Raw genomic sequence first — 179,808 nt, 5'->3', positions numbered from 1 at the left:
AAGCATCAGTCCGTACTCACAAGCACCCACACGAATTGCTTGATTCGATTTGTTAAAGAGCGTTTGGTTAAGAGCTTTTCGTCTCAACCGAGGCGCGCATTCTACGCTTTCCTCATTTGCTGTCAAGCGTTTATTTTGAAGTTTTTTGCGAGAAACTCGTTTAGCTTCAAACACTTGACTCGCTGCGATCTCTCGTAGCGGGAGGCGAATCATACAGCACTTGAAAGCGCTGTCAACCATCATCTCAACCGCCGGCGATCATTAGATCGTAGCCCTTACAGCATCTTCCGAATCGCCTAACTCATTGAATCTCAAGGAGTTTGTCGTTCCGTTGTCGCTGGAAGTGGGGCGCATTATAAGGGGATTCGAAAGGCCGTCAACCTTTAATTTCAAGAAACCTTAACATTGCTGAAAACAAAGCGGGGAGGCCTACCGGCCTCCCCGCTTCTATATAGCTACATCACCTAGGCAATCACTCAGCCTTCAGGCTAACCCGGCCAAACGACTTCTTGCCCGCCTGACACACATGGGTAGCACCAAGGACAAACATGAAGTCCTTGTCGACCACTGCACCATCCACTTTCACCGCGCCGCTATTCAGCAAGTCTCGCGCCTGTGCAGAGTTCTTGACCAGACCAGCCCGGTTCAGCACCGCAGCAATTGGCAGGTCTTCCGCCGCAGCCACTTCGATCTCCGGCAAGTCTTCCGGCAGCTCGCCTTCCTTCATACGGTTACCGGCAGCACGGTGAGCATTGGCCGCCGCCTCCTCACCATGGAAGCGCGCCACAATTTCTTCCGCCAGCTTGATCTTGATGTCACGTGGGTTGGCGCCATTGGCAACATCGGCCCGGAACTGCTCGATTTCTTCCATCGAGCGGAAGCTCAGCAGCTCGAAGTAACGCCACATCAGGGTATCCGGGATCGACACCAGCTTGCTGTACATCACCCCTGGCGCTTCCTGGATGCCGACATAATTCCCCAGCGACTTCGACATCTTCTTCACGCCGTCGAGCCCTTCGAGCAGTGGCATGGTCACGATGTTCTGCGCTTCCTGACCATAAGACCGCTGCAGTTCACGCCCCATCAGCAGGTTGAACTTCTGGTCGGTACCGCCCAGCTCGACGTCCGCTTTCAGCGCTACCGAATCGTAGCCCTGCACCAGCGGATAGAGGAACTCGTGAATGGCGATCGGCTGATTGGTGGTGTAGCGCTTGTCGAAGTCATCACGCTCCAGCATGCGCGCGACGGTGTACTGCGAAGCCAGGCGAATGAAGTCGGCAGGGGTCAGCTTGTCCATCCACGTGGAATTGAACGCGACTTCAGTCTTGGCCGGGTCGAGAATCTTGAATACCTGCTGCTTGTAAGTCTCGGCATTGTCCAGCACCTGCTCGCGGGTCAGCGGTGGGCGCGTGGCGCTCTTGCCGCTCGGGTCGCCGATCATGCCGGTGAAGTCACCGATCAGGAAGATGACCTGGTGCCCCAGATCCTGGAACTGGCGCAGCTTGTTGATCAGCACCGTGTGACCCAGGTGCAGGTCCGGGGCGGTCGGGTCGAAGCCGGCCTTGATGCGCAGAGGTTGGCCGCGCTTGAGCTTCTCCACCAGTTCCGACTCGACCAGTACTTCTTCCGCACCGCGCTTGATAAGCGCCAGCTGCTCTTCAACCGACTTCATAGACAAACCCGCAAGGCTCAGATTCAGGGGGAGCCAACCATACAAGATCGGCCGTCAAATACAAGTTTCGCAAAGGAATGTGACCCGAGCACGGGCTTGCGGCGTCTACGCGCCCTTGCGTGAAAATGGATTTGGTTATATTTTATACAGTTATTTCATCTTCATCATGTCATTCATCTTTTCCATTTCACTTTTTTCAAAGTCACTTTACCCATGACCAACGAACCGCCTAAAGCGCCCCCGCTTTATCCGAAGAGCCATCTGTTGGCCGCCAGCGGCATCGCCGCCCTGCTCAGCCTGGCTTTGCTGGTATTTCCCTCCAGCGAAGTGGAAGCCAAGAAAACCACCCTCAACCTCGAGCTCGAAAGCCCTGCCGAGCAGCTGAAAGACGAATCCCGCGCCGCACCACTGGTGCAAGCCGAAGGTGAGCAAGGCTCGCCTTTCGCCCAGATAGAAGAGGCTACCCCCGAAACCCAGAAGGCCGATCAGCAGACCCCGGCCGCCGAACCGGTTGCCGAGACCGCCAAGGAGCCTGGCCACCGTGAAGTCACCGTAGCCCGCGGCGATACGCTGTCCACCCTGTTCGCCAAGGTCGGCCTGCCAGCCAATGCGGTGCATGACTTGCTGGCCAGCAACAAGCAGGCCAAGCAATTCAGCCAGCTCAAGCATGGCCAGGTCTTGCAATTCGAGCTCGACAAGGATGGCCAGTTGGCCAGCCTGCACAGCAAAGTCAGCAACCTCGAAACCATTCGCCTGACCAAAACCGCCAACGGCTACGCATTCAACCGTGAAATCAGCAAGCCGGTGATACGCACCGCCTATGCCCACGGCGTGATCAAGAGCTCGCTGTCAGCTTCGGCCCAGCGCGCCGGCCTGTCCCACAGCATGACCATGGACATGGCCCGCGTGCTGGGTTACGACATCGACTTCGCCCAGGATATTCGCCCAGGGGACGAGTTCGACGTGGTCTACGAACAGAAGGTGATGGACGGCAAGGTCGTCGGCACCGGTAACATCCTGTCTGCGCGCTTCACCAACCGCGGCAAAACCTACACTGCCGTGCGCTACACCAACAAGCAGGGCAACACTACCTACTACACCGCCGACGGCAACAGCCTGCGCAAGGCATTCATCCGTACCCCGGTGGACTTCGCCCGCATCAGCTCGCGCTTCTCCGCCGGTCGCAAGCACCCCATCCTGAACAAGATCCGCGCCCATAAAGGCGTCGACTACGCGGCCCCACGCGGTACCCCGATCAAGGCAGCCGGTGACGGTCGCATCGAACTGGCCGGGCGCCGTGGTGGCTACGGCAATACCGTGATCATCCAACATGGCAACCGCTACAAGACGCTGTATGGCCACATGCAGGGCTTTGCCAAAGGCATCAAGACCGGCAGTACGGTCAAACAGGGCCAGATCATTGGCTACATCGGCACTACCGGCCTGTCCACCGGACCACACCTGCACTACGAGTTCCAGGTCAACGGCGTGCACGTCGACCCGCTGAGCCAGAAGGTGCCAATGGCTGACCCGATCGCCAAGAACGAACGTCAGCGCTTCCTGCAGCAGAGCCAGCCGCTGATCGCCCGCATGGATCAGGAAAAGGCCACCCTGCTCGCAGCGAACAAGCGCTAAGCCATGGCGCTCTACCTGGGGGTGATGTCCGGTACCAGCCTCGATGGCCTGGATATCGCCCTGATCGAACAAGGCGAGCAGCTTGAACTGCTCGCCACCCACTACCTGCCCATGCCCCCAGACCTGCGCCAGGACCTGCTGGCCCTGTGCAGCAGCGGCCCTGACGAGATTGCCCGAGCAGCACTGGCGGAAAACCGCTGGGCCAGCCTGGCCGGCGAAGGTATCCGCCAACTGCTGGCTCGCCAGGGGCTGAAGCCTGACGCCGTTCGCGCCATCGGCAGCCACGGCCAGACCATTCGCCATGAACCGGCCCGCGGCTTTACTGTACAGATCGGTAACCCCGCACTGCTCGCCGAGCTGACCGGCATCAGCGTGGTCGCCGACTTCCGCCGTCGCGATGTGGCTGCCGGCGGCCAGGGCGCGCCACTGGTACCGGCCTTCCACGAAACCCTGTTCAGCCAGCTTGGCCGACGCCTGGCAATCCTCAACGTAGGCGGTTTCAGCAATCTAAGCCTGATCGAGCAGGACAAGCCGGTTCATGGGTTCGATTGCGGCCCGGGGAACGTGCTGCTGGATGCCTGGATCGAGCGCGAGTACGGCCACGCCTACGATGCAAATGGTGCCTGGGCTGCCTCGGGTGTGGCGCAGCCCAGCTTGCTCAGCGCACTGATGGCTGACCCGTTCTTTGCCGGCAGCGGCCCCAAGAGTACCGGCCGCGAGGTGTTCAACCTGCCTTGGCTGGATCGCCACCTGGCCAACCTGCCGGCATACCGGGCCCAGGACGTGCAGGCGACACTGCTGGAGCTGACCGCACGCAGCATCATCGATTCGCTTGGCAAAGCCCAGCAAGGCACCGAGGCGCTGTTGGTCTGTGGTGGGGGGGCCCGCAACGGCGCGCTGATGGCCCGTCTTGGCCAGCTGCTACCGGCGGCCCGTGTTGCAAGCACTGGCGCCTATGGCGTAGACCCGGACTGGGTCGAAGCCATGGCCTTCGCCTGGCTGGCTCACTGCTGCCTGGAGGGTATCGCCGCCAACCGCCCCAGCGTCACTGCCGCCAAGGGCCTGCGCATACTGGGCGCGATCTACCCGGCATAGCCGCTACGCCAGAAAGCAAAACGCCGCGCAATTGCGCGGCGTTTTCGTATGCCCAGCCCTTAGATCGAGAACGACGACCCGCAACCGCAGGTGGTCGCGGCATTCGGGTTCTTGATCACGAAGCGCGAGCCTTCCAGGCCTTCCTGATAGTCCACCTCAGCACCCGCCAGGTACTGGAAGCTCATCGGGTCGACCACCAGGGACACGCCCTCACGCTCGACGATGGTGTCATCTTCGGCCACGTCTTCATCGAAGGTGAAGCCGTACTGGAAGCCCGAGCAACCGCCACCGGTAACGAACACTCGCAGCTTCAGACGCTCATTGCCTTCCTCATTGACCAGGTTCTTCACCTTCTGGGCTGCCCCGTGGGTAAATTCCAGACCGGTAGGGGTGAAGGTTTCGACGCTCATGTTGATTCTCCCGGCGCGGTAGCCGCCATAAAACTCGATGACGCGCATTATCCGCTTTCCCGAGAAAATCGGTCAAGAATTGTGCGGCTTTAGTCGCGACCTGCAAAAAGGCCCGCACGACGCGGGCCTTTTCCAGTGCTGGCGGCCTTACGGCAGCAAGCCGGCATGGGACAGGCCCATGCGCTCATCCAGCCCGAACAGGATGTTGAGGTTCTGTACCGCTTGGCCGGAAGCGCCCTTGACCAGGTTGTCGATTACCGACAGCACCACTACCAGGTCACCACCCTGCGGACGATGAACGGCAATGCGGCAGACGTTGGCACCACGCACGCTTCGGGTTTCCGGATGGCTGCCTGCTGGCATCACGTCGACGAACGGTTCATCGGCGTAGCGTTTCTCGAACAGCGCCTGCAGGTCGACCGAGGTATCGACCACGTTCGCGTACAGGGTGGCATGGATGCCACGGATCATCGGCGTCAGGTGCGGCACGAAGGTCAGGCCGATATCCTTGCCAGCGGCCAGGCGCAGGCCCTGGCTGATCTCTGGCAGGTGACGATGCCCCTTGACTGCATAGGCCTTCATGCTCTCGCCGGCTTCGCAGAACAGCGAACCCACCGCGGCGCCACGGCCAGCGCCGCTGACACCCGACTTGCAGTCGGCGATCAGGCGCGACGGGTCGGCCAGGCCCGCTTCCAGCAGCGGCAGGAAGCCCAGCTGGGTGGCAGTCGGGTAGCAACCCGGCACAGCGATCAGACGCGCCTGGCGGATCTTCTCGCGGTTCACTTCTGGCAGGCCGTATACCGCGTCCTTGAGCAGCTCAGGCGCGCCATGCGGCTGCCCATACCACTTGCCCCACTCGGCGGCATCCTGCAGGCGGAAGTCGGCAGACAGGTCGATCACCTTGGTGCCGGCCGCCAGCAGCTCACCGGCCAGGGCGTGGGCAACACCATGCGGGGTGGCGAAGAACACCACATCGCAGGCCCCCAGCGCCTTGCTGTCCGGTACGCTGAACGCCAGCCCGTCATAGTGGCCACGCAGGTTCGGGTACATGTCCGCCACCGCCACGCCCGCCTCGGAGCGCGAAGTGATGACCGCCACTTCGGCCTGTGGATGCTGTGCCAGCAGACGCAACAGTTCGACGCCGGTGTAACCCGTGCCGCCGACGATACCGACCTTGATCATAACGCTTGCCCCTTATCAACGAGCCGTCTGGAAAGCGCACGATAATAGGGGGGCAAGGCGCCTGTAACAACTCTCCGGGTGACCCTTCGGGCGCTTGACCACTACTATCTGACGACCGTGATTACCTGAAGGAACTCCCTCCATGCTTTACCTATGGATCAAAGCGCTGCATATCGTCAGCGTGGTCTGCTGGTTCGCCGGCCTGTTTTACCTGCCGCGACTGTTTGTCTACCACGCCCAGAGCCAGGACAGCGTCAGCCAGGAACGCTTCGTGACCATGGAGCGCAAGCTGTACCGCGGCATCATGAACCCAGCGATGATCGCCACTTACGTGTTCGGCGCCTGGATGCTCTACCTCACCCCCGGCTGGCTGAGCCAGGGGTGGCTGCATGCCAAGCTGACCCTGGTGATTCTGCTGACCGGCTACCATCACGTGTGCGGCGCCCAGCGCAAACGCTTCGCCAATGGCACCAATACTCGCAGCCACGTTTACTACCGCTGGTTCAACGAAGTGCCTGTGCTGTTCCTGCTGGGCATCGTAATTCTGGTGGTGGTCAAGCCGTTCTGACATAGCCACCCCACCAAGGAGCCTTGCCATGTCGCTACCTGCCTCGCTCGAAGAACGCCTGCGCCTGCCAGTGGTTGCCGCACCGATGTTCCTGATTTCCAACCCCAAGCTGGTTCTGGCCTGCTGCGCTAGCGGCGTCGTTGGGAGCTTCCCGGCCTTGAACCAGCGTGACAGCGCTGGCTTCAAGGCGTGGCTGGAAGAAATCGAGACTGGCCTGGAGCAACTGCAGGCCCCGGCGCCCTATGCGGTGAACCTGATCGTCCACCCGACCAACCCGCGCCTGCAAGCCGACTTGGCCTTGTGCGTAGAGCACCGGGTGCCGATCGTCATTACCAGCCTGGGCGCAGTGAAGGAAGTGGTCGATGCCGTACACGGCTACGGCGGCCTGGTGTTCCATGATGTCACCACCCGCCGCCATGCGGAAAAGGCCGCCGAAGCCGGTGTCGATGGCCTGATTGCCGTTGCTGCCGGCGCGGGCGGGCATGCCGGCACCTGGAGCCCTTTCGCGCTGGCCGCAGAAATTCGCCAGTTCTTCGACAAGACCCTGCTGCTGGCAGGGTGTATAAACCATGGCCACGAAATCCTCGCCGCGCAACTGCTGGGGGCTGACCTGGCGTACATGGGCACGCGCTTTATTGCCACGACAGAAAGCCAGGCCCAGAACGCCTACAAACAGATGCTGCTGGATACCCACGCCGCCGACATCGTCCACACACCGGCAGTATCCGGCGTCCCCGCCAGCTTCCTGCGCCCTAGCCTGGAGCAAGCCGGCTACGACATGAACGCGCTCAAGGGCGGGCACGAACAAGGCAAGCTCAAGCCAATCGACGACGAAGCCAAGGCATGGAAGACCGTCTGGTCGGCGGGCCAGGGGGTCGGCAGTATCGATGACCTGCCTGGCACCAGCACATTGATAGCGCGCCTGCGCGACGAGTACCGGCAGGCCATTGAGCGTTGCCAGGCTCTGCGCCCAGGGGCCTTGTAGCAAAAGGCAACACCTTGCTCGGGCAAGCTGTACACTAAGCGCCCTCTTCCGCCCCCAGGAGCTTTGCATGACCCGTTACGCCATGATTACTGGTGCTTCCAGCGGCCTGGGCCTGGCCCTGGCGGAAGCACTGGCACGGCGCGGGCGCAACCTGATCCTGGTGGCACGCCAGCGCGAAACGCTGGAACCGGTGGCCATGGAGTTGACTCAGCGTTTCGGTGTCGAGGTACTGTTCCGCGCGTGCGACCTGAGCCAGCCACTGCGCCTGTCGGGCTTCGTACTGGAACTGGAAGAGGGCGAGCGACGTATCGACCTGCTGGTCAATTGTGCAGGCCAGCGCACCTACGGGCCGTTCCTTGCCCATGAGTGGGCCGATGAACAAGACCTGCTGGAGGTAAATGTGCTGGCCCTGAGCCGCCTGTGCCACGCCATCGGCAACCTGATGGCCATACAAGGCGGCGGGCAGATCCTCAACGTCGCTGGGCTGGCCGGCATGGCGCCTGGTCCGTGGATGGCCACCTACGCTGCCAGCAAGGCCTATGTGCTGAGTTTTTCCCAGGCCCTGCGCGAAGAACTCAAGCGCACCGGCATCAAGGTCTCGGTATTGTGCCCCGGCCCGGTGCGATCGGCGCGTCGGCGGATTGCCCGCCTGGATGGCAAGCCACGCTGCCTCAGCCCCGAGGAAGTGGCGCTGTACACCGTACGTGCCCTGGACAAGAACCGCACGCTGATCATGCCTGGCCGGCGCAACCGCTGGTTGGCTTTCGCCCCGCGCCTGCTGCCGCGCTGGCTGGTGCGCAAGCTGGCTGGAGTCATTCACCGCCGCTATTGCCCGGCCGGCATGGAATAGCCACTGGGCGATCGGCGCGCGGCTGAGTACACTCGGCCCGACCCTCACCATGGAGCAAGTGCTGTGGACGAACTATTCCTCAAAATCATCAACCGGGAAATCCCGGCGGATATCATCTACGAAGACGACCAGGTCCTGGCCTTCAAGGACATTGCACCCGCAGCGCCGGTACATTTCCTGGTCATCCCGAAAAAGCACATCCGTACGCTGAATGACCTGACCGAAGAGGACAAGGCCCTGGCTGGCCACATTCTGTTCACCGCCCAACGCCTGGCTGTCGAGCAAGGTTGCGAGGAAGGCTTCCGTGTGGTCATGAACTGCAACCCCAAAGGCGGGCAGACCGTCTATCACATCCATATGCACGTGCTCGGCCAGCGCCAGATGAACTGGCCACCGGGCTGATCCACGGCAAGCGACCCCGCCGCTATTGCGGTAAACTGTCGGGCACATTCTTGCGGAGGTGCCCGATGGCTACCGAACGTCACTACTCGCCGCTCGACCGCTTGTTGCTGCAGGCCGATACCGCCATGCGCACCTTGCTGCCCTTCAGCGGCCAACCCGCCCGGCCATCGCCGGCCATCATCCAGCCAGATACCGACCTGGACGAACAGCAGTCCCGCCATATTGCCGGGCTGATGCGCATCAACCACACCGGTGAGGTGTGCGCCCAGGCGCTGTACCAGGGCCAGGCCCTGACCGCCAAGCTGCCCGAAGTGCGCAAGGCCATGGAGCATGCCGCTGAGGAAGAAATCGACCACCTGGCCTGGTGCGAGCAGCGGATTCGCCAGCTGAACAGCCACCCTAGCGTGCTCAACCCGCTGTTCTACGGCATGTCGTTCGGCATCGGCGCGCTCGCCGGGCTGGTCAGCGACAAGATCAGCCTGGGATTCGTGGCCGCTACCGAGCATCAGGTATGCAAGCATCTGGACGAGCATCTTGAGCAGATCCCGCACGAAGACGAAAAGTCCCGGGCCATTCTCGAGCAGATGCGCATCGACGAAGAACAGCACGCCGAGTCTGCCCTGGAAGCCGGTGGCTACCGCTTCCCTGCCCCTGTGCGCTTCGGCATGAGCTTGCTGGCCAAGGTCATGACCAAGAGCACCTATCGCATCTGAAGGTTTACCCATGACGGACCGATTCGACGCCAAGGACCTGGCGCGCGCCGTGCAAGCCGGCATACTCCAGCCGGGCCAGGACCACGCCCTGCTGACCTTCCTGCGCCAGCAGCCTGCAGCACGCGGCAGCTTCCAGCTGGCCCATGTTGCCTTCTACTTTGGCGCCATGCTGATCATGGCAGCCATGGGCTGGTTGCTCACCGAAGCCTGGATGAGTATCGGCGACGGCGCATTGCTGGTCATTGCCAGCCTGTACATCCTGCTGACCACCTGGTTCGCCCTGAACCTGCAGCGTCGTGCCCAGCCTGTGGCCGCCGGCGTACTGGCAGCGGTCGCGGTCAGTATCGTGCCACTGGCGGTCTTCGCCATCGAGCGCCTGGCGGGCTGGTGGCCAATGGATGATGCACAAGCCAACTACCACCAGTACTACACCTACGTGCAAGGCGGTTGGCTGGCAATGGAAGCGGCCACGGTAGTTGCGGGGGTGCTGATGCTGCGGTTGATTCCCTACCCGTTCATCGTCATGCCGATTGCCGTGGCCTTGTGGTTCATGTCGATGGACCTGAGCGAATGGTTCTTCGGCTCGCCGTTCAGCTGGGAGCAGCGCCGTGAGGTGTCGCTGTGGTTCGGGCTTGGGATGCTGGCGGTGTTCCTGGTGGTGGACGGCCGCACGCGTGAGGACTACGCCCGCTGGGGTTACCTGGCCGGGTTGGCGGCATTCTGGGGTGGTCTCACGTTGCTGGACAGTGGCAGCGAACTGGGCAAGGCCCTGTATTGCCTGATCAACATTGCGCTGATGGGCATCGCGGTGCTGCTGCGCCGGCCGGTGTTCATGGTGTTCGGGGCTTTAGGGGTGGCCGCCTACCTGGGGTACCTCTCGTACGAGGTGTTTGCCGAATCGCTGCTATTCCCGGTGGTGGTGACCTTGATCGGGCTGGGGGTCATCTGGCTGGGGCTGGGTTACCAGAAGCGGCGGGAGCGGTTGAGCCAGGCGCTCAGAAGCAGTCTTCCGCAATGGTTACGGATGGCCCTTCCAGCCCTGCGCAACTAAAAGGTCGCCGTGCTCCATGTGGGGCGAATTCAGCCGCGAACAACGACGCAGCAGATGCCATCCACCGCGTTGCCTGCTTCGCGGGTAAACCCGCTCCCACAAGGGCTGCCACGCAGCCCAGGTGTACGATCAACCCAGTTCTACAATCTCGTACCCATGGGTAATCTCGACCCCGGCACGCTCCAGCATGATGGACGCCGAGCAGTACTTCTCCGCCGACAGCTCCACCGCCCGCTTGACCTGCGCCTCTTTCAGCCCACGCCCTTTCACCACAAAGTTCATGTGGATCTTGGTAAAGACCTTCGGGTCTTCACTGGCGCGCTCGGCTTCCAGGAATGCCTCGCAGCTTTCCACCGCCTGGCGCGACTTCTTCAGGATGCTGACCACGTCAAAGCTGCTGCAGCCACCCAGGCCCAACAGCAGCATTTCCATCGGGCGCACACCCAGGTTGCGGCCACCGGCCTCGGGCGGGCCATCCATCACGACGACATGGCCGCTCCCCGATTCGCCGAGGAACATCGCCTCACCGGCCCACTGGATACGTGCCTTCATCTACCTGGACTCCTGATTTTCGGAAAAGGGTGTCAGCTTAGACCTTGTGCGGCTGTGGGAAAAGTACGTGACGTGTCGGTTTACTACCGAAACATACCGTAGTGTCTGATAAGCTGGCGCCAAATGACTGGCGCTTTACGCCAGCCAGCCTCTACAAAAAGCCTATGCCTCGTATCGAACAGGATTTCGTGATGGTCGCCTCTGCCCTACCCGCCAAGATCAAGAACATCGACAAACTGCTGGTGCATTGCCAGCGCCGCCGCTACACCGCCAAAAGCAACATCATCTGCGCCGGCGACCGGGCCGAGACACTGTCGTTCATCATCAAGGGTTCGGTAACCATCATCATCGAGGACGACGACGGCCACGAAATGATCATCGCTTACCTCAACAACGGCGACTTCTTTGGCGAGCTTGGCCTGTTCGAGCCGGTTGACGGTGAACAGCAGCGAAGCGCCTGGGTACGTGCCAAGACCGAATGCGAAGTGGCCGAGATCAGCTACGACAAGTTTCGCGAACTGACGCGCCAAGACCCGGACATCCTCTATGCGCTGGGCAGCCAGATGGCCCAGCGCCTGCGCAACACCACGCGCAAGGTTGGCGACCTGGCATTTTTTGATGTGACCGGTCGGGTTGCCCGTTGCCTGCTGGAGCTGTGCAAGCAGCCCGACGCCATGACCCACCCAGACGGCATGCAGATCAAGATCACCCGCCAGGAAATCGGCCGGATCGTCGGCTGCTCGCGGGAAATGGTCGGCCGCGTCCTCAAGGACCTCGAAGAGCGCAGCCTGGTGCAGGTCAAGGGTAAGACCATGGTGGTCTACGGTACCCGCTAGTCCTTCGGCAGCTCGGCTAGCACCTTGGCATAGGCCTGTGACAGGCGTTCGAACCACGGCGCAGCAGGGGCCACCTCGTGCAAGGCAATGTGCGCATCGGCCCTGCAGCGTTGCTCCAGCTCGCAGCACTCGTTGAAGCGATTCACCGCTGCCACCATCGATTCACGCTCGTTGTCCAGCAGCAACGCCCCGTGCACCAGCACCACCGGGCGTTTGCCGCCCAGGCCTTGGCGCCATCGCTGGGCCGTACCAACCAGCTTGCGGCCGTTCAGGTTGACGTTATAGCGGCCATCGCAGAACGCCCCGTCGATTTCCCCTACCGAGGCTACCCCGCCCCACTCGCGCAACACGTCGCACAGCGGCAGGCACAGGCGCTCGTAGGCGTTTTCGATACGGCCGTGGTCGCCTTCGCTGCGTGGGGCGACGTAGACCAGTGCAACGTTCACGGTCGAATGCGACTGCGGCACCGGCTCACCGCCGGTTTCGCGTAGCAGCACGGGCCAGCCGGCGATGGCCAGCTCAGCGCAGGCAGCCTCGAAATTGTCCAGGCGGCTCATGCGCCGGGGCATGACCAGCGCATGGTCGGTGGGGCGCCAGAACAGCACACCATTGTCGCGCTCGCCGCGGCATACGGCTGCCAGCAGTTCCTGCTCGGCGTGCAGGCCTTGTTCAACGGTCAAGGCCAGGGGTTGATCGGTCATTGATCCACCTTTGATGTTGTTATTGATGGCCTTTTCGCCGGCACGCCCGCTCCCACTGGTGCATCTCAGGTCCATAAGGCGGTGACCATCCTGTGGGAGCGGTCGAGCCAGCGAACGGGCTAGTGCAGGCATACAAAAAAGCCGGCAAGAAAGCCGGCTTCGTTTGATCAGTCCAGTTGCTGAACAGTCTTCTTCACCTGATCCGGGAAGAACAGCCGTTGCAACTCAAGCCCTGGCTGTTCGGCGCGCATGAACGCCTCACCCACCAGGAACGAGTAAACCTCGTTGATAGCCATCAGTTCCACATCGGCCCGGTTCAGAATACCGCTCTCGGTAATCGCCAGGCGATCACGCGGAATGCGCGGCAGCAGGTCGAGGGTGGTTTCAAGGCTGACCTCGAACGTGTGCAGGTTGCGGTTGTTCACCCCTACCAGCGGTGTATCCAGCGTTTTCAGCGCGCGCTCAAGCTCATCACCATCGTGCACTTCTACCAAAACATCGAGGCCGACGTCCTTGGCAGTGGCGGCCAGCTCGGCCATCTTCACGTCATCCAGCGCCGACACGATCAGCAGTACACAGTCTGCACCCAGGGCCCGGGCTTCGACGATCTGGTACGGGTCAACCATGAAGTCCTTGCGGATCACCGGCAGCGAAACCTCTGCGCGAGCCTGCTGCAAGTACTCATCGGCACCCTGGAAGTAATCGACATCGGTCAGCACCGACAGGCAGGTAGCGCCGCCCTTCTCGTAGCTGACAGCGATTTCCGCCGGTACGAAGTTTTCGCGGATCACACCCTTGCTTGGCGAAGCCTTCTTGATTTCGGCAATCACCGCTGGCTGCTTGCGTTTAGCCTGCTCGATCAAGGCATTGGCGAAGCCACGGGGAGCATCGGCGGCCTTGGCCAGGCCCTCCAGCTCAGCCAGACTGATGCGCGCGCTGCGCTCGGCCACTTCCTGGAACTTGCGGGCAATGATCCTTTCCAGCACCGTCGGCACACTCATGCTTCGTTCTCCACCTTGAATACTGCAGTAAAGGCGCCCAGTTCCTGCAGCTTCTCCCAGGCCAGGCCTGTGTGCAGGACGTCATGGGCCAGTTCTACACCGGCTTTCAGGCTCATGGCATGGTCAGCGGCATACAATGCTGCGCCAGCGTTGAGCACGATCATCTCGGCGGCTTTCTGGCCGTTTTCAGTCTTGCGCCGGCCCAGTGCATCGCGGATCAGTTCCAGCGACGCCTGCGGGCTCTCGACGGCCAGGCCATGCAGGCTCTGGCTTTTCATGCCGAGGTCTTCCGGCTCGACCCAGTATTCAGTGATTTCGTCGTTCTTGAGCTCGGCAACAAAGGTGGGGGCAGCCAGGCTGAACTCGTCCAGGCCGTCCTTGGAGTGCACCACCAGCACGTGCTTGCTGCCCAGCCGTTGCAGCACTTCGGCCAGGGGGCGGCACAGGGCCTGGGCGAATACGCCGACCACCTGGTGCTTCACTCCGGCCGGATTCGTAAGCGGGCCGAGCATGTTGAACAGGGTACGCAGGCCCAGATCGCGACGCGGGCCGGCGGCATGTTTCATGGCCGAATGGTGGCTTTGCGCGAACATGAAGCCTATCCCCAAACTGTCGATGCAGCGGGCCACTTGCGTTGGCGTCAGGTTCAGGTAGATGCCGGCAGCTTCCAGCAGGTCAGCACTGCCGCTTTTCCCCGACACCGCGCGATTGCCATGCTTGGCCACGGGGCAGCCCGCCGCTGCCAGGACGAAGGACGAAGCGGTGGAAACGTTGAAAATGTTGGCGCCATCACCGCCGGTACCGACGATATCGACTACACCATCGAGGCTCTGCAGTTCGACCTTGTCGGCCAGCTCGCGCATGACCGAGACGGCACCGACGATTTCGTCGATGCTCTCGCTTTTCATGCGCATGCCCATCAGGAAGGCACCGATCTGCGCTTCGCTGCACTGGCCGGTCATGATCTGGCGCATGACATCGCGCATTTCTTCGGTGGAAAGGTCCAGCTGGCCGACGATACGGCTCAACGCGCTCTTGATATCCATGTTCGATCCTTAGCGGCGGCCGCCGGTCTGCTTGAGGAAATTGGCGAACAGCTCGTGGCCCTGTTCAGTCAGGATCGACTCGGGGTGGAACTGCACCCCCTCGATATTCAGCGTCTTGTGGCGCAGCCCCATGATCTCATCGACCGAACCGTCAGCATGGGCGGTCCATGCGGTCACTTCCAGGCACTCGGGCAAGGTTTCGCGCTTGACCACCAGCGAGTGGTAGCGGGTCACGGTCAGCGGGTGGTTGAGGCCGGTGAACACGCCCAGGTCGCGATGGTGTACCGGGCTGGTCTTGCCGTGCATCACCTGGCGGGCACGCACCACATCACCGCCAAAGGCCTGGCCGATGGACTGGTGCCCCAGGCACACGCCCAGGATCGGCAGCTTGCCGGCAAAGTGCAGGATGGCCTCGATGGACACGCCCGCCTCGCTCGGCGTGCACGGTCCTGGGGATACGACGATGCGCTCGGGGTTAAGGGCTTCGATCTGGGCGATGGTCATTTCGTCATTGCGAATGACCTTGACCTCGGCACCCAGCTCGCCAAGGTACTGAACGACGTTGTAAGTAAAAGAGTCGTAATTGTCGATCATCAGTAACATCGGGTTAAACCTCTTGAATCTACTGACTTCAAAATTTGAACCTTCCTGCTCCTGCCACAGGCGCAGCTTGGCCTTTACAAGGCGGTAGACTGGAAGGCAAACGGGGGCGAGCCGGACGGGCCGGCAGGGGATAAAGTCAGGCGCGCCAACGCCAACGGGCGTGGGCCTTGATTACGCGCATCAAGAGTTTGCTGACGATCAACACAGGATAGGTCTCGCTCATACGTCCCGGCACAGTAGCCTACCGGGGCGACGGGCGCAATATGCCTGTAAACACGGGGAAACGAATGGACTTGGGAGGGATGCCCTGTGATTTGCTAAGGTCGATCGGGTTGTCCTGATAAAAATAAAGAAAAGGATGTTCCCCGATGCGAAAAGCCCCGTTATTGCGCTTTACCCTCGCCACACTCACCCTGGCCTGCAGCCAGGCGTTCGCTGCCCCCTCGCCCTACTCCACGCTGGTCGTGTTCGGCGACAGCCTCGCTGATGCCGGGCAATTCCCCGACCTGACGGGCGGCACTTCGGGAGCCCGCTTCACCAACCGCGATGCCGACGGCAACTTTGCACCCGTGTCACCAATGATCCTCGGCGGGCGGCTGGGCATAGACCCGGACGCGTTGAATCCATCCACCTCGGTCGGCATTCGGCCCGACGGCAATAACTGGGCGGTCGGCGGCTACACGACCCAGCAGATTCTCGATTCAATCACCGAAACCTCACAGACCGTCATCCCACCAGGAAACTCCAATGCCGGGTTGGTGCTGCGCGAGCGCCCCGGCTACCTGGCCAACGGCCTGCGCGCCGATCCCAACGCGTTGTACTACCTCACCGGCGGCGGCAACGACTTCCTGCAAGGCCTGGTAAACAGCCCAGCTGACGCGATAGCCGCTGGTGCCCGCCTGGCGGCCAGCGCGCAGGCTCTGCAGCAAGGTGGCGCGCGCTACATCGTGGTCTGGCTGTTGCCCGACCTTGGCCAAACGCCTAATTTCAGCGGTACCCCGCAACAAAACCCGCTGTCATTGCTGTCCGGTGCTTTCAACCAGTCGCTGCTCAGCCAGCTGCGGCAGGTCGATGCCGAGATCATCCCGCTGAACATCCCCGTGCTGTTGAGTGAGGCATTGGCCAGCCCCAGCCAGTTCGGCCTGGCCAGCGACCAGAACCTGGTCGGCACCTGCTACAGCGGCGAAAGTTGTGTGGAAAACCCGGTTTACGGCATCAACGGCACCACGCCAGACCCCACCAAGCTGCTGTTCAACGACTCGGTACACCCCACCATCGCAGGCCAGCAACTGATTGCCGACTACGCCTACTCGATCCTGTCGGCTCCGTGGGAATTGACCCTGCTGCCGGAAATTGCCCACGCCAGCCTGCGCGCCCATCAGGATGAACTGCGCAACCAGTGGCAGGCACCTTGGCAGGCGGTTGGCCAGTGGCAGGCCTTTGTCGCCACAGGCGCGCAGGATCTGGACTTCGACGGGCAACGCAGTGCAGCCAGCGGCGATGGCCGCGGCTACAACCTGACCGTGGGCGGCAGTTACCGCCTGAACGACGCCTGGCGCGTAGGCTTGGCCGGCGGTGTGTACCACCAGAAGCTGGAAGCCGGCGAACAAGACTCGGACTACAAAATGGACAGCTATCTGGCCAGCGCCTTTGCCCAGTACCGCCAGGACCGCTGGTGGGCCGATGCGGCGCTGACTGCCGGGCACTTGGACTACAGCGACCTCAATCGCACCTTCGCCCTTGGCGTGAACGATCGTAGCGAAAAGGGCGACACCGATGGCGAAGCCTGGGCGATGTCCGGACGTCTGGGCTACAACCTGGCGGCCGACAGCAGCAGTTGGCAGCTAGCGCCTTTCATCAGTGCCGACTATGCACGGGTCAAGGTGGATGGCTACGACGAGAAGAGTGGGCGCTCGACGGCGCTGGGCTTCGATGACCAAGAGCGTACATCACGCCGTTTAGGCGTGGGATTGCTGGGCAGTGTGCAGGTGCTGCCGAGTACCCGGCTGTTTGCCGAGGTGGCACAGGAGCATGAGTTCGAGGATGACCAGCAGGATGTGACGATGCACCTGACCAGCCTGCCGTCGAACGACTTCACCCTGACCGGGTATACCCCTCACAGCGACCTGACCCGGGCGAGCCTGGGGGTAAGCCATGAAGTGGTGGCGGGGGTGCATTTGCGCGGTAATTACAATTGGCGCAAGAGTGATGAGTTGACGCAGCAGGGGATCAGCTTGGGAGTCAGCGTGGACTTTTAAACTGCCGGGGCCGGTTTACGGTCCATTCGCGGGCAAACCCGCACCCATAGTGTTGGTTTGGCAAGGACTCTGTGGGAGCGGGCTTGCCCCGCGAACACCGGCAACGCCGGTGCCATGCACCGCGCGGCCCCCTTCGCGGGACGAGCCCGCTCCCACAATCACAAGTGTTCTCTGCGTGACAGCGCAGCCCCGATCAATTTATCGGGTGGACGTCTGCTCTGCCAACGCCACCGCCCGGAACATCGCCCGGCGCTTGTTGATGGTTTCTTCCCACTCCAGTGCCGGTACCGAGTCGGCAACGATGCCACCCCCGGCCTGCACATGCAGCTCGCCGTCCTTGATCACTGCCGTACGAATGGCAATCGCGGTATCCATGTTACCGTTCCAGGCAAAGTAGCCGACGGCACCACCATAAACCCCACGCTTGACCGGCTCCAGTTCGTCGATGATCTCCATCGCACGAATCTTCGGCGCCCCCGAAAGCGTACCGGCTGGCAGGATCGCCCGCAGTGCATCCATCGCCGTCAGCCCTTCACGTAGCTGGCCGGTGACGTTGGACACAATGTGCATGACGTTGGAGTAACGCTCGATCACCATTTTCTCGGTCAGGCGCACGCTACCGGTCGAGGACACCCGGCCCACGTCGTTGCGTCCCAGGTCGATCAGCATCAGGTGCTCGGCAATCTCCTTGTCGTCCGACAGCAGGTCGTCTTCCAGCGCGCGGTCGGCCTCCTCGGTCGCTCCACGCGGGCGGGTACCAGCGATAGGGCGCACCGTGACCAGGTTGTCTTCGACACGCACCAGCACCTCGGGCGAGCTGCCGACCACATGGAAGTCACCAAAGTTGAAGAAGTACATGTACGGCGTGGGGTTGAAGCAGCGCAACGCGCGGTAGAGGTCGATAGGCGCAGCCTTGAAGTCGATCGACATGCGCTGCGACGGCACTACCTGCATGCAGTCACCGGCCAGGATGTACTCCTTGATTCGGCCGACGGCGTTCTCGTAGTCCTCACGGGTGTAGCTGGAGCGGAATTCCGGCTCGGCAGCCTGCGGGCCGCTCAAGTCCAGGCCTCGGCGCGGAGTGATTGGCTGGCGCAAGGTTTCCAGCAAGCCTTGCAGACGGGCTTGGCCTTGCTCGAAAGCCTGCTCTTCAGCCGGGTCGACCAGCACGATGGCGTGCATCTTGCCGGCCAGGTTGTCGAACACCACTACGGCGTCGGACACCATCAGCAGAATGTCCGGCACGCCCAACGGATCCGGGTTGGGGCTCGCACCCAGGCGTTTTTCCACGTAGCGCACACAGTCGTAGCCGAAGTAGCCAACCAGGCCACCGTTGAAACGTGGCAGGCCAGGGATATCGGCAACCTTGTAGCGGTCCTTGAAGCGCTCGACGAACGCCAGCGGGTCTTCGACATCATGGCTTTCCACCTCGACGCCGTCCTGCAGGACGCTGACGTGGTAGCCATGCACGCGCATCACGGTGCGCGAGGGCAGGCCGATCATCGAGTAGCGGCCCCACTTCTCGCCGCCTTGCACCGATTCAAGCAGGTATGAGTTGGGCTGGTCAGCCAGTTTCAGGTAAATCGACAGCGGCGTGTCGAAGTCGGCCAAGGTTTCACAGGCCAGGGGAATGCGGTTGTAGCCGGCAGCAGCCAGGCGCAGGAATTCTTCGCGGTTCATGAGTAGCCTCGTGGCAAGCAGCAATAGGTCAGGCAAACGGACGGGCCGGCACGCGCCGGCAGGCTCAAGTCAGGCGCGCCAACGCCAACGGGCCAGGGCCTTGATGACTTTCATCCAGAATTTGCCAGTAACCGCCACGGTGGACTCTCTGTCTTGTGAGGCTTGAAGGTCCGCCAACGTTATCCCAGTGGCCGGGTCTGCGCAACCGGGCAGCAATGCGCGGAGGTCGTCGATCACCAGGCTGGGAGTTTCGTCGTGGATCGGCCGCCCATGGTTGTAGCCGTAGGTCAGGCCCACGCACTGCACGCCTGCCGCCTTGGCCGCCAGTACATCACTACGCGAGTCGCCGACGAACAGCGATTGCTGCGGGGTAACGCCGGCCATTTGCATGACGAACAGCAGCGCAGCCGGGTCGGGCTTTTTCTGAGGCAGCGTGTCACCGCCGATGATCCAGCGAAAGTAGCGACCGATCTTCATCTGGTCCAGCAAGGGGGCGACGAAGCGCTCTGGCTTGTTGGTGATCAGCGCCATTTCCACGCCCTGCTTCTGCAACCAACGCAGGGTGTCTTTCACACCGGGGTAGAGCACGGTGAGCTCATGGCTTTCGGCATAGGCGTCCATGAACAGCGCCAGGCCCTGTTCGGCCAGGGCATCATCCACGGTTTCATGCTCGATGCCACCGGCAAGGGCACGGCGCACCAGCACCTGGGCGCCGTTGCCAACCCAGTGGCGCACCGCCTCAAGGCCTGCAGGCGGGCGCCCCAGTTCGAGCAGCATGCGGTCCACGGCGGCGGCCAGGTCTGGCACGGAGTCGATCAGGGTACCGTCCAGATCGAACATCACCAGCCTGGGCAGCGTCCCCGGGAACAGCTGCTCGAAGCCGCTCATGGGCGGGCCTGGGCCAGTTCGGCGCGCATCTTGGCAATGACTTCCTGGTAGTCCGGGGCATTGAAGATCGCGGAACCGGCCACGAAGGTGTCGGCGCCAGCAGCAGCGATCTCGCGGATGTTGTTGACGTTGACACCACCGTCGATTTCCAGACGGATATCACGGCCGCTGGCATCGATCAACGCACGCGCCTCACGCAGCTTGTCGAGGGTGCCGGGGATAAACTTCTGCCCGCCGAAGCCTGGGTTGACGCTCATCAGCAGCACCATGTCGACCTTGTCCATCACGTACTTCAGGGCGTCCAGGCTGGTGGCCGGGTTGAACACCAGGCCAGCCTTGCAGCCACCGTCCTTGATCAGCTGCAGCGAACGGTCGATGTGCTGCGATGCTTCCGGGTGGAAGGTGATGTAGGTGGCGCCGGCTTCGATGAAGTCGCCGATGATGCGATCGACCGGGCTGACCATCAGGTGCACGTCGATGGGTGCGGTGACGCCGTACTTACGCAGGGCGGTGCACACCATCGGGCCGATGGTCAGGTTGGGAACGTAGTGGTTGTCCATGACATCGAAGTGGACGATGTCGGCACCCGCAGCCAATACCTTGTCGACGTCCTCGCCCAGGCGGGCGAAATCGGCAGAGAGAATGGAGGGGGCAATAGCGTAGGGCTGCATGGCGCACCTGTTGGCAGAATCACGGTGGCGCGCATTGTAACTCAGGGAAGTGGATGAGGTCTGATTAGCGTCAACCTGCACCGGCGTCTTCGCGGCTAAAGCCGCCCCCAAAAGGGTATGCAAGCCCTGTGGGAGCGGCTTTAGCCGCGAAGACCCCGGCCATCGTCAGGCAGGTTGTTGAGTCCTGAGCTTCTCGCTACGCCCGCGGAGCCATTCCAGGGTCAGCAGCAACACTACCGAGAAAGCAATCAGCAAGGTCGCCGCCGCCGCAATGGTCGGGCTCAGGTTTTCGCGAATACCGCTGAACATCTGCCGCGGCAGGGTGGCCTGCTCCGGCCCGGCGAGGAACAGCGTCACCACTACTTCGTCGAACGAGGTGGCAAACGCGAACAGCGCTCCCGAGATTACCCCGGGGGCGATCAGCGGCAGGGTGACCCGGCGGAAGGTCAGCAGTGGCGAAGCCCCCAGGCTGGCTGCCGCACGCACCAGGTTGTAGTTGAAGCCCTGCAAGGTCGCCGACACGGTGATGATGACGAACGGCACACCCAGCACCGCATGCACCAGGATCAGCGAGGTGAAGCTGTTGCCCATGCCAAGCGGCGCGAAGAACAGGTAGCTGGCCACACCGATGATCACCACCGGTACCACCATCGGCGAAATCACCAGCGCCATGACCAGCGATTTACCGGGGAAATCCCCGCGGGTCAGACCGATGGCCGCCAGGGTGCCGAACACCATGGCCAGCACCGTGGCCGCCGGGGCGACGATGATGCTGTTCTTCAACGCCCGCATCCACTCGGCCGAGCCAAAGAAGTCCTGATACCACTGCAGCGAGAAGCCCTGCAGCGGATACACCAGGAAGCTGCCACTGTTGAACGACAGCGGCACGATCACCAGCACCGGCAAGATCAGGAAGAGCAGGATCAGGCCGCATAGAATGCGCAGGCTGTAGTACCAGACCCGCTCCACGGGCGACATGTAAGGGCTCAGCATGACAAGGCTCCTCAGCTCAGGCGCAGGCGGCTGGCGCCGACCAGCCAGCTATAGATCAGGTACAACAGCACAGTCGCCAGCAGCAACAGCCCACCCAGTGCGGTAGCCATGCCCCAGTTGATGCTGGTGTTGGTATAGAAGGCCACGAAGTAGCTGACCATCTGGTCGTTCGGGCTGCCCAGCAGCGCCGGGGTGATGTAGTAGCCGATGGCCAGGATGAACACCAACAGGCAACCGGCGCCTACACCGGCGTAGGTTTGCGGAAAGTAAACCCGCCAGAAGCTGGCGAACGGGTGGCAGCCCAGGGAGATCGCCGCGCGCATGTAGCTAGGCGAAATGCCCTTCATCACGCTGTACAGCGGCAGGATCATGAACGGCAGCAGGATATGCACCATCGAGATGTACACACCGGTGCGGTTGAACACCAGTTCCAGCGGCTGGTCGATGATGCCTATTGCCATCAGCGCGCTGTTGATCAGGCCGCCGGACTGCAGCAACACGATCCACGCTGCCACCCGCACCAGGATCGAAGTCCAGAACGGCAGCAGCACCAAAATCATCAGCAGGTTGCTCTGCCGGGTCGGCAGGTTGGCCAGCAGGTATGCCAGCGGGTATGCCAGCACCAGGCAGATGGCGGTAATCACCACACCCATCCACAGGGTGCGGGCAAAGATGTCCAGGTAAATGGCCTGGTCCGGGGTAGCCTTGGCCAGTTCGCCAAGGTCGTCGATACGATGGTCGAGCGAAGCCAGCAAGTAGAACGAGGTCACGGTGCTGGTGTTGCGGCGAATCGCCTGCCAGTAGGCCGGGTCGCCCCAGCGCTCGTCGAGGGTTTGCAGCGCATCTTTATAGGAGGCAGGCTCACTTTTGAACGGCAAGGCCCGCGCTGTCTTGGTCAACAAGCTGCGGTAGCCGGCCAGTTCCATGTTCAGGCGCTTGGAGAGGTCGCCCAGGGTCTGGTTCTTGCGCGACTCGGCCAGGTCTTGGCTCAGCGCCTTGTACACGTCCTCGCCGGGCAGGCTCTTGCCATCCCACTGGCTGATGACCTCAACCGTACGCGGCAGGCCGCCGACCACCTCCGGGTTGCCGACGCTCTTGTACAGCAGCGCCGCGATCGGCACCAGGAACACCAGCAAAAGGAACAGCGCCAGCGGCGCGATCAACGCCTGCGCCTTCCAGCGGTTGACCCGCTCGGCGTGCTTGAGGCGCTGCTTGAGACTTGGACCTGCGCCTTCGTTGAGGGGCACTGCAATGGCCATGGCGAACTCCGCGATACGAAACTGAATTGGGGCCGCAAAGCGGCCCCCTTACGCTGGTCGTTTACTTCTTCGCAGCCCAGGCGTTGAAGCGTTGCTCCAGCTGCTCGCTGTTGTCAGCCCAGAAGGCCACGTCGATTTGTACCTGGTTGGCGATGTTTTCAGGCGTGGTCGGCATGTCCTTCTTCACCTCTTCCGACAGCAGGCTCACCGCCTTGGCGTTGGCCGGGCCGTAGGCGATGTTCTCGGAGTAAATCTTCTGCTGCTCGGGCTTGACGCTGTAGGCGATGAATTTCTTCGCCTCTTCGACGTTCTTGGCGCCTTTAGGAATTGCCCATGCATCGAAGTCGTAGATGCCGCCGTTCCACACCACCTTGAGGTTGCTCTCTTTTTGCACAGCGGCAATACGGCCGTTGTAGGCAGAGCTCATGACCACGTCGCCTGAAGCCAGGAATTGCGGTGGCTGTGCGCCAGCTTCCCACCACTGAATGCTGGGCTTGAGTTCATCGAGTTTTTTGAAGGCGCGGTCCTGGCCTTCCTTGGTCGCCAGCACTTTGTAGACGTCCTTGGGCGCAACACCGTCAGCCATCAGTGCGAATTCCAACGTGTACTTGGCGCCTTTGCGCAGGCCACGCTTGCCTGGGAACTGCTTGGTATCCCAGAAATCGGCCCAACTGGTAGGTGCGGTCTTGAGCTTGTCGGCGTTGTAGGCCATGACCGTGGACCAGACGAAGAAGCCCACACCGCAAGGCTGGATGGCACCGGGCACGTAGTCGTCCTCGCTGCCGAACAGGGCTGGGTCGAGCTCTTCGAACATGCCCTCATCGCAACCGCGCGCCAGCTCTGGCGACTCAACCTCTACCAGGTTCCACGACACGCTCTTGGTGTCGACCATCGCCTTGACCTTGGCCATTTCGCCGTTGTACTCACCGGCGACGATCTTGCCATTACCCGCCTTCTCCCATGGCTCGTAGAACGCTTTGACCTGGGCAGCCTTGTTAGCGCCGCCGAACGAGATCACGGTGAGGTCTGCGGCCATGGCCTGGCCAGCGGCGAACAGCCCCAGGGCCAGGGCGGTCAGTTTCAACTGCTTGCGCATTATTATTCTCTCCACAGTACAGGGTTGGTGAAGCAATCCATCAATGGGCTTCGGCAATCGGATCGAGCGCGCGGGCGTGCTCCACCTCCCAGCCCAGCGGTACCACATCGCCCACGGCCAGGGCCGGGTCGAGCTCGGCAATTGGCTGTTTCACGAAGAAGTCGCCCTTGCCGCAAACTTCCAGGCGCACCCGCACGTGGTCGCCCAGGTAAATGAATTCGGCCACCCGGCCAGAAAAGCGGTTGACGCAGCTTTCGCTGTGGCCATTCAGGCGCACCCGCTCCGGGCGGATAGACAGGGTCACCGGCTCGCCGGCCTGGCCGACATTCACCGCCAGCGCCTCGACCCGCTCACCACGTGGCAACTGCACCTGGCAGCGCTTGCCATCGCTGGCCAGCAGGGTGCCGTTGATACGGTTGTTCTCGCCGATGAAGTTGGCAACGAAGGTGTTGCAGGGTTCTTCATACAGCGTGCGCGGGTCGGCGATCTGCTGGATTTCGCCCTGGTGGAACACCGCCACACGGTCGGACATGGTCAGTGCTTCACCCTGGTCGTGGGTCACGTACACCACGGTCACGCCCAGGCGCTGGTGGATGTGCTTGATCTCCATCTGCATATGTTCACGCAGTTGTTTGTCCAGGGCGCCCAACGGTTCATCCATCAGCACCAGCTGCGGCTCGAACACCAGTGCGCGGGCCAGCGCCACGCGCTGCTGCTGGCCGCCGGACAGCTGGCCCGGGTAGCGTTTGGCAAAGGCATCGAGCTGGACCATGTTCAGCACGCGCTTGACCCGCTCGCTGATGTCGGTCTTGCTCAGGTTGCGCACGCTCAGGGGGAAGGCCAGGTTCTCGGCAACGGTCATGTGCGGGAACAGCGCGTAGTTCTGGAACACCATGCCGATGTCGCGTTTGTGCGGCGGCACGTTGTTGATCGAGCGCCCGGCCAGCTGGATTTCGCCGGCGGTGGGGGTTTCGAAGCCGGCCAGCATCATCAGGCTGGTGGTCTTGCCCGAACCGGACGGGCCAAGCAGGGTGAGGAATTCGCCCTTGCGGATATCCAGGTTGAGGTCTTTGACGATCAGCGACTCGCCGTCGTAGCTCTTCTGCACACCACGGAAGCTGACCAGCGTTTCGCTGGTTGCAGCGTTCGACTTCGCCTCGCTCATGCCTGCACCTTCTTGTTGGATGACTGCGTAGGCAAAAGAGTAGAAGAGGCGCAAGCGCCCGGAAATCGGGGGTGCTGAGAGAATGCCATCATCCTAATGGAAAATTCGTTGTAGGGATTGCCCTACAACAATGGCGGGATTGGAATGCTCCCCCGCGCCCTGCTCCCACAGGGACTCGCTACAGGCCGCAAGACATGTCGCAATCAGACCAGCTTGTGCTCCATGGCATACTTCACCAGCTCCGCCAGCGAGTTCACCTTGAGCTTCTGCATCAACCGCGCCTTGTGGGTGCTGATGGTTTTGCTCGACAGCGCCAGCTGCTGGGCGATGTCGTTGACGTTGGCGCCCTGAGCCAGGCGCTCGAACACCGAAAACTCCCGCTCTGACAGTAGCGTATGCAAGGGCCGGGACTCGGTCAGGCCGACTTCGAACACCATGCGGTCGGCCAGTGCCGGGTCAATATAGCGCCCGCCACCGGCTACCCGGCGAATCGCGGTCAGCAACAGCGCCGGGTCACTGTCTTTGGTGGCATAACCCGCCGCGCCAGCTTTCAGCGCCCGGGCCGCCATCTGCGCTTCATCGTGCATCGACAGCATCAGGATCGCCGGCGCATCGTGCAGCGCGCGGATCCGCGGAATGGCCTCCAGGCCGTTCACCCCCGGCATCGAGATATCCAGCAGTACCACCTCGCAGGGCGTGTGCCGGAGGGTTTCGAGCAACTGCTCGCCATTGCCGGCCTCCCCCACCACCTGCATGTCCTTGGCCAGGCCAATCAACTGCTTGATGCCTTCGCGGACAATGGTGTGGTCTTCAGCCACCAGCACTCGAATCACGCTTGTTCTCCTACTCCAACGGAATGGCCACGCTCAGGCTGGTGCCTTCGCCCGGTTGACTGTCCAGAACCATGCTGCCGCCCAGCATCAGCACCCGCTCGCGTACCCCTACCAGGCCAAACGAGGTGGGCCTGGTCTGCTCACGGCAAAAACCCTGGCCGTCATCGCTGACGGTCATGCGCAACTGCCCGTTCTCACGCACCAGCTCAATCTCCACAGTATGGGCCTGGGCGTGACGCATCACGTTGGTCAGCGCTTCCTGGAGGATGCGGAACAACCCGGTGGCCTTGGCATCGCTCAATGCTGGCAGATTATCCGGTACTTGCACCAGACAAGGGATCTGCGTGCGCGCCTCAAACCGCCGTGCCTGCCACTCGATGGCCGAGGCAATGCCGGCATCGAGGATCGGCGGGCGCAAGGCGGTGGCCACGTCGCGTACCAGCTGGAACAACTGGGCGATCAGACGCTTCATGCTGGCCAGGCGCTCGTTCAGGCCCGGGTCCAACTCGGCGAAAGCCAGCTCGCACATCGACACCTCCAGCTTGAGCACGGTGAGCATCTGCCCCAGCTCATCATGCACTTCCCGGGCGATGCGGGCCTTCTCCTCCTCGCGCACGCTCTCCAGGTGGGCCGACAGCTCGCGTAGCTGCTCCTGGGATTTGGCCAACGCCAACTCGGCCCGCTTGCCCTGGGTGATATCCCACACCACACCGTCCCATACCACCTGGCCGTTACCCAGGTGCCGGGCACTGGCCTTGATGTCGGCCCAGCGCTGTTCACCTTCGCGGGTAAGGATGCGCCCCTGCCAGGACCAGTCCTGATCGCTGGCGAGCGCCAAGTCCTGCACCCGATGGTAATCGGCGCGGTCTTCGGGGTGCACGAGGTTGCGCAGGCCCATCTGCGGGTGCTGAATCTCGCTGGGTGCATAGCCCACCAAAGCCTCGCTGCCCTCGCTGATGTAGGGGAATTCCAGGTCGCCCTCGGCCGGGTCACGCTCCAGCCGAAACACCAGCCCTGGTACGTTGCCGGCGATGCCTTTGAGCCGCGCCTCGCTTTCGCGCAGGGCCGCCAGGGCACGGTGGCGCTCGGTAACATCGGCAAGGTAGACCACCAGGTACTCGGAATCACGAAAGCGCAGAAAACTCAGGGACAGCTCCACCGGCAGCAAGCTGTGGTCAGCCCGACGGCACTGCGTTTCGAACTGGCCGACACCACCCGCCCCAGCGCGCGCACCCTTCCACAGCTCCAGCCAGCGGTCCATGTTCAGGCTTGGCTCGAAGGCGCTCAGCGGCTGCTCCAGCAACTCGCCCTCGGCATAACCCAGCATGCGCTCGGCGGCGTGGTTGGCGTAGCGCACATGGCTGTCCCAGTTGACCCAGAGGATGCCCACCGTGCTTTGGTCGATGGCGAACTGGCTCAAGCGCAATGCCTCTTCGCGCACCTGGCGCTCCACCAGGCTCTCACGCGTGGTCAGCAGGCTGCGCTCCAGCTGACGTTGCTGCCTGCGTTGCCACACCAGGGTGGCCAAAGCACACAACAACAGCATGCCGAGCAGCAAGGCCAGGTTCTGCCAGAAACCAGGCGATTCACTCAGGCGCGGGTACTTCGGCTGCAGCCAACGCTGGTGCAGTTGCTCCAGTTCCTTGGCCGGCAGCGCCTGCAGGCCACGTTCAAGCACATCGGCCAACAGAGGCCAATCGCGTCGCGAACCAATTCGCAGCAGCTGCGGCAGGCCGATATCACCAACCACTGCCAGCTCGCCGAACTCGCTCTCACGTGACAAGCGGCTGAGCTGCGCTTCATCCAGCACCGCGAAACTGGCTTGGCCGCCCACTACCAGTTGCAATGCCTCCCGCTCGTTGGGTACGCCCTGCAGGTTGAGGTTGCCGTAGTTACTGCGCAGGTAATCCGCCAGCTGGCTTGGCATGCGCACCGCCACGCGCTGCTCGGGCTCAAGCCGTTCCAGCTCCAAGGCCATGGCCCCGGTGCGCGGCCCTACCACCAATTGCGGTACGCGCATGTAGGGGTCGCTGAACAACCACAAGCGCAGGCTGGCCGGGGTCTGGGTAAGCCCCGGGGCAAAGTCGATTTCGCCGCTCTGCAGGGCATGCTCCAGGCTGGCCTGGTCGCTGAAGTTGCGCCAGGTAAGGTCCAGCTGTAGCACCTGCGCCAGGCTGCTGACCAGCTCCACATTGGCCCCGTAGAGTTGCTGCAGCCGCCGGTCAAATTGTGCATAGGGTGCCTGCAGCACCAGGCCGACCCGCAAACTGCGGTGCGTGTCCAGCCACTGCTGTTGGCCAGGCTCCAGCACAACGGCGGGCAGCGCCTCAGGCCTGGCAAATGCAATCAAGGGCAGCCACAAGCAGCCGATAACCAACAGGCGATGCACTCGCTTCATCTACACGCTCGTCTTGGCAAAGGCGGCCCTGCAGCATGGCCGTCACGGGCAAATACTATTAGGCTGCCGGTATCATTCTGGCCTTGGGTTGACTCATGTCCACACTTTATCGCACGACGCTGGCAATGTGCTGCCTGGCCTCGATCCTTCCACTCGGTGCCCTGGCCGCCGACGCCGAAAAACCACCTGCCGCCGCTGCCGCCCCCGCTGCCGAAGCGCCGCGCCCGCCGCTTCTGGAGCGTAGCCAAGAAGATGCCCAGGCCCTCGAGCGGCTGGTGCCCAAGGCCGAGCAGCAAACCCTGCAAGCGGGTGCCGACAGCTTCCTGGCCCTGTGGAAACCGGCCAACGACAGTGACCCGCAAGGGGCTGTGATCATCGTCCCCGGCGCCGGTGAAACGGCTGACTGGCCAAATGCCGTTGGCCCCCTACGGCAAAAATTCCCCGACATTGGCTGGCACAGCCTGAGCATAAGCCTGCCCGACCTGCTCGCCGACAGCCCGCAGGCACGGGTGGAGGCCAAGCCAGCCGCCGAGCCCGAAAAACCCCAAGGTGAAAGCGCACCGGCCAAGGACGTACCCGCCGACGCCAACGCCAACGTCGCCCAGGCCACTGCGGCCGATGCCGACACTGCGCAAAGCACCGATGCCGAGTTGGCCAGCGAACAGACCGACCCGGCCGATGCCGAACGCATTTTTGCCCGCCTGGATGCCGCCGTGGCGTTTGCCCAGCAGCACAATGCGCGCAGCATCGTGCTGATCGGCCATGGCAGCGGTGCATATTGGGCAGCCCGCTACCTGAGCGAGAAGCAACCGCCGCAGGTGCAGAAGCTGGTAATGGTGGCTGCGCAGACGCCGGCGCGGGTGGAGCATGACCTGGAAAGCCTGGCGCCGACTTTGACGGTGCCTACAGCCGATATCTACTACGTCACCCGCAGTAGCGATCGCAGCGCAGCCGAGTTGCGGCTGCAAGCCAGCAAGCGGCAGAAAGACAGCCAGTACCGCCAGTTGTCGCTGATGGCCATGCCTGGGAACAAGGCGGCCGAGCAAGAGCAATTGTTCCGCCGGGTGCGGGGGTGGATGAGCCCGCAGGGCTGAGCCGAGATCGCCGGGGCCGCTCTGCGGCTCCGGCTATTTCAAAGCCCCCGCCGCTTGCGGATCATGGCATAGGCCTGGTGCAACTCGCGGGTGCGCTCGGTTGCCTCACGTACCTGCGCCTCGCTGGCACCGGTACCTGCCAGCTTGTCCGGGTGATGCCGACTGACCAGCCGGCGATACGCCTGCTTGATCTTGTCGACATCGGTATCCGCCTCGACCGCCAGCAAGCGCAGCGCCGCCGCATAGGTCATGGCCACCCCTTCCGTTCCGGCAGCCTTGCGTGGTTCGTAGTCCAGCGACATGGCCTGCACTTGGCGCCGGCTGAGGCCCAGTTGCTGGCCCCAGTCCAGCAACAGTTCGCGCTCCTTGTTACCCATCTTGCCGTCGGCCCAGACCATGCGCCAGCAAGCCCGCAAGGTCCCTTCTGCCGCATGTGGCTGCTCGCGAATACGGCGCAGATGGCCGCCCAGGCGGTCTTTGCCCGCCTTGCCGCGGTTGAACGCATTGATGGCGCGCAAGCGGGCAGGCTCGGCCAAGTCCAGGCGCACCATTTCCTGGCGTGCCTGCCGAATATGCTGCTCGGCTACCCGGCCATCGCTCTTGGCCAGGCGCCCGAGCATCACGAACAGCAATTCGTCGTCAGCCAATGCCGGGCGCCCACTCAGCCGTTCGCGCATGTCCTCCCATCCTTGCAGGCGCAAATGGCGGTCAAAAGCCTGGCCGAGCACCACGCCGAGCAGGGCGCCGGGGATACTCGCCACGGCGAAGCCGGCGCCGGCGCCAATCAGTGTGCCTGCCCACCACATGTCAGGCGCGCTCGCCGATCAGGCGCTCGGCTTCGGCCAGGCGCTCGAGCGTACCAACGTCAACCCAGTGGCCGCGGTAGTGCTCACCCGTGACCTGCCCGGCCGCCATGGCCTGGCGCAGCAACGGGGCCAGCTTGAAGGCCCCGGCCTGGCAACCCTCGAACAGCGCCGGGTGCAGCACCGAGATGCCACTGAAAGTCAGCGTGCCCGGTGCGTCGTCGCCATCAACCACCTGCTCGCCCGCCAGGCGGAAGTCGCCACGGCCATGATGGCCTGGGTTATCGACCAGCACCAGGTGAGCCAGGCCCTGCCGGGGAACCAGCAGACGTGCGAAGTCGTAGTCGGTCCAGACATCGCCGTTCACCAACAGGAAGGGCGCATCACCCAGCAAAGGCAGCGCCTTGAAGATGCCGCCGCCGGTTTCCAGCGGCTCACCCTCAGGCGAGTAGCGGATGCCCAGGCCGAAACGGCTGCCATCTCCCAGGTGATCTTCGATTTGCTGGCCGAGCCAGGCATGGTTGATCACCACCTCGGTAACGCCCGCAGTCGCCAGTGCGCGCAGGTGGTATTCGATCAGCGGCTGGCCGGCGACCGGGACCAGCGGTTTCGGGGTATGCAGGGTCAGCGGGCGCATGCGCTCGCCTTTACCCGCTGCCAGGATCATTGCCTTCATGCACGCGCTCCGGCCTGCAACTCTGCAATCAGTTCACCCAGCTCCGCCAATTCGGGCCGGCGACCGATCACTTCTTCTATATAGGCGAAGAAACGCGGCACGTCGCCCAGGTAACGCGGCTTGCCGTCGCGGTGGCAGATGCGCGCGAAAATGCCGATCACCTTGAGGTGCCGCTGTACACCCATCAGGTCGCTGGCGCGCTGGAAGGCCTCGAAATCAGGCTGCACCGGGATGCCGGCAGCCAATGCTTTCTGCCAGTAATCACGCAGCCAGCCTTCGACCCGCGCCTGGGGCCAGCTGAGGAAGGCATCCTTGAACAGGCAGGTGATGTCGTAGGTGACCGGGCCGTACACAGCATCCTGGAAGTCCAGCACGCCAGGGTTCGGGCTGCTCTGCATCAGGTTGCGCGGCATGTAGTCGCGGTGCACCAGCACCTTGGGCTGCGCCAGGGCGCTGTCGATCAACTGCTGGCTGACGCGCTGCCAGGTGGCCTTCTGGCTATCGCTGAGGGCCAGGCCAAGCTCACGCCCCACGTACCATTCGGGGAACAGTTCAACTTCGCGGCGCAGCAGGGCGTCGTCGTAGCAGGGCAACTGCGCGTCCATCGGCAGACGTTGGAATTTCAGCAGCGCGTCGATGGCGTCGGCAAACAGGCTGTCGGCGTTGTCGGCATCGATGATGTCTAGGTATGTCTGGTGGCCCAGGTCGCCCAGCAGCAGGAACCCGCGCTCCAGGTCCTGAGCGTGAATCAGCGGCACATGCACGCCGGCGCTGGCCAGCAGGTGATCGATGGCGACGAACGGTCGGCAGTTCTCCTGGGGCGGCGGTGCATCCATCACCACGAAACTGTGGCCAGCGCCCTGCCAGCGGAAGTAACGACGGAAGCTGGCGTCGCTGCTGGCTGCGGTCAGGCTGCCTGCGGGCACTTCGCCCCAGGCGTTGTTCCGGAAAAGATCATTGAGCTGCTCAGCGAGCCAGACCGTCAGTTGTTGCAGGCGTACATCGTGTTCAGGCATTACAAGGGTCTCCGACGGCCCTAGCCGTCAAGCGGGTCATGCTTTATTATCCAGCATCTTTTTCAGACCATCGAGAGGCGTGCGGCCCCACACGCGGGCAGATGGCACGCAGGAAGCCCGGACTAATAAGATGGCATTGAAATCCCCCGCGTTTCGTAGAAAGTTTCCGTTGCTGGTAACCGGCGGTCTGCTGGCCCTGCAACCTTTGGCCACGTCATACGTGGTAGCAGCCGAACAGTTCGACTGCCAAGTGTCCGCCGCCGGTGGTTGGGACTGCAAGCCCAAGGCTCCAGTCAACAACCTGCCGCCGCGCCCGGTGCACGAGGGTGCTGCTGTCAGCTCCGGCACTGAAGCCGCGAGCGAAGGCGAAACCGCGGACCGGCCAATGCTGGTTACCGAGGCCAAAGGCCGTGCCCTGAAGTCGCGCAGCGAAGACTACAGCCACCTGGACTGGGTTCCGCGTGAAAAGCTCACCGCCGCACAGTTGGCCGAAACCGGCCCGTACTGCGGTGGCGCGTATATCGAGCCAACCCGCCCGGGCATGGCCGACACCACGCCAAAGGACGAGTCGCCGACCTACATCAACGCCAAGGTATCCAAGTACCAGCAGGAGCAGCAGATCGCGACGCTTGCCGGTGACGTGGTGATGCGCCAGGGCAGCATGCAGGCCGAGGCCGACGAGGCCAACCTCTACCAGACCGAGAACCGGGGCGAGCTCAAGGGCAACGTCAAGATCCGTGACAACGGCTCGCTGGTGGTCGGTGACGAGGCACAAATTCAGCTCGACACCGGCGAAGCTCAGGTCGACAACGCCGAATACGTGATGCACAAGTCGCACATCCGCGGCAGCGCCCTGTACGCCAAGCGTGGCGAAAACGCCATCATCCGCCTCAAGGACGGTACGTACACCACTTGCGAACCAGGCAGCAACGCCTGGCAGCTGAAGGGCAACAACATCACGCTGAACCCGGCCACCGGTTTCGGTACTGCGACCAACGTCACGCTGCGGGTCAAGGATTTCCCGGTGTTCTACACACCGTACATCTACTTCCCGATCGACGACCGTCGCCAGTCCGGCTTCCTGCCGCCATCGTTCAGCACCAGCAGCGACACCGGCTTCATGCTGGTCACGCCGTACTACTTCAACCTGGCGCCGAACTATGACGCCACGTTGTACCCTCGCTACATGGCCAAGCGCGGCCTGCTGATGGAAGGCGAGTTCCGCTACCTGACGCCTTCGAGCGAAGGCCAGTTCGGCGGCGCCTACCTGAACGACAAGAACGACGACCGCAAAGACCAGACTGATTACAAAGATCAGCGCTGGATGGTCAACTGGCAGCATAAGGGCGGGCTGAACGAGCGCCTGATGACCGAGGTGGACTACACCGACATCAGCGACCCGTTCTACTTCCAGGACCTGGAATCCGACCAGATCGGTGTTGAGAGCAAGGACCTGCTGAATCAGCAGGGTGCGCTTACATACCGTGGCGAGGGATACACCGCGCGCCTGAACGTGCATGCGTACGAGATGGCCACCATCTCGAAGATCACACCTTATGATCGCCTGCCGCAGATTACCCTGAACGGTAAGCTGCCGTTCGAGCCTGGCGGCTTGAACTTCGGATATGAAACCGAAGCCGTTCGTTTTGAGCGCGACCTGAAGAATGACCTGGTGTTCAACGAGGATGGCCAACCGGATACAACTGCCGGGGTTGTAGTCGATCCTGTAACCGGAGACGTGCTGGGCGGGCGCCGTCTGGACCAGAATATCTTCGGTAACGCCCGCTCCAACGGTACGCGTCTGAACGTCGCGCCTTCCATGAGTCTGCCTATGGAAGCGAGCTACGGCTACATCACGCCGAAGCTGAAGTATATGTACACCCACTATGACCTTGATCTGGATAGTAAGGGTAAGCAAGACCTTATCGATCATCCCGAACGGATCGATCTTTACGGTGACTTCAAGAGCAACCAGAACCGGGATATTCCGATTCTTAGTGTCGACAGTGGCCTGTATTTCGACCGTAACACCTCGTTGTTCGGTACCAACTACCGCCAAACCCTTGAGCCGCGGCTGTTCTACCTCTACGTACCATACAAAGATCAGACCGATATCCCGCTGTTCAGCACGGGCGAAACGGTGTTCAGCTACGACTCGCTGTTCCGCGATAACCGCTTCAGCGGCATCGACCGTATCGGCGACGAGAACAAACTTTCGCTGGGCGTGACAACCCGCTGGATCGAAGAGAATGGCTTCGAGCGACAGAACCTCAGCATCGGCCAGGCCTATTACTTCAAGGATCGCAAAGTCCAGCTGCCGGGTATCGACTACCGCACCCGCACCGACTCGCAGTCCAATGTGTCGCCGTACGCGCTGATGTACAACTACTACTTCAACCGCGACTGGCGCTTCAATTCGAACTACAACTGGGACCCGGACACCCGCAGCCCACGCTCGGGCGCCGCGATGTTCCACTACCAGCCTGAAGACAACCCGAACAAGGTGGTCAACCTCGGTTATCGCTACCGTAACGACACCATCGCCTACGACTCCACGACGGGTACCTGGAAAGTGGGCGGCGGCGACTATGGCACCCCGGGCAGTGCTAACTATGTGAAGGACTACTACAAGATCCAGCAGCATGACTTCTCGGTCATCTGGCCGATCGTTCCGCAGTGGAGCGTCATCGCTCGCTGGCAGCATGACTACAACCGTAACCGCACCCTGGAAGCCATGGGCGGTTTCGAGTACGACAACTGCTGCTGGAAGCTGCGCCTGATCAACCGTTACTGGATCGATTACGACGACTTCAGCCAAGCGCTGCCACAGAACGAAAAAGGCGACCACGGTGTCTTCCTTCAGATCGTCCTGAAAGGCCTCGGTGGCGTAGTTGGCAACAAGGTCGAATCTTTCCTCGACCAAGGCATTCAAGGTTACCGTGAACGTGAAGACCAAGCTTATTGATCGACTGCGCCCGGCGTTGCTGGGCGTTGCAATGCTGAGTGGCGCGGTGCATGCCGCGGTACAACCCCTTGATCGCGTGGTGGCCATCGTCGACAACGACGTGGTCATGCAAAGCCAGCTGGACCAGCGCGTCCATGAGGTGCAGCAAACCATCGCCAAACGCGGCGGCGGCGTGCCGCCGACCAGCGCTCTGGAACAGCAGGTACTGGAACGCCTGATCGTCGAGAACCTGCAGTTGCAGATCGGCGAACGCTCCGGCATCCGCATCACTGACGAAGAGCTGAACCAGGCCATCGGCACCATTGCCCAGCGCAACGGCATGTCGCTGGACCAGTTCCGCGCCGCCCTGGCCCACGACGGGCTGTCGTTCGATGACGCCCGCGAGCAGGTCAAACGCGAGATGATCATCAGCCGCGTGCGCCAGCGCCGCGTCGCCGAACGCATCCAGGTTTCGGAGCAGGAAGTGAAAAACTTCCTCAACTCGGACATGGGCAAGATGCAGATGTCGGAAGAGTATCGCCTGGCCAACATCCTGATCCCGACCCCGGAGGCCGCCAACTCGGAGGCCATCCAGGCCGCTGCACGCCAGGTCGGCGATGTGTACCAGCAGCTCAAGCAAGGCGCGGACTTCGGCCAGATGGCCATTGCCCGTTCCGCCAGCGAAAACGCCCTGGAAGGCGGCGAAATGGGCTGGCGTAAAGCCGGCCAGCTGCCACCGGACTTCGCCAAGATGCTCAGCAGCATGCCGGTGGGTGAAATCACCCAGCCGATCCGCATCCCTAACGGCTTCATCATCCTCAAGCTCGAGGAGAAGCGTGGCGGCAGCGAGAACGTACTGCGTGACGAAGTGCACGTGCGCCACATCCTGATCAAGCCAAGCGAGATCCGCAGCGATGCGGCCACCGAGCAACTGGCCGAGCGCCTGTACGACCGCATCAAGAACGGCGAAGACTTCGGCGAACTGGCGAAGAGCTTCTCGGAAGACCCAGGTTCGGCACTCAACGGCGGCGACCTCAACTGGGTAGACCCGAACAGCCTGGTACCGGAGTTCCGCGAGCAGATGGCCAACGCCCAACAAGGCGTCGTGACCAAACCGTTCAAGACCCAGTACGGCTGGCATGTTCTGGAAGTGCTGGGCCGCCGCGCCACCGACAGCACCGAGCAGGCGCGCGAACAGCAGGCCCTGAGCGTACTGCGCAACCGCAAGTACGACGAAGAGCTGCAAACCTGGCTGCGCCAGATCCGCGACGAAGCCTACGTTGAAATCAAGCTGCCTGGCGCCGACCAGGCCGCCCAGTGAAGCCCCTGCGCTTTGCCGTCACCCCCGGCGAGCCGGCCGGCATAGGTCCCGACCTTTGCTTGCTGCTCGCCGCAGACGCCCAGCCCCACCCCCTGATTGCCATCACCAGCCGTGACCTGCTCGCCGAGCGGGCCACGCAGCTGGGGCTGGCCGTCGACCTGCTGCCGGTCGCGCCGGGCCATTGGCCCGAGCAGCCGGCGCCAGCAGGTAGCCTGTACGTCTGGGATACCCCCCTTGCAGCCCCGGTGACGGCAGGCCAGCTGGACAAGGCCAATGCCGCGTTCGTACTGGAAACCCTCACCCGCGCAGGCAAGGGCTGCCTGGACGGGCACTTCGCCGGGATGATCACCGCTCCGGTACACAAGGGCGTGATCAACGAAAGCGGTATCGCCTTTTCCGGGCATACCGAATTCCTGGCCGAACTGACCCACACCGCGCAAGTGGTGATGATGCTGGCTACCCGTGGCCTGCGCGTGGCCCTGGTGACCACGCACCTGCCACTGCGCGACATTGCCGACGCCATCACTGCCGAGCGCATCGAGCGCGTTACCCGTATCCTGCATGCCGACATGCGCGACAAGTTCGGCATTGCCAGCCCGCGTATCCTGGTGTGCGGCCTCAACCCGCACGCGGGTGAAGGCGGCCACCTGGGCCGCGAAGAAATCGACATCATCGAGCCGACACTGGCCCGCCTGCGCAGCGAAGGCATGGACCTGCACGGGCCGTTGCCGGCCGATACCCTGTTTACCCCCAAATATCTGGAGCACTGCGACGCGGTGCTGGCGATGTACCACGACCAGGGCCTGCCCGTACTCAAGTACAAGGGCTTTGGCGCTGCGGTGAACGTGACCCTGGGCCTGCCGATCATCCGCACCTCGGTTGACCACGGCACCGCCCTGGACCTGGCCGGCAGCGGCAAGGTCGACACCGGCAGCCTGCGCGTCGCGCTGGAAACCGCCTACCAGATGGCCGAGAACCGACCATGAACGAGCAATACCAACACCGGGCGCGCAAGCGCTTCGGCCAGAACTTCCTGCACGACGCCGGCATCATCGACCGCATCCTGCGTGCCATCAACGCCAAGGCTGGCGAGCACCTGCTGGAAATCGGCCCGGGCCAGGGTGCCCTGACCGAGGGCCTGCTGGGCAGCGGCGCACAGCTGGATGTGGTGGAACTGGACAAAGACCTGGTGCCGATCCTGCAGCACAAGTTCGCCGATCGGGGCAACTTCCGCCTGCACCAGGGCGACGCCCTGAAGTTCGACTTCAACCAGCTGGGCGTGCCACCGCGCAGCCTCAAGGTAGTGGGCAACCTGCCCTACAACATTTCTACCCCGCTCATCTTCCACCTGCTCAGCCATGCCGGCTTGATCCGCGACATGCACTTCATGCTGCAGAAGGAAGTGGTCGAACGCATGGCTGCCGGCCCGGGTGGTGGTGACTGGGGGCGCCTGTCGATCATGGTGCAGTACCATTGCCGCGTGGAGCACCTGTTCAACGTTGGCCCGGGTGCCTTCAACCCGCCGCCGAAAGTGGACTCCGCGATCGTGCGCCTGGTACCCCATGAGGTGCTGCCGTTCCCGGCCAAGGACCACCTGCTACTGGAGCGCGTCGTTCGCGAGGCCTTCAACCAGCGTCGCAAGACATTGCGCAATACCCTCAAAGGCCTGCTCGACAGCGCGGCCATCGAGGCAGCCGGCGTGGACGGCAGCCTGCGCCCTGAACAGCTGGACCTCGCCGCTTTCGTGCGCCTGGCCGACCAGCTGGCTGATCAGCAACAATCCTGATCCAGCCTGTACCGACCTGTTAGCGGGCGTGCCCGCTAACAGGCCAGAACATACAACCCAACCCCCAAGTCCCCTCACCGCTGGCCCTCCCCCCTGCCAATGGCCTAGACTGCATTATTGCGTCAGTTCGCCAAGGCCCTTGCATGTCCGACCCCCGCTATCAAATCGACGTCAGCGTCGTGACCCGCTACCTCAAAGAACAATCCGACCCCGAAAACAGTCGTTTCGCGTTCGCCTACACCATCACCGTGCAGAACAACGGCTCGCTCAAGGCGAAGCTGCTGTCGCGCCACTGGCTGATCACCAACGGTGACGGCGAGGTCGAGGAAGTACGCGGTGCCGGCGTAGTCGGCCAGCAGCCCAACATCGACCCCGGCCAGAGCCACACCTACAGCAGCGGCGCAGTCATCAGCACCCGCGTGGGCACCATGCAGGGCAGCTACCAGATGTTCGCCGAAGACGGCAAACGCTTCGACGCCCAGATCGCCCCGTTCCGCCTGGCGGTACCAGGGGCCCTGCACTGATGGCCACCTATGCCGTCGGTGACCTGCAGGGCTGCCTGCAGCCGCTGAAGTGCCTGCTGGAACGCGTCAGCTTCAACCCAGCCGTCGACCGCCTATGGCTGGTCGGCGACCTGGTCAACCGCGGCCCCGAGTCACTGGAAACCCTGCGCTTCCTGTACTCGATCCGCCAGTCGCTGGTCTGCGTGCTGGGCAACCATGACCTGCACCTGCTGGCCGCCTGGCACAACGTCGAGCGCTTGAAGAAAAGCGATACCCTGCGCGAGATCATCGAAGCGCCAGATGCCGACCAGCTGTTCGACTGGCTACGCCAGCAAAAGCTGCTGCATTACGATGAAGCCAGGGGCATTGCCATGTCGCATGCCGGCATCCCGCCGCAGTGGACGCTGGGGCAGGCCCTGAAGCTGGCTGAGGAGGTGGAGCAGGTGCTGCGCGACGATGGTCGCCTGAAGCTCTATCTGGACGGCATGTATGGCAACGAGCCGAACAAGTGGAGCAAGAACCTCACCGGCATCGAGCGCCTGAGGGTCATCACCAACTATTTCACGCGAATGCGCTTCTGTACCGCCGAGGGCAAACTCGACCTCAAGAGCAAAGAAGGCATTGGCACTGCCCCTAAAGGCTACAAGCCCTGGTTTGCCCACAAGGACCGCCGCTCACGCCACGTGAAGATCATCTTCGGCCACTGGGCGGCCTTGGAAGGGCGTGTCCAGCAGCCTGACGTCATTGCCCTGGACACGGGCTGCGTATGGGGCGGCGCCATGACCCTGTACAACGTCGACAGTGGTGAATACCACCGCTGCGACTGCGCCGACGACGGCACCGTCCGCCCACCGGCACAACCCACTACACTGAACGATCAACCCTGAAGAGAGCCGTACCCATGAGCGAATTCAAGCGCATCCCTCCCGAACAGGCACTGGCCCTGCGCGCGCAAGGTGCGGTAGTCGTCGACATTCGCGACCCGCAGGCCTTCGCTGCCGGCCACATCACTGGCGCCCGCCACCTGGATAACCATTCGGTGGCCGACTTCATCCGCAACGCCGACCTCGATGCCCCGACCCTGGTGGTGTGCTACCACGGCAACTCCAGCCAGAGCGCCGCTGCCTACCTGGCAGGCCAAGGCTTCTCTGAGGTGTACAGCGTCGACGGCGGCTTTGAACTGTGGCGCGCCACCTACCCGGCCGAGACCGCCCAGGACAGCGCCGAATAATTTTTTCATTTTTACTGCAGCCCGCGCCCCGTGCGGGCTTGCGCCTTATCAGACGAACGGTCGTTCGTAACTTCTATGCTCCTCGCCCCTTGACCTTGCGGATAACCAACTACGCTTAAGCTCAGGCCATCCAAAAAAGGGGAGAGCCGGTACACCGGCGTGCGGGTCATCGGTAGCGTTACAGGGTGTTCTGGGGGGTATACAGCAACCGGCGAACCCGGTTGCATGCCAGCATCAGCTGACTGATCCGGCGTCGTCTCCACGTATCGAGCGAGGTGACGTCATGAGTATTTTTAGCCACTTCCAACAACGTTTCGAGTCTACGCGCCAGGAAGAACTCTCGCTGCAGGAGTACCTCGAGCTGTGCAAAGAGGATCGCAGTGCCTACGCATCGGCGGCCGAACGGCTGTTGCTGGCCATCGGTGAGCCAGAGCTGATCGACACCTCTACCAACTCCAGGCTGTCGCGCATCTTCTCCAACAAGGTGATTCGCCGCTATCCGGCCTTTGCCGACTTCCATGGCATGGAAGAGTGCATCGACCAGATCGTGTCGTACTTCCGCCACGCCGCCCAAGGTCTGGAAGAGAAGAAACAGATCCTCTACCTGCTGGGCCCGGTAGGCGGCGGCAAGTCGTCGCTGGCCGAAAAACTCAAGCAGCTGATGGAAAAGGTGCCGTTTTATGCGATCAAGGGCTCGCCGGTGTTCGAGTCGCCCTTGGGCTTGTTCAATGCCACCGAAGACGGGGCCATTCTCGAGGAAGAGTACGGCATCTCGCGGCGCTACCTGAATACCATCATGTCGCCCTGGGCCACCAAGCGCCTGCGGGAGTTTGGCGGCGATATCAGCAAATTCAGGGTGGTGAAGCTGTACCCTTCCATCCTCAACCAGATCGCCATCGCCAAAACCGAGCCGGGTGACGAAAACAACCAGGACATCTCGGCGCTGGTCGGCAAGGTGGATATCCGCAAACTCGAGGAATTCCCACAGAACGACGCCGATGCCTACAGCTACTCGGGCGCACTGTGCCGGGCCAACCAGGGCCTGATGGAGTTCGTCGAAATGTTCAAGGCGCCGATCAAGGTCCTGCACCCCCTGCTCACCGCTACCCAGGAAGGTAACTACAACAGCACCGAGGGCCTGGGGGCCATTCCCTATACCGGTATCCTGCTGGCGCACTCCAACGAATCGGAGTGGCACACCTTCCGCAACAACAAGAACAACGAGGCGTTCATCGACCGGATCTACATCGTCAAGGTACCGTACTGCCTGCGCGTCAGCGACGAGATCAAGATCTACGACAAACTGCTGATCAACAGCTCGCTGGCCAAGGCCCACTGCGCGCCGGATACCTTGAAGATGCTGGCTCAGTTCACCGTGCTCTCACGCCTGAAAGAGCCGGAAAACTCCAACATTTACTCGAAAATGCGCGTGTATGACGGGGAGAACCTCAAGGACACCGATCCGAAGGCCAAATCGATCCAGGAGTACCGCGACTCCGCAGGCGTGGACGAGGGCATGAATGGTCTGTCGACCCGCTTCGCCTTCAAGATCCTGTCAAAAGTCTTCAACTTCGACCCGCATGAAGTGGCTGCCAACCCGGTACACCTGCTGTATGTGCTGGAACAGCAGATCGAACAGGAACAGTTCCCGGCCGAGGTCCGCGAGCGCTACCTGCGCTATCTGAAGGAATACCTGGCTCCGCGCTACATCGAGTTCATCGGCAAGGAAATCCAGACTGCCTACCTGGAGTCCTACAGCGAATACGGCCAGAACATCTTCGACCGCTACGTGCTCTACGCCGACTTCTGGATCCAGGACCAGGAATACCGCGACCCGGAAACCGGCGAAATCCTCAACCGCATCGCTCTCAACGAGGAGCTGGAGAAGATCGAGAAACCGGCCGGCATCAGCAACCCGAAAGACTTCCGCAACGAGATCGTCAACTTCGTACTGCGCGCACGCGCCAACAACAACGGCAAGAACCCAAGCTGGCTGAGCTATGAAAAGCTGCGGGTGGTGATCGAGAAGAAAATGTTCTCCAACACCGAAGACCTGCTGCCGGTCATCAGTTTCAACGCCAAGGCCAGCAAAGAGGACCAGAAGAAACACAACGACTTCGTCACCCGGATGGTGGAGCGTGGTTACACCGACAAACAGGTGCGCCTGCTGTCGGAATGGTACCTGCGGGTCAGGAAATCGCAATAAAGCGACAAGCCATACACCGTGCGCCCAGGGCTGCTAGACCAGTCCTGGGCGGCGGCAGCTGCTTTGCTGGCTTTACATGCAGCAGCTCGTAGCTTGAAGCGTGCAGCTGTTCCCAGCTACCGGAGGGACCATGAGCTACGTTATCGACCGACGCCTGAACGGCAAGAACAAGAGCACGGTCAACCGCCAGCGCTTTCTGCGGCGGTACCGCGAACACATCAAGAAGGCCGTCGAAGAGGCGGTCAGCCGCCGTTCCATCATGGACATGGAACACGGCGAGCAGATCAGCATTCCCGGCCGCGATATCGACGAACCGGTGCTGCACCACGGTCGCGGGGGCAAGCAGACCATCGTGCACCCAGGCAACAAAGAGTTCACCGCCGGTGAGCACATCCCGCGGCCGCAAGGCGGTGCTGGTGGCGGTGGCGGCCGTGGCAAGGCCGGCAATTCCGGCGAGGGCATGGATGAATTCGTCTTCCAGATCACCCAGGAAGAGTTTCTTGAATTCATGTTCGAAGACCTCGAACTGCCCAATCTGGTCAAGCGTCACCTGACCGGTGCCGACACCTTCAAGACCGTACGCGCCGGTATCGCCAACGAAGGCAACCCGTCGCGCATCAACATCGTGCGTACCCTGCGCTCGGCTCACGCGCGGCGCATTGCCCTGACCGGCAGCAGCCGCGCCCTGCTGCGCGAGGCGCAGAAGGAACTCGCCCGGCTGAAGGTCGAAGAACCGGATAACTTCACCGACATCCAGGAAGTCGAACAGGAAATTGAACGCCTGAAGGCGCGCATCAACCGCCTGCCCTTCCTGGACACCTTCGACCTCAAGTACAACCTGCTGGTCAAGCAGCCCAACCCCAGTTCGAAGGCAGTGATGTTCTGCCTGATGGACGTGTCCGGCTCGATGACCCAGGCCACCAAGGACATCGCCAAGCGCTTCTTCATCCTGCTGTACCTGTTCCTCAAGCGAAATTACGATCGCATCGAGGTGGTGTTCATTCGCCACCACACCAGTGCCCGTGAAGTCGACGAGGAGGAGTTCTTCTACTCGCGGGAGACCGGCGGCACCATCGTCTCCAGCGCGCTCAAGCTGATGCAGGAGATCATGGCGGAGCGCTACCCGGCCAGCGACTGGAATATCTACGCCGCACAGGCCTCCGACGGCGATAACTGGAACGACGACTCGCCGATCTGCCGCGAGATCCTGTCCAAGCAGATCATGCCGCATGTGCAGTACTACACTTACGTTGAGATCACCCCCCGTGAGCACCAGGCGCTGTGGTATGAGTACGAGCGCATCGGCGAAGCATTCCCCGATACGTTTGCCCAACAGCAGCTGGTATCGGCCGGCGACATCTACCCGGTCTTCCGTGAACTCTTCCAGCGCAGGTTAGCCACATGACCGCCAGAGCACAGAGACGCCAACCCATTTCCACCGGGTCCGAGTGGACGTTCGAACTGATCCAGACCTACGACCGGGAAATCAGCCGCCTGGCCGAACGTTACGCCCTGGACACCTATCCCAACCAGATCGAGGTGATCACGGCCGAGCAGATGATGGATGCCTACGCCTCGGTCGGCATGCCGCTGGGCTACCACCACTGGTCCTATGGCAAGCAGTTTCTCAGCACGGAAAAGTCTTATAGCCGTGGCCAGATGGGCCTGGCCTACGAGATCGTGATCAACTCCGACCCGTGCATCGCCTACCTGATGGAAGAAAACACCATGTGCATGCAGGCACTGGTGATCGCCCACGCCTGTTACGGGCATAACAGCTTCTTCAAAGGCAACTACCTGTTCCGAACCTGGACCGATGCCAGCTCGATCATCGATTACCTGGTGTTCGCCAAGCAGTACATCGCCCAGTGCGAAGAGCGTCACGGCATCGATGCAGTGGAAGACTTGATCGACTCCTGCCACGCGCTGATGAACTACGGTGTCGACCGCTACAAGCGGCCTTATCCGATTTCCGCCGAAGAGGAGCGGCGCCGGCAACAGGAGCGCGAAGAGCACCTTCAGCGGCAGATCAACGACCTGTGGCGAACCATTCCGAAAAGCGCGGAAAAAGGTAACGACCGCGATGAGGGGCGCTTCCCCGCCGAACCGCAGGAAAACATCCTGTACTTCATCGAAAAGAATGCCCCGCTGCTCGAACCTTGGCAGCGCGAGGTGGTGCGCATCGTGCGCAAGATCGCCCAGTACTTCTACCCGCAACGCCAGACCCAGGTGATGAACGAAGGCTGGGCAACGTTCTGGCACTACACCCTGATGAACGACCTGTACGACGAGGGGCTGATCACTGAAGGCTTCATGATGGAGTTCTTGCAGTCGCACACCAGCGTGGTGTTCCAGCCTGGCTTCGACAGTCCCTACTACAGCGGCATCAATCCTTATGCGCTGGGCTTTGCGATGTACACCGACATCCGCCGTATGTGCGAAAACCCCACCGAGGAAGATCGCAACTGGTTCCCCGAGATTGCCGGCAGTGATTGGCTTTCTACCATCAAATTCGCCATGAGCAGCTTCAAGGACGAAAGCTTCATCCTGCAGTACTTGTCGCCCAAGGTGATGCGCGACCTCAAGCTGTTCAGCATCCTCGATGATGACCAGCGTGACGATTTGCTGGTGCCCGCCATTCATGACGAGGCCGGCTACCGGGTGATTCGCGAACAACTGGCAGCGCAGTACAACCTTGGCAACCGTGAACCGAACGTGCAGATCTGGAGCGTCGACCGCCGCGGCGACCGCTCGCTGACCCTGCGCCACCAGCAGCACAATCGCAAACCGCTGGGCGACTCGACCGAGGAGGTGCTCAAGCACCTGCACCGCCTGTGGGGCTTCGATATTCACCTGGAGACCGTGCAAGGCGAGCAGGTAATGAAGACCCACCACATGCCACCACGCGGCGAACACGGCGAAAGTGCCGATTACGGCCGCATGGACCTTGCCGTTATCCACCACCTGTAGCGCAACACCATGACTGCCGACGGGTTATCCTGTCGGCAGTTATGGAGAGTTGCACATGCACATCTACAAAGTTGGCGGCGCCGTGCGCGACCGCCTGCTCGGCCGCCCGGTCAGCGATATCGACTGGCTGGTGGTCGGCGCCAGTGTCGAAGAAATGCTCGCCAAGGGCTATCGCCCGGTCGGTGCCGATTTCCCCGTGTTCCTGCACCCGAAAACCGGTGAGGAGTACGCCCTTGCCCGTACCGAACGCAAGAGCGGGCGTGGTTATGGTGGGTTCACCTTTCACGCCAGCCCCGACGTGACCCTCGAAGAAGACCTGATCCGCCGCGACCTCACCATCAATGCCATGGCCGAGGATGAAGCCGGCACGGTGTATGACCCGCACAACGGAAAGCAAGATCTGGATCAACGCCTGTTACGCCATGTTTCCCCGGCGTTCGCTGAAGATCCGCTACGCGTTCTGCGCGTTGCCCGCTTTGCTGCCCGATACGCCCCGCTGGGTTTCCAGGTTGCCGACCAGACGCTGGAGCTGATGCGCCAAATCAGCGCCTCGGGCGAGTTGCAGGCACTGACCGCCGAGCGCAGCTGGAAGGAAATCGAGCGGGCGCTGATGGAAGCGCAGCCACAGGTGTTCTTCCAGGTGCTGCGCGATTGCGACGCCCTGCCGGCCCTGCTGCCTGAGCTTGCTGACGATGCCCAGGCCTTGGCGGCCCTGGAGCAGGCTGCGGCACATGAACAGCCCCTGCACGTGCGCTGGGCCTGCCTGCTACGGGGGCTGGCACCTGCATCGATCAAAGCCGTCAACCAGCGCCTGAAGGCACCGCGGGAATGTCAGGAACTGGCCCTGTTGACAGGGGAATGCCTGGCGCAAGCCAATCAGGCGCGGGAACTGCCTGCCACGGCACTGCTGGAGCTTTTGCAGAAGTTCGATGTTTACCGACGGCCACAGCGGTTCGAGGATTTTGTGGTCGTTTGCGAGATGGCAGCGCTGGGCGATGGCGAGCAGGGTTATCCACAGGGCGATTACCTGCGGGGCGCAGCCGTGGCGGCGCGCGCGGTGGATGTGAAGCCGTTGGTGCAGGCCGGGCTGACGGGCCAGGCACTGGGGGAAGCGCTCAAAGCTGAGCGGCTGAAAGCGCTTGAGGCTTACAAATTCAGTTGACCAGCGCGGTATCTGTGGGGGCGGCCTTGAGGCGCGCCCACAGATACCGTGCCGCGCCAGACCGTCAGGCAGGCGTCAGCTGCAACCCGCGCCACTCGAAGGCGACCGGGGCCAGTACCTGGTCAATCTGCGCCTCTTGCCACAACTGGGCCATGGTTTTGCCCGCACCCGGATGCATCAGCTGAGGGGCCAACAACGACAGCGGCCACAGCACGAAAGCGTTCTTCAGGATCTCGGCCCGGGGCAACACCAGCCCATCGAACGTGCCATGCAGGTCGTCATACATCAGCACGTCGATATCCAGCGGCAAGCCTTTGCGGTCCGGCGCATAACGGCCATTATCGGCCTCGATGAACTTCAGCCGACGGTCCAGCTCCATCAACGGCAACGCGGTTTTTCCGGTGACCACGAAATTGATGAATGGGCCGCTCTTGATCCCTACCGCCTGGCTTTCGAACGCCGGCGAACAGCGCATGTCGGTAAGGATGCCGGCCAGCGCGTCGAGCCCGGCACACAAATGCGCCTCACGGTCGATATTGCTACCCAGGCCCAAGTAAACCGTGCTCAGAGACATCCGCGCTCGATCTCCACGCCTACACCACCACGGGCTGCCGGTACCGCGCCTGGCTTGGTCAGTTTCAAGCGCACCCAAGGGATGTGGAACTCGTCCATCAAGGTGGCCACCAGGCGCTCGGCAAAGGTTTCTACCAACTCGAAACGGGCCTGCTCGGCAAACGCCTGGATGCGCGCCGAAACGCTGGCGTAGTCAAGCGCCAAGTTCAGGTCATCACCAGCGGCCGCCGGGCGGTTGTCCCAGGCAAAGCTCAGGTCCAGGCGCAAGCACTGGCGAATATCCCGCTCCCAGTCATAGGCACCAATGACGGTATCGACTTCCAGGCCTTCGATGAACACTCTGTCCAAGCACTTCTCTCCACAGCACGACAAGGGCGACTGGCGCCGTTAGAATCAGGGCGTCCTCGCCCGGAATAGTTAGCATGTTTTGGTTACTGGCGTTGCTCGCCTACCTGCTCGGCTCGCTGTCCTTCGCCATTGTCCTCAGCCGCCTTTCGGGCAGCCCGGACCCGCGTTCCAGCGGCTCAGGCAATGCCGGCGCCACCAACATGCTACGCCTGGCAGGCCGTAAAATGGCGATCCTGACCCTGCTTGGCGACCTGTGCAAGGGCCTGGTGCCAGTATTGCTTGCCCGCCTTGCCGGGCTGGACCTGCAGGCACAGGCCTGGGTGGGCGTGTGCGCGGTGCTGGGCCACCTGTTCCCGCTGTATTTCTGCTTCCGCGGCGGCAAGGGCGTGGCAACCGCCGCCGGCATGCTCATGGGCCTGTACTTCCCGGCTGCCCTGCTGGCCATCGGCGCCTGGCTGCTGACCTTCTACCTTACCCGCACCAGCTCGCTGGCGGCGCTTATCGCCACGCCGTTGACCCTGCCATTGCTGGCCTGGCGCGAGCCAGAGGCGCTGCTGCCGATCAGCGTGCTGACGGTGATGATTGTCTGGCGCCACCGCAACAACCTGCGCGACCTGTTTGCCGGGCGCGAGCGCCACTTCTGATCGTTACAGCGGCGGCAACTGCTCCATCGGCCAACGCGCCTGCACGCTGATCGCCAGGTCCTGCTGCTGCCCGGCCAGCAGTCGCTGGCAACCGGCGTAGGCGATCATCGCGCCATTGTCTGTGCAGAACTGCGGACGCGCGTAATAGACGTTGCCTTTCATGCCGGCAAGCATATCTTCCAGCGAAGCACGCAGTGCCTTGTTGGCGCTTACGCCACCCGCAATGACCAGGCGCTTGAGGCCGGTCTGCTTGAGGGCACGCTTGCACTTGATGGTCAAAGTCTCCACCACCGCCTGCTGGAATGCCAGGGACACGTCGCAACGGGTTTGCTCACCGTCGTCGCCAGCATCCTTGCATTGCTGCCAGGTGTTCAGCGCGAACGTCTTGAGGCCGCTGAAGCTGAACTCCAGGCCCGGACGATCGGTCATCGGCCGCGGGAACACGAAGCGGCCAGGCACGCCCTGCTCTGCCAGGCGCGCGATTTCCGGGCCGCCTGGGTAGTTGAGTCCGATCAGCTTGGCAGTCTTGTCGAATGCCTCGCCAGCGGCGTCATCCAGGCTCTCGCCCAACAGCTCGTACTGGCCGATACCATCGACCCGGACCAGCTGGGTGTGACCGCCAGAAACCAACAAAGCGACGAACGGAAACGCCGGTGGGTTTTCTTCGAGCATGGGCGCCAGCAGGTGGCCTTCCATGTGGTGCACGCCAATGGCCGGAATGTCCCAGGCAAAAGCCAGCGCCTGGGCGCAGGAGGCGCCGACCAGCAAGGCCCCGACCAGGCCGGGGCCCGCGGTGTAGGCGATGGCGTCGATTTCGGTGGCGACACAGCCCGCCTCGTCCAGCACCTGGCGGATGAGTGGCAGCATGCGCTTGACGTGGTCACGCGAGGCAAGCTCGGGCACTACCCCGCCAAAGACGCGGTGCAGGTCGATCTGGCTGAACAGTGCGTCGGCCAACAAACCGCGCTCACTGTCGTATAATGCGACGCCAGTTTCGTCGCAGGATGTTTCCAATCCCAGTACTAGCATGGGTTCGTCCCTTGTGGGGGCTGAGTTCGAAGCCGCGCATGATAGTCCCCGTGTCGGATGCCGACCAGCGGTTTTCGATCAGAGGCTTTGCATTCCGGCTTGCTAAGGGTTAACATCCGCAACCCTTGAAAACCGACGTTCTCCAGCACACCTTTGTTTTGCCAGGAGCACGTCTACCCCGGTAATGAATTAAGGTAGCCCTGGATGCCAGCCGTCAAAGTTAAAGAGAACGAACCCTTCGACGTAGCTCTGCGTCGTTTCAAGCGCTCCTGCGAAAAAGCCGGTGTACTGGCTGAAGTTCGTAGCCGCGAGTTTTACGAGAAGCCGACCGCAGAGCGTAAGCGCAAAGCAGCAGCTGCTGTTAAGCGTCACGCCAAGAAAGTTCAGCGCGAACAGCGCCGCGCCGTTCGTCTGTACTAATACAGACGTTCATCGCAAAGCTTCTGCCCTGCCCGGCTAACCGCCGGGCGATGGCAGTGGTCGTTTTACACTTGGGCAGCTAGCCCAAGGCCCTGCACAAGCTTCATGCGAACTGCATAAAGGGCAACCTGCCTGAAACGTCAGAGCTGGTCCTCCTTGCTGTATGACCAGACGTGCACGTCCGACTGACGAGCCCCCAGGGCTGGCGACGAGCACACATTCCCTCGCACTTCCCCAAGCGGCACCCGCCCCATTCGGCGCGCGAGCGATTAGACTTGCCAGTTGCCAGATGACGAGACTGCCATGGCCGGGCTGATTCCCCAGAGTTTCATTGACGACCTGATCAACCGCCTCGACATCGTCGACGTGGTAAGTTCGCGCGTCCAACTGAAAAAGACCGGCAAGAACTACTCCGCCTGCTGCCCGTTCCACAAGGAAAAGACCCCTTCCTTCACGGTCAGCCCCGACAAGCAGTTCTACTACTGCTTCGGCTGCGGCGCCGGTGGCAACGCCCTGGGCTTCGTGATGGACCACGACAACCTGGACTTCCCCCAGGCGGTCGAGGAACTGGCCCGCGCAGCAGGCATGGAAGTACCCCGCGAACAAGGCCGCCGAGACAACAAGCCCCGCCAGCCTACCGATTCGCCGCTGTACCCACTGCTGGATGCCGCCTCGGAATTCTACCGCCAGGCCCTGCGCAGCCACCCGACTCGCAAGGCGGCGGTGGATTACCTCAAGGGCCGCGGCCTGTCCGGGGAAATCGCCCGCGACTTCGGCCTGGGCTTTGCCCCGCCCGGCTGGGACAACCTGCTCAAGCACCTGGGTGCCGATACCCTGCAACAGAAGGTGATGATCGACGCCGGCCTGCTGATCGAGAACGCCGAAAGCGGCAAGCGCTACGACCGCTTCCGCGACCGAGTGATGTTCCCGATCCGCGACAGCCGCGGGCGCATCATCGCCTTCGGTGGCCGGGTGCTCGGCGACGACAAGCCCAAGTACCTGAACTCCCCGGAAACCCCGGTGTTCCACAAGGGCCAGGAACTGTACGGGCTTTACGAAGCGCGCAAGCACAACCGCAACCTCGATGAAATCATCGTGGTCGAGGGCTACATGGACGTCATCGCGCTTGCCCAGCAAGGCCTGCGTAATGCCGTGGCCACCCTCGGCACCGCCACCAGCGAAGAGCACCTCAAGCGGCTGTTCCGCGTGGTGCCCAGCGTGCTGTTCTGCTTCGACGGTGACCAGGCCGGGCGCAAGGCCGCTTGGCGAGCGCTGGAGTCGACCTTGTCGAACCTGCAGGACGGCCGCCGTGCGCGCTTCCTGTTCCTGCCCGAAGGCGAAGACCCGGACAGCCTGGTGCGCGCCGAAGGCACCGATGCCTTCATGGCCCGCATCAACCAACACGCCCAGCCGCTGGCTGACTACTTCTTCGAGCAACTGGGCGTCGAAGCCGACCCGCGCTCGCTGGAAGGCAAGGCGCACATGGCAACCCTGGCCGCACCGTTGATCGAAAAGATCCCCGGCGCCAACCTGCGCCAGTTGATGCGCAACCGCCTGAAGGAAATTACCGGCCTCGACCCACAGCAGGTAGAGCAACTGGCGCAGCAGGCGCCAGCTGCCAACAGCGTGCCGGACTACGACCCTGGTTATGACTATGACGCCATGGCCAGCTACACCCCCGACTACGGCGACATGCCACAGTACGACCATGCCCCTGTACACCAGGAGCAGGAGTGGAAGCCGAACAAGGGTGGCAGCAAGAAGCCGTGGAGCGACAAACCGTGGGACAAGAATCGCAAGGGCGGCAAGCCCTGGCAGCACCGCGACGAAGCGCCTCCGCGGGTGCCCGCGCCGGTTGAGCCACCTACGCTGGCGGCCCTGCGCACCTTGCTGCACCACCCACTACTGGCCGGCAAGGTTGAAGACGCCAGCCACTTCGCCGACGAAGAACACCTGTACAGCCAGCTGCTGGTAGCACTGATCGAAGCCGCACAGAAAAATCCTGGGCTAAGCTCAATGCAGTTGATCGCACGCTGGCATGGCACCGAACAGGGCCGCCTGCTGCGGGCCCTGGCAGAAAAGGAATGGCTGATCGTGGCCGACAACCTTGAACAACAGTTTTTCGACACTATAACTAGCTTGTCCGCCCGCCAACGCGAGCGCAGCCTGGAACAACTGCTCAGGAAATCACGTCAAAGCGAATTGACCAGCGAGGAAAAAACCCAGCTCCTCGCCCTGCTGAGCCGGAATGTTCCCGCACAAACGCCGACCTCATCTGGCGCGTGAGGCCCATGCTCGGGTATAATCCTCGGCTTGTTTTTTGCCCGCCAAGACCTTCAGTGGATAGGGTGTTATGTCCGGAAAAGCGCAACAGCAGTCTCGTATCAAAGAGTTGATCACCCGCGGTCGTGAGCAGGGCTACCTGACTTACGCGGAGGTCAACGACCACCTGCCTGAGGATATTTCAGATCCAGAACAGGTGGAAGACATCATCCGCATGATCAACGACATGGGGATCAACGTATTCGAGAGTGCTCCGGATGCGGATGCCCTTCTGTTGGCGGAAGCCGACACCGACGAAGCCGCGGCCGAAGAAGCCGCTGCTGCGTTGGCGGCAGTTGAAACCGATATCGGCCGCACGACCGACCCGGTGCGCATGTACATGCGCGAAATGGGTACTGTCGAGCTGCTGACACGCGAAGGCGAGATCGAAATCGCCAAGCGTATCGAGGAAGGCATCCGTGAAGTCATGGGCGCTATCGCCCACTTCCCGGGTACTGTCGACTACATTCTCGGCGAATATGACCGCGTCACCGCCGAAGGCGGCCGTCTGTCCGATGTCCTCAGTGGTTACATCGACCCTGATGACAATATCGCCGCCCCGACCGACGAAGTGCCGGTCCCCGGTGCCAAGGCCCCTGCGGCCAAGGAAGAATCGGACGACGAAGACGAAGAAAGCGAAGGCAGTGACGACGAGGAAGAGGCCGAAAGCGGTCCCGACCCAGTTGTCGCAGCCCAGCGCTTCGGCGCGGTCAACGACCAGCTTCAGGTCACCAACAAGGTCCTGAAGAAAAACGGTCGCGGCCACAAGGAAAGCATCGAGGCCCTGCAGGCCCTGGCTGACCTGTTCATGCCGATCAAGCTGGTACCGAAGCAGTTCGAAGTACTGGTTGAACGTGTACGTGACGCCTTGAACCGTCTGCGCCAGCAAGAACGCGCCATCATGCAGCTTTGCGTCCGTGATGCCCGCATGCCACGCGCCGACTTCCTGCGCATGTTCCCGAGCAACGAAACCGACCAGACCTGGAGCGGTGACCTGGCCAAGCGCAACACCAAATGGGCTGCAGCCCTGGGTGAAAAGGACGCTGCCATCGTCGCTTGCCAGCAGAAACTGATCGACCTTGAGACCGAAACCGGCCTGACCGTTGCCGAGATCAAGGAAATCAACCGTCGCATGTCGATCGGTGAAGCCAAGGCCCGCCGCGCCAAGAAAGAAATGGTCGAGGCGAACCTGCGTCTGGTGATCTCCATCGCCAAGAAGTACACCAACCGTGGCCTGCAGTTCCTCGACCTGATCCAGGAAGGCAACATCGGCTTGATGAAAGCGGTGGACAAGTTCGAATACCGTCGCGGCTACAAGTTCTCGACCTATGCCACCTGGTGGATTCGTCAGGCGATCACCCGTTCGATCGCCGACCAGGCACGCACCATCCGTATTCCGGTGCACATGATCGAGACGATCAACAAGCTCAACCGTATTTCCCGGCAGATGCTGCAGGAAATGGGTCGCGAACCGACCCCGGAAGAGCTGGGCGAGCGCATGGAAATGCCTGAGGACAAGATCCGCAAGGTACTGAAGATCGCCAAAGAGCCGATCTCCATGGAAACCCCGATCGGTGACGACGAAGATTCGCACCTGGGCGACTTCATCGAGGACTCGACCATGCAGTCCCCGATTGACGTGGCCACGGTCGAAAGCCTGAAAGAAGCTACCCGTGACGTGCTCTCAGGGCTGACCGCACGCGAAGCCAAAGTGCTGCGCATGCGTTTCGGTATCGACATGAACACGGACCACACCCTTGAAGAGGTGGGCAAGCAGTTTGACGTAACGCGTGAGCGTATCCGTCAGATCGAAGCGAAGGCGTTGCGCAAACTGCGCCACCCGACTCGCAGCGAGCACTTGCGCAGCTTCCTCGACGAGTGATGACAAAACCCCGGCCCAGGCCGGGGTTTTTCTTTTCCGCCTGTCGCGCAGAATCCGGTTTTTATGGTGATCGTTGCAGGAGCGGTGCATGCCATGAAGGCAATGTGCCCTACCCAAGGCCGCAAGGCCCTGTTGTATCGGACAAAAGACCCCTCCTTCCACCGTACACCTGCCGCAATGCCCGTCTACACTCGACTTCAGACCATCTGAATGCGAGGCCGCCATGCCCTTCAAGCCGGCCATCCTGTTGCTGCTCCTGGTTTTGTGGAACACAACGGCCGGCGCGCTGACCCTGACAGACGAGGAGAAAGCCTGGCTGGCTGCCCACCCGCAGCTCAGCCTGGGCGTAGACGCCTCTTGGCCACCGTTCGAGTTTCGCGACCAGGAGGGCCGTTACCAGGGACTGGCCGCCGATTACATCGCCACGATCCAGCAACGCCTGGGCGTAGCGTTCAAGCCGGTCGAGCCCAGCAGCTGGACCGAGGTACTGGCGCAGGCGCGGGAAAACCGCATCGACCTGCTGCCAGGCATCATGTCCACCCCCGAACGCCAGGTTTACCTGGCCTTCACCCGCCCCTATCTCGATTTCCCCATCGTGATCCTCGCGCACAAAGGCGGCGCGCAACCGCGAAACCTGGATGACCTGTATGGCCTAAAAGTCGCGGTGGTCGAAAACTACGCGCCGCACGAGCTGCTACGTACCCACCACCCCGATCTCAACCTGGTCGCCCTACCCAACGTCAGCTCGACGTTGCAGGCCTTGGCCACTGACCAGGTGGACGCTGTCGTCGGTGACCTCGCGTCAAGCATCTGGAGCCTGCGCCAGTTGAAGCTTGATGGCCTCTATGTCAGCGGCGAAACGCCATACCGCTATCAGCTGGCCATGGCCGTGCCCCGCAACAACCAGGTGCTGGTCGGCATTCTGGATAAAGTGATGGCCGACATGAGCAGCAGCGAAATCAGCCAGATCCAGCAGCGTTGGGTGGGCAATGTGGTCGACCAGCGGATGTTCTGGTCGGACTTGCTGGTTTACGGCTTGCCGACAGTGCTGTTGTTGATGGGCGTACTGGCCGTGGTCATCCGCATCAATCGCCGGCTCAGCTCGGAAATTTCCCGACGCATTGCCTTGGAACAGGAGCTGCGCAGCAGCGAGTACCACTATCGCGGCCTGGTCGAGAGCCTGTCAGCCATCGCCTGGGAAGCAGATGCCAACGACTTCACCTACAGCTATGTATCACCGCATGCCGAAGGCCTGCTGGGCTACCCTCTGGCTGACTGGCTGAAACCTGGCTTCTGGCGCAACATCCTGCACCCGGAGGACGCCCTCTGGGCTCAGGCGTACTGCGACAGTGAAACCGCAGCCGGTCGAGACCACAGCCTGGACTACCGGGTAATACGTGCCGATGGCCAGCCACTGTGGGTGCGCAATATTGTCAGCATGATCGAGCACGGCCATCAGCCGGTAATGCGCGGTTTGATGATCGACATCAGCGAAACCAAGCGTACCGAGGACGCCCTGCGCCTGTCAGAACAGAAGTTCGCTTCGGTGTTCCAGCAGTGCCCCGATATCCTGCTGATAGCGCGCCACAGTGATGGCTGCCTGCTGGAGGTAAACGAGGCTTTTGAAGAACAGATCGGCCTGACGCCGGGCCAGGTGATTGGCCGCACAGCCACCGACCTTAACCTGTGGGGTGTTGAAGGCAGCGGGCCGCTGGTGCTCGAACGCTTGCACCAGGGCGGTATCCGCAATCTGGAGATGAGCTTCCGCCGTAGCAACGGCCAACTGTTCACCGGCCTGACCTCCGCCGAAACCTTCGAACTCGACGGCACGCCGGCGCTGGTGGTGGCGGTACGCGACATCAGCCAGCTCAAGGAAACTCAGCAGCAACTGCAAACCTCGGAAGAAAAATTCGCCAAGGCGTTCCATGCCTCGCCCGACGGCCTGCTGCTGTCACGCCAGAGCGACGGTTTGCTGCTGGAAGTAAACGAAGGCTTCTGCCGCCTCACCGGCTACGACCTCAACCCGACCATTGACCAGACCTCACTGGACCTGGGCATCTGGGTCGACCTCAACGAGCGCAAGCGCCTGGTGGACCAGCTCAACCGCGACGGCTTCGTGCGCGATTTCACCTGTCATATCCGCCGCAGCGACGGGCAGATCCGCCTTTGCGAGCTGTCTGCGCGGCCGCTGCCGATTACCGGCGTGGACTGCATGCTGACCATCGCCCGTGACATCACCGAACGCCACCTGATGCAGGAAAAACTGCAGCTGGCCGCCACCGTATTCGAGAACACCGCCGAAGGCGTGCTGATTACCGACATCGACCAGCGCATCAGTGCCGTCAACCGCGCCTTCAGCGAAATCACCGGCTACAGCGAGATCGAAGCCCTCGGCCAGACCCCACGCCTGCTCGCCTCCGGCCAGCACGACAGTGCCTTCTATGTCGCCATGTGGCACCAGCTGACCGCTGAAGGCCACTGGCAGGGCGAAATCTACAACAAGCGCAAGAACGGTGAACTGTACCCCAGTTGGCTAACCATCAGCGCCGTGCGCAACAGCGAACGCGAGGTCACCCACTTTGTGGCGGTTTTCGCCGACATCTCCAGCATCAAGCACGCCCAGGCCAAACTCGACTACCAGGCCCACCACGATCCACTGACCGGCTTGCCCAACCGCGCCCTGTTCGAAAATCGCCTGCAGGCTGTGCTCACCTGCGCGCAGGTATCCAACCGCCAGGGCGCGGTGCTGTTCCTCGACCTCGACCGCTTCAAGCACATCAACGACAGCCTCGGCCACCCGGTCGGCGACTTGCTGCTCAAGGGTATCGCCCAGCGCCTTAAGGAGCAGGTACGCGACGTAGACACCGTGGCCCGCCTGGGCGGCGACGAGTTCATTATCCTGCTGCCCGGCCTGCACAAGCCGAGCGACGCCAGCACCATCGCCAACAAACTGCTGGCCTGCTTCAACGCACCGTTCCAGGCTGGCGAGCACGAGTTCTTTACCAGCGCCAGCATCGGCATCAGCCTTTATCCACAGGACGGCACCGACGTCGCCACGCTGATCCGCAATGCCGACGCCGCCATGTACCGCTCCAAAGCCAAGGGCCGCAACCGCGTCGAAGCCTACACCCTCGACCTTACCGCCCAGGCCAGTGAGCGCATTGCCCTGGAACATGAACTGCGCCGCGCCGTGGAACGCAACGAAATGAGCCTGTGCTTCCAGCCCAAGCTCAGCCTCAAGACCCAGAACCTGGTGGGCGCCGAAGCGCTGATCCGCTGGAGCCACCCGACTTTCGGCGAAGTGCCGCCAGAGCACTTCATCCACCTGGCGGAAGAAAACGGCACCATTCTCCAGCTCGGTGACTGGGTGCTGGAGCAAGCCTGCCGGCAGATGCAGGCCTGGAAGCAGCACTACGAACCATTCGGCCCGCTGTCGATCAACCTCGCCGGCGCCCAGCTACGCCACCCGCACCTGGCCCGGCGCATCGAGCAACTGCTCAAGCACTACCAACTCAAGGCCGGCGACTTGCAGCTGGAGATCACGGAAAACTTCATCATGAGCCAGGCCGAAGAGGCCCTGGCCGTGCTGTACCAGTTGAAGAAACTCGGCGTACAGCTGGCCATCGACGACTTCGGCACCGGCTATTCCTCGCTCAGCTACCTCAAGCGCCTGCCACTGGACATCCTCAAGATCGACAAGTCGTTCATCCGCGGCCTGCCCGACGATCCCCACGATGCCGCCATCGCCCGCGCAATCATCGCACTGGGCCGCAGCATGCAGTTGACGATCATTGCAGAAGGTGTGGAGAACCAGGCCCAGCAGCGTTTTCTGGCGGCCGAAGGGTGCGAACAAATCCAAGGCTACATCGTCAGCCTGCCGCTGCCGCCAGAAGAGTTCGCAGCTACGTTTCTTCGCATAGCACTATCGGATCTTTCAGATGGCACAGCTGCGAAACCCTCGTTATAATCCGGCCACTTACTGAGGGCCTATAGCTCAGTTGGTTAGAGCAGAGGACTCATAATCCTTTGGTCCACGGTTCGAGTCCGTGTGGGCCCACCAACCTTAAAGCCGCGTATTACGCGGCTTTCGGCTTTTTGGGTTTGTGGCAGCCGGATCAGTCCTATGGTCCGAAGGTACAAATTAGGTACAGTGCGGCTTCGCTTGCACGCCTTTGGAGTCCTTCAGATGGCCACAATCGTCAAAACCCCTGCCGGTACCTGGAAGGCCGTCATCCGCAAGACCGGATGGCCGACCAACGCCAAAACCTTCCGCACCAAACGCGACGCTGAGGATTGGTCACGACGTACCGAAGACGAGATGGTGCGCGGTGTGTACATCCAGCGCAGCGGCTCTGAGCGCATGACGCTGGAAATAGCGCTCAAGCGCTACCTGACCGACATTACACCCACAAAGAAGCCTACGACTCAACGCGGTGAGATCTCCAAGGCTAAAAAGCTAACGGAGCATCTGGGCAAGTATTCTCTCGCAGCCCTTTCCGCTGAAACCATTGCCAACTATCGCGACAAGCGCCTTAACGAGCCAGGCCGCGCAGGCACGACCAGCAACAACACCGTTCGCCTGGAGCTGGCTCTACTGAGCCACGTTTTCACGGTCGCTATCCAGGAGTGGGGGCTCGGCCTGACGTTTAACCCCGTGTTGAATATACGCAAGCCAAGCCCCGGGGAGGGTCGCAATCGTAGGCTCTCGCCGGATGAGGAACGGCGGCTGTTCGCAGAGGTGAATCGGCACAGCAATCCAATGCTTGGGTGGATCGTTGGCATCGCTCTGGAAACTGGTATGCGCTCAGGTGAAATCGCGTCGCTACGCAGAACTCAGGTGGATACAGAGCGACGCATCGTAAGACTGGTCGACACGAAAAATGATGGTCAACGAACTGTGCCACTGAGCAAGCGAGCCACAGAGCTTTTCAGAGCCGCGATGATGAATCCAGCTCGCCCTAGCGAGTGCAACTTGGTGTTTTTCGGTGAGCCCGGTAGAGATGGAAAGCGCCGCCCCTATGCGTTCACAAAAATCTGGGGGCTGTTGGTTAAGAAGCTCCAGCTATCCGACTTTAGATTTCACGACTTGAGGCATGAGGCTGTCAGCCGCTTGGTGGAAGGTGGTCTTTCCGACCAAGAGGTATCAAGCATCAGTGGCCACAAATCGATGCAAATGTTGAAAAGATACACACATCTACGTTCCGAAGATCTAGTAGCCCGGCTGGACAACATGTCAAAGAACAAAAAAGTTTAGCTAAAAAAATCAAAAAAGCTTAGCTAAACCCCAGCACTATAGCCGCACCACACGAGGTGAGGTTCAAATTTAGCGGCTAAAACAGCTACGACTTTAAATAAGTTGAGCTAAAACAAGAACGGAGAACTATAGCTAAACTATCCCGCTGTCAAGCCAATATTCAAAAAGTTCTTTATAAATTTGCGCTAGGTGTCATAGGATATCCGAAATTAAGCGGAGGACACCTAGCATGACCACTGAAGAATATATACGCGACTTATTCTCTGGGGCTCCACTCTTGTCCCTCGAACAGCTTGCGGAGGTGCTACACAGAAGCAAGGATGGCTTGAGGATCAGTCTGAGTGGCGACAATGAGGTATCGAGAAAATTCCTCCCCTGTAAGGTGAGAATTGGCAGGAGGATTTATTTCAGAACCGCAGATGTAGCCAAGGTGCTTGAGCAGGGCTGACGAAGATGTCTATATCCCTAGTTGTAAAAAGAAAGGTATCCAGCCATTTCACAATCATCCCTAACGATGTAATAAGCGACTCAAACCTGAGTTGGAAATCGTTGGGCCTACTTGTGAAATTACTATCACTACCTCCAGGCTACCCATACCTGACGGTGGAATCGCTATCTAAGAAAAACGGCACTGGTACAGCCGCAACCAGGAGCGGATTACAGGAGTTGGAGGACGCAGGCTACTTGAGTATCAAGCGCACCCATGACTCCCGAGGCCGATTCGCAAAAACGGTATGGCATATATCTGACGAGCCCAATAGCCAAGCCTCCGCTGCACCATATTGCGATAACCCGAACATGGATAAACCGCACACGGAGCAGCCGCACCTGGGGAAACAAGCACATATAAATACTAACAAAGCAATAAAACCAAGAAATAAGAAAACTACTACGTCCCTCGACGATGTACCGGTAGCCGATGGTCCGCCACTGCGGTTGACGGCATTGGTATCAGCTGAAACGAGAAGCCAAATTTTCAAGGCGCTGGAGCAGGTTGCTCCCGTTGACCAGCAACGCATGCTGGACGAACTGTCGGCTGCGATCAAAGCGGGATCTATCAAAACCACAGCAGTCCGGTGGTTTCACGGAATCATCAAGCGATATCGAGATGGCAGCTACAACTTCAAGGACCGAGCACCTGCGGGGAAACCTAGGCGTGACGATAACGCACCTCACTTTACCTCGACAGACAACCCGGAAATAGGCCCGTCAAGTGTCAAGAACGAGAACCGGTCGACCGTAGGAAAGGAGTACTTGAAGAAGTTAAGGACAAATAGGTCTAGCTCTGGCACATCACCAGTCCGAATTTTGACAAATGAGAAACCAAGCCCTAGCTCTGAGATTTAGTCATCCATGAGGTTGAGATGAAACCCCTTACCATACGGATCGCGGAACGAGTAATCGCGACCTACCCTCCTTCAGACCCGAGTACCAATTTGGCCAAGTTCATCTTGCTACGCGAGGAAATTCTGCAAGCGATTGAAGGTGGTTGGTCCTTACTAGGGATCTGGAAGACCTTGCATGATGAAGGATCTATCGACTTTGGCTATCAAGCTTTTCGTCGTTACGCCAGGAAATTACTACCTATAAACTGCGGTGTTCAATAGCTATTGAGCACCGTTGCTTAGCCGAACAATCGTTGCCCTAAAGTTCAAAACCCGATCATTTCCTTTGTTGAAGCGATCAGCTAATAATTAAACGCTGTAGCATACATGTTGCGCGCCTGAGTTCACTACTGACGCTCATTTCAGCTACACGAATATTCAGGGCAAGACAGGTGAAGTTAGCTAACCGATAAGTCGGTTAGCTAACTTCACGTTGGCGTATTCGCGCCTACGGCGCTCAATGCTATCTTGCTCTGTGAAGCGGTAGCTGCAGCAACGCTGACAACGGAAGGTCAGTTGAAGCGCACCAATGAGCGAAAGAAATGCATTCGAAAAATCTGGAGAAACCTCTTCGGTCGCTCACATTTGCCAAGGAAGAGGCATTCTGAAAACCTGATCGCGTCCCTCCACAACGCTAAAACCTGCAAAAATATTGACTGGCCCACGATCAACACTTCACTAGCCATGCCCAGATGTTTAGAAGCATTTTCGGACACATGGCAAGCCGGCTTCACCCATCAGCGGTACGATGGCAGACGGCCGCCCCCATTAGGCTCCAACACATTCGAGAGTCGAGAGAGCACGGCTCATCTAGCGTTCACAGCAGAGGTTAGGTCGTCCATCAGCCATGGACAAAAGCCCTACCCCTCTTGAGTCAGCGCGATCAATTCGCCATCATCAGCGACGGAAAAGTATGGGGATCTCGACACACCTGGTCGGGCATACCCGATAACACCATCCAGAAGATCTAGGCAAGGAAGGCAATGAACAACGGCCCCCGGCTGTACCCATTTCGCGACAGCCTAGTTTGGCTGAGTTCGAAGACGCGAGTGATCGGCCGACTCAGGTCTCCACGGGTCAAACGCCAGATAATTCAGCCACAGGTACGCCGGCCCACCTCCTGCTGTGTCGGACAAGCGAGCCTGTCGCCGCCTAGACAGAGTCACGTCCTACCTCAACGGACAGGCCGACAATCTGCTCCACTAACCTTGAGGACCTGGGTGCGCAAAAGGAATATGAGTGATTGGCTCTCAAGCAGCGAGCGCAGGTACAGTGGAGACAGGTACAAGATCCACTATATTACAGAGCGAACAAGCAGGCGAAATATATTCAAATTGAATTGAATTGAATATGCCAATCCATCAAATTAAAGCTGAGCGCCATTAGAAATGCAAAAAAAGACCACATCGTTCCGGCCTAAAGCAAGAATAATGGAGCTGCTTGGCGAGCAGCTTATTAAGAATCATACCCTAGCACTTTTCGAACTAGTTAAAAACTCATATGACGCAGATGCCTCCGAAGTCAATCTAAACCTTGTGAACATAGATAAAGACAACGGCACAATAATAGTAAAAGATGATGGCTACGGAATGAGTTTTCAGACTGTAACAGAGGTCTGGATGGAGCCGGCGCACGGCCACAAATTAGAAAAAAGAATTAAAGGCATAAGAACTGAAAAAGGACGATTACAAGTAGGAGAAAAAGGAGTAGGACGGTTTGCTGTTCACAGGCTTGGCACGAAGATATTGATGGTAACACGAGCTCAAGGCCAACCTGAAGTAGTTGTCGATATAGACTGGGAGAGTTTCTCCAAATCCGAATATCTAGACCAAGCCAAGATAGATATTTATGAAAGACCACCAGAGGTCTTCATGGAACGCAGCACCGGCACATATATAAAAATCTCCAACCTTAAACAAACCTGGAAGCGCGGCGACATCAGAAGACTTTACAGATCAGTAAAGGCTATGACTCCTGCCCCCCTAGAAGTAGAAGGTAACGAGAGAAAAAAAGAAGATGGATTCGAAGTAAACTTCAAGGTCATACCCGAAAAAGATTGGTTAACAGACTTGTTCGACCCTGTACTCGCAGAAAGCCAGAGCCTGTTTAGTTTTGACTTTGAACTATCAAACAGCGGCCTTAGCTATACTTACAAGTATACTCCTTATTCCGCTATAGTTGCCGACTATAAAGACATCGTGACTGGCAGGGAAACTCCAATTGACCTTGCCTCTTTCGAGTTCTTCCGCTTCCGACATCCTGAGGACGGCGAAAACTGGAAGGAACGAAAGAAGAGGCCATACAAACCAGATCTTTATAGAACGTCCCCACCAGATAATCCAGGTTTGGAAATAGGCACCCTCAAAGGCCGAATTATTGGGTTCGACTTCGACAAAGAAATCCTTCGCTACATTAAAGATGAAGCCGGAGGACTAGAAGATTACGTAAAACAACAAGGCGGAATAAAAGTTTATAGAGATGGACTCCGGGTATATAACTACGGCGAGCCGGGTGACGACTGGCTTGGACTCGACCATCGGAGGATTCAAGGTCCCACAAGAAAATTTGGTAGCAAACAGATAATTGGCGAGCTACATCTTGAGCTAGACGGAAGTCCGGGACTACAGGAAAAGACAAATCGTGAAGGCTTCGTTGAGAATAATGCCTACAACGAACTTGTATACGCGATGATCTGTATCGTTTCTCAATTTGAAGCAGAAAGAAATAAAGACAAGCGAAAACTGAAGGATGCTCTCAACACATCTCCCGGAACGCCGCACGGGAAGAAAAAAGAGAGCATTGAAGAAATACTGAATGAGCTAGAGCAAACGGTATTAAAGAACAAAGAACTAGACCAACAGATAGGACAGTTGGTAAGGGGTGTTGGCAAAAGCTATAGAGAAACAAGAGACGTAATGCTTTCAGCCGCTGGAGCTGGACTTGGGTTGGTCACTGTATTCCACGAGCTGGAGCGTGGCGTAAAAGGGCTTAACTCGAGTATCGCAGACGGAGCACCATTAGATCAACTGAAGCAAATGTCTAACGAGCTAGTCTCTATTCTGCAGGGGGCCATGTACATGGTCAGCAATAAACGAATGGAGGAAATGAGCGCATCGAGCCTCGTACAATATGCCCTACTGACACAACAGAGAAGATTTAAACGACATAAGATCACTTTCTTAGATGGCTTCAAAAATTCTCCTCATCTAGACTTCAAAATTAAAGGCATGAGAAGAATGCTCACCTCGGCCCTGGTGAACATAATAGATAATGCCATATATTGGCTCGACGAAGTAGAGACCGAACGCTGCATATGGATTTCTCCATCTGCTGAGCTTGAGGCTCCATCGATAATCATTGCTGATAATGGACCCGGCTTCATTGATGAACCTATAGATTTAGTACAGCCATTTCATACCCGAAAACCGGCAGGAATGGGGATCGGCCTCTATTACGCAGACATGGTGATGAAGTCTCACGCAGGGCGGCTTTCGTTCCCAAACACAGATGCAGTCGACAGGCCAAAAGTAATAACTGGAGCCTGTGTCGGCCTAGTATTCAACAAGGAAGCTTAAAGTGCTCAATACCGGTCACGCGCTAGTCATCGACGACAAATATGATGACGGCATGCTTATATGCACTAGACTAATCGACAGCTTAGTTCCGTGTTATTTTTTTCAATATGATGAAAAGAAGCTGATCGAGCATCAACATCAAGATAAGCCTAAAATCAATGGAGTTAGGATTATTTTTCAAGACTTGGCTCTTACATCTCCAGGCGAGCCAAGCAAGACAGATTATGATGCCGCCGTAGCCACAATCGAAGCAGTAGTATCTGAGCACAACGGCCCATGGCTTCTTGTAACTTGGTCCACCTGGGCCGGAGCGGAAAACAATCTCGGCACAACTAAAGCCGAAGAGATTTTCAACCATCTGCGTGAAGAGCTTCCCGCCGGGCTAAAACCATTTTCATATGTAGTACTAGATACCAAACCACAGTATAGCAAAGCCGGCTTACATGGCGACGTACAGAAGGTTGCCGATATAAAACCTGAGCTCCTCCAGGAGCTTTCCCAGCATATCAGTCAAAAAACAAACATTTATCCAGCGACAACAGCCCTAATAAACTGGGAGTTTGAAGTATTCCGAGCAGTTTCAGAAACAGTTTCAGAGATCACGAGCTTCATTAAACCCGGCGCCAACTTTGATTCAGACCTGGGAAGTATTTTACGCGAGATGGCCCTCGCTGAAATTGGGAAGAATGTCCACCCTGAAAATTTCTCGAAGGGCTTAAAAGATATTTTATCCTCAGTGCTGAGAGACAAAATAAAGGACACCAACAGCGGAATTGAAAATTTTGAAGAGCTTGATGCAGAAAAAATATTAAGACTGGAAAACTGGAAAGCAAAAACCAATAGAATCATCCATTTAGAGCTCTCCACACCCTCTCCAGCATTGCCTCCTGGCAGTATCGTAGATATATCACAACACTTTAATCTACTGCCTGGTGACATAGGCACAATCGACGAGCTAAACAGCTTTATTAGAGCAAACTTCTTCATGTTTGGCCGAGAAGAAAAAAAGCCAAAGAAAAATGAAGTTAGCAGCAATTGCACTGTCGTTGCCCTAGATATCACCCCGCCCTGCGATCACGCACAAATCAAGTCAACATGGAACAAGTATTTGGTCGGGGTTTTAGTTCCTGAACAATACATAGATTACTGCAAACTCATAGACAAGGAAACCGGCCAGAGAACCAATAAACTACTCGGCGATTACCTTGTATGCCTACCCGAGATGATGAATTCCGACGGAGGCAAATACTTTTTCACCTTCAACGCCCGACTGACATTTTCGATAGACACAAAGAAAGCCAATGAAATATTTGCAGAGTGCTATAAAGGGCGGCTTAGAGAACAGATACTGGGTGATATAACAAGCTGGTTAATTCGCCAAACAACGCGACCTGGGATTGTTGAACTCAGATAAAAGAAGCCCCTATCAAAGGGGCTTTTTTTATGCTGCATTTAGACAAATTTTTTGTTTAATCAAAGACTGTACTATCGCCTCCATAACCGGCGAGCAAACAGCATTCCCCATCAGTTTTACTTTCTCGCGTCTTGTTACGTCTGGGAATCTATAGTGCTCAGGAAAACCCATGGCCTTGCGCAACTCATCCGGCTGCAGCATCCGCATCATATGGCCATTGGACGTTGGGACTACATAAGCGAAACGGTCGATAGTCGTAACCGTGCGCAATGGCTCATCCATACGCTGCCAACCACCACCACCGTCAGAGCCGTAGTAGACGATGAGGAACGCTTTGTTCTCTCCCAGCTCGGCTATAGCCCTATCAGCTCGTGCAAGCGTGTCTTTAGCGCGCCGCGGGGTTCTGAGCGGAGTCATCTTATATGTGCCTTCCGGCGCCAAAATGTCCCAGACGTTACGATAAAACGGATTCAGGGGTTCTATCGCCTCAGGTTGACCTCGCAGTTCAGCAATCATGAACAGCCGCCTTCTGCGTTGGGCAACGCCGTAGTGGGAGGCATCAATGATCTGCTCATGTACGTTGTATTTGAGCTTCTCCAGAGCCTTCTTCAGCTCGCCATAGCGCGACCACGGTTTCATATGCACCACGTTTTCCAGGGTGATCCAGCGAGGCTTCATAACCTTCGCGTATCGGATGACCTGGAAAGCAGTATCACGACTTTCATCCGAACGTGGCTTGTTACCACGGGCGCAGGTGTGGTGGGTGCACTCAGGGGAGGAGATCAGCAGATCTATGGGCCCTGTCTTGGCTAGAACCTGCTTTGGAGTGAGCTTGCGAAGATCCTGCTCGAAGACGTGGGCTTCAGGGAAATTGAGACGAAAAGACTCGACTGCCGGCCCCCAAAGATCTACCCCCCCGACGATCGTGGCGCCGCCTTCACGGGCACCTAGGCTGGCACCGCCAGCACCGCAGAACATATCAAATGCGCGTATCTGATCCATTGGAAAACGTTCCATTTTATCGTTGTAGCCAGGTTACCAGGTTACCGGCACCATTCAAGTCCTTACGACTAAGGAGCAGTCTAAAAAATGAGCAGCAACCAAGTTTTTTCTTTGAGCGAGCTGGAGGGTGCCGACCTGCTGATTGACGCCTGCTACGCCGGCAGTCGGAAAGGCAACGCAGGCGATGAACCACTGACGCATTTATTGAAGGTCAGCAATGAAGGCGGTTTCCGCATCAGAGGGAAGCGAGACGATCCGTTGCTCATCACGTTGGTGTCCAGCCTGCAGGATCCTGACTGGCCTGATGAGCTAGATCTCTCAACGGGTACCTTCACCTATTACGGTGATAACAAGGAGCCTGGCCGCAAACTAGATCAGACCAAGCGCTACGGAAACAACCTGCTTGAGCTGATCTTTGAACGTCTGCATTCCGGCCAGCGAGAGCGTATACCTCCCATTTTGGTGTTCACCAAAGCCGGAAATTATCGAGACAAAATCTTCCGCGGCTTGGTCGTTCCAGGAACCATCGGGAGTACCCATAACGATGACCTGATCAGCGTCTGGCACACCAGTGAGGGGCAGCGCTTTCAGAACTATCGAGCGACCTTCACTATCCTGGACATCTCCAAAATTCCCCGTGCATGGCTCAGCGACATTATCAATCATTCAATCCGTGGGATCGACAGCAAACACGCCCCGAAGGAGTGGATAGATTGGATCAAGAGTGGACGTTTCAAGCCACTGATTAGTAAGCGCACCCAACCAATACGGTCGAAAGCAGAGCAGTTACCCTCCTCAGCTTCAGAATTTCGGATGCTACAGACTCTGCATAGCTACTTCCAAGAAGACCCATATGCCTTCGAGGTCTGCGCAGCTCACTTGGTCAGGCAATGCCTGCCAGATACGGTCGAGCTCGATCTGACCAGACGCTATCGGGACGGAGGACGCGATGGTATTGGCAAATTACGCATTGGACGGCCAGAGTCATCGGTTCTGGTTGACTATGCGATTGAAGCAAAGTGCTACCAGCCTGAAATTTCGGTAGGTGTCAGCAAGGTTTCACGATTGATATCACGGCTCCGGCATCGGCAGTTCGGGGTTCTGATCACCACCTCGTGGGTGAACTCTCAAGCCTACAAGGAGATCGTAGAAGATGGACATCCCGTGATGATTCTTTCGGGAAGGGATATTGTTGAGTTACTCAAGGAGGCTGGATTGCAGAGTGCAACCGAGCTGACCAAGTGGCTCAAGACTAGCTTCCCCATCGAGCAGGCCTAAAATGTGCGCGGACATCGTCTCACCAGCTCAACGCTCCAGCATCATGAGGCGAATCCGTGGCAAAGATACGAAGCCGGAGATCATCGTGCGTTCGACTTGCCATGCGATGGGTTTACGTTTCAGATTACATCGCAGAGATCTCCCCGGTTCGCCTGACTTGGTATTTCCGAAGTTCCATCTGTGCCTTTTTGTACATGGCTGCTTTTGGCATCGTCACCCCAATTGCAGATATGCCTACACACCAAAATCTAGATCTGAATTTTGGCTGTCAAAGCTCTCCAGAAATGCGGAGCGGGATCTAGAGGTTCAAAAAGCCTTGCGGTCTCTAGGCTGGAGCACAGAGGTGATCTGGGAATGCGAGACCAAAGACCTGGGGCGGCTACACAGAAGACTCGAATCAATCTTTTCCTGAAAGCATGGCCTTGCTCTCTTGGGGCGTCACAACCCAGTACACCAGCGGTACAGTGCCCAGTTCGGACTTTCTCTGTTAAATTACGCTAAACACCAGCAACGATGGTGCTTTCAGCTTACGGTACATGCGCTATGCTATGGTCGATTTCACCGGGCTTGCAGTGTTTCTTGGCAACTCATAATCCTTTGGTCCACGGTTCGAGTCCGTGTGGGCCCACCAGATACCAGAAAGCCGCGCAATGCGCGGCTTTTTCTTGTCTGGCGATCAGATGGCTACGCTCGCATCTCCATCGTACGCAGTAAGGTAGGGACTGTTCCTTGCCCATCGCTGCCAGGCAACGATCCCCTACCCCTCCCGCAACCACATCTTGACCTGCCGCTGGTTATAGAAAGTCATACCTGCCGGAATATCTCGGTTAACCAACGACATCGCGCCAATCACCACGTCATCGCCAATGTCGATACGGTCGGCAACGATGCAACTGCCGGCACCCATGCTGACGTTGTCACCAATGCGCAGGGCGTACTCATCCAGCCCCAGGGTCTTGATGCCGATCGAGCAGTTCTGGCGGATGAAGAAATTGCGCCCGATGCTCACGTGCCGGGTAATCACCACACCCGGCAGGTGCGCGATGCGCAGGCCGGGGGCGATCTGGGCGCAGATGTCGATATCCACGGCGTACTTCAGGTTGAGGCGCTGCTGCATGCGCCTAGCGTGGCGCCGGGCAAGGCCACCGCCAGCGTCCAGATATTGGGCCAGGCGGTAGGCGAAGAGAAAACGTAGTTTGTTGTCCTTGCGTGCGCGGCGCAGCACGTTGAACAGCAGGCTGATGCGGCGTCCGGGCCTTTTCTTGTTGGAGACTTCCAGTCGCCAGCATTCGAGCAGGTGGTCGAGGTTCACGCTCAGGTTCCAGTTGGACTAGCACTTCATCATGCCGAATTACTGCCGAAGACGCAGCCCCCGGAGCGTATGCGTTCCCATTGTGGGACCGCGTTAGCAGGGGGTGGGGAACTAGCCTTGCCCTGACTGGCACTGGCTGGCTAGGCTATCAGGCCAACCGTAGAGACTTGCCATGTCGGACTTCCGCTCCATCACGCTGGATGAAATCGACCGCCAGCTGATTGCCCTATTGCAGATCAACGCCCGCGAAAGCGTTGCCACCCTCGCCCGCCAGCTGGGTATCGCCCGCACTACCGTCAACTCGCGACTGGAGCGGCTGGAGAAGAACAAGGTCATTTCCGGCTATGGAGTACGCTTGGGCCAAAGCGTGACAGGCGGCGGGCTGCAGGCGTATGTCGGGATCAAGGTGCAGCCGCGTTCCGGGAAGGAGGTGGTGCGGCGCCTGAGTGCCATGGGGCAAGTGCAGCAGCTGTGTGCGGTAAGCGGCGAGTTCGACTATGTGGCCTGGTTGCGTACAGACTCGCCTGAACAACTGGACCAATTGCTCGACCAGATCGGCAGCGTCGACGGCGTGGAAAAGACCACCACGTCGATCATTCTCAGCAGCAAGGTGGATCGCGGGCAACCGCTGTGATCAGTCAGGCCTCCTGCCCGTAGAGCAGTCCCTCCCTTTGTGGTGGGTTGCAGTTTGACAGGTTGGTAAGAGCCAGACATTTGCAGCGCCTGTGAAATCGAGCGCCGCGCGGGCGGCGCTCGATTTCACACCCACCCCAAAGCTAAAGACAAGCACTTCGTCAAAAACAACATCACTATCGTCAAATCGACGAAACAAACGACATTAAGACAACACTCTGCATCTTAATAACGAACACCCCACTCCCTAAAATGACCCCCAGGCATCTCCTATACTCAGGCTCCGCTACCCGCGCAGCCTCTCTGGCAAGGTCACTTCATGAACAAGAAAAACCGCCACCCCGCCGATGGCAAGAAGCCGATCACCATCTTCGGCCCGGACTTTCCCTTCGCCTTCGACGACTGGCTGGAGCATCCGGCAGGCCTGGGCAGCATTCCGGCTGAGCGCCATGGTGAGGAAGTGGCCGTCGTAGGTGCCGGTATCGCTGGCCTGGTGGCGGCCTACGAGCTGATGAAAATGGGCTTGAAGCCGGTGGTGTACGAGGCCTCCAAGCTGGGCGGCCGGCTGCGCTCGCAAGCCTTCAACGGCACCGACGGGATCATCGCCGAACTCGGTGGCATGCGTTTCCCGGTGTCGTCCACCGCCTTCTATCACTACGTAGACAAGCTGGGCCTGGAGACCAAGCCCTTCCCCAACCCGCTGACCCCGGCGTCGGGCAGCACGGTGATCGACCTGGAAGGCCAGACCTACTACGCCGAAAAAGCCACAGACCTGCCGCAACTGTTCCACGAAGTCGCTGATGCCTGGGCCGACGCGCTGGAAAGCGGTGCCCAGTTCGCCGATATCCAGCAAGCCATCCGCGACCGTGACGTACCGCGCCTGAAAGCGCTGTGGAACAAGCTGGTACCGCTGTGGGACGACCGCACTTTCTATGACTTCGTCGCTACCTCGCGTTCATTCGCCAAGCTGAGCTTCCAGCACCGCGAAGTGTTCGGACAGGTCGGCTTCGGCACCGGCGGCTGGGACTCGGACTTCCCCAACTCGATGCTGGAAATTTTCCGCGTGGTGATGACCAACTGCGACGATCACCAGCACCTGGTGGTCGGCGGGGTGGAGCAAGTGCCACAAGGTATCTGGCGCCATGTGCCGGAGCGCTGCGTACATTGGCCAGAGGGCACCAGCCTGAGCGCGCTGCATGGTGGCGCGCCACGTACCGGGGTGAAGCGCATCGCACGCGCCGCTGATGGCCGCCTGGCCGTCACCGACAACTGGGGGGATACCCGCCACTACAGCGCCGTGCTCGCCACCTGCCAGACCTGGCTGCTGACCACCCAGATCGACTGCGAGGAATCGCTGTTCTCGCAGAAGATGTGGATGGCCCTGGACCGCACCCGCTACATGCAGTCGTCCAAGACCTTCGTCATGGTCGACCGGCCGTTCTGGAAGGACAAGGACCCGCAAACCGGGCGCGACTTGATGAGCACGACCCTTACCGACCGGCTCACCCGCGGCACCTACCTGTTCGACAACGGTGACGACAAACCGGGGGTGATCTGCCTGTCCTACGCGTGGATGAGCGATGCGTTGAAGATGCTGCCGCACCCGGTGGAAAAGCGCGTGCAACTGGCCCTGGATGCGCTGAAGAAAATCTACCCGAAGACCGACATTGCCGGGCATATCATCGGCGACCCGATCACCATTTCCTGGGAGGCCGACCCGCATTTCCTGGGCGCCTTCAAGGGCGCACTGCCGGGCCACTACCGCTATAACCAGCGCATGTACGCGCACTTCATGCAGCAGGACATGCCAGCCGAGCAGCGCGGCATGTTCATCGCCGGTGACGACGTGTCGTGGACGCCGGCCTGGGTGGAAGGCGCAGTGCAGACATCGCTGAATGCGGTGTGGGGTATCATGAATCACTTCGGTGGCAGCACCCACCCGGACAACCCAGGCCCGGGTGACGTGTTCGATGAAATCGGCCCGATCGCCCTGGCAGACTGACACAAGGAGACGCCATGCTCATTGCTCTGTTCCAGGGCGAACCCAAGCCACTGGACGTGCCCGGCAACCTGCAACGGCTGCGCGACCAGGCGCAGCTGGCAGCCAAACGCGGCGCACAGCTACTGGTGTGCCCGGAAATGTTCCTGACCGGCTATAACATCGGCCTGGCCCAGGTGGAGCGGCTGGCCGAAGCCAACGATGGCCCAGCGGCGATGGACGTGGTGGAGATTGCCCAGGCGCACCGTATCGCTATCGTCTATGGCTACCCCGAGCGTGGCGATGATGGGGCGATCTACAACAGTGTGCAGTTGATCGATGCACAGGGCCGCAGCCTGAGCAACTACCGCAAGACTCACCTGTTCGGAGAGCTGGACCGCTCGATGTTCAGCGCCGGCTCCGATCACTTCCCGGTGGTGGAACTGGAGGGCTGGAAGGTCGGGCTGCTGATCTGTTACGACATCGAGTTCCCGGAGAATGCCCGACGCTTGGCGCTGGACGGTGCCGAACTGATCCTGGTACCGACGGCGAACATGACCCCGTACGACTTCATATGCCAGGTCACCGTGAGGGCGCGGGCGCAGGAAAACCAGTGCTACCTGGTGTATGCCAACTATTGCGGCGCGGAAGACCCGATCCATTATTGCGGGCAGAGCAGCATCATCGGCCCGGATGGCAGCCTGCTGGCGATGGCCGGGCGGGATGAGTGCCTGCTGCTGGCGGAACTGGAACATGAGCGGGTGGTGCAGGGGCGGGAGGCATTTCCTTACCTGACAGACCTGCGCCAGGCGCTGCACCTGCGTAGAGGCTGACGGCCCACTCGCGGGTATGGCCACTCCCACAGAATTGGTGTCGATCTGCACATCACACTGAACCTGTGGGAGCGGGCCCGCCCGCGAAGAGGCCGGGCCTGCTCACACAAATGGGTTAGCATGAACACCTGCCCGGAGTTCCCATGCCTGAAACCACCCGCCACCTCACCCTCGCCAACGGCCTGCAACTGACCCTGCGCCACGCCCCGCGCCTGAAGCGTTCGGCCGCCGCACTGCGGGTGCACGCGGGCAGCCACGATGCCCCGACGAAATGGCCCGGCCTGGTGCATTTCCTTGAGCACCTGTTCTTTCTGGGCACCAAGCGCTTCCCGCTGGAAGATGGCTTGATGCGCTATGTGCAGGCCCTGGGCGGCCAGGTCAACGCCAGCACCCGCGAACGTGCCACCGACTTTTTCTTCGAAGTGCCACCCAATGCCCTGAGCGGAGGCCTTGAGCGCCTGTGCCAGATGTTGGCCGCCCCGGACCTGGGCATTGAACGCCAACGCCGCGAGCGGGAAGTGATCCACGCCGAGTTCATCGCCTGGTCGCGCAACCCCCAGGCCCAGCAGCAGTTCGCCTTACTGCAGTCAGTGTCACCGGGGCATCCGCTGGGTAGTTTTCAGGCAGGCAATCGATACACGCTGGCCCTGCAGGATCCAGCCTTCCAGCAAGCGCTTGCGGGCTTTCACGAGCGCTTCTACCAAGGCGGCCAGGTCACCTTGAGCCTGTGCGGGCCGCAGCCGCTGGATGAGCTTGAGCAACTTGGCCGACAACATGCCGAGCTATTCGCCGCAGGTGAGCAGGTGCCGCAAATGCCGCCGCCGCCACTGCCAGCGACGGCTACCCCGCTGGTCTTCTCTCACGAGCACCTTCCCGGCGGCGCCGAGCAAGCGCTGGAACTGCTGGTAGCCTGCCTCGACGACAGCCGCCCCGGCACCTGGCTGGGCACACTTCGCCAACGTGGCTGGCTGCAGGGTTTCAAGGCCGAAAAGCTCTATGCCCATGCCGGGCAACTGTTGTGGCAGCTCGACCTGAAGCTCAGCGCCGACGCCTGCCTGGACGACGCCTGCACCCTGCTGCACGGTTGGTTCGGGTTCATCCACCGGGCTGATCTTGAGCAGTTGAACCAGGAATTCGGCCTGCTGCTGCGCAGCCGCGAGCACGCCGCCAGTGCGCTTGAACTCGCCCGCCGGGACAGCTCCGGCCAGCCGTTCGCCAAACTGGATGCACAGGGCTTGCAGGCGCTGCGTGCCTTGCTTGATGGCTTGCCACGCAGCGATCAAGGCCAGTGGCAATTGCCCCAGGTCGAACCATTGCTGATGGCTGATTTGCCCCACGCCAGCACGCAGCCTGTGCCTGCAGCACTGAAAATCTGTGACCAGCTCCCTGCTGCCCGCCAATACGCGGCACTCTATCTGCGCTGGCACGTACCTTCGCCGCTGCGCCATCACCTGCACGGCGTGCTTGAACAGGCACTGGTGCCCCTGCAAGAACGCTGTGCAAGGGCCTCGGTGCAACTGCAGTTCACGACTGCCGGGGAATACTGGCAGTTACGCTGCACCGGGCAGCCGGCAGCGGTGTTGCACGCCGTGGAGCAAGCCTTGGCATTGGTGGTCAAGCCGCCAGCTAGCTGCTGGCAGCCCTGCACACCGCAGCCGCCGGCCCTGATCCCGATTCGGGCCTTGCTCAAGCAGCTGCCGGATGCAGTACTGGGCACCCTGCCCGCCGCCGCACCTGCCTGCACGCTGCAACAAGATCAACTCGACCACCTGTGGCAGCAGTCGCACTGGCAGGGCTTGGCCGCAGGCTTCGACGATGCCGCATTAAATACCTTGGGGAACGTTTTGCAGCACTGCCCGGGGCAAGGCGGGCAACCTGAGCCTGTGCCCAGCTGGGCCAACCATCGCTGGCAGCACGCCGCTGTGTCAGGCAGTGAACACGCCCTGCTGCTGTTCTGCCCCCTGGCGGCGGCCCAAGAAGCGCCGGGCCGCTTGCTCGCCCAGTTGCTACAAGGGCCGATCTACCAACGCCTGCGGGTCGAGCTGCAACTTGGCTATGCGATTTTCAGCGCCTTTCGTCAGGTCGAAGGCGTCGGCGGCCTGCTGTTCGGGGTGCAATCACCACACACCAGCCAGGCACAGGTCCTCGACCACCTGCGCACCTTGCTAGGCCAAGGCGTTACCCTTGACCCGGCAGCTCGCCAGGCGTTGGCCGAACAATTCGACGAGGCTGCCATGGCCAACGCAGACGTCGCCGAATGGGCATGGCAGACACACCTGGCTACACAACCCGTCAGGTTGGATACCCTACGCGCAGCTATCCTGAACACGCGGCAGTCGGATCTGGACCAGTTGCTAGACAACCTGCTCGATGCGGGTGCCAGCTGGCTATGCCTGGCCAACGCTGCCGCGCCAGATACTTCCTGGCAGGTCGCAAGGCATTAATTGTTACGCCAATTGCAATGGCACTTTTCGAATAATTAACCTTTCGGTACAAATTTTTCTTGTAAGATAGCGCAATCCCAGTTCCGGGAACCTCCTGCGTCTGGCGGTACCCAAGTAGTAGCTGAGCAACCTCAAACCCATCCGGAAGGAGTAATCCCATGTGGACCAAACCTGCATACACTGATCTGCGTATCGGCTTCGAAGTCACCATGTACTTCGCTAACCGCTAAGCCCGGCTTACGGTTCCACGCCTCGGCCCGCCGGGGCGTTTTCGTTTTTCAGATACGGATTTCGCACAGCAAAGAGAGTGGCCATGTACATTCAGGTTCTCGGCTCCGCCGCCGGTGGCGGGTTCCCGCAGTGGAACTGCAACTGCGCCAACTGCAAGGGCTACCGTGACGGTACCCTGCGTGCGACGGCGCGCACCCAGTCGTCCATCGCCCTGTCTGACGACGGCGTCCACTGGGTGCTGTGCAATGCCTCGCCCGACATCCGCGCCCAGCTGCAGGCCTTTGCGCCCATGCAGCCGGCCCGGGCCCTGCGCGACACCGGTATTAACGCCATCGTCCTGCTGGACAGCCAGATCGACCACACCACCGGCCTGCTGAGCCTGCGCGAAGGCTGTCCGCATCAGGTGTGGTGCACCGACATGGTCCACCAGGACCTCACCACCGGCTTCCCGCTGTTCAACATGCTCAGCCACTGGAACGGCGGCCTGCAGTGGAACCGCATCGAACTGCAAGGCAGCTTCGTGATCGACGCATGCCCCAACCTGCGCTTCACCCCGTTCCCGCTGCGCAGCGCCGCACCACCTTACTCGCCGCATCGCTTCGATCCCCACCCGGGCGACAACCTCGGTTTGCTGGTCGAGGACACCCGCACTGGCGGCAAGCTGTTCTACGCCCCGGGCCTGGGCCAGGTCGACGAAAAGCTGCTGGCGATGATGCACGGCGCCGACTGCCTGCTGGTCGACGGCACCCTGTGGGAGGATGATGAAATGCAACGCCGTGGTGTCGGCACTCGCACTGGCCGCGAGATGGGCCACCTGGCGCAGAACGGCCCGGGCGGCATGCTGGAGGTGCTCGATGCCTTCCCGCGCCAGCGCAAAGTGCTTATCCACATCAACAACACCAACCCGATTCTCGATGAAGACTCGCCCGAACGCGCCGAAGTGTTGCGCCGGGGCGTGGAAGTGGCCTTCGACGGCATGAGCATCGAGTTGTAAAACAGTCCGTGAAGCGACACAGACTCTATGGAAGCGGCCTGCCCGCTTCCACAGGGTGAATATGTGTCAGGCCTGACAATCGCTTTACAGGAGCCAGCCGAATGAGCGACGCACTGCCAATGTCCCCTGCCGAATTCGAGCAGGCCCTGCGCGCCAAGGGCGCCTACTACCACATTCACCACCCCTACCACGTGGCGATGTACCAAGGTCGCGCCACCCGCGAGCAGATCCAGGGCTGGGTTGCCAACCGTTTCTATTATCAGGTCAACATCCCGATGAAGGATGCTGCGATCCTGGCCAACTGCCCGGACCGTGAAGTGCGCCGCGAGTGGATCCAGCGCCTGCTCGACCACGATGGTGCCCCCGGTGAGGATGGCGGCATCGAAGCCTGGTTGCGCCTGGGCCAGGCGGTCGGGCTGGATCCGGACCAATTGCGCTCGCAAGAACTGGTATTGCCTGGCGTGCGCTTTGCCGTGGACGCCTACGTCAACTTTGCCCGGCGGGCCAGCTGGCAGGAAGCGGCCAGCAGCTCGCTGACCGAATTGTTCGCCCCGCAAATCCACCAGTCACGCCTGGACAGCTGGCCGCAGCACTACCCGTGGATCGACCCCGCTGGCTACGAGTACTTCCGCACCCGCCTGGGCCAGGCCCGGCGTGACGTGGAGCACGGCCTGGCGATTACCTTGCAGCACTACACCACCCGCGCGGGCCAGGAGCGTATGCTGGAGATCTTGCAGTTCAAGCTGGATATCCTCTGGAGCATGCTCGACGCCATGAGCATGGCCTACGAGCTGAACCGCCCGCCTTATCACTCCGTCACCCAGGACCGGGTGTGGCACAAGGGGATTACCCTATGAGTTTTGATCGCAATCAGGTGCCGAGCTGGCGGCCAGGCTACCGCTTCCAGTACGAGCCAGCGCAAAAGGGCCATGTGTTGCTCTACCCCGAAGGCATGATCAAGCTGAACGACAGCGCCAGCCTGATCGGTGGCCTGATCGACGGCCAGCGCGACGTGGCCGCAATCATCAGCGAACTCGAGCAGCAATTCCCCGATGTGCCCGAAGTAGCCGAAGACATCGAGCAGTTTATGGAGGTGGCCCGTGCCGAACACTGGATCGTCCTCGCCTGATGTGCCGCCTACGCCCGAAGTCGGCCTGCCGCTGTGGCTGCTCGCCGAGCTGACCTACCGCTGCCCGCTGCAGTGCCCTTACTGCTCTAACCCGCTGGACTTCGCCGCCCAGGGCCAGGAGCTGAGCACCGAACAGTGGTTCAAGGTAATGGCCGAGGCTCGGCAAATGGGCGCCGCGCAAATCGGCTTTTCCGGCGGTGAACCACTGGTACGCCAGGACCTCGTCGAGCTGATCGGTGAGGCCCGACGGCTGGGTTACTACACCAACCTGATCACTTCGGGCATCGGCCTGACAGAAGCGCGAATCGCCGACTTCAAGAAGGCCGGCCTGGACCATATCCAGATCAGCTTCCAGGCCAGCGATGAACAGGTCAACAACCTGCTGGCCGGCTCGAAGAAGGCCTTTGCGCAGAAGCTTGAAATGGCCCGTGCAGTGAAAGCCCACGGCTACCCGATGGTGCTCAACTTCGTCACCCACCGGCACAACATCGACAAGGTCGACCGCATCATCGAGCTGTGTATCGCCCTTGAGGCCGATTTCGTCGAGCTGGCTACTTGCCAGTTCTACGGCTGGGCGCACCTCAACCGCCTGGGCCTGCTGCCAACCCGAGCGCAGCTGGAACGGGCCGAGCGCATCACCAACGAATACCGCGACAAGCTGAAGGCCGATGGCAACCCGTGCAAGCTGATATTCGTCACCCCGGACTACTATGAAGAACGCCCCAAGGCCTGCATGAACGGCTGGGGCAATCTGTTCCTCACCATTACCCCGGACGGCACCGCGCTGCCCTGCCACGGCGCCCGCCAGCTGCCGGTGCAGTTCCCCAACGTCCGCGACCACGACCTGCACCATATCTGGTATGAGTCGTTCGGCTTCAACCGCTTCCGCGGATACGAGTGGATGCGCGAACCGTGCCGCTCCTGCGACGAGAAGGAAAAGGACTTCGGCGGCTGTCGCTGCCAGGCCTTCATGCTGACCGGTGATGCCAGCAACGCCGACCCGGTGTGCGCCAAGTCGGCCGAGCACGGCATCATCCTCAAGGCCCGCGAGGAGGCGGAAACCGCCGAGCTCGCCATTGAACAGATGACTTTCCGCAATGATCGAAACTCCCGTGTCATCGCCCGTGGCTGAATTCAGCGCGGCACAGGCGGTTGCTGCCGGCACCGACTTCGCTGAACTCAAAGTCAGTGCCGACGGGCTGTTCTGGAACGAGTTCCGACCCGCCGATGGTGCTTGCCGTGTCTGGCACTGGCTGCACTACCAGGCCCGCTGCCTCACCCCGGACGGTTTCAGCGTACGTAGCCGGGTCTATGAGTATGGCGGCGGCAGCTTCTGCCTGGGTGGCGACGGGCTGGTGTTCGTCAACGAAAAGGACCAGCAGGTCTACACCCAGCCGCTGGACGATTCGCTACCGCGTGCGCTGACTCAGGATGTCAGCTGCCGCTACGGCGATGTGCAGTGGCACGACGGCCAAGTGTTGGCCGTCGAAGAACGCCATGCCGAGCAGGTAGAGCATCGCCTGGTCGCATTGGCTAACAGCAGCCGCGAGGTGCTTGCAGAGGGCGCCGACTTTTACGCCTCGCCTACTGTCAGTGCCGATGGCCAGCGCCTGGCATGGGTCGAATGGGATCGCCCGGCACAGCCCTGGACCGTCACCCGGTTGATGTATCGCGAGAGGGATGCCAGCGGCCACTGGGGGCCGGCGCACTGTGTAGCCGCCGCAGAGGAATCGCTGCAACAGCCACGCTTCGATGGCGAAGGGCGGCTCTACTGCCTGTCCGATCGCAATGGCTTCTGGCAACCTTGGGGTGAGGTCGATGGCCAATGGCAGGCGTTGCCTGCCGCACCGGCAGACCATGCGGCTGCGCCTTGGCAATTGGGCACCTGTACCTGGTTGGCGCTGGGCCCGCAACGCTACTTGGCCAGCTGGTTCGAAGAAGGCTTCGGGCAATTGGGTCTGCGCGGTGAAGACGGCCGCATGGAGCGCTTCGCCAGTGCCTATACACGCTTTCGCAGCCTGGCCATGGACGCCGAGAACCTCTATGCCATTGCCGCCTCGCCCATCAGCCCGCCGGCAGTCATTGCCATTGACCGCAGCAACCACGAAGTGCGCGTGCTGGCCGGTGGTGCCGAAATACTGCCGGCAGGGCAAATCAGTCTGCCGCAGTCGATCCACTATGGCGGTGAAGGCGAACTGGCCCATGGTTTCTTCTACCCGCCGACGCAGTCGAAAGGTGCAGCACCACTGGTCGTGTTCATCCACGGCGGGCCAACCTCGGCGTGCTATCCCGTGCTCGACCCACGCATCCAGTACTGGACTCAGCGCGGCTTTGCGGTGGCCGACCTGAACTACCGGGGCAGCACCGGCTATGGCCGGGAGTACCGCCAGGCATTGCACCTGCGCTGGGGGGAGAGCGATGTGGCGGATGCCTGCGCGGTGGTCGAGTACCTGGCAGCTCAAGGCTTGATCGACAAGCACAAGGCGTTTATCCGCGGCGGCAGCGCCGGGGGCTACACCACCCTGTGCGCCTTGGCGTTCCATGACAAGTTCCGCGCCGGCGCCAGCCTGTACGGGGTCAGCGACCCGGTTGCCCTGGGCCGTGCCACCCACAAGTTCGAAGGGGATTACCTGAATTGGCTGATCGGCGACCCGCAGCAGGACGCTGAACGCTATCACCAGCGCACGCCGCTGATGCATGCGGAGCAGATCAAGGTGCCGGTGATTTTCTTCCAGGGCGAGCTGGATGCGGTAGTGGTGCCGGAGCAGACACGCTCGATGTTGGCAGCGTTGCAGGCCAACGGGATCGACGCTGAAGGGCACTTTTATGCGGGGGAGCGGCATGGGTTCCGCAACGCGGAGAACCTGGCGCACGCCTTGGAGGAAGAGTGGAAATTCTATTGCCGGGTGTTGATGCAGTAGCCCAGCGCACCCTGTAGAAGCAACCTTGTGCTGCTCCTACAGGGGCCAATCTCTGCCTGTATCAGCGCTTGGCGATGATATACACCGCATGCACGATACCCGGAATGTACCCCAGCAGGGTCAGCAGAATATTCAGCCAGAACGCCCCGCCAAACCCCACCTGCAGAAACACGCCCAGCGGTGGCAGAAGAATGGCGATGATGATGCGAATAAAGTCCATGCGAGTCTCTCCTAAAGGGTTACATCAAAGACTAGCCGCCCGCCACAGAGGTTCCACAGGCAAAAAAAAACGCCCCGGGCCGAATGAAACAGGCCAGGGGCGATGCGCAGGAACGCCAGACGGTTCGTTGAATTCTTTGCCAGGCCGCTATGCCGGCACTACGTGGCGGGCCTGCTGCTGGGCATGCAGGCGGGTGAAGGCACGTGCCAGGCGCAGCAGCATTTCATCGATGTTGCCTTTGCTCACGGTCAGGGCCGGTGAAAAGCGCACCACATCCGTTTGGGGAGCATTCAGCAGCAAGCCTTCGTGCAAGGCCGCCGCCACCAGCTCGCGGGCCAGGTTTTCTTTCAGTTGCAGCGCCCACAGCAGCCCTTGCCCGCGCACTTCGCCCTGGCCATAGCGCCCGGCCAGGCGGCTCAGCCCTTCGCGCAAATGGCGGCCATGGTCTTGCACCTGGGCAAAGAAACCAGGCTCCAGCACGGTATCCAGCACGGCCAGGCCTGCGGCGCACATCAGCGCGTTGCCGTGGTGGCTGCCTTCCAGCTCGCCCGGCGCAGCGCAGCACGCAGTACCTCGGGCCAGCAACGCCGCCAGCGGTACGCCGCCGCCCAGGCCCTTGCCCAAGGTGATGATGTCGGCGCGCACCCCGTAGGTTTCTTCGGCCAGCAGCGCGCCACAGCGGCCAATGCCGGTCTGCACCTCATCGAGGATCAGCAGGATGCCCAGTTCGCGGCACAGCGTTTCCACACCCTTGAGGTATTCCTGTGTGGCCGGAATTACCCCTGCCTCGCCCTGGACAGGTTCCAGCATGATCGCCACGGTGCGCGAGTCCACCTCGGCGTGCAGGGCCGCCAGGTCATTGAACGGCACCTTGCTGAAACCCGGCAGGCCGGGCTCGCAGCGGTTGCACGGCAGGGGGTCAGATGCCGACAGTGCGCCCAGGCTGCGGCCATGGCAGGCCTGGGTGGCGGTGATGATGTGATAGGCGCCGTTGCGGTGCAGCTGGCCCCACTTGCGCGCCAGCTTGATCGCGCCCTCGCAAGCTTCGGCACCGCTGTTGAGCAAATAGGCCTGGTCGCTGCCGGTGCTCTGGCACAGGCGGTTGACCAGCCCTAGCAGGCCACGGCTGTGAAAGCCAGAACCCGGGTTGATCAATGCCTGGGCCTGATTGCCCAGCGCCTTCACCAACGCGCTGGGGCTGTGGCCCAGGCTGTTCACCGCGCCACCTTGGGTGAAATCCAGATAGGCATGCCCGTCGCTGTCCCACAACCATGAGCCCTGGCCACGCACGAAAACCTGCGCTGCGCGTTCCGCGCTGGGCATCAGGCGCTCTCGCGATATCTCGTCGGCTGGCGGCACGATCACCGCCGCGCGCTTGGGCTCGGCGGCCGCAACAGCGGCCGAGCGGCGCAGGTTGAACAGGTTCATCAGGGCTCCAGCCATGCACGGTAAGGGGCGGGCACGGGGCGGTCTTGGTGCCGCCACTCGATATTTTGCCTTGCCTATCAAAAGTGTTTTTCATCCGGGGTAACAATCGATCGATTGCTCGCTGTAACCCGTTGGAATACGGCGATAGACTAGGCCTCAGAAGGGTTTTCGACCATTTCGTTTTTCCAGCATTTTCGATAAGTGTTACTTATGGATTTCCGCCAACTGCGTTATTTCGTCGCGGTCTACGAAGAAGGCCATGTCGGCCGCGCCGCCGAGCGCCTGTCGCTGTCCCAGCCGGCGCTTTCACAGCAGATCCGTCAGCTGGAACATAGCCTTGACCTGAGCCTGTTCGAGCGCAGCAACAAGCGCCTGCTGCCGACCCTGGCGGCCCATACTTTGTACAACCATGCCCTGCCACTACTCGACGGCCTGCAACGCGCCCATGAGGCCATGCGCAACTTCAAGGGCCAGTCGCTGCGCACCTTGGCCATCGGTGTATTGCAGACCGTGCGGCCAAGCCTGGTACCGCAGCTGCTGGAACGGCTGCGCAAGGCGCAGCCGCACCTTGTCGTGCAGATCTACGAACTATCGGGGCTGGAGATCGAGAGGCGCTTGCTCAACGGCAGCCTGGACATCGGCATCAGCTACCTGCCGCCGCGCCAGCCTGGCTTGCATGGCCTGCTGTTGTATGAGGATGAGCTGCAACTGGTGATCCCGGCCACACACCCACTGAAGGACTTCAAGAAGGTGTCCATCCGCCAAGCCGCCGAATTGCCCATGCTGATGCTGGGCGAGGAGTTCCAGATCCGCCAGATCTGGCAGGCGCAGCTGGCCAGCCAAGGGCGACGGCCGCAGGTGCAGGCAGAGATGAACAACATGGCGGGGATTCTCGACAGCCTGGCGCACACGGCGCTGGCAACGATTCTGCCGGGGCGGGCCAAGGATGCTGCCGAAGATGATCAGGGCTTGCTGTGGAAGCCGTTGAGCGAGCCGCGGGTGCCGCTGAAGGTTGGCCTGGTGTTCCGCGATGCCCAGCGCCAGCAGGCCTCGGTGGAGCTGCTGCGCACGCTGCTCGAGGAAGAGGCGGATGTCCGGCTGTTGGGAGCATCGCCGCTGGATGTGCTGGCCTGAAAAAACGCGCACAAAGAAAACCCCGCCGAAGCGGGGTTTCCCAGACTGTTTCCCTGTGACATCCGTATCGCCCCGCCATCCTGGCAGGTGGTCCTTCGTCGTCGTCCTTGATCTGTCCTTTGCGCTTCCTGCGCAACGTCCATGTGTTAAAGATTAACCGTGGATCCAATCTGAGAACAGTGGTGAAAAGTCACCACGTCGTGTAGGAAAAAGCTTACAAAGGGATTTATTCCCAGATATACCGGGAATTGGGGCTGCTGCGCAGCCCATCGCGACACAAGGCCGCTCCCACATGGGACCGCGCAACTGTCCAAATCTACGCGATACCTGTGGGCGCGGCCTTGCGTCGCGATGGGCCGCAAAGCGGCCCCAGAATCTGTCAGAACTGCTCGGCATCCAGCAGGTAAAGCGACTCGCTCCCCGCCTTCACCGATGCCACCAGCGAATCCACCCGTGGCAGCAAACGTGCAAAGTAGAACCGCGCGGTACCCAGCTTGCCCGAATAGAACGCAGCATCCCCCTCACCCGCCTGCGCAGCCCGCGCCATCAGTGCCCACATGTAGCCATAGGCAACATAGCCAAAGGCATGCAGGTACTCGACCGACGCCGCGCCAATTTCATTCGGGTTCCCTTTGGCTTGCTGCAGCACCCACTCGGTCAGCCCATCGAGCTGGTCGAGCGAAGCTGCCAAGGGCTTGGCAAACTCATTCAGCTCGCTACCCGCGCTGGCAATGAACTGGCGAATCTCGTCAGAGAACAGCTTGTAGTAGGCCCCGCCGCTCGCCACCACCTTGCGCCCCATCAAGTCGAGGGCCTGAATACCGTTGGTGCCTTCGTAGATCTGGGTGATGCGCACATCACGTACCAACTGCTCTTGGCCCCACTCGCGAATATAGCCATGCCCGCCAAATACCTGCTGGCCATGCACGGTGCACTCCAGGCCCAGGTCAGTGAGGAAGGCTTTGGCCACTGGCGTCAGCAGTGCCACCAGCTCTTCGCTGCGTTTGCGCACACTGGCGTCTTCACTGAACTTGGCACTGTCCAACTGCATGGCCACATAGGTGGAGAAGGCGCGGCCACCCTCGATAAGCGCCTTCATGGTCAGCAGCATGCGCCGCACGTCCGGGTGGACGATGATCGGGTCGGCGGCCTTGTCCTTGGCCTGCGGGCCGGTCGGGGCGCGGCTCTGCAGGCGGTCGCGGGCGTATTCCACGGCGTTCTGGTAGGAACGCTCAGCCGAGGCCAGGCCCTGGATACCAACGCCCAGGCGCTCGTAGTTCATCATGGTGAACATGGCCGCCAAGCCCTTGTTCGGCTCACCGACGATGAAGCCGACTGCCTCGTCGAAGTTCATCACGCAGGTAGCCGAGGCCTGGATGCCCATCTTGTGCTCGATCGAGCCGCAGGTAGCCGGGTTGCGCGCGCCCAGGCTACCGTCTTCGTTCACCAGGAACTTCGGCACCAGGAACAGTGAAATGCCTTTCGGCCCCGCCGGTGCATCCGGCAGCTTGGCCAGCACCAGGTGGATGATGTTTTCGGTCAGGTCATGCTCGCCACCGGTGATGAATATCTTGGTGCCGCTGACCTTGTAGCTGCCGTCAGCCTGCGGTTCGGCCTTGGTGCGAATGATGCCCAGGTCGGTGCCGGCATGCGGCTCGGTCAGGCACATGGAGCCAGCCCAAACGCCGGCATACATGTTCGGCAGGTATTTTTCCTTCAACGCTTCACTGGCATGGGCGTTGATCGACAGGCAGGCACCGGCGGTCAGCATCGGGTACAACCCGAAGGACAGGCTGGACGCATTGACCATTTCCTCGACCTGGGCCGAGATGGCCTTGGGCATGCCCATGCCACCGAACACCGGGTCGCCGCCCACACCTACCCAGCCGCCTTCGGCGTAGGTGTTGTAGGCCTCGATGAAGCCGGCCGGGGTGCGTACCGCGCCGTTGTCCCAGTGGCAACCCTCTTCATCGGCCGCGCGGCTGAGCGGTGCGATAGACCTGGCGGTGACCTTGCCGGCTTCTTCCAGCACGGCCATGGCCGTATCGGCATCGACAACTTCGGCCAGCCCGGGCAACTGCGCCCACTGCTCGGCCACGTTGAACACTTCATTGAGTACGAAGCGCATGTCGCGCAGGGGCGCTTTATAGTCAGCCATGACAACCTCTCGATAGTCGGGTCGGGGCGGTCTCGGGGGAACCGCGACACTGGGGTTACTGCCAGTGTAACCGAACAACTTTTACGAGACATAGGGTCATCAGTAGACTGTACAGTCAATTTTGGTCACGCAGTGCGCACGGCTCCGCGCAGCGATTGCTGACCGTGCACCATGACACAATTGCGCCCTGCGCCTTTGGCGCTGTACAGCGCCTGGTCCGCGCACTTCAATACCGCATCGGGGTTGCGATGATCGGCCTGGCGCTCGGCCACGCCAATGCTGATGGTGACCGACACCGTGCCACCGCTGCTGCCCGCGCGGCGTTGGCGCCCGGCGCTATCATCCTGCGGGCGGCTATGCTGGTCGCGCAGGTGCATCACGTAGTTGGCGATCACTTCGCGCACGGCCTCGACGTGCGGCACGCATTCCTCGGCGGTCTTGCCGGCAAACACCAAGGCGAATTCCTCGCCACCATAACGGTAGGCGCGGCCACCGCCGGTGACCTTGGACAAGCGGCTGGCGACCAGGCGCAGCACCTGGTCGCCGACGTCGTGGCCGTGGGTGTCGTTGAATTTCTTGAAGTGGTCGACGTCGGTCATTGCGATCACATAATTGCGCCCCAGACGCTGCATGCGCTCGTTCAGCGCACGCCGCCCCGGCAGCCCGGTCAGTTCGTCGCGGAAGGCCATTTGGTAAGCCTCGTGAGCGACCGCAGCTGCAATCATCAGCATCACCTGGCTGCACATGATGTTCAGGGTGAACGGCAGGATGAAGGTTTGCGGCAGCATCCAGAAGATGCCCAGCAGGCCAATCACCTGCGCCGCGTGCAGCGGCCGTGGGGCGCGCAGGTATTGCACCACCAGCAGGATGAACACACCGAAGAACAGCGGGTAGACCAGCTGGATCAGGCTCATCCACTGGCCATGCAACGCCGGCCAGCGGATCTCCGCCAGCCAGCTGAGCAACGCCTCGGGGTAGCTTTGCTCCAGGGCCACTGCCACGCTGCCGACAGCGAACAGCACGGCGCCACGGGCGATCAGGTCCTGCAGCAGGTGGGTGCGTTCCTGCCAGGCTCCGTACAGCCCGAACAGCGCCGCCAGCAGCAGGCACACCAGGTGGAAGATCACCGCGGCGTCCTCGCGCACGCGGCCATGGTCACGGTAGAAGTCCGTCTGCGTATCGAGCAGAAAGTAGGCAATGTACACCGTGAGCATCAGGAACAGCTCACGCTGACGGCGGTACACCGCGCAATAGGCGCCCCCCAGTAGCAGGACCAAGGTGGGCAGGACGTTGAACAGCGATGTGAAGAAAACACTGAGGTCTCTCACATAGGCTGCGGCGAGCCCTGCCACCAACAGGAGCAGTGAAGGCAGGAAGTGGCTTGCGCGTACAGCGTTAAGACGAAACAAGGGTAATCTCCAACCCGGCAGATCAATGATGGCATTGTGCCCTTACTTCATCGGCAGTGCACATGAACAGTTGAGTTTGCGATTCAATGAACGAAGCGCCGGCCTCCAGCAAAGGGCCGTGCTGAACCTGAAAAAATAAAAAACCCGCCTGCCGGTGAGGGCAGGCGGGTTTTGGCTACCGCGCCAGGGTCAGTAGGACAGGCCGAAGTTTTCTTCGTCCATTGCCATCAGGTTGTTGGCACCCGACAGCATGGTCGCCACATGGGTACGGGTACGTGGCAGGATGCGCTGGAAGTAGAAGCGCGCCGTCTGCAGCTTAGCGGTGTAGAACGCCTCTTCGCTGGTGCCGGCTGCCAGTTTTTCGGCGGCCAGACGGGCGATGTCGGCCCAGAAGTAGGCAAGGCAGGCGTAGCCGGAATACATCAGGTAATCAACCGAGGCCGCACCCACCTCTTCACGATCCTTCATGGCAGCCATGCCCACTTTCATGGTCAGCTCGCCCCATTCCTTGTTGATCGCGGCCAGTGGCTCGACGAATTCCTTCACCGCCTCAACGCCTTCCTGGGCCTGGCAGAACTTGTGCACGATCTTGGTGAAGCCCTTCAAGGCTTCGCCTTGGGTCATCAGCACCTTGCGGCCGAGCAGGTCGAGGGCCTGGATGCCGGTGGTGCCTTCGTACAGCATCGAGATACGGCTGTCGCGTACGTTCTGCTCCATACCCCACTCGGCGATGAAGCCGTGGCCGCCATAGATCTGCACGCCGTGGTTGGCGGCCTCGAAACCGACTTCGGTCATGAACGCCTTGGCAATCGGGGTCAGGAACGCCAGCAGGGCGTCAGCCTTCTTGCGCTCTTCTTCGTCCTGGCTGTACTTGACGATGTCCACCTGCTTGGCGGTGAAGTACACCATCGCGCGGTTGCCTTCGGCGAAGGCTTTCATGGTCAGCAGCATGCGACGCACGTCCGGGTGGACGATGATCGGGTCGGCAGCCTTGTCCGGCGCTTTCGGGCCAGTCAGGGAACGCATCTGCAGGCGCTCACGGGCGTACTTCAGGCCGCCCTGGAACGCCACTTCGGCGTGGGCCAAGCCTTGCAGCGCGGTACCCAGGCGTGCAGTGTTCATGAAGGTGAACATGCAGTTCAGGCCTTTGTTGGCTGGGCCAATCAGGTAGCCGGTGGCTGCGTCGAAGTTCATGACGCAGGTAGCGTTGCCGTGGATACCCATCTTGTGTTCGATCGAGCCGCAGCTCACGCCGTTGCGCTCGCCCACACCGCCTGCGGCGTTGGGCAGGAACTTCGGCACGATGAACAGCGAGATACCCTTGGTACCGGCCGGTGCGTCCGGCAGGCGGGCCAGGACGATATGGACGATGTTCTCGGCCATGTCATGCTCACCGGCCGAAATGAATATCTTGGTGCCCGACACCTTGTAGCTGCCGTCGGCCTGTGGCTCGGCCTTGGTGCGCAGCATGCCCAGGTCAGTACCGCAGTGCGGCTCGGTCAGGCACATGGTGCCGGTCCACTCGCCAGACACCAGCTTGGTCAGGTAGGTGTGCTGCTGCTCGGCAGTGCCGTGCGCAGAAATGGTGTTCATCGCGCCATGCGACAGGCCTGGGTACATGCCCCACGACCAGTTCGAACCGCCAACCATTTCGCTCAGGGCCAGGCCCAGCGACTCCGGCAGGCCTTGGCCGCCGTGCTCGACGTCGTGCGCCAGGCTCGGCCAGCCGCCTTCTACGAACTGCTGGTACGCCTCTTTGAAGCCGGTCGGGGTTTTCACACCCGACTCACTCCAGGTGCAGCCTTCCTGGTCACCCACGCGGTTCAGCGGCGACAACACCTGCTCACAGAACTTCGCGCCTTCTTCAAGGATCGCATCGACCATGTCGGGCGTTGCGTCCTGGCAACCCGGCAGGCTCTGATAGTGCGCCTCGTAGCCGAGCAGCTCGTCGCGAACGAAGCGGATATCACGCAAGGGGGCTTTGTAATCAGGCATTGCGATGAACCTCTAGGTGAGTTCTGTGGGGTGACTCGCGCTCGGCGCGACGTCTGTCAAACAGTTGTTTGAAACTTACGTTTAGCTCCCGCTTATGTCAAGGAGGGACTATGGTGCCATTTACGCCACGGAAAATGGCGTATGCGCCAACCGCAGGCAAAAGCCCCCTTCTTGGGAGCCGACATGCCGCTAAACAGACAGGCCAGGCAAAAGAGGTGCATGCCTGCCGATGCGCGGGCACGCCCTCTCGCACAGGCTCCCACAGGGGCTGAGCGGGTAGGGAACTTGATTGGCGCGGCGTGTCAGGCGTAGGTATCGATGATCCGGCCGAGCATTTCGTCGGATGCCTTGACCACTTTTGCGCCAAGCTCGACTTCGGTCTTGCCCACTGCCTGTTGCACGACACTGGTAGCAAGGTCCATCTGCTGGCTGCGGTCCACAGCGCGCAGGCGTTCGGCCTGATAATCGCTGGATTGGCTGGTGGCAGTGCGTTCAGCACTGGTATTGGCGATCTGGCCGGCGGCCTGATCGAGACGGTTCTGGCCGGACTGGATTGCGCTCAAGCCCGCGTAATAGGCGGAGCTACCGGTGATTTCCATGTCAGGACTCCATTGACGCTGGATAGGAACACGCCAATTAAAGCAGGCGATCAGCGAAAAGGCCCGTTTAAATCGCTAATGGCCCGGTGCCAGTTGATAGGCCTTGGGTATCCCTGCGATGAAGCCGGGCCTGAAAACAGCTAATCCAGCAGATCCAGGTGCAGATGTTCAGCCACCATGTCGGCACTGGCCTGCTTGAGCTTGGGTACCCGCCCCAGGCAGGGTGCAGGCAACCGTTCGGCCAGGCTGGCCAGGTTCTCTTCCAGCCTTGAAGTACGCGGCTCGATGATGTTGGCCACCCAACCCGCCAACTGCAGCCCGTCGCGCTCGATCGCCTCGGCACTGAGCAAGGCATGGCTGATGCACCCCAGCCGCACCCCGACGACCAGTATTACTGGCAGCTTCAGCGCTACGGCAAGGTCGGACAGGTTCTCCAGACCAGACAATGGCACACGCCAGCCACCCGCCCCTTCAATCAATGTGAAGTCGGCATTTTGTTGCAACACGTTGCGCATCGCCGCCAGCAGCTCCGGCACTGCCAGCGTCACCCCCGCCTCGCGCGCCGCCACATGCGGAGCGATGGCAGGCTCGAAGGCAAACGGGTTGACCTGCTCATAAGGCAACTTGATCGTGCTTTCATCGATCAGGGCCTGCGCATCGCTGTTGCGTAAGCCTTTGGGCGTCATCGTACAGCCAGAGGCCACCGGCTTGGCGCCCAGGGTGCTCATGCCCTGCGAGCGCGCCGCATGCAGCAGCCCGGCGGCAATGGTGGTCTTGCCGACATCGGTATCGGTACCGGCAATGAAATAGGCCTGGCTCATCTCGCTCCCCTTACGCCTGTGGCTTGCGCAACACACCATAGACCACCTGATAGGTGGCTGGCAGCCCCGCAGGCTGGCGAAATGCTTCATAAGCCTGCAACAGGCCCTGCATGCGTGCCCGCCCGGTAAGGCCGGAAGGCCGCCCAGGGTTAAGATTGTGCGCACCCAACGCCTTCAGTTCGTGGGTCAGGCTGCGCACATCGGGGTAATGCAGCACGTGTGGGCAGCGCTGCAGCTCAAGGTGTTCGAAGCCACTGTCGGCACACAGGCGCTGGTAGTCCTCGAAACGGCGGAAGCGGTTCACATGCACCAGGCCATCCACGGCCTGCCAGCTGGCGCGCAGTTCATCGAGGGTGCCCACGCACAGGCTACTGAAAGCCAGCACGCCACCCGGGCGCAGCACGCGCAGGGCTTCTGCCAGCACACTGGCGAACTGGTCGCACCATTGCACAGCCAGGCTAGTGAACACCAGGTCAACACTGGCATCGCGCAGCGGCAAGCGCTCGGCGTCGCCGGCCACGTGATAGTGCGCCCCACCTTGCTCATTGCGGGCATGACGCAGCATACCTTCGGCAATATCGACCGCTACGCCGCTGGCCTGGGTGAAACGTTCGGCCAGGATACGGCTGAAGTGGCCGGTGCCACTGCCCAGGTCCAGCCAGCGCGATGGCTGCAGGCCCGCGGGCAAGTGCTGTAACAGCCCCAAACCGACGGCACGCTGCAGCGCAGCCACGCTGTCGTAGCTTCCCGCAGCGCGGGAAAACGAAGCCGCTACCTGGCGTTTGTCGGGCAATGCGCCGGGCAGGGTCGGACGGGATAGGTCAGTCATCGCCACTCTCATGCAGAAAACTCTTGATGCCCGCCGCCAGCTCCTGCGGGTACTCCAGCAGGAACGCGTGGGAACTGTCTTCGACCAGGCCCACTTCCACATCGGGTAGCAGTTCGCTCAATGCCTTTGCCGCCTCTGCCGGCACCAGCGCATCGCTGCCGGCGAACAGGTGCAGTTGCGGGCCGCCATAGGCCTGCAGGGCTTGGCGGGTGTCCAGCTTGGCCAGCACTTCAAGGCCGGTCGCCAGGTACAGCGGGTCGGTATCCGGCACGCCGACACCCAGCTGGCGCAGTAGGGTTCGCGGTTGCTGGGCGCCGTCGCTGCACAGGGTGCGGAAGCGCTTGAGGGTTACTTGGGTATGGCTGCGGCAGCCGTCGAGAAAGGTGCCAAAAGTGTCTTCGGCCATGCCATGCGGCCAATCGGCACGGGCGACGAAACTGGGGTTGCTGGCCAGCGTCAGCAGGCCACAGCAGTGATCGCCCCGCTTGTGCGCCAGCGCGCTGGCAAGCATGCCACCCAATGACCAGCCGCCTAGCCAGACATCACTGGGCAGCTTGCGGTCGAGGTGCTCGATCCAGCTCTCAACGTCGCTGTGAGGCAACTCCGGCAGGGGCATGAGTTCAACCTGCAAGCGGGCATCCTGGGCACGCAGGCTGGCGGCCAGCGGTTCCAGTGAGGCAGTGCCCAGGCCCCAGCCGGGCAGCAGTACAAGACGATTACGCATCGGCGTTCTCCAACTGTGGATAACACTCGGCCAATGCATTCAACAATAGCTGCACCTGCGCCTCGCTGTGTGCGGCGCTCAGGGTCACCCGCAGGCGGGCACTGCCAGCCGGCACGGTGGGTGGGCGGATTGCAGTGACCAACAACCCCCGCTCGCGCAGCATGCGCGACAGGCGCAGGGCCTGCGCGCTGTCACCAATGACGATTGGCTGGATCGGCGTCGGGCTGTCCATCAATTGCAAACCGATCTGCTGCGCGCCTTCGCGGAACTGCCGGATCAACGCCGCCAGGTGCTCGCGGCGCCAGGTTTCGCTGCGCAGCAGCTCCAGGCTCTTGAGCGTGGCGCAGGCCAATGCAGGTGGCTGGCTGGTGGTGTAGATGTACGGGCGGGCGAACTGCACCAGCGTCTCGATCAGCTCTTCGCTGCCGGCAACAAAGGCACCGGAAGTACCGCAGGCCTTGCCCAGCGTGCCGATCAGCACCGGCACGTCATCCACGCCCAGGCCGAAGTGCTCGACAATACCGCCGCCCTGAGCGCCCAGGGTGCCCAGACCATGGGCGTCGTCGACCATCAGCCAGGCACCGCGGGCACGGGCGACATCGGCCAGCGCCGGCAGGTCGGCAAGGTCGCCGTCCATGCTGAACACACCGTCGGTCACCACCAGGGTATTGCCGACGGCCTTGTCCAGGCGGCTGGCCAGGCTGGTCGGGTCGTTATGCAAGTAACGGTTGAAGCGGGCACCACTGAGCAGCCCGCCGTCCAGTAGCGAGGCGTGGTTCAGACGGTCTTGCAGCACGGTGTCGCCCTGCCCCACCAGCGCAGTGATGGCGCCGAGGTTGGCCATGTAACCGGTGGAGAACAGCAGCGCACGCGGGCGGCCGGTGAGTTCGGCCAACGCCTCTTCCACCCGATGGTGTGGAGAGCTGTGGCCGATTACCAGATGCGAAGCGCCGCCACCGACACCCCAGTGCTCGGCACCCGCCTGCCAGGCCGCGATCACATCGGGGTGATTGGCCAGGCCCAGGTAGTCATTGCTGCAGAAAGCCAGCAAACGCTGGCCGTCGACCACCACGTCCGGCCCCTGTGGGCTCTGCAGCAGTGGCCGCTGCCGATACAGGTCTGCGGCGCGCCGTTCGGCCAGGCGCGCCGCCAGGTCAAAGGCCATCTCAGGCTGTCGCGGCGTTGTAGAACATCTCGCTGCTGCGCTGCTCGACCAGCGCCTGCTCGATGGCAGCCTGGTGCACTTCATCGGCGTGCTCTTCACGCGCTTCGGGCTTGATGCCCAGGCGTGCGAACAGCTGCATGTCCTTGTCGGCCTGCGGGTTGGCAGTGGTCAACAGTTTTTCGCCGTAGAAGATCGAGTTGGCGCCAGCCATGAAGGCCAGGGCCTGCATCTGCTCGTTCATCTGCTCGCGGCCGGCGGACAGGCGCACGTGCGACTTGGGCATCAACAGGCGGGCCACTGCCAGCATGCGGATGAAGTCGAACGGGTCGACATCTTCTTCCTCGGCCAGCGGCGTACCGGCCACCTTGACCAGCATGTTGATCGGCACCGACTCTGGGTGCTCGGGCAGGTTGGCCAGCTGGATCAGCAGGCCCGCGCGGTCGTCCAGCGACTCGCCCATGCCAAGGATGCCGCCGGAGCAGATCTTCATCCCTGCGTCACGCACATAGGCCAGGGTCTGCAGGCGCTCGCTGTAGGTGCGGGTGGTGATGATGCTGCCGTAGAACTCTGGCGAGGTGTCGAGGTTGTGGTTGTAGTAGTCCAGGCCGGCCTGGGCCAGGGCCTTGGTCTGCTCCTCATCGAGCTTGCCGAGGGTCATGCAGGTTTCCAGGCCCATGGCCTTCACGCCTTTGACCATCTCCAGCACGTAGGGCATGTCCTTGGCCGACGGGTGCTTCCACGCCGCGCCCATGCAGAAGCGGGTAGAGCCGATGGCTTTGGCGCGGGCGGCTTCTTCCAGCACCTTCTGCACTTCCATCAGCTTTTGCTTTTCCAGCCCGGTGTTGTAGTGGCCGGACTGCGGACAATATTTGCAATCTTCCGGGCAGGCGCCGGTCTTGATCGACAGCAGGGTCGAAACCTGCACGCGGTTCGGGTCGAAATGCGCGCGGTGCACGGTCTGCGCCTGGAACAGCAGGTCGTTGAAGGGTTGCTGGAACAGCGCCTTGACCTCGGCCAGGGACCAGTCGTGACGTATTGTTGCAGTTGTGCTGGCGCTCATCGGCGTTTCCTTGTTTAGGCTGAAGCTGGCGCCGGGACAGGTAAGCCCGCCAGCGCATCACGGATAGCTCGCATAGTCAGGGAAGGCCCATGAACTGTCAACCGTACTTGAAAAGGCTGGTTTACAAGTGGTCACTTATTAATCAGATGTGTCTGCTTTGTGATGTACCTGCCGGGCAGCACTACCCACTGTGCATGGCCTGCGAACAAGAACTGCCCTGGCTGGGTGACCAATGCCGTTATTGCGCCCTGCCCCTGCCCATGGCGGACCTGGCCTGTGCCCAGTGCTGTCGCCGCTTGCCGGCATTCGAACAGGTCATTGCGCTGTGGCATTTCGGCTTTCCGGTGGACACATTGATCAGCCGTTTCAAGCACAACCGGCAGTGGCCTGTGGGGCGGTTGCTGGCCGAGTTGTTGGGGCACGGGCTGCTGCACCGCTTTGCTGAGGGCCTCCCACGCCCCGACCTGCTGTTGCCTGTACCCTTGGCCAGGCGTCGACTACGCGAGCGGGGGTTCAACCAGGCGGGGATGCTTGGGCGCTGGTTGTCATCGCAGCTGGGGCTACCTTGCGACGATCGGTTGTTGCTGCGCACGCGCGAGACGCCAGCGCAGCAATGGCTGGATGCCAAGGCACGACGGCGCAATTTGCGCCAGGCGTTCACGGTCGCCGGTGACGTGACGGGCAAACATGTCGCCATCATCGATGATGTGTTGACCACCGGTGCCACCGCGCAGGCGATTGCCCAGGTGCTGCGCGAGGCCGGGGCGCACAAGGTCGATGTGTATTGCCTGGCACGAACGCCCAAGCCGGGGTATGTATGACTCGACGGCCCCTGTGGGACCGACCTCAGGATTTTGCGAGACAGCTGTGGCTGCGCAATTCACACTTGGCTACCCCTTACATCGACTGACTCCCTATGCCCCTACCCACCCTCCTCACCCAGCACATCGCCCGCCGCCCACAGCGCATCGCGCTGCTGCAGCACGTTGCCGAGCAAGGCTCGATCACCCGCGCCGCCAAGGCTGCTGGCATCAGCTACAAAGCGGCCTGGGATGCCATCGATGAGCTCAACAACCTGGCCAGCCAGCCCTTGGTCGAGCGCAGCACCGGTGGCCGCGGCGGTGGCGGCGCGCGCCTGTCTGCAGAAGGTGAGCGCGTTCTGCGCCTGTATCAGAGGCTGCAGGCCCTGCAGGCGCAAATGCTCGACGCCGCTGAAGAATCCAGCGACCTCGACCTGCTCGGGCGCCTCATGCTGCGCACCAGTGCGCGTAACCAACTGCAGGGACAGGTCAGCGGTTTGCGCCGAGAAGGCCGCTATGACCGCGTGAGCCTGGCCTTGGGTGGCGGGCTGGAGATCGAGGCGCTGATCACCCACGACAGCACCGCGCGGCTTGAGCTGACACTGGGAACGATGGTGGTGGCCCTGCTCAAGGCGGGGTGGGTGCGGTTGCTGGCAGAGGGGGAAGAGGCAGAAGCGGGAAGCAACTGCCTGCGGGCGACAGTGGAGGAAGTATTGGCTGAGGTCGATGAACCCAGTGAAGTCAGGTTGGCGCTTGGCAATGGGCAGACGCTGTGTGCCATGGCCGAGGCTGATTGGCTGGCTGGGCAGCAGGTGAGGGTGCAATTCCATCCCTCTTATGTGTTGATAGGGATACCTGCGTAACCGGGGCTCGCCCGCGAGGAGGCCGGCCCAGGTATAACGCGGTACCATGGCCTCCAGCCGCTTACCCCCGGAGTTCCCATGTCCCACCCCTTCGACACCCTCACCCCCGACCTGGTCCTGGACGCCGTGGAAAGCATTGGCTTTCTCAGCGATGCCCGGGTGCTGGCACTGAACAGCTACGAGAACCGCGTCTATCAGGTGGGCATCGAAGACGCCCAGCCGTTGATTGCCAAGTTCTACCGCCCAGGCCGCTGGAGCGATGCGGCGATACTCGAAGAACACAGCTTTACCGCCGAACTGGCCGACTGTGAAGTGCCGGTGGTTGCGCCCCTGCAGCACGATGGCCGCACATTGTTCGAACACCAGGGCTTCCGCTTCACCCTGTTCCCTCGCCGCGGCGGGCATGCCCCAGAGCCGGGTAACCTCGACCAGCTCTACCGCCTGGGCCAGCTGCTTGGCCGCCTGCATGCCGTGGGCGCCAGCAAACCCTTCGAGCACCGCGAAGCGCTGGCTGTGGACAACTTCGGCCATGCCTCGCTGAAAACCCTGCTGGAGGGCGATTTTGTCCCGCGCGAACTGCTCCCGGCGTTCCAATCCGTGGCTCGCGACTTGCTCAAACGCGTCGAGGATATCTACAGCCGTACCCCGCACCAGCTCATCCGCCTGCACGGCGATCTGCACCCTGGCAACCTGATGCACCGGGACGAGGTGTATCACGTGGTCGACCTCGACGACTGCCGGATGGGCCCGGCGGTGCAGGACCTGTGGATGATGTTGGCCGGTAACCGCGAAGAGCGGCTGGGGCAACTGGCCGAACTGATCGACGGCTACAACGAGTTTCACGATTTCGACCCGCGCGAGCTGGCCCTGATCGAACCGCTGCGTGCCTTGCGCCAACTGCACTACAGCGCCTGGCTGGCACGCCGCTGGGATGATCCGGCGTTCCCGCGCAGCTTCCCCTGGTTCGGCCAGCCACGTTATTGGGGCGATCAGATTCTGGCCCTGCGCGAACAAATGGCGGCACTGGATGAAGCACCGCTGAAATTGTTCTAGAAGCGTACCCGCCTCTGTCTACAATAGGCGTCGCTTTATTTAGCTACCTAAGCAAGGATTCTGCATGCACGCCGCAAACCCGCGTCGCGGGTACATTCTGGGCCTGAGCGCCTACATCATCTGGGGCATGTTCCCCCTCTACTTCAAGGCAATACAGAGCGTCCCGGCGGTAGAGATCATCGTCCACCGGGTGCTCTGGTCGGCGCTGTTCGGCTCGCTACTGCTGCTGGTGTGGAAACACCCCGGCTGGTGGCGGGAACTGCGTGAAAACCCGCGCCGGCTGGGCATCCTGGCCCTGAGCGGGGCGCTAATCGCCGGTAACTGGCTGACCTACGTGTGGTCGGTGAACAACGGCCGCATGCTCGAAGCCAGCCTGGGTTACTACATCAACCCGCTGATCAACGTGCTGCTGGGCATGCTGATTCTTGGCGAACGCCTGCGCCGCCTGCAATGGCTGGCGGTGAGCATGGCCGGCATCGGCGTGGCCCAGCAGGTATGGCAGGTGGGGAGCCTGCCGTGGGTATCGCTGGCGCTGGCGCTGAGCTTCGGCTTCTACGGGCTGATCCGCAAGCAGGCGCCGGTGGCTGCGCTGCCCGGCTTGGTGGTGGAAACCTGGATGTTGGTGCCGCTGGCGCTCGGCTGGCTATTGCTGCACCCGGCGGCGATGAGTGCCCAAGGCGCGTTCTACACCAGCAGCGAGGCCTTGTGGCTGATGGCAGCGGGGCCGGTAACTCTGGTGCCGCTGGTGTGCTTCAACGCAGCAGCGCGGCACCTGCCATACACCACGTTGGGCTTCCTGCAATACCTGGCGCCGACCCTGGTGCTGCTGCAAGCAGTGCTACTGTTCGATGAACATCTGTCGTCGAGCACACTGGTGGCGTTCATGTTCATCTGGGCGGGCCTGGCGATTTACAGCGTCGATGCGTGGCTGAGTTTGCGCAAGCGTAGCTGATCAAAAAACAATCAAAACTCTGCAGGCCCTGTAGTCCGTGGCCTGCAGAGACATCTCCAAAGGTTATCCACACCCTCGTCCCCGTAGTTTGTGCACAAGCTGCTGATTTCTGGATGTTTTTTGATCAAAGCCGTGGAAGGCACGCCGTTATTGGCCTGGAGAGGTACACCCCCAGGTTATCCACAGGGCCTTCCCCGTGATATCGGGATAACCGCAGGGGGCCGCTTCGGCAATCCCTGATCAATCCTCCGCCCGCAGCTTCAACTCCACCATCAAGTCATCCGCCAGGCTCTCCAGCCGCTGCTGCAGTTCATCCAGCGGCAATGTCAACGGCAGCGCCAGCAATGCGTCGGCGTGAAACAACGGCTCACTGCTCATCGGCGCCGGCCGCACTTCTGTGGAAAACCGCTCGACGTTTACCTGCAGCTCGGCCAGCAAGCGGGTAATGTCCCGCACGATCCCCGGCCGATCATTACCCACCAGCTCCATGGCAATCGGCTTCCAGGTGCACGATGGCTCGATCCCGCTCTCGGCAATCAGCACGCGTATGTCATACCTGGCCAGCCCCTGCAGCGAGGCCACGAGTTCGGCGTAATTCTCTGCCGGCACCGCCACCCGCAGGATGCCAGCAAACTGGCCGGCCATGCGCGACATGCGGCTTTCCAGCCAGTTGCCACTGTGGTCGGCGATGCACTGGGCAATGCGTTCGACCTGGCCGGCCTTGTCAGGGGCAATCACAGTTAGTACAAGATGATCCACAAGCCCTTCCTCGTGTCGGACCGCGCCGGGCGGCAGATAATCGGGGGATCCGCTCAGTATAGGCAAGGCGCGGCAACCTGCCGCAGGGCAATCCGCACAGCCAATCGTGTACTGTTTCAAGATTTATCTGGAACAATCCACCAGTTTTTTGCGAACATACCCATTCCCAGCGTGACCATACGCGACCAACGGGTCGCATAACGGCGCTTTTAGTCTGATTTTGCCCCGCCTACTGCTTCATGTAGTATCCCGTGGCGCGGACTACAAAACGTCGTTTGGATGTCTGCCAAGGCGCCTGTGAAAATACGCACACTGCCTGCCAGCCCGTCTGGCAGGCTGCACCCAGCCGCGCTCGGGCTCACCCCCGGGAGCAAGCACTGGTACGTGTTTAGAGAAGCGCTACAGGCTTAATACAGAAGAGCGAAATAGCTGAGCAGAGTGAGGCAAGCAATGACTGGATACGTTCAAGTCGGTGGCCTTCAGGTCGCCAAGGTCCTGTACGACTTCGTGAACAACGAAGCCATCCCCGGGACCGGCATCGTCGCCGAGCAGTTCTGGGCGGGTGCAGAGAAGATCATCAATGACCTCGCTCCAAAGAACAAAGCCCTGCTCGCCAAGCGCGACGAGCTGCAAGCCAAGATCGACGCCTACCATCAGGCACGTAAAGGCCAGGCCCACGACGCCGTAGCCTACAAAGCATTCCTCCAGGAAATCGGCTACCTGCTGCCACAAGCCGACGATTTCCAGGCCACCACCCAGAACGTGGACGAAGAAATCGCCCACATGGCCGGCCCACAGCTGGTTGTTCCGGTGATGAACGCCCGTTTCGCCCTGAACGCCGCCAACGCCCGTTGGGGTTCGCTGTACGACGCGTTGTATGGCACCGACGCCATCAGCGATGAAGGTGGCGCCGAGAAAGGCCAGGGTTACAACAAGCTGCGTGGCGACAAAGTCATCGCCTTCGCCCGCGCCTTCCTTGATGAAGCCGCGCCATTGGCTGCCGGCTCGCATGTCGACTCTACCGCCTACCGCATTGAAGGCGGCAAGCTGGTGGTCACCCTGAAGGGCGGCAGCAACAGTGGCCTGCGTGATGACGCACAGCTGATTGGCTTCCACGGCGACGCCGCGGCACCGACTGCCGTGCTGCTCAAGCACAACGGCCTGCATTTCGAAATCCAGGTCGACGCCAGCACCCCGGTCGGCAGCACCGACGCGGCCGGCGTCAAAGACATCCTGATGGAGTCGGCGCTGACCACCATCATGGACTGCGAAGACTCCGTTGCCGCCGTCGACGCCGACGACAAGGTCATCGTCTACCGCAACTGGCTGGGCCTGATGAAAGGCGACCTGGCCGAAAGCGTGAGCAAGGGTGGCAAGACCTTCACCCGTACCATGAACCCGGACCGCGAGTACGCCGCACCCAACGGTGGCAGCGTAACCCTGCACGGCCGTTCGCTGCTGTTCGTGCGTAACGTTGGCCACCTGATGACCAACCCGGCGATTCTGGATGCCCAAGGCAACGAGATCCCAGAAGGCATCCAGGACGGCCTCTTCACCAACCTGATCGCCCTGCACAACCTCAACGGCAACACCAGCCGCAAGAACACCCGCAGCGGCAGCGTATACATCGTCAAGCCGAAGATGCACGGTCCTGAAGAGGTGGCATTCGCCGCCGAGATCTTCAGCCAGGTCGAAGACCTGCTGGGTATGCCGCGCAACACCGTCAAGGTCGGCATCATGGACGAGGAACGCCGTACCACGGTCAACCTCAAGTCCTGCATCAAGGCAGCTGCCGAGCGCGTGGCGTTCATCAACACCGGCTTCCTCGACCGCACCGGCGACGAGATCCACACCTCGATGGAAGCCGGCGCCGTGGTGCGCAAGGGCGCCATGAAGAACGAGAAGTGGATCGGCGCGTACGAGAACAACAACGTCGACGTAGGCCTGGCCACCGGCCTGCAGGGCCGTGCCCAGATCGGCAAAGGCATGTGGGCCATGCCGGACCTGATGGCCGCCATGCTCGAGCAGAAGATCGCCCACCCGCTGGCCGGCGCCAACACCGCCTGGGTACCGTCGCCGACTGCCGCCACGCTGCATGCCCTGCACTACCACAAGGTTGACGTGCAGGCACGCCAGCGTGAACTGGCCTCGCGTACCCCGGCTTCGGTAGACGACATCCTGGCCATCCCGCTGGCTGCCGACACCAACTGGTCGGACGAAGAGATCCGCAATGAGCTGGACAACAACGCCCAGGGCATCCTCGGCTACGTGGTTCGCTGGATCGACCAGGGTGTGGGTTGCTCGAAGGTGCCGGACATCAACAACGTCGGCCTGATGGAAGACCGCGCCACCCTGCGTATTTCGGCCCAGCTGCTGGCCAACTGGCTGCGCCACGGCGTGGTCAGCCAGGAGCAGGTGCTGGAAAGCCTCAAGCGCATGGCCGTGGTGGTTGACCAGCAGAACGCTGGTGACGCCCTGTACCGCCCGATGGCGCCGAACTTCGACGACAACGTCGCGTTCCAGGCGGCTGTGGAGCTGGTGGTGGAAGGTGGCAAGCAGCCGAACGGTTATACCGAGCCGGTACTGCACCGCCGTCGCCGCGAGTTCAAGGCGCGTAACGGGTTGTAAGTAGCATCTGCGCCAGGGGGCCGTTTTGCGGCCCCCACTGCGCATCAGTCGATTTTAAGTTCTTTCTTCACCAACTCCAGCAGCTTGCCCAGGTCCACCGGCTTGAGCAGGAAATCCACCACCCCCAGATGCATCACATCCACGGCCTCTTTCACATCGGTGTCGCCCGACACCACGATGATCGATAACGCCGCCCTTTCCGATTCGCGAATCCAACGAATCAGGTCAAGACCGTCGACCGGCTGCATGCGCAAGTCCGTGATCATCAACCCGATACGTTGCTGATAATGCAGGTACAACCTGGCCTCCTCGGCACCGTCCGCACCCACGCAATCGATCCCCCGGCTTTTCAGGTAAAGGATCAACGCCTCACGGTTGACCGCGTTGTCATCCACCACCAGCACCAGTGGCTTGGGTGCCACAGGCGCACTGACCACGGCCAACGCCTCGCGCTCGGCATCGCTCAGTATGTCGGTTTGCTCAGGCATGCTCATCTCGTCAAAAAAATTCCGCTTCAGCCTTAGGACCACATTACTCGCGTAACCCGTTTCGCCTTTCGTCGGGTCTTTGACAGAGGCGCTCATAGACTTACGTCCAATGGGCACCACTTCGCTGCAAGCCGACCATGGAGGCAGAGAACAACATGGCCGGCACCTATATATAGATATATATAGTTCGGCATAGCGATACGGTCAGTTTCATGAGCAAAAATGACGCCTACAGCCAGGCAGGCAGGACGGCAGTGCTGCAGAACATCCAGGGCACGCTGCAGTTTCTGCAGCGCTTTCCGCCGTTCAACCAAATGGAACACAGCCACCTGGCCTACCTGGTCGAGCAGTGCCAGCTGCGCTTCTATGCTTGCGGCGAAAGCATCGTCAAGCCCGCCGACGGCCCGGTCGAGCACTTCTACATCGTCAAGCAAGGGCGGGTAGTTGGCGAGCGCCAGCACCTGGTCAAACCCGGGGTCGAGACCACCTTCGAAATCACCAGCGGCGAATGCTTCCCCTTGGCCGCGCTGTTGGGCGAGCGGGCAACCCGCACCGAGCACCTGGCCGGGGAAGACACCTTTTGCCTGCAACTGAACAAGGCGGCATTCATCCGCGTCTTCTCGATGTCGGAAGTGTTTCGGGATTTTGCCCTGCGCGGGGTCAGCAGCCTCCTTGACCAGGTCAACCAGCAGGTGCGCCAACGTGCGGTAGAAACCCTTGGCACCCAGTATTCGCTGAACACACCGCTGGGTGAACTGGCCATGCGTCACCCGGTAGTGTGCAGCGCCGATACGCCATTGCGCGAAGCCGTGCGGCTGATGCACGAGCAACAGGTCGGCAGCATCGTGGTAGTCGACCCGCAGCGCTACCCCATCGGCATTTTCACCCTGCGTGACCTTCGCCAGGTGGTGGCTGCGGCCGATGCCGACCTGGGCGCGCCGATCGAGCGGCACATGACCGCTAAACCGTTCTATCTGAGCCCCCAGGCCAGCGCCTTCGATGCCGCCATGGCCATGACCGAGAGGCATATCGCCCACGTGTGCCTGGTGGACAACCGCCGCCTGTGCGGGGTGGTTTCCGAACGCGACCTGTTCTCCCTGCAACGGGTCGACCTGGTGCACCTGGCGCGCACCATCCGCCATGCGCCACGCCTGGACAGCCTGGTTTCGCTACGCGGAGAGATCAGCCAACTGGTAGAGCGCATGCTCGCCCACGGCGCATCGTCGACGCAGATCACCCAGATCATCACCCTGCTCAACGACCACACCGTATGCCGAGTCATCGAGCTGGCCCTTGCGGAGCGTGGCGACCCAGGTGTGCCATTCAGCTGGCTGTGCTTTGGTAGCGAGGGGCGCCGCGAACAGACCCTGCACACCGACCAGGACAACGGCATCCTCTTCGAAGCCGAAGATAAAACCGAGGCTGACGCCATCCGCGCCCGCCTGCTGCCACTGGCGCAATACATCAACCAGTGCCTGGCCCAGTGCGGCTTCACCCTGTGCATGGGCAATGTCATGGCCGGCAACCCGGAGCTATGCCTGTCGCGCAAAGAGTGGGCGCGTCGGTTTGCCGGTTTTGTCCGCGAAGCCAGCCCGGAGAATCTGCTGGGCTCGAGCATCTACTTCGACCTGCGCGTGGTATGGGGCGACGATCAGGGTTGCGAGCAACTGCGCCAGGGCCTGCTGGCACAGGTAGCCGACAACCGCATCTTCCAACGCATGATGGCCGAGAACGCGCTGCGCCAGCGCCCGCCGGTGGGCCGCCTGCGCGAGTTCGTGCTGACCCGCCAAGGCAACGACAAGGCGGCCACCCTCGACCTCAAGGTCCAAGGGCTGACGCCCTTCGTCGACGGCGCCCGTTTGCTGGCCCTGGCCAATGGTATCGGCGCCTGCAATACCCTGGAGCGTTTGCGCCAGCTGGTGGCCAAGGGGGTGATCGAACCACTGGACGGCGCCGCTTATGAAGAGGCCTACCACTTCATCCAGCAGACCCGCATGCAGCAGCACCAACGCCAGACCCGCGACAACCTGCCGTACTCCAACCGGCTCGACCCAGACAGCCTCAATCACCTGGACCGGCGCATCCTGCGCGAGTCGCTGCGCCAGGCCCAGCGCCTGCAAAGCAGCCTGGCCTTGCGGTACCAGCTATGAGCCTGTTCGCCTGGCTGCGCCCCAGCGCACCCGAACTGGACCACGCCACGCGCCAGCGCCTGGCCAAGTTGCCCAAGCCCGTGCCGCTGGGCGTATGTACCCTGCGCGAACAGCGCTGGGTGGTGCTGGACCTGGAAACCAGCGGGCTCAACCCCAACCGGGACCAAGTGTTGTCGATTGGCGCAGTGGCGATCGAGGATGGCGCCATCGATTTTGCCCAGCAGTTCGAACGTACCCTGCACCGACCTTTACAGAAAACCAACGCCAGCGTGCTGATCCACGGCCTGGGCCCCGGCGCCCTTGCTGCGGGGTGCGACCCGGCCGAGGCCTTGCTGGATTTACTCGATTTCATTGGCAACAGCCCGGTGCTGGCGTTTCACGCGCCATTCGACCAGCGCATGCTCGCCCGCGCGCTAAAAGAGACCCTTGGGCATCGCTTGCAGTCAATGTTCCTCGACGTTGCCGAACTGGCACCGATGCTCAACCCGGACACGGTGCTGCGGGAGGCGGGGCTGGATGACTGGGTGGCTCGCTTTGGTCTGCAGGTAGAAGAGCGTCACCATGCCAGCGCCGATGCCCAGGTGACCGCAGAGCTGGCGCTGATCCTGTTCAGCCAGGCCCGGCGCCAGCAGCTGGACAGCCCGTTGCAGCTGGAGCAGCGGTTGCGCGGGTGGCGACGGCGCAAGGTGCAGAGCCACGGTTTGTAGGGCGTGGAAATTGCAGCGCCGGTGGGATCGAGCGCCGCCCGCGCGGCGCTCGATCTCACCGGCGCCACATAACTCAAACCAAACCCCATGATGGCAATCCGATAAGCGTCCATTGCACCCAACCCCTCCCCTCTGCAACAATCGCGAATAATTATCGTTAGTTAATGCATACGTTCCGGGGGGGACGCTGCTTGTCTTCAGCACAGAGCCCACACGCCGATCTGGTCGGTGCGCTGTACCGCGACCACCGCGGCTGGCTACTCGCCTGGCTGCAACGCAGCATGGCCTGCCGCCAACGTGCCGAAGACCTGAGCCAGGACACCTTCGTGCGCCTGCTCGGCCGCGAGCAGCTGGACACGCCGCGCGAACCCCGCGCGTTTCTCGCTGCCGTAGCCAAGGGACTGATGTTCGACCATTTCCGCCGCGCAGCACTGGAGCAGGCCTATTTGGCGGAACTGGCATTGATCCCGGAAGCCGAACACCCTTCGCCAGAAGTGCAGCACCTGATCCTCGAAGACCTCAAGGCCATCGACCGGCTGCTCGGCAAGCTGTCCAGCAAGGCCCGCGCGGCATTCCTGCACAACCGTCTGGACGGCATGGGCCATGCCGAAATCGCCGAGCGCCTGGGCGTTTCGGTATCGCGGGTGCGCCAGTACATCGCCCAAGGCATGCGTCAGTGCTACGTGGCCCTGTATGGGGAGCCGACGTGAGCAACGCACCGGTTTCGTCACGGGTGCTGGAAGCCGCAATCGCCTGGAAACTCAGCCTCGACGAGGCCAGCGGCACCCCTGATGAACGCAACGAATTCATGCGCTGGCATGCGGCCAGCGAGGAACACGCACGCGCTTGGCGCCAGCTCGGCGCCTTGGACCAGCGCGTCGGCGCGGCGGCCGGGCCGGCTCGCCAGGCCCTGCTGCAATCGCGGGTGAGCTTGCGCCGACGCATCGGCAAGTTGGGCGGTGGCTTGGCCAGCATGTTCCTGCTCGGTTCGCTGCTGGCCTGGGTAGGCGCACCGTCGCTGGCACCTGCCTACTGGTTGGCCGACCAGCGGACCGCCACCGGTGAACTGCGCACCCTGCGCCTGGAAGACGGCACCCTGCTGAGCCTGAACACGCACACTGCCGTGGACATCGACTACCAAGGCAACCAGCGGGTCATCGTGCTGCATCAGGGCGAAATCTCGGTCGAAACCGGCCACCTTGACCCACGCCCGCTGCTGGTGCGCACTGACGATGGCCGTCTGCGCCCACTGGGTACGCGCTTTCTGGTGCGGCGGGAAGAGCACGGCACCCGGCTGGAAGTGCTGCAAGCCTCGGTTGCCGCCATGCCGCACAACAGCGGCGACGAACAAGTGCTGAGCGAAGGCCAGCAGGTGCTGATGAACGCCAACGGCCTTGGCCAGATCGGCGCGGTACCAGCCGGTGCCGATGCCTGGACCCGCGGCATGCTGGTGGTGGACAACGTGCGCCTGGGCGACCTGTTGGCGGTGTTGGGCCAGTACCGCAGCGGCTACCTTGGGGTGGACGTCAAGGTCGCGGACCTGCGCGTGACCGGCAGCTTCCCGCTGACCGACACCGACCTGGCGCTGGCCTCGCTGGTACCGGCACTGCCGGTGAAGATCGAGCGGCATACCCAGTGGTGGATCAACGTCGTTCCCAAGTAAACCCGTACCGGCTATAGGGCCGGTACCGACAAAAACCCACTCCGAATAATTCTCACTTTTTTTCAGATTCGCCCTGTCACTTTTCAACTCTCGCTCGGCAAGGATGCAGCAAGTACTTACCCGTCGAGGAACCGCCGCATGTCCCGTGCCGTTGATCGTATCCTGCGCCCTAGCCTGATGGCCCTGGCCATTGGTCTGGCTGCCCCACTGGCCAGCACTGCCCTGTCGGCCGCCGAGCAATCTGCTCCGCGCGCCTACAACCTGCCCAGCGCGCCGCTGGCCAGTACTCTCAACCAGATCGCCAGCCAGGCCGGCATCGCCCTGGCCATCGACCCCGCACTGGTCAACGGTCGCATTTCGGCCCCTGTAAGCGGCCAGTACGACGGCCTCGGCGCCTTGCATGCAGCCTTGCTCGGCACCGGCTTGCAACTGCAGCAGAGCAGCGTCGGCAGCTACAGCCTGGTGGCCGTGCCGGACGGCAGCCTGGCCTTGCCGGAAACCACGGTGAATGCCACCAGCGCGAGCGAAAGCGCCTGGGGGCCGGTCGAAGGCTACCTGGCCAAGCGCACCGCTGCTGGCACCAAGACCGACACCGCGCTGGTCGAAGTCCCCCGGTCAATCTCCGTGGCCACCCGCGAGCAGATGAAAGACCGTGGCGTGCATAGCCTCGACGACGCCGTGCGCTACATGCCGGGCATCGTCTCTGCCAGCTTCGGCAGCGACACCCGTTATGACTGGATGCGCGTGCGCGGCTTCGAACCGACCCAGTTCCTCGATGGCCTGCCGCTGCCCCGCGGCGTGTACGCCAACCCGAAGGCCGAAACCTGGAACCTCGACCGCCTTGCACTGCTTCGGGGCCCGGCATCCTCGCTGTATGGCCAGACCCCGCCCGGTGGCCTGCTGGACATGGTCAGCCGCCGCCCACAAGCAGAGAGCGAGCACGAAATCGAGCTACAGTACGGCAGCGACAACCACCGCCAGATCAATTTCGCCAGCACCGGCAAGATCGACGACGAAGGCCGCTTTCTGTATGGCGTCAGTGGTGTAGTCCGCGATGGCGGCACGCAGATCGACCATATCGACGACAAGCGCTACAACATTGCCCCAAGCCTGACCTGGAACATGGACGAGGACACCACGCTGACCTTGCTGACCCAGTTCACCCGCGACGATACCGGCGCCACCAGCCAGTTCCGCCCGATCCAGGGCACCAAGATCGACATGCCGTTCGGCAAGATCTCCCACCACAAGAACCTGGGTGACCCGGACTACGAGTTCTACGACCGCACCTACTACGCGCTTGGTTATGCCTTCGAACACCGCATCAACGACGTGTGGCAGTTCCGTCAGAACCTGCGCTACACCAAGACCGACCTGTCGTTCCAGACCATCACCCCGGGCAGCTACAACGCCAGCTCGCCGCCAGTACAGGACGATGGCACAGTCAGCCGCATATCGACCAACACGGACGAAGACATCAGCCAGTTCGCCGTGGACAATAACTTCCAGGCCGACTTCGCCACCGGGGACATTACCCACACCCTGCTGCTTGGCCTGGATCACCAGCGCATCAACACCAACTACCTGTCGATCTTCGACTTCAACGTGCCGGCCAGCAACGTGATCAACCCGGTGTACGGGGTGCCGATCACCCGCCCTGACCGCTCCACGGCGTTCTACGACTACAACCAGAAATCCCGCCAGACCGGCCTGTACGTGCAGGACCAGATGGCGCTTGGCAACTGGCGGCTGACCTTGGGCGGCCGTGAAGACTGGGTGCACACCGGTACCAAGTACTTCAACCAGGGCGATGCCACCAATACACAGCGCGACAAGAAATTCAGCGGCAACGTGGCCATCAGCTACGTGTTCGATTCGGGCTTCGTGCCGTATCTTTCGTATGCCGAGTCCTTCCAACCTGCCAGCAATGCCAGCGCTTCTGCGACCGAATCGTTCAAGCCGACCGAAGGCCAGCAGTGGGAGCTGGGCGTCAAGTACCAGCCACCGGGCTCCAACACCCTGCTTTCGGCCGCTGTGTATGACCTGACCCAGAAGAACGTCTCGGTCACCAACAACGTGGGAGGCGTAACCGTCACCAGCCAGACCGGCGAAGTGAAAGTCCACGGCCTTGAGCTTGAAGCGGTTTCCGACGTTACCGAAAACCTGAAAGTGATTGCAGCTTACACCCTGGCCAAATCTGAAGTGCAGGACGGCCTCTACAAAGGTAACCGCCTGCAATTGATGCCTAACCAGCAAGCCTCGGTATGGAGTGACTACACCTGGCACTCCGGCGTGCTCGACGGCTTCGGCATCGGCCTGGGCGCGCGCTATACCGGCAACACCTACGGTGACCAAGCCAATACCTACCTGGGCAAGGCCAAGGCCTACACCGTGTTCGATGCATCGGTGCATTACGACCTGGGTCGCCTGAACAGCAGCCTGAAAGGTGCGTCGGTGGCGGTCAATGCCACCAACCTGCTGAACAAGGATTACCTCTCTACCTGTGACTCGTACTACTGCTACTACGGCGATGAGCGCAGCGTTGTCGCCAGCGCCACTTACAAGTTCTGAGTGAGCGGGGGCCGCTTTGCGGCCCCACGATCCAACAGACAACAATCGGTACCGTGATGAAAAGCCTAACCATCCGCCGCTGGTCCGTGATCCATACCTGGAGCAGCCTGGTCTGTACCCTGTTCCTGTTGTTGCTGGCACTCACCGGGCTGCCGCTGATCTTCCACCACGAACTCGAACACCTGCTCGGCGACGCCCCCGAACTACGTGAAATGCCAGCTGGCACCCCGCACCTCGACCTGCAGCAGCTTGTACTGAAAGCCGAACAACACCGTCCCGGCGAGGTGGTGCAGTATTTCGGCTACGAGGAGGACGAACCCAACGGCGTGGTGGCTATCACCGCCGCTACCGCTGGCACCGACCCCAACCTGTCGCACACCTTCATGCTCGACGCCCGCACTGGCGAAGCAGTGGCCATGCCGGCTGCCAATGGCGGCTTCATGATGATCATGCTGCGCCTGCACGTGGACATGTTCGCCGGCCTGCCCGGCAAGCTGCTGCTGGCCTTCATGGGCGTGCTGTTCATCGTCGCCATCGTCTCCGGCACCGTGCTCTACGCGCCGTTCATGCGCCGCCTGCAGTTCGCCACGGTACGCCACGACAAGTCCCGCCGCCTGCGCTGGCTCGACCTGCACAACCTGATCGGCGTAGTGACCCTGGCCTGGGCGCTGACCGTGGGGGTGACGGGCGTGATCAGTGCGCTGTCCGACCTGGTCATCGCGGCCTGGCGCAACGACAGCCTGGCAGCGATGGTTGCACCCTACCGCGACGCCCCGCCGCTCGTCGATCGCGCCCCAGCCACTCGCCTGCTGGAAATTGCCGAACAGGCCGCCCCCGGCATGCGCCCGGACTTCATCGCTTTTCCAGGCACGCGTTTCTCCAGCGAGCACCACTATGCGGTATTCATGAACGGTGCCACACACCTGAGTTCGCACCTGTTCACGCCGGTCTTGATCGATGCTCGCACCCTTGCTGTGACTGCCGTAGGCGACCGTCCCTGGTACATGGATGCCTTGGGCCTGTCGCAGCCTTTGCATTTCGGCGATTACGGCGGGCGACCAATGCAAATCCTCTGGGCTTTGCTGGACGTGCTGACCATCATCGTGCTCGGCAGCGGCCTTTACCTGTGGTGGGGCAAGCAGCGCAAGCCCAGGGAGGCGCGCGCATGAGCCACAGGTCGCAAGCCACTGCACGCCTCTTCGCCTGGCCAGCGTTGATTGCCATGCTTGGGTTCCTGGGCCTGTTCGCCGCACTGCTCGGCGACGGTGGCTGGGACGTTCTGGCATGGGCCGGCCTGGGCCTGCCGGCCCTGTTGAGCCTGCGCGGGCTGCTGTGGCGTCGGGGGCGCTAGCCCGCTACCGCCACGCAACCGCAGGTATTGCCAAGCATGGGGTTTTCCTCAACCAAGGACCCGCCCCATGCGCCCCCTCGAACAACTGGAACAGATCGACCGACAGATCAGTGAGCTGCTCGGCGGCCTTCCGACTGTTGACCTTCAGCACCCCATCAGTCCCGACACACGCACCTGGCTACACGGCGAACTGGCCAGCTTCTGGACCACGGCCGATGAGCAGGGCGCAACCCCACGACAAAAGCTGCTGGCACTGCGCAAGGCGCTGATGCTGGCCGAGGTTGAATTGCGCCTGGGCGACGAGACCTTAGGCTACCGCTCAGCCGATCAACTATGGGCCTGCCTGCAACAGCCACTACCCTCCCAGCGCAGGCATATGCCACTGGCCAAAAGGCCACAGGTCTACCGCGTTCTGCTGGAAGGCCTACGGCCCAACTGGCGAAGCTACCTGCCAGGCACACTGATCATCGTTGCCGGCACCGCCGAGGGCCACATGCTCACGCCTCAGGATGCCGCAGGCGCTGCCTTGCTGTGCAGCCTGTCACAAGGCATCGAGGCCTTCGACTCCCTTGACGCACTGCACCAGGAGCTTTGCGAACGTCTGGAAGACCCACTCCAGAGCAAACCGCTGCTTCATCTGTACACTGACCCGCAGGCGGACCGCGCTCGCCGGTCACAGCGCCTGCGCTATGACTGGTACGCCGACAGCCTGCTGGAGGCCCAGATCGACAGTGTGATAGAAGCCCAACGCCAACGCCTGAGTGACACCGGCTTGTGGAGCAACGGCTCACCCGACCAGCACACCCGAATACATAAAGCCCTGGCGCTAGGGCACGAAGTCGGCGCCAAACCCATCCTGCAGACACGTTACTCCCGATTGCTTGAGAAGAACCTGCCGAACTGGCTGCGCAATACCTCTGCGCAAGGCCTGAGCCATATGATGCAGGCGATGCAAGAGCTGGTGGCAATCGCCGAGCAGGCTGCCGCCCCGGGAGTGCTGAGCCTCAACGACTTCAAGCAACGCAATAGCCTGCTGGGCTGGGCCAACGCACGCCTTCGCGAGCGCCTGAGCCATGAGCTGGGGTACGCCGCAGATCCACGCGATATCAAGATCGTGGTCGTGCGTGCCCGCCGCACTGGCGCCATCATGCATCCCTTCGCCATCTCATCCTATGTCACCTACGCAGGCATGCGACGCGTGGGCGACGAGATGGTGGAAATGGTCGAGGAAATCAACACCCTCGAAGAGATCGCCCTCAAGAATTTGCCGTGGTTCGATACCGACTACTGGCTTACGGCCCGAGTGACCCATGCCCATGGCAAAGTCTTGCCCGCCGGGCTCACGCCGCAATATGTCAAGCACATGGTCAGGGAACTGAACGTGGGTGACAGTTACGCAAAGTACCTGCACACCCAACTGATCAGTTCCAGAGCGGGCAAATGGCGCCTCACTGCGCACAGCAAGCTCAACCGTGCACGCATGCGCGCTGAAGCCGTCAAGGCGCGCTACGCAGGGCACTTTGGCGAAGACCCTTTCGAACACGGCTACAACTGGGTGCGCGCAGTGTTGGACCAACCACACAATGCCTTGCGTGCGCCGGTAGCCGGCTACCCGGTCACTGTCCGGCAGCTGAACATCATGGGCCATACCCTGCAGGGCGTGCTTCTGCTCAACAGCATCACCTACAAGTCTCCGGCATGTGTGCTGTACACCCCGGATGCCCCGGACCGCAGGGCCTGGCGCCGTTTCCGAACAACCCGCGAACTGCTCCGCACATTGCGCCAACAGCCCGCGTTGAAAGCCTACGTGGCCCAGCGCCTGCCATTACTGCCTGCCGCCACGGTGCAGCGGCTGCTGGACAAGGGGCGCATGAGCACGCATTTGACGACCCCCGAGATCAAGGACGACCTTTTCTTCGACTACTACATGGCCGAAGCCCGGGCGCTGATCGCTCAGGCCGATGCCGATAGCATGACGACCAGGGAAGTGAACGTGGAATCGGTCATTGTACTGAGCTGGCGCTTACTGGACTTGATCAGCCTGCTGCTGCCGAACCGTGCGCTGCTGGTGCTTTCGATCGGCCGCATGGCAATCGATATCTGGGACGGCGCCGAGGCCTTCAAGCAAGAGGATGTCGAAGGGATGATGCGACATGCCTATCAGGCGCTTAGCCACCTCAACGATGCCGGTACCAGCTTTCTGGGTTCCAGAGTGCTACGCCGATCCCTGCGCGGGATCCCCAAACAACCGCCACTGCCGCTGCCCGCACGCCTCCAGGTAGAACCGGGCAGCAGCAGCCTGCGCTATCGCATAGACGGTATCTACGGTGAAGGTGTATACGAGCAAAGCTCGGCGTTTGGCGGGCAATCGCTGTACTTCGTCAAGGACAACGACAACCGCTATTACCAGGTCAGCTTCGATGGCTACCGCTGGCGGGCCATCGACCCTGGCCAGCCAGACGCCTACCTGCAGCAGCCGCTCAAGCGCAAGGCCGACGGGCAGTGGGTCATCGACTCACCGGTACTCTGGTACGACGGGCTCCCCGACCTGAAGCAGTTACTGGAAGACTGCTACCTGCAAGTGCCTGTGGCCGGCCTGCCACTGAACATCGAACAAGGGCTCTTCGAGGCTGACGATCAGTTGTACCTGGGGCTGGAGAACGGGCAGTTGCCGGTACGCCGCCACCTGCTGCCGGATCATTACCACTTGCAGATGGCTAGCCCCAACAATGCCGGGGTGGTGCCATGGGCGGTGATGCGTCACGAAAACGGCCAGTGGCTGATACGCGTTCGCCAGGCAGGGCGCAGCAGTGACTGGCTGACACTGCCAGACCAACCACCGCCAGCGCAATGAAGGCTCGAACCGGCTGCCTTACTCGACCAGTTTTGGCAAAAGCCGGTCCAGTCGCTGATGCAAGGCACTGCCACTCGGCCAGTTGCGCAGCAGCCGTGCCCGGTCACGGGCATAGGCCGGAGCGAAGCTGAGCTGGGTGGCGTGCTGGCACATGGCATCAAGGTCGATCAGCGACCACTGGCCGTTGTGCCAGAACAGGTTATGGCCTTTGAAGTCCCCGTGGCTGATACGCTCGCGAATCAGTTGCTGCATCACATGGACCAAGGCATCCACCTGCTCCTCGGGTGCATCGCCACTTTCGACGTAGGGCGCGAAGCATGCCGTCAGGTCCGGGCCGTCGACATATTCGGTGACCAGATAGGCACGGCTACGCAGGCCCAGCACCCGCTGTTCCAGCACCGCGAGAGGGCGTGGCGTGGCGATGTCGAGAAACTCCAGGCGGTGGCCTTCGATCCATGAATGCCACGCCCGGCTAGGGCGCCAGAAGCGCTTGAACCAATGCGCGGTGTTCTTGATGTTGTAGCGTTTGATCACCAGCGGGCGACCATTCACCTCGATGCGCGCCACGCTGGCAGCACCACCGGTCTTGTATAAATGGCCCTGGTCGATCAGCGCATCGGCCTGCTCCAGTACCGGCTGCATGGCCTGGACCTCACTGCGGCGGATAGCCTGCAAGCCCGAGAGGGTGCGCTGCACGCTGAACAGGCTGCACTCGCGGCCAGCCTTTTCCAGGTAATCCTTCTGGCGCCAGTTACGGACCTTGTCCACCTGTTTCTGCAGGGCCTCCAAGGGTAACGCATGCTCGGCGTTGGCCAGCAGGTAGTGCACCAGCAGCTCTTCGATGAAGGGCTCCAGCCGTTTGGGCAGTTGGGCGAAGAAGACCCCGAGGTTTTCCAGCACCCGTGGGCGCGACAACTGCTGGCCAGGCGTTTCCGCCTTGATGCCAGCGCCGTCGATCAGGTAAAGCTTGCCGCCGTGGCGCAGCAGGTTATCCAGGTGCAGGTCTTCCTGCCACAAGCCCTGGGCATGCATACGCGCTACGGCGGTCAGCGCTTCGCCCAGCACCAGGTGCTGCTCGTCGGCCAGCACCGGCTGGGCTTCTACCGCCGCCCAGGCGTCAGCCAGGCTTTCGGCGCCATCGAGGAACTCGAACAGCAGCCAGCCACCCTCGCCTTCCTTGAGGCCGTCGGCCAGCAATTTCGGCGTGGTCAGACCCTGTTCGGCCAGCAACTTCACACCCTGCAACTCACGCTGGAAATGCCTGGCGGCATTCCCGCCAACCAGCAGCTTGGCCAGCACCGGGGTACCACGCCATACGCCAGCACCCACATAGCGCTGGCCCGGCAATACGCGCAGCAGGGTCAGCAGTTGCAGGTCGGCACTGCCGGCGGCATCGGCCAGGTTGATACTCAGGGGTAGCGACGGGCTGCGCCCGGCATCCTTCAGTTCAGACAAACGCATCAACGGGCCTCTTTTTCACGACGGCGTTGCGTCAGGCGTTGTAGCCAGGTATCGACCAACGAGCTGTCGGCCGGTTGTACCAGGTAGGTGGCCAGCAAGGTGCGCACATCCTGCTCGCTCCATACCTGGGCGCGGCGCAGCAGCGGTTCCAGGTCCTTGAGGCGGTCACGCATACCGAACAGCAGCGGCCGGGTCTTTTCCAGGTCGATCAATTGCGCGTCCCAGCCTTCGCGGCGTTGGCGCAGGAAAATGTGCTTGGGGTAGAAACAGCCGTGCACCTGCCCGGCGCTGTGCAGGGTGCGCGCCAGCTGGCCGCAGGCCTGCAGGATGCCCGTACGCTCGGCACTGCCCAGTTGCGGCCATTGCGCCAGCAGGCTGTCGAGGTCAGTCCATTCGTCCAGGGCACGCGTCATCAGGATCGCCCGGTGCTTGCCAGCCTGTTTGCGCTCACCGTAGAACACCGCTTGCAGGGCCGGAATGTGCAGCTTCTGATAGCGGCTGATGTTGCGGAATTCGCGGGCGAAGGTCGGCTCGCCAAAGGGCCTGTGCAGGGTGCGGGTCAGGTAGTCGCTCTGGCGCTTGAGGTAATAACCTTTGCCTTCGAGTTCCAGGCGGAACACGCTGCTCCAGCCGCCACGGCCGGTGTTGGGTTCATCCACGGCGTCCAGTTGCAGCGCCCACAGCGCCTCGAAATCGTCCAGGCCATGGCGTTTGAGCAGCGCGACGTCCGCGCTGGCCAGGTAATCGGTCATTCCCTTCCCTCGAAAAAGCCCAGCACCTGGCGAATGCGCTTCTTGTCGCGCACATTCAGTCGGTCACGGCCACGGTATTGCAGGTAGAAGCGCAGGCGCTGGGTGGCCGACAGGTGGTATTTGGCCACTTTGTCCAAGCATGCCAGGTCCTTGATCATCCGGTGCCGCCACATGAAGCCGCGCCAGAAGTCGCCGGTGGGGCAGTCGATGAAGAATAGCGTGCCCTGGTCATCGACCAGCAGGTTGCGCCACTTGAGGTCGTTGTGGGCGAAGCGGTGCTCGTGCATCACCCGGGTATGGCGTGCCAGCTGTCGGCTGAGGTGGTCGACCCAGGCGCGGTCGGCCAGGCGCGCATCGTTGCGCTCGGCGAGTGCCGACAGGTCTTCGGTATTCGGCAACTCGCGGGTGATCATCGCCCCACGACCAAAGGCCAGGCCCTTGCGCTCCAGCCCCCAGGCCACCACTTCGGCCGTGGGAATGCCCCACTTGGCGAACTGCTTGAGGTTCTGCCATTCAGCCTTGATGCGCGGACGACCCAGGTAGCGGCGCATGTGCTTGCCGGCGCCGGTATAACGTTTGACGTAATAGTTGACGCCGTCACGCTCGATGCGCACCACCTCGCTGAGCGGGTCGCGGGTCAGGCGTTCGCCTTTGATGGCAAATACTGCATCGAGGCTGCCGAAGTCCGCCGCCAGGTGTTCGTAGCCCGGCGCCAGTGTCCAACTCGCCATCAGAGTGCGTCCCCATAGCGTTGCTTGCGATCGTAGAGTTTCTGCGCCTTGCGCTCCAGCCAGGCAAGCAGAGCAGCTTCGTCCTTGAGGACCTGCCGCAGCGGGCGCTGGAAGTAACCACGCAGGAAGCGCAGCTTGTCCCGTTGCGTCAGGCCGATGTCCAGCGCGGAGAAATACAGCGCCGCCAGGTCCTTGTCGCGCCAGCGCCGGCTGATTGTCGCCCGGGTTTGCGCGCGGTGCAGGTCGATCACCGACAGCTTGAAGTCATCCGCCGTCACCGGGCGGTCGGTGTGCAGCAGGAAGTGGCAGATGTAGCAGTCACGGTGGTTGACCCCGGCACGGTGCATGCCACCGGTCATCTTCGCCACCTCGGCAATCAGCGCACGCTTGAGGCGTGGCTGTGGCGGCTGCCTGACCCAGTCGATGCTGAAGTCTTCCAGGCTGATGGTCGGCGCCAGCTCTTCGGTGATGATGAACGAGTGCTGCGCGGCCGGGTTGCTGCCGCGCTCGCCGTAGGCGACTGCGGTCATGGTCGGCACGCCCACTTCATGCAGCCGCTGGATCGCCCGCCATTCCTGGCCGGCGCCCAGCACTGGCAGCTTGGCAGTGAACAGGTTCTTGAAGATCTCGCCCCAACCGATGCCGCGGTGGATCTTGACGAAAAAGCCTTCGCCAGCCACCTCGGTACGCAGCGTGCGGCGCCCTTCCAGCTCGCGATAGACCTCGCCTTGCAGTTCCTCCACGGCGTCGAAGGCATCACGCCCGGCCCACAGGCGTTTGAAGGGTTCGGCCAGGATCAGCTTCATGCGGTTTTCTGCCCCAGGATCACGTCGGCAGCATGCTGCGGCATGCTGTACAGATCGGCGGTTTCAGCAAATGCCAGGCCGTTGCGCGACCAGTTGGCGCGGGCCTGCGGGTCTTCAAGCATACGCTGCAGGTAGCCGTTGAGCTGGTCCTGCTCGAACGGTTCATCCAGCACCAGGCCACTGTCGGCCTCGGCGATGTAATGGGCGTAGCCGCACACCTTGGATACCAGCACCGGCAGGCCGGCCACCAGCGCCTCCAGAAGCACCGTGCCGGTGTTCTCGTTGTACGCCGGGTGAATCAGCAGGTCGGCGCCCAGCAGGAAGCGCGGAATATCACTGCGGCCCTTGAGGAACTGCACCTGGTCGCCCAGGCCCAGGGTGGCGCTTTGCAACTGGAACACCTTGGGGTCGTCCTGGCCGATCACCATCAGTCGGGTACGCTTGCGCAGGGTCGACGGCAGCGCGGCCAGCGCCTTGAGGCTGCGGTCCACACCTTTGGTCTTGAAGCCCGAGCCAATCTGCACCAGCAACAGGTCGTCATCGTCCAGGTTGAATTCCTTGCGGAACTCGGCACGGATTTCGGCAGCATTGGCGGGTGCACGACGGTCCTGGGAAATGCCAGGCGGCAGCAAGTGGAAGCGTTCTGCCGGGGTTCCGTAGTGCTTGACGAACAGCGGCTGCTGCACTTCGGAAATCATCAGGACTTCGGTATGCGAGTCCTTGGCGAACACCGCGCGCTCGTATTCGGCAAAATGCCGGTAGCGGCCCCAGCGGCGGTACAGGCCACCACGCAGGGTCTGTGCCTTGTCCTCGAAGCAGCCGTCGGCGGCGTAGTACACGTCCAGCCCCGGCATCTTGTTGAAGCCGATCAGGCGGTCGACCGGGCGCTTGGCCAGGTCGGCGGCCATCCAGGCACTGAGCTTCTCGTTGCGGCGGTGGTTGAAGATCGCCTTCACCGGCGCCACCAGCACTTCGAAGCCCGGCGGAATGTCACCCTCCCAGATCAGCGTATACACACGGATCTGGTGGCCCCGCTTCTGGCATTCCAGGGCAATGCGCATGAAATCACGCTGCAACCCGCCGAAGGGGAAATATTTGTAAAGTACGAAAGCCAGTTGCATCAACGGACATCCTCAGCCAGCAGCAACGCGCTCAAGCGGCTCGCCACATGCTCGGGATTCAGGCGAGTGAAGCACAGCGGCCACTCGCGTTTCAGATCGAACCGGGCCAGGTCATCGGCGCTCGGTTTGTAGGTGCACTTCTTCTGCAGGCAGGGAGCGCAAGGCCAGTCACTGGCCTGGTGAATCTGGGTCCGTCCGTAGGCGCCAGTCAGGCCGGGATTGGTCGGGCCAAACAGCGAAATGGTCGGCACATCGAGTGCCGCGGCCAGGTGGCCAAGGCCGGTATCGACCGCCACGCAGGCCTTTGCCGCCGCCAGTACGCGCGCGACGCCGGCAAGGTTCAATTTGGGGAGTACCTGGCAGTTGTTCAAGCCCTGAGCAATGCGCTCGGCCCGTGCCTTCTCGGCAGGGTTGCCCCACGGCAGGCGCACTTCCAGCTTGCGCCGGCCCATGCGCTCGGCCAGTTCGCGCCAGTAGGCTTCCGGCCAGTGCTTGGTCGCCCACGTGGTGCCATGCAGGAACACCACGTAAGGCGCAGCCGGCGGCAGTTGCAGGCGTTCCAGGTCGAGGCCGTAGTTGCCGATGCCTTCTGGCAGGTCATAGGCCAGGGCCATGGCGAACAGCTGGCGCACGCGCTCGACCGCATGCTGGCCGGTGGCAACCGACAGGCGCCGGTCGTAGAAGCGGCTGGCCCAGCCTTCACGGGCGGAATAGCGGTCCAGGCCGGCTACCGGAGCCTTCACGTAGCGGGTCAGCCAAGCCGACTTGACCAGGCCCTGGGCGTCGATCACCAGGTCGTACTTGCGCTCGCGCACACGCTGCTTGAACGCCTTCCACTCGCCACTCTTGATGGTTTGCCAAAGGTTCTTGCGCCAGCGGCGAATGGCCACCGGAATAACCTGGTCGACCGCCGGGTGCCAGCTGGGGATTTCGGCAAAGCCTTCTTCCACAACCCAATCGAAGCGAATGCCCGGGATGGCGTGTGCGGCATCGGTCAGTGCCGGCAGGGTGTGGATCACATCCCCCAGCGACGAAGTCTTGATGATCAGAACCCGCACTTAGTCGACCTCGGCCACGGTGTCGATAAGGTCCGGCCCGCTCAGGCTGTGCAGGGCGGCGATGACCTTGCCCGGGTCCAGCAGGCGCAGGCAGTTGTAGTGGCCGAAGCGGCAGGTGCGGTCGAAGCAAGGGCTGCACTCGATACCGGTGCGCACCACCTCCACCTGCTCGGCCAGCGGCGGGGTGAAGCCGGGCGAAGTCGAGCCGTACACCGCCACCAACGGTCGGTTCAGCGCGGCCGCCACGTGCATCAGCCCGGAGTCGTTGGACACCACGGCATGCGCGCAGGACATCAGGTCGATGGCCTCGGCCAGCGAGGTTTCCCCTGCCAGATTGGACGATTCCTCACGGAAACCCGGAATAAGCCGGTCGCGGATCTGCTCACCGACCGGGTGGTCGTTCTTGGAGCCGAACAGCCAAACCTGCCAGCCCTGGCGGATCATCGCGTCGGCCACGGCGGCATAGTGTTCGGCGGGCCAGCGCTTGGCTTCGCCGAACTCGGCACCGGGGCACAGCGCCAGCACCGGGCGATCCAGCTCCAGGCCGAACTTGGCCAGGGCGGCCTCGCGGCTTTGTGCTTCGATCTGCAAGCTGGGGCGCGGATACGGCTGCGGCAGCTCGGCGCCCGGCGCGTAGGCCAAAGCCATGAAACGCTCGATCATCAACGGGTAACGGGCCTTGTCCAGCTTGCGCACGTCATTGAGCAGGCCGAAGCGCATTTCCCCGCGCCAACCGGTGCGTTTGGGGATGCCGGCGAAGAACGGAACCAGTGCCGACTTCAGCGAATTGGGCAGCAGGATGGCCTGGTCGTACTGGCCGGCCAGGGATTTGCCGATGCGCCGCCGCGTGGCCAGTTCCAGCGCGCCGTGGCCGAGCGGGAAGCTCAAGGCCTGGCGCACTTCGGGCATGCGTTCGAGGATCGGCCGGCTCCACTCAGGGGCCAGCACGTCGATCACGCAGTCGGGGTGCTGCTGTTTCAGGCACTGGAACAGGGTCTGCGCCATCACCATGTCGCCGACCCAGCTGGGGCCAATGATCAGTATTCTCATGCTTAGTCCAGAAACGCTCGGGGAGGCTACAGACTGCGGTACAGCCTGGCCTCCCCTCTTTATATTCAGGCTATGTGGCGGACAGTGTACCACTCAGGCAGATCCATGGCTGATCGCAGCCCCTGTGGGAGCGGGTTCACCCGCGAACACGGGCGAAGCCCGTGCCAGACACCGCGGTGCCTGCTTCGCGGGTAAACCCGCTCCCACAGGGCCTGCGGCGCCTTCAGGTCAACCCCAGTTCACCCCATATCCGCCGCACTTCACGGCGTTCATCGGCAAACTGCGTCGCATCGATCACCCCGGCCTGCTTCTGCAGGGCCTGGCGGTGCGAGGCCGAGCGGAACGCCTTGTACACTTCACGCAACAGCACCGCGTCACTGGCCGGCATCAAACCTGCCTGCTCCAGCTCTTCCAGAATGCGGATGTTATCGGTCCATCGCAGTATGGCCGGGTGGTCATGGGACCAGGCCAAAGCGGCGTATTGCACCATAAATTCGATATCGACGATACCGCCGGCATCCTGCTTGATATCGAACGGCGCACCGGCTTCAAAGGCATTGGCGGCAGTGCCGGCCATAGTGGCCTTGGTGCCGAGGTTATCGCGCATCTTGGCGCGCATCTCGCTCACTTCGCTGCGCAGCTTTTCCAGGTCGCGGGCCTGGCCCAGTACCTTCGCACGCACGCCTTCGAACGCTGCGCCTACCTGCTTGCAACCCACCAGCACCCGTGCCCGTACCAGCGCCTGGTGCTCCCAGGTCCAGGCTTCGTTCTGCTGGTAGCGCTCGAACGCGCCCAGCGAGCTGACCAGCAAGCCCGAAGCGCCGGACGGGCGCAGGCGCATGTCCACGTCATACAGCTGACCCGAGTTGGTCTGGGTGGTCAGCAGGTGGATGATTCGCTGGCCAAGGCGCGTGAAGAATTGCGCGCTGTCGATCGGCTTGGCACCGTCGGTTTCTGCCTGCGGATCGCCGTCGTGGATGAACACCAGGTCCAGGTCCGAGCCGTGGCCCAGCTCCAGGCCACCCACCTTGCCGTAGCCAATGATGATGAAACCCGGGTCGCACAGGCTGCCGTCGCTGCGCTTTGGCTGACCGTGGCGGGCCACGGTCTGGCGCCAGGCCAGCGCCAGCACTTGGTCGAGGATCGCTTCAGCCAGCCAGGTCAGGTAGTCGCTCACCTTCATCAATGGCAGGTTGCCGCTGATTTCCGAGGCCGCCACGCGCAGGCTGTGGGCCAGCTTGAAGTGGCGTAGCGCCTCCATCTGCTGCTCCAGGTCGTCCTCGGGAATGCGCGTCAGGCGTTCGCGCAGCTCGCTGGCCAGCTCTGGCGCCAGCGGCGGGCTGAACAGGCGGCCTTCATTGAGCAGTTCGTCGAGCAGCAGCGGGTAGCGGGCCATCTGCTCGGCAATCCAGGGGCTGGCGGCGCACAGGGTGAGCAGACGGCGCAGTGCTCCCGGGTTTTCGGTCAGCAGTACCAGATAGGCCGAACGCCGCGCCACTGCCTCGACCAGCGGCAATACTCGCTCAAGCACCAGGTCAGGGTTTTCATGCTCCACCGCCTGCGCCAGCAAGCGCGGGATAAAGGCGTCCAGGCGCTCACGGCCGATACGCTGCATCGAGCGCAACTGCGGGCTGGAGCGCAGCGCAGCCAGGCGCCGCAGCGCTTCGACAGGCTCCTGGAAACCGGCCTCCTGCAGTTGGCGGCCGGCGGCCTCCTCGTCTTGGGCCTGCTCCCACAGCGGCGACCATTCGCCGCCCACCACCAGTTCGCTGTCGCCGTCTTCATCATCCGGGTCGGCGATTACCTGGCGGAAGTGCCAGTCGATCCGACCACGCCAGTACATCAATTGATCGTGGAAACTCTGCCAGTCGGCAAAGCCCAGGATGTACGCCACCCGCGCCTGGTCGGTCTCGCCCTCAGGCAGCATCTGCGTCTGGCGGTCGGCAATGGCCTGGATGGCGTGCTCGGTATACCGCAAAAACTCATAGCCCTCGCGCAACTCGGCCACCACCGCTGGCGGCAGGTAGCCTTGGCCTTCCAGGGTGGCCAGCACCTTGAGCAACGGCCGCTGCTGCAGACTGAGGTCACGCCCGCCGTGGATCAACTGGAAGGCCTGGGCGATGAACTCGACCTCACGAATACCACCGGCACCCAACTTGATGTTGTCGGCCATGCCCTTGCGCCGCACTTCCTGCTGGATCAGCTGCTTCATGGTGCGCAGCGCTTCGATCGCGGAAAAGTCCAGGTAACGGCGGTACACGAACGGCCGCAACATCTCCTGCAACTGCGCACCGGCCGCCTGGTCGCCAGCCACCACCCGTGCCTTGATCATGGCGTAGCGTTCCCAGTCGCGGCCCTGGTCCTGGTAGTACTGCTCCAGGGCATTGAAGCTCAGCACCAGTGCACCGGCCGAGCCATACGGGCGCAAGCGCATGTCGACACGGAACACGAAGCCGTCGACAGTCACCGGGTCCAGTGCCTTGATCAGCCGCTGGCCCAGGCGGGTGAAGAACTCCTGGTTTTCCAGCGAGCGCTTCACGCCTTCGGTTTCACCGCCTTCGGGGAAGCCGAAGATCAGGTCGATGTCCGAGGACAGGTTGAGCTCAACCGCCCCCAACTTGCCCATGCCCAGCACCACCATGTGCTGCGGTTTGCCGCTGCGGTTGCCGATGGGCGTGCCGAACTGCTGGCAATGGCGCGGGTACAGCCATTGGTAGGCTTCGTCGATGGCAGCATCGGCAAGGTCCGACAGATCGCGGCAGGTTTCGCCCAGCTCGGCCTGGCGGGTGATGTCGCGCCAGATGATGCGCACCTGCTGGCGGTTGCGCGCGCGTCGTAGGTTGCGCGCCAGTTCGTCCTCGCTCTGCGCCGCCTGGGCAGCCTCGGCAATTTGCCCGCGCAGCTCACCCGGGGCGTAACGCCGCTCCAGCTCGCCACTGGCCAGCAGGGCAAACAGCATGGCCGGGTCGCGCTGTGCCACCCCCAGAACGAAATCGCTGGCGGCGGCGACCTGATCGAACTGTTGCCAATGGGCCGGGCTCCAACCATTCAGGTCGAGATCAGGGTGGACGGCCACGGCATCGCTGATGAACTGACGGTTGCGAGTGACCAGCGGCTGCAAGCTGGCAGGCAGATCTGAGGGCAAAGGTAGGCGCATGGTCTATCCTTGATCGGCGTGAAATAGAGGGGAAAAAGCGGCCAAGGGGAAGCCGGACCACGGTTGGACTGTCGTACAAAAGTTGGAAATAGCTGAAAAAAACGAAAAATTGGCAACAAACATCAAGAAGCACCTGTTCGCGACACAATGCCAACCAACATGAACGTTTTTCCTCACAAGCGAAGGTGCGACCAAACGTCGCACAAATGTAGTTTTACTACTACTCATGTCGTGTAAAAGCATGAAATGCGAAAGCAAATGTAGTAAAACTACAACGCGCCGGAAGACACCCCGGTAATCCAAGAATTCACGACGTCTGCCCATAAGGCCAGTCGCAACTTCAGGCAATCGATTCTGGTTGCCTTTCCGCCCTGGAGCAAGCCATGCAAGACCTCGATCCAATCGAAACCCAGGAATGGCTGGATGCCCTGGAGTCGGTCCTCGACAAAGAAGGCGAAGACCGCGCTCATTACCTGATGACCCGTATGGGCGAGCTGGCCACCCGCAGTGGCTCCCAGCTGCCGTATGCGATCACCACGCCATACCGCAACACCATCCCTGTCACCCACGAAGCACGCATGCCTGGCGACCTGTTCATGGAACGCCGCATTCGCTCGATGGTGCGTTGGAACGCCCTGGCCATGGTCATGCGCACCAACCTGAAAGACTCGGACCTGGGCGGACACATCTCCAGCTTCGCCTCCAGCGCCACCCTGTACGACATCGGCTTCAACTACTTCTTCCAGGCCCCGACCGAAGAACACGGCGGCGACCTGATCTTCTTCCAGGGCCACGCTTCGCCAGGCGTCTACGCCCGTGCTTTCATGGAAGGCCGCATCAACGAAGACCAGATGAACAACTTCCGTCAGGAAGTGGACGGCAACGGCCTGTCTTCGTACCCGCACCCATGGCTGATGCCTGACTTCTGGCAGTTCCCGACCGTTTCGATGGGTCTGGGCCCGATCCAGGCCATCTACCAGGCCCGCTTCATGAAGTACCTGGAAGCGCGCGGCTTCATCCCGGCCGGCAAGCAGAAGGTCTGGTGCTTCATGGGCGACGGCGAGTGCGACGAGCCGGAATCCCTGGGCGCAATCGCCCTAGCCGGCCGCGAGAAGCTGGACAACCTGATCTTCGTCATCAACTGCAACCTGCAGCGCCTCGACGGCCCGGTGCGCGGCAACGGCAAGATCATCCAGGAACTCGAAGGCGTGTTCCGTGGCGGTGGCTGGAACGTCAACAAGGTTGTCTGGGGCCGTTTCTGGGACCCACTGCTGGCCAAGGACACCAACGGTGCCCTGCAGCGCCGCATGGACGAAGTCATCGACGGCGAGTACCAGAACTACAAAGCCAAAGACGGCGCGTACGTTCGTGAGAACTTCTTCAATACTCCAGAGCTCAAGGCCATGGTCGAAGACCTGTCCGACGAAGAGATCTGGAAGCTCAACCGTGGCGGCCACGACCCATACAAGGTCTACGCGGCTTACCACCAGGCTGTGAACCACAAAGAGCAGCCGACCGTCATCCTGGCCAAGACCATCAAGGGTTACGGTACCGGTGCCGGCGAAGCCAAGAACACCGCGCACAACACCAAGAAGGTCGACGTCGACAGCCTGCGTCACTTCCGTGACCGTTTCGACATCCCGGTCAAGGATGCCGACCTGGAAAACCTGCCGTTCTTCAAGCCGGAAGAAGGTTCTGCCGAAGCCAAGTACCTGGCCGAGCGCCGTGCTGCCCTGGGCGGTTTCGTGCCTCAGCGCCGCGCCAAGAGCTTCAGCGTGCCGACCCCGCCACTGGAAACGCTGAAGGCGATCCTGGACGGCTCGGGCGACCGCGAAATCTCCACCACCATGGCCTTCGTGCGTATCCTGGCGCAGCTGGTCAAGGACAAGGACATCGGCCAGCGCATCGTCCCGATCATCCCGGACGAAGCCCGTACCTTCGGTATGGAAGGCATGTTCCGTCAGCTGGGCATCTACTCGTCGGTCGGCCAGCTCTACGAGCCAGTCGATAAAGACCAGGTGATGTTCTACCGCGAAGACAAGAAGGGCCAGATCCTCGAGGAAGGCATCAACGAAGCCGGCGCCATGTCGTCGTTCATCGCTGCCGGTACCTCGTACAGCTGCCACAACCAGCCGATGCTGCCGTTCTACATCTTCTACTCGATGTTCGGTTTCCAGCGTATTGGCGACCTGGCCTGGGCCGCTGGCGACAGCCGCACCCGTGGCTTCCTGATCGGCGGTACCGCCGGCCGTACCACCCTCAACGGTGAAGGCCTGCAGCACGAAGACGGTCACAGCCACATGATGGCGGGCACCATCCCGAACTGCCGCACCTATGATCCTACCTACGGCTACGAGCTGGCGGTGATCATCCAGGACGGCATGAAGAAGATGACCGAAGAGCAACAGGACATCTTCTACTACATCACCGTGATGAACGAATCCTACCAGCAGCCAGCCATGCCGGCCGGTGTCGAGGAAGGCATCATCAAGGGCATGTACCTGCTGGAAGAAGACACCCGCGAAGCCGCGCACCACGTACAGCTGATGGGCTCCGGCACCATCCTGCGCGAAGTCCGCGAAGCGGCGAAGATCCTGCGTGAAGAGTTCAACGTCGGTGCCGACGTGTGGAGCGTTACCAGCTTCAACGAACTGCGTCGCGACGGCCTGGCCGTAGAGCGCGCCAACCGCCTGAAGCCTGGCCAGAAGCCACAGCAGACTTACGTCGAGCAGTGCCTGAACGGTCGCAAAGGTCCGGTCATCGCCTCGACCGACTACATGAAGCTGTTCGCCGAGCAGATTCGCCAGTGGGTACCGAGCAAAGAGTTCAAGGTCCTGGGTACCGACGGTTACGGTCGCAGCGACAGCCGCAAGAAGCTGCGTCACTTCTTCGAAGTCGACCGCCACTTCGTGGTGCTGGCTGCCCTGGAAGCCCTGGCTGACCGTGGCGAGATCGAACCCAAGGTTGTTGCAGACGCTATCGTCAAGTTCGGTATCGACCCGGACAAGCGCAACCCACTGGACTGCTGAGGAGTATTTTTAAGTGAGCGAACTCATTCGCGTACCTGACATCGGCAGCGGTGAAGGTGAAATCATCGAGCTGTTCGTCAAGGTCGGTGATCGTATCGAGGCTGACCAGAGCCTGTTGACCCTGGAGTCCGACAAGGCCTCCATGGAGATCCCGGCCCCCAAGGCCGGCGTCATCAAGGAACTGAAGGTCAAGCTGGGCGACCGCCTGAAAGAAGGCGACGAGCTGCTGGTCCTGGAAGCCGAGGGCGCCGCTGCTGCGGCCCCTGAGGCTCCGGCCGCTGCCGCTGCTCCGGCTGCTGCTCCAGCGCCAGCCGCTGAAGCCGCTCCTGCTGCTCCGGCCGCCGCCCCGGCTGCTGCCAGCGTGCAGGACATCCACGTGCCGGACATCGGCTCGTCGGGCAAGGCCAAGATCATCGAAGTACTGGTCAAGGTCGGCGACACCGTCGAAGCCGACCAGTCGCTGATTACCCTGGAGTCCGACAAGGCCTCCATGGAAATCCCGTCGCCGGCTGCCGGCGTGGTCGAAGAAGTGCTGTGCAAGCTGGAAGACGAAGTCGGCACTGGCGACCTGATCTTCAAGCTCAAGGTTGCTGGCGCTGCGCCTGCTGCAGCGGCTCCAGCAGCTGCTGCCCCGGCCAAGGCTGAGGCTGCTCCGGCTGCCGCACCTGCTCCTGCTGCTGCCCCGGCCGCTGCCGCTGCACCGGTTGCTACCGCACCGGCTGCCGGCAGCAATGCCAAGGTTCACGCCGGCCCGGCGGTTCGCCAGCTGGCCCGTGAATTTGGTGTCGACCTGGGCGCTGTTGCCGCCACCGGTCCGCACGGCCGCATCCTGAAAGAAGACGTGCAGGTGTACGTCAAGGCGATGATGCAGAAGGCCAAGGAAGCCCCGGCAGCCGCTGGCGCAACCGGCGGCGCCGGCATCCCGCCGATCCCTGCCGTGGACTTCAGCAAGTTCGGTGAAGTGGAAGAAGTGGCCCTGACCCGCCTGATGCAGGTCGGTGCTGCCAACCTACACCGCAGCTGGCTCAACGTGCCGCACGTGACCCAGTTCGACTCCGCCGACATCACCGAGCTGGAAGCCTTCCGCGTTGCGCAGAAAGCCGTGGCCGAGAAAGCTGGCGTGAAGCTGACCGTGCTGCCTCTACTGCTCAAGGCCTGCGCCTTCCTGCTGAAGGAACTGCCGGACTTCAACAGCTCGCTGGCGCCAAGCGGCAAGGCTGTGATCCGCAAGAAGTACGTGCACATCGGCTTTGCCGTGGACACCCCGGACGGCCTGCTGGTCCCTGTGATCAAGAACGTCGACCAGAAGAGCCTGCTGCAACTGGCTGCCGAAGCCGCTGCACTGGCCGAGAAGGCGCGTACCAAAAAGCTGTCGGCAGACGACATGCAAGGTGCCTGCTTCACCATCTCCAGCCTCGGCCACATTGGCGGCACCGGCTTCACGCCGATCGTCAACGCGCCGGAAGTGGCTATCCTGGGCGTCTCCAAGGCGACCATGCAGCCGGTCTGGGATGGCAAGGCCTTCCAGCCTAAGCTGATGCTGCCGCTGTCGCTGTCCTACGATCACCGTGTGATCAACGGCGCTGCCGCCGCGCGCTTCACCAAGCGCCTGGGCGACGTGCTGGGCGACATCCGCACCATGCTGCTGTAAGCCAGCACACTGCCCCTCCTTGCGAGGGGCAGTACCCTTTTCGAGCTGCCACGCTCGTACCTCAACCCCGTCGATTGGCGGGGCTTTTTTTTGTCCGGCGAAAGTATTCGGTCTCCCAGGCGCCGAAAATCTGAAGGCGATCTAAGATTTCAGCCCCACGAGCCGATAACCTATCCACAGCATCGCACATGGCCGCTTGCCAGCCTTCAGTACATGATGCAACCTTGCCAGACCCGCTGCGGTCCTACTCAGCGTTCCCTCTTCAAGCGAGCCTTCGATGAAAAGCCAACCCGATGCCGCCAGCCGTGTGGCGGCCGAGGTCGTCACGCAGTTACCCGTGCCCTCGCGGCTCGGCATGCTGCGTTTCGAAAGGCTCAACGAAGCCACCTGGGGCATGCTGTACCTGGACCCGGCCTGCGAACGCCAGTTCGGCCTGCACGCTGGCGAGCTGTGCGCCCTGGTCGACGCGCCATACGCCAGCCTGATGGAACCCGAAGCACGCTACCGCCTGCACGACGAGATCCAGCTGCAACTGGCCCGGCGCGGTTACTACCGCGTACGCTACACCCTGCACACCCCCAGCACCTCGCTGCGCCTGCTGGAAGCCGGTGAAGCCTACAAGCAGCACAACCGCCAGCTGTTGCGCGGCTACTTGAGCGTGCTCGATGACCAGCAGGAAGATGCCGGCGAACCGGGCGCAAGTGACCTGGAATCACGCAACAATCGCCTGCAACTGGCCCTGCAATTGAACCAGCGCGCCCAGCAGGAACAGCTGGAACACCTGGAGCGGGTACGCGGCCAGCAGGACCTGATACTGCGCTTGGCCCGCCAGCGCTACAGTGCCGGCAACTCGTTGCTGGAAGCCGCCCAGCTGATCACCCAGAGCGCCTGCGAAATCTACAAGGTCGACAGTGCCAGCATCTGGCACCTGGAAGACCAGCGCCTGGAGCCGATCATCGCCTGGTACCGCGATGCGCAGGAGCATCGCCAGCCCGAGGCTATCGATGCAAGCTGCTTCCCCGACTACCTCGACGCGCTGCACACCAGCCGCGCCATCGACGCCCACAACGCCGGCCACGACCCGCGTACCCGTGACCTGGCACAAAGCCTGCGCCCGGAAAACAAGGCCATGCTCGACGCCAGTATCCGCGTCGATGGCCAGGTGGTCGGCGTGCTGTGCCTGGAGCAGACTGGCCAGCCGCGGGCCTGGCAGTCGGACGAAATCGCTTTTGCCGGCGAACTGGCCGACCAGTTCGCCCAGGTCATTACCAACCATAACCGGCGTGCGGCAGCCAGCGCCCTGCACCTGTTCCAGCGAGCGGTCGAGCAAAGTGCCAGCGCGTTCCTGCTGGTCAACCGCGATGGCCGGGTGGAGTACGTCAACCCAAGCTTCACCGCCATCACCCAGTACAGCACAGAGGAAGTACAAGGCCGCCACCTGGCCGAGCTACCGGCGCTGGAAAACCTCAGCGAGCTGCTGTTCGACTCGCCGTCGAGCCTGGCCATGGGCAACAGCTGGCAGGGCGAATTCAAGAGCCGACGCAAGAACCTCGAGCCGTACTGGGGCCAGTTGTCGATTTCCAAAGTCTATGGCGACAACCGTGAGCTGACCCACTACATCGGCATCTACGAAGACGTCACCCAGACCAAGCTGGCGCAGCAGCGCATCGAGCGGCTGGCCTACACCGACAACCTGACCAACCTGGGCAACCGCCCGGCGTTCATCCGCAGCCTCGACGAGCGCTTCGCCCGCGACGGTGAGACCTCGATGTGCCTGCTGCTGGTGGACATCGACAACTTCAAGCGAATCAACGACAGCCTTGGCCACCAGACTGGCGACAAGCTGCTGGTCAGCCTGGCCCGGCGCCTGCGCAACAGCCTGCATGCCGGCGGCATCCTGGCCCGGTTTGCCAGTAACGAGTTCGCCGTGCTGCTCGACGACACCAGCCTGGAAGATGGCCATGGCGTTGCCATGCAATTGCTGAGCACCCTCGACAAACCGATGTTCGTCGACAACCAGCTGATCAACGTCACCGCTTCGGTAGGCCTGGCCTGTGCGCCGCTGCACGGCACCGACCCGGCCAGCCTGATGAAAAATGCCGGCCTGGCATTGCACAAGGCCAAGGCCAACGGCAAGCATCAAGTGCAAGTGTTCACCGAAGTACTCAATGCCGAAGCCAGCTATAAACTGTTCGTCGAGAACAATCTGCGCCGCGCGTTGACGCAGAACGAGCTGGAGGTGTTCTACCAGCCCAAGTTGTGCCTGCGTAGCGGCCGCCTGCTGGGCCTGGAGGCGCTACTGCGCTGGAACCACCCCGAGCGGGGCATGATCCGCCCGGACCAGTTCATCAGCGTGGCCGAGGAAACTGGCCTGATCATCCCCATCGGCAAATGGGTGGTGCGCCAGTCGTGCCGCATGAGCCAGCAACTGCGCGAGGCTGGCATGGGCAACCTGCACGTAGCCATCAACCTGTCGCCCAAGCAGTTTTCCGACCCTGACCTGGTGGCGTCGATCAGCAGCATCCTCAAGGAAGAAGCCCTGCCCCCGCACCTGCTAGAGCTCGAGCTGACCGAAGGCCTGCTGCTGGAAGCCAGCGAAGATACCCACCGCCAGCTGGACGAGCTCAAGGCCCTGGGGCTGACCCTGGCCATGGACGACTTCGGCACCGGTTATTCGTCGCTGAGCTACCTGAAGAAGTTTCCGATCGACATCCTCAAGATCGACCGTAGCTTCATCAACGAGATCCCCGATAACCAGGACGACATGGAAATCACCTCGGCGGTGGTGGCCATGGCGCACAACCTGAAGCTGAAGGTGGTGGCCGAGGGTATCGAGACGCCGGCGCAGCTGGCGTTCCTGCGTCGGCATCGCTGTGATGTGGGCCAAGGGTACCTGTTCGACCGGCCGATCCCTGGCCGCGAGCTGGCCGAGCGGCTGAAGCGCTACCCGCGTGGACCAGTGGCCTGACAGCGGCGTAATCCTCGGGCACTATAGAAGCCATTCGGGCCCCTTCGCGGGGCAAGCCCGCTCCCACAAGTTCGCGTCTGAACACCAATCCTGTGGGAGCGGGCTTGCCCCGCGAAGGGCTCAACACCTATCCAACTGAAAAACAGAGGAACGGCTATGGTCCTGCGTTCGGAAATCCTGGTGAACAAAAACGTCATGCCAACCGCGGAGCAGGCCCTGCCTGGCCGCGAAACGCCAATGAACCTGCCCGAGTTCCACTACGTCTTCAAAGACACCCCACTGCTCGGTCCGTTCTTCGAAGGCGCCATCGACTTCGCCATCTTCGGCCTGGGTTGCTTCTGGGGCGCAGAACGCCGCTTCTGGCAGCGTGAAGGGGTGGTCAGCACCGTGGTCGGCTATGCCGGCGGCTTCACCCCCAACCCCACCTACGAAGAAGTTTGCTCGGGCCTGACCGGCCACACCGAAGTGGTGCTGGTGGTGTTCGACAAGGACAAAGTCAGCTACCGCGAACTGCTGGCAATGTTCTGGGAGCTGCACAACCCCACCCAAGGCATGCGCCAAGGCAACGACATTGGTACCCAATATCGCTCGGCCATCTACTGCACCAGCCCAGAACAACTGGAACAGGCCAAGGCTAGCCGCGACGCTTTCCAGGCCGAGCTGAGCAAGGCCGGCTTCGGTGAAATCACCACCGAGATCGACCAAGCGCCGACCGTTTACTTCGCCGAGGCCTACCACCAACAGTACCTGGCCAAGAACCCTGACGGCTACTGCGGCATCGGCGGCACCGGCGTGTGCCTGCCACCAAGCCTGCAAGGTAACTGAAGCATGAGCACGATGACCCTGTTCCACTCGCCGTTGTCGCCTTTCGTGCGCAAGGTCATGGTGGTGTTGCACGAAACCGGCCAGCTTGATCGAGTGCAACTGCAGCCGGTTAACATCAGCCCGGTGAGCGGCGACCCGCAGCTCAACCAGGACAACCCCATCGGCAAAATCCCGGCCCTGCGCCTGGAAGACGGCACCGTGCTGCACGACAGCCGGGTCATCTGCGAGTACCTCGACCTGCAGCACGTCGGCCTGCCGCTGCTGCCGCGTGAAGGCTCGGCGCGCTGGCGGCGCATGACCTTGGTATCACAGGCCGATGCGATCATGGACGCGGCGGTGTCGAGCCGGTATGAGAGCTTCCTGCGGCCAGAAGACAAGCGCTGGGATGGCTGGCTGCAGGCGCAGGGCGACAAGATCCGCCGGAGCCTGGCCAACCTGGAGCAGGAGCACCTGCCTGAGCTGATGTCCGGCTTCGACCTGGCAGCGATTGGCGTGGCCTGTGCGCTGGGGTACCTGGATTTGCGTCAGCCGGAGTTTGGCTGGCGTGAACGCCAGCCTGGGTTGGCGGCGTGGTATGCCGAGGTGGCCAAGCGGCCGTCGATGGTCGCCACATCTCCAGTGGCCTGACAGGGCCTCTTCGCGTGCCCGCTCGCTCCCAAACCTGGGGGAGCGGCCAGGCACGCGAAAGCTTCACCTGGGTATCACAGGAAACAGCTGCCCAATCCTGAAGGCCAGCCACCGCCCGATCTCTCTGTCCTCCCTCATGCCGCCCTCCCCACCCGCGCCCAATCCAGCCGCCGGGTCAGCACCATGAACACCCCCAGCAAGCCAAAGCACAGCAGCGATCCCATCAGCAATGCATAGTCTTCGGCACTCAGCAGCCCATAGAGCAGCGCATACAGCGCCGCCAGCCCCGCCGCAAAACCCACACCTCGCCCCCGGCTGTGCAAAACATGGCTCAGGTAGAAGCCGATCAGCAGCACACAGCCCGAAGCCGACAGCCCATACGCCAAACCAAAGCCAATGTGCTCGGACAACGACAACAGCAGCAGATAGAAGAACGCCAGCGCCACGCCCACCAGGATGTACTGCACCGGGTGCACACTAAGGTTCTTCATTACCTCGAACAGGAAAAAGCCGGCAAACGTCAGGGCAATGAACAGCAACGCGTATTTGATCGCCCGCTCGCTTTTCAGGTACTGGTCCACCGGGTCGACAAAACTCACGCCAAAGCTGCGCTCACTCAAGTCCCCACACTGCCCGGCGGTAGCGCACTGGCGGATGGCGTCCTCAAGGTTGGTAGCAAAGAACGAGGTTTGCCAGTGGGCACGGAAGCCCTGGGCATCGATCTCGCGTCGGTTGGGCAAGTAGCTGCCGACGAAGCTTGGGTGCGGCCAGTTGGCGCGCATGTCCACGCTGCTGGTACGGCCCACAGGTACCACGTGCAACTGGCCGGTACCTTGCAGCGCCAGGTCAAAGCCATAGCTGAACGCTCGCGCCTGTAACCCGTCCAGCCCCGGCAGGCTGGCGTGCACGCCGCCGCGCATCCAGTCGAGCTGGGTGCCGGCCTCGAACGGTACTTTTTGCTCGTCCATATTCAGTTCAAGGCCATTCTCGATGCCGCGGATATCACTGATGCCCACGACCAGAAACGGCTTGTCGAAGCGGTAGTCGTCGAAATCCTTGTCGATGCCCCAGCGCTCCGGGAGCTTGAAGCGGCCGCTGATACGTCCCTTGGCGTGGAACAGCCGCGCCTGGTAGATGCCCCGGGCGCGTAGTTCGGTGTCAACGCCCAGGTCAGCATCGAAGGTTTCCGGCAGAAAGTACAGGTGGCCGGCGATGGTGCTGGTCTCCTGGGTGCGCTGGCCGTCCTTTTCGATCCAGCGTCGCTGGTACTTGCGGTATGGCACCACCAGCAGTGGGCCGCTGAGCTGCTGGTCGAAGCTGGCGCTCTGGGCAATATCGCGCAGCACGTTGTCGCGCAGGGCCTGGCGCTCGTCGATCAGGCCGTTGATCAGCAGTAAAGGGATGAGCAGCAGCAACATCAGCAGGGCGATCATGCCGAGCTTGAAACCGATGGTCTTGTTCATGGGGCCTCCTGTGGCAGTGGGCGCAGTGTCTGCGCCTTGCGTGGAGGCTTTGTGGAGAGCGTGTGTGATTTAAGTGTATTTGGGGCTGGTGTGCAGCCCCGGCTGTCTCAGCTGATGCGCCGTACCGGCAGCCACAACCGCACCCGCACCCCACCATCGACGTTGTCCACTGCCAATGCCCCACCATGCAGTTGCATCACCTCGGCCACGAAGTTCAAACCCAGCCCGGTGCTCTTGCGCCCGCTCCCAGGCCGCGGCAGCGAGTAGAACCGCTCGCTGACCCGCCCGATGGCATAGGCCGGTATCGCTTGCCCCTGGTTGAACAAACTCAACGCGACGCGTTCGCCATCGCGCTCCAGGTCGAACAGCAGCGTGCCCCCTTCCGGGGTGAAGTCCAATGCGTTATCGAGCAGGTTGGCCAACGCTTGGCGCATCAGAAACGGATCGCAAAGCAAACGCAAAGTGGCAGGCACCCGCTGACGGAGCTGCAATCTGGCACCTTCGATACGCGCCGCATGGGCCAGCAGCAACTCATCGACCAACGCCGCCAGCGCCACCTGCTGCTCGTCCTCCAGGGCCTGCATCTGCTCGACCCTGGCCAGGTTGAGCAACCGCTCGATCATCTGCTGCAAACGCTCGCTCTCGCGTTCGATATTGCCGGCAAAGCGCGCCCGCTGATCAATGGGCATATCCTCGCCTTGCAACAGCTCGGAAGCACCACGGATGGCCGCAAGCGGGCTTTTCAGCTCGTGAGTCAGGGTGTGTACATAGCGCTCGACATAGGCCTTGCCTTCCAGCTGGGTGCGCATGCGCTCCACTGCCTGTGCCAGGTTCGCCAGCTCGCCGCCCTTGTAATGCGGAAGCTCCGCACGCTCACCTTCGCTGACCGCCTGCGCATAACCCGCCAACTTGCGCAGCGAGCGCGAAAGCCACCACGACAGCGCCGCGCCGATCAGCAAGCCCAAGCCGATCAGCCCAAGCCCCAGAGTGAGCAAGCGCCGCTCGGAGCGGTCGATGTAGGGTTGCAATGAGCTATTGGGCTTGGCGACAGTGACGACGCCGATAATCTTGCCGTCGTCGATGATCGGCGCGCCAACGTGCATCACCGAGGTGCTTTCATCGTTGGGGTCACTGCGGGTGGAGCGGGCGCCATACTGGCCTCGCAGGGTCAGCAGCACGTCATTCCACTGCGAGTAATCCTTGCCCAGGGCCTCGCCACTGGAATCCAGCAACACGATGCCCTTGGCGTCAGTGACATAGATGCGGTGGCTCACCTGGTTCTTGGCCAGGCCCCAGATCCGCGCCCCCGGGCTGCGCAAACCGTAGGCCTTGAGCACCTCGGGCAGGCGGCCCTGGTTCAGGGTGCCGGCCTTGACCTCATCCCGGAGGATTTCTGCCAGCAGGTTGGCGGTGTCTACCAGCGTTTCTTCGGAGGATTGGCGCACCACCGGGCGAATCTGTTCGCGTACGGTATTGAGCAAAAAGTAACCGGCCAACCCGACGAACAGGAAGTACACCATGAAGATGCGAATGCCCAAGCGCATCAGGCGTGGTCCGGGCTGTAGCTGTAACCGAGACCGCGATGGGTCTGGATCGGCTCGGCATCACCCGCAACCTGGCGCAGTTTGGCGCGCAGGCTCTTGATATGGCTGTCGATGGTGCGCTCGTAGCCCACGTCGGAGGCCACGCCCAAAGCGTCGAGCAGTTGTTCGCGGCTGAACACCCGCTGCGGTTGTTCGAGCAGGCATTGCAGCAAGCGAAACTCATGCCGGGTGAGCGTGAGCGGCTGGCTGCGGTAGGTGATCTGCATGCGCAGGGTGTCAAGCTGGAACAAGGTGGTTTCGCCGACAACCTCGGCTCTCGGGGCCATGCGTTTGAGGATCGCCCGAACGCGCGCTGCCACTTCACGAGGGCTGAAAGGTTTTACTACGTAGTCGTCGGCACCGATTTCCAGGCCTACTACGCGGTCGATTTCACCGTCCCGCGCGCTGAGAAACATCACCGGCACGTCGGTGAACCGGCGCAGTTGGCGACAGGTTTCGAAGCCACTGATGTCGGGCAGGCCAATGTCGAGGATGATCAGGTCGGCCGGGCGCTGGCGCTGCTGCTCGAGGGCGGCGCTGCCCAGGGTTACCCATTCGGTGCTGTGGCCGTCCGCCTGCAGGGCGTAGACCAGGGTGTCGGCGATGGCGGCTTCGTCTTCGACGATGAGGATATGAGGCATGGCGTCCGGCCTTGCGGTTTTGAAGGTTGGCACAGCTCAGTGTAGGAGCGGGCTTGCCCGCGAACACCGGCAAAGCCGGTGCCTGACACTACATTATGTGCGTTCGCGGGCAAGCCCGCTCCTACATTGTATGGCGGACGCTTCAGATCAACAGTCTGGTTTGCCAGCGGTGAACTTCTTCGCCGGGTTGACCGCCGCCTTGAACTCACGCAGCGCCTTGGAGCCCACCAGCAATGGGTAGTTGAAGCTGCTGCGGTCCACCAGGTTCACCTCCACGGTACGCTTCACGTCACCCAGGCACAGCTCCAGGTCAACCACTGGCCGCTTGGAAATTTCCGGGGCATCGCCCTCTTCCTCTTCATCGGCCCGGCCCTTGATCTTGCTGATGCGCGAGACCTTGTGCTCGTAAACCTTGCCGTCCGAGTCCTTGGTCGCCAGGCGGAAGCGCACCCACTCGTCGCCATCGCGGGTGAACAACTCGATGTCCTTGGCCGACAACGACGCGGTAAAGGCACCGGTGTCCATCTTGGCTTTAAGGGTTTCGCCCAGTTCAGGCAGGGCAATATTCTCGTAACGGCCGTAGATAGTGGGTTCGGCGGCCATCACCGGCAGCGCCAACAGCGACAACATGGCTAAAAGAGATTTCACAAGCAGGCTTCCTTGAGAGGGTCAGTGCTTAGACTGCACTGGGCAGATAGGTTCGCTGTCACAAGCCTAACCAACATAATGTGAAACATTTGTCCCCGCCGTCGGGCATTGGACATTTGGCGTAGACCTGGGCGCTGCTTATCATTGCGCCCTGCCAACTTCCCACAACAAGAGTTTCCTTATGCGTCGCCTGTTTACCGGCATTCTTACGACCACCCTGCTGCTGCTCAACACCGTGGTGTTGATCTGCCCGCTGCTGGTCTTCGCCCTGCTCAAGCTGGTGCTGCCAGGCCGTGGGCGTGACTATGCCTCGTGGGCAGTGATGTGGGTAGCCGAAACCTGGTCGGAAATCGACAAAGCCATCTTCGCCCTGTGCATCCCGACCCAGTGGGACATCCGCGGTGTGGAAAACCTGCGCAAGGACACCTCGTACCTGGCCGTGAGCAACCACCAGACCTGGGTCGACATCCCGGCGCTGATCGAAAGCCTCAACCGCCGGACACCGTTCTTCAAGTTCTTCCTGAAAAAGGAGCTGATCTGGGTGCCATTGCTTGGCCTGGCCTGGTGGGGGCTGGATTACCCGTTCATGAAGCGCTACAGCAAGGCGTTTCTGGAAAAGCACCCGGAGCTCAAGGGCAAGGACCTGGAAATCACCAAGGCGGCTTGCGAGCTGTTCAAGCGCCAGCCGGTGACCGTGGTCAACTACCTGGAGGGCACGCGGTTTACTGAAGCCAAGCGCCAGCAACAGCAGTCGCCATATCGCTATCTGCTCAAGCCAAAGGCCGGTGGTGTGGCGTTTGTCCTCGCGGCATTGGGCGAGCAGCTGGATGCCCTGCTGGACGTGACCATCGTGTACCCCGGCAACAAGGCGCCAGGGTTCTGGGCGTTGCTCAATGGCAGCATTAGCCGGGTGATTATCGACATTCAGGTGCGGGAGCTGGACCCGGCGTTGTGGGCGGGGGATTACGAGAATGATCCTGAGTTTCGCCAGATGGTGCAGGCCTGGGTCAACCAGTTGTGGGTGGAGAAAGACCAGCGGATCGAGCAGCTGCGGTCGGAGATGGGCTGAGAGATCTCCAACCCCTGAATCCCATTAGAATCCAGGCTAATAATCAGCATAAGGATTACTTTTTTGTTTTCTGCTGCCTAACTGGATAAAAATCGACCAAAGCACAACTACAAAAATGCCTGGATCGATCAATGGCCAACCCAACCAGCTCAAACCCCGCCCAGCTTCGCCGTGTCCTCGGCCTGCCAGCCTTGGTGTTTTTCGGCCTGGTGTACATGGTCCCGCTGACCATTTTCACCACCTACGGCATCGTCACCGAACTTACCGGAGGCCGCACCGCCGGGGCCTACCTGGTCACCCTGGTGGCGATGCTGTTCACCGCTGCGTCCTACAGCTTCATGGTCAAGCGCTTCCCGGTCGCGGGCTCGGCTTATTCCTACACCAACATGGCCTTCGGCCCCAATGTCGGCTTCCTGGCCGGCTGGTCGCTGTTACTGGATTACCTGTTCCTGCCGATGATCAACTACCTGCTGATCGGCCTGTTTCTCAACATTGCGTTCCCCGCAGTGCCTGCGTGGGCCTTCGTGCTCGCATGCATCGCTTTGGTAACAGTGCTGAACGTGGTCGGCATAAACTCGGTGGCCAAGACCAGCAATCTGATCGTCGGCGCGCAGATCGTGTTCATTGGCGTATTTGTCGCGCTGTCCTGCCAGACATTGGCTGGCCAGCCGCTCGACCTGCTGTCGCCGCTAATCGGCGACGGCAGCAAATCTGGCTTTGGCCACCTGATGGCTGGCGCAGCGGTGTTGTGCTTGTCGTTCCTGGGCTTCGATGCCGTATCGACCCTGGCCGAAGAATGCCGCGACGCACGCCGCGACGTGCCACGGGCGATCATCCTCACCACCCTGTTCGCCGGGTTGCTGTTCACCGTGCTGGCTTACGTCAGCCAGCTGGTGCTGCCGGGCAGCAGCTTCGCCAATGCCGACGCAGCGGCCAATGAAGTGATGTTCAAGGCTGGCGGGCAGTTCCTCACCAACTTCTTCACCGCTGCTTATGTTGCGGGCAGCCTGGGTTCGGCGCTGGCCTCGCAGGCCGCGGTGTCGCGCATCCTGTTCACCATGGGGCGGGATAACGTGCTGCCACGGCGCAGCTTGGGTTACCTGTCGCCGCGCTTTGGTACGCCAGTGTTCGCCATTGCGCTGGTGTCGGCGTTCTCGCTACTGGCGCTGGTAATCGACCTGTCTACCCTGGCCTCGCTGATCAGCTTCGGGGCGCTGGTGGCGTTTTCGGCGGTGAACCTGGCGGTGGTGAAAACGCACCTGATGGATGATGCCTCGCAGCGCAATTTCAAATGCCTGCTGAGCTATGGTCTGGTGCCGCTGGTGGGGTTGGGGCTGACCTTGTGGTTATGGACCAGCCTCTCGGCACTGACATTGGTGATTGGCCTGTGCTGGTTTGCCCTGGGCCTTGCATACCTGGCAGTTCTGACAGCAGGCTTCCGCCGCCCCGTCCGCCTGGTGGATTTCACCGAAGCTGCCTGACCAGATGCAATTGCGCTTTGCGGGAGCGGCCCTCTCGCGGCACAAGGCCGCTCCCACAGGACTCAGCTCATGGCTTGAGGCTTTGGGCGCCGTCCGTGGATACCGACGCTGGAATCCTCAGACCGAAGGCTGGGCCAATGGCGCTGGGGTAGTCCAAAGGCTCCCGAGATTCTGCAGCAACGACCCGGCAATCCCTTGCTGCCCCAGGTACTGCAGCAACAATGGCGCAAACTGCCCGATCATCCCGATATCCATCCCCAACGCCTTGAAGGCATTGTCCAGATCGCTGCGGTTTTCCACATTGCCACCCAGCGCATTGCTCAGCGCCGACTCGCTCTCGCTGTTCTTGCCGAGCAAATCCCCCAAGCCACTCAAGCCACCCAGGGCATTGGCTCCGGCCAGCAGGTCCAGCCCTGGCACCGCCTTGGTCAGTTGCCCATAGTCATCGCTGCTAAGGTTGTTGCGCGCCAGCCCCAGCATGGCTCCTGCTCCGCCTACCGCCTGTTCAGGGGTAATGTTCAGCTGGCTGCCCAAGGTGTTGAGCAAATTGGCCTGCGCTTCGGGTGCCTGTACCTGGCCTTGTTTTGGGTTCTGCATGGCCGAGACGGCGTTGGCGGCATCGCTGAGGTTGAAGGCGAACACCGGGCTTGCGGCCAGGGTCATCAGGGTTGCCAGGGTGAGTGCTTTCATCAGAGGGACCTCATCGACCGGAATGGCCTGGGAAACGAGGCGTTCGACTGAATATTTCAAGATTTGTTCCAAACCATATATCGGGCTGCCTGGCCGCTCGCAAACTATTCCACCTAGCATTTTTGCTAGTTGTGCATGTGATCCTGAGCGGCAGACACTGACACCCATCCTAACCGTGGTCCGGCAGGTCAATCATATTGAATGGGATAGGCCAATGAGTATTCAGCAGCATTTCTATCAGGGCAACAATCTACATAGTATCAAGTCGAGCACGCAGACTAACTTACTGTTCCGTCATCAGGACAGGCCACTCGCGGAACGGCGCGGGACAAGCCAAGCGAGTTTACTTGGCTCCGACCCTGCTCGATCGGTACTGATGAGCCATAACCCATCCTCACTCACACCTTTTTCTTATACCCCGTACGGGCACCTGCCTGACGGGATTGAAGCAACGTCGTCGCTGGGCTTCAATGGTGAACACAGAGATCCGCTCGGCTTGTACCTGTTGGGCAACGGGTATCGCGCTTATAACCCGGTACTTATGCGCTTCCATTCACCGGATTCCATGAGCCCGTTTGGGAAGGGTGGGCTAAATGCCTATGCCTATTGCAAGGGAGACCCGATAAACTATAGAGATCCTACGGGTCATTTCATGGCACTTTTTGGCGCCGTTATATTGCTTGTTATCATAATTGTAGTCGCCCTCGTAATTGGCTTTACACAATTGAACAAGATTCGACCTGAGAACAGGAGTGCAAGATCGGCCAGGCATGAATCTTCAAGAGTCAGGGGTTAGGCTTGCCAAGATGAGCGGGCCGGTTTGCGAGCCTCCCCACAATAACTCGCTCTCGTCCCAAGGGATTTGTCGCCTGTGAGATTGCGCGGCACTACAGCCCGCAAGAGCCATGAAAAAGCCCCTCGATATGAGGGGCTTTTCATGACATCACAGCATCACGCCGCGCCCCACATCTTGTGCGGGTCGATCACGAATTTCTTCGGCACCCCGGCATCGAACTCGCCATACCCTTCCGGCGCCTGATCCAGGTTGATCACCTGCACACCCACCACTTCAGCAATGTTGATGCGGTCCCACATGATCGCCTGCATCAGCTGGCGGTTATATTTCATGGTCGGGGTCTGGCCGGTGTGGAAGCTGTGCGATTTCGCCCAGCCCAGGCCGAAGCGGATGCTCAGTGCCCCGATCTTGGCAGCGGCATCGACCGCGCCTGGGTCCTCGGTCACGTACAGGCCCGGGATACCGATGTTGCCGGCTACGCGGGTCACTTGCATCAGCGAGTTCAGCACGGTGGCCGGGGCCTCGTGCTTGGCACCTTCGTGGCCATGGCCACGGGCCTCGAAGCCGACGGCGTCGACGGCGCAGTCCACTTCCGGCTCGCCGAGGATGTCGACGATCTGCTCGTGCAGCGGGGTGTCCTTGGACAGGTCGACCACTTCGAAGCCCTGCGACTTGGCATGGGCCAGGCGAGCTGGGTTCAGGTCACCGACGATCACGCAGGCGGCGCCCAGCAGGCGCGCCGAGGCAGCGGCGGCCAGGCCGACCGGGCCGGCACCGGCAACGTAGACAGTGCTGCCTGGGCCTACGCCAGCGGTTACGGCGCCGTGGTAGCCGGTGGGCAGGATGTCGGACAGGCAGGTCAGGTCACGGATCTTTTCCATGGCCTTGTCGCGCTCAGGCAGCTTCAGCAGGTTGAAGTCGGCGTACGGCACCAGCACGTATTCGGCTTGGCCACCGGTCCAGTCGCCCATGTCGACGTAGCCGTAGGCACCGCCAGCGCGGGCCGGGTTGACGGTGAGGCAGACACCGGTGTGCATCTCTTTGCACGAGCGGCAGCGGCCGCAGGCGACGTTGAAGGGTACCGAGACCAGGTCGCCGATCTGCATGCGCTCGACGTCGCTACCTTTCTCGACGATTTCACCGGTAATTTCGTGGCCCAGGACCAGGCCGACCTGGGCGGTGGTGCGACCGCGGACCATGTGCTGGTCGGAGCCGCAGATGTTGGTGGAGACCACCTTCAGGATGACGCCGTGTTCGATTTTCTTGCCGCGCGGGTCCTGCATTTTCGGGTAGTCGATCTTCTGTACTTCGACCTTGCCAGCGCCGAGATACACCACTCCACGATTGCCAGACATGCTCTTACCTCGCTTGATTTATATTTATGCAGCGGTGGTTGAACGCGCCGCCATCCGTGGGCGGCATGTGTTTCTGGAATGAGGGAATTGTGGGCCGGATGGCCAGATGTGCGCTGACTGGGAGCGACAGGGAGATGCCTTTTAGCGGCAGGTACAAAGGTGTGAGGCCATTCGCGGGACAAGCCCGCGAATCGGCCCATACAGGATGTCAGAGAACGACAGTCCGGTTGGCGTTGAGGAACACCCGCCGCTCGATGTGATAACCCACAGCCCGCGCCAGGGTCAGGCATTCGATATCGCGCCCTTTGGCAATCAGGTCTTCCGGGTAATGGCTGTGGTCCACCACCTCGACGCCCTGGGCAATGATCGGCCCTTCGTCGAGGTCGTTATTGATGTAATGCGCCGTGGCGCCCACCATCTTCACGCCCTTGTTGTATGCCTGGTGGTAAGGTTTGGCGCCCTTGAACCCTGGCAACAGCGAGTGGTGGATGTTGATCGCCCAGCCATCCAGGCGCCGGCACAGCTCTGGCGACAGCACCTGCATGTAGCGCGCCAGGATTACCAGCTCCGCGCCGGTTTCCTCGATCACCTTCAGCACCTTGCGTTCTTGCCCAGGCTTGTCATTGGGGTCGAGCGCAAAGTGGTAATAAGGGATCTTGTGCCACTGCGCCAGCGGTTCGAGATCAGGGTGGTTGGACACCACCGCGACCACGTCCATGCCCAGCTGCCCAATACGCTGGCGATACAGCAGGTCATTCAGGCAATGGTCGGCCTTGGACACCATGATCACCACCTTGGGGCGGTGGTTGGGCGCGGTCAGCTCGAAAGCCATGTCGAACGCATCGCTACGCTCGGCAAGGCCAGCACGAAAGCCAGCCTCGTCAAAATCGTCCGGCTGGCGGAACTCGACGCGAATGAAGAAGCGTCCCGACTGCCGGTCATCGAAGGAGTGGTGCTCCGTCACGTAGCAGCGCTGCTCGAAGAGGTAACGCGTCACCACGTCGACGGTGCCGAGCATGCTCGGGCAGTCGGCGGTGAGAATCCAGGTATCCGGTGCCCGACTCATGTTCTTGCTCCTTAGGCTTCGATGCTCAGGCCGTATTCGGCAGAAGCGTCCTGCAGCCACAGCCACCAGTAATCGGCGAAGCTGCGGCGAATCACCAGCTCCCAGGTGTCTTCAGCAGTGCGGCGGATCACCAGTTGCGACTTGGCGAACACGGTGCCCACGGCCTTGCCCACCGGGAAGTTGTTCGGGTGAACATCATAGCTGGTGGACTTCATCAGCACTTCGCGCACGTTCGGGCCACGCAGCTCCAGCAGGCTTTGCCCGCCACTGACATTGACTACCTGGATGTGCTGGCCTTCGAGGGCCGCGCGCAGCTTTTGCTCGACCGCCAGTTCCTGGCCGCCTGGGACGATCAGCAGCCATTCATCGGGGCCTACCCATTGCAGCGAGGTTTCACCATTGGCAACCACGGTCAGGGCTACCGGCAGCTCCAGGCCCAGGGCCTTGTGCACGCCAGCGGCGAATTCCGGGTTGTGGCCATCACCACGGATGGTCAGGTGACCGAGAAACTTCTTCTCACGCAGGGTTACACCTGCGTTCTTGCGGCCTTTGCCAACCAGGCTGGCCAGGTCGGCATGGTGCAGTGGCGACTGGGCCTTGGCCTCGGCGCCGGGGTTTTGCTGGAAGACGTTGATAGCGCTCATTTCTTACCTGCCTTGAATTCTGGATTCGACCACGGTGCCTGCGGGAGACGGCCATCCTGTGGGAGCGGGCATGCCCGCGAATGCGATGTTGAATTCACCGCCCTCTTCGCGGGCACGCCCGCTCCCACAGAGACCTCATTCCACGCCTGGCACCGGTTGGACCGGGGGCCTTAGACGTTCTGCCGCTCACCCTTCGGATCGAAGAACACCGAAGACACGATCTCCGCCTCGATCACGCTGCCATCCGCCTGCGGCGAGTAGACACGCTCGCCCATGCGCTTGAGGCCGCCCTTGACCACGCCCATGGCGAACGAGTAGCCCAGGGAGTTGGACGCGTAGCTGGAGGTGACGTGGCCGACCATGTCCATCGGGATCGGTTGTTTCGGGTCGAACACCAGTTGGGCGCCTTCCGGCAGCCACTTGGTCGGGTCGACCGGCTTCAGGCCCACCAGCTGCTTGCGGTTCTCACGTACGCAATCTTCGCGGTTCATGCCACGCAGGCCGATCCACGAGAACGGCTTGTTGCGGCCAACGCACCAGCTCATGTTCAGGTCGTCCGGGTTCATCGAACCATCGGTGTCCTGGCCCACGATGATGAAGCCCTTCTCTGCACGCAGTACGTGCATGGTCTCGGTACCGTACGGGGTCAGGTTGTACTTCTTGCCAGCCTCGATGATCTGCTCCAGCACGCCCATCGCGTAGTTGGCCTGCACGTTCACTTCGTACGACAGCTCGCCGGTGAACGAGATACGGAACACGCGGGCCGGCACGCCACCGACGTTGCCTTCCTTCCAGGTCATGAACGGGAACGCTTCCTTGTCCATGTCGATGTCGGTCAGCTCGCTCAGCAGCTTGCGGCTGTTAGGACCGGACAGGGTCATGGTGGCCCAGTGGTCGGTGACCGAGGTGAAGTACACCTTCAGCTCCGGCCATTCGGTCTGGTGGTACAGCTCCATCCACTGCAGCACGCGGGCGGCACCGCCGGTGGTGGTGGTCATGATGAAGTGGTTGTCACCGACGCAGGCGGTCACGCCGTCGTCGAAGACCATGCCGTCTTCCTTGCACATCAGGCCGTAGCGGGCCTTGCCCACGTCGAGCTTGGTCCAGGCGTTGGTGTAGATGCGGTTGAGGAACTCACGCGCGTCCGGGCCCTGGATGTCGATCTTGCCCAGGGTCGAGGCGTCCAGCAGGCCCACGCTGTCGCGCACAGCCTTGCATTCACGGGCCACGGCGGCATGGATGTCTTCATCGGCTTTGGGGAAGTACCAAGGGCGCTTCCACTGGCCGACGTCTTCGAACTCGGCGCCGTTCTTCACATGCCAGGCATGCAGGGCGGTGAAGCGGACGGGCTCGAACAGGTGGCCACAATGACGGCCCGCTACTGCACCGAAGGTAACCGGCGTGTAGTTGGGGCGGAACATGGTGGTGCCCATTTCCGGGATAGTGATGCCGATCGAGCGAGCGGCGATGGCCAGGCCGTTGATGTTGCCCAGCTTGCCCTGGTCGGTACCGAAGCCCAGCGCGGTGTAGCGCTTTACGTGCTCTACCGACTCGAAGCCTTCACGGGTGGCCAGCTCGATACCGGCGGCGGTCACGTCGTTCTGCTGGTCGACGAACTGCTTCGGCCCCTTGGTGCCTTTGTCGTGCGGCACCTGGAACAATGCCACGGTGGCCTCTTCCTTGCGCGCCACGGTTTTTGGCAGGGTGCCGACAGCGGCTTTGAAGCCCGCCTCGGTGGCTGCGCGAACGCCGCCTTCGAAACCGTCGGCAATCACATCACCCAGGGCATAAACGCCGTTGATGCCACCCACGCACTCGCGTTTTTGCGGGGCATCGCCTGGCACGAAGCCGAGGATGTCGTCACGCCATACCGGGCGACCGCCCAGGTGCGAAGCCAAGTGCACGATCGGGCTGTAGCCACCGGAGGTTGCGATCAGGTCGCACTCGAGGGTTTCGCCTGGGCTGGTGACTTTGTGCGCCTGCACATCGATGGCCGCCACGCGGGCGCCGGTGACGTGCTTGCTGCCTTTGGCCTCGATCACGGCGCTGGAGGTGAGGATACGAATGCCTTTGGCACGCGCTTCTTCAACCAGTGAGCCACGTGGGTTATGGCGGGCATCGGCGATGGCGACCACTTGCAGGCCAGCGTCGTGCCAGTCCAGCGCAGCGCGGTAGGCGTGGTCGTTGTTGGTCGACAGCACCAGCTTGCGGCCCGGGGCCACGCCGTAACGGCGCACGTAGGTGGACACGGCACCGGCCAGCATGTTGCCCGGCACGTCGTTGTTGCCGTATACCAGCGGGCGCTCGTGGGCGCCGGCAGCCAGGACCACGCGCTTGGCGCGAACACGGTGCACGCGGTGGCGAACCTGGCCGATCGGGGCGCGGTCGCCAAGGTGGTCGGTGAGGCGCTCGTGAATGGTCAGGAAGTTATGGTCGTGGTAGCCGTTGACCGTGGCGCGTGGCAGCAGGGTCACTTCCGGCAGGCCTTCCAGCTCTTTGACCACGGCGCTTACCCAATCAGCGGCAGGCTTGCCGTCGAGGGTTTCGCGGGTGTCGAGCAGGCTGCCACCGAACTCTTCCTGTTCGTCAGCCAGAATCACACGGGCACCGCTGCGCGCAGCGGCCAGTGCCGCGGCCAGGCCAGCTGGGCCAGCGCCGACGATCAGCACGTCGCAGTGCTGGTTCATGTAGTCGTAGCTGTCCGGGTCGTTCTGCAGCGGTGCGCGGCCCAGGCCGGCTGCCTTGCGGATGTACTTCTCGTAAGTCATCCAGAACGATTTCGGGTACATGAAGGTTTTGTAGTAGAAGCCTGGCGGCATCATGCTGCCACCGACCTTGCCAAGGATGCCCATGACGTCGTTGTTGACGTTCGGCCAGCCGTTGGTGCTGTTGGCTACCAGGCCTGCGTACAGTGCCTGCTGGGTAGCACGCACGTTAGGGATCTGGGTGGCTTCGCTGGAGCCGATCTGCAGAATGGCGTTCGGCTCTTCGGTACCGGCGGCGATGATGCCGCGTGGGCGCGAGTACTTGAAGCTACGGCCGACGATGTCGACGCCGTTGGCCAGCAACGCGGCGGCCAGGCTGTCACCGGCATAACCCTGGTAGGTCTTGCCGTTGAAGGTGAAGTTCAGGACCTTGCTGCGGTCGATACGGCCGCCGCTGGCGAGGCGATAGGTCTGGCTCATACTTTTTCCCCTTGGCCTTTGACAGCGGACGGTGCGCTGGCAGCTTTACCGTTGGCGGTCACTTGCGGCTTTTCGCCAATCTTGTAGGTTTCCAGAATTTCATAGGTCACGGTGTCGCGGGTGACGTTGAAGTACTGGCGGCAGCCGGCAACGTGGTCCCACAGTTCGTGGTGAATACCGCGCGGGTTGTCACGGTAGAACATGTAGGTACCCCACTCCTCGTCGGAGCAGGCGGCAGGGTCCAGCGGGCGGGCGATATGCGCCTGGCCAGAGGCGTGGAACTCTTCTTCGGAGCGCAGCTCGCCGCAGTGGGGACAGAAAATATGCAACATGACGGTGTCTCCGGTTAGTGGGCGACGGCGGCGGCGCCGTGTTCGTCGATCAGTGCGCCGTTGTAGAAACGGTCCATGGAGAACGGCGCGGCCAGTGGGTGCATTTCGCCCTTGGCCAGGCTCGCGGCGAAGACGTTGCCCGAACCCGGGGTCGCCTTGAAGCCGCCAGTACCCCAACCGCAGTTGAAGAACATGTTCTTGACCGGGGTCTTGGTGATGATCGGGCAAGCGTCCGGCGAGGTATCCACAATGCCGCCCCACTGGCGGTTCATGCGCACGCGCGAGAGGTTGGGGAACATCTCGACGATGGCCTGCAGGGTGTGCTCGATCACCGGGTAGGAACCGCGCTGACCGTAGCCGACCCAACCGTCGATACCGGCACCGATCACCAGGTCGCCCTTGTCGGATTGGCTGATGTAGCCGTGTACGGCGTTGGACATGATCACGCTGTCGATGATCGGCTTGATCGGCTCGGATACCAGCGCTTGCAGCGGGTGCGATTCCAGCGGCAGGCGGAAACCGGCCAGCTTGGCCATGTGCCCGGAGTTACCCGCGGTGACCACACCGACGCGCTTGGCGCCGATGAAGCCTTTGTTGGTTTCCACGCCGATGACCGCGCCGTTTTCCTTGCGGAAGCCGATCACTTCGGTCTGCTGGATCAGGTCCACGCCCAGGGCGTCGGCAGCGCGGGCATAGCCCCAGGCCACGGCGTCGTGGCGGGCCACGCCACCACGGCGCTGAACGGTGGCGCCAAGGATCGGGTAACGGGTGTTCTTCGAGCAGTCCAGGTACGGGATTTCGGCCGCGACCTGGGCGGTGTTCAGCAGCTCGCCATCGACACCGTTGAGGCGGTTGGCGCTGACGCGGCGCTCGGAGTCACGAATGTCCTGCAAGGTGTGGCACAGGTTGTACACGCCGCGCTGGGAGAACATCACGTTGTAGTTGAGGTCCTGGGACAGGCCCTCCCACAGCTTCATGGCGTGCTCGTACAGGTGCGCCGATTCGTCCCACAGGTAGTTGGAACGCACGATGGTGGTGTTACGGGCGGTGTTGCCGCCGCCCAGGTAACCCTTCTCGATCACGGCAACGTTGGTGATGCCGTGTTCCTTGGCCAGGTAGTAGGCCGTGGCCAGGCCATGGCCGCCACCGCCGACGATGACCACGTCGTAGACCTTTTTAGGGGTCGGCGTGCGCCACATGCGCTGCCAGTTCTCGTGGTGGCTGAGGGAGTGCTTGAAAAGGCCGAAGCCCGAGTAGCGTTGCATGGTCGTTTACTCCACTCAGCGGTAAACAGGGAAATCAGCGCACAGCGCCGCGACGTTCTTGGCCACATCGGCTTCGACGTCGGCGTCACCGAGGTTGTCGAGGATGTCGCAGATCCAACCGGCCAGGGCCACGCACTGGGCGACCTTGAAGCCGCGGGTGGTAACGGCCGGGGTACCGATGCGCAGGCCCGAGGTGACGAACGGCGACTGCGGGTCGTTCGGCACTGCGTTCTTGTTGACGGTGATGTGGGCGCGGCCCAGGGCGGCGTCGGCATCTTTACCGGTAAGGCCCTGGCGAATCAGGCTGACCAGGAACAGGTGGTTGTCGGTGCCACCGGACACCACGTCGTAGCCGCGGTCGATGAACACCTGGGCCATGGCCTGGGCGTTTTCGATCACTTGTTGCTGGTAGGCCTTGAAGCCAGGCTCCAGCGCTTCCTTGAAGCACACGGCCTTGGCGGCGATCACATGCATCAGCGGGCCGCCCTGGGCGCCTGGGAATACTGCGGCGTTGAGCTTTTTCTCGATCTCTTCGTTGGATTTGGCCAGGATCAGGCCACCACGTGGACCGCGCAGGGTCTTGTGGGTGGTGGTGGTTACCACGTCGGCGAACGGGATCGGGTTCGGGTACAGGCCAGCGGCAACCAGGCCGGCGACGTGGGCCATGTCGACGAACAGCAGCGCACCGACCTTGTCGGCGATGGCGCGGAAGCGTGGGAAGTCGAGGGTCTTGGAGTAGGCCGAGAAACCGGCAACGATCATTTTTGGCTTGTGTTCGACCGCCAGGCGCTCGACTTCGTCATAGTCGATCAGGCCGGTGTTGGTGTCGATGCCGTATTGCACAGCGTTGTACAGCTTGCCAGAGGACGACACTTTGGCGCCGTGGGTCAGGTGGCCGCCGTGGGCCAGGCTCATACCAAGGATGGTGTCACCGGCCTGCAGCAGTGCCAGGTAGACGGCCCCGTTGGCCGACGAGCCGGAGTGCGGCTGGACGTTGGCGTAGTCGGCACCGAACAGCTGCTTGGCGCGCTCGATGGCCAGGGCTTCTACCTTGTCTACGTGCTCGCAGCCACCGTAGTAGCGCTTGCCCGGGTAGCCTTCGGCGTACTTGTTGGTCAGGCCGCTGCCTTGGGCCTGCATCACGCGCTTGGAGGTGTAGTTTTCCGAGGCGATCAGCTCGATGTGGTCTTCCTGGCGCTGTTCTTCGGCATTCATCGCCGCCAGCAGTGCATCATCGTAACCCTGGATCTGGTCTTGCTTGCTGAACATCGTGTATCTCCCGGCAGCGATCGTTTTTTGTCGTGGGACACTGTGGCCCTTTGTGGCGATGGTATGACTGGCGGGGTTGGGTCAGATGCCTGCGCACGCCTTGCAATGGCGCGTTTACGACATTCGCTGTTGTGCTGTTTGTGCTGGCCCTTTCGCGGGTGAACCCGCTCCCACCGGTACGGCGGCGCTCTGAAGGCTTGCGGCGCCCTGTGGGAGCGGGTTCACCCGCGAAAGGGCCAGCCCGGGCAACACAGAAATCAGCCGATGCACGGGTTGTATAGGCAAGTGCTGAATCGATGGTTTAGAGTGCTGATCTGCGTCGTTCACAGGACCGTGCCATGACAGACAAGAGCCAACAATTCGCCAGCGACAACTATTCCGGCATCTGCCCCGAAGCCTGGGCGGCGATGGAAAAAGCCAACCACGGCCACGACCGCGCCTACGGCGACGACCAGTGGACCGAGCGTGCATCGGAGTACTTCCGCAAGCTGTTCGAAACCGACTGCGAAGTGTTCTTCGCGTTCAACGGCACCGCTGCCAACTCCCTGGCCCTGGCGTCGCTGTGCCAGAGCTATCACAGCGTGATCTGCTCCGAGACCGCCCACGTCGAAACCGACGAATGCGGCGCCCCAGAGTTCTTCTCCAACGGTTCCAAGCTGCTGACCGCACCCAGCGTCAACGGCAAGTTGACGCCTGAGTCGATCCGCGAAGTGGCGCTCAAGCGCCAGGACATTCACTACCCCAAGCCACGCGTGGTCACCATCACCCAGGCAACCGAGGTCGGCACCGTCTATCGCCCTGACGAATTGAAGGCGATCAGCGCTACCTGCAAGGAGCTGGGCCTCAACCTGCACATGGACGGCGCGCGCTTCACCAATGCCTGCTCGTTCCTGGGTTGCAGCCCAGCCGAGCTGACCTGGAAGGCCGGCGTCGACGTGCTGTGCTTTGGTGGCACCAAGAACGGCATGGCGGTGGGGGAGGCTATCCTGTTCTTCAACCGCCAGCTGGCCGAAGACTTCGACTACCGCTGCAAGCAGGCCGGGCAATTGGCGTCGAAAATGCGCTTCCTGTCGGCGCCATGGGTCGGGCTGCTGGAGAATGGCGCCTGGTTGCGCCATGGCGGCCATGCCAATCATTGCGCGCAGTTGCTGGCTTCGCTGGTGAGTGACTTGCCAGGGGTGGAGCTGATGTTCCCGGTAGAGGCCAACGGGGTATTCCTGCAGATGCCGGAGCACGCCATCGAGGCCCTGCGTGGCAAGGGCTGGCGCTTCTATACCTTCATCGGCAGCGGTGGCGCGCGCTTCATGTGCTCGTGGGATACCGAAGAAGCGCGGGTGCGTGAACTGGCGGCGGATATCCGCGCGATCATTGGCGGTTGAGCGAGTACCGGGGCCGCCTCGCGGCCCCGGCGATCTAAAGCCTGAACCCACCCATCTGTCGCGCCAGGTCATCAGCCAACCCACGCAACGCCTGGCACTCCTCCCGGCACCCTTGCACCTCCGCCGCCGTCTCACGCGCCAAATCGGAAATCCCCTGCACCGTCCGGTTGATTTCCTCGGTCACCGCCGACTGCTCCTCGGTAGCCGTGGCCACCTGGTGGTTCATATCACTGATGTGCTCTACCTGGTCGGTAATCGCGCTCAGCGATGCCCCGGTGCGCTGGCTCGATTCCACGCCACTGCCGGTTGCCTGCTGCCCTGCCTGCATTGAACTCACCGCTGAACCTGCACCTAGCTTCAGGCGCTGGATCATCTGCTGCACCTCATCGGTGGACAGCTGTGTGCGCCGGGCCAGCGTACGTACTTCATCGGCCACCACAGCGAACCCGCGCCCCATCTCCCCTGCCCGCGCTGCCTCAATGGCAGCGTTCAGCGCGAGCAGGTTGGTCTGCTCGGAAATGCTGCGGATTACCGCGAGCACTTCATCGACCGAGGCGACTTCGTCGGCCAGCTGGCTGACGGCATCGGCCGCCTTGCCGATGTCGCCTGACATGCCCTCGATGCCACGAATGGATCGTTGCACCACCTCGCGGGCCTGCAACGCCTCGTCTCGTGCCGACTGCGACGCCTGCGCCGCATCGCCGGCATTGCGGGCGATGTCCTGCACGGTCAGGCCCATCTCGTGTACAGCAGTGGCGACCATCTCGGTCATCTCCTGCTGGCGCCCGGAGCGCTCGGCGGTGTTGTCCACCACCTGGGTTACCTGCTCCACGGCCCGCCGCAGCCGCTCGGAGGTACTCAACACCTCGCCGATCAGGCTGCGCTGGCTGTCCAGGAAGCGGTTGAAACCACGGGCCAGGTCACCCAGTTCATCCTGACGCGAATCGTCCAGCCGGTGGCTGAGATCACCCGCTCCACCGCCAATCTGAACCAACGCGGCGGTAACCCGGCGAATCGGCCGCACCAGGCCACGCGCCAGCAGTACCACCAACAGCAGTGACACCAACGCGACGGCGCCACCGATGAGGCTGGTCAGCCAGAGGGCCTGATGCATTTGCGCGTAAATTTCCGACTCTGGCACTTCGGCCACAAGGGTCCAGTTGAGGTCGCGTAGCGGCAGGCCCAGCGCCAGGTAGCGCTCGCCGTCACGGCTGAAGCGGCTGCTACGCAGGCTCCCGCCGCCGGCCATGACACCTTTGGCTGCGTCCGCGCCAAGCTGCTCGGCAAGCTGGCGCTTACCACTGAAGGCAGCATCGGGATGCACCTGGATCAGGCCATCGTTGCGCACCAGGAACACCTTGCCGTGCTCCCCAAAGCTGAAGTCGTGGATCAACTTCGATAACTCGGTCATGCGCAAGCCCATGCCGGCCACACCTACTAGCTTGCCTTCTTTTTCCACTCGATAGTCGATAAACAGTGCCAGTTCGCCGGTGGCTCCATCGATGTCGATGTTGATGAACCGCTCAGCGCCGCTGTCGATGTAACCGTAAAACCACTTGTCCTTGGGGTTGCTGCGGCTGAGGGTGCGGTCCAGGCCGTTCTCGTTGTAGTAGTGGCCGGTTTCAGTCGAGGCGAACAGCGCAGTAAAGGCGTGGTTGCGCTGTTTGGCGGCGTTTAGGTATTCGATGAATTGGGGTGCCTGCGCGGGATCTTCACCGGCAGCAAGCCAGTCGCGCAGCAGGGTGTTACCGGCAATGTCCGCGGCAGCGACCAGCGGTTGGCCCAGCATGCGCTCGATGTCATTGCGGATGGCTTCGATGCTGGCTGGCAGGGCAGTGTCGACCAGATAGCGGTCGGTGAGGCGATTGAGCGCCACGGTGAAGATAATGACCACCACCAGAATGCTCGCCAGCAGGGCAGCGCCCATGCTGGTGATCAATTGCCACTGGATGCTCTTGCGCCAGATGCCCATGCCCTACCCCCGCAACATTATTGTTTTGCGGGAAGTGTATACACTTGCGTATCCAGTTAATCCAGTGATCTGAAGCAATCAGATGCACCCTGTAGGAGCGGGCTTACCCGCGAATGCGATGTTGAAGCCACTGACGCTTTCGCGGGTAAACCCGCTCCTACACGGGACGGTGTGCGGTCTTATTGCTCTGCAATGGTCCGCACGATGGCATCCACCGTGGCATCGATCTGCGCTTGGGTGCGCGCCAGCGTCTGCTGATGTTCCTTCTGCAGCTCAACTTGCTTGGAGCAAAGGTTGAGGGCAGCCAGCACCAGCAACTTGTCACCGATCAAGGTCGGGTACTGGCGCTTGGTCTCGTTCAGGGCAGTGTTGAGCATCCGTACCGCCTGGGCCAGGGTTTCTTCCTGGCCTTCGGGCGCCTTGATCGAATAGTCGATGCCGAGAATCGACACGACATTGATCGGCTGCTCTTGCAGTCTCATGCGCCGACAACGCCCGCGCTGGCGCGATCAACCAAGGCCTGGATGCGCGCTGCGGTAGCGCCGTTCTTCTCTTCCTGCTCCATCAGCGAGAGCTGCAGGGTTTCGTTTTCTTCCTTGGCCTGGGCCAGTTCCTGGCCGAGGGCGGTGTTCTGCTCGGTGAGTTGAGCGTTCTTCTGCATCAGGTCGCTGACCAGTTGCTCGATTTGATTCAGGGAAGCTTCCAGCATGGGTCTATCTCAGGTTGTTGCGAGGGGCGCACACGATAAAGAAAAGTGCGGCCCATCGCCATTAAATATCGGAATCACAACGTGTCTAACCCGCAGATTGACAGAGGAACCACCCCCTTGTTCCGACCTGGGTCAACCGCCGGTCAGGAAATGGTTAGCTACCTCACAATTTTGACGGCAGGCACTCAAGACTGGTCAGTCACGACCGATAGCCCGGTAAGTCCCATTTCGTCGCACTTCACTCACGTTCTTTTCCCTGCCTGGATCCCTTCTTCCATGTCTCTACGCAACATGAATATTGCCCCGCGCGCGCTGCTCAGCTTCGCGCTAATCGGCCTGCTGATGCTCGGCCTTGGTATCTTCTCGCTGGTGCAGATGGGCAACATCCGCCAGGCCGGCGTGGTTATCGAGCAGGTCAGCGTGCCGAGTATCAAGATCCTCGACGAGCTCACCGCGCTTAACCTGCGCATGCGCACCCTCTCCTACCGCCTGCTGCTCAACCGCGAACCGGAAACCCTGCGCGACACCCTTGCCTTGCTGGACCAGCGTAACGCCCAGATCGACCGCGCACGCCAGGCCTACCTGCCGATGATCGGCGCCGCTGACGAACAGGCTGCATTCGACCAGTACGGCCAGTTGCTCAACCAGTACCGCCAGCTGGAATCGCGCATGCGCAGCCTCAGCCAGGCCGACCGTACTGCCGAATTGCGCGATCTGCTCAACCGCGACCTGCTGGCCAACTCCGAGCAGGTCAACAAGGTGATGGACACTTTGGTGCGCATCAACACCGACCAGACCCGCGCCACCAACGAAAAGGCCGCCAGCCAGTACGCGGTCGCCTTCGCCCTGGTGATCGGCCTGCTGGTCGCGGCCACCGTGCTGACTTTCCTCTGCGCGTTCCTGCTGACCCGCAGCATCGTCAAGCCCATCGAAGAAGCGCTCAAGAGTGCCGAGCAGGTCGCCGACGGTGACCTGACCCACGTCATCCGCGCCGAAGGCACTGATGAAGCGGCCCGCTTGTTGCGCGCCATGGCGCGCATGCAGGACAAGCTGCGTGACACCCTGCAACAGATCGCCGGCTCCGCCACCCAATTGGCCTCGGCGGCCGAAGAGCTGAATGCGGTCACCGACGAAAGTGCCCGCGGCCTGCAGCAACAGAACAACGAAATCGAACAAGCCGCCACGGCCGTTACGGAAATGACCAGCGCTGTGGAAGAAGTGGCGCGCAATGCCGTGAGCACTTCCGAAGCGTCCAGCGAAGCCAGCCGCTCGACCGGCGATGGTCGTGACCTGGTGATGGAAACGGTCGGCGCCATCGAGCGCATGAGCGGTGATGTGCAGGCTACGGCGAAACTGATCACCCACCTGGCCGAGCAATCGCGTGATATCGGCAAAGTGCTGGATGTGATTCGAGGGCTGGCCGACCAGACCAACCTGTTGGCGCTGAACGCTGCCATCGAAGCGGCGCGTGCCGGTGAAGCAGGCCGTGGATTTGCCGTGGTCGCCGATGAAGTGCGCGCGCTGGCCCATCGTACCCAGCAGTCGACCAGTGAAATCGAGCGGATGATCGGCAGCATCCAGGGGGGTACCGAAGAAGCGGTTGAGTCGATGCGCACCAGCACCGAACGCGCCGAATCGACGCTGAACATCGCCCGCGGTGCGGGCATGGCGCTGGACACGATTGCCGGGGCGGTAGCGCAGATCAACGAGCGTAACCTGGTGATTGCCAGCGCGGCGGAAGAGCAGGCACAGGTGGCGCGGGAAGTGGACCGCAACCTGGTGAACATCAATGACCTGTCGGTGCAGAGCGCTACCGGGGCGCACCAGACCAGCGCGGCGAGCGCGGAGTTGTCGCGGCTCGCCGTGGACCTGAATGGCCTGGTGGCACGTTTCCGTACCTGACAATGTTGGGGCCGCGGTGCGGCCCATTCGCGGGTCAAGCCCGCTCCCACAGGTTCTGCGCTGGTTTGCCCCGTGAAGAGGCCAGCATTGATACCCAACATCCAGCAACCATTCACCACCTCAGGCTACTGACATCTCACCTAGTGTTATCCCAGATCTCACTCCAGGGACATCACATGGACCGTGCTCAATCCCATCTGCTGCGCCGCGGCCGTTTTTCTCAGCCCGGCGGGCTTTATCTGCTGACCACGGTCACTCATGAACGCCAGCAGATCTTCACCCAATTCAACTACGCCCGTGGCGTGATCCTGCAATTGAGACAGGCGGAGCTCGATGGGCTTTGCCGATCATTGGCCTGGGTGGTTATGCCTGACCATGTTGATTGGCTCGTCGAATTACGAAGTGGCACGTTGTGCTGCTTGATGCGCAGGTTCAAATCCCGAAGCAGTCATGCGCTTTATCGGCGGGGTATGTCACGCCAGAAAATATGGCAGCCGGGCTATCAGGACCGGGCCTTGCGCCGGGAAGAGAGTGTGCTGCAAGTGGCGAGGTACATCGTTGCCAATCCCATAAGAGCCGGGCTGACTGACCGTGCGGGCGACTACCCACATTGGGATGCTGTCTGGATCTGATGGCCCTTTCGCGGGTCAAGCCCGCTCCCACAGGTTTACCGGAGCCTTCAGACCTGTCACAACCTGTGAGAGCCGGCTTGTGCCACAAACCAGCTGAGGGCAGCCCCAGCGCTGGCCGGAAGACTGCGCTGAACCTGTGGGTGCAACTGTCTTGCTTAATTTCGAGAATCTAGCGCGATCCCTGTGGGAGCGGGCTAGTCCCGCGAATGGGCTGCAAGGCAGCCCCAGCATTACTGGATCAGTAATCGATCCGCACATCCCCTTTCGGCACACTGCAGCACGACAGGATGTAGCCCTCGGCTTCATCATCTTCGGTGATGCCGCCGTTGTGTTCCATCTCTACTTCGCCGCCCAGCTTGAGCACTTTGCACGTCCCGCAAATGCCCATACCACAGGCTTTCGGGATCATCAGGCCAACCTTGGCCGCCGCGGCATGCACGGTCTCGCCCGGGGCGATGCGGATGCTCTTCTCGCTGCCGATGAACTCCACCAGGTTGAGGTCGGAAACATCCAGCTCAGGCGCATCGGCGGCCTGCTCGGCGTGCTCCACCGCATCGGCCTTGGCCTCTGGCGGCGTAGCACCGAACGACTCCTCGTGATAATTCTTCATGTCGAAGCCGACCGCTTCAAGCATGCGCTTGACCGCCGTCATGTACGGCGTCGGGCCACAGCAGAACACAACGCGCTCCATGTAGTCAGGCGCAATCAACTCCATCAGCCGCTGGTTCAGGTAACCGCGGTAACCCGCCCACGGCTCACCCAGCCCGTGCTTCTCGCAAATGATGTGCAGGCTGAAGTTGGGGATGCGCGACGCCATCTGTTCCAGCTCGCGGTGGTAGATGATGTCTTTCGGCGAACGGGCGCTGTGGACGAACACCATGTCGACGTTGGCATTGGTGTCGTAGAACCACCGCGCCATCGACATTACCGGGGTAATACCGACGCCGCCCGACAGGTACAGCACCTTGCCAGCAGGAAAGTCGATGGCGTTGAACAGCCCCACCGGCCCGTGCACCGGCAGCTCGGCGCCTTCGTGCATGGTGTCGTGCAGGAAGTTCGACACCAAGCCACCCGGCACACGCTTGACGGTGATCGAGAAGCTGTACGGCACCGATGGCGAGCTGGAAATGGTGTATGAACGCATCACCGGCTTGCCTTCGATCTCCAGCTCCAGGGTGACGAACTGCCCTGGCTTGAAGAAGAACAAGATTGGCTGGTCGGCCATGAAGCAGAAGGTGCGCACGTCCCAGGTCTCCTGGATGACCTTGACGCAGCGCACGATGTGGCGGCCGTTGGCCCAGGTCTGGGTAGTGACCGGATTGAGGAAGGTATCGGACATGTTCATCTCCAGCAGCCGACTATCGGGCTTTATATGGCTTGGATAATGCGCAAGCTGAGAGCGACGTACATTCCTGCCAGCGACATCGGCGTGCTTATCGCGACCAGCCCCGCGATACAAGGGCTGGCGCGTCGTTATTCAAATCGGCCATGTCGTCCATGGATACGGTTCGCGGCGTCTTCGGACGCACACTCCACGGCAAAACAACATGCTGTTTTCTGACAAGCAGCCTTGCGGCACCACCACAACGATTAGCCACCTTTTGCCGGCCGCACACGGCCCCGAGGAATACACGATGGACGTCACCGCAACCCTGAGCCTGGGCGATCCACTGGAACCTGCACGCAAGGCCACCGCCGAGATGCTGCAGACCCGCGAGCGAACCTACTCGCTGCCCCAGCCTTTCTACACCGACGAGCGTCTGTTCCAGATCGACATGCAGGAGATCTTCCACAAGGAATGGCTGATCGCCGGCATGACCTGCGAGATCCCGGCGAAAGGCAACTACATCACCCTGCAGATCGGCAAGAACCCGATCATCGTTATCCGGGGTGCCGAAGGTAAGGTGCACGCCTTCCACAACGTCTGCCGTCACCGCGGTTCACGCCTGTGCGTCAGCGACAAAGGCAAGGTGGCCAAGCTGGTCTGCCACTACCACCAGTGGACCTACGAACTGGACGGTCGCCTGCTGTTCGCCGGCACAGAGATGGGCGCCGACTTCGACATGAAGGAATATGGCCTGAAGCCAGTGAACGTGAAGGTGGCCGGCGGCTACATCTTCATCAGCCTGGCGGAAAACCCGCCCGCCATCGACGAGTTCCTGGCCACGCTCGAGCACTACATGGAACCGTACGACATGGAGAACACCAAGGTGGCGGTGCAGACCACCTTGATGGAAAAGGCCAACTGGAAACTGGTGCTGGAAAACAACCGCGAGTGCTACCACTGCTCCGGTTCGCACCCGGAACTGCTGCAAACCCTGCTGGAATGGGACGACACCAACGACCCGCGTGCCAGCCAGGAATTCAAGGACCACGTGGCCGCCTCCGCCGCCGCCTGGGAAGCCGAAAAGATCCCGTACCTGCACAAGAGCCACGGCCTGCGTAACCGCATCGTGCGCATGCCGCTGCTCAAGGGCACCGTGTCGATGACCATGGACGGCAAGCAGGCCTGCCAGAAACTGATGGGCCGCATCAAGAACCCGGACCTGGGCTCGATGCGCATCCTGCACCTGCCGCACTCCTGGAACCACTGCATGGGCGACCACATGATCGTGTTCACCGTGTGGCCGATCAGTGCCCAGGAAACCATGGTCACCACCAAGTGGCTGGTGCACAAGGATGCCGTGGAAGGCGTCGATTACGACCCGGAACGCATGCGCAAGGTGTGGGACGCCACCAACGACCAGGACCGCCGCCTGGCGGAAGAGAACCAGCGTGGGATCAACTCCACCGCGTACCAGCCCGGCCCGTATTCGAAGACTTACGAGTTTGGTGTGGTGAACTTCATTGACTGGTACAGCGGTCGGATGCTGAACAACCTGGGAGCAGAGCCGGCGCCATATCTGAAGGAAGTGCAGGCGCAGTAACTTTCTGGTGCTAGCGGATAGCGGCTGATGTCGTTATCCGCGTTTTCAGAGCATGGGGCAATTCCCCTGATAGCCGGGATTAAAGCGAAGCCCTCCGGATACTCGGCAGCAGGTGTTGCGGAGTACTTGGTCGCCAGGGTTTGGCCTGAGCGAGCCCCCATGCTTCATACGCTGTGGTGCCCAGCGACACAATAGTCAGTGCCACCAAAGCCCAGGTTTGCCAACCATTTTCCGGCTCAACCGTCCTTGCCACACCCACGGTCAACCCTGCAACGCCTGACGCGGCACTGACGCCGGAGAGCAGCCAATCTTTGCGAGTTGGCAATGGAATGTCAGGCGCAATGGCTTCCACACCCCTCGGTTGAACCACCCGGCTTTGCTTTATGAATGATCTGAAGCGCAGAGAGCTGATGAAAACCCCAACCAGGTTGGTGAGGACACTCAGCGCTGGCAGCAGATAATCTTCGGCCTTCTGACCCGTGGGATCGCGATGGTTGATCGGGTCGCCCAGACAATATGCGTAAGCATTGATCCCACCCTCTCCGAACGGGCTCAACCGGTCTGCTGATTGGAAGCGCATCAATGCAGGGTTGTAGGCTCGGTAGCCATTACCTAGGTGATAACACCCTGTTAACAGGTCTAGCCGCTCAGCGTTGTAAGCAAGGGCAGAACCCAGAGCGGGCGATCGATAGCCATATGCAGAGTAGCGACTGGAAGTGATGAATTTGGAAGGCATATAGCTGATACCAGGATGTGGCTAGCACGCGACGAACTCCAGCCTAATCGTCCATGAGGCATTCAGAAACTGGCAATTGTGTCAGTTATCAACAGGCTCCATGTCACCTAAGATGCGATGTCGCCCATGCCGTGTACGGCATCCCCTCCACCAGGCTGTTCATTTTTTGAACATTTCGCCAGAGGCTAGGGTTCTCAGGGCCTGCAGCAGAGTTCAAACAACTTACCCACAAAGACACCAACAGAGAATGTGGGCACTATTTGCCAGCGGCTGCAGGACCTGTTGATAAGTAACCCAATGTCTTTGCTAGCAGGGCGATTGAGAGAAACATTGCTATACGGTTACTTTTTGATCGATCCACTGCAGCCCGCCCAGCCTATGCGATCTGGCGTACCCCTAACATGTTATCCACAGAGCAGCGCACAGTGATTGTGGGCAAGTTCAAGCGATAAGGCCCAAAACCAGCTCGGCTTCCCTTCAATAACCTGATCAATTTTTGACCAAATCTTCCCAGTCACCGAAACACAAGGCCTGCAGCGAAGCGCAAACACTTTATCCACACCTTGACGAACAGATTTCGGGGGTAACACCACGCATCCCTGGCATTTCTACCAGTTTCGCCGCGCCCGGCGGTGTGATGGGGTAAATGCCACTATTTCGGCATCGCTCATGAGGTTACTTATGCACAGCCGTCAGGCAGGGACTGTGAAGTGGTTTGATGAAAGGATTGGGATCGGGGTCATTCGCGCTGAGGGCCAAGCGTTGGATTACCTGGTACTTCGCTGTGGGAACGGCCTGGTCCGCTCCCACAGCAGGGCAGCGTGAGACTCAGCGCAGCACGCCCTCTTCAACCAACAGCTTGAGGATCGCCTCGGCCCCTTCCTGTGGTGACACGTCCTTCAACACCTTACCCCCACCGCCGCTGGCCTTGGCTGTCGCCGCCTTCATGCGGTCGGCGCCGCTCTTGGCCTTGATCACCTTCAAGCGCTTGGGCCGTGGACGGGCCGGTTGCAGCTCGGATTCGGCCAACAGTTCATCTTCGACAATAGCCACGTTACGCGCCGCCAGTACCCCCCGGCGCGCTGGCCCGAAGGCACTCTGGCGCGGCTTGGGCGCCGCGTTATCCACAGTCGCCAGCAACGGCAGGCGCACCTTCAAGCGACGTCGCTGGCCACGTGGCAAAGCCTGCAGTACCTGGGCAGTGCCGTTGTCGATCGACTCAACTTCGGCCAACCCCACAATCAGTGGCCAGCCCAGCTTTTCGGCCAGCAAGAAGGGCAACATGCCCGACCCCTCGCCAGTCTCGGCCTGGCTGCCGGTCAGCACCAGCTGGGCCCCGGCGTCGCGCAAATAATCGCCCAGCACGCCCAGCACATCCGCACCGGCCGGTTGCTCCAGCACGTCCAGGTGGTCCAGGCCCATACCCAGGTAGGCGCGCAGCGCCTCTTCGCGCGGGTCACCGGCATGCACCACCTGCAAGTTATCCCCAGCCAGCTGCAAACCCAGTTCCACGGCGCGGGCATCTTGCTCGGCGCGGCGGGCGCGACCGGAGCTTGGGTGGGCACCGATGGAAACCAGGCTGATCACTTTCGTACTCATGCTCGTGCCCTTATGCCGCGTCGCGCTGGCCGCCGCTGCGGTAGTTGTCCACAGCCTCGATCAGCGCCTTGAGAATCGCCGAGCTGTCGCCAATCACCGACAGGTCAGCCCGTTTGATCATGTCGCAGCCCGGGTCCATGTTGATCGCCACCACCTTGTCGCAGGCACCGATACCCTGCAGGTGCTGGATCGCCCCCGAGATACCCACAGCCACGTAGACACGCGCGGTAACCCAGGTGCCGGTAGCCCCCACTTGGCGGTTGCGGGGCATGAAGCCGTCGTCCACTGCCACCCGCGAGGCACCTTCGGTAGCGCCCAGGGCTGCGGTGGCCTGGTGGTACAGGTCCCAGTCCTTGACCCCGTTGCCGCCCGAGACGATGAATTCGGCCTCGGCCATGGCAATGGTGGCTGGGTCGACGGCCACCGAGCCCAGGTCCTCGATACGTGTCAGGCTGCGCGCCACGCTTGTGGACAACTCCACCGGCAGCGCTTCGTGGCGGGTCTCGCTGACCGGTTCGGCACACTCCGCCGCTGCCAGGATCAAGCGCGGCACAGCGCGCTGCAGGTCCTGCTGGCCAGCACCGGCACGGCCAATGCACTGGCCGTCCTTGACCTGCCAGACCCGCGTCGCCGGGCGTTCGCCCAGCGCTGCGCCCAGGCGCCGGCCCAGTTCGCCGCCACCGCTGCGGCTGTCGGGCAGCAGCCAGTGGCGCGGCGTGAACTGGTTATCCACAGCCCGCAGGCCTTGCACCAACTGCTCGGGTGCGTAACCGTCGAACGCCTCGCCTTCGATGACCAGCAGGCGGTCGACGCCGGCTGTGGAAAAGTTACTTTCCTTGTGCTCGCCAAATACCACCGCCAGCACTGCACCGTCGCTGCCAGCCAGGCTATGGGCCAGGCCGAGCAGGTCGCGGTCGTGGCTGCTCAGGCGGCCACCGACCATATCTGGTACCACGGCAATGTAGAACGCCGGGGCCGGCACCTGGTGCAGCGGCAGCTTGACCTCGGCCGCCGCCGTGCGCCGCCCGCCGACACCGGTACCCTGCTGGGCACCGCTGCGGTCGATGCGCTTGATGCCGGCCGGGCCGATGAAGCCTGCGGCGATCGCATGAGGATTCTTGCGGACGAGGCCGTTGGGCCCCATCCAGCGGGTCTGTTGCGTCTGCAGGGCCGCATGTAGCGGATGCAGGCGATTACGGGCGATCCACTCGGCGCGTGGGTCGCGGCGGATAATATCGCTCATCAGTGCACCTCCGCAGGTTCACGTTTAGCCGTTTGCGGCTTTGGGACGGCGGGCGTGTCCTCTTCGATCAGCACATCGGCCACCAGCTCGGCCAGGTCCTTGATCTGCGGGCGTGGTTCGACCACGCCTTCGAGCATGGCGGTGCACTGTGGGCAACCCACGGCCACCAGCTCGGCTTCGGTTTCGCGGATGTCGTCCATGCGCATGTCGGGGATACGCTGCTTGCCTGGGATGTCGGTGATCGGCGCGCCGCCGCCACCGCCGCAGCAACGGGAACGGAAGCCCGAACGCTGCATCTCGCGCACTTCGATACCCAGCGCCTTGAGCACTGCACGCGGTGCTTCATACTCGCCGTTGTAACGGCCCAGATAGCACGGGTCGTGATAGGTGACGCTACCGCCCTTGTGCTGGCCCAGGTTCAGTTTCCTGGCCGCGATAAGCTCGGCGATGTAGGTGCTGTGGTGCTGCACCTGGTAGTCGCCGCCCAGGGCGCCGTACTCGTTCTTCAGCACATGGAAGCTGTGCGGGTCGCAGGTGACGATGCGCTGGAACTTGTACTTGGCCAGGGTCTGGATGTTGCGCTTGGCCAGTTGCTGGAATGTCGCTTCATCACCCAGGCGGCGCGCCACGTCGCCGCTGTCGCGTTCTTCCAGGCCGAGCACGGCAAAGTCCACGCCCGAGGCCTTCAGCACCTTGACGAACGAGCGCAGGGTGCGCTGGTTACGCATGTCGAATGCACCATCACCCACCCAGAACAGCACCTCGGTGGTTTTCACCTCCGACAGCAGTTGCAGGTTGAGGTCGGCGGCCCAGTTCATGCGCCCGCCAGGGGCGAAGCCGCCAGGGTTGTCGGTAGCGATGAGGTTGTCCAGCACCTCGGCGCCCTTGTTCGGGGTGGCACCCTTTTCCAGGGTGAGGTGGCGGCGCATATCGACGATGGCATCGACATGCTCGATCATCATCGGGCATTCCTCTACGCAGGCACGGCAGGTGGTGCACGACCACAGCGTTTCGGCATCGACCAGGCCATTGACGATCGGCTGGTGCGGATTGCCGCCGTGCTCGCCGATTGGCTTGCCGGGGTAAGGGCTGCCGGCGAACTGGGCATCAGTGCCGCCGGCCAGGCCGATGACCATGTCCTGGATGAGTTTTTTCGGGTTCAGTGGCTGGCCGGCAGCAAACGCCGGGCACATGGCTTCACATTTACCGCACTGTACGCAGGCGTCGAAGCCGAGCAGCTGGTTCCAGGTGAAGTCCACCGGCTTTTCCACGCCCAGCGGCGCATTCGGATCTTCCAGGTCCAGCGGCTTGAGACCAGTGGAGCGGCCGCCGCCGAAGCGCTCGGCACGGCGGTGCCAGGCCAGGTGCAAGGCACCGGCGAAGGCATGCTTCATCGGCCCGCCCCAGGTCATGCCGAAGAACAGTTCCGACACGCCCCACAGCACGCCCAGGCCAAGCACGGCCACCATCACCCAACCACCGGCGTTGGCCGGCAGGATGCCGGCAACCGGCAGGGTGGCGATGAAGAAGCTCGTGGCGAACACCAGCAAGCTTTTCGGCAGGCGCATCCACGGGCCCTTGGACAGGCGCGCGGGCGGGTTGAGGCGACGTTTGAAGACGAAGATGGCCCCAGTGAACATGATCACAGTGGCCACCAGCAGCGCATAACCGAGAATCTTGCTCTGCAGGCCAAAGCCATGCACCAGGATCGCCAGCGCCGCCGACAGCACGAAGCCGCCGGCAGTGGCCACGTGGGTCTTGGACATGTACTTGTCGCGCTCGACCACGTGGTGCAGGTCCACCAGGTAACGACGCGGCATGGCCAGCAGGCCGCCGATCAGGTCGACCTTGGAGGCCCGGCCACGCCGCCACATGCGCACCCGGCGCAGGGCGCCGAGCACTGCCAGGCCAAGGGCAGCGAACAGCAAGATGGGTAGAAGGGTGTTCAACATGGGAGGCTCCCACAACAGCTGGATTCTTGCGCCACTCTGAAGCTGGGATTGGCCCCTGTGGGAGCGGGTTTACCCGCGAATGCGTCCGATCAGACAACTCTGTTGCTTGTGCTGACGCATTCGCGGGTGAACCCGCTCCCACAGGGACCATGCCCTGTGGCGAAAATTTGGATCGATCAGAAGTCCTTGCACAGGCGCAAGGCGTCGTAGATCGCCGCATGCACGTTGCGCTGGGCAACACAGTCGCCGATGCGGTACAGCAGGTAGCCTTCGCCCGGCTGGCTGAGGATCGGCTGTGGCTTGATGGCGAACAGCGCCTCCACGTCGATCTGGCCCTTGTTGCGCGAACCTTCCTTGAGCGCGTAGTACAGCTCTTCGTCAGGCCGCACGCCGTTCTCCACCACTACCTGATCGACCACGCGTTCTTCCTTGGCGCCGGTGTACTCGTTCTCCAGCACCGCCACCAACTTGTCGCCTTCGCGGTAGACCTTTTCCAGCATCATGTCGCCGGTCATGATCACTTCTTTCGGGTACATGCTGCGGTAGTAGGTCGGGAAGGTGGTGCCGCCCATGGCCACGCCCGGCTTGATATCGTCGGTGACGATCTCGACCTGGCTGCCCTTGTCGGCGATGAAGTCCGCCACCGACATGCCGGTGAATTCGCAGATGGTGTCGTACACCAGCACGTTCTTGCCAGGCGCAACCTTGCCGTCGAGCACGTCCCAGCTGCTGACCACCAGGCCTTCCGCAGCGCCCCAATGCTCGTTCTGCTCGAGGAAGGAATGCCCACCCACCGCCAGCACGATCACATCCGGGCGCAGGTCCTGAATGGTCGCTACGTCGGCAGCGGTACCCAGGCGCAGGTCAACCTTCAAACGCGCCAGCTCCAGCTGGTACCAGCGGGTGATACCGGCAATCTGATCACGCTGCGGCGCCTTGGCGGCAATGGTGATCTGCCCGCCGATCTGGTCTTTCTTCTCGAACAGGGTGACGTCGTGGCCACGTTCGGCGGCCACGCGGGCCGCTTCCATGCCGGCCGGGCCTGCGCCAACCACCACCACCTTGCGCTTGACGCCGGTAGTCTTCTCGATGATGTGCGGCACACCCAAGTATTCACGGGAGGTCGCGGCGTTCTGGATGCACAGCACATCCAGGCCCTGGTACTGGCGGTCGATGCAGTAGTTGGCACCGACGCACTGCTTGATCTGGTCGATCTGGCCCATCTTGATCTTGGCGATCAGGTGCGGGTCGGCCATGTGCGCACGGGTCATGCCGACCATGTCCACGTAGCCGCCTTCAAGGATGCGCGTAGCCTGGTTCGGGTCCTTGATGTTCTGCGCATGCAGTACCGGGACCTTGACCACCTCCTTGATGCCGGCTGCCAGGTGCAGGAACGGCTCCGGCGGGTAGCTCATGTTCGGAATGACGTTGGCCAGGGTGTTGTGGGTGTCACACCCCGAGCCCACCACGCCAATGAAGTCGAGCATGCCGGTACCGTCGTAATACGCGGCGATCTGCTTCATGTCCTCGTGGCTGAGGCCATCTGGGTGGAACTCGTCGCCACAGATACGCATGCCCACGCAGAAGTCGTCACCGACTTCGGCGCGCACGGCTTTCAACACTTCCAGGCCGAACTTCATGCGGCCCTCGAAGGTGCCGCCCCACTCGTCGGTACGCTTGTTGACCCGTGGGCTCCAGAACTGGTCGATCATGTGCTGGTGCACTGCCGACAGCTCCACGCCGTCCAGGCCGCCCTCTTTGGCACGCCGCGCAGCCTGCGCGTAGTTGCCGATCACCCGCCAGATCTCTTCCACCTCGATGGTTTTGCAGGTGGCGCGGTGCACGGGTTCACGGATACCCGACGGCGACATCAGGGTCGGCCAGTTGAAGCCGTCCCAGCGCGAGCGACGGCCCATGTGGGTAATCTGGATCATGATCTTGGCGCCATGCTTGTGCATGGCGTCGGCCAGATTCTGGAAGTGCGGGATGATGCGGTCGGTCGACAGGTTGACCGATGCCCACCACTCCTGCGGGCTGTCGATGGCTACCACCGACGAGCCGCCGCAGATCGCCAGGCCGATGCCACCCTTGGCCTTTTCTTCGTAGTACTTCACGTAGCGGTCGGTCGTCATGCCGCCGTCAGTGGCGTAGACCTCGGCGTGCGCGGTGCTGAGCACACGGTTGCGGATGGTCAGCTTGCCGATCTGAATCGGCTGGAACATTGCTTCGAATGCCATGACGCTATCTCCGGCTTACAACGGCTTTGTAACGAACAGGCCATCTTCGTGGCCTTCTTCCGAACCGCCGTAGACCTGTTCGGCCACGGTGCGGATCGAGCTGCCGCGGGCAGCGAGAATCTGGTCCATGGCGCCGGCGAACCAGCCGGTGAACATGTAGTCGACCTTGCGGCCGCACTTGCCATACACGTACACGAACGCCGAGTGCTTGAGCTTGACGCTGCAAGTACCTTTGTCCAGGTCGATGTCCTGGATTTCGAACAGGCCCCAGCCACGCTGGCTCAGGCGCTTCATGTAGTGCTCGAACACCGCCACGCCCTCCAGGCCATGGCACTCCGCTTCTTTTTCACACCAGTGCCAGGCGGACTTGTAGCCGGCCTTGTAGAGAATCTCGGCGTAGGCATCGGCGCCCAGCACTTCCTCGATGCCCATGTGGTTGTTGACGAAGAAATGGCGCGGCACATACAGCATCGGCAAGGCGTCGCTGGTCCAGACACCGGTCTCGCTGTCGACTTCGATTGGCAATTGCGGGGCGATCTTGGCCATGGAAACTCAACTCCATAAAAATTTTATTTAGGTGCCCCGGCGTTGCTGGCAGGGGCTTTCAGGCTTGGAGAGCGGCTTATTCGCCCCACACGTCCTTGAGGACGTTGACCCAGTTCTCGCCCATGATCTTGCGCACCACGCGCTCGGAATGGCCGCGCTTGAGCAAGGTTTCGGTGAGGTTGGGGAATTCGCCCACGGTGCGGATGCCCAGCGGGTTGATGATCTTGCCGAAGTTGGTCAGACGGCGGGCGTAGCCCTTGTCGTGGGTCAGGTACTCGAAGAAGTCCTGGCCGTGGCCCTGGGTGAAGTCGGTACCGATCCCAATGGCGTCTTCACCGACGATGTTCATGGTGTACTCGATGGCTTCGGCGTAATCGTCGATGGTCGAGTCGATGCCCTTGGCCAGGAACGGCGCGAACATGGTCACGCCAACGAAGCCGCCGTGGTCGGCAATGAACTTCAGCTCTTCATCCGACTTGTTGCGCGGGTGCTCTTTCAGGCCAGATGGCAGGCAGTGCGAGTAGCACACCGGCTTTTTCGATTCGAGGATGACTTCTTCGGAGGTCTTGGAGCCGACGTGGGACAGGTCGCACATAATGCCGACGCGGTTCATTTCCGCGACAATTTCGCGGCCAAAGCCCGACAGCCCGCCGTCACGCTCGTAGCAGCCGGTGCCCACCAGGTTCTGGGTGTTGTAGCACATCTGCACAATGCCTACGCCCAGCTGCTTGAACACATCCACGTAAGCGATCTGGTCTTCGAACGCATGGGCGTTCTGAAAGCCGAACAGGATGCCGGTCTTGCCCAGTTCCTTGGCTTTGCGGATGTCGGCAGTGGTACGCACCGGCATGACCAGGTCGCTGTTGTCGCGGATCAGCTTCTGGCTGGCGGCGATCTGGTCGACAGTTGCCTTGAAGCCTTCCCAGACCGACACCGTGCAGTTGGCCGCAGTCAGCCCGCCTTTGCGCATGTCCTCGAACAGCTCGCGGTTCCATTTGGCAATGATCAGGCCGTCGATGACGATGCTGTCGGCGTGAAGTTCGGCTGGGCTCATCAGGCTGTCCCCTTTTATCGAATGGTTGGCGCCAAACCTTGTGCCGGCGCTTTGGGGCCAGCATATGCCTGTGCCCAAAGGCGCCCCGATGCAAAAACGACAGGGGGTTTGCCGAAAGCGTCAACGCGCGACAACACGGCCTCTGGCACGCTGCCTGGGGATGAGAGACAGTCTCGTTACCGACGTTTCTGGCCGCTTTATGAACATTTCGTCAGAGAGCTACCGCCTTGCCCTCGGCTGAGCGAGAATCCTGCGATTGTCAGCCTGTTAAGGAGAAAAGGATGAAATCATTGGCATGGCTGGTACTGCTGGCCGTCGTATCAGGCGCGCAGGCCGGCGAGGAAGAGAGCACCCCGTGCGACAACGTCGAGACCGACCAACAGACCTACGCCTGCGCTGCGTTCAACAAGCAGACTGCCGAACGCGAGCTGAAAGCGGCTTACGATGACTTGATCCAGCGTATTCGCGACCAGTATGCCGACGAGGGCGACCAGGCTACCGCCCTGGTGGGGCGTATGGATGCAGCCGAGAAGCTGTGGACGCAGCTGCGTGACGCCGACTGCAAGGTCGAGACCTATGCCGAGAAGCCGGGAAGCAGGGCCTTCCAGGCGGCGTGGGATACCTGCGTGGCGCAGCGCAGTGATGACCGGTCGGAGTATTTGCAGTCCATTGGTCAGCAGTAAGCCTGTACTGGCCTCTTCGCGGGCACGCCCGCTCCCACAGGGACCGCGCCGGACAGGTGTACAAACCGGGGACATGGTTTACAGGCTAAAACATGATCAGGAGGTACCTGATCATGCCCTGGCCAATCTATCCTCCCGCGGGCAACGCTGGTATCGGGCCCGATAACACCGGGTAAAATACGAAGCCGACTCAAACCCACACGCCACGCCCACCTCCAGCACGCTCATGTCGGTCTGGCGCAGCAACTGCCGCGCCTTGTCCAGCCGCAATCGCAGGTAGAAACCACTGGGCGTATCGTCCAGATGCAACCGGAACAACCGCTCCAGCTGCCTACGCGTCACCTGCACCGCATCGGCCAGCACCTGGGTATTGAGCGGCTGCTCGGTATTGCGCTCCATCTCCCCAATCACCTTCACCAGCTTCTTGTTGCTGATGCCGTAACGGCTGGCGATCTGCATGCGCTGGTGGTCCTGTCGCGGGCGGATACGCCCGAGCACGAACTGCTCCGACACCTGCACCGCCAGCTCACTGCCATGCGCTTGGGCAATCAGGTCGAGCATCAGGTCGATCGACGCCGTGCCACCGGCGCAGGTGATGCGCCGTCGGTCGATCTCGAACAGCTCCTGGGTCGCCTGCAGGCGCGGATAGCGCTCCTTGAATGCGTCCAGCGCTTCCCAGTGCAAGGTCGCGCGATGGCCGTCGAGCAGGCCCGCCTCGGCGAGCACCACAGGGCCCGTGTCGATGCCGCCAAGGATCACCCCTTCGTGATCGAGGCGGCGCAGCGCCTGCTGCAGCGCCGGGCCGTAACATGCCAGCGGCTCGAAGCCGGCGACGATCAACAGTATCCCTCCCGGCTCACCCTCCCCCAGCGCGCCATCGGCATTCACCGACATGCCATTGCTGGCCTCCACCGCACCGCCATCCAGGCTCAGCACCCGCCAACGGTACGAAGGCCCCTTGAACCGGTTGGCCACGCGCAACGGCTCCAGGGCGCTGATGAAGCCCATGGCCGAGAACCCCGGCAGCAGCAGGAAATGAATCAGTTGCGGCATTGCTTGCTCCACGTCACAGGTGGTCGCTTCCGTGCAAGTGTTGGTCGCCAGGGTGCGATTTCCCACCCTGCCGCCAGCGTAGCGTATTCACACGGTCCGCAGAGGCCGCCCTCAATAACAATATGCACTGCCGATGGAGAGCCACCATGCACAGCTTGATCCGCCGCAGCCTGTTGTCCCTTGCCCTGAGCAGCATCGTTGCAACCCCGCTTTTCGCCGCCGAGCCTGCGGCCTGCAAGAATGTGCGCCTTGGCGTGGTCAACTGGACCGACGTCATCGCCACCAGCGCCATGGCCCAGGTGCTGCTCGACGGCCTGGGTTACCAGACCAAACAGACAAGTGCCTCGCAGCAGATCATCTTTGCCGGCATCCGCGACAAGCGCCTGGATATGTTCCTGGGTTACTGGAACCCGATCATGACCCAGACCATCACCCCGTTCGTTGACGCCCAGCAGGTCAAGGTGCTCGACAAGCCGAGCCTGGAAGACGCCCGGGCGACCTTGGCCGTGCCCAAATACCTGGCCGACAAGGGTTTGAAGACCTTCGCCGATATCCACAAGTTCGAGAAGGAGCTGGGCGGGAAAATCTACGGCATCGAGCCGGGCTCCGGCGCCAATACCCAGATCAAGGCGATGATCGCCAAGAACCAGTTCGGCCTGGGCAAGTTCCAGCTGGTCGAGTCCAGCGAGGCCGGCATGCTGGCCGCCGTCGACCGCGCCGTGCGACGCAAGGAGGCGGTGGTGTTCTTCGGTTGGGCGCCGCACCCGATGAACGTCAACATCGACATGGCCTACCTGGGCGACAGCCAGGACGCGCTTGGCCCGGACGAAGGCCGCGCCACGGTGTGGACGGTAACCGCGCCGGACTACGCCGACCGCTGCCCCAACGCGCACCGCCTGCTGGCCAACCTGAAATTCAGCGCCGAGGACGAGAGCCGCATGATGCAACCGCTGCTCGACCACAAGGATGCGCTGGAATCGGCCCGCCAGTGGCTCAAGGACCACCCCGACGACAAGGCCCGCTGGCTCGAAGGGGTGACCACCTTCGACGGCAAGCCTGCGGCCGAGAACCTCAAGCTCACAGCCAACTGATCCGCCCTCTTCGCGGGGCAAGCCCGCTCCCACAGGTACAGCGTAAAACTCAGGATCTCGCTGATCCTGTGGGAGCGGGCTCGCCCCGCGAAAGGGCCAGCACCGACACCACAAGGAACCGCCATGAACCACGACGTCATCATCACCTGCGCCCTCACCGGCGCCGGCGACACGGTCGCCAAGAGCCACCTGGTCCCTGTCACCCCGAAGCAAATCGCCGAATCCGCCGTTGAAGCCGCCAAAGCCGGCGCCACCGTGGTCCACTGCCACGTCCGCGACCCGCAGACCGGCCGCTTCAGCCGCGATGTGGCGCTGTACCGCGAAGTCATGGAACGCATCCGCGAAGCCGACGTGGACATCATCGTCAACCTCACTGCCGGCATGGGCGGCGACCTGGAAATCGGCCCGGGCGAATCGCCCATGGAGTTCGGCCCAGGCACCGACCTGATCGGCCCGCTGGAGCGCCTGGCCCATGTCGAAGCGCTGTTGCCGGAAATCTGCACCCTCGATTGCGGCACCCTCAACTTCGGTGACGGCAACTCGATCTACGTGTCCACCCCGGCCCAACTGCGTGTCGGCGCCAAGCGCATTACCGAACTGGGGGTGAAGGCCGAGCTGGAAATCTTCGACACCGGCCACCTGTGGTTCGCCAAGCAAATGATGAAGGAAGGCCTGCTCGAGGACCCGTTGTTCCAGCTGTGCCTGGGCATCCCGTGGGGCGCACCGGCCGATACCACCACCATGAAGGCCATGGTCGACAACTTGCCTGCCAACGTCACTTGGGCCGGCTTCGGCATCGGCCGCATGCAGATGCCTATGGCCGCGCAGGCCGTGCTGCTCGGCGGCAATGTGCGGGTGGGCCTGGAAGATAACCTGTATCTGGACCGTGGCGTGCTGGCCAGCAATGGCCAACTGGTGGAACGCGCGAGCGAGATCATCACCCGCATGGGTGGCCGTGTACTCAGCCCGGCAGAAGGCCGGGAAAAAATGAACCTCAAACGCCGCTGATCCTTCCTGGAGACCGATATGCCCTTCATTACCGAGATCAAGACCTTCGCCGCCCTGGGTAGCGGCGTGATCGGCAGCGGCTGGGTCGCCCGCGCCCTGGCCCATGGCCTGGACGTGGTGGCCTGGGATCCGGCGCCCGGCGCCGAACAGGCACTGCGTAAACGGATCGCCAACGCCTGGCCGGCGCTGGAAAAACAGGGCCTGGCACCCGGCGCATCGCAAGACCGCCTGAAGTTCGTGGCGACCATCGAGGAATGCGTGCGCAACGCCGATTTCATCCAGGAAAGCGCACCAGAGCGCCTGGACCTCAAGCTCGACCTGCACGCCAAAATCAGCGCCGCAGCCAAGCCTGACGCAATCATCGGCTCAAGCACTTCGGGCCTGTTGCCCAGCGAGTTCTACGAGTCGTCGACTCACCCTGAACGCTGCGTTGTCGGCCACCCGTTCAATCCGGTGTACCTGCTGCCGCTGGTGGAGATCGTTGGCGGTAGCCGCACCTCACCCGAGGCCATTGAAGCTGCCAAAACCATCTACACCGCACTCGGCATGCGCCCGCTGCATGTGCGCAAGGAAGTGCCAGGCTTCATCGCCGACCGCCTGCTAGAAGCCCTCTGGCGCGAGGCCTTGCACCTGGTCAACGACGGCGTTGCCACCACGGGCGAAATCGACGACGCAATTCGCTTCGGCGCAGGCTTGCGCTGGTCGTTCATGGGCACATTCCTTACCTACACCCTGGCCGGTGGCGATGCCGGCATGCGCCACTTCATGTCGCAGTTCGGCCCGGCCCTGAAGCTGCCCTGGACGTATCTGCCAGCACCGGAACTGACCGACAAGCTGATCGACGATGTGGTGAACGGTACCTCTGAGCAACAGGGCGAGCGCAGTATCGCTGCACTGGAGCGCTACCGTGACGACACCCTGCTGGCGGTACTGGAAGCGGTGAAGACCAGCAAGGCCAGCCACGGCATGGCTTTTGGCGACTGAGGAGCTGACGATGCCCGCACTGATCACCTACCGCACCCCGGTCCAGGAAGACTGGGTCGATTACAACGGGCATCTGCGCGATGCCTTCTACCTGCTGATTTTCAGCTACGCCACCGATGCGCTGATGGAGCGCATCGGCCTGGATGCCGACAGCCGCGGGCAGAGCGGGCACTCCTTGTTCACCCTGGAGGCGCACATCAACTACCTGCATGAGGTGAAGCTGGGTACCGAGGTGTGGGTGCAGACGCAGATCATCGGCTTCGACCGCAAGCGCCTGCACGTCTACCACAGCCTGCACCGGGCCGGGTTCGGCGAGGTGCTGGCGGCAAGTGAGCAGATGCTGTTGCATGTGGACCTGGCGGGGCCGAAGTCAGCGGCTTTTAGTGAACAGAGTGCGGCATTGCTGCAAAGCCTGGCAGATAGCCAACGCGACTTGCCTGCGGCGGAATGGGTCGGCCGCGTCCTGCAATTACCCCACTGAGCGCTCAAAAAATAACCCCGGGAAGCCGTGAGCTACCGGGGCCAAGAGCGAGCAACATCCACTGTGCATGAGTGAGGGTGACCAAACCCTCGTGGACCGTGAATGACTGCAGTCTGCTGGCTTCCCGGAAGCGGCAATTAGCCGGGAACGACCTGTTCTTAGCCAAACCAGCCATCGCGACATTCAGGCCTTGCGGGCCTGTCGCTGCAGACACAGAATCGGTCGTAAATCACAGCAGCACTCTCTTAGCGATAAAAGGGACAACAGCCATGATGCATGCGGATTTGATTGACCAGGACGACCTCGCCGGCCACCTGCGCGCCCGCGGTTTCGATATTCCTGTCGGGGCCAGTGCCGAACAGGCTTGTGAAGCGGTGGTACGTGGGCTGACCGAGCCCAATGCGCGGGCGCTGAAGGGGATGGTGGAGCAGATGTACACCGGTAGTGCGACGATCCTGCCGGCAGTGCGCCAGGCCATCGACAAGCAGCTGTTGCCGGCGTTGGCGCAGTTCAACAAACGCGCGTAACTCATTTATCCAGGACCGGCCCCTTCGCGGGACAAGCCCGCTCCCACAGGATCACCCTCAGCTTCAGCGGGTGGCCTGTGGGAGCGGGCTTGTCCCGCGAAAAAGTCGACTCGGTATCAGAGCCTTACACTGGCAAATGTCGATTCGTTACGCGCCTGGCTAAGGGCCGCCATCGGCCCACTGTGCGGCGACAGAGTCATGGCCTGTGGAATCGGCATCATTGCCACCTGCTGCGCAGTATTGGAGCCTACGCGCTCATCCCGCGGCGGAATGCCGAAGTACTCGCGGTAACACTTGGAGAAGTGCGGCGTGGAAACGAAGCCGCACACCGACGCCACTTCGATGATCGACATCGGTGTCTGCTTGAGCAGCTGCCGCGCGCGGATCAGGCGCAGCTTCAGGTAATAACGCGAAGGCGAGCAGTGCAGGTACTTCTGGAACAGGCGCTCGAGCTGGCGCCGCGAAACCGATACGTAGACCGCCAGTTCGTCCAGGTCGATCGGTTCCTCCAGATTGGCCTCCATCAGTGCAACGATTTCCTGCAACTTTGGCTGGTTGGTGCCAAGCATGTGCTTGAGCGGCACACGCTGGTGATCTTGCTCGTTACGAATACGCTCGTAGACGAACATCTCGGAGATCGCCGCCGACAGCTCGCGGCCATGGTCGCGGCTGATCAGGTGCAGCATCATGTCCAGCGGCGCGGTGCCACCGGAGCTGGTGAAGCGGTTACGGTCGAGGGTGAACAGCCGGGTGCTCATGTTCACCCGTGGGTAGGCTTCCTGCATGGCTGCCAGGCATTCCCAGTGCACGCTGCAATCGAAGCCATCGAGCAGGCCTGCGCAGGCCAGGGCCCAGCTGCCGGTGCACACTGCACCCAGGCGGCGTGACTGGCGGGCCTGCGCCTGCAGCCAGGTGACATGTTCACGGGTAACGGTGCGCTGGATGCCGACGCCTCCGCAGACGATCACCGTGTCGATTGGCGGGGCGCTGTGCATGGCCGCATCTGGGGTGATCTGCAAACCATCGCTGGCCCACACTTGGCCACCATCGACAGTCAGGGTGTGCCAGCGGTAAAGCTCGCGACCGGACAGCTGGTTGGCCATACGCAGCGGCTCGACGGCCGATGCCAGGGAAATGAGGGTGAAGTTGTCCAGAAGAAGAAACCCGATGGACTGGGGTGCTGTGCGGTTCTGGGTTGGGGTCCCGGAGGTGTACGACGTCATCGCGATTTCTCCTCACACAAATGCAGGGTGTGCCTCAGGCGGGCACTGATTTCTTGTTATGACCCATCGGTCATTTTCCGAGGGCAGGTTTGCCAATCTCAACGCAAACGCCGTGCCTGAAATTGAACGGCTATCCAAAAAAACCTGAAAACGACACCTTCATCAGGCAAATCAGGGGCTTGGGCCGAGCTGGCGGATAGTCGTAAAACAGGCGTACTAGGCGCCTTGCGAGTAACGGCTGAGCAATTTGGTGACACGCGCAGTGTAGGTTGCCCAGAAACGACACTCTTGAGTGTCACCGACAACGCCAACACTGATAACGACACCCGACGATCGGTAGGCGCCGCGCCGCACCATAAAGAGGCATTGGTGGATGTGTTGCACCTGCATCAACCTTCAAAGGCCTCTTCGCGGGTGAACCCGCTCCCACAGGTACTGCGCAATGCCTGTGGGAGCGGGCTTGCCCGCGAAAAGGCCAGCAAACATGGCAGAGATCAGCACTCGATAGCGCTGACCGCCAGGCCACCGCGTGAGGTCTCTTTGTACTTGTCGTGCATGTCGGCGCCGGTATCACGCATGGTGCGGATCACCTGGTCCAGGGAGATGAAGTGTTCGCCGTCACCGCGCAACGCCATCTGCACCGCGTTGATGGCTTTTACCGCTGCAATCGCGTTGCGCTCGATGCACGGCACCTGCACCAACCCGCCAACCGGGTCGCAGGTCAGGCCAAGGTTGTGCTCCAGCGCAATTTCCGCAGCGTTTTCCAGCTGCGGCGGGGTCGCCCCCAGCACTTGCGCAAGGCCAGCAGCGGCCATGGCACAGGCCGAACCCACCTCACCTTGGCAGCCCACTTCAGCACCGGAGATGGACGCGTTCTTCTTGCACAGGATGCCGACCGCCGCAGCCCCCAGGAAGAAGTCGGTCACGCTTGACTCGTCCACGGCATCGCTGAAACGCATGTAGTAGTGCAGCACCGCCGGGATGATGCCCGCCGCGCCGTTGGTAGGCGCGGTCACCATGCGTCCGCCAGCGGCGTTCTCTTCGTTGACCGCCAGCGCGAACAGGTTGACCCACTCCATGGCGCTCATGGTCGAACCGATCACATTGGGCTTGCCGATCTCTTGCAGGCTGCGGTGCAGCTTAGCGGCGCGGCGGCGCACGTTCAGCCCGCCGGGCAATGTGCCCTCGTACTTCAGGCCATTGTTGACGCATTCCTGCATGGCTTCCCAAAGCTTGCGCAGGCCGGCATGAATCTCTGCCTCGCTGCGCCAGACCTTTTCGTTGGCCATCATCAATTGCGACACGCTGAGGTCGTTTTGCTTGCACAGCTGCAGCAGCTCGGCGGCGCTGTTGAAGTCATACGGCAGCACCGTCTGGTCAGCGTCCAGCACACCGCTGGCCGCCTGTGCAGCATCGACCACGAAGCCGCCACCCACCGAGTAGTAGGTATCGCGGTGCAGCTCGCCCTGCTCGCCTTCGGCAATCAGGGTCATGGCGTTGGGGTGGTACGGCAGGTTCTCGTCCAACAACAGCATGTCGCGGGCCCAAACGAACTCGATGGGCAGGCGCCCGTCCAGCTTCAGGGTATTGGTTTCGCGCAGGTCGGCGATGCGCGGCACGATCTGGGTCGGGTCGATGGCGTCTGGCCAATCGCCCATCAAGCCCATGATGGTGGCGTTGTCAGTGCCGTGGCCGACACCGGTGGCCGACAGCGAGCCATACAGGCGCACCTCAACCCGGGTTACCTGCTCCAGTTCGCCGCGCTCGCGCAGCCCCTGAACAAACAGGGCGCCGGCACGCATGGGGCCGACGGTGTGGGAGCTGGAAGGCCCGACACCGATCTTGAACAGGTCGAACACGCTGATGGCCATTGTCGCATCACCTCTTGCTGGGCTTGTCAGTGCGCGCCATGCGCACGGCGGGGTAGCTGCTAGGCTCAAGCAGGGCCGCCTTCAATTGCCTGCATCATCGGGCTTTTGCCGGCCCCCTCGCCGTCTGCAACCGACGCCATTTTGTCCAGCAGCGCCGCGCGATTTTGCCAAGCGAGCTACCTAAGGGAGCGGGCCCGCCAGGCCGTTTTCCAGCGGCCTGGTGACGCAAAAATGCGGACGAGGGGGTGGAAAAATCCATAAGCGACATCGCCCATACTGGATACGACCCGTTCCGTACTGGATACGACCCCACCAGTAGGCGATTGCCCGGCGCTGGAGGATTATCGAAAGCGACTCGTAAAGCACGGCCACGCATCCTGCCCTCTGCAGGCCTGGTCGACCGGACCTTCAGAAAGCCCGGCGACCCACGCGAACCCGAAGAAAAAATCACAGGAGTCCATCCATGAAAGGTTCACCCTCGCTGTTGCTGGTTGCGTTACTGTCCGCGCCTTTGTTGGCCCAGGCAGCTGAACCCGAGCAATGCCAGACGGTTCGCTTCTCGGATGTCGGCTGGACCGACATCACCGTGACAACAGCGACCACCAGCGTTGTGCTTGAAGCACTGGGTTACAAAACCCACACCACCATGATCTCGGTACCGGTGACCTACAAGTCGCTGGCCACCGGCAAGGACCTGGACGTGTTTCTCGGCAACTGGATGCCGACCATGGAGAACGACATCAAGCAGTACCGCGACGCCGGCACTGTCGAGACCGTGCGCGCCAACCTGGAAAACGCCAAGTACACCCTGGCCGTGCCCCAGGCGCTGTATGACAAGGGCCTGAAGGATTTCAGCGACATTGCCAAGTTCAAGAAAGAGCTCGGCAGCAAGATCTACGGCATCGAGCCAGGCAACGATGGCAACCGCACCATCCAGAGCATGATCGACAAGAACGCCTTCGGCCTGAAGGACGCCGGCTTCAAGATTGTCCAGTCCAGCGAGGCCGGCATGCTGTCGCAGGTCGACCGCGCGCAAAAGCGTGGTGAAGCACTGGTGTTCCTCGGCTGGGAACCGCACCCGATGAACACCCGCTTCAAGATGCAGTATCTGACCGGCGGGGACGAGTTCTTCGGCCCCGACTTCGGCAAGGCGACCGTACTGACCAACACCCGCAAGGGCTATGCGCAGGAGTGCAGCAACGTTGGCCAGCTCCTGAAAAACCTGTCGTTCGAGCTCAAGGATGAAAGCACCATGATGGGCTATGTCCTGGACGACAAGATGAAACCAGAGGCCGCCGCCAAGAAATGGCTCAAGGACAACCCAGGCAAGCTGGACGCCTGGCTGGCCGGCGTTACCACCGTGGATGGCAAACCCGGCCTTGAGGCGGCCAAGGCCAAGCTCACGCAATAACGAAATTCGTAATAGCGCTACCTCGGGGCAGGACCGTGCCTGCCCCGGGTTGATTTCAATCTATGCAGGTGGAAGCTCGCTATCATGCTTATCGATCAGAAAATACCCCTGGGCCAGTACATCGCGTCGTTCGTCGAGTGGCTGACCCAGAACGGCGCGAATTACTTCGACGCCATCGCGCAAGGCCTGGAGTTCATGATCCATGGCGTCACCAGCGCCCTGACTTTCTTCAACCCGTTCGTGCTTATCGCCCTGTTCGCCGCCCTGGCGCATTTCATCCAGCGCAAGTGGGCCCTGACCGCATTCGTCGCCCTGTCGTTCCTGCTGATCCTCAACCTGGGTTACTGGCAGGAAACCATGGAAACCCTGGCCCAGGTGACCTTCGCCACCGTGGTCTGCGTGGCCATCGGCGTGCCGTTGGGCATCGTCGCCGCGCACAAGCCGATGTTCTACACCGCCATGCGCCCGGTACTCGACCTGATGCAGACGGTCCCCACCTTCGTCTACCTGATCCCCACCCTGACCTTGTTTGGCCTGGGTGTGGTACCGGGGCTGATTTCCACCGTGGTATTCGCCATCGCCGCGCCGATCCGCCTTACCTACCTGGGTATCTGCGACGTGCCGCAAGAGCTGATGGACGCCGGCAAAGCGTTTGGCTGCTCGCGGCGCCAATTGCTGACCCGTATCGAACTGCCGCACGCGATGCCGAGCATCGCTGCTGGCGTAACCCAGTGCATCATGCTGTCGCTGTCGATGGTGGTGATCGCCGCCCTGGTTGGCGCTGACGGCCTGGGCAAACCTGTGGTCAACGCACTGAACACCGCCGATATTTCCCTGGGCTTCGAAGCGGGCCTGGCGATCGTGCTGCTGGCGATCATGCTCGACCGTATCTGCAAGCAACCGGAGCTGCCGGCAAGGGGTGAAGCATGAGCATCATTCGTTTCGAAGACGTCGACGTCATCTTTTCCAACAAGCCGCGCGAGGCGCTGGCACTGCTGGACAAAGGCCAGACCCGCGAGCAGATCCTCAAGCAGACCGGCCTGGTGGTCGGCGTCGAGAAGGCCAACCTGGATATCCAGAAGGGCGAGATCTGCGTACTGATGGGCCTGTCCGGCTCGGGCAAGTCGAGCCTGCTGCGCTGCATCAACGGCCTCAACACCGTCAGCCGCGGCAAATTGTTCGTCGAGCATGAAGGCAAGCACATCGACATTGCCCACTGCACCCCGGCAGAACTGAAGATGATGCGCACCAAGCGCATTGCCATGGTGTTCCAGAAGTTTGCCCTGATGCCCTGGCTGACGGTACGCGAGAACATCAGCTTTGGCCTGGAAATGCAGGGCCGCCCGGAAAAGGAACGGCGCAAGCTGGTGGACGAGAAGCTTGAGCTGGTGGGCCTGACCCAGTGGCGCAACAAGAAGCCCGACGAACTGTCGGGCGGCATGCAGCAGCGCGTGGGCCTGGCTCGGGCGCTGGCGATGGATGCCGACATCCTGCTGATGGACGAACCGTTCTCGGCCCTCGACCCGCTGATCCGCCAGGGCTTGCAAGACGAGTTGCTGGGCCTGCAGGCCAAGCTGAGCAAGACCATCGTGTTCGTCAGCCACGACCTCGACGAGGCACTGAAGTTG

Annotated in this window: 152 protein-coding genes, 1 tRNA gene and 2 pseudogenes (1 of these 155 running past the window's edge); 81 read left to right on the top strand and 74 right to left on the bottom strand. The window is 61.7% G+C overall.

Annotation, left to right across the window (positions count from 1 at the left end; genetic code table 11):
• Both OO258_RS12475 and tyrS read right to left on the bottom strand, forming a co-directional pair.
• A partial coding sequence (locus tag OO258_RS12475; RefSeq protein WP_266030746.1) for a hypothetical protein occupies positions 1-243 on the bottom strand: 243 nt, incomplete at its 3' end.
• 229 nt (positions 244-472) lie between these two features.
• Entirely contained in the window at positions 473-1,672 is a 1,200-nt protein-coding gene (gene tyrS, locus OO258_RS12470; RefSeq protein WP_266030743.1) for a tyrosine--tRNA ligase, read from the bottom strand.
• Between the two features lie 213 nt (positions 1,673-1,885).
• Here tyrS and OO258_RS12465 point away from each other — a divergent pair, with 213 nt between their 5' ends.
• Together OO258_RS12465 and OO258_RS12460 are read left to right on the top strand one after the other, a co-directional pair.
• Positions 1,886-3,307 (top strand): peptidoglycan DD-metalloendopeptidase family protein, encoded by a 1,422-nt coding sequence (locus OO258_RS12465; RefSeq protein WP_266030742.1) that lies wholly within the window; start codon positions 1,886-1,888, stop codon positions 3,305-3,307.
• A 3-nt stretch (positions 3,308-3,310) separates the two neighbouring features.
• The gene (locus tag OO258_RS12460) at positions 3,311-4,402 is read left to right on the top strand and encodes an anhydro-N-acetylmuramic acid kinase (protein WP_266030740.1); all 1,092 of its coding nucleotides are present in this window, start codon (positions 3,311-3,313) and stop codon (positions 4,400-4,402) included.
• 59 nt (positions 4,403-4,461) lie between these two features.
• On the opposite strand, the gene erpA is transcribed toward OO258_RS12460, so the two are convergent.
• Both erpA and argC read right to left on the bottom strand, forming a co-directional pair.
• Complete coding sequence (gene erpA / locus OO258_RS12455; protein ID WP_003255511.1) at positions 4,462-4,812, bottom strand: iron-sulfur cluster insertion protein ErpA; 351 nt, start codon at positions 4,810-4,812, stop codon at positions 4,462-4,464.
• Between the two features lie 147 nt (positions 4,813-4,959).
• A complete protein-coding gene (gene argC, locus OO258_RS12450; RefSeq protein ID WP_110747311.1) occupies positions 4,960-5,994 on the bottom strand; it encodes an N-acetyl-gamma-glutamyl-phosphate reductase in 1,035 nt (344 codons plus the stop codon).
• A gap of 142 nt (positions 5,995-6,136) precedes the next feature.
• Here argC and hemJ point away from each other — a divergent pair, with 142 nt between their 5' ends.
• From hemJ to OO258_RS12420, 6 genes are all read left to right on the top strand, one after another.
• Positions 6,137-6,562, top strand: a complete 426-nt coding sequence (hemJ, locus tag OO258_RS12445) for a protoporphyrinogen oxidase HemJ (protein ID WP_266030739.1) — start codon at positions 6,137-6,139, stop codon at positions 6,560-6,562.
• Between the two features lie 28 nt (positions 6,563-6,590).
• Positions 6,591-7,547 (top strand): NAD(P)H-dependent flavin oxidoreductase, encoded by a 957-nt coding sequence (locus tag OO258_RS12440; RefSeq protein ID WP_266030738.1) that lies wholly within the window; start codon positions 6,591-6,593, stop codon positions 7,545-7,547.
• Between the two features lie 67 nt (positions 7,548-7,614).
• The gene (locus tag OO258_RS12435; protein ID WP_266030736.1) at positions 7,615-8,397 is read left to right on the top strand and encodes an SDR family NAD(P)-dependent oxidoreductase; all 783 of its coding nucleotides are present in this window, start codon (positions 7,615-7,617) and stop codon (positions 8,395-8,397) included.
• A 63-nt stretch (positions 8,398-8,460) separates the two neighbouring features.
• Positions 8,461-8,799 carry a histidine triad nucleotide-binding protein gene (locus tag OO258_RS12430; protein ID WP_266030733.1) on the top strand — a complete coding sequence of 113 codons (339 nt, stop codon included), beginning with the start codon at positions 8,461-8,463 and terminating at the stop codon, positions 8,797-8,799.
• Between the two features lie 65 nt (positions 8,800-8,864).
• Positions 8,865-9,512, top strand: coding sequence for a 2-polyprenyl-3-methyl-6-methoxy-1,4-benzoquinone monooxygenase (coq7, locus tag OO258_RS12425; protein ID WP_266030732.1), 648 nt, complete (start codon positions 8,865-8,867; stop codon positions 9,510-9,512).
• 10 nt (positions 9,513-9,522) lie between these two features.
• On the top strand, positions 9,523-10,563 hold the full coding sequence (locus OO258_RS12420; protein WP_266030731.1) for a DUF2157 domain-containing protein: 1,041 nt from the start codon (positions 9,523-9,525) through the stop codon (positions 10,561-10,563).
• 129 nt (positions 10,564-10,692) lie between these two features.
• Here OO258_RS12420 and OO258_RS12415 read toward each other — a convergent pair whose 3' ends face one another.
• Positions 10,693-11,115: an OsmC family protein gene (locus OO258_RS12415; RefSeq protein ID WP_004376171.1), complete on the bottom strand. Its 423-nt coding sequence runs from the start codon at positions 11,113-11,115 to the stop codon at positions 10,693-10,695.
• Between the two features lie 191 nt (positions 11,116-11,306).
• On the opposite strand from OO258_RS12415, the gene crp reads away from it, so the two are divergent.
• Positions 11,307-11,951, top strand: coding sequence for a cAMP-activated global transcriptional regulator CRP (gene crp, locus OO258_RS12410; RefSeq protein ID WP_110747296.1), 645 nt, complete (start codon positions 11,307-11,309; stop codon positions 11,949-11,951).
• Here crp and OO258_RS12405 read toward each other — a convergent pair.
• From OO258_RS12405 to OO258_RS12390, 4 genes are all read right to left on the bottom strand, one after another.
• On the bottom strand, positions 11,948-12,652 hold the full coding sequence (locus OO258_RS12405) for a lipoate--protein ligase family protein (protein ID WP_110747323.1): 705 nt from the start codon (positions 12,650-12,652) through the stop codon (positions 11,948-11,950). The genes crp and OO258_RS12405 overlap by 4 nt on opposite strands.
• A gap of 167 nt (positions 12,653-12,819) precedes the next feature.
• Entirely contained in the window at positions 12,820-13,653 is an 834-nt protein-coding gene (gene trpC / locus OO258_RS12400; RefSeq protein WP_110747293.1) for an indole-3-glycerol phosphate synthase TrpC, read from the bottom strand.
• On the bottom strand, positions 13,650-14,699 hold the full coding sequence (gene trpD / locus OO258_RS12395) for an anthranilate phosphoribosyltransferase (RefSeq protein WP_266030725.1): 1,050 nt from the start codon (positions 14,697-14,699) through the stop codon (positions 13,650-13,652). Before trpD ends, trpC begins: the two co-directional genes overlap by 4 nt.
• A gap of 9 nt (positions 14,700-14,708) precedes the next feature.
• Positions 14,709-15,302, bottom strand: coding sequence for an aminodeoxychorismate/anthranilate synthase component II (locus OO258_RS12390; protein ID WP_110747287.1), 594 nt, complete (start codon positions 15,300-15,302; stop codon positions 14,709-14,711).
• Positions 15,303-15,670: 368 nt separating this feature from the next.
• Here OO258_RS12390 and estP point away from each other — a divergent pair, with 368 nt between their 5' ends.
• Positions 15,671-17,560 (top strand): esterase EstP, encoded by a 1,890-nt coding sequence (gene estP, locus OO258_RS12385; RefSeq protein WP_266030723.1) that lies wholly within the window; start codon positions 15,671-15,673, stop codon positions 17,558-17,560.
• A gap of 198 nt (positions 17,561-17,758) precedes the next feature.
• Here the strand turns inward: estP and trpE are convergent, their stop codons facing one another.
• The 9 genes from trpE to OO258_RS12340 all read right to left on the bottom strand — a co-directional run bounded on the left by trpE (position 17,759) and on the right by OO258_RS12340 (position 28,543).
• A complete protein-coding gene (gene trpE, locus OO258_RS12380; RefSeq protein ID WP_266030721.1) occupies positions 17,759-19,240 on the bottom strand; it encodes an anthranilate synthase component I in 1,482 nt (493 codons plus the stop codon).
• A gap of 69 nt (positions 19,241-19,309) precedes the next feature.
• Complete coding sequence (locus OO258_RS12375; protein WP_266030719.1) at positions 19,310-20,128, bottom strand: phosphoglycolate phosphatase; 819 nt, start codon at positions 20,126-20,128, stop codon at positions 19,310-19,312.
• Positions 20,125-20,799 (bottom strand): ribulose-phosphate 3-epimerase, encoded by a 675-nt coding sequence (gene rpe / locus OO258_RS12370; protein ID WP_027917448.1) that lies wholly within the window; start codon positions 20,797-20,799, stop codon positions 20,125-20,127. The genes OO258_RS12375 and rpe overlap by 4 nt, the downstream gene beginning before the upstream one ends.
• 165 nt (positions 20,800-20,964) lie before the next feature.
• Complete coding sequence (locus OO258_RS12365) at positions 20,965-21,792, bottom strand: ABC transporter permease (RefSeq protein ID WP_266030714.1); 828 nt, start codon at positions 21,790-21,792, stop codon at positions 20,965-20,967.
• A gap of 11 nt (positions 21,793-21,803) precedes the next feature.
• Positions 21,804-23,051 (bottom strand): ABC transporter permease, encoded by a 1,248-nt coding sequence (locus OO258_RS12360; protein ID WP_266030713.1) that lies wholly within the window; start codon positions 23,049-23,051, stop codon positions 21,804-21,806.
• Between the two features lie 61 nt (positions 23,052-23,112).
• Complete coding sequence (locus OO258_RS12355) at positions 23,113-24,147, bottom strand: ABC transporter substrate-binding protein (protein ID WP_266030711.1); 1,035 nt, start codon at positions 24,145-24,147, stop codon at positions 23,113-23,115.
• A 40-nt stretch (positions 24,148-24,187) separates the two neighbouring features.
• Positions 24,188-25,312, bottom strand: coding sequence for an ABC transporter ATP-binding protein (locus OO258_RS12350; RefSeq protein ID WP_110747263.1), 1,125 nt, complete (start codon positions 25,310-25,312; stop codon positions 24,188-24,190).
• Between the two features lie 203 nt (positions 25,313-25,515).
• Complete coding sequence (locus OO258_RS12345; protein ID WP_110747261.1) at positions 25,516-26,145, bottom strand: response regulator transcription factor; 630 nt, start codon at positions 26,143-26,145, stop codon at positions 25,516-25,518.
• Positions 26,146-26,155: 10 nt separating this feature from the next.
• Complete coding sequence (locus OO258_RS12340) at positions 26,156-28,543, bottom strand: PAS domain S-box protein (RefSeq protein WP_266030708.1); 2,388 nt, start codon at positions 28,541-28,543, stop codon at positions 26,156-26,158.
• Between the two features lie 95 nt (positions 28,544-28,638).
• Between OO258_RS12340 and OO258_RS12335 the strand changes: the two genes are divergently transcribed.
• Entirely contained in the window at positions 28,639-29,637 is a 999-nt protein-coding gene (locus tag OO258_RS12335; RefSeq protein WP_266030707.1) for an alpha/beta hydrolase family protein, read from the top strand.
• Positions 29,638-29,675: 38 nt separating this feature from the next.
• Here OO258_RS12335 and OO258_RS12330 read toward each other — a convergent pair whose 3' ends face one another.
• Genes OO258_RS12330 through OO258_RS12320 form a run of 3 tightly spaced genes read right to left on the bottom strand, consistent with a single transcriptional unit; the run spans position 29,676 to position 32,132 of the window.
• Entirely contained in the window at positions 29,676-30,443 is a 768-nt protein-coding gene (locus OO258_RS12330; RefSeq protein ID WP_266030705.1) for a TerB family tellurite resistance protein, read from the bottom strand.
• Between the two features lies 1 nt (position 30,444).
• Entirely contained in the window at positions 30,445-31,116 is a 672-nt protein-coding gene (gene murU, locus OO258_RS12325) for an N-acetylmuramate alpha-1-phosphate uridylyltransferase MurU (RefSeq protein WP_110747254.1), read from the bottom strand.
• Positions 31,113-32,132, bottom strand: coding sequence for an aminoglycoside phosphotransferase family protein (locus OO258_RS12320; RefSeq protein ID WP_266030704.1), 1,020 nt, complete (start codon positions 32,130-32,132; stop codon positions 31,113-31,115). The genes murU and OO258_RS12320 overlap by 4 nt, the downstream gene beginning before the upstream one ends.
• A 130-nt stretch (positions 32,133-32,262) precedes the next feature.
• Between OO258_RS12320 and OO258_RS12315 the strand changes: the two genes are divergently transcribed.
• The 11 genes from OO258_RS12315 to OO258_RS12265 all read left to right on the top strand — a co-directional run bounded on the left by OO258_RS12315 (position 32,263) and on the right by OO258_RS12265 (position 46,255).
• Entirely contained in the window at positions 32,263-35,097 is a 2,835-nt protein-coding gene (locus tag OO258_RS12315; protein WP_266030702.1) for an LPS-assembly protein LptD, read from the top strand.
• Positions 35,078-36,397: a peptidylprolyl isomerase SurA gene (surA, locus tag OO258_RS12310; RefSeq protein WP_110747249.1), complete on the top strand. Its 1,320-nt coding sequence runs from the start codon at positions 35,078-35,080 to the stop codon at positions 36,395-36,397. Before OO258_RS12315 ends, surA begins: the two co-directional genes overlap by 20 nt.
• Entirely contained in the window at positions 36,394-37,383 is a 990-nt protein-coding gene (pdxA, locus tag OO258_RS12305; RefSeq protein ID WP_266030699.1) for a 4-hydroxythreonine-4-phosphate dehydrogenase PdxA, read from the top strand. Before surA ends, pdxA begins: the two co-directional genes overlap by 4 nt.
• A complete protein-coding gene (gene rsmA, locus OO258_RS12300; RefSeq protein WP_266030697.1) occupies positions 37,380-38,183 on the top strand; it encodes a 16S rRNA (adenine(1518)-N(6)/adenine(1519)-N(6))-dimethyltransferase RsmA in 804 nt (267 codons plus the stop codon). The genes pdxA and rsmA overlap by 4 nt, the downstream gene beginning before the upstream one ends.
• A gap of 143 nt (positions 38,184-38,326) precedes the next feature.
• Positions 38,327-38,707 carry a Co2+/Mg2+ efflux protein ApaG gene (apaG, locus tag OO258_RS12295; protein ID WP_110745848.1) on the top strand — a complete coding sequence of 127 codons (381 nt, stop codon included), beginning with the start codon at positions 38,327-38,329 and terminating at the stop codon, positions 38,705-38,707.
• Positions 38,707-39,573 carry a symmetrical bis(5'-nucleosyl)-tetraphosphatase gene (locus OO258_RS12290; protein ID WP_266030696.1) on the top strand — a complete coding sequence of 289 codons (867 nt, stop codon included), beginning with the start codon at positions 38,707-38,709 and terminating at the stop codon, positions 39,571-39,573. Before apaG ends, OO258_RS12290 begins: the two co-directional genes overlap by 1 nt.
• A 14-nt stretch (positions 39,574-39,587) precedes the next feature.
• Positions 39,588-39,917, top strand: a complete 330-nt coding sequence (glpE, locus tag OO258_RS12285) for a thiosulfate sulfurtransferase GlpE (protein WP_110745850.1) — start codon at positions 39,588-39,590, stop codon at positions 39,915-39,917.
• 283 nt (positions 39,918-40,200) lie between these two features.
• Positions 40,201-42,123 carry a PrkA family serine protein kinase gene (locus OO258_RS12280; RefSeq protein WP_266030692.1) on the top strand — a complete coding sequence of 641 codons (1,923 nt, stop codon included), beginning with the start codon at positions 40,201-40,203 and terminating at the stop codon, positions 42,121-42,123.
• A 130-nt stretch (positions 42,124-42,253) separates the two neighbouring features.
• Positions 42,254-43,528 (top strand): YeaH/YhbH family protein, encoded by a 1,275-nt coding sequence (locus tag OO258_RS12275; RefSeq protein ID WP_266030689.1) that lies wholly within the window; start codon positions 42,254-42,256, stop codon positions 43,526-43,528.
• Complete coding sequence (locus OO258_RS12270) at positions 43,525-45,093, top strand: SpoVR family protein (RefSeq protein WP_266030688.1); 1,569 nt, start codon at positions 43,525-43,527, stop codon at positions 45,091-45,093. The genes OO258_RS12275 and OO258_RS12270 overlap by 4 nt, the downstream gene beginning before the upstream one ends.
• A 55-nt stretch (positions 45,094-45,148) precedes the next feature.
• Positions 45,149-46,255, top strand: a complete 1,107-nt coding sequence (locus OO258_RS12265) for a multifunctional CCA addition/repair protein (protein ID WP_266030686.1) — start codon at positions 45,149-45,151, stop codon at positions 46,253-46,255.
• A gap of 64 nt (positions 46,256-46,319) precedes the next feature.
• Here the strand turns inward: OO258_RS12265 and folK are convergent, their stop codons facing one another.
• Positions 46,320-46,829 (bottom strand): 2-amino-4-hydroxy-6-hydroxymethyldihydropteridine diphosphokinase, encoded by a 510-nt coding sequence (gene folK, locus OO258_RS12260; RefSeq protein WP_266030685.1) that lies wholly within the window; start codon positions 46,827-46,829, stop codon positions 46,320-46,322.
• Positions 46,820-47,176: a dihydroneopterin aldolase gene (gene folB / locus OO258_RS12255; protein WP_004576188.1), complete on the bottom strand. Its 357-nt coding sequence runs from the start codon at positions 47,174-47,176 to the stop codon at positions 46,820-46,822. Before folB ends, folK begins: the two co-directional genes overlap by 10 nt.
• Positions 47,177-47,250: 74 nt before the next feature.
• On the opposite strand from folB, the gene plsY reads away from it, so the two are divergent.
• Positions 47,251-47,820, top strand: a complete 570-nt coding sequence (plsY, locus tag OO258_RS12250; protein ID WP_266030684.1) for a glycerol-3-phosphate 1-O-acyltransferase PlsY — start codon at positions 47,251-47,253, stop codon at positions 47,818-47,820.
• A 3-nt stretch (positions 47,821-47,823) separates the two neighbouring features.
• Here plsY and tsaD read toward each other — a convergent pair whose 3' ends face one another.
• Complete coding sequence (gene tsaD, locus OO258_RS12245; protein ID WP_110745858.1) at positions 47,824-48,849, bottom strand: tRNA (adenosine(37)-N6)-threonylcarbamoyltransferase complex transferase subunit TsaD; 1,026 nt, start codon at positions 48,847-48,849, stop codon at positions 47,824-47,826.
• 204 nt (positions 48,850-49,053) lie between these two features.
• Between tsaD and rpsU the strand changes: the two genes are divergently transcribed.
• From rpsU to OO258_RS12200, 10 genes are all read left to right on the top strand, one after another.
• The gene (rpsU, locus tag OO258_RS12240) at positions 49,054-49,269 is read left to right on the top strand and encodes a 30S ribosomal protein S21 (protein ID WP_003255575.1); all 216 of its coding nucleotides are present in this window, start codon (positions 49,054-49,056) and stop codon (positions 49,267-49,269) included.
• A 303-nt stretch (positions 49,270-49,572) separates the two neighbouring features.
• Entirely contained in the window at positions 49,573-51,555 is a 1,983-nt protein-coding gene (dnaG, locus tag OO258_RS12235; protein WP_110745859.1) for a DNA primase, read from the top strand.
• 67 nt (positions 51,556-51,622) lie between these two features.
• A complete protein-coding gene (gene rpoD / locus OO258_RS12230; RefSeq protein WP_266030683.1) occupies positions 51,623-53,473 on the top strand; it encodes an RNA polymerase sigma factor RpoD in 1,851 nt (616 codons plus the stop codon).
• Between the two features lie 223 nt (positions 53,474-53,696).
• Positions 53,697-57,440 carry a bifunctional diguanylate cyclase/phosphodiesterase gene (locus tag OO258_RS12225; RefSeq protein ID WP_266030682.1) on the top strand — a complete coding sequence of 1,248 codons (3,744 nt, stop codon included), beginning with the start codon at positions 53,697-53,699 and terminating at the stop codon, positions 57,438-57,440.
• Between the two features lie 16 nt (positions 57,441-57,456).
• A tRNA-Ile gene (locus OO258_RS12220) sits at positions 57,457-57,533 on the top strand.
• Positions 57,534-57,659: 126 nt separating this feature from the next.
• On the top strand, positions 57,660-58,727 hold the full coding sequence (locus tag OO258_RS12215) for a site-specific integrase (protein WP_266030681.1): 1,068 nt from the start codon (positions 57,660-57,662) through the stop codon (positions 58,725-58,727).
• Between the two features lie 229 nt (positions 58,728-58,956).
• Positions 58,957-59,175 (top strand): hypothetical protein, encoded by a 219-nt coding sequence (locus OO258_RS12210; protein WP_028633554.1) that lies wholly within the window; start codon positions 58,957-58,959, stop codon positions 59,173-59,175.
• Between the two features lie 916 nt (positions 59,176-60,091).
• On the top strand, positions 60,092-60,334 hold the full coding sequence (locus tag OO258_RS27670; RefSeq protein WP_416309207.1) for a TraK family protein: 243 nt from the start codon (positions 60,092-60,094) through the stop codon (positions 60,332-60,334).
• A gap of 1,166 nt (positions 60,335-61,500) precedes the next feature.
• The gene (locus OO258_RS12205; RefSeq protein ID WP_144179849.1) at positions 61,501-63,687 is read left to right on the top strand and encodes a sensor histidine kinase; all 2,187 of its coding nucleotides are present in this window, start codon (positions 61,501-61,503) and stop codon (positions 63,685-63,687) included.
• 1 nt (position 63,688) lies between these two features.
• Entirely contained in the window at positions 63,689-65,101 is a 1,413-nt protein-coding gene (locus tag OO258_RS12200) for a hypothetical protein (RefSeq protein WP_266030679.1), read from the top strand.
• Between the two features lie 27 nt (positions 65,102-65,128).
• Here the strand turns inward: OO258_RS12200 and OO258_RS12195 are convergent, their stop codons facing one another.
• Entirely contained in the window at positions 65,129-66,103 is a 975-nt protein-coding gene (locus OO258_RS12195; RefSeq protein WP_144179847.1) for a DNA cytosine methyltransferase, read from the bottom strand.
• 87 nt (positions 66,104-66,190) lie between these two features.
• On the opposite strand from OO258_RS12195, the gene OO258_RS12190 reads away from it, so the two are divergent.
• Both OO258_RS12190 and OO258_RS12185 read left to right on the top strand, forming a co-directional pair.
• Complete coding sequence (locus tag OO258_RS12190) at positions 66,191-67,381, top strand: restriction endonuclease (RefSeq protein ID WP_029615452.1); 1,191 nt, start codon at positions 66,191-66,193, stop codon at positions 67,379-67,381.
• Between the two features lies 1 nt (position 67,382).
• Complete coding sequence (locus tag OO258_RS12185) at positions 67,383-67,793, top strand: very short patch repair endonuclease (protein WP_266030678.1); 411 nt, start codon at positions 67,383-67,385, stop codon at positions 67,791-67,793.
• Between the two features lie 345 nt (positions 67,794-68,138).
• Here the strand turns inward: OO258_RS12185 and OO258_RS12180 are convergent, their stop codons facing one another.
• Complete coding sequence (locus OO258_RS12180) at positions 68,139-68,693, bottom strand: serine acetyltransferase (RefSeq protein ID WP_266030677.1); 555 nt, start codon at positions 68,691-68,693, stop codon at positions 68,139-68,141.
• A 172-nt stretch (positions 68,694-68,865) separates the two neighbouring features.
• On the opposite strand from OO258_RS12180, the gene OO258_RS12175 reads away from it, so the two are divergent.
• From OO258_RS12175 to OO258_RS12130, 10 genes are all read left to right on the top strand, one after another.
• Complete coding sequence (locus OO258_RS12175; RefSeq protein WP_110745867.1) at positions 68,866-69,327, top strand: Lrp/AsnC family transcriptional regulator; 462 nt, start codon at positions 68,866-68,868, stop codon at positions 69,325-69,327.
• Between the two features lie 318 nt (positions 69,328-69,645).
• Positions 69,646-71,328 (top strand): flavin monoamine oxidase family protein, encoded by a 1,683-nt coding sequence (locus OO258_RS12170; protein WP_266030676.1) that lies wholly within the window; start codon positions 69,646-69,648, stop codon positions 71,326-71,328.
• A 14-nt stretch (positions 71,329-71,342) separates the two neighbouring features.
• The gene (locus OO258_RS12165) at positions 71,343-72,137 is read left to right on the top strand and encodes a carbon-nitrogen hydrolase family protein (RefSeq protein WP_266030675.1); all 795 of its coding nucleotides are present in this window, start codon (positions 71,343-71,345) and stop codon (positions 72,135-72,137) included.
• 143 nt (positions 72,138-72,280) lie between these two features.
• Positions 72,281-74,581: a pyrroloquinoline quinone biosynthesis protein PqqF gene (gene pqqF, locus OO258_RS12160; RefSeq protein ID WP_266030674.1), complete on the top strand. Its 2,301-nt coding sequence runs from the start codon at positions 72,281-72,283 to the stop codon at positions 74,579-74,581.
• A gap of 158 nt (positions 74,582-74,739) precedes the next feature.
• A complete protein-coding gene (gene pqqA / locus OO258_RS12155; RefSeq protein ID WP_003243383.1) occupies positions 74,740-74,811 on the top strand; it encodes a pyrroloquinoline quinone precursor peptide PqqA in 72 nt (23 codons plus the stop codon).
• 83 nt (positions 74,812-74,894) lie between these two features.
• Positions 74,895-75,806: a pyrroloquinoline quinone biosynthesis protein PqqB gene (pqqB, locus tag OO258_RS12150; RefSeq protein ID WP_110745871.1), complete on the top strand. Its 912-nt coding sequence runs from the start codon at positions 74,895-74,897 to the stop codon at positions 75,804-75,806.
• A gap of 101 nt (positions 75,807-75,907) precedes the next feature.
• Entirely contained in the window at positions 75,908-76,663 is a 756-nt protein-coding gene (gene pqqC / locus OO258_RS12145) for a pyrroloquinoline-quinone synthase PqqC (protein ID WP_012270176.1), read from the top strand.
• Positions 76,660-76,935: a pyrroloquinoline quinone biosynthesis peptide chaperone PqqD gene (pqqD, locus tag OO258_RS12140; RefSeq protein ID WP_266030673.1), complete on the top strand. Its 276-nt coding sequence runs from the start codon at positions 76,660-76,662 to the stop codon at positions 76,933-76,935. Before pqqC ends, pqqD begins: the two co-directional genes overlap by 4 nt.
• The gene (pqqE, locus tag OO258_RS12135) at positions 76,907-78,067 is read left to right on the top strand and encodes a pyrroloquinoline quinone biosynthesis protein PqqE (RefSeq protein WP_266030670.1); all 1,161 of its coding nucleotides are present in this window, start codon (positions 76,907-76,909) and stop codon (positions 78,065-78,067) included. Before pqqD ends, pqqE begins: the two co-directional genes overlap by 29 nt.
• Entirely contained in the window at positions 78,033-79,856 is a 1,824-nt protein-coding gene (locus OO258_RS12130) for an alpha/beta hydrolase family protein (RefSeq protein ID WP_266030669.1), read from the top strand. The genes pqqE and OO258_RS12130 overlap by 35 nt, the downstream gene beginning before the upstream one ends.
• Before the next feature lie 61 nt (positions 79,857-79,917).
• Here the strand turns inward: OO258_RS12130 and OO258_RS12125 are convergent, their stop codons facing one another.
• Together OO258_RS12125 and OO258_RS12120 are read right to left on the bottom strand one after the other, a co-directional pair.
• Positions 79,918-80,076 (bottom strand): YqaE/Pmp3 family membrane protein, encoded by a 159-nt coding sequence (locus OO258_RS12125; protein ID WP_003177654.1) that lies wholly within the window; start codon positions 80,074-80,076, stop codon positions 79,918-79,920.
• A gap of 147 nt (positions 80,077-80,223) precedes the next feature.
• On the bottom strand, positions 80,224-81,504 hold the full coding sequence (locus OO258_RS12120; RefSeq protein WP_266030668.1) for an aspartate aminotransferase family protein: 1,281 nt from the start codon (positions 81,502-81,504) through the stop codon (positions 80,224-80,226).
• A 210-nt stretch (positions 81,505-81,714) separates the two neighbouring features.
• Here OO258_RS12120 and OO258_RS12115 point away from each other — a divergent pair, with 210 nt between their 5' ends.
• Positions 81,715-82,638: a LysR family transcriptional regulator gene (locus OO258_RS12115; protein WP_266030666.1), complete on the top strand. Its 924-nt coding sequence runs from the start codon at positions 81,715-81,717 to the stop codon at positions 82,636-82,638.
• Between the two features lie 379 nt (positions 82,639-83,017).
• On the opposite strand, the gene OO258_RS12110 is transcribed toward OO258_RS12115, so the two are convergent.
• The 9 genes from OO258_RS12110 to bioB form a co-directional block, all read right to left on the bottom strand.
• Positions 83,018-84,796, bottom strand: coding sequence for an acyl-CoA dehydrogenase C-terminal domain-containing protein (locus OO258_RS12110; RefSeq protein ID WP_266030665.1), 1,779 nt, complete (start codon positions 84,794-84,796; stop codon positions 83,018-83,020).
• A 125-nt stretch (positions 84,797-84,921) separates the two neighbouring features.
• Positions 84,922-86,205 (bottom strand): sensor domain-containing diguanylate cyclase, encoded by a 1,284-nt coding sequence (locus OO258_RS12105; protein WP_266030663.1) that lies wholly within the window; start codon positions 86,203-86,205, stop codon positions 84,922-84,924.
• A 189-nt stretch (positions 86,206-86,394) separates the two neighbouring features.
• Positions 86,395-88,200 (bottom strand): phenylacyl-CoA dehydrogenase, encoded by a 1,806-nt coding sequence (locus tag OO258_RS12100; protein WP_266030661.1) that lies wholly within the window; start codon positions 88,198-88,200, stop codon positions 86,395-86,397.
• Between the two features lie 302 nt (positions 88,201-88,502).
• On the bottom strand, positions 88,503-88,799 hold the full coding sequence (locus OO258_RS12095; RefSeq protein WP_266030659.1) for a pyrroloquinoline quinone biosynthesis protein PqqE: 297 nt from the start codon (positions 88,797-88,799) through the stop codon (positions 88,503-88,505).
• A gap of 140 nt (positions 88,800-88,939) precedes the next feature.
• Entirely contained in the window at positions 88,940-89,620 is a 681-nt protein-coding gene (gene bioD / locus OO258_RS12090; protein WP_110745881.1) for a dethiobiotin synthase, read from the bottom strand.
• Positions 89,621-89,630: 10 nt separating this feature from the next.
• Complete coding sequence (bioC, locus tag OO258_RS12085; protein WP_266030657.1) at positions 89,631-90,449, bottom strand: malonyl-ACP O-methyltransferase BioC; 819 nt, start codon at positions 90,447-90,449, stop codon at positions 89,631-89,633.
• Positions 90,442-91,173: an alpha/beta fold hydrolase gene (locus OO258_RS12080; protein WP_266030656.1), complete on the bottom strand. Its 732-nt coding sequence runs from the start codon at positions 91,171-91,173 to the stop codon at positions 90,442-90,444. The genes bioC and OO258_RS12080 overlap by 8 nt, the downstream gene beginning before the upstream one ends.
• Positions 91,166-92,338, bottom strand: a complete 1,173-nt coding sequence (gene bioF / locus OO258_RS12075) for an 8-amino-7-oxononanoate synthase (protein WP_266030653.1) — start codon at positions 92,336-92,338, stop codon at positions 91,166-91,168. Before bioF ends, OO258_RS12080 begins: the two co-directional genes overlap by 8 nt.
• 1 nt (position 92,339) lies before the next feature.
• Positions 92,340-93,398, bottom strand: coding sequence for a biotin synthase BioB (bioB, locus tag OO258_RS12070; RefSeq protein ID WP_110745885.1), 1,059 nt, complete (start codon positions 93,396-93,398; stop codon positions 92,340-92,342).
• A gap of 89 nt (positions 93,399-93,487) precedes the next feature.
• On the opposite strand from bioB, the gene OO258_RS12065 reads away from it, so the two are divergent.
• The 4 genes from OO258_RS12065 (at position 93,488) to rarD (ending at position 97,066) form a co-directional block, all read left to right on the top strand.
• Positions 93,488-94,219, top strand: a complete 732-nt coding sequence (locus tag OO258_RS12065) for a ComF family protein (protein WP_266030650.1) — start codon at positions 93,488-93,490, stop codon at positions 94,217-94,219.
• Positions 94,220-94,314: 95 nt separating this feature from the next.
• Positions 94,315-95,061 (top strand): TOBE domain-containing protein, encoded by a 747-nt coding sequence (locus tag OO258_RS12060; protein WP_266030649.1) that lies wholly within the window; start codon positions 94,315-94,317, stop codon positions 95,059-95,061.
• 78 nt (positions 95,062-95,139) lie between these two features.
• Positions 95,140-96,114, top strand: a complete 975-nt coding sequence (locus tag OO258_RS12055) for a serine/threonine protein kinase (RefSeq protein WP_110745888.1) — start codon at positions 95,140-95,142, stop codon at positions 96,112-96,114.
• Between the two features lie 64 nt (positions 96,115-96,178).
• Positions 96,179-97,066: an EamA family transporter RarD gene (rarD, locus tag OO258_RS12050; RefSeq protein ID WP_266030645.1), complete on the top strand. Its 888-nt coding sequence runs from the start codon at positions 96,179-96,181 to the stop codon at positions 97,064-97,066.
• A 240-nt stretch (positions 97,067-97,306) separates the two neighbouring features.
• On the opposite strand, the gene OO258_RS12045 is transcribed toward rarD, so the two are convergent.
• Positions 97,307-97,825, bottom strand: coding sequence for a glycine cleavage system protein R (locus OO258_RS12045; protein ID WP_110745890.1), 519 nt, complete (start codon positions 97,823-97,825; stop codon positions 97,307-97,309).
• 450 nt (positions 97,826-98,275) lie between these two features.
• Between OO258_RS12045 and OO258_RS12040 the strand changes: the two genes are divergently transcribed.
• The gene (locus OO258_RS12040) at positions 98,276-100,453 is read left to right on the top strand and encodes a malate synthase G (protein ID WP_266030644.1); all 2,178 of its coding nucleotides are present in this window, start codon (positions 98,276-98,278) and stop codon (positions 100,451-100,453) included.
• Between the two features lie 44 nt (positions 100,454-100,497).
• Here the strand turns inward: OO258_RS12040 and OO258_RS12035 are convergent, their stop codons facing one another.
• Positions 100,498-101,037, bottom strand: a complete 540-nt coding sequence (locus OO258_RS12035) for a response regulator (protein WP_110745892.1) — start codon at positions 101,035-101,037, stop codon at positions 100,498-100,500.
• Positions 101,038-101,153: 116 nt separating this feature from the next.
• On the opposite strand from OO258_RS12035, the gene OO258_RS12030 reads away from it, so the two are divergent.
• The 8 genes from OO258_RS12030 to OO258_RS11995 all read left to right on the top strand — a co-directional run bounded on the left by OO258_RS12030 (position 101,154) and on the right by OO258_RS11995 (position 112,237).
• Complete coding sequence (locus OO258_RS12030; RefSeq protein ID WP_266030641.1) at positions 101,154-103,091, top strand: putative nucleotidyltransferase substrate binding domain-containing protein; 1,938 nt, start codon at positions 101,154-101,156, stop codon at positions 103,089-103,091.
• Positions 103,088-103,798, top strand: coding sequence for a PolC-type DNA polymerase III (locus OO258_RS12025; RefSeq protein ID WP_110745894.1), 711 nt, complete (start codon positions 103,088-103,090; stop codon positions 103,796-103,798). Before OO258_RS12030 ends, OO258_RS12025 begins: the two co-directional genes overlap by 4 nt.
• 191 nt (positions 103,799-103,989) lie before the next feature.
• Complete coding sequence (locus tag OO258_RS12020) at positions 103,990-104,508, top strand: RNA polymerase sigma factor (protein WP_110745895.1); 519 nt, start codon at positions 103,990-103,992, stop codon at positions 104,506-104,508.
• Positions 104,505-105,461, top strand: coding sequence for a FecR domain-containing protein (locus tag OO258_RS12015; RefSeq protein WP_266030639.1), 957 nt, complete (start codon positions 104,505-104,507; stop codon positions 105,459-105,461). The genes OO258_RS12020 and OO258_RS12015 overlap by 4 nt, the downstream gene beginning before the upstream one ends.
• A 138-nt stretch (positions 105,462-105,599) precedes the next feature.
• A complete protein-coding gene (locus OO258_RS12010) occupies positions 105,600-108,032 on the top strand; it encodes a TonB-dependent siderophore receptor (protein WP_266030637.1) in 2,433 nt (810 codons plus the stop codon).
• Positions 108,033-108,088: 56 nt separating this feature from the next.
• Complete coding sequence (locus OO258_RS12005; protein WP_266030635.1) at positions 108,089-109,201, top strand: PepSY-associated TM helix domain-containing protein; 1,113 nt, start codon at positions 108,089-108,091, stop codon at positions 109,199-109,201.
• Entirely contained in the window at positions 109,198-109,383 is a 186-nt protein-coding gene (locus tag OO258_RS12000; RefSeq protein ID WP_266030633.1) for a hypothetical protein, read from the top strand. The genes OO258_RS12005 and OO258_RS12000 overlap by 4 nt, the downstream gene beginning before the upstream one ends.
• Before the next feature lie 67 nt (positions 109,384-109,450).
• The gene (locus OO258_RS11995; protein WP_266030632.1) at positions 109,451-112,237 is read left to right on the top strand and encodes a dermonecrotic toxin domain-containing protein; all 2,787 of its coding nucleotides are present in this window, start codon (positions 109,451-109,453) and stop codon (positions 112,235-112,237) included.
• A gap of 18 nt (positions 112,238-112,255) precedes the next feature.
• Here OO258_RS11995 and OO258_RS11990 read toward each other — a convergent pair whose 3' ends face one another.
• From OO258_RS11990 to glnE, 8 genes are all read right to left on the bottom strand, one after another.
• On the bottom strand, positions 112,256-113,698 hold the full coding sequence (locus OO258_RS11990; RefSeq protein ID WP_266030630.1) for a lipopolysaccharide kinase InaA family protein: 1,443 nt from the start codon (positions 113,696-113,698) through the stop codon (positions 112,256-112,258).
• Positions 113,698-114,450, bottom strand: coding sequence for a lipopolysaccharide kinase InaA family protein (locus OO258_RS11985; protein ID WP_266030628.1), 753 nt, complete (start codon positions 114,448-114,450; stop codon positions 113,698-113,700). The genes OO258_RS11990 and OO258_RS11985 overlap by 1 nt, the downstream gene beginning before the upstream one ends.
• Positions 114,447-115,181 (bottom strand): lipopolysaccharide kinase InaA family protein, encoded by a 735-nt coding sequence (locus OO258_RS11980; protein ID WP_110745903.1) that lies wholly within the window; start codon positions 115,179-115,181, stop codon positions 114,447-114,449. Before OO258_RS11980 ends, OO258_RS11985 begins: the two co-directional genes overlap by 4 nt.
• Positions 115,181-115,987: a lipopolysaccharide core heptose(I) kinase RfaP gene (rfaP, locus tag OO258_RS11975; RefSeq protein WP_110745904.1), complete on the bottom strand. Its 807-nt coding sequence runs from the start codon at positions 115,985-115,987 to the stop codon at positions 115,181-115,183. The genes OO258_RS11980 and rfaP overlap by 1 nt, the downstream gene beginning before the upstream one ends.
• Positions 115,984-117,108 carry a glycosyltransferase family 4 protein gene (locus OO258_RS11970; RefSeq protein ID WP_266030626.1) on the bottom strand — a complete coding sequence of 375 codons (1,125 nt, stop codon included), beginning with the start codon at positions 117,106-117,108 and terminating at the stop codon, positions 115,984-115,986. The genes rfaP and OO258_RS11970 overlap by 4 nt, the downstream gene beginning before the upstream one ends.
• Positions 117,108-118,166 carry a lipopolysaccharide heptosyltransferase I gene (gene waaC / locus OO258_RS11965; protein ID WP_266030623.1) on the bottom strand — a complete coding sequence of 353 codons (1,059 nt, stop codon included), beginning with the start codon at positions 118,164-118,166 and terminating at the stop codon, positions 117,108-117,110. The genes OO258_RS11970 and waaC overlap by 1 nt, the downstream gene beginning before the upstream one ends.
• A complete protein-coding gene (gene waaF / locus OO258_RS11960) occupies positions 118,167-119,216 on the bottom strand; it encodes a lipopolysaccharide heptosyltransferase II (protein ID WP_110745907.1) in 1,050 nt (349 codons plus the stop codon).
• A 223-nt stretch (positions 119,217-119,439) separates the two neighbouring features.
• The gene (gene glnE, locus OO258_RS11955; protein WP_266030621.1) at positions 119,440-122,373 is read right to left on the bottom strand and encodes a bifunctional [glutamate--ammonia ligase]-adenylyl-L-tyrosine phosphorylase/[glutamate--ammonia-ligase] adenylyltransferase; all 2,934 of its coding nucleotides are present in this window, start codon (positions 122,371-122,373) and stop codon (positions 119,440-119,442) included.
• A gap of 383 nt (positions 122,374-122,756) precedes the next feature.
• On the opposite strand from glnE, the gene aceE reads away from it, so the two are divergent.
• From aceE to OO258_RS11930, 5 genes are all read left to right on the top strand, one after another.
• Positions 122,757-125,402 carry a pyruvate dehydrogenase (acetyl-transferring), homodimeric type gene (aceE, locus tag OO258_RS11950; RefSeq protein ID WP_110745909.1) on the top strand — a complete coding sequence of 882 codons (2,646 nt, stop codon included), beginning with the start codon at positions 122,757-122,759 and terminating at the stop codon, positions 125,400-125,402.
• Positions 125,403-125,415: 13 nt separating this feature from the next.
• Positions 125,416-127,053, top strand: a complete 1,638-nt coding sequence (gene aceF / locus OO258_RS11945) for a dihydrolipoyllysine-residue acetyltransferase (RefSeq protein WP_266030619.1) — start codon at positions 125,416-125,418, stop codon at positions 127,051-127,053.
• Between the two features lie 277 nt (positions 127,054-127,330).
• Positions 127,331-130,021, top strand: coding sequence for a putative bifunctional diguanylate cyclase/phosphodiesterase (locus OO258_RS11940; protein ID WP_266030617.1), 2,691 nt, complete (start codon positions 127,331-127,333; stop codon positions 130,019-130,021).
• Between the two features lie 156 nt (positions 130,022-130,177).
• Positions 130,178-130,846, top strand: a complete 669-nt coding sequence (msrA, locus tag OO258_RS11935) for a peptide-methionine (S)-S-oxide reductase MsrA (RefSeq protein ID WP_110745912.1) — start codon at positions 130,178-130,180, stop codon at positions 130,844-130,846.
• 3 nt (positions 130,847-130,849) lie between these two features.
• Entirely contained in the window at positions 130,850-131,473 is a 624-nt protein-coding gene (locus tag OO258_RS11930) for a glutathione S-transferase (RefSeq protein ID WP_266030614.1), read from the top strand.
• Between the two features lie 134 nt (positions 131,474-131,607).
• Here the strand turns inward: OO258_RS11930 and creD are convergent, their stop codons facing one another.
• The 4 genes from creD to OO258_RS11910 form a co-directional block, all read right to left on the bottom strand.
• Positions 131,608-132,936, bottom strand: a complete 1,329-nt coding sequence (gene creD, locus OO258_RS11925) for a cell envelope integrity protein CreD (protein WP_266030596.1) — start codon at positions 132,934-132,936, stop codon at positions 131,608-131,610.
• Between the two features lie 107 nt (positions 132,937-133,043).
• Positions 133,044-134,480: a two-component system sensor histidine kinase CreC gene (gene creC / locus OO258_RS11920; protein ID WP_266030595.1), complete on the bottom strand. Its 1,437-nt coding sequence runs from the start codon at positions 134,478-134,480 to the stop codon at positions 133,044-133,046.
• Positions 134,480-135,160, bottom strand: coding sequence for a two-component system response regulator CreB (gene creB, locus OO258_RS11915; RefSeq protein WP_266030593.1), 681 nt, complete (start codon positions 135,158-135,160; stop codon positions 134,480-134,482). Before creB ends, creC begins: the two co-directional genes overlap by 1 nt.
• A 147-nt stretch (positions 135,161-135,307) precedes the next feature.
• Positions 135,308-135,808: an ATP-dependent zinc protease gene (locus OO258_RS11910; RefSeq protein WP_110745917.1), complete on the bottom strand. Its 501-nt coding sequence runs from the start codon at positions 135,806-135,808 to the stop codon at positions 135,308-135,310.
• A gap of 181 nt (positions 135,809-135,989) precedes the next feature.
• Here OO258_RS11910 and OO258_RS11905 point away from each other — a divergent pair, with 181 nt between their 5' ends.
• Together OO258_RS11905 and OO258_RS11900 are read left to right on the top strand one after the other, a co-directional pair.
• The gene (locus OO258_RS11905) at positions 135,990-136,877 is read left to right on the top strand and encodes an acyltransferase (protein ID WP_266030592.1); all 888 of its coding nucleotides are present in this window, start codon (positions 135,990-135,992) and stop codon (positions 136,875-136,877) included.
• Between the two features lie 131 nt (positions 136,878-137,008).
• Complete coding sequence (locus tag OO258_RS11900) at positions 137,009-138,358, top strand: APC family permease (RefSeq protein ID WP_266030590.1); 1,350 nt, start codon at positions 137,009-137,011, stop codon at positions 138,356-138,358.
• Positions 138,359-138,475: 117 nt separating this feature from the next.
• Here OO258_RS11900 and OO258_RS11895 read toward each other — a convergent pair whose 3' ends face one another.
• Positions 138,476-139,048: a DUF2780 domain-containing protein gene (locus OO258_RS11895; protein WP_266030589.1), complete on the bottom strand. Its 573-nt coding sequence runs from the start codon at positions 139,046-139,048 to the stop codon at positions 138,476-138,478.
• Here OO258_RS11895 and OO258_RS27480 point away from each other — a divergent pair.
• Positions 138,954-139,844, top strand: a complete 891-nt coding sequence (locus OO258_RS27480; protein ID WP_323054381.1) for an RHS repeat-associated core domain-containing protein — start codon at positions 138,954-138,956, stop codon at positions 139,842-139,844. The two genes, OO258_RS11895 and OO258_RS27480, sit on opposite strands and share 95 nt — an antisense overlap.
• A gap of 155 nt (positions 139,845-139,999) precedes the next feature.
• Here OO258_RS27480 and fdhA read toward each other — a convergent pair whose 3' ends face one another.
• The 7 genes from fdhA to OO258_RS11855 form a co-directional block, all read right to left on the bottom strand.
• Positions 140,000-141,199, bottom strand: coding sequence for a formaldehyde dehydrogenase, glutathione-independent (fdhA, locus tag OO258_RS11885; protein WP_009683378.1), 1,200 nt, complete (start codon positions 141,197-141,199; stop codon positions 140,000-140,002).
• A gap of 208 nt (positions 141,200-141,407) precedes the next feature.
• Positions 141,408-142,265 (bottom strand): formyltetrahydrofolate deformylase, encoded by an 858-nt coding sequence (purU, locus tag OO258_RS11880; protein WP_266030587.1) that lies wholly within the window; start codon positions 142,263-142,265, stop codon positions 141,408-141,410.
• An 11-nt stretch (positions 142,266-142,276) separates the two neighbouring features.
• Positions 142,277-142,909: a sarcosine oxidase subunit gamma gene (locus OO258_RS11875; protein ID WP_110744745.1), complete on the bottom strand. Its 633-nt coding sequence runs from the start codon at positions 142,907-142,909 to the stop codon at positions 142,277-142,279.
• Positions 142,910-143,079: 170 nt separating this feature from the next.
• The gene (locus OO258_RS11870; RefSeq protein ID WP_266030585.1) at positions 143,080-146,094 is read right to left on the bottom strand and encodes a sarcosine oxidase subunit alpha; all 3,015 of its coding nucleotides are present in this window, start codon (positions 146,092-146,094) and stop codon (positions 143,080-143,082) included.
• Positions 146,091-146,426, bottom strand: coding sequence for a sarcosine oxidase subunit delta (locus OO258_RS11865; protein ID WP_009683373.1), 336 nt, complete (start codon positions 146,424-146,426; stop codon positions 146,091-146,093). Before OO258_RS11865 ends, OO258_RS11870 begins: the two co-directional genes overlap by 4 nt.
• Before the next feature lie 14 nt (positions 146,427-146,440).
• Complete coding sequence (locus tag OO258_RS11860) at positions 146,441-147,691, bottom strand: sarcosine oxidase subunit beta family protein (protein WP_266030582.1); 1,251 nt, start codon at positions 147,689-147,691, stop codon at positions 146,441-146,443.
• A 15-nt stretch (positions 147,692-147,706) separates the two neighbouring features.
• Positions 147,707-148,960, bottom strand: coding sequence for a serine hydroxymethyltransferase (locus tag OO258_RS11855; RefSeq protein ID WP_003255681.1), 1,254 nt, complete (start codon positions 148,958-148,960; stop codon positions 147,707-147,709).
• 338 nt (positions 148,961-149,298) lie between these two features.
• Here OO258_RS11855 and OO258_RS11850 point away from each other — a divergent pair, with 338 nt between their 5' ends.
• A complete protein-coding gene (locus tag OO258_RS11850; RefSeq protein WP_266030579.1) occupies positions 149,299-150,339 on the top strand; it encodes a low specificity L-threonine aldolase in 1,041 nt (346 codons plus the stop codon).
• Between the two features lie 34 nt (positions 150,340-150,373).
• Here OO258_RS11850 and OO258_RS27665 read toward each other — a convergent pair whose 3' ends face one another.
• The 4 genes and pseudogenes from OO258_RS27665 to OO258_RS11835 form a co-directional block, all read right to left on the bottom strand.
• Positions 150,374-151,102, bottom strand: a complete 729-nt coding sequence (locus tag OO258_RS27665; protein ID WP_407473313.1) for a methyl-accepting chemotaxis protein — start codon at positions 151,100-151,102, stop codon at positions 150,374-150,376.
• A 135-nt stretch (positions 151,103-151,237) separates the two neighbouring features.
• Positions 151,238-152,266, bottom strand: a pseudogene (gene mcpH, locus OO258_RS27660) (methyl-accepting chemotaxis protein McpH); the annotation flags it as partial.
• Between the two features lie 224 nt (positions 152,267-152,490).
• Complete coding sequence (locus OO258_RS11840; RefSeq protein WP_110744749.1) at positions 152,491-152,793, bottom strand: cell division protein ZapA; 303 nt, start codon at positions 152,791-152,793, stop codon at positions 152,491-152,493.
• The gene (locus OO258_RS11835; RefSeq protein WP_110744750.1) at positions 152,790-153,020 is read right to left on the bottom strand and encodes a hypothetical protein; all 231 of its coding nucleotides are present in this window, start codon (positions 153,018-153,020) and stop codon (positions 152,790-152,792) included. Before OO258_RS11835 ends, OO258_RS11840 begins: the two co-directional genes overlap by 4 nt.
• Before the next feature lie 150 nt (positions 153,021-153,170).
• On the opposite strand from OO258_RS11835, the pseudogene OO258_RS27655 reads away from it, so the two are divergent.
• The 3 genes and pseudogenes from OO258_RS27655 to OO258_RS11825 all read left to right on the top strand — a co-directional run.
• A pseudogene (locus tag OO258_RS27655) lies at positions 153,171-154,067 on the top strand (MCP four helix bundle domain-containing protein); the annotation flags it as partial.
• The gene (locus OO258_RS27650) at positions 154,050-154,922 is read left to right on the top strand and encodes a methyl-accepting chemotaxis protein (RefSeq protein ID WP_404943662.1); all 873 of its coding nucleotides are present in this window, start codon (positions 154,050-154,052) and stop codon (positions 154,920-154,922) included. The pseudogene OO258_RS27655 and the gene OO258_RS27650, both read left to right, overlap by 18 nt.
• 176 nt (positions 154,923-155,098) lie before the next feature.
• On the top strand, positions 155,099-155,554 hold the full coding sequence (locus tag OO258_RS11825; protein WP_266030571.1) for an REP-associated tyrosine transposase: 456 nt from the start codon (positions 155,099-155,101) through the stop codon (positions 155,552-155,554).
• Between the two features lie 238 nt (positions 155,555-155,792).
• On the opposite strand, the gene gbcB is transcribed toward OO258_RS11825, so the two are convergent.
• Positions 155,793-156,893, bottom strand: coding sequence for a glycine-betaine demethylase subunit GbcB (gene gbcB / locus OO258_RS11820; RefSeq protein WP_266030569.1), 1,101 nt, complete (start codon positions 156,891-156,893; stop codon positions 155,793-155,795).
• Between the two features lie 295 nt (positions 156,894-157,188).
• Here gbcB and gbcA point away from each other — a divergent pair, with 295 nt between their 5' ends.
• Entirely contained in the window at positions 157,189-158,481 is a 1,293-nt protein-coding gene (gene gbcA, locus OO258_RS11815) for a glycine-betaine demethylase subunit GbcA (protein ID WP_266030567.1), read from the top strand.
• 79 nt (positions 158,482-158,560) lie between these two features.
• On the opposite strand, the gene OO258_RS11810 is transcribed toward gbcA, so the two are convergent.
• From OO258_RS11810 to OO258_RS11780, 7 genes are all read right to left on the bottom strand, one after another.
• Positions 158,561-159,217 carry an RHS repeat-associated core domain-containing protein gene (locus OO258_RS11810; protein WP_266030566.1) on the bottom strand — a complete coding sequence of 219 codons (657 nt, stop codon included), beginning with the start codon at positions 159,215-159,217 and terminating at the stop codon, positions 158,561-158,563.
• An 828-nt stretch (positions 159,218-160,045) separates the two neighbouring features.
• Positions 160,046-160,816, bottom strand: a complete 771-nt coding sequence (locus OO258_RS11805) for an electron transfer flavoprotein subunit beta (protein WP_085664131.1) — start codon at positions 160,814-160,816, stop codon at positions 160,046-160,048.
• A 10-nt stretch (positions 160,817-160,826) separates the two neighbouring features.
• On the bottom strand, positions 160,827-162,059 hold the full coding sequence (locus tag OO258_RS11800; protein WP_266030562.1) for an electron transfer flavoprotein subunit alpha/FixB family protein: 1,233 nt from the start codon (positions 162,057-162,059) through the stop codon (positions 160,827-160,829).
• Positions 162,059-164,011, bottom strand: a complete 1,953-nt coding sequence (gene dgcB, locus OO258_RS11795; RefSeq protein ID WP_266030560.1) for a dimethylglycine demethylation protein DgcB — start codon at positions 164,009-164,011, stop codon at positions 162,059-162,061. Before dgcB ends, OO258_RS11800 begins: the two co-directional genes overlap by 1 nt.
• Before the next feature lie 176 nt (positions 164,012-164,187).
• A complete protein-coding gene (gene dgcA, locus OO258_RS11790) occupies positions 164,188-166,248 on the bottom strand; it encodes a dimethylglycine demethylation protein DgcA (RefSeq protein ID WP_266030558.1) in 2,061 nt (686 codons plus the stop codon).
• A gap of 15 nt (positions 166,249-166,263) precedes the next feature.
• On the bottom strand, positions 166,264-166,794 hold the full coding sequence (locus tag OO258_RS11785) for a DUF5943 domain-containing protein (RefSeq protein WP_012316656.1): 531 nt from the start codon (positions 166,792-166,794) through the stop codon (positions 166,264-166,266).
• Between the two features lie 76 nt (positions 166,795-166,870).
• Complete coding sequence (locus OO258_RS11780; RefSeq protein WP_016497618.1) at positions 166,871-167,848, bottom strand: dipeptidase; 978 nt, start codon at positions 167,846-167,848, stop codon at positions 166,871-166,873.
• 281 nt (positions 167,849-168,129) lie between these two features.
• Here OO258_RS11780 and OO258_RS11775 point away from each other — a divergent pair, with 281 nt between their 5' ends.
• On the top strand, positions 168,130-168,531 hold the full coding sequence (locus tag OO258_RS11775) for a lysozyme inhibitor LprI family protein (protein ID WP_266030549.1): 402 nt from the start codon (positions 168,130-168,132) through the stop codon (positions 168,529-168,531).
• A gap of 111 nt (positions 168,532-168,642) precedes the next feature.
• On the opposite strand, the gene OO258_RS11770 is transcribed toward OO258_RS11775, so the two are convergent.
• A complete protein-coding gene (locus OO258_RS11770; RefSeq protein ID WP_266030547.1) occupies positions 168,643-169,584 on the bottom strand; it encodes a GlxA family transcriptional regulator in 942 nt (313 codons plus the stop codon).
• 146 nt (positions 169,585-169,730) lie between these two features.
• Between OO258_RS11770 and choX the strand changes: the two genes are divergently transcribed.
• The 5 genes from choX to OO258_RS11745 all read left to right on the top strand — a co-directional run bounded on the left by choX (position 169,731) and on the right by OO258_RS11745 (position 173,675).
• Positions 169,731-170,675, top strand: coding sequence for a choline ABC transporter substrate-binding protein (gene choX / locus OO258_RS11765; RefSeq protein WP_266030546.1), 945 nt, complete (start codon positions 169,731-169,733; stop codon positions 170,673-170,675).
• Between the two features lie 123 nt (positions 170,676-170,798).
• Entirely contained in the window at positions 170,799-171,683 is an 885-nt protein-coding gene (locus tag OO258_RS11760) for a 3-keto-5-aminohexanoate cleavage protein (RefSeq protein WP_266030544.1), read from the top strand.
• An 18-nt stretch (positions 171,684-171,701) separates the two neighbouring features.
• Positions 171,702-172,667, top strand: a complete 966-nt coding sequence (locus tag OO258_RS11755; protein WP_210669102.1) for an L-carnitine dehydrogenase — start codon at positions 171,702-171,704, stop codon at positions 172,665-172,667.
• Between the two features lie 10 nt (positions 172,668-172,677).
• Positions 172,678-173,148 (top strand): thioesterase family protein, encoded by a 471-nt coding sequence (locus OO258_RS11750; protein ID WP_266030540.1) that lies wholly within the window; start codon positions 172,678-172,680, stop codon positions 173,146-173,148.
• Between the two features lie 269 nt (positions 173,149-173,417).
• A complete protein-coding gene (locus tag OO258_RS11745; RefSeq protein ID WP_266030539.1) occupies positions 173,418-173,675 on the top strand; it encodes a hypothetical protein in 258 nt (85 codons plus the stop codon).
• 116 nt (positions 173,676-173,791) lie between these two features.
• On the opposite strand, the gene OO258_RS11740 is transcribed toward OO258_RS11745, so the two are convergent.
• Positions 173,792-174,898, bottom strand: a complete 1,107-nt coding sequence (locus OO258_RS11740) for a GlxA family transcriptional regulator (protein WP_016484513.1) — start codon at positions 174,896-174,898, stop codon at positions 173,792-173,794.
• A gap of 494 nt (positions 174,899-175,392) precedes the next feature.
• Positions 175,393-176,769: an L-serine ammonia-lyase gene (locus OO258_RS11735; RefSeq protein ID WP_266030536.1), complete on the bottom strand. Its 1,377-nt coding sequence runs from the start codon at positions 176,767-176,769 to the stop codon at positions 175,393-175,395.
• Positions 176,770-177,232: 463 nt separating this feature from the next.
• Here OO258_RS11735 and OO258_RS11730 point away from each other — a divergent pair, with 463 nt between their 5' ends.
• The 3 genes from OO258_RS11730 to choV all read left to right on the top strand — a co-directional run.
• A complete protein-coding gene (locus tag OO258_RS11730; RefSeq protein WP_110744770.1) occupies positions 177,233-178,180 on the top strand; it encodes a choline ABC transporter substrate-binding protein in 948 nt (315 codons plus the stop codon).
• An 81-nt stretch (positions 178,181-178,261) separates the two neighbouring features.
• The gene (gene choW, locus OO258_RS11725) at positions 178,262-179,110 is read left to right on the top strand and encodes a choline ABC transporter permease subunit (protein ID WP_177410741.1); all 849 of its coding nucleotides are present in this window, start codon (positions 178,262-178,264) and stop codon (positions 179,108-179,110) included.
• Positions 179,107-179,808 carry the 5' portion of a choline ABC transporter ATP-binding protein gene (gene choV / locus OO258_RS11720; protein WP_110744772.1) on the top strand. The gene runs 477 nt beyond the window's last position, so only the first 702 of its 1,179 coding nucleotides appear in the window; it begins with the start codon at positions 179,107-179,109; its stop codon lies beyond the right edge, outside the window. Before choW ends, choV begins: the two co-directional genes overlap by 4 nt.

Source organism: Pseudomonas sp. DCB_BI (assembly GCF_026240995.1).
In the GTDB taxonomy this organism is placed as follows: Bacteria; Pseudomonadota; Gammaproteobacteria; order Pseudomonadales; family Pseudomonadaceae; genus Aquipseudomonas.
This window is presented reverse-complemented; position numbering and strand designations above follow the sequence as displayed.

Bases quoted from the DNA above. Each gene is read 5' to 3' on its own strand.
- choX (WP_266030546.1), top strand. From the start codon at position 169,731: ATGCACAGCTTGATCCGCCGCAGCCTGTTGTCCCTTGCCCTGAGCAGC.
- OO258_RS12365 (WP_266030714.1), bottom strand. From the start codon at position 21,792: ATGCTGAGCCCTTACATGTCGCCCGTGGAGCGGGTCTGGTACTACAGC.
- OO258_RS11980 (WP_110745903.1), bottom strand. From the start codon at position 115,181: ATGGCGAGTTGGACACTGGCGCCGGGCTACGAACACCTGGCGGCGGAC.
- OO258_RS11970 (WP_266030626.1), bottom strand. From the start codon at position 117,108: ATGCAACTGGCTTTCGTACTTTACAAATATTTCCCCTTCGGCGGGTTG.
- OO258_RS11835 (WP_110744750.1), bottom strand. From the start codon at position 153,020: ATGCTGGAAGCTTCCCTGAATCAAATCGAGCAACTGGTCAGCGACCTG.
- OO258_RS12205 (WP_144179849.1), top strand. From the start codon at position 61,501: ATGCAAAAAAAGACCACATCGTTCCGGCCTAAAGCAAGAATAATGGAG.
- OO258_RS12330 (WP_266030705.1), bottom strand. From the start codon at position 30,443: ATGTGGTGGGCAGGCACACTGATTGGCGCCGGCGCCGGCTTCGCCGTG.
- OO258_RS12270 (WP_266030688.1), top strand. From the start codon at position 43,525: ATGACCGCCAGAGCACAGAGACGCCAACCCATTTCCACCGGGTCCGAG.
- OO258_RS12195 (WP_144179847.1), bottom strand. From the start codon at position 66,103: ATGGATCAGATACGCGCATTTGATATGTTCTGCGGTGCTGGCGGTGCC.
- estP (WP_266030723.1), top strand. From the start codon at position 15,671: ATGCGAAAAGCCCCGTTATTGCGCTTTACCCTCGCCACACTCACCCTG.
- coq7 (WP_266030732.1), top strand. From the start codon at position 8,865: ATGGCTACCGAACGTCACTACTCGCCGCTCGACCGCTTGTTGCTGCAG.
- OO258_RS12335 (WP_266030707.1), top strand. From the start codon at position 28,639: ATGTCCACACTTTATCGCACGACGCTGGCAATGTGCTGCCTGGCCTCG.
- OO258_RS12175 (WP_110745867.1), top strand. From the start codon at position 68,866: ATGTCGGACTTCCGCTCCATCACGCTGGATGAAATCGACCGCCAGCTG.
- OO258_RS12025 (WP_110745894.1), top strand. From the start codon at position 103,088: ATGAGCCTGTTCGCCTGGCTGCGCCCCAGCGCACCCGAACTGGACCAC.
- msrA (WP_110745912.1), top strand. From the start codon at position 130,178: ATGGTCCTGCGTTCGGAAATCCTGGTGAACAAAAACGTCATGCCAACC.
- OO258_RS12280 (WP_266030692.1), top strand. From the start codon at position 40,201: ATGAGTATTTTTAGCCACTTCCAACAACGTTTCGAGTCTACGCGCCAG.
- OO258_RS12420 (WP_266030731.1), top strand. From the start codon at position 9,523: ATGACGGACCGATTCGACGCCAAGGACCTGGCGCGCGCCGTGCAAGCC.
- aceE (WP_110745909.1), top strand. From the start codon at position 122,757: ATGCAAGACCTCGATCCAATCGAAACCCAGGAATGGCTGGATGCCCTG.
- OO258_RS11865 (WP_009683373.1), bottom strand. From the start codon at position 146,426: ATGTTGCATATTTTCTGTCCCCACTGCGGCGAGCTGCGCTCCGAAGAA.
- creC (WP_266030595.1), bottom strand. From the start codon at position 134,480: ATGCGCTTGGGCATTCGCATCTTCATGGTGTACTTCCTGTTCGTCGGG.
- OO258_RS11840 (WP_110744749.1), bottom strand. From the start codon at position 152,793: ATGAGACTGCAAGAGCAGCCGATCAATGTCGTGTCGATTCTCGGCATC.
- glnE (WP_266030621.1), bottom strand. From the start codon at position 122,373: ATGCGCCTACCTTTGCCCTCAGATCTGCCTGCCAGCTTGCAGCCGCTG.
- OO258_RS12040 (WP_266030644.1), top strand. From the start codon at position 98,276: ATGACTGGATACGTTCAAGTCGGTGGCCTTCAGGTCGCCAAGGTCCTG.
- OO258_RS27665 (WP_407473313.1), bottom strand. From the start codon at position 151,102: ATGGTCGCCACTGCTGTACACGAGATGGGCCTGACCGTGCAGGACATC.
- OO258_RS11745 (WP_266030539.1), top strand. From the start codon at position 173,418: ATGATGCATGCGGATTTGATTGACCAGGACGACCTCGCCGGCCACCTG.
- OO258_RS12340 (WP_266030708.1), bottom strand. From the start codon at position 28,543: ATGAAGCGAGTGCATCGCCTGTTGGTTATCGGCTGCTTGTGGCTGCCC.
- OO258_RS11995 (WP_266030632.1), top strand. From the start codon at position 109,451: ATGCGCCCCCTCGAACAACTGGAACAGATCGACCGACAGATCAGTGAG.
- OO258_RS12415 (WP_004376171.1), bottom strand. From the start codon at position 11,115: ATGAAGGCACGTATCCAGTGGGCCGGTGAGGCGATGTTCCTCGGCGAA.
- OO258_RS12080 (WP_266030656.1), bottom strand. From the start codon at position 91,173: ATGCGTAATCGTCTTGTACTGCTGCCCGGCTGGGGCCTGGGCACTGCC.
- OO258_RS12350 (WP_110747263.1), bottom strand. From the start codon at position 25,312: ATGAGCGAGGCGAAGTCGAACGCTGCAACCAGCGAAACGCTGGTCAGC.
- OO258_RS12225 (WP_266030682.1), top strand. From the start codon at position 53,697: ATGCCCTTCAAGCCGGCCATCCTGTTGCTGCTCCTGGTTTTGTGGAAC.
- OO258_RS12460 (WP_266030740.1), top strand. From the start codon at position 3,311: ATGGCGCTCTACCTGGGGGTGATGTCCGGTACCAGCCTCGATGGCCTG.
- OO258_RS12275 (WP_266030689.1), top strand. From the start codon at position 42,254: ATGAGCTACGTTATCGACCGACGCCTGAACGGCAAGAACAAGAGCACG.
- OO258_RS11930 (WP_266030614.1), top strand. From the start codon at position 130,850: ATGAGCACGATGACCCTGTTCCACTCGCCGTTGTCGCCTTTCGTGCGC.
- rpe (WP_027917448.1), bottom strand. From the start codon at position 20,799: ATGCAGCCCTACGCTATTGCCCCCTCCATTCTCTCTGCCGATTTCGCC.
- OO258_RS11775 (WP_266030549.1), top strand. From the start codon at position 168,130: ATGAAATCATTGGCATGGCTGGTACTGCTGGCCGTCGTATCAGGCGCG.
- erpA (WP_003255511.1), bottom strand. From the start codon at position 4,812: ATGAGCGTCGAAACCTTCACCCCTACCGGTCTGGAATTTACCCACGGG.
- OO258_RS12060 (WP_266030649.1), top strand. From the start codon at position 94,315: ATGCCCCTACCCACCCTCCTCACCCAGCACATCGCCCGCCGCCCACAG.
- OO258_RS11730 (WP_110744770.1), top strand. From the start codon at position 177,233: ATGAAAGGTTCACCCTCGCTGTTGCTGGTTGCGTTACTGTCCGCGCCT.
- creD (WP_266030596.1), bottom strand. From the start codon at position 132,936: ATGAACAAGACCATCGGTTTCAAGCTCGGCATGATCGCCCTGCTGATG.
- rsmA (WP_266030697.1), top strand. From the start codon at position 37,380: ATGAACGAGCAATACCAACACCGGGCGCGCAAGCGCTTCGGCCAGAAC.
- OO258_RS12405 (WP_110747323.1), bottom strand. From the start codon at position 12,652: ATGACCGATCAACCCCTGGCCTTGACCGTTGAACAAGGCCTGCACGCC.
- plsY (WP_266030684.1), top strand. From the start codon at position 47,251: ATGTTTTGGTTACTGGCGTTGCTCGCCTACCTGCTCGGCTCGCTGTCC.
- OO258_RS11875 (WP_110744745.1), bottom strand. From the start codon at position 142,909: ATGAGCGCTATCAACGTCTTCCAGCAAAACCCCGGCGCCGAGGCCAAG.
- OO258_RS11940 (WP_266030617.1), top strand. From the start codon at position 127,331: ATGAAAAGCCAACCCGATGCCGCCAGCCGTGTGGCGGCCGAGGTCGTC.
- trpC (WP_110747293.1), bottom strand. From the start codon at position 13,653: ATGAGTGTGCCGACGGTGCTGGAAAGGATCATTGCCCGCAAGTTCCAG.
- pqqD (WP_266030673.1), top strand. From the start codon at position 76,660: ATGAGTTTTGATCGCAATCAGGTGCCGAGCTGGCGGCCAGGCTACCGC.
- OO258_RS27480 (WP_323054381.1), top strand. From the start codon at position 138,954: ATGGCCGAGACGGCGTTGGCGGCATCGCTGAGGTTGAAGGCGAACACC.
- OO258_RS12095 (WP_266030659.1), bottom strand. From the start codon at position 88,799: ATGGAAATCACCGGTAGCTCCGCCTATTACGCGGGCTTGAGCGCAATC.
- OO258_RS11900 (WP_266030590.1), top strand. From the start codon at position 137,009: ATGGCCAACCCAACCAGCTCAAACCCCGCCCAGCTTCGCCGTGTCCTC.
- OO258_RS11770 (WP_266030547.1), bottom strand. From the start codon at position 169,584: ATGCCGCAACTGATTCATTTCCTGCTGCTGCCGGGGTTCTCGGCCATG.
- gbcA (WP_266030567.1), top strand. From the start codon at position 157,189: ATGGACGTCACCGCAACCCTGAGCCTGGGCGATCCACTGGAACCTGCA.
- OO258_RS12130 (WP_266030669.1), top strand. From the start codon at position 78,033: ATGATCGAAACTCCCGTGTCATCGCCCGTGGCTGAATTCAGCGCGGCA.
- OO258_RS11905 (WP_266030592.1), top strand. From the start codon at position 135,990: ATGCGTCGCCTGTTTACCGGCATTCTTACGACCACCCTGCTGCTGCTC.
- OO258_RS12110 (WP_266030665.1), bottom strand. From the start codon at position 84,796: ATGGCTGACTATAAAGCGCCCCTGCGCGACATGCGCTTCGTACTCAAT.
- purU (WP_266030587.1), bottom strand. From the start codon at position 142,265: ATGAGTCGGGCACCGGATACCTGGATTCTCACCGCCGACTGCCCGAGC.
- OO258_RS12440 (WP_266030738.1), top strand. From the start codon at position 6,591: ATGTCGCTACCTGCCTCGCTCGAAGAACGCCTGCGCCTGCCAGTGGTT.
- rfaP (WP_110745904.1), bottom strand. From the start codon at position 115,987: ATGAAGCTGATCCTGGCCGAACCCTTCAAACGCCTGTGGGCCGGGCGT.
- OO258_RS11850 (WP_266030579.1), top strand. From the start codon at position 149,299: ATGACAGACAAGAGCCAACAATTCGCCAGCGACAACTATTCCGGCATC.
- OO258_RS12005 (WP_266030635.1), top strand. From the start codon at position 108,089: ATGAAAAGCCTAACCATCCGCCGCTGGTCCGTGATCCATACCTGGAGC.
- OO258_RS12210 (WP_028633554.1), top strand. From the start codon at position 58,957: ATGACCACTGAAGAATATATACGCGACTTATTCTCTGGGGCTCCACTC.
- OO258_RS12165 (WP_266030675.1), top strand. From the start codon at position 71,343: ATGCTCATTGCTCTGTTCCAGGGCGAACCCAAGCCACTGGACGTGCCC.
- OO258_RS11895 (WP_266030589.1), bottom strand. From the start codon at position 139,048: ATGAAAGCACTCACCCTGGCAACCCTGATGACCCTGGCCGCAAGCCCG.
- folK (WP_266030685.1), bottom strand. From the start codon at position 46,829: ATGTCTCTGAGCACGGTTTACTTGGGCCTGGGTAGCAATATCGACCGT.
- OO258_RS12170 (WP_266030676.1), top strand. From the start codon at position 69,646: ATGAACAAGAAAAACCGCCACCCCGCCGATGGCAAGAAGCCGATCACC.
- OO258_RS27650 (WP_404943662.1), top strand. From the start codon at position 154,050: ATGGCGCGCATGCAGGACAAGCTGCGTGACACCCTGCAACAGATCGCC.
- trpE (WP_266030721.1), bottom strand. From the start codon at position 19,240: ATGAACCGCGAAGAATTCCTGCGCCTGGCTGCTGCCGGCTACAACCGC.
- OO258_RS12065 (WP_266030650.1), top strand. From the start codon at position 93,488: ATGAACTGTCAACCGTACTTGAAAAGGCTGGTTTACAAGTGGTCACTT.
- OO258_RS12030 (WP_266030641.1), top strand. From the start codon at position 101,154: ATGAGCAAAAATGACGCCTACAGCCAGGCAGGCAGGACGGCAGTGCTG.
- OO258_RS12215 (WP_266030681.1), top strand. From the start codon at position 57,660: ATGGCCACAATCGTCAAAACCCCTGCCGGTACCTGGAAGGCCGTCATC.
- OO258_RS11735 (WP_266030536.1), bottom strand. From the start codon at position 176,769: ATGGCCATCAGCGTGTTCGACCTGTTCAAGATCGGTGTCGGGCCTTCC.
- waaF (WP_110745907.1), bottom strand. From the start codon at position 119,216: ATGAGAATACTGATCATTGGCCCCAGCTGGGTCGGCGACATGGTGATG.
- OO258_RS11990 (WP_266030630.1), bottom strand. From the start codon at position 113,698: ATGCGTTTGTCTGAACTGAAGGATGCCGGGCGCAGCCCGTCGCTACCC.
- OO258_RS11805 (WP_085664131.1), bottom strand. From the start codon at position 160,816: ATGAGTACGAAAGTGATCAGCCTGGTTTCCATCGGTGCCCACCCAAGC.
- OO258_RS12315 (WP_266030702.1), top strand. From the start codon at position 32,263: ATGGCATTGAAATCCCCCGCGTTTCGTAGAAAGTTTCCGTTGCTGGTA.
- OO258_RS12055 (WP_110745888.1), top strand. From the start codon at position 95,140: ATGTCCCACCCCTTCGACACCCTCACCCCCGACCTGGTCCTGGACGCC.
- pqqF (WP_266030674.1), top strand. From the start codon at position 72,281: ATGCCTGAAACCACCCGCCACCTCACCCTCGCCAACGGCCTGCAACTG.
- rarD (WP_266030645.1), top strand. From the start codon at position 96,179: ATGCACGCCGCAAACCCGCGTCGCGGGTACATTCTGGGCCTGAGCGCC.
- gbcB (WP_266030569.1), bottom strand. From the start codon at position 156,893: ATGTCCGATACCTTCCTCAATCCGGTCACTACCCAGACCTGGGCCAAC.
- bioC (WP_266030657.1), bottom strand. From the start codon at position 90,449: ATGACTGACCTATCCCGTCCGACCCTGCCCGGCGCATTGCCCGACAAA.
- tsaD (WP_110745858.1), bottom strand. From the start codon at position 48,849: ATGCTAGTACTGGGATTGGAAACATCCTGCGACGAAACTGGCGTCGCA.
- OO258_RS12390 (WP_110747287.1), bottom strand. From the start codon at position 15,302: ATGTTACTGATGATCGACAATTACGACTCTTTTACTTACAACGTCGTT.
- hemJ (WP_266030739.1), top strand. From the start codon at position 6,137: ATGCTTTACCTATGGATCAAAGCGCTGCATATCGTCAGCGTGGTCTGC.
- OO258_RS12120 (WP_266030668.1), bottom strand. From the start codon at position 81,504: ATGAACCTGTTCAACCTGCGCCGCTCGGCCGCTGTTGCGGCCGCCGAG.
- dnaG (WP_110745859.1), top strand. From the start codon at position 49,573: ATGGCCGGGCTGATTCCCCAGAGTTTCATTGACGACCTGATCAACCGC.
- OO258_RS12100 (WP_266030661.1), bottom strand. From the start codon at position 88,200: ATGCCTGATTACAAAGCCCCCTTGCGTGATATCCGCTTCGTTCGCGAC.
- OO258_RS12035 (WP_110745892.1), bottom strand. From the start codon at position 101,037: ATGAGCGCCTCTGTCAAAGACCCGACGAAAGGCGAAACGGGTTACGCG.
- pqqB (WP_110745871.1), top strand. From the start codon at position 74,895: ATGTACATTCAGGTTCTCGGCTCCGCCGCCGGTGGCGGGTTCCCGCAG.
- dgcB (WP_266030560.1), bottom strand. From the start codon at position 164,011: ATGTTGAACACCCTTCTACCCATCTTGCTGTTCGCTGCCCTTGGCCTG.
- OO258_RS11760 (WP_266030544.1), top strand. From the start codon at position 170,799: ATGAACCACGACGTCATCATCACCTGCGCCCTCACCGGCGCCGGCGAC.
- OO258_RS12010 (WP_266030637.1), top strand. From the start codon at position 105,600: ATGTCCCGTGCCGTTGATCGTATCCTGCGCCCTAGCCTGATGGCCCTG.
- OO258_RS12290 (WP_266030696.1), top strand. From the start codon at position 38,707: ATGGCCACCTATGCCGTCGGTGACCTGCAGGGCTGCCTGCAGCCGCTG.
- OO258_RS12465 (WP_266030742.1), top strand. From the start codon at position 1,886: ATGACCAACGAACCGCCTAAAGCGCCCCCGCTTTATCCGAAGAGCCAT.
- OO258_RS11740 (WP_016484513.1), bottom strand. From the start codon at position 174,898: ATGACGTCGTACACCTCCGGGACCCCAACCCAGAACCGCACAGCACCC.
- OO258_RS27670 (WP_416309207.1), top strand. From the start codon at position 60,092: ATGAAACCCCTTACCATACGGATCGCGGAACGAGTAATCGCGACCTAC.
- OO258_RS12360 (WP_266030713.1), bottom strand. From the start codon at position 23,051: ATGGCCATTGCAGTGCCCCTCAACGAAGGCGCAGGTCCAAGTCTCAAG.
- tyrS (WP_266030743.1), bottom strand. From the start codon at position 1,672: ATGAAGTCGGTTGAAGAGCAGCTGGCGCTTATCAAGCGCGGTGCGGAA.
- OO258_RS11985 (WP_266030628.1), bottom strand. From the start codon at position 114,450: ATGACCGATTACCTGGCCAGCGCGGACGTCGCGCTGCTCAAACGCCAT.
- OO258_RS12115 (WP_266030666.1), top strand. From the start codon at position 81,715: ATGGATTTCCGCCAACTGCGTTATTTCGTCGCGGTCTACGAAGAAGGC.
- bioD (WP_110745881.1), bottom strand. From the start codon at position 89,620: ATGAGCCAGGCCTATTTCATTGCCGGTACCGATACCGATGTCGGCAAG.
- OO258_RS12265 (WP_266030686.1), top strand. From the start codon at position 45,149: ATGCACATCTACAAAGTTGGCGGCGCCGTGCGCGACCGCCTGCTCGGC.
- OO258_RS12435 (WP_266030736.1), top strand. From the start codon at position 7,615: ATGACCCGTTACGCCATGATTACTGGTGCTTCCAGCGGCCTGGGCCTG.
- bioF (WP_266030653.1), bottom strand. From the start codon at position 92,338: ATGGCCTTTGACCTGGCGGCGCGCCTGGCCGAACGGCGCGCCGCAGAC.
- OO258_RS11785 (WP_012316656.1), bottom strand. From the start codon at position 166,794: ATGGCCAAGATCGCCCCGCAATTGCCAATCGAAGTCGACAGCGAGACC.
- OO258_RS11855 (WP_003255681.1), bottom strand. From the start codon at position 148,960: ATGTTCAGCAAGCAAGACCAGATCCAGGGTTACGATGATGCACTGCTG.
- creB (WP_266030593.1), bottom strand. From the start codon at position 135,160: ATGCCTCATATCCTCATCGTCGAAGACGAAGCCGCCATCGCCGACACC.
- dgcA (WP_266030558.1), bottom strand. From the start codon at position 166,248: ATGGCATTCGAAGCAATGTTCCAGCCGATTCAGATCGGCAAGCTGACC.
- OO258_RS11870 (WP_266030585.1), bottom strand. From the start codon at position 146,094: ATGAGCCAGACCTATCGCCTCGCCAGCGGCGGCCGTATCGACCGCAGC.
- apaG (WP_110745848.1), top strand. From the start codon at position 38,327: ATGTCCGACCCCCGCTATCAAATCGACGTCAGCGTCGTGACCCGCTAC.
- OO258_RS11825 (WP_266030571.1), top strand. From the start codon at position 155,099: ATGGACCGTGCTCAATCCCATCTGCTGCGCCGCGGCCGTTTTTCTCAG.
- OO258_RS11750 (WP_266030540.1), top strand. From the start codon at position 172,678: ATGCCCGCACTGATCACCTACCGCACCCCGGTCCAGGAAGACTGGGTC.
- OO258_RS12320 (WP_266030704.1), bottom strand. From the start codon at position 32,132: ATGCCTGAACACGATGTACGCCTGCAACAACTGACGGTCTGGCTCGCT.
- OO258_RS12190 (WP_029615452.1), top strand. From the start codon at position 66,191: ATGAGCAGCAACCAAGTTTTTTCTTTGAGCGAGCTGGAGGGTGCCGAC.
- rpsU (WP_003255575.1), top strand. From the start codon at position 49,054: ATGCCAGCCGTCAAAGTTAAAGAGAACGAACCCTTCGACGTAGCTCTG.
- trpD (WP_266030725.1), bottom strand. From the start codon at position 14,699: ATGGATATCAAGAGCGCGTTGAGCCGTATCGTCGGCCAGCTGGACCTT.
- rpoD (WP_266030683.1), top strand. From the start codon at position 51,623: ATGTCCGGAAAAGCGCAACAGCAGTCTCGTATCAAAGAGTTGATCACC.
- OO258_RS11780 (WP_016497618.1), bottom strand. From the start codon at position 167,848: ATGAGCCCAGCCGAACTTCACGCCGACAGCATCGTCATCGACGGCCTG.
- pqqC (WP_012270176.1), top strand. From the start codon at position 75,908: ATGAGCGACGCACTGCCAATGTCCCCTGCCGAATTCGAGCAGGCCCTG.
- glpE (WP_110745850.1), top strand. From the start codon at position 39,588: ATGAGCGAATTCAAGCGCATCCCTCCCGAACAGGCACTGGCCCTGCGC.
- murU (WP_110747254.1), bottom strand. From the start codon at position 31,116: ATGAAGGCAATGATCCTGGCAGCGGGTAAAGGCGAGCGCATGCGCCCG.
- crp (WP_110747296.1), top strand. From the start codon at position 11,307: ATGGTCGCCTCTGCCCTACCCGCCAAGATCAAGAACATCGACAAACTG.
- bioB (WP_110745885.1), bottom strand. From the start codon at position 93,398: ATGAGCGCCAGCACAACTGCAACAATACGTCACGACTGGTCCCTGGCC.
- OO258_RS12375 (WP_266030719.1), bottom strand. From the start codon at position 20,128: ATGAGCGGCTTCGAGCAGCTGTTCCCGGGGACGCTGCCCAGGCTGGTG.
- OO258_RS12185 (WP_266030678.1), top strand. From the start codon at position 67,383: ATGTGCGCGGACATCGTCTCACCAGCTCAACGCTCCAGCATCATGAGG.
- OO258_RS11810 (WP_266030566.1), bottom strand. From the start codon at position 159,217: ATGCCTTCCAAATTCATCACTTCCAGTCGCTACTCTGCATATGGCTAT.
- fdhA (WP_009683378.1), bottom strand. From the start codon at position 141,199: ATGTCTGGCAATCGTGGAGTGGTGTATCTCGGCGCTGGCAAGGTCGAA.
- argC (WP_110747311.1), bottom strand. From the start codon at position 5,994: ATGATCAAGGTCGGTATCGTCGGCGGCACGGGTTACACCGGCGTCGAA.
- OO258_RS12125 (WP_003177654.1), bottom strand. From the start codon at position 80,076: ATGGACTTTATTCGCATCATCATCGCCATTCTTCTGCCACCGCTGGGC.
- OO258_RS11860 (WP_266030582.1), bottom strand. From the start codon at position 147,691: ATGCAACGCTACTCGGGCTTCGGCCTTTTCAAGCACTCCCTCAGCCAC.
- OO258_RS12000 (WP_266030633.1), top strand. From the start codon at position 109,198: ATGAGCCACAGGTCGCAAGCCACTGCACGCCTCTTCGCCTGGCCAGCG.
- OO258_RS11755 (WP_210669102.1), top strand. From the start codon at position 171,702: ATGCCCTTCATTACCGAGATCAAGACCTTCGCCGCCCTGGGTAGCGGC.
- OO258_RS12355 (WP_266030711.1), bottom strand. From the start codon at position 24,147: ATGCGCAAGCAGTTGAAACTGACCGCCCTGGCCCTGGGGCTGTTCGCC.
- OO258_RS11800 (WP_266030562.1), bottom strand. From the start codon at position 162,059: ATGAGCGATATTATCCGCCGCGACCCACGCGCCGAGTGGATCGCCCGT.